This window comes from Klebsiella pasteurii, from assembly GCF_018139045.1.
GTDB classification, from domain to species: Bacteria; Pseudomonadota; Gammaproteobacteria; order Enterobacterales; family Enterobacteriaceae; genus Klebsiella; species Klebsiella grimontii.
The window spans coordinates 400,969-630,579 of the sequence record NZ_CP073236.1 but is presented as its reverse complement, the minus strand read 5'-3'; the positions used below and the strand labels follow the sequence as shown (position 1 = coordinate 630,579).

The window sequence follows — 229,611 nt, the reverse complement described above, 5'->3', positions numbered from 1 at the left end:
GTAGCGCTCATGGTTGCGCTTCATCTCCAGACGGACGTTCTCTTCAAAAGCATCATCGTCGCCAAAGCGGTCGACGGTGACCGAATGGTCAATCACCAGGTCGACGGGCGAAAGCGGGTTCACTTTGGCGGTGTCCCCGCCCAGGCGTTTGACCGCCTCGCGCATCGCCGCCAGGTCCACCACGGCGGGGACCCCGGTAAAGTCCTGCATGAGGACGCGCGCCGGACGGTAGGCAATCTCCCTGTCGGCATGAGCATGCTTCAGCCATCCGGCCAGGGCATGAATATCTTCGGCGGTCACTGAATCGCCGTCTTGCCAGCGCAGTAGGTTTTCCAGTAGCACTTTGAGTGATTTGGGCAAGCGCGAGAGATCGCCCAGTTGTTTGGCGGCCAGCGGTAAGCTGTAGTAATGCCAGGTTTTATCTTTAACCTGAAGCGTATCCTTGCTGGCTGCTCGTAGGGTTGACGACATAGCTCCTCCTTTACCTTAGGGATAGCATCCCCTGATCCTCCTCAGGGTCATTATTAAAGATAACACATCTTTGATGTAACATTTTGATAACAACCCAAATTGCTAAAATAGGCGTAACGCATTAAGACAGGAAATTTGAATAATGCGGGCAGATATATTGAGAAGGATTGAAGAAGTCAGGTTTACGTCGGCGACCGTGGCGTATTAGTACATGAGTACAAAGAAAGACTAATCGCCATTATTCTGGCGATTAGTCCAATAGAGAAAATTTATCGAGCGAGTCTAAAAAGGGAAAAATTATATCCTCCTTATTACCGCTATTTTATCAGATAGAAATAATTCTCAATAATTCACTTGTCATAAAACTGACACAACCACTGTGACTGGAAGGTGCTCTAGCTTAGTAACCAAACGTTGCAGACAACCAGAGCAATGACGCTCCAGAACATCGCAAGCCCAAGGATAACGGCGCTCCAGGCCTTACTTCTCAAAACCGGATCTATCTCGGTCTTGTCACGTTCCTGTGACATCGCAAACTTCATATAATCGATATCACTAATCATTTTTTTCACCACCAATCGCTAAGAATTACTAACCACAGATAAATCTTAATTATGGATGGACTATTAATCCAGTGAATTCGCTTTTCAGAAGATATCTTTCATCATTAATTTGATCGCGGCAGGTATATTTGCAAATGTGGTACGAGGAGTTAACGAAAATTGTGATTCAGACGAGGTTTAGATATTCCATTTCAGGCCATTATAGGTTTTGGCATCCCCGTAAGGATGCCATTATTTTTTCTACGGTTATTTTTCCGGTAATTTAATATCTTTGAACATCGCTTCGATATCTTCATTTGAGCGCAAAGCGACGGCGGTATCGACCACATCCCGGGTCAGATGCGGAGCAAATCGTTGAATAAAATCATACATATAGCTTCGCAAGAAGGTACTGCGTCGGAAACCTATTTTTGTGGTGCTATGGCTGAAGATACCGTTGGCGTCGAGTTTGACCAGATCCGGGTCGGAAACCGGATCCACCGCCATACTGGCAATCACCCCTACCCCAAGACCCAGACGCACGTAGGTTTTAATCACATCGGCGTCGGTGGCGGTGAAAACGATGCGCGGCGTCAAGCCGGCGCGATTAAAGGCGGTATCCAGCTCGGAACGACCGGTGAAGCCGAAGGTGTAAGTCACCAGCGGATACTGCGCCAGCTCCTCAATCGATACTGACTCGCGCGAAGCCAGCGGGTGCTCTGGCGTGACGACCACGGAGCGGTTCCAGTGGTAGCACGGCAGCATCACCAAATCATCATAAAGATGAAGCGCTTCGGTCGCGATAGCGAAGTCAGCATTGCCTTTCGACACCGCCTCGGCGATTTGCGTTGGCGACCCCTGATGCATGTGCAAGGAGACGCGGGGATAGCGTTCGATAAAACCTTTGATAACGCCCGGTAGCGCATAACGGGCCTGAGTGTGGGTGGTGGCAACGTACAGTGAGCCCTTGTCTGGCCAGGTATGCTCCCCCGCCACCGACTTGATCGCATCGACCTTCGATAAGACCTCGCGAGCGATGCGTATGATCTCCTGACCTGCGGGAGTGACCTGCGTGAGATGTTTGCCGCTGCGGGCGAAAATCTGAATTCCCAGCTCATCCTCCAGCATGCGAACCTGCTTGCTGATGCCCGGCTGTGAGGTGTACAGGCCTTCGGCAGTCGAGGAGACGTTCAGATTATGGTTAACAACCTCAACGATATAGCGGAGCTGCTGTAGTTTCATGGCTGATATCCGATAGCACGTAAAATAAACCCGCTTAATACATTTTACGCTCAGGTCACTTGCTGTCGGGTGGGTTGCCCCGCCCATACCTGCGACTCGCCGTGTCGGCGCCACAACGTATCCTGAAGACGAAGATGTACAAGACGATAAGATAATAAAAAAGAGATTAGCTATAACCACTATATCATTTATATCTACAGTGTATAGATACTAACAAAAAATAATAAGTCGGTTATAAGGCGAGAGAGGATACAGTATAAAATCTTGGATATCAGCAACATGCGGTGTTAAAAAAGGGCCGCGGCGCGGCCCTTTTATCCGGTTAAAGCAGTTACTTCTTCGCTTCAGTCCATTTGCCGTCAATATAGAAAGCTGACCAGCCGGTGGCTTTACCGTCTTTCTCTGACGCAACGTACTGCTGCTTAGTTTTACGGCTAAAACGCACCATCGTTTTGTTGCCTTCCGGATCCTGCTGCGGCGCATCGGCCAGATAGCGCAGCTTTTCTGCCAGGCGGTCGCGGAAGCGGTACAGCTCTTCCACCAGCGGCGCCCGGGTTTCGCGCGATTTCGGGAAGGTGTTCGCGGCCAGGAAAACGCCCGCCGCGCCATCGCGCAGAACAAAGTAGGCGTCCGATTTCTCACACGGCAGCTCCGGCAGCGGCACAGGATCTTCTTTCGGCGGCGCCACTTCTCCGTTACGCAGGATCTTACGGGTGTTTTTACACTCGTCGTTGGTGCAGGCCATATACTTACCAAAACGCCCCATCTTCAGGTGCATTTCAGAACCACATTTTTCACACTCAACGATCGGACCGTCATAGCCCTTAATGCGGAACTCGCCCTCTTCAATCTCGTAGCCATCGCAGGTCGGGTTATTACCGCAGACGTGCAGCTTGCGCTTCGGATCGATGAGGTAGCTGTCCATCGCCGTGCCGCATTTTTTACAGCGGCGTTTGGCGCGCAGCGCGTTGGTTTCAGCGTCATCGCCTTCCAGCACGTTAAGCACTTCGTTTTCCGGCACCAGGTTTATGGTGGTTTTGCAGCGCTCTTTTGGCGACAGCGCATAACCCGAACAGCCAAGGAATACGCCGGTGCTGGCGGTACGGATCCCCATCTTGCGCCCGCAGGTTGGGCAGTCGATGGTGGTCAGGACCATGGGGTTCGGCTGCATGCCGCCCTCTTCCGGATCTTTCTCCGCCGTTTGCAGCTGCGAGGTGAAGTCTCCGAAGAAGTTATCGAGAACCTGTTTCCATTCGGCCTGATGGTTGGCCACCTGATCGAGACGGTCCTCCATCTGCGCGGTGAAATCGTAGTTCATCAGATCGCGGAAGTTCTCTTCCAGACGATCGGTGACGATCTCGCCCATTTTTTCCGCATAAAAACGACGGTTTTCTACCCGCACATAGCCGCGGTCCTGAATGGTCGAAATGATCGACGCATAGGTGGACGGACGGCCGATGCCGCGTTTTTCCAGCTCTTTAACCAGCGAGGCTTCGCTAAAACGCGCCGGCGGCTTGGTAAAGTGCTGTGCGGGCGTCAGTTCGACCAGGCTCAGGCTTTCGCCCTTGTTGACCAGCGGTAAAGTACGATCTTCATCGCCTTTACGCAGGGCTGGCATCACTTTGGTCCAGCCGTCAAAGCGCAGCGTACGCCCGCGGGCTTTCAGTTTGAAATCGCCGGCTTTCACCGTCAGGGTGGTGGAGTCGTACTGCGCTGGCGTCATCTGACAGGCGACAAACTGGCGCCAGATCAGCTGATACAGTTTCTGCGCATCAGATTCCATATCTTTTAACGTTTCGGCCAGCACGTTGACGTCGGAAGGACGAATCGCTTCGTGCGCTTCCTGAGAGTTTTCTTTGCTGGCATACTGATTAGCGCTTTCCGGCAGATATTTCTTACCGAAGTTATCGCCAATATAGCCGCGCACCATATTCAGCGCGTCCTGGCTCAGGTTCGTGGAATCGGTACGCATATAGGTAATATGCCCCGCTTCGTAGAGACGCTGCGCCATCATCATGGTTTTCTTCACGCCGAAGCCAAGACGCGTACTGGCGGCCTGCTGGAGCGTGGAGGTGATAAACGGCGCGCCTGGCTTGCTGCTGGTCGGCTTGTCTTCACGCTCCAGCACGCTGTAGCTGGCTTTCTCAAGCAGCGCAACCGCTGCCATGGTCTCTTCACGGCTCACCGGACGGAACGGCTTATCGCCGCTGTGAGTCACCTGCAGCGGTAACGCATCGCCGCCTGGCGTCGTGGTGCTGGCGTCAACTTCCCAGTACTCTTCCGGAACAAACGCCTTAATCTCACGCTCGCGTTCAACCACCAGACGTACGGCAACCGACTGGACGCGGCCTGCGGACAGACCACGGGCAATTTTTTTCCACAGCAGTGGAGACACCATGTAACCCACCACGCGATCCATAAAACGGCGCGCCTGCTGAGCGTTAACACGGTCAATATTCAGTTCGCCCGGCTTTTCGAAAGCCTGACGGATAGCATTCTTAGTGATCTCATTGAACACTACGCGGCTATAGCGCTGTTCATCACCGCCGATAACTTCCCGCAGGTGCCATGCGATGGCCTCCCCTTCGCGGTCAAGGTCGGTTGCGAGATAGATGTGGTCAGCTTTTTCCGCCAACTGTTTGAGTTCGGAAACAACCTTTTCTTTACCCGGAAGTATTTCGTAGTGCGCATCCCAGTCATGCCATGGGTCCACGCCCATACGGTTGACCAGAGCGCCGCGTTCATCCTTCTTAGGCTTTTTAGCCCCTTTGGTGGAGGTAGAGTCGGCGCTCTTTTTGGAAGCTGAGCCACTGGTCGGCAAATCGCGGATATGACCGACGCTGGACTTAACCACGTAGTCATTACCCAGATACTTATTGATCGTTTTGGCTTTTGCCGGGGACTCAACGATAACGAGAGCTTTACCCATATTCACCTTTACCTAATTTGATTCATCCAGGAATACATCGCACATTGATTCACCATCCACTGGCGACACGTCACAACCTATGTTGCGTCGTTATCGATGGATATCAACCCTTTGCACCGGTTTCACTTCCATAAAACCAGATAGCTGAGTTTGCTGGCTTTTTCTTGCCAGGCGACATAGCACGAATAATTTTTGGCCGAATGTCAAGCAAATCTGTTGCCAGATCGCTGAAAGCGTCACACTGTACCTGATAAAATTCGTTACGCAACTTTATTAGCATGCAAAAGCAAATCCCGCCACTAAACTGATGTTTATTAAGCTCCTGCGATTACCCCTGTAAGATCCATGGAAAATTTGCCCCTTGTCGTCGCGCGGCGTAGACTAGCCGCGAAGAATCACAGGAGGCATTTATGCAAGGTACAACCCAACCCATCGATCGCCAGACGCTTCTGGAAAAAGCCAACAAACTCATTCGCGAACATGAAGATACGTTAGCCGGGATCGAGGCCACCGACGTCGTTCAGCGTAACGGCGTGCTGGTGTTCAGCGGCGAGTTTTATCTTGATGAACAGGGACTGCCAACGGCGAAGAGTACGGCGGTATTCAATATGTTTAAATATCTCGCGCACGAGCTGTCTGATAAGTATCACCTGGCGGATTAACCGCTGCGCGCAGGGCCAATACGACAACGCGAGGCCGGTGCCTCGCGTTGTTTTGTTTACATTAGCGGCTTTTGCCCACGCTGCCACCAGCGCAGCAGCAGTTTATCGGCGCTTTCCGCCGCACTGCCGGTAAACCGGTCGAGCATTTTCTTACGCTGCTGGTAGCGCACGCTGATAACCTCATGCTTGTCCATCAGGCCCAGCAGAAGTTCATCGCTGGTTTCCACCGCGTCAACAAGGCCTTTTTCCAGCGCCTGAACGCCATACCAGTGTTCACCCGTCGCTACCTGCTCGATATCCAGACCAGGGCGCATCCGGTGGACAAAGTCTTTGAAGAGTCGGTGGGTATCGTTCAGATCTTCGCGGAATTTCTGCCGCCCTTCTTCGGTATTTTCGCCCAGCATCGTCAGGGTACGTTTGTACTGCCCGGCCGTATGTAGCTCAATGTCGATGTCCTTGTTCTTCAGGAAACGATTGATGTTGGGGATCTGCGCCACAACGCCAATAGAGCCAAGGATAGCGAACGGTGCACTGACGATTCTGTTCGCCACGCAGGCCATCATATAGCCGCCGCTGGCCGCAACTTTATCTACCGCGACCGTTAACGGGATCTGTTTGTCGCGCAGACGCTGCAGCTGCGAAGCGGCAAGGCCGTAGCCGTGGACCACGCCGCCGGGGCTTTCAAGGCGAATCACCACCTGGTCGCGCGCTTTTGCCGCCGCCAGAACGGCGGTGATCTCTTCGCGCAGGCTGCTGACTTCGTGGGCATCCATGCTGCCTTTAAAATCCAGCACCCAGGCGCGCGGTTTCGCGTCCGGCTCGGGAGTTCCCAGCTTTGCCCGCGCCTTTGCCGCTTTTGCTTCCTGCTTAAGCTTTTTCTTTTGCGCTTTATGCCACAGCTTCTGCTGCGGCCCATCGAGCAATGAAGCCGCCAGCTCTTCCTTCATCTCCTTATATTGCTCGCTAAGATTGGTTACCCGCAGCTCGCCGCGCTGTTTTTTGCGCTGAGTCAGGTTAACAATAATGGCGACGATAACCGCAATTGCGACAACGATGGTCGCGATTTTGGCCAAAAACAGGCCATATTGAGCAAGTAATTCCACGTTTTCACCTTGTGTAAACCGCTGACGTTGGCGCACAGTGTACATCAGCCATCGGCGAGAAGTCTTTGTGCTTTGTGTCGCGTGCGAGGCGCCTTCCTGTTTTTTTCAGCGACGATGAAATCGTTGCAAGATATTAATTCCGCGAAGAGTTTCCGTTTCGCCGATTGCAATAGCAGGCGCTTTCAGGCATAAAGCGCAAAAGTGAAATACCGAATAGCAAGCGCGATCGCCTGCAGATCGCCCGAGGAGTCGCCGTGCACTATCAACCGCAACGTCACCTGTTACAGGATCGCATCATCCTGGTTACCGGCGCCAGCGACGGCATAGGCCGTGAAGCCGCCCTGACCTATTCCCGCTATAGCGCCAGCGTTATCCTGGTCGGCCGTAATGAAGAGAAGCTGCGCAGCGTTGCGCACGAGATTCAGCAAACGGGCGGCATCCCCGCCCGTTGGTTTACTCTGGATCTGTTAACCTGCACGCCGCAGGAGTGTCAACAGCTGGCGCAGAAGATCGCCATCCACTACCCGCGCCTCGACGGGGTGCTACACAACGCGGGTCTGCTGGGCGATGTCTGCCCGATGGATCGGCAAAAGCCGGAGGTATGGCAGCAGGTGATGCAGGTGAACGTTAACGGCACCTTTATGCTCACCCAGGCGCTGCTTCCTTTATTACTCAAATCCGAAGCGGGTTCGCTGGTCTTTACCTCCTCCAGCGTCGGTCGTCAGGGGCGCGCCAACTGGGGCGCTTACGCCGCATCTAAATTTGCCACCGAAGGCATGATGCAGGTGCTAGCCGAGGAGTATCAGAGCCGTCATCTGCGGGTTAATTGCATCAACCCCGGCGGCACGCGCACCAAAATGCGCGCCAATGCGTTTCCAACGGAAGATCCGCAAAAATTGAAAACCCCCGCTGATATCATGCCGGTTTATCTGTGGCTGATGGGCGACGACAGCCGCCGTAAGACGGGAATGACTTTTGACGCCCAGCCGGGCCGCAAACCAGGAATCGCACAATGAGTGATGAACGCCACCGCGAACGCCAGCAGCGGGTGAAAGATAAAGTTGACGCTCGCGTCGCCGCCGCGCAGGAAGAGCGCGGCATCGTGATCGTCTTTACCGGCAACGGTAAAGGCAAAACCACCGCCGCTTTCGGCACCGTCACCCGCGCCGTCGGGCACGGTAAAAAAGCCGCCGTCGTGCAGTTTATTAAAGGTACCTGGCCAAACGGCGAGCGCAACCTGCTTGAGCCGCACGGCGTTGAGTTTCAGGTGATGGCGACCGGTTTTACCTGGAATACTCAGGATCGCGAAAGCGACACTGCCGCCTGCCTGGCGGTCTGGGAGCACGGGCGCCGCATGCTAGCTGATGAAAGTCTCGACCTCGTTTTGCTGGACGAGCTCACCTATATGGTGGCCTACGACTACCTGCCGCTGGAAGAGGTGCTTACCGCGCTGCGCAACCGCCCGGCCCACCAGACGGTCATTATCACCGGCCGCGGCTGCCACCGTGAAATTAGCGAACTGGCCGATACCGTTAGCGAACTGCGTCCGGTTAAGCACGCCTTTGATGCCGGGATCAAGGCGCAGATAGGGATCGACTACTAGCCGCTAGCCGTTCGAGCAACCCATGATTGAGCGGCAGGCACAGACAGTCCTCCCCCAGCGCCAGCTCGCTTTCGGGAATATTTAGCCGTGAGACGAAGCGCTTGCGGTATTCGGTTGGCGTGACGCCGCAGTATTTATTAAAGGCGGCAATCAGATACTTGTGCTCCTGAAAGCCGCAGCTGTGGCTAATCTCAGTGATTGGCGTGCGGGTATCGCGCAGCAGGGTGCGGGCTTTGTTTAGCCGCACCAGCGTCAAATACTCTTTAAAATTATAGCGGCTCACCTTTTTGAACAGCCGCGAGAACCAGGAGTAGCTCATCCCGCTATGGCAGGCTACCTCGCTCAGGGTCAGCGGCTGATCAAAGTGTTGATTAATAAAATCAATGCCTCTTTTGATCATCGCCTCGTCACGCAGCGAGCTTTCGGCGCGCCGCGTCGGCTTTCCGGCGCAGACGACTGCATCCAGCAGCAGGTAAATCGCCGCGATGCGCTGAAACGGCGCGTGGTTGTCAATTAGCTGTTCCAGTAGCCTCGCCAACCGTAGGTGCACCTCACTGTCTGCCGTAGAGTATGGCCGTCCGCAGGTACTCCAGTCCAGCTGCGGCGAGGGATGAAGCTCATCAAACAGGCCGGGTGAAAACTGGACGGTGACCAATTGACTGCCCGCCATCTCCGCGCTAAGCGAATGGACCTCTTCGGCATTGATGTACAGCATATCCCCCTGCGCCAGCTCCAGGCTCTGCTGACCGACAGAGAGCGTAAATCGCCCCGCCAGCACGCTAATCAGCTCCGGAGCCGGATGCCAGTGAGGCTCGCAGTAGCGAACCTCCGCGGCAAACACGTTCAGCTTCTCGGCATCAAAGGCAATCAGCTCATAGCCGCTGTTCGCCGTTTGTCGTCCGGTCTGGGTGACCGAACGAGGATGAGTCACTGAAAAAGGGAACATGCGCACTCTCCTGTCATTAGCAATGATTAGCGCCCGCCAACACCGCGTTAAGCTCGTCGCGCTCAATATCCAGCGCCAGGAATTCGGTCAGCGCAATCAGCAGTCCGCAGAACAGATCCGGCGCCAGGCGAATCAGTTTTTCACGCACCTGCTCCGCTGGCATCTGACTCTTATCGGCTATCAGCATTACGACGCGGGCAAAGGCCTCCGGCTGCTGGATAAGCTGTTGTAGAGAGTTATCATCGCGCAGCGGTACGTACCGCTGCGGACAATCTACCTCCATTTCCGCGATTAACGGCAGATCCCGGGATGAGGCGCCGACGCGAACCTGCCAGATTCCCGGCGTCACCACCCAATCGCCCAGGCCCGGATGGTAGCAGGCTAGTTCGGCAATGGGCAGCTGCAGGCTTACGCGCCGGGATTCTCCGGCAGCCAGCACCACTTTGCTGAACGCTTTTAATGACTGCACTTCGCGAATCAGTTCCCCCTTCGGCGCGCTGACGTACAGTTGGACGATCTCTTTGCCCGCATACTCTCCGCAGTTGGTCAGGTCGAACGACACGGTGAGCGTCTCGTCTGCGCCTAATCGGGAGGCTGATAGCGCGATATTATCGTACGCAAACCGGGTATAGCTTAAGCCAAAGCCAAACGGAAACTGTGGCGTCAGGCGACGTTTGTCATAATAGCGATAGCCGACAAAAAGCCCTTCTCCGTAGTAGTGGCGCAGGTTTTCGCCCGGATAGTGCAGCCAGGCCGGCGTTTCCTCCAGGGAATTAGGCACCGTTACCGTCAGTTTGCCGCAGGGGTTACGCTGGCCGAACAGGATTTCCGCCACCGCGCGCCCCATCCCTTGCCCGGCAAAGAACGTTTCCAGCAGCGCTTTGCACTCGCCGAGCCACGGCATCACCACCGCATCGCTATTCGCCAGCACCACCACGATATTCGGCTGGACCGTCGCCACTTCGCGAATTAACCGTTCGTGCACCGGCAGAATATGCAGATCCTGACGATCGCCATTTTCGCCATCTTCGCCTACGGCAGTACTGACGAAGAGTACCGCCACGTCTGCCTCTTTTGCCACGCGGCAGGCCTGCGCCAGCGCCTGTTCGTCATCGCGCAGATCGTCCGGCGCGCCTACGGCCGAGGTGACGCTAAAATCGTCACCGGCGAGGTCGAAAATTTCATCCAGCGGGCGATCGAGAAGATACGGTACCGTGGTCGCACATCCAGATCCCTGAATCACCGGCTCCTGCGCCGGTTTACCCAGCACCGCGATGCGCGGCGTTTTCTCCGGACGCAGCGGCAACAGACCCTCTTCATTTTTCAGCAGGACGATGGATTCACCGGCAAGCCGCTGCGCCAGCGCGTGGTGCGCCGTAAAATCGGCTCGCGTTTGCGGGCGGCGATGGCGCTGAACCTTGTCGAGCAGTTCCAACATGCGTAGACAAGCGCGGTCCACCACCGCCATCGGAACTTCTCCGCCTTCGATAGCCGCCAGCAAGCTTTGTTTATCACGGCGGGTTTCCGGCATCGCCAGGTCGTTGCCCGCCATCAACGAAGCGGGACGATCTTTAATACCATACCAGTCGGACATGACCAGGCCGTCATATCCCCACTCATCGCGCAATACCTGAGTGAGTAAAAATGGATCCTGCGAAGTTTGTACGCCGTTAAGACGATTGTAGGAGGACATCACCGTCCACGGCTGGGATTTTGCAATCGCCCGCTGGAAACCTGCCAGGTAGATTTCCCGTAGCGCCCGCTCTTCAATGATCGAATCCATTTCCGTGCGGCGATATTCCGAGTTATTGGCCGCAAAATGCTTCAGGCTGGCTCCGACGCCCTCCTGCTGCAGGCCGTTGATCAGCGCAGCGGCAATATCGCCGCTGACCACCGGATCTTCGGCGTAATATTCATAGCCGCGCCCGGCCAGCGGCGTGCGGCGAATATTAATGCCGGGCCCGAGCAGGATCCCGACGCCCATTTGCTGACACTCTCGCCCCAGCGCTTCCCCCATCTGATGCACCAGCTCCACGTCCCAGCTACAGGCCAGACTGGAACCGTTTGGAAAGCAGGTCGCCGGTAGCGAAGTGCTGAATAGCGCCTCGCTACCCCCTTTCGCGACAGGCTCTTCCGCGCTGGCCTGGTCTGCGGTTTGGGTGATGACCGAGATAAAATCATCCATACTCCACTTTTCCCGGCCATCAATCTGCGCACTACTGTAGCGCACGCCGTAGGTGCCGTCGGTCATAATGATATCTTCGATACCGTGCTGCGGCAGCGAGGCGGTGCGCCACAGACCGCTGCCGGTCAACAGCGCTACTTTCTCTTCCGCGCTCATCGCGGCAAGGGTGGTGTTAAAATCGTTACTCATCTCTCTGACTCCCTGAGGTTAAAGCGCGTTCTGTTTACGCAGGCTGATCTTTTGCACAATATCGCGATAGGTTTTTTCATCCAGCGAATAGCAGGCGACAAAGAGGGCGCTGAGGGCAAACATCGCGCCGGGGAATAGCGTCATCAGTACGTTAATGCCGTTAATCGCGCTGGCGGTAATGTTGCCCGCGTCATAGTGGTAATAGTCCAGCATCCAGCCCGCGCAGCCGCCGCCGATGGCCATCGCTATTTTGGTAATGAAATTAAAGAAACCGTAAATTGCGCCTTCGGTGCGCACCCCATGGTGCCACTCGGCATATTCCACGGTATCGGCAATCATTGACCACATTGAAACGAAACCCATCCCCAGCGTAATACTGTACAGACACACGCCGGTCATGATCAGCCAGATATTGTCGCCGGCAATAAAATATTGCATCAGTACGCCCACAACGCCGATCGACAGCGCCACCAGCGTCATTTTCTTTTTACCTATCAACGCAATGATTTTTTCCGAAATAACGGTACCAACAATATAAGCCGCCGACTGAATCATAAAGAAGGTTGAGGTAAAACCTTCGCTACCAATTATATATTTGATAAAGTAAATAGCGATCGCCATCCACACGGTATAGGCAATATAAAAAAAGACGGTGAACATCGAGAGGTTAATTAGCGGCGCGTTGCCTGCCACCGCCTTCAACATTTCCCGCAGCGTCGGCGCCGGAGTCTCTTCCTCTTCTTCACCAACGCGCTCTTTGGTCATCCCGAAGCAGGCAAGGAACAAAAACGTCGCCAGCAGCGCAAAGCAAGAGACGGCGAAGACGTACCCCAGCTGTTTATCGCTAAACGGGGAAATCAGCCTGTCCGCAGTAGTGGACACAATCAGATAGCCAACAATCGCCAGGACAAACCGGTATACCGACAGCGATGAACGGGAGGCTTCATGCTGGGTTAAACGGTTGGTCAGCGCCGAATAAGGCGTATTTACCGCCGTATAGGCCAGGCAATAAATAGTATAGGAAATCAGTGCGAAGTAGAATTTGGCCTCACCGCCGAAAGGCACAAAGCAGAGCACCGTTAAGAAGCCGAGCGGAATTGAACCATACAACAACCAGGGTCGAAGCTTACCGTAGCGGCTGTGGGTTTTATCGATGGCAAAACCAATCAGAATATTAAATGCCGCATCAACCACGCGGGCAATAACAAAGATCAGGCTCGCCTGTACGGCGCTAATGCCGTAAATATTGGTATAGAAAAAAAGTAAAAACAGAGAAACGAAACCAAAGGATAAATTAGAGGCGAAATCGCCAAAACCATACCCTATTTTTTCTTTAACGCCGATAACCACATAGCTTGTCGAAAGTTTTCCTGCTGTTTCCATTTTAGGCTACCTGTTAATATAATCAGTGGCCTCAGTATATGGCGTCGCCTGGCGCGCCGCTTTGCGTTATTTGTCCGGGCATTTCCTGTTTTTTGTCTTTATGCAGAAGTGTGAAAGGAGTCACAGGAGGGAGAATTCCGGCGGTGACCGCCGGAACTGGAATAATTAACCGTTACCGTTATTACGGCTGCTGGAACGACGGTTGTTATTATTATTGCTCACCTGGCTGTGGCGCTTAACCGCGCGGCGAATCTGATTGGCCTTCATACGACGGCGATCTTTTTCGACGGCGACCTTAGAGGTGGTTTCCGGCGTAAGCTCGACCAGCTCACGCAGGTAGTTAGTTTGCGCCAGGTCCAGCTCGGTGTAGCCGCCGCGCGGCAGGCCTTTCGGCAGTAGAATATCACCGTAGCGCACGCGGATCAGGCGGCTGACCTGTACGCCAACGGCTTCCCACAGGCGGCGAACTTCGCGGTTACGTCCTTCGGTCAGCGTGACGTTATACCACTGGTTAATCCCTTCGCCACCGGTAAACTTGATGGTTTTGAACGCTGCCGGGCCGTCTTCCAGCTGCACGCCGCGAGAAAGCTGGCGCAGCTTGTCATCATCTATCTGGCCAAACACGCGCACTGCGTATTCACGTTCCACTTCGCGGCTCGGGTGCATCAGGCGGTTCGCCAGTTCACCATCGGTGGTAAACAGCAGCAGGCCACAGGTATTCACGTCCAGACGACCAACGGCAATCCAGCGCGCGCCGCGCAGCTTTGGCAGACGATCGAACACCGTCGGACGCCCTTCCGGGTCGTTACGGGTGCAGAGCTCACCCTCCGGCTTGTAGTAGGCCAGCACGCGGCAAATCTGTTCCGCAGACTCTTTCACCGAGATCAGGTGACCGTCGATACGAATTTTTAAACCCGGGACAATTTCAACGCGATCGCCAAGGGTGGCGATTTTGCCATCGACGCTGACGCGGCCAGCTTCGATTTTGGCTTCGATTTCACGGCGGGAGCCGTGGCCAGCGCGGGCCAGCACTTTTTGTAATTTCTCGCTCATTGAGCTTCCTTAAGGTGTCGCCTTCCCAGGCGTCTGGTATACTTCGAAAAACAGGACGTGAGGCAAAATGAAACCTAACACCCTGTTCTGTAAAATTTTTTTGCATCAGCGCGTGCCGTTATCTATGTTGCAACAGCAGACATAACAGAGACACGCCTTCTCGCGTGGGCGAACATGGTACACGAACTTTAAGATGAATGCTTCTTTGCGTTACGAGCATAGCACAACTTACCGCGCACCTCCGTCCGGGCGCATGGCGCGCTGATGGAAGCCAGGTAGCACAATAGGGTCTTTTGCAGAGGATGAACCATCAAAAGGCGCGCGGCATTGCGCCGCGTTGAACGGCGGCAAATAAAAGCGGCGAGCGGGGATTCATTACATGACGATTCCTTCCATGGAAACAGGCGTCATTACAGGAACGGCGTCACGTCCCCGACACCTTCACGCACTACGACCGGCGCGTCTTCGGTAAGATCGATAACCGTGGTCGGCTGCTGGCCCAGATAGCCGCCGTGAATAATCAGGTCCACCTGCTTCTCCAGACGATCTTTGATCTCTTCCGGATCGGATTCGGTAAAGTCGCTACCTGGCAGCATCAAGGAAGTGGAAAGCATTGGCTCACCCAATGTTTCCAGCAGCATCTGCGCAATCGGGTTGGACGGCACGCGCATCCCGATAGTCTTACGCTTCTCCTGCAACAGGCGGCGCGGGACTTCTTTGGTGCCCTTGAGGATAAAGGTGTAGTTACCCGGCGTATTGTTTTTAATCAGACGAAAGGCCACGTTATCGACGAATGAATAGGTCGACAGCTCGGACAAATCGCGGCACATCAGAGTAAAGTTGTGACCGTTTGGCAAATTACGGATCCGGCAAATCCGTTCCATCGCGCCTTTATCTTCAATTTTACAGCCTAAGGCATAACCGGAGTCGGTCGGATAGACGATGACCCCGCCTTTACGCACAATGTCCACCGCCTGGTTAATTAACCGCGCCTGCGGGTTTTCCGGATGGATATAAAAAAACTGGCTCATATTTCCCTCTCAATTTTGTTCTACGGCCACTTCCCAACTGCGCCAGATCCCTTCTACGCCCGCGGGCAGCCAAAGTTTACGGCCCAGTTCGATCCACGGACAGGGCTGATGAAAATCAGACCCCTGCGAGGCATCCAGGCCATACTGCACGGCGTAAGCGGCAAGCTGAGCACGCTCGTGCGGCGCCTGTTGACATTGCGCCACCTCCATCGCATCCCCGCCCTGTTCGCTAAAGTGGGCCAACAGACGTTTCAACCACTTGGCGGAAAGGTCATAGCGCCCGGGATGGGCAATGACCGCCTTACCGCCAGAATGATGAATGACATCAATCGCTTGTTTTATTGTACACCACTGAGGCGGAACGTAACCGGTTTTCCCGCGCGCCAGATACTTCTTAAAAACGTCAGCCATGTTGTTGGCATAGCCAGCCTCCACCAGAAAACGGGCAAAATGGCCGCGCGTCACTGCACCGCCGTCCGCCAGCTTCAGCGCCCCTTCCCAGGCCCCGGGGATCCGCGCTTTTTCCAGCCGCTCGGCAATCTGCTGGCCCCGCATCTGGCGACGCGCTTTCTGTTCATCAAGCAGCGCGGTCATCGCCGGATGGCCGATATCGATATTCAGCCCGACAATGTGAATTTCATGATTTTCCCACAATGTGGAAATTTCCACCCCGGTAATCAGCGCCAGCGGTAAGCCGGCGCGTTCAATTTCAGCCTGAGCCGCGGGAATTGCCGCCACGGTATCGTGGTCGGTAATCGCCAGGGTGCCGACGCGCATCTGGTGGGCGCGATGGACAAGTTCTTCTGGAGTCAGACGCCCGTCAGAGGCGATAGTATGGCTGTGCAGGTCGTAAATCACTGCGTAATTGGTGTTGCTCAAGATGACTCCTGCTGGACATGAACCTGTACCCGTCATACTTTAAGTCACAGGCAGATTGACTGTGATTCTGCAGCTTAAGTGATTCAGGATATCAATAAGCGCATCATCATACCGACTCAGAGAGAAAATCTGCAAACAGGGGTTGACTTTAATCTCCCGGACTAGTTAACTAGTACGCAAGTTCACATGAAGGGGTATTAACGATGAAAACGCAATTTATCACTCTGCACGGCTGGTGGCGCACCTCCTGTTATCGGGCGGCGTGATCGCGTTTTGCACTCAGCATACAGATACCCGGCCCGCCAATGAGCGGGCTTTTTATTGGACAAATTATTATAGCGAACAGGCGACAACAATAATGCAAACATCAAAACCGGCACTCGAGCTTCTCACCAGCGACGCCATCTATCGGGAAAACCCCACGGCATTGTTCCACCAGATCTGCGGCGCGCGTCCAGCCACCCTACTGCTGGAATCCGCTGATATCGACAGCAAGGATGATTTAAAGAGCCTGCTGCTGGTGGACAGCGCCCTGCGCATTACCGCACTTGGTGACACTGTCACTATTCACTCATTGTCCGCCAACGGTACGGCGCTGCTGGAACTGTTGGATAGCGCCCTGCCCGCCGGCATCAATAATCAGCGTCAGCCAAATAGCCGGGTATTAACCTTCCCGCCGGTCAGCGCGCTGTTAGATGAAGATGCCCGCTTATGTTCACTCTCGGTCTTCGATGCTTTTCGCCTGCTGCAGGAGCTGGTTACCGTTCCGCAGGACGAGCGCGAGGCCATGTTCTTCGGCGGCCTGTTCGCCTATGACCTGGTCGCCGGTTTTGAAGACCTGCCATCGCTGGAAAACGACACCGCCTGCCCGGATTACTGCTTCTATCTCGCGGAAACGCTGCTGGTTATCGACCATCAGACCAAAAACACCCGTATCCAGGCGAGCCTGTTTACGCCGTTGGAAAGCGAAAAGCAGCGTCTGCTTGAGCGGATCGCTCAGCTTCGTCAGCAGCTGAACGAGCCGCCGCTGCCGCTGCCGGTGACTACGGTTGCCGAGATGCGCTGCGACTGCGACCAGAGCGACGAAGAGTACGGCGCCGTGGTGCGTAAAATGCAGCGCGCCATCCGCGCGGGCGAGATTTTTCAGGTCGTGCCGTCGCGCCGATTCTCGCTGCCCTGCCCGTCGCCGCTCGCCGCTTATGATGTGCTGAAAAAAAGCAATCCGAGCCCGTACATGTTCTTTATGCAGGACAACGATTTCACCCTGTTCGGCGCTTCTCCGGAGAGCTCTCTCAAGTATGACGCCACCAATCGCCAGATTGAAATCTACCCGATCGCCGGTACCCGCCCGCGCGGCCGTCGCGCCGACGGTTCGCTGGATCGCGATCTCGACAGCCGCATTGAGCTGGAGATGCGCACCGACCATAAAGAGCTCTCCGAGCATCTGATGCTGGTCGATCTTGCGCGTAACGACCTCGCGCGCATCTGTACGCCGGGTAGCCGCTACGTCGCCGACCTGACCAAAGTCGACCGCTACTCCTTTGTGATGCACCTCGTCTCCCGCGTGGTTGGCGAGCTGCGCCGCGATCTTGACGTTCTGCATGCCTACCGCGCCTGTATGAATATGGGCACCCTCAGCGGGGCGCCGAAAGTGCGCGCCATGCAGCTTATCGCCGCCGCTGAAGGCAAACGCCGCGGCAGCTACGGCGGCGCGGTGGGCTACTTTACCGCCCACGGCGACCTCGATACCTGCATCGTTATCCGTTCCGCCTACGTGCAGGATGGCGTCGCCACCGTCCAGGCCGGCGCCGGAATCGTGCTCGACTCTGTTCCCCAGTCAGAAGCGGATGAAACCCGTAATAAAGCTCGCGCGGTGCTGCGCGCTATCGCCCAGGCCCACCACGCGAAGGAGATTTTCTAATGGCCGACATTCTGCTGCTCGATAATATCGATTCTTTTACCTATAACCTGGCAGACCAGCTGCGTTCGAACGGCCATAACGTGGTGATTTACCGCAACTCCGTCCCGGCGCAGGCGCTGATTGAGCGCATCGGCACGATGAAAAACCCGGTACTGATGCTCTCTCCCGGTCCGGGGACGCCGAGCGAAGCCGGCTGTATGCCAGAGCTGCTAACCCGCATGCGCGGCAAGTTGCCGATTATCGGTATCTGCCTCGGCCACCAGGCGATTGTCGAAGCCTACGGCGGCTACGTCGGCCAGGCCGGCGAAATCCTCCACGGTAAGGCTTCCAGTATTGAACATGACGGACAGGCGATGTTTGCCGGTCTGAGCAACCCGCTGCCGGTGGCCCGCTATCACTCGCTGGTGGGCAGCAATATCCCGGCAGGACTCACCATCAACGCCCACTTCAACGGAATGGTGATGGCGGTGCGTCACGACGCGGATCGCGTCTGCGGCTTCCAGTTCCACCCTGAGTCAATTCTGACCACCCAGGGGGCACGCCTGCTGGAGCAAACCCTGGCTTGGGCGCTGCAGAAGCTGGAGCAGACCAACACCCTCCAGCCGATTCTGGAAAAACTGTACCAGGCCGAAACCCTGAGCCAGCAGGAGAGCCATCAGCTGTTCTCTGCGGTGGTGCGCGGTGAAGTCAAACCCGAGCAGTTGGCCGCCGCGCTGGTGAGCATGAAGGTGCGCGGTGAGCATCCGCAGGAAATCGCTGGCGCCGCCACCGCGCTGCTGGAAAACGCCGCGCCGTTCCCGCGCCCGGACTACCCTTTTGCCGACATCGTTGGTACCGGCGGCGACGGCAGCAACAGTATCAATATTTCGACCGCCAGCGCCTTCGTTGCCGCCGCCTGCGGCCTGAAGGTCGCGAAGCACGGCAACCGCAGCGTATCGAGTAAATCAGGATCGTCCGACCTACTGGCGGCATTCGGTATCAACCTCGATATGAATGCCGATAAATCTCGCCAGGCGCTGGATGAACTGGGCGTTTGCTTCCTGTTCGCCCCGAAGTATCACACCGGTTTCCGTCACGCGATGCCGGTCCGTCAGCAGCTCAAAACCCGCACCCTGTTTAACGTGCTTGGGCCGCTGATCAACCCGGCCCACCCTCCTCTGGCGCTGATTGGCGTTTATAGCCCTGAACTGGTGCTGCCGATTGCGGAAACCCTGCGCGTGCTGGGCTACCAGCGCGCCGCGGTGGTGCATAGCGGCGGTATGGATGAAGTATCGCTGCACGCGCCGACGGTGGTCGCGGAACTGAACCATGGCGAAATCAAGAGCTACCAGCTGACCGCCGCCGACTTTGGCCTGACGCCTTACCATCAGGAGCAGCTGGCAGGCGGCACGCCGGAAGAAAACCGTGACATTCTTACGCGCTTGCTACAAGGTAAAGGCGAGGCCGCTCACGAAGCCGCCGTTGCCGCCAACGTCGCCATGTTGATGCGTTTACATGGATACGAAGATCTGAAGGCCAACGCGCAGCAGGTCATCGATGTGCTGCACAGCGGAGCGGCCTATGACAGAGTGACCGCATTAGCGGCAAGAGGGTAAATAATGCAGACCGTTTTAGCAAAAATCGTGGCCGACAAAGCGATTTGGGTAGAAGCCCGCAAACAACAACAACCGTTAGCCAGTTTTCAAAATGAAGTGGTACCGACGCAGCGCAATTTTTATGACGCCCTCGCCGGAACCCGCACCGCGTTTATTCTCGAGTGCAAAAAAGCCTCGCCATCAAAGGGGCTGATTCGCGATGATTTTGACCCGGCGGCCATCGCCGGCGTCTACAAGCACTACGCCTCGGCTATCTCGGTGCTTTGCGATGAGAAATATTTCCAGGGCAGCTTCGACTTTCTGCCGATCGTCAGCAAGGTCGCGCCGCAGCCGATTTTGTGTAAGGACTTCACCATCGATCCTTACCAGATTTACCTGGCGCGCTACTACCAGGCCGACGCCTGTCTGCTGATGCTTTCAGTGCTGGATGATGAGCAGTATCGCCAGCTCTCTGCCGTTGCGCATAGCCTGAACATGGGCGTGCTGACCGAAGTGAGCAATGAAGAGGAGCTGGAGCGCGCGATTGCGCTGAAGGCGAAAGTGGTCGGCATCAACAACCGCGATCTGCGCGATATGTCGATTGATCTCAACCGTACCCGCACCCTGGCGCCTAAGCTCGGTCATGAGGTCACGGTGATCAGCGAGTCCGGTATCCATACCTATGCAGAAGTGCGTGAACTAAGCCACTTCGCCAATGGTTTCCTGATTGGCTCAGCGCTGATGGAGCACGCCGACTTGAACGCCGCCGTGAAGCGCGTGCTGCTCGGCGAGAATAAGGTCTGCGGCCTGACCCGCCCCCAGGATGCTCAGGTGGCGTATGAATCCGGCGCGATCTACGGCGGCCTGATTTTTGTCCCGACGTCGCCGCGAGCGGTGAATGACGCTCAGGCGAAAGCCGTCATCGATAGCGCGCCACTGAGCTACGTCGGCGTGTTTCGCAATACCCCGGTGGCGGAAGTTGTCGCCCGCGTGGAAAATCTGAGCTTAGCCGCGGTACAGCTGCACGGCAGCGAAGACCAGGCCTATATTGATACCCTGCGCGCCGAACTTCCGGCAACGGTGCAAATCTGGAAGGCCCTCAGCGTCGGCGAAACCCTACCACAGCGCAATCTGCATCACGTCGATAAATATATTTTCGACAATGGTCAAGGCGGCACCGGCCAGCGTTTCGACTGGTCGCTGCTGCAAGGTCAGGACCTGCGGAACGTTCTGCTGGCAGGCGGCCTCGGTGCCGATAACTGTGTGGAAGCCGCCAAAAGCGGCTGTGCCGGACTCGATTTTAATTCAGGCGTAGAGTCGCAGCCGGGTATTAAAGATGCCAGCAAACTGTCCTCTGTATTTCAAACGCTGCGCGCATATTAAGGAGCAATAATGAGTACTTTACTGAACCCCTACTTTGGCGAATTCGGCGGGATGTACGTTCCGCAGATCCTGATGCCCGCCCTGCGCCAGTTGGAAGAAGCGTTCGTCAGCGCGCAGAAAGACCCGGCATTCCAGGCTGAATTTACCGACCTGCTGAAAAACTACGCGGGTCGCCCGACGGCGCTGACCAAATGCCGGAACCTTACCGAAGGCACCCGCACCACGCTGTATCTCAAGCGTGAAGACCTGCTGCACGGCGGCGCGCATAAAACTAACCAGGTGCTCGGCCAGGCGCTGCTGGCGAAACGGATGGGTAAAACGGAAATTATCGCCGAAACCGGCGCCGGCCAGCACGGCGTTGCCTCTGCGCTCGCCAGCGCCCTGCTCGGCCTGAAGTGCCGTATCTATATGGGCGCTAAGGATATCGAACGCCAGTCGCCGAACGTTTTCCGCATGCGCCTGATGGGTGCTGAAGTGATCCCGGTACATAGCGGTTCTTCTACACTGAAAGACGCCTGCAATGAGGCCCTGCGCGACTGGTCCGGCAGCTACGAAAAAGCCCACTATATGCTCGGCACCGCCGCCGGTCCGCACCCGTTCCCGACCATCGTGCGTGAATTCCAGCGCATGATTGGCGAAGAGACCAAAGCGCAGATCCTCGAGAAAGAAGGTCGCCTGCCGGATGCGGTTATCGCCTGCGTCGGCGGCGGATCGAACGCCATCGGCATGTTCGCCGACTTTATCGACGAAACCGCTGTTGGCCTGATTGGCGTGGAGCCGGCAGGTCACGGTATTGAGTCCGGCGAGCACGGCGCGCCGCTGAAGCACGGTCGGGTGGGTATCTACTTCGGTATGAAATCGCCGATGATGCAAACAGAAGAGGGGCAGATTGAGGAGTCCTACTCCATCTCCGCCGGACTGGACTTCCCGTCAGTAGGGCCGCAGCATGCGTATCTGAACAGCATTGGCCGCGCCGATTACGTGTCAATTACCGATGACGAAGCGCTGGATGCCTTTAAAGAACTCTCCCGCCATGAGGGGATTATCCCGGCGCTGGAGTCCTCCCATGCCCTGGCGCACGCGCTGAAAATGATGCGTGAAAACCCGGAAAAAGAGCAGCTGCTGGTGGTTAACCTCTCCGGCCGCGGCGATAAAGACATCTTCACCGTACACGATATTTTAAAAGCGCGAGGGGAAATCTGATGGAACGTTATGAGACGCTGTTTGCACAACTGAAAGCTCGCCGGGAAGGCGCGTTTGTTCCCTTCGTCACCCTCGGCGATCCGAATCCGGAACAGTCGCTGAAAATTATCGATACGCTGATTGAAGCGGGCGCCGACGCGCTGGAGCTGGGCATTCCCTTCTCCGACCCGCTGGCTGACGGCCCGACGATTCAGGACGCCACCCTGCGCGCATTTGCCGCAGGCGTCACGCCCGCCCAGTGCTTTGAAATGCTGACAGCAATTCGTCAAAAGCATCCGACCATCCCGATCGGCCTGCTGATGTACGCCAACCTGGTCTTCAGTCCGGGCATTGATGAATTCTACGCCGCGTGCGAACGCGCAGGCGTCGATTCCGTACTGGTCGCCGATGTCCCCGTGGAAGAGTCCGCGCCGTTCCGCCAGGCCGCGTTGCGCCATAACATCGCGCCGATTTTCATCTGCCCGCCGAATGCCGATGACGATCTGCTGCGCCAGATCGCCTCTTACGGTCGCGGTTATACCTACCTGCTGTCGCGGGCGGGCGTGACCGGTGCGGAAAACCGCGCCGCGCTGCCGCTGCATCATCTGATTGAAAAGCTGGCCGAGTACCACGCCGCGCCGCCGCTGCAGGGTTTTGGCATCTCGGCGCCGGAGCAGGTGACCGCGGCGATTGACGCAGGCGCAGCCGGCGCGATTTCCGGCTCTGCCATCGTCAAAATCATCGAGCGTAACGTGAACGACCCGCAGGCTATGCTCGCCGAACTGAAAGCCTTTGCGCAAAGTCTGAAGGCTGCCACCAAAGCCGCGTAAGCTAGTCCGCCGTCCGGTCCCGCGCCGGGCGGCTATTTCTGTTGCAAGCTGCCGGCATAGACAAAATAGCGCCAGCACATCATCTTGCGTCCACCCCGCCAGCACCTCATTCATCAGCCGCGTTCTTGCTTGCGCAATGCGTGTAATCATCTCCTGGCCCGCTTCGCTGAGCGTCACTTCGCTAATCCGCCGCTCTTTCGCATTGGGCTGCTTTCGCGCCAGCCCCAGGGCTTCCAGCTTTTTCACCTGCCCTTTCCGCTGCCGATATTGCTCTGAGCGGTACTGCGCTCCGCGCCGCTGCAGCTGATGGGCAGCGGTATTGGCAGCCTATCAGTGTCCCAGCGGCTGACCGCTGCGGGGGAAATGCTGCAGGCTGCCGTTACGGGCGGGTTTACCATCGCCACCGCTCCCCAGATCGCCACGGCGTGGCCTCAGGATAACCGCCAGAAACGCACCATTTTTATCGTCGATTAAAAAATGATTCCGCACAAAAGTTGGGGTTGATATATTAAATGAGAAATATTATCTTTCTCATTACCGAATAGTTGAGTAATCAACTCAGGTATTCGGTACGACATTGCTCACATTGCTTCCAGTATTTTTGCCCGCACTTGTGCGGGCTTTTTTTATGGCTGCCGACATACTCTGCGCACCAGTTGCCTTAGCCAGCGATGCGCTAATTCATGCTGCTGGCGAGGATGCCACATTTGTGACACCGTTATCTCCGGCACGCTCACCGGGAGAGGAAAACCGATCATCTCTTTTCCCGCCGCGCTCCGCAGACAGGAGGCCGGGACAACGGCGATAAGTTCAGAATCCCGGGCAACGGCCAGCGCGGCGGAAAAAGCAGGCACCACCGCGGCAATTCTGCGGCTCATTCCACATGCCGCCAGCGCTTCATCAACCGGCCCTCGGATCGCCCCGCGACGGGAGGCTATGACGTGCCCTACGGAAACAAATTGTTCTCGCGACAGATCGGCAAAGGCGGCTAACGGGTGTGTTTTGGCCAGTGCGGCGACAAAGCGATCGCGAAACAGCGCCTGCAGGCGGATCTCAGGCCCCATATTTTCAAGTACGCCAATTTCCAGGTCCACCAGCCCCTCGCGTAGAAATCGGGCATTTTTCTCCGACTTCGCGGCAAACTCCAGCGTCACACCCGGCGCTTCTTGTGCGACAGCGTTCACCAGCGCCGGGCCAAAAACGTCTATAAATCCCTCATTGGTACGTAACGTAAATCGCTTCTCAAGGGTCAATAAACTCAGCGGCGCAGGCGAAGCATTAAGCACCGCGCGCATCTCAGTGACGACGTTTTTTGCCCGCGCCTGCAGACTTTCCGCATGGGGAGTCAGCACCATTTTTCGCCCGGCTCTGACCAGTAGCGGGTCGCCGGTTACCTGCCGTAAGCGCGCCAGCGTACGGCTCATCGCCGACGGGCTAAGCTCAAGCCGCTTTGCCGCCCCGGCAACGCTCTTCTCGCTCAACAGCACATCCAGCGCAGCCAGTAAATTAAAATCGGGATCGGTCATCTTTTCTCCATTCCAGGATATGGCGTCTGATGCACTTTATTATTGCAAATGCTGCGCCTTCCGCCTGCTACAGCACCAGCCTATATTTATCCCATCATTTATTTAAGCCGGAGGATACCAATGGCCGCTTCCACTAAAACAGTATTGATCGCGGGCGCTTCACGCGGGCTTGGCCACGCCATGGCTGAACAGTTTCTGCGGCATGGCTGGCAGGTCATCGGCACCGTGCGCGATCTGTCGCAAACCACGCCGCTGCACCATCTGGCTCGAGCATATCCTGGACGGGTTCGTATTGAGGCGCTGGATATTTGTGATAATGACGGGATCGCGGCGCTGCGCGAAGCGCTTAGCGATAGCGTACTGGATATGCTATTCGTCAACGCGGGCACCACCAACCGCGATCCGACACAAACCATCGGCGAAATCGCGACGGAAGAGTTTATTCATGTCATGTTGACCAACGCGCTCGCGCCAATGCGGGTAATAGAAAGTCTGCAAGATGTCGTGTTACCGCAGGGACTGATTGGCGTCATGTCCTCAGGGCAAGGCAGTTTGAGCAATAATACCGGCGGGCAGCGCGAGTTGTACCGCGGGAGTAAAGCCGCGCTGAATATGTTTATGCGCAGCTTTGCCGCCCGCCCTGCCTGCGTATCGCATCCGCTGGTGGTCATGGCGCCGGGCTGGATCCGCACGGCCCTCGGCGGCGAGAGCGCCCCGCTTACCATTGCAGAGACCATCCCCTCGCTGGTGAACGTGCTGCTGGAAAAACAAAATCGCCCCGGATTAGAGTATTTGGATTATCGAGGATGTCGGGTGCCGTGGTAATAGTTTTATGCGTATTAATGGCGTGCTGACGAGTTCAGGGCAGTCAATTTTCGTTTTTTACGCTATTACCCCCGATGACGGGGAGTTTCCGCGCCCGTCTCGCTTGGTGTGGGCTGTTCATGCGTTTTTCTGGTCGCTCCTGAGCTAAAGCCCGGCAGGAGTGGTATTATTCATGGCAGAAAAAACAGGCACAACGTCAACCGGGGAGCGATTTATGCACGAAGAAGTACCTCTGAAATATTACGACATTGCGGATGAGTATTCGACCGAGTCCGCCGAGCCCGTGAGCGAGTCGGAACGCGATCCTCTGGCGCGCTATTTCCAGCTGTTGATTACTCGCCTGATGAATAACGAAGAAATCAGCGAGGAAGCGCAGGGAGAGATGGCCGTACAAGCGGGCATCGATCGCCAGCGCATCGATGATATCGCGGTATTTCTGAATAAATGGGGTAATGAGTAGCGGTTGACGCGGCCGTTCCGGGAGTGCTTGCGGCAAATGACGCATCGCCAATCGCAGTAACGGACTTCGCGTCGGGACGTGCAATAAAGCTGGTCATTGCGACCAGCTTTACCTGAGACTTTAGAACCGGTATCCGGCCGAGAACATGAACACCCACGGATCCAGACGAATACTATCGTGCTGCTGCGCGCCCGCCAGCTTATAGTTGGCGGTGGTATCGATATCCATGTACCACACCGACATGTTAATCAGCCAGTCGCGGTTAATCAGATAGTCCATCCCCACCTGCCCTGCCGCTCCCCAGGAGTCTTTCAGGCTCAGGTCAGAGATACCGGTTTTTTTACCCGTATCGTTCACGCTTTCGTCGAAGAAGGTCGTGTAGTTGATACCCGCGCCAATGTACGGACGCAGTTTGCTGCTCGAATCGCCAAAGTACCACTGCGCCATTAACGTCGGCGGTAAATGATGAACGGTTGCAATATTGCCGGTTGCCGCGGTCCCGACTTTATGCCGGAACGGCGTAGCGGCCAACAGTTCAACGCCGATGTTATCGGTTGCCATATAGGTGAATGTCAGACCCAGTTGCGTATTGTTGCTGACGTTAAAGCCCCCCAGGCTGCCTAACGTACCGCCCGCGCCTTCGGTCGGCCTGACCGTGGCCGAACCCGCGCGAATAAAAAATTCCCCGGCTTCATGCGCCCAGACGCTGCTGCCGGAAAGACTGCTCAGAATAACAACCGCCGCTGCTAACTTTTTCATACCCACTTCCTCGTTATGGTTATTCAGCGCAAGAATATACATACAAAGAGGTATGCTTGATCCAACATAGATCACATTAAGTGGGCAAATTTAACATTTATTGATCCAGGTTAATTTTCACTTTCTCAATACAATCAGTGATAAGCGTGTGATATCAAGTTTCTTCATTTACGGTACTCCGAACAGCGCTTCGCTGATTTCCTCTTCTATTTACAAAGATATACTTAGCGCGCAGCAGCAGAGACTGCTACCCCGCCGCGATTTGCGGTACAATCGCCGGCTAGTTAACACCTGCAATACTCAAGGAGAATGCATGTCTATCACGGCGAAGTCCGTCTACCGTGACACCGGGAACTTTTTCCGCAATCAGTTCGTTACTATCCTGCTGATTGCGCTGCTATGCGCGTTCATTACGGTAGTACTTGGCCATGCCTTTTCACCCAGTGAAGAACAGCTGTCGATATTAAGCCAGGGCGATAGCCTGGCGGGTAGCGGCGGGCTGTTTGAACTGGTCCAGAGCATGACGCCTGAGCAGCAGCAAATCCTGCTGCGAGCCTCTGCGGCTTCCACTTTCTCCGGTCTTGTGGGCAACGCCATCCTTGCCGGCGGCGTTCTGCTCATGATTCAAATGATCTCCGCCGGTCAGCGGGTCAGCGCCCTGCGCGCGATCGGCGCTTCCGCGCCGGTGCTGCCAAAGCTGCTGCTGCTGATCCTGCTGACGACGTTTATCGTGCAGATGGGGATGATGCTGGTGGTGGTGCCTGGCGTCCTGCTGGCTATCGTGCTCTCTTTCGCACCGGTTATGCTGGTGCAGGATAAAATCGGCATCTTCAGCGCCATGCGTGGCAGTATGCGTCTGGCCTGGGCCAACGTGCGTCTGGTGGCGCCGGCGATTATCGGCTGGCTGCTGGCGAAAACGCTGCTGCTGCTGTTTGCATCCAGCTTCGCGGTCCTGACGCCGAACGTTGGCGCGGTGGTAATAAATACCCTCAGTAATCTGATCTCTGCATTGTTGCTGATCTATTTATTCCGCTTGTATATGCTTATTCGCAACTAACTTAATCCGGGGCGGGCTATTTCTGCCCCGATCTGAACGACGGAATCGATGTATGAAGCAGTTTCTGGATTTTTTACCGCTGGTAGTCTTCTTCGCATTCTACAAGCTATATGATATTTACGCCGCGACAACCGCGCTGATTATCGCCACCGCCATCGTGCTGATCTACAGCTGGGTACGCTATCGCAAAGTCGAAAAAATGGCGCTCATTACCTTCGTGCTGGTCGCCGTGTTCGGCGGATTGACTATCTTCTTCCATAACGACGAGTTTATTAAATGGAAGGTAACGGTTATCTACGTGCTGTTCGCCAGCGCGCTGCTGTTTAGCCAGTGGGTGATGAAGAAGCCGCTGATCCAGCGCATGCTGGGGAAAGAGCTGACGCTACCGCAGCAGGTGTGGTCGCGCCTCAATCTGGCCTGGGCGGTATTTTTTATTCTTTGCGGACTGGCCAATATCTACATCGCTTTCTGGCTGCCGCAGAATATCTGGGTCAACTTCAAGGTCTTCGGCCTGACCGCGCTGACGCTGGTCTTCACTCTGCTGAGCGGCGTTTATATCTATCGCCATATGCCACAGGATGACAACCACTAAGCTGCCATTCTCCCGGCACGCAGCTTTGCGTGCCGTCTCCCCCTTGCTCCACTGTTATGCTCTCTGAACAGGATTAAAAAACCGTTTTCTTCATGATATCTACCGGATCACGGAAAGTTGCGGCAATTGTGAGGATTTTGTGGAGATTAACGCACTGTTATTGTAATGATAATTATTATCATTGATATTCTCGATCTCAATTTAACCCGATTTTATAGGGATATTTATCATGAGACCGCAGAAACAGCACATAACCACTCCTCTAGCACTGGCCATAGCAGGCTTGTTCAGTCCGGCTGGCTTTGCCGAAGAAGTGGAGCAGGATACCGAAACCATGGTGGTACGGGGAACCGCCGAAGAGGCGCTGAAGCAGCAGCCGGGCGTCTCGATCATCACCGCGGAAGATATTGCTAAAGCTCCCCCGGTTAACGATCTCTCAGAAATCATCCGTAAAATGCCCGGCGTAAACCTGACCGGCAACAGCGCCAGCGGCAGCCGCGGCAACAATCGTCAAATAGATATTCGCGGTATGGGGCCGGAAAACACGCTGATCCTTATTGATGGCGTGCCCGTCACTTCCCGCAATTCTGTGCGCTATAGCTGGCGCGGCGAACGTGATACCCGCGGCGACAGCAACTGGGTGCCGCCGGAAATGGTGGAACGCATTGAAGTTCTCCGCGGCCCTGCCGCAGCGCGCTACGGCTCAGGCGCCGCGGGCGGGGTGGTCAATATCATCACCAAACGCCCCACCAACGACTGGCACGGCTCGCTTTCGCTTTATACCAATCAGCCGGAAAATAACAAAGAAGGCTCCACTAACCGGGCTAATTTCAACCTTAACGGACCGCTGGCCGGGGACGCCCTGACCATGCGTTTATACGGTAACATTAACAAAACCGAACCCGACGCCTGGGATATTAACCGCGCGCAAAATGGATCTTATGCCGCGGGCCGTGAAGGTGTGCGCAACAAAGATATTAACGCCCTGCTGTCATGGAAAGTCACGCCGCAACAGATTATCGATTTTAGCTACGCCTATAGTCGGCAGGGCAATATCTATGCCGGCGATACCCAGTATAGCAACAGTAATATGAGCCCCAATGGCCTGGTAGATACCCTCTACGGTCAGGAAACAAACAGGATGTATCGACAGACCTGGGGGCTGACCTATAACGGGATATGGGACTGGGGCCAGTCAAAGGCGGGCGTCTACTACGAAAAAACCAACAATACTCGCCTGCAGGAGGGCACCACCGGCCGCGTTGAAGGGATGATCAACAGCGATGTCTATGACACCAGCCGCCTGGAGTCATGGCGCTCAACCGCAGAGGTGAATCTCCCCTTCAACTGGCTCGCTGAACAGACCCTCACTCTGGGCATGGAGTGGAATCACGATGAGCTGAACGATCCGGCGTCGATGCAGGCCACCACCACCACGGATGCGCTCCCCGGGGTTTCCGGCGATCCTTCACAACGCAGCCCTAAAAACAGCGCCACCCTGACCGGTATCTATCTCGAAGACAATATTGAAGCGACGCCGGGCACCAATATTATCCCGGGTCTACGTTTCGACTATCATAACGACTTCGGCAGCAACTGGAGCCCGAGCCTGAACCTGTCGCAGGATCTGGGGGATATGTTTAAGGTCAAAGCAGGTATTGCCCGGGTATTTAAGGCGCCGAACCTGTATCAGTCCAGCGAAGGGTATCTGCTTTCTACGCGGGGCAACGGCTGCCCGATAAGTATTGCCGATGGCAACTGCTATCTTTTGGGAAACCCGGACCTCGATCCGGAAATCAGCATCAATAAGGAGATTGGCCTTGAGTTTAACCTGAACGGTTATAACGCCGGCGTCACCTGGTTCCGCAACGACTACAAAAACAAGATCGTCTCGGGCACCGAGATACTGGGTAATACCGCTACCGGGGCGAATATCCTGCAGTGGGAGAACGGCGGGAAAGCGGTCGTCGAAGGTCTTGAAGGCACGCTGCTGGTTCCGGTCATTGCCGATACGCTCAGCTGGCGCACCAATACCACTTATATGATCAAATCGGAAAACAAAGATACCGGAAACCCGTTGTCCGTTATTCCGAAATACACCATCAATACCCTACTTGACTGGCAGGTAACCAGCAAGTTTTCGGCGAACGTCAACTGGACCCTGTACGGTCGGCAGAAACCGCGCGAATACGCGGAAATTCGTAATGAAAATGGGGTGCTGGCCACCAATGAAGTCGGTTCCTATTCCGTGGTGGGTATCGGCGGCAACTATCAGCTAATGAAAGACCTGCGCCTGAACGCCGGGATTAGCAACCTGTTCGATAAGCAAATTTATCGTGAAAACGAAGGCGCTTCGACCTACAACGAACCGGGTCGCGCCTATTACGCTGGCGTCACGATCTCGTTCTGACCCCTTATGCCCGCTATCGCGGGCGTATTCCCTATTTTCTCAGCGTCCTTTTCATAGTAGCATCGCGCCTGATCATCTTTGACTAGTACAGAGTATAGAATGACAACAACAGATCTTGCGCCGAAGGGCGAATTGGTTTTACGCACCCTGGCGATGCCGGCGGACACCAACGCTAACGGCGATATTTTCGGCGGCTGGCTGATGTCGCAAATGGATATTGGCGGCGCCATTATGGCCAAAGAGATTGCCCACGGCCGCGTCGTGACCGTCCGCGTCGACGGCATGACCTTTTTACGCCCGGTGGCAGTTGGCGATGTCGTATGCTGCTACGCCAACTGCGTGAAGCGCGGCAATACGTCGATAACCATTAATATGGAAGTGTGGGTCAAGAAAGTTTCGTCTGAGCCTATCGGCCAGCGCTATAAAGCGACCGAAGCGCTGTTTATCTACGTCGCGGTAGATAATCAGGGCAAGCCTCGCGCCCTGCCCGCCCTGTAATGCAGCCGGCCCGGCACAACCGGGCCGGTCGTTTACAGAAAACCGAGTAAAGAGAAGAAGAAGTAGCCCAGTACAATAATGACCACCGGCAAAACGTAAAGCGGAAAATACTGCACCAGGATGGTATGACGCGGCACCACCACACGTTCGGAGATTTGCTCGCGCGTCAGCCCTTCAGCCCCTTTTGCCTGCTCCAGAATCAGCTGATCCTCCACGCCTTCGCGCAGAAATTTAGCCTGGCGCCCCATCCGCGCCCCGGACGCCTGCAGCGCCATGCCGACAAACACCAGAATATAGATAATCCAGAAGCCAATGTTCATACCGTGCTTAAAGTCCGGCAGCGGCGAGTTGTACCAGAAGAAATTGAGGAACGGCGTATTAAAACGCATCATCTCAATCATTACATGGGCGAAGTCCATCATCACCGCGTCAATGCCCGGTTTTTTCTCACTGTGCTCGTACATAAACTTCAGCACGGAAATCAGCGTCGAGATAACCGCCGGGATAAATACCACCCACCCCAAAATACGTTTAAGTACTGCAATGCGTCCAGCTTGTTGATACGTCATGGGTTCCCCTTGTTAAGACGCCTATCCACTCTAAGTCTACCTTCGTCGGCGAATTTCGCCCAATAATGCGCGGTATGATATACCATGAGTGCCGATTCGTTATCTATTTACGCTACAAGGAGAGGGACTTATGTCAGCCAGGCGCCAGATTCACGCCGCGATTTTTGATATGGATGGGTTACTGATTGATTCCGAGCCGCTATGGGATAAAGCCGAACTGGAGGTGATAGCAAGCCTGGGGGTGGATATCAGCCGCCGCCATGAAATGCCAGATATTCTGGGCCTGCGCATCGATTTAGTCGTCGACCTGTGGTTTGCCCAGCAGCCGTGGAAAGGCCCGGATCGCGCGGAAGTCACCGCGCGGATCATCAATCGCGCCATCCAGCTGGTGGAAGAAGCGCGTCCGCTTCTCCCCGGCGCGCGCGAAGCGGTGGCATTGTGCAAAGCCCAGGGGCTAAAAATCGGCCTCGCGTCAGCATCGCCGCTGCGGATGCTGGAAAAAGTCCTCGCCATGTTTGAACTGCGCGACCAGTTTGACGCCCTCGCTTCCGCCGAAATGCTGCCGTTCAGCAAACCGCATCCGCAGGTGTATCTCAACTGCGCCGCCAGTCTTGGCGTCAGCCCAATGAACTGCGTGGCGCTGGAAGACTCGGTCAACGGCATGATTGCCAGCAAAGCAGCGCGGATGCGGTCTATCGTGGTACCGGAAGCAGAAAACAGCCGCGACCCGCGCTTCGTGCTGGCTGACGTGAAGCTTGCTACGCTTGAGTCCCTCACGCCGGGCGACCTGCTCGGCTAATCCTGTCTGTGATGATGGGATAGCGGTATCATCCTATCATCACAAAAATAAAACACCGTTTCATTTTTAATTGTTTTTTCCTCTTTCGCCCTCTATGCTTATCTCAACGGCGTTATTTGACGCATGAAATCAGCATACAGAGGTGCATATGGTACTGAACGCCTTTGACCTTGCGGGCAAGGTCGCCATCGTGACGGGTTGTGATACCGGGCTGGGCCAGGGAATGACTTTAGGCCTTGCCCAGGCCGGGTGCGATATCGTCGGCGTGAATCGCCGGATCCCCCATGAAACCGCAGAAAAGGTGCAGGCGCTGGGCCGCCGCTTTACCGCTATCCAGGCCGATCTAAGCCGGCAGGATGAGATTGAAGATATAGTGACTCAGGCTGTGGCCGCCATGGGCCGGGTAGATATTCTGGTCAACAATGCGGGAACCATCCGTCGCGCCGATGCGCTCTCCTTTAGCGAAAAGGACTGGGACGACGTGATGAATCTGAATCTGAAATCGGTGTTCTTTCTTTCCCAGGCGGTTGCCCGGCAGTTTATTCAGCAGGGTGATGGCGGAAAAATCGTGAACATTGCCTCCATGCTCTCTTTTCAGGGCGGTATTCGGGTGCCATCCTATACCGCATCAAAAAGCGGCGTACTGGGTATTACCCGCCTGATGGCCAATGAGTGGGCCGGGCATCGCATCAACGTTAACGCGATTGCGCCGGGGTATATGGCGACCAATAATACCCAACAGCTGCGCGATGACGCCGAGCGTAGCAAAGCGATCCTCGACCGTATTCCGGCCGGGCGCTGGGGGGTTGCGGATGACCTACAGGGGCCGGTCGTCTTCCTCGCCTCCAGGGCGGCGGATTACATCAGCGGCTATACCCTGGCGGTGGATGGCGGCTGGCTGGCGCGCTGATGGTTTTGTGACAAAGAGTTACACCGTCACCTCTTTCGCACACTGTATAAAAACCCTATACTGTATGAATTGACAGTTTAGGGTTTTTATCATGACGGCGGAAGGCCACCTCCTCTTTTCTATCGCCTGCGCGGTATTTGCGAAAAATGCGGAATTAACGCCCGTGCTGGCCCAGGGCGACTGGTGGCATATTATTCCTTCCGCCATCCTGACCTGTCTGCTGCCGGATATCGATCACCCAAAGTCATTTCTCGGCCAGCGCTTGAGCTGGATATCAAAACCGATAGCGCGCGCCTTCGGCCATCGCGGCTTCACCCATAGCCTGCTGGTGGTTTTTGGCGCGGTCGCGATTTTCTCATTGAAAGTGCCAGAAAGCTGGATAGTTCCGGCAGATGCGGTTCAGGGGCTGGTTCTGGGCTATCTCAGCCATATTCTCGCCGACATGCTCACCCCGGCGGGCGTTCCGCTGCTCTGGCCCTGCCGCTGGCGTTTTCGTCTGCCTCTCCTCGCGCCGCGCAAGGGCAATCAGCTGGAGCGTGCACTGTGCATGGCGCTGTTCATCTATGCCGTGTGGATGCCGCAAAACGTTGCCGAAAACAGCGCCGTTCGCTGGTCATCGGATATGATTAATTCGCTGCAAACCACCTTTAATCGCTTTATTAGCCACCAGACTGGACGATAAACCAGCGAATTATTCAATTGGTTATAATCAATTCCATTTGAATATAAGTAACGAATTACGCCTTCTGCTACCCTTGCCGTCATAAGAGTTGGTTATTGACCAACCCGGTGATAAAAGTTATCAGGAGAACGGGGATGAACTTTCCATTAATAGCGAACGTTATCGTGTTCGCGGTTTTACTGTTGGCGCTGGCCCAAACCCGGCATAAACAGTGGAGCCTCGCTAAAAAAGTGCTGGTCGGTCTGGTGATCGGCGTGGTCTTTGGCCTGGCGCTACAGCTGATCTATGGTTCCGACAGCCAGGTGCTGAAGGATTCTATCCAGTGGTTCAATATCGTCGGTAATGGCTATGTTCAACTGCTGCAAATGATCGTTATGCCGCTGGTTTTCGCCTCGATTCTGAGCGCGGTCGCCCGCCTGCATAATGCTTCGCAGCTGGGTAAAATCAGCTTCCTCAGCATCGGTACCCTGCTGTTCACCACGCTGATTGCGGCGCTGGTCGGGGTGCTGGTGACCAATATGTTTGGCCTCACCGCCGAAGGACTGGTTCAGGGCAGCGCGGAAACCGCCCGCCTCAACGCCATTCAGAGCAACTACGCCGGTAAAGTCGCGGACCTGAGCGTCCCGCAGCTGATCCTCTCTTTTGTGCCGAAAAACCCGTTTGCCGATCTGACCGGCGCGAACCCGACGTCGATTATCAGCGTCGTTATCTTCGCTGCGTTCCTCGGCGTCGCGGCGCTGAAACTGTTGAAAGATGACGTCGCGAAAGGCCAGCGCGTACTCACCGCCATCGACACGCTACAGAGCTGGGTGATGAAGCTCGTACGCCTGGTGATGCAGTTAACGCCGTACGGCGTGCTGGCGCTGATGACCAAAGTGGTTGCGGGCTCTAACCTGCAGGACATCATCAAGCTCGGCAGCTTCGTTATCGCCTCTTATATTGGTCTGGGCATCATGTTCGTGGTGCACGGTCTGCTGCTGGCGGTGAACGGCGTGAGCCCGCTGAAGTACTTCCGTAAAGTCTGGCCGGTACTGACCTTCGCCTTTACCAGCCGCTCCAGCGCCGCGTCGATTCCGCTGAATGTGGAAGCGCAAACGCGTCGTCTGGGCGTGCCGGAGTCTATCGCTAGCTTCTCCGCATCGTTCGGCGCCACCATCGGCCAGAACGGCTGTGCGGGTCTTTATCCGGCGATGCTGGCGGTAATGGTCGCACCGACAGTCGGTATTAACCCGCTCGATCCGCTGTGGATCGCAACGCTGGTTGGCATCGTGACCGTCAGCTCCGCCGGGGTCGCGGGCGTAGGCGGCGGCGCGACCTTTGCCGCCCTGATCGTCCTGCCGGCGATGGGCCTGCCGGTCACGCTGGTGGCGCTGCTGATCTCGGTGGAGCCGCTCATCGATATGGGTCGTACCGCGCTGAACGTGAGCGGTTCTATGACCGCCGGTACCCTGACCAGCCAGTGGCTGCGTCAAACCGATAAAACCATTCTTGATAGCGAAGAAGATGCGGAGCTGGCGCACCGCTAAGCTGATGCAATCTTCAGGTTATCAAAACAAAAAAAGCCGCTGAAATATCAGCGGTTTTTTATTTCCCCTGCAGCCTCAGGCGTCGATTTCCCCTTCCTGCCTCATCTGCGTCGCCCAGCGCTGCGCAGCTTCCGGCACGTTAAACGGCGGGGAACGGCGAAAATGTTCGTCTATCAGCACAAAGGCAACGTACTTACCTCGCAGAGCCCAGACGTCGCGAAAACCATCCATTTTGACGGCGTGTTCCGGCGGCGCAGGTTCCACTCGAGGCACGTAGCTAATGACCTGACGATTTTGTTGGCGAAGTGGTTTCATCACAAATAGATTCACTAAACACAGCGGGAAACGGAAACCTTTATCATAGCCGAAAGCGCCCCCTTTCGTCGCCCCCTGCTTGCGACCCTTTAGTAGCAAAACTCCTATAAAAATATGTTCTTGAAATGATGTTCTACAATTAGAAGGGTTTTGGTTTAGCAATGACCATTTTCAGCAATGAAAGCAGGAGCAAGCAATGTCTGATAAACACTCTAACCCACAACCCCATCAATCACCGGTTCACGATGACCGGGAAGCAAAACCTGGTCTGGATGCCTTGGCTCCCGAAGACCAAAACTGGCGGCCCACGCCGCATCCGACAGCCCCTGGCGAAGAGCCGACCGCGCCGGGCAGTATGAAGGCCCCGGATACGCACAGCGAAAAGCTTGATGCCCTCGAAAAACATCGCAAAGGCGGTGAAGATTATGCGCTCACCACCAACCAGGGCGTTCGCATCGCTGACGATCAAAACTCCCTGCGCGCAGGTAAACGCGGCCCCACGCTGCTGGAAGATTTTATCCTACGTGAAAAAATCACCCACTTCGACCACGAGCGCATTCCGGAAAGGATCGTCCATGCCCGCGGCTCCGCTGCGCACGGCTATTTCCAGGCGTACAGCGATTTAAGCGACATAACCAAAGCCGATTTCCTCTCCAGCCCGGAGAAAAAAACGCCGGTCTTCGTCCGCTTTTCAACCGTACAGGGCGGCGCAGGCTCCGCCGATACGGTGCGCGACATCCGCGGTTTTGCCACCAAGTTTTATACCGACGAAGGGATTTTCGACCTGGTCGGCAACAACACGCCGATCTTTTTTATCCAGGACGCGATCAAGTTCCCTGATTTCGTCCACGCGGTCAAACCCGAGCCCCACTGGGCCGTCCCGCAGGGGCAAAGCGCGCACGACACGTTCTGGGATTATGTCTCGCTACAACCGGAAACGCTGCATAACGTGATGTGGGCGATGTCCGACCGCGGACTGCCCCGCAGCTACCGCACGATGGAAGGATTCGGCATCCACACCTTTCGCCTGATTAACGCGCAAGGTAAAGCCACCTTCGTACGTTTTCACTGGAAGCCGGTCGCGGGCAAAGCCTCCCTGGTATGGGACGAGTCGCAAAAGCTGACCGGTCGCGATCCCGATTTCCACCGCCGTGATTTATGGGAAGCGATTGAAGCCGGCGATTATCCTGAGTATGAGCTGGGCTTACAGCTGATCCCGGAAGAGGACGAGTTTGCTTTTGATTTCGATCTACTGGATCCCACCAAGCTGATTCCGGAAGCGCTGGTCCCGGTGCAGCGCGTCGGTAAGATGGTCCTCAATCGCAACCCGGACAACTTCTTTGCCGAAAATGAGCAGGTGGCCTTCCATCCAGGGCATATTGTTCCGGGGATAGACTTCAGCAACGATCCGCTACTGCAGGGCCGACTCTTCTCTTATACCGATACGCAGATTAGCCGCCTCGGCGGACCTAATTTCCATGAAATCCCGATCAATAAACCCACCTGCCCGTACCATAATTTCCAGCGCGACGGGATGCACCGGATGGATATTGATACCAACCCGGCAAACTACGAGCCCAACTCCATTAATGATAACTGGCCGCGGGAGACGCCGCCGGCCGCTAAACGCGGCGGCTTTGAATCCTATGCCGAGCGGGTTGACGGAGAAAAAATTCGCCAGCGCAGCCCCTCGTTTGGCGAGTACTACTCTCAGCCCCTGCTGTTCTGGCGTAGCCAGACGCCTATTGAGCAGCAGCACATTATCGACGGCTTTAGCTTCGAACTGAGCAAGGTCGTCAGGGAGTGGATCCGCGAGCGGGTGGTCGATCAGCTGGCGCATATCGACCTGCAGCTAGCTCAGGCGGTGGGCAAAAACCTGGGGATTGAGCTCACCGACGAGCAGCGCAGCATCACCCCGCCGCCGGATGTTAACGGCCTGAAAAAAGATCCGACCTTAAGCCTGTACGCCATTCCCAGCGGCGACGTTAAGGGCCGGGTGGTGGCGGTACTGCTTAACGACCGGCCGGTCGCGAAAGAGCTGCTGGCGCTGCTGAAGACGCTGAAGGCGCAGGGGGTACATGCCAAACTGCTCTATTCCCGAATGGGTAAAGTAAAGGCTGATGACGGTAGCGAGCTGCCGGTGGCCGGAACCTTTGCCGGGTCGCCCTCGTTAACCGTCGATGCGGTTATCGTTCCCGGCGGCGATCTGCAAAGCCTGAGGAACAACGGCGATTTCCACTATTACCTGCTGGAAGCCTACAAACACCTGAAGCCAATTCTTCTGGCAGGCGATGCCCGGCAGTGCAAAGCGCCGCTGCAGATCGCCAGCCAGGGTGAAGAAGGCGTTATTGAGACGGATTTCATTGATAGCCAGGCGATGGATGAGCTAATTACCCTGATGGCGGCACATCGGGTGTGGTCAAGAAGCGCCAAAATCGCCGCGATCCCGGCGTAAAAGAGAAGCCCGGCAGAAATGCCGGGCTTTTGACTTGCCTTTATACATCGCGATAGGTTCCGAGCCGGTAACCGCGCCCGGCGATCGCCGATTTCAGCGACTCGCTCGTCAGCACATCCAGCTCGGTCAGACGCGGATAGCAATAGGCGCTGCCCATAATCGTGTTATCCACGAACGCCGGGTGGCACATTACCTCCAGAGACGTCTCACCGCGGTGGATAGAGGCATCCAGGGTTTGCAGAAACAGTGCTTCCGAAACCCCTTCCCCGTAAAACTCACTGGCGAACCCTTCGCTGCTGCGCGCCGCATCCTGCGCTAAACCTGACAGCGTCGCCAGCTGTCGGTCGATCCGCAGCGCCACCCCTTTCTCACGCGCAAAGGCCGCGACGATGGGGTAAATCTGCGCAATCATGTGCACATGGTGATGGCTGTCGATATGCGTCGGCTCATGGCCAAACAGCTCGACAAAGCGCCGGTACTGGCACTCCAGTTCGTGCGCGATTTCATCCAGCGGCAGGCTATCCTCTTCCGCCATCTGCCAAATCCACTTACCGAGACGGCCTTGGCGGGTTAATCCCGGCATCGCCGACAGCGGTTCGCCCAGCGTCAGGACAAAGTGCATCCCCACCGCCAGCTCAGGGATGCAGCGGCTAAGCTGGGCAGCATGGCCGATCGCCGCGCCGTTGACCAGCGCCGTCGTGGAGGTGACCAGACCGTTCTTGCAGGCTTCGATAATGCCGTAGTTTTGCCCTTTGCTGAGGCCAAAATCATCGGCATTGACGATTAACACGCGTTCCATGAGCCGCTCCCGTTACTGTTTCAGTTTTTCGATAGTCGCCGCAAAGTTTGGCAGCCACTGCTCGTGCGCAAGGATCATCTCACGCGCCAGCTTCTCGGCGTCACGATCGGAGTGGATCAGCGGGCTCAGGTTAAGCGCCAGCAGCACGTCATCCAGTTTACCGCTGATTGCCGCTTCGCTGGCCGCGACTTCAAAGCCTTTAATGGTGTAAATCAGTCCCAGCACTTTTTCGTCGAAATGCGTGATGCGCGGCGTCGGTTTGGCACCATCGCGACCCAGCGTACAGGTCATCTCGACCGCCCAGTCGGCCGGGATGTTATCCACGTGGCCATGGTGCGGCACGTTCACGTAATGCTCGGCCTGCTTATCATTGTATATGGCGTTAATCACTTCACAGGCGGCGTCGGAATAATAGGCCCCGCCGCGCTGCTCCAGCTCTTTTGGTTTAACGTTCAGGTCAGGATCTTTGTACAGCTCAAACAGCTGTTTCTCAACCTTCTGCACCACCTGCGCGCGGGCGCCGCCTTTGTAGTACTCGCCCATTTCAATCGCCAGCATCTCTTTTGGCTTAAAGTAGTAGAGCAGATAAGAACAAGGGATCAGGCGCAGCGATCGGAGCAGCCCTTCGCTAAACGGCAAATCAAAGATATTTTTCACCGAGTTTGCGCTCAATCGACCCGACGCTACGCCGTCAAGCAGCTCGTCAAAGCGTGAAACGCCGTTGACCAGTACATCGCGAACAAACACCAGATGGTTCAGACCAAACAGATCGATATTAAGCTCATCGCTCGGAGTCAGCTTCAGCACGTCGGTGATAAACATCTTCATGCCGATAGGAATATTGCACACGCCGATAAAGCGCTTAAAGCCGGTATGACGATAAACCGCTTCGGTCACCATGCCCGCCGGGTTGGTAAAGTTAATCACCCAGGCGTTAGGACAGACTTCCTGCACATCTTTCACAATGTCAAAAATGACCGGAATGGTGCGCAGACCTTTAAACAACCCGCCCGCGCCGTTGGTTTCCTGGCCTAAATAGCCGTGGCTCAGCGGAATACGCTCATCCTTTTCGCGCGCCTTAAGCTGGCCGACGCGCAGCTGGGTGGTGACGAAATCTGCGCCTTCCAGCGCCGCGCGGCGATCGAGGGTCTTGTAGACTTTCATCGGGACGCCGGCTTTTTCTACCATGCGCTGGCACAGCGCGTGGATAATATCGAGCTTTTCCTGCCCTTCCGCAACGTCCACCAGCCACAGTTCGCTGATCGGCAGTTCATGATAACGCTTCAGGAATCCTTCCAGTAATTCCGGGGTATAGCTGCTGCCGCCGCCAATAGTCACTACCTTCAATTTCTGGCTCATCTTTTTCTCCCTTGCGGATAGCGCGTATACGGCACCCGCTCTCCGTTTAAATACGGACAGTTAATTTGAATATTTAGACCGCGCGGATTAATCCGCGCCCGGTTAATTAATACTGGTGAGGTGTTTCCGATAGCTGCTGGGGGTAAAGGACGTCAGCTTCTTGAATGTTTTAATAAACAGACTTGGGCTACTATACCCCGACTCATAGGCGATATCGGTCACCGAGTAGTTGGTTATTTCCAACTGTTTTTTGGCGAAGTTGATGCGAATATCGTTAATCATCTGCATCGGCGTTTTGGCGTAATAACGCTGGGTTGCGCGGGTTAAGTATTCCTGAGTTTTCCCGGAAAGCTCGACCATATTTTCCAGCGCCCCCTCGCCAAATTTAAGCTTATCGTGCATACCCTCGACGGTATTTTTCAACCACTGTGGAATAACATCTTCGGTAGGCTCTTCACGATAGTGCCGCAAACGATTCAGGGTGTAAAAAGACACCAGCTCGATAAATTCGTCGAATTCAGTTTCGCGAAAATTCAGTGATGCAATAACCGACTCAATATAACTGAGAAAAGTACTTTTAACGGCATAGACCTGTGAGGCGACCAGACCAAACGGCAGCAGCGGCAGATAGTGTTTCTCAAAGAAACTTTTGCTGATGCCAACGTTAAGAATGCGCGTCGCGCCAAATTCATAAAAACTCTGATGATGCGACCCCATTGGGATGAAAACAAAATCCCCGCGCTCCAGCAGCACCCGCTTACCATTAATAATCTGATAATAGCGCCCGGTTAAAACGATGGTGTACTCGTAGTAATCATGCTGGTGAAGCCCGCTTACGCTCTCCGTTTTGTTATAGATGACCACATGAAAGTTCTTGCCGTTAAAGAGTTGTTGCTCCCGGGCGGTACTGATTTCAGTGGTCATCATCTTTGGCTGCCTCATCGTGTCGATGACCTATTGTACCTTCTCGTGCAGCTCAATCAATTCGGCAACCAGCTCACGAGCCAGCATTGAGGTCATCAGATGATCCTGCGCATGAACCAGCACCAGGCTCACCTTCATTTTGCCTTCTCCCTCATCGCTCTCAATCAGCTGCGTCTGCACAAGGTGCGCTTCGCTCAGCGCCATACGCGACTGTTCCATCATCGCTTTCGCCGCCGCGAAATCTCCCTGCTTAGCCTGCTTCAGCGCGGCATAAGCCAGGCTGCGCGCTTGACCGGAGTTGATAATCAGCCCCATCACCACCTCTTCGAGGTCGTTTACCGCGGTCTCTTCTGCTGCGATGTTATCCAGATCAAACATAATGACTCCCTTATTTCCAGGACGGTACGGGAAAACTCCCGTACCGCTCAATATTAGAATTTCAGTGCGTTAGCGATATCTTCTTCGCTCTCTTCCTGCTCAATGACGCCCTGCGCTTTGTTGGAAATCACCACAAACGGCAGGTAGACCAGGGTGGATACGGCAAGGTTGAACAGGGCCAGCAGCAGGGCCGCGACGCTACCGTTGGTGTTAAAGAAGGCGCCTAAACCGGTCGGCATGGTCCACGGCGCGATATTGGTAATCGGCGGGATGATGCCGAGGGTGTAAGCCGTCATGGTGATGGCCGCCAGCAGAGGCTGAATCAGAATGAACGGGATAAACATCACCGGGTTCATAATGATCGGCAGACCGAACAGGATTGGCTCGTTAATCTGGAAGATGCCTGACGGCAGCGCCAGTTTCGCCACCTGACGATGATCCTCACGACGTGAAGCGATAAAGATGGCGATGATTAAGCCCAGAGTCGCGCCGGTACCGCCAAGGAATATGTAGGAATCCAGCATCGGCTTGGCCCACATATGGAAGCTCTTACCCGCGGCCAGCGCGGCCTCTACGGAACCGTACTGCTGATAGGTTGCGATGTTTTCCAGCGCCCACGGCGTCATGATCCCGCTATCCAGCGCTGACAGCGCCAGTGACCCGTGTACGCCGAAGAACCACAGCAGCGAGGTGAAGATAACGTATGCCCAACCTACGACGGCGCCCATTGAAGCCAGCGGCGTGGAGATCGTGTCCATGATGATCTGGTGGAAGTTAGTCCCCCAGTGGGTCAACGCCCAGGAGATAATCCCCATAATAGAGAGGATAATAAACGCCGGGATAACCGCCGAGAATGAACGGGAAACGGAGGCCGGTACGCTGGAAGGCAGCGTGATCACCCAATTGCGATGAACGATAAAGGTGAACATCTCGGCAACGACCAGACCGATGACAATACCAGAAATGATATTGGCGCCGCCTAACCAGTTTGCGCCCACGGCATAGGCTTCACCGACGCTATAAGGCGTAACGGTCATAAATGCCGCAACCGCCAGCAATCCGGCCGCCATTGGGTCAACTTTACGCTCTTCAGCTAAAGCCGAACCAATAAAGAAAGGCGCCATCAGCGACATAATGCCGAGCGTACCGTTATAAACGTTACCGCCGATAGCTTTAAAACCGTTCAGTGTTTCGATTGTCGAGGCATCCAGACGAATGCCCATTGAATAAAAGAATGAACCGTCGCCAAAGCTCAAAAATACGTTATTAATTAAAACAAACATCGCCCCTGCTAACGTCAATGGCATTAACTTAATAAAGCCGTTTTTAATTGCATTGACGTGGGGCTGCCTTCCTATTTTGACGGCAAAAGGAAGGAGTACCTTTTCAAGCGAGTCAATCACTTTACTCATAATAAATACCCTTTAAGGCCGCAATATAATCATTGCGGCAATGATAGATGAAATTACTCTTTGACGGGAAAATAAACTCTGGGTATTTCGGACAGCAAGCAGCTAAAACACACCCTCACGAAATTTTAACCGCTGCCATCCGAAATATGTCGAGTTTTAAAATAAAAATTATTGTGCAGCCGCTTTCTTAATGGCCGCAACGGCCGCTTTCAGAACACCTAAACCATCGATCTTACCGTACAAAACGGAATCAATGACTTCTACGGGTTTATTGGGCAGTAAACGCTGAATATCCGGCAGCATATAGGAAATTTGTGGGCCTAATAATACGACATCGGCATCAGGACCTTTTTCACCAGCTAAGGTCTCCGGAAATGCTTCAATAATCACCGGCACTTCATACTTCTCGGCCTGGGCGCGCATTTTCGATACCAGCAGTGATGTCGACATCCCGGCAGAACAGAACAGGTAGATATGTTTCTTTTCCATGAACGCTTCCTCAATTTGTGTGACCCGGTCCTCTCCGCATCATCGATGCCTGAGAGGCGGTAAGAGATGTTTCTTTGAATTAGTATTGTTTATGCATTGAGTATACGGCATCGTTCACCGCCAGGATAATTCCTCCTTGAACAGAATTGTCTCTCATTGACCTCGCGTTTTGACTGCCTTCACATTTCCCTCAAATAATTCGCGCAATTAAATAAGCATCAGAGTTCACAAAAAAGCCCGACCAATGGTCGGGCTTACGTAGAAATCAGCGTTATGTCAGGGATACTACTTGCTGTTGCGCGGGTCGGTATCGTACTCGGCACAGGTCTGATAACCGGAATTTATCACGTGGCCAGTATCGTCCAGAGCGACAAAGTAGGTTTCAATTTTACCATCGCGTTGACCCAGGATGTATGTCTGGCAGGTACCGCGCGCGTGGATCATGGTAACTTCTGATGAAGGTTTACCGGCAATCTGCGCAACCTGGGCGCGACTCATACCTTTTTTAACGTCTTTGACCACCGGCTGAGTGAACTGATCTTTGGTACGGTCATAGGCCGTACAGCCTGCCAGCATGGTCAATACTGCTGCTGCGCCCAGAAATCCTGCAAAATGCTTGTTCATGTTCCATCCTCTTTTTTTTGGCGTGTTAATAAGCCTGGAATAAATATCGTTATTTTTCAAGCCGAAGGTGGAAATGAAACGAAATTAAGAGCTTTCCAATAATAAATCCCCTCTTGTTGAGGTTGCCTGCTTTTGCTTCACTCAAAATTGTGATCCTTGTCGTTTTACCGGCAAAGAGGTAGGTTAAACCCCTGCTGATTGGCAAACAGATTCACTTCCCGGAGGGCGCAATGACGCTACAACAAGAGATTATTCAGGCGCTGGGCGCAAAACCCCAGATCGATGTCGAAGCCGAGATACGCCGCAGCGTAGATTTTTTGAAATCCTACCTGCAAAAATACCCCTTTATCAAATCGCTGGTCCTCGGCATCAGCGGCGGCCAGGACTCTACGCTCACCGGTAAACTGTGTCAGTTGGCCATCAACGAACTGCGCGCCGAAACCGGCGACAGCAGCCTGCAGTTTATTGCCGTGCGCCTCCCGTACGGCGTGCAGGCGGATGAACAGGACTGCCAGGACGCTATCGCTTTTATTCAGCCGGACCGCGTATTAACGGTCAATATTAAGGGCGCCGTGCTGGCCAGCGAGCAGGCGCTGCGCGAGGCCGGGATCGAACTTAGCGACTTTGTTCGCGGTAACGAAAAAGCCCGCGAACGCATGAAGGCGCAGTACAGCATTGCCGGAATGACCCACGGCGTGGTGGTAGGCACCGACCATGCGGCGGAAGCGATCACCGGGTTCTTCACCAAATACGGTGATGGCGGTACCGATATTAACCCCATCTTTCGCCTCAACAAACGCCAGGGTAAACAGCTGTTGGCTCATTTAGGCTGTCCGGAGCATCTGTATAAAAAGCTGCCGACCGCCGATCTTGAGGACGACCGCCCCTCCCTGCCGGACGAAGTGGCGCTGGGCGTGACCTACGAAAATATTGATGATTATCTGGAAGGCAAAGCGCTGGATGAGAAAATTGCGAAAACGATTGAAGGCTGGTATTTGAAAACCGAGCATAAACGCAGACCGCCGATTACCGTCTTCGACGACTTCTGGAAAAAGTAATTCGCCTCTCCCCCTCTGCCCCGACCCGGTTCGGGGCGATTTTTTATCCTTTTCGCCTCTTCCTTCGACTGCTATACTGGATAAATAACCAGCACCAGGAGCAAAAGTGGCAAGAAGGCAATCCGCCCCGCGTCTCGAATTTGAAGCGGCGGCAATTTATGAGTATCCCGAACATCTGCGTCCGTGGCTTGAGGCTTTGCCCAGGCAGCCGGGGGTGTATTTGTTCCATGGCGAAAGCGATACCCTACCGCTCTATATAGGGAAAAGCGTGAATATCCGCAGCCGGGTGTTGTCGCATCTGCGCACGCCCGACGAAGCGGCGATGCTGCGCCAGTCCCGGCGTATTACCTGGCAGCGGACGGCTGGTGAACTCGGCGCGCTGTTATTAGAAGCGCAGCTAATTAAAGAACAGCAGCCGCTATTCAATAAACGACTGCGGCAAAACAGGCAGCTGTGCTCGTTACGCCTTGCTGACGACCGTCCTCAGGTGGTTTACGCCAGTGAGCTGGATTTCTCGCAGCAAAGCGATCTCTTTGGCCTGTTTGCAAATCGCCGCGCGGCGCTGCAGGCGTTGCAAAAAATCGCCGATGAGCATCGCCTTTGTTACGGATTAATGGGCCTTGAACCGCTCAACCGCGGGCGCGCCTGCTTCCGCTCCGCTCTGGGCCGCTGCGCGGGGGCCTGCTGCGGGAAAGAGAGCGTTGAAACGCACCATCAGCGGCTGCGTGAGAACATGCAAAAGATGCAGCTGGTGTGTTGGCCGTGGGCCGGAGCGATCGCACTGGAAGAGCGCAGCGAGGATATGACCCAATACCACATTATTCAAAACTGGCTGTGGCTCGGCGCGGTAGAGTCCCTGTCACAGGCATCATCGCTCACGCGCCTGTCGGCCAAATTTGACCATGACGGGTATAAAATATTGTGTAAGCCGCTGCTCAGCGGCCGCTATAAGCTCCATCCTCTGTGAGGTGAATGTCAGCCCCGATGCGCTATCGGGGCAATTACCAGCCGCCACCGCCACCGCCGCCCGAGCCGCCTCCGGATGAACCGCCTCCGGAGGAACCGGAGCCACTGTAACCGGAACCTGATGATGAACCACGTCCTGAACCGCTATCCGGCGTCGACATAGAGGCGGTTCGGCAGGCTTCGCTGAAGTGGCGGACGCTTCCCCAGTCGGCGTCGGCAAACGCATGCGACATGGCGCCTGTACTACTCAGGTAGTGGGCAAAGGTATTTGCCCATGTTTTCCCTACGCCAAGCGCCAGAGCAACCGGCAGCAGCGCTTCAAAATGGGAAATCATCTGCTCAGGCGGATAGATAATTTGATAACGATGCTTTTCGGCGGTACCCAGATAGCGCATCAGTCCTTTCGCGATAGACAGTTCATCAAGCCCGCGCTGCGTATAGCGCGGCGTTTTCCAGGCAACGAAAACGCACAGCGCGAACGCGGCCATAAGCGCGCCAATGTATCCTGACGGAAGCTGGGTGATGGGCAGTATACCAAAGAGAAAAATCCCGCCTCCCAGCGTCGCGAAGGGGCCGAAGATCGCCAAAAAAAAGAGCGGCACCGGCCCCCAGGCACGCCACATCTCCCGCGGGCGGCATATAAAACGCAGCAAACAGGTGAGCATCGCTCCGCCGAACAGCATAAAAACTGCGGCCGGTATCGTCAGCAGCGCGGCCTCCGTATTAACCCAAAGGCCGCAGACCACCGGCACCAGCAGCGCGATATAGATACAGCGCCGCAGCGGCTGCCCCCATTTGCGAAATAATTTATCCCGCTGCGCTTCACAACGCTTTTCCTGCTCTTCACGCGCTGTCTGCATCGGTCGCTGATGGGCCTTGCTGAGATCGATATTTTTTTGTTTACCTTTAAAAAGCGTACTTAACAGCTGCCTGTCATCATAGTTTAATTGCCGGTTTCCCTCGACGGGCAAACGGGTCAGCCGCTGTTTTACGCCGGCGTTCGCAAGCCACGGGTTAGGGGTGTGTTGACTGTCCCCGCTGACCGCCATTCCGCGTTTAGCCACCAGCGCTAATAAATCGCTACTAAAAGCCACATCATCATATTTACGCCGGGTGATAAAACGCAGGTAGCCCGGAGACATGCCGGGGGGCGGCGAATAAAGCGCAACGACCGGCGGCATTTTTAGCCCGGCTTTGGTGACGTGTTTTCGCCACCACATCAGGTAATAAGCGGCCATCAGCAGCAGAGGTAGCCAGACTACGCCGGTTTTTAGGGTGGGGATAAGTAGATGCACCAGCGGCAAAGCCGCCTCCGGCGCCGGAGCGTCGGCAAGGATCGACCGAGGCCAGGTATAGACCACAGTCAGCCCCTCCCCCCGCGCCAGAGGCCGCAGGGTGCGGACACTACCGTCAGGAAGTATCTGCGCATTGTGTTCTTTCGCCCCTGCGACGCCGGTATAAACATCAAGCGATCGCAGTCTGGCGTCCTTAGCGTTAGCGTTGAGGTTTCCAGCGGCGTCCGGGAGGTCAAGATGAAAGCTGGCCTCGCTGATAGGCCACGCCCAGTCGTTGCCCGTCACGTTCCAGTAAAGCTCATCCCACTCGGGGAAGCGGCTGAAATGGTTGCTGATTTGATAGCGAATTTCGTAGTTATAGATCCCGGGTTTCAGGACCCGTTCACCGCTGCCAATGCGTACCGTCAGGTTTTTTTCTGCTTCATCAAGGCTAAACGGTTCAGGCACACCATCGCGCGACACCGACTCGATCGCATAATACACGCGAAAGATCTTGCCGTCCTGACGGTTCCAGGTGAGGGGCAGCGTACGGAAAATCCCCCGCCGAATCTGCCTGCCCAGAGAAAGTACTTTGATATTTTCTCGTATCTCCATGCTACCGTCCGGGTTAAAGCGCGCCCGGGCATCGAAAGAGAGGATATGTTCATACGCTGGAATAGCGTCAGCAGGAAGCTGGGAGGCATCCTTGATGATGATCATATCGTCGGCGGCAAAAGCCGCGCTGATGTTCAGAAGCAGCAGCAGGACGAGGGGGCGCAACCCCCGGAAAAGTAAATTCGCCATTTAATCACGCCATCCGCGGTAACTTAGCTTCTTCCGGTGAGTCAAGTTCAAAGAATGCTTCTGCTTTAAAATTAAATAACCGCGCCAGCAGCAGGCTGGGGAAAGACTCGACCAGGATATTGAAATCGCGCACCGAGCCGTTGAAGTAGCGACGAGCCATCTGCAGCTGCTCTTCTATTTCGCTGAGCGATTGCTGTAAAGCAAGGTAGTTTTCGCTGGCTTTAAGTTCTGGATACGCTTCGCCGAGCGCGAAAACGCGCCCTAGCGTGCCAGAGTACTGGCGTTCGCTGTCGGCGATCTGTCGGGTGCTGCCGACCAGTTCGCCACGCTGGCGGGAGATCTCTTCCAGCAGTTCTTTTTCATGCTGCGCATAGCGTTTCACCAGGCTCAGCAGATTCGGCGCCAGGTCGTGGCGACGCTTAAGCTGTACGGCAATACCGCTCCAGGCTTCGTCTTTGAAACGTCGCAGGGAGATAAAGCGGTTATAGATCATTACGACCCAAATGAGGACGACAACGAGTACGGCGAGGCCGATATACATTTCCATATGCGAGATCCATGAGCAGAGTAGGCTTTAGACCAGGACACCTGAGTCCTTGGCGATCGTTAAGGCACTCATACTGGCACATTCGTCCCTGCCGGGTAAATCAGGTTTCACGATGGACTTTTAGCAGATAAGAAAAAACCGCCGGCCCTGCCCAAAGCCTGTTGGCGTTATTGGGCAAGACCGGCGGTCTTAAGTCAGCGCGCTGAGTTATTCAGCTGGTGCAGGCATTTTACCTTCCGGCGCTTTACGATCTGTCAGATGCTTCTCAAAATTGGCATTGAACTGTTTTTTCTGTTCCGGCGTCAGGATGTTGTAAATCTTGTTCTGGGTTTCCAGACGCGCCAGCGCCATCTCTTTATGCTGGGCCTCCATCTTATCAATCTGCGCTTCCGCTTTTGCCTTATCGAAGGTATCGCTGGCTACCAGCTCATGCATCGCGCGGCGCTCATCCAGGGATGGACGTTTCATGTTGTCGCGCTGGTTCTTCATGATGTCGCGGATTTGCGTTCTCTGCGCATCGGTCAGGTTCAGACCTTTAAACATCATTTCGTGCGGGCCGCCAGGTCCGCGCTTATGATGCATCATCGGCGCGTTATCGGTTGGGGTAGCCGTAGTGTCAGCCGCGTGGGCCAGGTTAGCCGCGCCCAGAGCCAGAGTAGAGGCAACAAACAGTGCTGTAATCTTCTTCATCGTTCAATCCTTACTTTGCGTTATTCTTACGGCGCGTTGCCGTGTTGACGAGATTAACTTTACGACGTTTATCGTCAATTAATCAGAGCAAGCGTAAAACATTGAAAGTGTAAAAAACATTTTCTCGCCAATTATGGAGAAAATAAGGAAAATGAGGAGACAAGTGTCAGAAAAAATAAATAACAGGCTGTTTTACCGAGAAATTATGGAGATTATAAATCAGCAGAGATTAAAAACAAAGCATTTAACCAGGAATAATCTGCAATCAATGGACAGAGCACGAAAAAATAAGATGACAGTGGAAAAATAAAAACCGAAATAAACGCCGCCGCCCGGACGGGCGACGGATTCACTGGAAGCGCTGCAGCATCAGCCCGGCGCGCTGGCCCAAGGCGACGCTGGGATTGGGGAACAGAATGTACTCTTGCTCCCCTTCCACCACATAGCGAGTGTCGCCATCCTCAGCAAGCAGCGTCCCGGCGGCAAACGGCGTAAAGTTCAGCGTCTGCGCCGACATATACAGCTGGAACCTGTCGCTGCTGCGGGTAATTTGCTGTACCACCCTGTAGCGCAGCGGCGTGTGCTCAGCTTCCAGCGTCACCTCCCCCGCCAGCAGCAGCGACAGCGCGCGTTGAGTCGCCGCGAACAAGCGCAGATCGTTTTCGCCAAAAGGTAGCGCCTTACCGAGCTCCAGCGTGCAGGAGCGCGCGCCGAAGCGTTCGCAGCTGAAATGGGTAAAGGTCCCGCCCGGCTGCTGATGAAACACCAGCGCCTCCAGCCCTGCCGCCCCCAGCCAGCGCAAAAACGCTTCATCCCATGGGGTATCCCGCGCCGGCAGGACACCAAAGCGGGTATGCAGCGAACCGCGTATGGCGGTATGTAAATCCAGGTGCCAGCGCTCGCCGGACGTCCCGGCATAAAATCGCGCCAGCGCATGCTCCAGCTGCCGGGCGCGAACGGTTTCATCGCTGGCGCTAAAAGCGCGCCATCGCTCGCCGAACATACGGTTGATATCGCTATGCAGATAGCGCTTGTTGGCCCTTAACGCCTGAGGGTTACCGAAGATAACCAGCAGCCGCCAGCGTAGCGGCATTTCCCCACGAAACAGCTGTCGCAGCAGGAGATCGGTGATTTCGACCGGCGCGGTTTCATTGCCGTGAAGTCCGGATGACAAAACCAGCGACCGATCGCAGGGCTCATGGGGAACGAGCTGCAGAATGCCGCAGTCAATCCAGTGCCAGCGAAACTGTGCGGTTTGGCCATGAAAATGGTGGGGCAAACGCCCCGCCAGAGTGAGTGCCAGAAAGTCGTCCACGACGCCTCCTTATTATTGCTGGAACGGATACACTGAGCCCAGGCACAAGATCTGCGTTAAATGGTCGAGCGCTTCGCGGCCTTCACGCAGAAGCTGCGGATCCGCGAGATCGGCCTGGGTCAGGCGATCGCGATAGTAGCGGTCTACCCAGTCATTCAGGGTGGCGAATAGCGCATCGTTCATCATCACCGCCGGATTCACCGCCTGTCGCTCGTCCTCAGTCAGCACCACCCGCAGCCGCAGGCAGGCCGGGCCGCCGCCGTTGGCCATGCTTTCGCGCAGATCGTAAACCTGCAGCTCATCGATCGGGTTATCGCCTTCCACCAGCCGGTTCAGGTAGCGCCAGACGCCCGGGTGTTCCTGCGCCTCCAGCGGCAGAATCAGCCGCATCCCGCCCTCCCGTTTGCTCAACAGCTGACTGTTGAACAGATAGGTCGCCACCGCGTCTTCTACCGAAACCTGGCTTGCCGGTACGACGAGCGGCGTAAATCCGGGAACCTGCTGCGCCAGCTGCTGCAGGAGCTGCGGCTGGTCAACAAACGCCTGCTCGTGACAAAACAGCACCTGCTGATTGCTTACCGCAATCACATCGTTATGAAACACGCCTTTATCAATCACCGCCGGATTTTGTCGGGCGAAAATCACCTGCCGGGGATTGACCTGATTCAGGCGGGCGACGGCCTGGCTGGCCTCGAGCGTCTGCCGCGCCGGGTAGCGCAGCGGATTATCTTCGCCCCCCTGCTGGCGGCCGTAAATAAACAGCTGCACGCCGGGCGCGCCGTAGTCGCCGCCGAGGCGGTTATGGTTTGCCGCCCCTTCGTCGCCGAACAGCGATACCTGGGGCAACGCGCCGTGGACGGCAAACCGCTGCTCATCGGGGAAAATCGCCTTTAGCAGCGCTTCGGTGGTCGGCGCTTCGCTGGCGCGGTGGAATTTATCGTTCAGGTTGGCGACGATCAGATGCACCCGGCCATCCAGCGAGTCGGCTGAGGGCGAGACCGTGGCGGCATTGGCGACCCACATCGATGACGCGGAGCTGACCGCCGACAGCAGTTCCGGCGCCTGGCGCGCCGCCTTTTCCAGTACCTGCTCATCGCTGCCGTCAAAACCAATCTGGCGCAACAGCGGAATGTTTGGCCGCTCCTGCGGCGGGATCAGCGCCTGCGGATAGCCCGCATCCGCCAGCGCTTTCATTTTCTTCAGCCCCTGCTTTGCCGCCAGCTGCGGGTTAGACACCCGATAGCGGTGTTTTGTCGAGGCTTCGTTGCCGAAGGATAAGCCCGCATAGTGGTGGGTCAGGCCCGGCAGCCCGTCAAAGTTCACTTCCCAGGCTTTCATTGGGATGTCTCCTGACGAAAATTCAGCCCCGGGCTGAGGGTAGCCGGTAGCGACAACTCCGGCGATTCCAGGCTGGCCATCGGCCAGGCGCAATAGTCCGCAGCGTACCAGGCCCCCGGACGATGGTTGCCGGAAGCGCCGGTACCGCCGAACGGCGCGGTGCTGGCGGCGCCGGTCAACGGTTTATTCCAGTTAACGATACCGGCCCGCGCCTCCAGCAGCAGCTGGTCGAATTTGTCGCGTTCGGCGGAGATCAGCCCGCAGGAAAGCCCGAAACGGGTCGCATTAGCGAGGGCAATCGCCTCATCAAAATGGTCATAGCGCCAGACGCAGAGCAGCGGGCCGAAGACCTCTTCGTCAGCCACCTGTGCAACTTCGCCCATGTCGATAATGCCCGGCGTCAGCAGCGAGGTTCCGGCCTGCAGCAGGCGCGGCTCCAGCAGGGTTTTGCCGCCGCTGGCCACGTGGGCCAGCCAGGCTTGATGCACCTTTTGCGCCGCCTGCGCTGAAATTAATCCGCCAAGAAACGGCTGGGGCTCGGCGTCCCACGCGGCGGGAATCAGCGTTTGTGACACCGTCACAAGACGTTTAAGAAACGCATCGCCCGCCTCGCCGCGCTTTACCAGTAGCCGACGCGCGCAGGTACAGCGCTGTCCGGCAGTAATAAAGGCCGATTGAATCGTCAGATGCACGGCGGCATCAATATCCTGAGGATCATCCACGATCAGCGGGTTGTTGCCGCCCATCTCGAGGGCAAGAATTTTTTCCGGCTGCCCGGCAAGCTGGCGATGAAGCTGAAAACCGGTAGCAGAGCTGCCGGTAAACAGCAGGCCGTCGATATCCGCCTGGCCGCTCAGCGCCTCGCCGGTTTCCCGTCCGCCCTGGAGCAGGTTAAGCACGCCCGGGGGCAGGCCGGCTTCGGCCCATAGCTTCACCACCGCCTCGCCGCTTTGCGGCGTCAGCTCGCTGGGTTTGAATACCACGGTATTCCCCGCCAGCAGCGCCGGAACGATATGACCGTTAGGCAGATGCCCGGGAAAATTGTAGGGGCCAAATACCGCCAGCACGCCGTGCGGGCGGTGGCGTAGCGTCGCCTCGCCGTCCGCCATCGCGGTCTGCGCTTCTCCAGTACGGCTATGGTAAGCGTTCACCGAAATGGCGATTTTATTGATCATCGCGGCAATTTCCGTTGCCGCTTCCCAGCGCGGTTTGCCGGTCTCCCCGGCGATAACCGCGGTTAATTCGCTTTTGTTCGCTTCCAGTAGCGAAGCAAACTTTTCCGCGATCGCTTTCCGGGCGGCAAACGGCTGACGGGCCCAGGCGGGAAACGCCGCACGCGCCGCGCTGACCGCCAGCGCAACCTGCCCGGCATCGGCATCGTTGCCCTGCCACAGCAGCGCCTGGCTTACCGGGTTATGTTTACTACGGGCCGGGCCGCGACCGCTTTGCCAGTCGCCGTTAATCCATAAACTCATGATTTTTTCTCCTCGGGGCACAAACGAACCAGGCGAATCTGGTCGCCGGGGTGGCATTTCAGGGCATCCAGCTCGCGCGCGCTTAGCACCAGGCGGTCGCTCTCCGGGTCGGCGTAAACTAACATGGCGCGAAACTGCTGGTACTGCTCATTGGCCACCAGGCACGCTGGCCACTCGCCCGGCGCGGGCTGGCCTTCGGCGACGGTGACCAGCCGACTTTTGCGAATAGCCCGCACCCGGTCAATTTCGCATTCCAGCGTCGGGCCGCCGTCAAAAATATCGACGTAGTTGAGATAGCGGAACCCCTCTTTCTCCAGCACCGCGCGGGCCGGGGCGGTTTGCGGATGGACCTCACCGATGACCGCTCGCGCCTCGTCGCTTAAAAAGTCGATATACAGCGGATGCTTCGGCATCAGGGCGGCGATAAACGCTTTTTGCCCGGTACCACACAGATAGTCGGCGCGGGAGAACTCCATCGCGAAGAAGCGCTTTCCAAGACTCTCCCAGAACGGCGAGTAACCGTGTTCGTCGATGACGCCGCGCATTTCCGCCACGACCTTTTCGTTGAAACGTTCGCGAAAAGCGGCCATAAACAGAAAGCGTGATTTTGACAGCAGGTAGCCGTTGCCCTCTTTCCGCCATTTTGGATCCAGGAAGAGCGTGCATAGCTCGCTGCTGCCGGTATGATCGTTACTCAGGAACAGCGTCGGCAGGGCGTTGTAGACGTTAAGCTCTTTCGACGCGTGCACCTGGGTACCAACGCGATAGTTGTACCAGGGGTCGTTAAGCCCCACGGCCACCTCAATGGCGCAAATTCCCGCCACCGCGCCGCTGGCGCAGTCCTCAAGAACGAAGACATACCCCTGCTCGCTTTTGGGCAGCTCGCCGCGCCAGGTCATCTGCGAACGTTCAATGCGCGCGGCCAGCGTGGCTTCATCAGCCGGCAACGACGTCAGGCCGCCGCCGGTCTCTCCGGCCAGGGTCAGTAGCCCCGGCAGATCGCCTTTTTCTACCGGACGGATCACCATCATGATGAGACTCCCGCGAGAAAGCGTTTGCAGGCCAGCTCGAAACGATCCAGACCGCTGTTAACCTCGTCCTCGCTGATAATCAGCGCCGGAGCGAAGCGCACCACGTTGGCGCCGGCAATCAAAATCATCAGCCCCTCTTCCGCCGCCTGATTGCTGATAGCCTTCGCCTTGCCGGCATACTCGTCCTTCAGCACGCAGCCGATAAGCAGCCCCAGGCCGCGGATCTCTTTAAACAGGCCGTAACGCGCGTTGATCGCGTTGAGCCGTTCGCAGAACCACTGATGGCGCTGCTTAACACCATTGAGAACCTCGCGGGTGTTGACGATGGCAAACACTTCCCCCGCCACCGCGCAGGCCAACGGGTTACCGCCGTAGGTGGTGCCGTGGGTACCGACGGTCATCACGCTGGCGCAGCGCTCCGATGCCAGTAGCGCGCCAATCGGGAAACCGCCGCCCAGCGCCTTGGCGGTGGAAAGCAGGTCCGGCGTCACGCCGTAGTGCATATAGGCGTACAGCTCCCCGGTGCGGCCGACGCCGGTCTGGACTTCGTCGAAAATCAGCAGCGCGTTGTGCGCATCGCACAGTTCACGCAGGCCGCGCAGGAAGTCCGCATCCGCAGGCACGACGCCGCCTTCACCCTGCATCGGTTCAACGATCACCGCGCAGGTATTGTCGTCGATCAGCGCCTTTGCCGAATCGAGATCGTTATAGATAGCGTGCTGAATCTGCGGCGGCAGCGGCGCAAAATCCTGCGAATAGGCCGGCTGGCCGCCCGCGGAAACGGTAAACAGCGTGCGGCCGTGGAAGGCATTTTTGAACGCCACGATGCCGCTTTTCTCACTACCGAAACGATCGTGGGCATATTTGCGCGCCACTTTTAGCGCCGCTTCGTTGGCTTCGGCCCCGGAGTTACAGAAAAAAACCCGGTCGGCAAAAGTGGCGTCAATCAGCTGTTTAGCCAGACGCAATACCGGTTCGTTGGTGTAACCGTTGCCGGTATGGCAGAACTTTTCCGCCTGCCCGGTCAGCGCTTTAACCAGCCGAGGATGAGCGTGGCCGAGGGCGTTCACCGCAATGCCGCCGGCAAAATCGATATACTCTTTTCCCTGCTGATCCCACAGGCGTGACCCCTCGCCGCGTACCGGAATAAAAGCCGCTGGCGCGTATACAGGCATCATCCATTCATCAAAGTTGCTACGCGTAATTGACTGAGACATATCGACCTCTTCCGGTAAATAAAAAGTTTAAATAATGTTAATGAATATGGTTATTACGCTGTAAATGTAGATTGCACGGTTCGTGCCAGCCAGAGGTAAAAATGCATAAATCGAGGTCGATAACGAAATATCAATAAGTTACGAAAGACCGCTATTCACATAAAATGCATAAAAAGTGAATAAAAATACTAAAAGAGGCTTTTGCAGTGGAATAAAAAGAAAGATTATGCAGGGGTAAGATATAATTCTATAATTGTGATCCTTGACGAAATTTATCGGCAATAATCGCCCTTTTTTGGCGCAGCGCGTTCCAGAATGGTGCACAGTTTGTGCAAACAGGCTACCAACCGCTGCAATCGGCAGAATAAAGCGCCTTTGCGCAGCCAGCCCGGCGAATTTCTGCTACCATCCCTGCACTATTCACCTTGCACAGTGGCAGCGACTATGAAATTTGTCTCTTTTAATATCAACGGCCTGCGTGCCCGCCCGCATCAGCTGGCCGCCATCATCGATAAACACCAGCCCGATGTCATCGGCCTACAGGAAACCAAAGTCCACGACGACATGTTTCCCCTCGAAGAGGTGGCGAAGCTGGGCTACAACGTCTTTTATCACGGGCAGAAAGGCCACTACGGCGTCGCGCTGCTGACCAAAGAGACGCCGATCGCCGTGCGTCGCGGTTTCCCGAACGATGGTGAAGAGGCCCAGCGCCGCATCATCATGGCGGAAATCCCTTCCCCGTTTGGCAACCTGACGGTGATTAACGGCTATTTTCCGCAGGGCGAAAGCCGCGATCATGAAACCAAATTCCCGGCGAAAGCGGCGTTTTACCAGAACCTGCAAAACTACCTCGATACTGAACTGAATAAAGAGAATCCGGTGCTGATCATGGGCGACATGAATATCAGCCCCACCGACCTTGATATCGGCATCGGCGAAGAGAACCGTAAGCGTTGGCTGCGTACCGGCAAATGTTCATTCCTGCCGGAAGAGCGCGAATGGATGGAGCGCCTGCTGGGCTGGGGCCTGGTGGATACGTACCGCCATGCGAACCCGCAGGATAACGAGCACTTCTCGTGGTTCGACTATCGTTCTAAGGGCTTTGACGATAACCGCGGGCTGCGCATCGACCTGCTGCTGGCAAGCACCCCGCTGGCGCAGCGCTGTGTCGAAACCGGCATCGACTACGAAATTCGTGGAATGGAAAAACCCTCCGACCACGCGCCGGTATGGGCGACCTTTAAGGTCTAAACCGCCGCGTCATCAGGCTCACTGGCCCGCAGAGCCTGAGCCATATCAAAAAAGCCGCCGTCAGCGATTGTGAACGGCGGCAAACTATTATACTGTCGCGCGCACTTTTGACCGCCGCGCAATACAGGAGAACCCAATGCAAAAGAAGCCGTCATAAAGCAGAGTATAAGCTGCTTTTTGTTGTGGTCGTATTGAGCATTGTCGCCTGTATTATTCAGCAGTCGGGTTTTGCCGAGCTGGTTACCCATTTTGACCGTCTGCGCGAGGCCATCCGTCAGAGCGGAGCCTTCGGCTATACGCTCTATATTCTGCTGTTTATCGTCGCCACCCTGTGTTTAATACCGGGCTCTATTTTGGTGATTGCCGGCGGAGTCATTTTTGGTCCGCTCGCGGGGACCTTGCTGTCGCTGCTGGCGGCGACGTTCGCCTCTTCCCTGTCGTTTCTGTTCGCCCGCTGGCTGGGCCGCGAGCTGCTGCTTAAATACATCGGGCAGACGGCGATATTTCAGGCCATTGAAAAAGGCATCGCCCGTAGCGGCGCCGATTTTTTAATTCTGACCCGGCTCATCCCGCTGTTTCCCTATAATATCCAGAACTACGCCTATGGCCTGACGGCGATTCCGTTCTGGACGTTTACCTTTATTTCCGCCCTCACCACCTTGCCCGGCATATTTATCTATACGCTGATGGCCAGCGAGCTTATTCGCGAGGGTGTCACCCCCCTGTTTGTACTGAAACTGACGCTCGCGGGGCTGGCCTTATTTGCCCTGATTCAGGCGGCGAAAAGCTATGCCCGCTATCGGCGGATCGCTACGCCACGTTTACGGTCTAACGATGAAAAATAGCAACGCGCTCTCGCGGATAGCCATTGGCATTACGCTGCTTGCGCTTCTGCTGGCATGGTGGCTGATACCCGGCGTACATGGGTTTATGCAGCGCAGCCTCGAGGCCTTTGCCACGCTCGATCAGCAGGCTGTTGAACGCTTTATCGACGCCTGGGGCCCGCAGGCGGCGCTGGTCTCCTTCGCGCTGATGATTCTGCAGGCGATTATCGCCCCGCTTCCCGCCTTTCTGATCACCTTTGCCAACGCCTCCCTGTTCGGGGCTTTCTGGGGCGGCGCGCTGTCGTGGGTAAGCGCTATGGCCGGGGCGGCGCTGTGCTTTTTTATCGCCAGAGCGCTTGGCCGAGAGGCGGTGGAAAAACTCACCGGCAAAAATGTATTACAGAGTATGGATGGCTTTTTTACCCGCTATGGCAAACACACCATATTAATCTGCCGTCTGCTGCCCTTCGTGCCATTCGATCCGGTGAGCTACGCCGCCGGGCTGACGTCAATGCGCTTTCGCCACTTTATGCTGGCCACCGGCCTCGGCCAGTTGCCCGCGACGATAGTTTATTCGTGGACCGGCAGCCTGCTGACCGGCGGCACCTTCTGGCTGGTCACCGGTTTATCGATCCTGTTTGCGCTGGCCATTGTGGTGGTGGTCGCGAAAGCGCTCTATCTTGAACAACAAAAGAGGCGTTCACGATGAGCTTACCCCCTCTGAAGTCCATTCCGCTGATTCTTCGCCCGCAGGCCTGGCTGCATCGCCGCCACTACGGCGAGGTACTCAGCCCTATCCGCTGGTGGGGCCGTATTCCGCTGGTGTTTTACCTGGTGTCGATGTTCGTCGGCTATCTGGAGCGTAAGCGTTCGCCCCTCGATCCGGTGCTGCGCTCGCTGGTCAGCGCCCGCGTCGCGCAGCTGTGCCTGTGCGAGTTTTGCATTGATATCACCAATATGAAGCTGGCAGAACGCAGCGGCGGCAGCGATAAACTACTGGCGGTCGCCGAATGGCGGGACAGCGCGCTATTCAGCGAGCGCGAGCGGCTGGCGCTGGAGTATGCCGAGGCGGCCAGCATGACGCCGCCGGTGGTCGACGATGCGCTGCGCAACAGGCTGGCAGGTCAGTTTGACGCCCGCACGCTCACCGAACTCACGGCGCTGATCGGTTTACAAAACCTGTCGGCGCGCTTTAATTCAGCCATGGCGATCCCCGCCCAAGGATTGTGCCGGATCCCAACCGATTCAAAACCATAAGGAGCGGTTATGCGCAGTATGTTGGTCTTCGCTTTACTGTTGCTCTCCCCGCTGGCCGCCAGCGCGGGATGGCAATCCACGCTACAAGAAGCCCGCGGCCAGACGGTGTGGTTTAATGCCTGGGGGGGCGATCCGGCGGTTAACCGCTATCTCGACTGGGTCAGCGGTGAGGTGAAGCGCGATTACGCTATCGACCTGCGCATCGTGCATATTGCCGATGCCGCCGATGCGGTCAAGCGCATCCAGAGCGAAGCCCGCGCCGGACGCAGTCAAGGTGGTTCCATCGATCTGATGTGGGTAAATGGCGAGAACTTCCGCACCCTGAAAAACGCCAGTCTGCTGCAAACCCGGTGGGCGGAAACCCTGCCCAACTGGCGCTTCGTTGATACGCAAAAGCCGGTGCGCGAGGATTTCTCCCTGCCGACCGATGGGGCGGAGTCCCCGTGGGGCGGCGCGCAGCTCACCTTTATCGCTCGCCGTTCACAAACGCCCAACGCGCCGCAAAATCCGCAGGCGCTGCTGGCTTTCGCCGCCGCGCATCCCGGCAGCTTCACCTATCCGCGTCCGCCGGATTTTACCGGTACCGCGTTTCTTGAACAGCTGCTGCTGACGCTGACCCCGCGGCCCGACGCGCTGCGCCAGCCGCCTGAGGAGGCCACCTTCGCCGCCGTGAGCGCGCCGCTGTGGCACTATCTTGACCAGCTTCACCCACTGCTATGGCGCCAGGGCCGTGACTTCCCGGCTTCGCCCGCCCGCATGGATGCCATGCTGAAGAGTGGGACCCTCAGGCTGTCCATCACCTTTAACCCGCTGCACGCGCCGCAAAAAGCGGCCAGCGGTGAGCTACCTGAAGACAGCTACGGCTTCGGCTTCAGCCAGGGGATGCTCGGTAATGTCCACTTTGTGGCGATCCCGGCCAATGCCCGGGCGACGGCGGGGGCGAAAGTGGTGGCGAATTTCCTGCTCTCGCCGCAGGCCCAGCTGCGCAAAGCCGACCCGGCGGTATGGGGCGACCCCAGCGTGCTGGATCCAGCGAAATTAAGCGACACTGAGCGGCAGGCCTTTAACGCCGTTGTGCCGCAGAATATGCCGCCGATGCTGGGTGAACCGCACGCGGCCTGGGTAGAAGCGCTGGAGCAGGAATGGCTGCGCCGCTACGGCACGCACTAAGGCTGCTGATCTGGGCCGCCATCGCGCTGATCTATCTGCCGCTGCTGCCGGCCGCTGGGCTAATGGCGCTTCCGGCGCTTCGCCTCTCCCTCTGGCAGTCGCTGTTTGCCGACCCGCAGTTTGGTCAGGCGCTGGCGGCGACTCTCGTCTCAACCCTGCTGTCGGTGGGCGGCGCGCTAATTATCACGCTCACCGTCGTGGCCGCGCTCTGGCCGTCGGGCGGCTGGCGACGGCTGGCGGCCAGGCTTCCGCTGCTGCTGGCGGTGCCCCACGTGGCCTTCGCTACTGCCGCCCTGCTGCTGTTTGCCGAAGGCGGCTGGCTCTCTCGCCTTTTCCCGCTCCTTAACCCGCCGATCGACCGCTACGGCATCGGACTGGGCCTGACGATGGCGATTAAAGAGAGCACGTTCCTGCTGTGGGTGGTTTACGGTCTGCTGGGTGAAAAACGCCTCGCCGGACAGGCAACGGTATTAAAAAGCCTCGGCTACGGACGCTGGCAGTGCCTGAAGTGGTTGGTGTTACCCACCCTGCTTCCGGCGCTGTCGATAGTGCTGCTGGCGACTGCCGCCTGGAGCCTTTCGGCGGTCGACGTCGCGCTGGTGATCGGGCCGGGCAACCCGCCGACCCTGGCGGTGCTTGCCTGGCAATGGTTAAGCCAGGGCGATGAGCACCAGCAGGCGAAAGGCGCCCTCGCCAGTCTGATACTGCTGCTGACCCTCGCTATGATGACGCTGGCGGCATGGGGAGTCTGGGGTATCTGGCGACGACGGATCCCGCCGGTTAAGGGGATCCGTCGCCCGCAGCCGCGGGCGCTAGCCGGGAAAAGCTTCGCCCTTCTTCTACCGCTGTGTGGGGTGGCCTGCGCCCTGCTGCTTGCCGCGGCGGCGCAGACTAGCCTGCCGGTCCAAGATAGCGTCGGCAACAGCCTGTGGCTTGGGCTATGCTCAGCATCGATCGGCGTGGTCATCTGTCTGCTATGGCTGGCGCTGGGCCCCTCCCGCTTCGGCGAATGGATCTGGCTGCCGCTGATTTTACCGGCGCTGCCGCTGGTGGACGGTCAATATCAGCTGGCGCTGTATACGTGGCAGGACGGCGAATGGCTCACCGTTTTATGGGGGCATTTGCTGTGGGTCGTACCGTGGATGCTGTTTATTCTGCGTCCCGCGTGGCGCGCTCGCGATCCGCGCGCGGAGCTCGTCGCCCGCACCCTCGGCTGGCAACGAGGCCGCATCTTCTGGCTGGTCACGTTACCCGCTCTGACCCGTCCGCTGCTGACGGCGCTGGCGGTGGGCTTTTCGGTAAGCATCGCGCAATATCTGCCGACGTTATGGCTGGGAGGCGGACGGGTTGTGACCCTGACCAGCGAAGCGGTGGCGCTGAGCAGCGGCGGCGATACGTCCACCCTCGCCGCGCAGGCGCTGTGGCAGTTGCTGTTACCGGCGCTGTTTTTTGCCGCCACCGCGCTGCTGGCCTGGCTGTTAGGCCGCTATCGACAAGGATTACGCTAATGTTGATCGTCAAAAACCTTACTCTGCGCCTCAAAGAAGAGCCTCTGCTGCGCAACGTCGATTTTTCCGTTGCTCCCGGCGAGGTCCTGACCTTGATGGGGCCATCCGGTAGCGGCAAATCAACGCTCTTCTCCTGGATGATCGGCGCGTTGGAAGAGAGCTTCCACGCCGCGGGCGAACTGTGGCTGGATAATCAGCGCTGCGACAGTTTACCCACCGAGCGGCGCCGTATCGGCATTCTGTTCCAGGATGCGTTGCTGTTCGACCACTTCAGCGTCGGGCAAAATCTGCTGCTGGCGCTTGCCGCTGACGTTAGCGGCCCCCAGCGCAAAGCCCGGGTCGAGCAGGCGCTGGAGCGCGCCGGTCTGGCGGGATTCTATACTCGCGATCCGGCGACGCTTTCCGGCGGCCAACGGGCGCGGGTCAGCCTGCTGCGTGCCCTGCTGGCCAGGCCGCGGGCGCTGCTGCTGGATGAGCCATTTAATCGCCTCGACGTTGCGCTGCGCGCCGATTTTCGCCGCTGGGTGTTCAACGAACTCGCGCGGCAGGCGATCCCCGCGGTGCTGGTCACGCATGATGACCAGGATACGCCCTCCGGAGGGCGCTGCTTGCATATGGGGATCTGGCAATGAAAGCCTGCGCTATCGCAAAGAATTCTCCGCTTATAACGCGGAGAATTGCCGCTCAATTTTCTACTGTCGGGCATTTCGATGAAACGTGTTTCTCAACTGACCGCACTCGCCCTGCTGATGGGGCTTGCTGCCGCTTCCACCTCCGCCGCTGAAACTATGCCAACGCTAACGCTTTCCACGCTGCAACAGCACAATGGCGTCGCCATTGATACGCGTCTTAGCGCTTTCTATAACGGTTGGCCGCAAGGCGCCAATGGCCCTCAGGGCCATGAACCGCAGGCGCTCAACCTCGCCGCCGGCTGGCTTAGCGCAATGACCGACGAACAGCTGGGCGCCTGGGCTAAGCTGCACAATCTGCAGGCCTCAACGCCAATTGCGCTGTACGGCGATGCCGACGACAACGCGAAAGTCGCGGCGCGCCTTAAGGCCGCAGGTTTCACTCATCTCAGCTCGCTTGACGACGCCCTGAGCCAGGCAGAGCGCCTGCAGAAGCTGCCGCACTTTGAACAGCTGGTGTATCCGCAGTGGCTGCACGACCTCCAGCAGGATAAACCGGTCACCGCCGCGCCTGCCGGACACTGGAAGGTGTTCGAGGCCGCCTGGGGCGCGCCGAAGTTTTATCTGCTGAGCCATATTCCGGGCGCCGGGTATATCGATACCAACGAGGTGGAGAGCGAGCCGCTATGGAACAAAGTCTCCGACGCGCAGCTTAAAGCGATGCTGGCAAAACACGGTATTCGCCATGACACCACGGTGATTTTGTACGGTCGCGACGTGTATGCCGCCGCCCGCGTGGCGCAGATCATGCTTTACGCCGGAGTGAAGGATGTGCGCCTGCTCGACGGCGGCTGGAAAACCTGGTCCGACGCCGGGCTGCCGGTCGAGCGCGGAACCCCGCCGAAGCAGAAGCCCGAGCCGGAGTTCGGCGCACCGATCCCGGGTCAGCCGCAGCTGATGCTCAATACCGAGCAGGCTCGCGCCCTGCTGCACCGTCAGGACGCCTCGCTGGTGAGCATTCGTTCCTGGCCGGAGTTTATCGGCACCACCAGCGGCTACAGCTATATCAAGCCGATGGGGGAAATTGCCGGCGCCCGCTGGGGCCATGCCGGAAGCGACTCCACCCATATGGAGGATTTCCATAATCCAGACGGCACCATGCGTAGCGCAGATGATATCGCCGCGATGTGGAAATCATGGAATATTCTGCCAAACCAGCAGGTCTCTTTTTACTGCGGTACCGGCTGGCGCGCCTCAGAAACCTTTATGTATGCCCGGGCGATGGGCTGGAACAACGTCTCGGTCTACGACGGCGGCTGGTACGAGTGGAGCAGCAACCCGAAAAACCCGGTCTCGCGCGGGGAACGCGGCCCGGAAAGCAGTATGTAATTCGCCTGTTGACCATATGAACCGCCGGGAAGCATCCGTCCCGGCGTATTTCCCGAAGACGGCGCTGGCGCACCGGACCGCTGACGACTGCGGCACCGTAGGCCGGCTAAGCGCAGCGCGAGCCGGGAAAAACCTGCCCATCAATCTCTGACCTGCTTCAGGGTCAGGTATCCGCTCCACACCCGCGTAAAGGTCGTCAGCCAGCACAGCGCGCCAAAAATCCACGCCAGCCACGCAAACCACGCCGGGAACAGGCAGCTCAGCACAAACAGCGCGATAGTTTCCGTCCCTTCCGTCAGCCCGCCAAGGTAATAAAACGATTTATGGGCATAGCCCGGATTATCGATCTGATGCTTAGCCGCCAGCGCGGCAAAGGCGAGAAAGCTGCTACCGGTGCCGATAAACGCGAATAGTAGCCAGCCGCCCGCCAGCGCGTTGTGCGCCGGATCGGCAAGAATAAAGCCAAACGGCACCAGAGCGTAAAACAAGAAATCGAGCGAAATATCGAGAAAACCGCCGGCATCGGTCAATCCGCGTCGCCGGGCCAGCGCGCCGTCTAAGCCGTCCAGCAGGCGATTGAGCACGATCGCCGCCAGCGCCGCCGGATACCAGCCCAGGGCTAAAAACGGCAGCGCCAGCACGCCAATCGCAAAGCCAAATAGCGTCAGGCCATCGGGAGAGATAGCCGGACGATCCAACAAGCCGGCGGCAGCGTTAAGGACAGGTTTCAGGCGGGGATGCAAATGACGGTCAAGCACAAAGTCTCTCCAGCGGATTCAGGGTTGTTTGACGGGGACAAGGACGGTGATAATAGGCCATTATCCCGTACAGAACGATGATTCACATGCTAAAAACCCTTGATGTTGTTGCCGCCATTATCGAACGCGATGGGCAAATTCTGCTGGCGCAGCGGCCGCCCCACGCGGATCAACCGGGAATGTGGGAGTTGGCCGGAGGAAAAGTTGAACCCGGCGAAACCCAGGCCCAGGCGCTGGCGCGTGAGCTCCAGGAAGAGCTGGCGATCGACGCCTGGCCGGAATGCTATATCGCCAGCCATCAGCGCGAAGTTTCCGCCCGCCTGATTCATCTTCACGCCTGGTGGGTTCCACATTTTCACGGTGAACCCAGCGCCCGCTACCACAGCCAGCTGCGCTGGTGTTCACCGCAGGAGGCGTTAACCTTTCCTCTTGCGCCAGCCGATATTCCCCTGCTCGAAACCTTTATCGCCCAGCGCGCCGCTCTCCATTCCCGCTAATTTTGTCAGGTGGTTGTCATCGCTTTTGATTATGACCACCGCCTGATTATAAATTTTGCTTTCTGAACAATTTTTCCTTGCTTAACTAACGATTTCCGATGGTATAGTCGGAAAATCGGCTTTTTCAAGGGCCGAATCATAATAAATAGACGCAACCACAACCATAAGGGGAACTTATATCTATGGATCAGACGTGCACTCTGGAAGGTTTTCTCGCCCGCGTTCAACAGCGCGATCCAAATCAAACTGAATTTGCTCAGGCGGTCCGCGAGGTGATGACCACCCTGTGGCCATTCCTTGAGGAAAATCCGCGCTATCGTCAGATGAATTTGCTGGAACGTCTGGTTGAACCGGAGCGTGCTATCCAGTTCCGCGTCGTTTGGGTTGATGACCGCAATCAGGTTCAGGTTAACCGCGCCTGGCGCGTGCAGTTCAACTCCGCCATCGGCCCTTATAAGGGCGGCATGCGTTTCCACCCCTCCGTAAACCTGTCGATTCTGAAATTCCTCGGTTTTGAACAAACCTTCAAAAACGCTCTGACCACCCTGCCAATGGGCGGCGGTAAGGGCGGCAGCGACTTCGATCCCAAAGGCAAAAGCGATGGCGAAGTGATGCGTTTCTGTCAGGCGCTGATGACCGAACTCTATCGCCACCTCGGCCCGGATACCGACGTGCCGGCCGGTGATATCGGCGTGGGCGGTCGTGAAGTGGGCTTTATGGCCGGGATGATGCGTAAGCTCTCCAACAACAGCGCCTGCGTATTCACCGGTAAAGGTCTCTCCTTCGGCGGCAGCCTGATTCGTCCGGAAGCCACCGGTTATGGTCTGATTTACTTCACCGAAGCGATGCTTAAGCGCCACGGTTTGGGCTTTGAAGGGGCTCGCGTCGCGGTGTCCGGTTCGGGCAACGTGGCGCAGTACGCGATTGAAAAAGCCATGGAGCTCGGCGCACGGGTGATTACAGCTTCCGACTCCAACGGTACCGTGGTTGATGAATCTGGCTTCACCAAAGAAAAACTGGCGCGCCTGATCGACATTAAAGAGCGCTGCCACGGCCGCGTGGCGGATTACGCGCGCGAGTTCGGCCTGACCTACCTTGAAGGCAAACAGCCGTGGTCCGTGCCGGTGGATATCGCTCTGCCATGCGCCACGCAGAACGAGCTGGACGTCGACGCTGCCCGTCAGCTGATTGCCAACGGCGTGAAGGCCGTCGCGGAAGGCGCCAACATGCCAACCACTATTGCGGCGACCGATCTATTCCTCGAAGCGGGCGTGCTGTTCGCGCCGGGTAAAGCGGCGAACGCCGGCGGAGTAGCCACTTCAGGTCTGGAAATGGCGCAAAACGCCGCCCGCATGGGCTGGAAAGCGGAGAAAGTGGATGCCCGTCTGCACCATATCATGCTGGATATCCACCACGCCTGCGTTGAATACGGCGGTGAAGCGAAGCAGACCAACTACGTACGCGGCGCGAATATCGCCGGTTTCGTGAAGGTCGCCGACGCAATGCTGGCGCAGGGCGTTATTTAAGTCCACTCGCTGAATGAACCCGGTATATGGGTTCGGCGCATAATTGAAAAACCCCGGCTTCCCGGGGTTTTTTATTGCGGGCTTTCCGCCGCGGGGCCGGAGGCGGATTTTTTATCTTTCGCTTTGGCTCGGCCTTTCCCCTTGCTAAAGCTCTTCTTGCCGTCGCCCGGCGCCACAATTCCGCGGAAGCGGCGTACCGGCGTGCTCCTGGCCTGGTCGATAAGCTGGAACAGGGTACCGACCAACGGCTGCATAAAGTCCTGATAGCGGCACTGTTTCTCGCTGATTTGCGTCAGAATCGACTCCCAGTGGGCGGTCATATCCGGACGCGTCGCCATTTCAGGCAGCGAATGGAACAGCGCCTTCCCGGCGTCGGTAGAGTGGATATAGCGCCCTTTTTTGGTTAAGAAGCCGCGCTTGAACAACAGTTCAATAATGCCGGCGCGGGTCGCCTCCGTACCGAGGCCGTCCGTTGCGCGCAGGATCTTCTTCAGGTCTTTATCCTGCACAAAGCGGGCAATGCCAGTCATCGCCGATAGCAGCGTCGCATCGGTAAAATGACGCGGCGGCTGGGTCTGACGCTCCACCACTTCGCCTTTTTCGCACAACAGTTCGTCATCCTTTGCCACCACCGGCAGCGGCATGCCGTCATTCTCTTCATCGCGCTCTTTATTGCCCAGCAGAGTTCGCCAGCCCGCTTCCGCCAGAAAACGCGCTTTGGCCACGAACTTGCCGTTGGCGATATCAAGATCGATCTGACATTTGCGGAACACCGCATCCGGGCAAAACTGCATCAGATACTGGCGGGCAATCAGGCCATAAACCTTCTCTTCGTTGTCGCTGAGCTTCACCTGTGAACTGCGGGCGGTCGGAATAATCGCGTGGTGGGCATCGACCTTTTTATCGTCCCAGCAGCGGTTGCGGATCTCCGGATCCACCACCGGCTGCGGCAGCAGATCCGCCGCGTGCACGCTGATGGCGTTCAGCACCGCATGGCGGCCGGCAAAATGCTCTTCCGGCAGGTAGCGGCTATCCGAACGCGGATAGGTAATCAGCTTATGGGTTTCATACAGCTTCTGGCAGATATCCAGCACGTTCTGCGCGCTAAAACCAAAGCGTTTCGCGGCTTCAATCTGCAGCGCCGAGAGGGAGAACGGCAGCGGCGCTGGCTCAGAGTCCCGCTTATCGTTATAAGCGGTGACCGTCGCCGGCTGGCCCTCAATGCGCTTGACGACGTGCTCGGCAAGCGAGCGATGCAGCAGTCGCCCCTCTTCATCCTGGTACGGTTCGCAGGCCTCGCTGGGCACCCAGGTGGCGACAAAACGCTCATCCTTGGGGGTAACGATATGCGCCTTTACGTCGAAGAAGTCTTTGGCGACGAAGTTTTCAATTTCTTCATCGCGGCGTACCACCAGGCCAAGCACCGGCGTTTGCACGCGCCCGACCGAGAGCACCCCCTGATAACCCGCGTTACGACCAAGGATAGTGTAAGCGCGGGTCATATTGATCCCGTACAGCCAGTCGGCGCGGGCGCGGGCAAGCGCCGAGACGCACAGCGGAACAAATTCGCTGTTGGCGCGCAGGCGGTTAATCGCCCGCTCCACCGCCTGCGGGTTAAGATCGTTTATCAGACAGCGCTGCACCTGCTGACGCTTTTCCGGCGCCAGCTGCAGATAGTCAAGTACCTCATCCACCAGCAGTTGCCCCTCTCTGTCCGGGTCACCTGCATGAATGACTTCCTGCGCATCGCCGAGCAAACGCTTAATCACATTAAGCTGTTTGGTCACCGAGGGCTTAGGCTGGAGCTGCCACTTTTCCGGCACGATCGGCAGGTCGAGCAGGTTCCAGCGCGCATAGCGCGCATCATAGACGTCGGGCTGGGCCTGCTCCAGCAGGTGGCCAATGCACCAGGTGACCACCTGCCCGTTACCGCACTCAATATAGCCGTCGCCTTTGCGATGCGGTTTTGGCAACACCTCGGCGATGGCGCGGCCGAGACTCGGTTTTTCTGCAATAAACAGCCGCATGAAATCAACGGATCTCAATCATGGGGCGTCCGCCGCGGGCGGTAACCAGCTCGCCGATAGCGCTAAGCGTGATACCAAATTCAGCGGCGGCAGCCTGCACCTCAGCTTCGGCTTCCGGCGTTACCGCCAGCAGCAGACCGCCGGAGGTTTGCGGATCGCACAGCAGATCGCGCCACTCTGGCGGCATTTCGCCCATCAGATGACCGTAGCTGGCGAAGTTACGCCCGGTACCGCCCGGCACCGCCCCTGCCGCGATGTAGGCTTCGACGCCGGGTAATTTCGGGATATCGGCATAGGTAAGCTGCGCCTGTACGCCCGCGCCGCGGCACACTTCGCTGAGGTGGCCCAGCAGTCCGAAACCGGTGACGTCGGTCATCGCCTTCACGCCGTCAATGTTGGCGAACGCCGAGCCGACGAGGTTCATCTGGCACATGGTTTCCGTCGCCAGCCCCTGGTGCTCAGGCTTCAGCAGCGACTTTTTCTCCGCGGTGGTCAGCACGCCAATACCCAGCGGTTTAGTGAGATACAGCTTGCAGCCGGCCTGCGCAGTGCTGTTTTTCTTCACCCGCTCGGTCGGAACGACGCCGGTCACGGCAAGCCCGAAGATGGGTTCCGGAGCGTCAATGGAGTGACCGCCGGCAAGCGCGATCCCCGCCTGCTGGCAGGCAAAGCGCCCGCCCTCAACCACCTGACGGGCAATTTCCGGCGCCAGGGTATTGATGGGCCAGCCGAGAATAGCGATCGCCATAATCGGCTTACCGCCCATGGCGAAAATATCGCTGATAGCGTTGGTCGCCGCAATGCGCCCAAAGTCGAACGGGTTGTCGACGATCGGCATAAAAAAGTCGGTGGTGCTGACGATCGACGTACCGTTGCCGAGATCGTAGACGGCGGCATCATCGCTGGTTTCGTTGCCCACCAGCAGATTCGGGTCGATAAATTTGGCCTGGTCGCTTTGCAGAATAGTTTCCAGCACCTTAGGGGAAATTTTACACCCGCAACCGGCTCCGTGGCTGTATTGCGTTAAACGAATGGCTTGCTCGCTCATGGACATCTCCTGTCATTGCAATCCCGCTATGGTAGCGCCCAAATGGCGGAGTGGTAAGTGCGACAGTCCGAAATCGCGTATGGTTGCTCATTAAGCAGACAAAAAACCGATTTTGCGATGCGGCCCCGCTTTTTCAACGTGATTTTACCCTTTACTAAAAAATGACAGAAATATGACAAGCATAAATTCTGTTTTCTCTGGACATATAACAACGTAAGGAAGTTTTCATGAAAAAGCGTGTTCTCGCCGTTTGCCTGGCCAGCCTCTTCTCCCTTAACGCTTTCGCCCTGGTTCCCGCCGGTAACGACGTCACCACCAAACCCGATCTCTACTACCTGACCAACGCCCAGGCCATCGACAGCCTGACGCTGCTGCCGCCGCCGCCGGAAGTGGGCAGTATCGCGTTTTTGAACGATCAGGCGATGTACGAGAAAGGCCGTCTGCTGCGCGGCACCGAGCGCGGTAAGCTGGCGGTTGAAGACGCCAACCTGAGCGGCGGCGGCGTCGCCAACGCCTTCTCCGGCGCCTTCGGCTCGCCCATTACCGCCAAAGATGCGCCCGAGCTGCACAAGCTGCTCACCAATATGATTGAAGATGCCGGCGACCTGGCGACGCGAGGAGCAAAGGAGAAGTACATGCGCATTCGCCCATTTGCGTTTTATGGCGTCGCCACCTGTAACACCAAGGAACAGGATACGCTGTCGAAAAACGGCTCCTACCCCTCCGGCCACACCTCTATCGGCTGGGCCACCGCTCTGGTGCTGGCTGAGATTAATCCCCAGCGGCAAAATGAAATCCTTAAGCGCGGCTTTGAGCTCGGCGAGAGCCGGGTGATCTGCGGCTATCACTGGCAGAGCGACGTAGATGCGGCGCGTATCGTCGGTTCGGCGGTCGTCGCCACGCTGCATACCAATCCGGCCTTCCAGCAGCAGCTGCAGAAAGCGAAAGAGGAGTTCGCGAAAAGGCAGAAGTAAAGTCGTCACCGTTAAAAACCCGTAAGCGGCGCCTGAAACGCCTGGACTACGGGTTCCCAGCCGTTCGCGGTTTGGTAGCCCGGACAGGTGCGCCAGCACCGCCTACGGGAAAGGCGTCAAGTCTGATACACCAACGCTGCATCCACCCGGCTCTCGCTGCGCTTAGCCGGGCTCCCCCCCGAGGCGGCGGTGAGCCGGGACCGCCCGGCATAATGAGAACGGACTCAGAAGCGCGTCACGAACGGCGCGGTATCCGGCAAAGCGATGGTTGTTGACGCTTTGAGCTGCGGGGTCCCCAGATAGAGAAATCCCACTATTTTATCCTGTTCGCGGCAGGCAAATCCTTCGCGTACAACCGGGCTTTCGGTTAACGCGCCGCTGCGCCAGATGCCGTTAAACCCCTGCGCCACGGCAGCCATCTGCATGGCCATCACCGCGCAGCCCGCCGACATCTCCTGCTCCCATTTGGGTACTTTTGGATGATCTTCACAGCGAGCCACCACCGCAATGATCAGCGGCGCGCGAAACGGCGCGTTGCGGGCTTTTTCAATCGCTTTTTCATCTCCACCTGCCGCCACCGCGCCTTTTTCCAGCAGCTGGCTGAAGCGCTCGCGCCCTTCATCGGCAATAATGAAGAAGCGCCACGGCTGTAGCGTCCCGTGGTCTGGCGCGCGCAGGCCAGCGCGCAGGATGTTTTCCAGCTGTTCGCCCGCCGGAGCCGGGTCGGTCAGACGTGAAGCGCTGCGGCGATTAACCAGTAGTTCGAGAGCATCCATCTGTATAACTCCTGTGATGTGATTTTTCACAAAATTAACATGAGCAAGGATTTTGTTACAGCCCAACGGGTGATTCCTGCTGACAACTGACGGCACTCTCATTAGGATAGCCAGACGCGGCGGCCCCTGCGGCTCGCCCATTTTTGATTATGGTTAGGGAGAATACATGCGAACTCTTTGGCGACTGCTCGCCGGATTTTTTAAATGGACATGGCGCGTGCTCAATTTCATTCGCCAGCTCGCACTGAACGTGGTTTTCCTGGTGCTGGTGCTGGCCTGCGTCGGCATCTGGGCCCAGTTCAGCAGCACAACGACAGAGCACACTACCCGCGGCGCGCTGCTGCTGGATATCACCGGCGTGGTGGTCGATAAACCCTCGGCCAGCAGCAAGCTTGGCGTGATTGGCCGCCAGCTGTTTGGCGCCAGCTCCGATCGCCTGCAGGAAAACTCGCTGTTCGATATTGTGCAGACGATTCGCCAGGCGAAAGACGACCGCAATATCACCGGTATCGTGCTGGATCTGAAGAACTTTGCCGGCGGCGATCAGCCATCGATGCAGTATATCGGTAAAGCGCTGCGCGAATTCCGCGATAGCGGCAAGCCGGTATATGCCATCGGCAGCAGCTACAGCCAGGGTCAGTACTATCTCGCCAGCTTCGCCAATAAGATCTGGCTTTCGCCGCAGGGCGAAGTAGACCTGCACGGCTTCGCGACCAACGGCCTGTACTATAAATCGCTGCTCGACAAGCTCAAGGTATCGACCCATGTGTTCCGCGTCGGCACCTACAAGTCAGCGGTAGAGCCGTTTATCCGCGACGATATGTCTCCGGCGGCGCGCGAAGCGGATAGCCGCTGGATCGGCGAGTTGTGGCAAAACTACCTCAACACCATTGCCGCCAACCGCCAGATCACCGCACAGCAGTTGTTCCCCGGCGCTCAGGGCGTGATTGACGGCCTGCGTAAAGTCGATGGCGACACGGCTAAATACGCGCTGGATAACAAGCTGGTTGACGAGCTGGGCACCTCAACCGAGGTAGAGAAAGCGCTGACTAAGCAGTTTGGCTGGAGTAAAGCGGATAACAACTACAGCGCGATCAGCTATTACGATTACAGCGTCAAAACGCCTGCCGACCAGGGCTCCGCGATTGCGGTTATCTTTGCTAACGGCGCGATTATGGATGGCGAAGAAACGCCGGGTAACGTCGGCGGCGACACCACCGCCGCGCAGATCCGCGACGCGCGCCTGGATCCGAAAGTGAAAGCGATCGTGCTGCGGGTTAACAGCCCTGGTGGCAGCGTCAGCGCCTCAGAAGTGATTCGCGAAGAGCTGGCGGCAGCGAAAGCAGCCGGAAAACCGGTTGTGGTATCGATGGGCGGCATGGCGGCCTCCGGCGGTTACTGGATCTCTACCCCGGCGGATTATATCGTCGCGAACCCCAGCACCCTTACCGGCTCTATCGGTATCTTTGGGGTGATTAATACCGTCGAAAATACCCTCGGCTCGATTGGCGTCCATACCGACGGCGTGGCAACCTCGCCGCTGGCCGATGTTTCCACCACCAAAGCGCTACCGCCGGAAGTGCAGCAACTGATGCAGCTCAGCATCGAAAACGGCTACAAGCGCTTTATCACCCTGGTGGCGAACGCGCGTAAGAGCACGCCGGAGAAAATCGACCAAATCGCTCAGGGCCACGTCTGGACCGGTGAAGATGCAAAAGCAAACGGTCTGGTCGACAGCCTTGGCGACTTTGACGACGCGGTGGCAAAAGCCGCCGAGCTGGCGAAGCTGAAACAGTGGCATATCAACTATTATCAGGAAGAGCCGACCTTCTTCTCGATGGTCGTCGATAGCCTGACGGGTTCCGTTCGCGCGGCGCTGCCGGCAGCGGTACAGGCGTATCTGCCCGCACCGGTCGCCGCGGCGGCCAATGCGGTGAAAGCCGAGAGCGATAAGCTGGCGGCATTCAACGATCCGCAGAACCGCTACGCGTTCTGCTTAACCTGCGCCAATATTCGTTAATCCTCTGCCGCCCCATCCCGTGGGGCGGCATTTACTTTATTTTTTCTTCCGCCCCTCTATACTGCGCCTGTCTACGTTTAACCTAAGCGATGCTATGCAGAAGAAATCTATTTACGTTGCCTATACCGGCGGTACCATTGGTATGCAGCGTTCTGAACACGGCTATATCCCCGTTTCCGGCCATTTACAGCGCCAGCTGGCGTTGATGCCCGAGTTTCACCGCCCGGAGATGCCGGACTTCACCATTCATGAATACGCCCCGTTAATGGACTCTTCCGATATGACGCCGGAAGACTGGCAGCATATCGCCGACGATATTCGCGACCATTATGACCAGTACGACGGTTTCGTGATCCTCCACGGCACGGATACCATGGCGTTTACCGCCTCGGCGCTCTCCTTCATGCTGGAAAATCTGGGGAAACCGGTTATTGTGACAGGGTCACAAATCCCGCTCGCCGAGCTGCGCTCTGATGGCCAAATCAATCTGCTCAACGCGCTGTACGTCGCCGCCAACTACCCGATTAACGAAGTGTCGCTGTTCTTTAATAACCGCCTCTACCGCGGTAACCGCACGACGAAGGCCCATGCCGATGGCTTTAACGCCTTCGCATCGCCAAACCTGGCGCCGCTGCTGGAAGCCGGTATCCATATTCGCCGGCTCGGCACACCTCCCGCTCCGCACGGTAACGGCGAACTGGTAGTTCATCCCATTACGCCGCAGCCGATTGGCGTGGTGACAATTTATCCCGGCATTTCCGCCGACGTGGTGCGCAACTTCCTGCGCCAGCCGGTCAAAGCGCTGATCCTGCGCTCCTATGGCGTCGGCAACGCGCCGCAGAACGGCGAGTTTATTCAGGTCCTGACCGAGGCCAGCCAGCGCGGTATCGTGGTGGTTAATTTGACCCAGTGTATGTCCGGTAAGGTCAATATGGGCGGCTACGCCACCGGCAACGCGCTGGCGCAGGCTGGCGTGATTAGCGGTTTTGACATGACCGTTGAAGCCACGCTGACCAAGCTACACTATTTGCTGAGCCAGGATCTGGACGTGGCGTCTATCCGTGACGCCATGCAGGAGAATCTGCGTGGCGAACTGACACCCGATGAGTGAGGAGGAGCACATGACCCAACGCGCGCTGCTACTGGTCGATTTACAAAATGATTTTTGCGCCGGCGGCGCACTTGCCGTCCCGCAGGGCGACAGTACGGTGGACATCGCCAACCGGCTTATCGACTGGAGCCTGGAACGAGGCGAAACGGTGGTTGCCAGCCAGGACTGGCACCCGGCGAATCACGGCAGCTTTGCCAGCCAGCATCAGGTTGAGCCCTATACCCAAGGCGAGCTTGACGGCCTGAGGCAAACGTTCTGGCCGGATCACTGCGTGCAAAATAGCGAAGGCGCGGCGCTGCATCCGCTGCTCAAAAAGCAGGATATTGCCGCCGTATTCCACAAAGGCGAAAATCCGGCCATTGATAGCTACAGCGCCTTTTTCGACAACGGTCACCGGCAGAAAACCCGGCTCGATGCGTGGCTGCGCGAGCGTGAAATAACCGAGCTAACGGTGCTGGGGCTCGCTACCGACTACTGCGTCAAGTTTACCGTGCTCGACGCCCTGACGCTGGGTTATATCGTCAACGTCATAACCGACGGCTGCCGCGGGGTAAATATTCAGCCACAGGACAGCAATCTGGCGTTTATGGAGATGGCCGCCGCGGGGGCAACGCTGTATACGTTGGCGGACTGGGAAGAAACCCAGGCGTAAAATCTGCCGACAGGACGCCGTGCGGCCTTCCTCCCGGGGCGGCGTAAAACGCCTTGCCCGGGCGACAGGTCCGCGCGGTTTCGTATCCTGGACAGATGCGCAGCATCGCCTCCGGGACTCCGCAAAAGCATCACCCAAGGCTCGAAATCTCTTCCAGCGAAACTTTGCGCGTTTCGATGCCAAAGCAAAACAGAATCAGCGCGCAAAGCACCAGCATGACGCCCAGGACGATAAAAACTCGGATCGAACCGTAGCGCGTCAGCAGGAGAGCGACGCCGTAAGGGGTAAATACCGCGACAATTCTTCCTACCGCGTTAACAAAGCCCGAACCGCGTAGCCTGAGATGCGTTGGCCACAGCTCCGGTACATACACCGCAGAAGCAAAGCAGACGTACATGTACAGGAAAAAGATCATCACCAGACCATAGCTTAGAATGGCCCACTCCGCGGTCTGAATAGAGTAGACGTAACCGAGCAGCGCGATAATCATCAGCAGTGAGGAGCCAAATAATCGGCGCGGAAAACGATCGATAATCAGCGCGGCGATAAATATCCCCACCGGCGCGCCAATCATAATAATCGCGGTCATCAAGATAGACTTCGTCACGTCGATCCCCGAATTGACGAAAATCGTTGGGATCCACACCGTGATGGTATAGAGCGAAATGTTCATGGCGATCAGTACCGTGATCGCCACCAGCGTCCGCCGCAGCATCTGGCCTTTAAAAAGGAGCCAGAACGAACCGCTCTCCGCGCACGGCTCCGCCGGGCCAGCACCCTGCCAGGGCGGTAAGGTGATGCTTTTCTCTTTCTCAATTTGTAACTCCACCTGCAGGAGATGTTTTTCAGCGGCGTTGCGTTGCCCCTTGCCTGCGAGCCAGCGGGGGGATTCAATAAAATATTTCCCCGACAGATACCATGCCAGCAGCATTGCCGTGCCGCCGAGCAGAAACATCATCCGCCAGCTTAAAAAGGCAATCACCACGACGCCGATGGCCGCCGACAACATGGGAGACCAGTTGCCGACAAACGACAGCCGGGCGGACCATTTTCCGCGCACCGCGGGCGGAATAAATTCGGTAAATGAGGCATAGCCCACCATGATCAGCGCCCCCATTCCGCAGCCCATCAGACAGCGGAAAAAGATAAGCCAGTACATGTTGGGTACAAACGTCGCCGCACAGGCAGAGATTCCAACGATAAGTAAATTCACACGAAAGGCTTTGCGACGGCCAAGATAATCACCCATAAAACCGCCGGTCAGCGAGCCGATAAAGTAGCCAAACATCAGCGCTGAGGTGAATGCCGCATTCAGGTAATTATTTGACCAGCCGTTACTGACTAATTTTGCCAATACTATGTTGCCGGAATAGCTGAGAAAACCGGTGATTAATAAGCTGAAACTAATAATGCCGAAAATACGAAAATGAAATCGTGATAAGGGTAAGCGATCTAATCTTGCACCGATAGGGTCACATTGTTCCATCTGGATGCCTCAAATTCAGCTAAAATTATTAAGTATGGCGTTCGCGGCAGAGTTAATTTTTCCGCGCCATCCATCATCATTAATTTTTATGGCATTGCTCAGGTGCAAACTAAAACAATATCGACACGACCAACGGTGACGTTAATAAACGAGTTGAATATTATTTTCTTTACAGAATGCAATCCACTGTGCACCCGGCGCCTTATTGGTAATAAGGTAATTAATATGACTAAAACCCACGAGCTGGACGAAAGCTTTACGATCGAACTTTGAATGATCGACCAGCAGCGCCACTTCTGTCGCCTGGCGGATCATGGTTTTCTTGATTTCCGCTTCCGCTTCGTTAGAGTCCAGCGCCCCGCTTTGCATATCGAGACCCTTGCAGCTCATCACCATAATATCAACATGATAACGACTGATAATTTCCTTAGTGATCCGCCCCTGCAGCGACAGCGTATTTTTATTCAGCTCTCCGCCGGTGGAAACAACGTTTATTTCCGACTGCGCCAGTTCATGGAAGGCTTCCGCAGAATTGGTCAGCAGCGTGAGATCATTTCTTTCCTTCAGCAGTTTTAATAACTCCATCGCCGTACTGCTGGAATCAGCGGCCATAGTGGTTTTATTTTTAATAAACGGCAAGGCGTTACGGGCAATTACCTGTTTCTCTTCAAAATGAGACTTTGCGCGCTTATAAAAATGAACATTATCGGACAAAGCGCTGGTATTTAATACTGCGCCACCGTACGTGCGGGTCAAAAAACCTTCATCTTCAAGCTTCTCCAGATCGCGGCGAATCGTTTCCTCTGTGACCTGGAAAATTGTGCTCAAATTAGACACCGTCACTTTCTTATCGTTAGCCACCATTTGCTTAATGGCCTGAATTCTGTCTTTTGCCGCCACGGTAACACCTCTGTTTCCTGCAAAGTCATTATAATCCCCTGGTATTCGCCAGGTCATGTTTGTTTTAAAAATAACATGTCCGAATCACAGATTCCAATATTCTTTTACACAGAAACAGAGGTCAGTCACGCCGCGCTTATTTGGTCTCCAGCGCTTGCGCCATTCGTCTCATCAGTAATGAATCATCGTCGGTCAGCGCGATGGTCAGCGCGTCGATATTCTCGCGCACCTGTTCGGGCGCCGTAGCGCCGCTAAGTAAAGTGATTAAATCGCTTTGCTTTAGGATCCACGCCAGCGCCAGGGCGGGGATGGCGCAGCGATATTTCTCGCACAGCGGCTGCCACTGCTCGAGCATATCAATCACGCGCAGCATATTTTCCCGCTGGAACCAGACTTTGTTGGCCCGCGCGCCGCCGGGAACATAATCCCGCGTGATAGTTCCGGACAGCAGCCCCTGCTCGAGCGGCGAGTAAACCTGTACCACGATGCCGTTCTGCTGGCACAACGGCAGCAGCTCGGCTTCCAGCGCCCGGTCAAGGATGCTGTATTTGGCCTGCACGATATCCAGCTCGCCGTGTTTGAGATATTCCCTGATATGTCCGACATCGACGTTCGCTGCGCCGATAGCGCGGATCTTTCCCTCTTTCTTTAGCGCGTTCAGCGTCGCTACGGTCTCCGCAATCGGCGTAAAGCAGGGTTCGACCGACTGCCAGTGGGTCATATAGATATCAATGGTGTCGATACCCAGTCTTTGCAGGCTGGCATCCACCTCTTCGCGAATCGACTCGGGCGTCAGGTTTTTATACAGCTGGCGATCCCCCACTTTATTAAACAAACTTCCCGTCCGCTCCCAGACGATGCCACATTTGGTCTCAACCACTATATCGCGGCGCGGCAGCTGCTTTAGCGCCTGACCAACAATCACTTCGCTATTGCCGAAGTTGTAGCCCGGCGCGGTATCAATCAGATTAATTCCGCAGCGATGCGCCTCAATAATGGTGTCGATGCAAATCCGCAGGTCGAGATCACCGTTCCATGCCGGGCCGCCGCCGATGGCCCATGTTCCTAATCCCATGCGGGAAAGCCTAATGTCCGTACTGCCTAAAGGAATCATTTTCATCTGTCGCTATTACCCTTCGTATTCGTCGAGAAGTTGTTCCACCAGCTTTCTGTTTTTCACGCCCGTTGTGGCGCCCACGCTGAGGACCGATATCGCCGCCGTGGCGTTTGCAAACAGCGCGCATTCGCGCAGCGGTTTGCCTTCAAGCAGCGCAGAGATAAATCCCGCGGCAAAATTATCCCCGGCGCCGATGGTATCGATGGCGGTAATCCCTGAAACCGCCGGAACCGCCATCTTCATATCGGCCCGCTTAATAAAACAGCCACTCTTGCCGGTCTTAATGACGACCGTTTTCACGCCGCAGTTCAGGAAACTATCGGCAATCTCATCCAGCGTCTCTTTCCCGGTGAGCAGTTTTGCCTCGGCAAAATTGGGAAACAGATAATCGACATAGCCCAGCGCCTGGCGAATATCATCCAGGGTTTCGTTAAGCCGCGGCTTAATCATATCGGCGCAAATAATCAGCCCGTACGCTTGCGCCTGAGTGAAAATCTCCGTTAACGCTTTGCCGTCGAGCAGCGGACTATTAAATATACTCGCCAGCGACAGCAGCCTAGCCTGTGAGAAGCGCTTAAAATCGACATCGTTAATATTCAGCTGCCACAGGCTGCCGTTGCGGTTAGTGACAAAAGTACGTTCGCCATCAGCGGTCACTAAACCTACGTTGATGGAGGTATCAATTTCGCTATCCTGCTTCAGGCTATGGATATCAATATTCTCCCGGCGGCAGTGTTCAAGAATAAAATGACCTGCCGCATCATTCCCTACCCGACTGATTAATGCCGTCCGATGTCCAAGGCGAGAAATAATCGTCGCCTCATTAATTGCATCCCCCCCGGTGGTCATCGCAATGCGTTCTAATGGATAAGAATCGACATCAAAGATATTTTTACTCACCGGCTGCAGGGGAATATCCACGATGGCAGCCCCCAGACAAATAACCTCGATATTATCCATAGTGTCATTCCGCTTTCCCGTCAGAGCCAAACAGTTTGATTTTCTCCAGCGCGCGGGCTTTTACCGCCTTGCGGACTTCACGCTCAACGTGCAGAAACGGCTGATTCTGGTTCTCCTGGACCGCCGCCATCGCCGCCTGACACAGTTCGGTGTGGATATTGATTTTCGCAATGCCTAATGAAATGGCCTTCTTGATATCCGCATCGCTAATGCCGGACGCGCCGTGCAGCACCAGCGGAACGGCTACTGCCTCGCGCACGCGCTTAACCACATCAAAATTCAGTTTCGGTTCTGAGGTATAGACACCATGCTGGTTGCCAATCGCCACCGCCAGCGAATCACAGCCGGTACGTTCGACGAATTCCGCCGCCTGATCCGGATCGGTATAGTGATAGTCGGCCAACGCTTCTTCGTAGACCGTTTCGTTCCCCACGTGACCCAGCTCCGCCTCAACCGGAATACCCAGCGGATGGAAGAAATCCACCGCCTCTTTGGTCAGGCGAATATTCTCTTCGAAGTCAAAGGCCGAGGCGTCGCGCATCAGCGAATTCATGCCGTGGACCCAGGCGTTATGGATAATCTCCATGCTGCGGCCATGATCCCAGTGAGCAATCACCGGTACCGATGCCTTTTTCGCCATCGAAACCATCATATGCGAAAAATCTTCAAACGAGGTATTGCCCACAAATCCAGTACCGAAAGAGATAATCACCGGCGACTTAGCCTCTTCCGCCGCATCAATCACCCCCATTAACATTTCCGCATTCCACACGTTAAAGTGGGCAATCGCATAATGTTTATTCCGGGCATCATTTTCCCAATATTTAATATCTGCCAGCATGGTTGTTTCTCCCTTTGCAATAAATTAATGGTTAACTTTAATAACGCCTTTAATGATTTCACGTTTGTTATTAACGGATTCGTCAAACGCGCGCTGAACATCCTCAAAATCGTAAATATGCGTCACCATCGACTTCACATCGAAACGCCCGGAGGAAATAGCTTCAATGGTGACCGGATAGCGGTTGGCATAGCGGAAAACGGTCTGAATCGAAACTTCACGGTTAATCTTGAGGAAATTGATCGCTGAATCACCGGGAACCGTACCGACGATCATGATTTTCCCTCCGCGCATGACCAGATACGGAGCCTGCTTAACGGTGACGGCCGAACCGGCAGTTTCGAATACGATATCGGCCCCCATATCGCCGGAGAACTGCTGGCAACGAGCAACGGTGTCCTCTTTCGCGCCGTTGATAACGACTTTGGCGCCAAGCTTCCCGGCCATGGCAAGGCGTTTTTCCAGCACATCCACCACCGCAATGTCGGTTGCCCCCAGGCAAAGGCATGCCTGCAGAGTCATTAAGCCAATACAGCCTGCGCCAAGAATGACGATTTTCTTGCCCGGCTTTACGTCCGCCAGCATCGCGGCATGCATGCCTACCGCTGCGGGCTCAACCAGCGCCCCTTCCAGGGTGTCCATGTTATCGGGCAGCTTATAAGTGAAGCTCTCTGGATGGCACAGATAGTGGGTTAATGCGCCGCGGTAATTCGGCTGCGTGGCCATAAAGTCGACGTCGGGACAGATATTATATTTTCCCTCCAGGCAGTAGCGGCAGTGGCCGCACGGCACGCCAGGCTCAATATTCACCCGATCGCCCGGTTTAAATTTGCTCACGCGGTTGCCCACCGCCACCACCGTACCGGCGCATTCGTGCCCCAGACCAATTTCCTGATTGGGATCTTTCGGGGGAATAAAGGGACCCGATTCAAAACCGTGGACGTCTGAGCCGCAAATACCGACGTATTCAATTTTTATCAGCACTTCATGCTCTTTCGGCACCGGGATATCGGCGGCAATAATTTTCATCGTGCCCGGCGTTTTTAATATTGCTTTTACATTTTTCATATTATTTCCCGTCAATATTATTTGCTGGTAACTGCATCAATACCGAGGCTTTCGACAGAGACGCCTTTAGTTTCAATTCCGATGGTCGCAATAGCGATGGCGACAATGATGGAGACGGCCCCCAGCAGCACAAACACCCCGGTCACGCCGTAACCGTTAAGCAGTATCGCCACCGCATAAGGCGCGGCGATGCCGCTGATTCGCCCTACCGCGTTTGCAAGCCCCGATCCGCGAAGCTTCGCTTCGGTCGGCCATATTTCCGGCACATATACAGCTGAGGCATAGCACACGTACATATAGACAAACGTAATCAGGAAGAAGCCTATTAAGGTAATCAGCAGCATGCTGGTTTGCAGCGAATAGATATATCCCAGTACGGCAATTAACACTAATAGGCCTACACCCATCTTCTTTCTGGGAATTTTATCCATCACCAGCATAGCGATAAAAATCCCGAACGGCGCGCCGAACATACTCATGGTATTTAATACAATCGAGTCTTTCAGATTAATTCCCTGGGTCATAAATATCGTCGGCAGCCAGTTAATTAAGGTGTACTGGACGACATTCATGGCTATCAGCACGAAGGAGCCTAAAATTACCCGCTTCAGTAATACACCTGTTAATAACGCTGAATAGGGCACGGCGCGCGGTGGTTTACCGTCATCGGCGATAATTACTGGTGGCAGCGGTTTGCCGGTCTGCTGAATCACCCGTTCTTCGATGGCCCGCATCACCTCTTCAGCTTCCGCATAGCGTCCACGAGACTCCAGCCAGCGGGGCGATTCAGGAAAACTGCGCCAGGCAATCACGGTGGCTATCAGCGACAGCACGGCGGGGATCAGCAGTTGAACGCGCCAGTTCCATTCCGCACTAATTAGCGGTGTTAATCCCATCGCGATCAGCGAACAGAGCGGATAAGACCAGTTGCCGATAAACGAGACCCGACTGGACCAGGTGCCGCGATTTCTGCCGGGCATATACTCGGTAAAACCGGCGAATAAGGTGACCAGCAGCGCGCCTAATCCGACCCCCATGACAAAACGACTGGCGATCAGGAAGGTCATGTTCGGGGAAAATGCCCCGACGACCATCGCAACGATATGAATCGCTTCATACAGAATGAACGCATTTTTACGCCCAATTTTATCGCCGATGATGCCGCCGCCCAGCGCGCCAAGAAACATGCCCGCCGTGGTAATGGCGGAGAACGTGGCGGTGGTCGAATTATCGGTCCAGCCGAGCACCTTTAATTGCGCAAGAATTAATCCGCCAACGGCATTGCTCCAGCAGACCAGTAACCCGAAAGCGACCATGGCAAACATTGCCGAGTGCCAGCGGCAGTCAGGCAGGCGATCCAGCCTGGCGCCGCAGTGCGGTTTTGCTATCTGTTCCATCGGATAACGTTCCTTTCATAAAGGGGTTATTCATCAAAGTCGTAAGTCATGATGACTTTGATCGCGGTTTTATCGACCATGGCGTCAAACCCTTCACGCCATTGCGACAGGCCAATACGGTGCGTGATCATCGGTTTGACTTTGATCGCGCCGCTGGCGAGCAGGCGAATGGCGTTACGCCAGGAAGTGGAGTCATAGGCCATATGCCCGATGATGCTTTTGTTCCACGCGGTGATATCGTTGATGGAGAAGTCCAGCGGTTGGAAGCCCATGCCCACGCGCACCACTTCACCGTTAGGACGCAGCATTTCGATGGATTGTTTAAGGGCGATATTGGCGCCGGAACATTCGATAACCAGCCCCAGATTATCTTTGCCGCAAATCGCCTGGCAGCGGGCGACCACATCCTCAGTAGAAGCGTTGACTACCGCCGTCGCGCCGAGCGCTTTGGCTATAGGGAAACGTACCGCGACATCCTCTTCCAGCCCGACCATTACGATATTTACGGCCCCCATAATGCGTGCCATCTGTACGGAAAAGAGCCCAAGTGGACCGGTACCGAAAACCACGACGTCCTGACCGGGAAGAAATTTGGATTGTTGGGCGAGCGACTTATAAGCATTACAGATAGGATCCAGCACCGCCGCGTCTTCGTAATCAACGCCCGGCGGAATCTCCCACAGCGCATGACGATGGATTTTGAGGATCTCTCCCGGCACCAGGCAGTATTTTGAAAATCCGCCGCCCCAGGTATTGTTGTCCAGCCCCAAATTCACTTTTTCTGCACAACACAGAAAATCACCCTGTTCGCAGGCCGGACAAACGCCGCAGACGTGCCCGCTATTGTCAGAGACCACCCGCTGGCCGACTTTCCAGTCCTTGACCTTGTCACCCACCTGGATAATGGCACCGGCAAATTCATGGCCGCGTATGGAGTTAAATTGATCGGAACCGCTGTCGACATTGTAGTGTTTCATATCCGCGCCGCAGATGGCGGCGGCTTTGATTTCAATCACCACGTCATCCGGGCCACACACCGGTTCCGGAACGTCAATCATCTTATAGCCGCCAAAGGCCTTACCAAATCTTGCCAGTGCTTTCATTGCGTCTTCCTTTGTTTAATGGTTTTGCTTCAGTGGAGGCAATACTTAACCACAAAATCTTTGAGGTCAATATTAAATCTTTAAAACACAGATATTGATCTGCATTTCACAACTTAGATCACAAATACGGCAACATTCGTCCAGGGAGGTGATTGAATTGAAGACATGGCGTGGTCACGCGACCGCTCCGCTAATGCAGCCGTGAACCGCTTCGCATTTTTGCACAGCGGAAGATGCTAGCCTGCACGAGCTGTTTTTTTCGCCACGCCATTTCCGTGGCGTGTTTGTTTTTCAATGTCACTTTTAAGTCAAGTCAAAGAGGATCCGCTATGAAACTTTTGCCTTTGCTGGCAGCTTTACCCCTGCTCTGCGCGAGCGTTGTTTCCGCTAACACGCTGATGTCCGTCGGTTACTTTAACGGCGGCGGCGACGTCACTGCCGGTCCCGGCGGCGATATTGATAAACTGGACGTACGCCAGATCACCCATCTCAACTACTCGTTTGGTCTGGTCTATAACGACGAGAAAGACGAAACCAACGCGGCCCTGAAAGACCCGGGCAAGCTGCATCAGATTTGGCTGTCGCCGAAAGTACAGGCGGATTTGCAGAAAATCCCCAGCTTGCGCCAGCAGAACCCAAGCCTGAAAGTGTTGCTTTCCGTCGGCGGCTGGGGGGCGCGCGGATTCTCCGGCGCAGCGGCAACGAAAGACACCCGGGCGGTGTTTATCCAGTCGGCGCTGGCGATCATTGAAAAATACGGCCTCGATGGCATCGACCTCGACTGGGAGTATCCGGTCAACGGCGCGTGGGGGCTGGTCGCCAGCCAACCGGCCGATCGCGATAATTTTACCGCCCTGCTGAAAGAACTGCGTGCGGCGGTAGGGAAAAACAAACTGGTGACCATCGCCGTAGGCGCAAACGCGGAGAGCCCAAAAAGCTGGGTGGACGTCAAAGCGATTGCGCCATCGCTCGACTACATCAACCTGATGACCTATGACCTGGCCTACGGCACCCAATACTTCAATTCCAACCTGTATGATTCAACCCGCTGGCCGACGGTCGCTGAAGCAGATAAGTACAGCGCTGACTTTATAGTGAACAACTACCTTGCCGCTGGTCTAAAGCCGAGTCAGATGAACCTGGGGATTGGTTTCTATGGACGGATACCAAAACGCGCCGTCGAACCGGGTATTGACTGGAGCCAGCCGGACGCGCAGAAAAACCCGGCCACCCGCCCCTACTTCGCGGCTCAACAGATTGAGCTGTTCGAATCGCTGGGCGTCGATCTGACCAAAGACACCTATGTGAAATATAACGATATCGTGGCGAAGTTAATCAACGATCCGCAGAAGCGCTTTACTCAGCATTGGGATGATGAAGCGAAGGTGCCGTGGCTATCGGTACAGTCCGCCGACGGTCAAGCCCTCTTTGCGCTTTCCTATGAAAACCCGCGCTCGGTAGCCATCAAGGCCGACTATATCAAGAGCAAGGGTCTGGCGGGCGCAATGTTCTGGGAGTACGGCGCGGATGACCAGAACCAGTTGGCGAAACAGCTGGCCGAGTCATTGGGGATCAAACGCTGAACTGCGCGGTGTCAGCGCGTGCACAATAGGTTATGATAACCGCATTCCGCTGCGCCAGCTCCGGCGCAGCTTTTCATTTGCAACAGAAGGCATGGGTATTATGGCTTATATCCCGAAAAACTACGCCCGTCTGGAAGTCGGTTACCGCGAAAAAGCGCTGAAGCTCTTCCCCTGGGTCTGCGGACGCTGCTCGCGTGAGTTTGTCTATTCAAACCTGCGTGAGCTGACGGTGCACCATATCGATCACGATCACTCCAATAACCCGGAAGATGGTAGTAATTGGGAGATGCTGTGCCTGTACTGTCACGATCATGAGCACTCAAAATATACCGAAGCCGATCTGTACGGTTCGACGGTGGTCGCCGGCGAAGATGCGCAGAAAAGCGTCGGCGAAGCGAAATATAACCCCTTCGCCGATCTTAAAGCGATGATGAATAAGAAGTAACGCGGTGACGCATCAAAGCCCGGCGCGCATCTGGCCGGGCTGACGCAGGCCTTTTCAGGCTCAGGATTTAAAGGTCGCGATAGGCTGCGGCGTAATGCCAAAGTCAACTTTCAGCTGCTGTTTACTTTTCATCACCATCTGCCCATTGGTATCAATGGTCATATGCTGTGCGTCAACGTTGTAGCGCGCCTGCCAAAGCATCACCAGCTGCAAGCAATTCTCTTTCTGTTCGTCAGTCAACGCCACGCCGTCCGGCCATTTACCCAACTCCACCGCTGTTGCCAGGCGCTGATAAACTTCTGGCGTCATACCGTCAATAATCCGATCGATTTCCATCTTCCGTTATCCCCGTTTGGAATAATTTGCTGAATCGTTTTTTCAACCCTTAATTTGCTCACCGTTTTCATCATTGGTGAACCTTAACGAGGCCGAATTAACGCAAAAACGTTCTCCGGTGGGCTGAGGGCCATCCGGGAATACGTGCCCAAGGTGAGCATCGCAGTTTCCGCAGCGGATTTCCGTGCGCTGCATACCGTGGGAGTAATCATTTAGGTAGCGGATTGCGTCATCACTGAGGGGCTCATAAAAGCTCGGCCAGCCGCAGCCGGAATCATACTTGGTTTGCGAGTGGAACAGCGCGGCATCGCACACCAGGCAGTGGTAGACGCCATCGCGTTTATTGTGCAGCAACCGCCCGGTGAACGGCGGTTCAGTACCGTGATTCTGCGTCACGTAAAACTGCATCTCGCTCAAATTTTTTTTGAGCTCGTCCGAAGAGGGTTTATTCGACATTGACTTGCTTCTCGCTGTGAAAGGACAACTTTTCACGTCAATTCTAACAAAATATTAACAATGAAGCGTGCACTTTTGTTCTAAACTTAGGCGACGCCAAAAGGCAGCCACACAATTGTGATGAACATCACATTTTTATCTTCAATGACCTTTAAAATTCCGGGCGCAGCCCCCATATGGAATTGGGCTCAAAGGGAAAGTGGGATAAATCGACCGCGCAAAGGCATGCTCTGGATTGATTTGTCGCAATGATTGACACGATTCCGCTTGACGCTGCGTAAGGTTTTTGTAATTTTACAGGCAACCTTTTATTCACTAACAAATAGCTGGTGGAATATATGACTATCAAAGTAGGTATCAACGGTTTTGGCCGTATCGGTCGCATTGTTTTCCGTGCTGCTCAGGAACGTTCTGACATCGAGATCGTTGCAATCAACGACCTGTTAGACGCTGACTACATGGCTTACATGCTGAAGTATGACTCCACTCACGGCCGTTTCAACGGTACCGTTGAAGTGAAAGACGGTCATCTGATCGTTAACGGTAAAAAAATCCGTGTTACCGCTGAGCGTGACCCGGCTAACCTGAAGTGGGACGAAGTGGGTGTTGACGTTGTTGCTGAAGCAACCGGTATCTTCCTGACCGACGAAACCGCTCGTAAACACATCACCGCTGGCGCGAAAAAAGTCGTACTGACTGGCCCGTCCAAAGACAACACCCCGATGTTTGTTAAAGGCGCTAACTTTGACAAATACGAAGGCCAGGACATCGTTTCCAACGCATCCTGCACCACCAACTGCCTGGCTCCGCTGGCAAAAGTTATCAACGACAACTTCGGCATCATCGAAGGTCTGATGACTACCGTTCACGCAACCACCGCGACTCAGAAAACCGTTGATGGCCCGTCTCACAAAGACTGGCGCGGCGGCCGCGGCGCAGCTCAGAACATCATCCCGTCCTCTACCGGCGCTGCTAAAGCTGTAGGTAAAGTCCTGCCAGAACTGAATGGCAAACTGACCGGTATGGCGTTCCGCGTTCCGACTCCGAACGTATCCGTTGTTGACCTGACCGTTCGTCTGGAAAAAGCTGCTTCTTATGAAGAAATTAAGAAAGCAATCAAAGCTGCTTCTGAAGGCGCAATGAAAGGCGTTCTGGGCTACACCGAAGACGACGTTGTATCCACCGATTTCAACGGTGAAATCTGCACTTCCGTATTCGACGCCAAAGCGGGTATCGCTCTGAACGACAACTTTGTGAAACTGGTTTCCTGGTACGATAACGAAACTGGTTACTCCAACAAGGTTCTGGACCTGATTGCTCACATCTCCAAATAAGTTGAGATGAGACAGTAATCTGTAAGAGCGACTTCGGTCGCTCTTTTTTTTGTCTGAAGATAAAGGATTGCGTAATGATTAATAAAATTTTTGCCCTCCCGGTTATCGAACAGCTTACCCCTGTACTTTCCCGCCGCCAGCTTGATGACCTCGAGCTGATCGTCGTTGACCATCCGCAGGTGAAAGCGTCCGTGGCTTTGCAGGGCGCTCACCTGCTCTCCTGGAAGCCCGCGGGTGAAGAAGAAGTCCTGTGGCTCAGCGGCAATACGCCGTTTAAAAACGGCGTTGCCCTGCGCGGCGGCGTGCCGATTTGCTGGCCGTGGTTTGGTCCTGCTCAGCAGGGTCTGCCCTCCCACGGCTTCGCCCGCAATCTGCCCTGGGCTCTGAAAGGGCATGATGAAGATGAAAAAGGCGCGGTGCTGACCTTTGAATTGAAAAGCAGCGACGCTACCCGCCAGTACTGGCCGCACGAGTTCACCCTGCTGGCGCGTTTTAAGTTGGGCAAAACTTGCGAAATTGAGCTGGAAGCGCACGGCGAATTTGAAACCACGTCTGCCCTGCATACCTATTTCAACGTCGGCGACATTGCGGCAGTGAAGGTCAGCGGTCTGGGCGACCGTTATGTTGATAAAGTGAAAAACGCGGAAGAAGGCGTATTAAGCAACGGCACAGAGACTTTTCCCGATCGTACCGACCGCGTGTATCTGAATGCCGAAACCTGCAGTGTGATTCACGACGATGCGCTGAGCCGCAACATCGACGTGACCCATCATCACAACAGCAACGTAGTGGCCTGGAACCCGGGTCCGGCGCTTTCCGTCAGCATGGGCGACATGCCGGATGATGGCTACAAAACCTTCGTCTGCGTAGAAACCTGCTGCGTGACCGAAACCCAGAAGGCCAGCGAAGAGAAACCTTCGCGCCTGGCGCAAACCCTCCGCGTGGCGAAACGCTAACGCATAGCAGGATAGCGAGCGGGTTAACATCGTGCTGCCGGGCGGCGGCTAACGCCTTGCCCGGCATACGCGACTGATTGTGCTCGTATTTGGCCGAACGTAGAGTTGGGCTTTCCTTTACACCATATCCAGCGGCGTTTTTCTGGCCGGCGCCGGGTAAGCTTTATCCAGAAGCGCAAGCTCCTCGTCGTTCAGCACCATATCCAGCGCCGCGGCATTCTGCGCGACATGCTCAATGCTCGACGCTTTCGGGATCGCCAGTACCTCCCGGTGGCTAATCACCCACGCCAGCAGAATCTGCGCCGCGGTCACGCCCCGCTGCTGCGCAATATTTTTCACAACGGTATGATTTAAAAGTCCATTGCGCAGGCGACCAGCCTGAGCCAGCGGGCAATACGCCATTACCGGCAGCCGCCGCTGCTGGCACCACGGCAGCAGGTCATACTCAATACCGCGGGAAGCCAGATGATAGAGCACCTGATTGGTCGCGCACCGTTCGCCGCCCTCCACCTGCCAGAGCTGATGCATATCATCGTTATCGAGATTCGACACGCCCCAGCGGCGAATTTTACCCTGCGCAACCAGCGCTTCCATGCCGGCAACCGTCTCCTCTAGCGAATAATCTCCGCGCCAGTGCAGCAGGTAAAGATCCAGATAGTCGGTATTGAGGCGGCGCAGGCTGGCCTCGCAGGCGCTGGCTATTTTGCGTCCACCAGCATTCCATGGGTAGACTTTAGACACCAGCACCACGCGATCGCGTTGCCCGCGAATCGCCTCGCCGACGACCTCTTCAGCGCCGCCGTCGGCGTACATTTCCGCCGTATCGATAACCGTCAGGCCAAGATCGATGCCCGCGCGCAGTGCAGCCACCTCCTGCGCGCGCAGCGCTGGGTTTTCACCCATATACCAGGTCCCCTGCCCAATAACGGGAACCGCCGGATGCTCGCCAAAATGAATGGTCCTTTCTGCCATCGCTACCTCCCGTAAATGATTGCACCACCATAATGCAAAACAGGGCGAAACGCCCTGTTTTGATGCACAAATTGCCCTGTAATAAAGCACTATCAGAAGGAGTAAGTGATCCCGGTAGAAATCAGGCCGCTCCAGGATTTGTCCACCATCGGGCTATCGGTGATTTCATCGGACAGACGGGTATAGCGCGCCACGCCGTATACGCTCCAGTCGCCAAGGAAACGATAGTTTGCCGACAGCTCGAGGTACGGGTTCCAGCTGCTGTCCGGATCGTAGCTGCGCATGCCGCTGCGATTCGACTCATGTTTCGAAACACCATAGTAGTACTCGTTCTGGTTGTCACTGTTCCACTCCACGCCAATACCCGGCGTAAGCGTCAGGTTGCCGTTGGTATAGCGATACAACCAGGCCAGATCCCATACGATACCGTTGCTGTTATCGAGGGTGTCCCCGGACAGCGCGGTGCGCAGGAAACCGTACTGCGTATAGTGTTCGTAGGAGAGCCCCGCCATCACCGTGGATTTACGTTTATCCAGACGACGCATCTGCTGGCTATCGCTGTCGCCAGGCTTAAAGTACATCGGCGACCAGTACGCGGTCACAGAGAGCTTGTCATTGGTATCATTCCACAGGTAGTAACCACCACCTAAGCCGCGAAACCAGAAGTTATCGCTCTCATAATTAATAACGGGCACCGGGTAAACATCAGCATCATATTGCTTGTAGGGATGTTCGACGACACCCACACCCGCCCCTAAAGTGAACTTCCCTTCAGCGTGTACGGCGGATGCTGAACTCGCAATCAACACACCAAGTGCCAGAAGTTTGATTTTAGTCACGATCCATATTCCTGTTGTCAAATAATCAGCGCAGGCAGTTTAACGTTGTATACGTCATGCCTCAAATTCTTTACCAGTCATTACACTGAACTCATCATTTTCTCATCGTCAGATGACTACTAGCTGACACCTGAATGACAGCGCCATGACGCCGCAGGACAAGAGGTGCAAAAAAGAGACCGTTTTCCGGATGAGTTATTGATATGTCATTGAAATTGATTTTCTACGCCATGCAAGTTTTCCAAATGCATCTACGCTTTAATTTAGAAGAAGTAAATGCGGGGCACGTTATACAGATACTTCGCCAACCTGGCATAAGGGTTGCTGGAGTATCAGAGAGCGCTATGCAGCTTACCTCTTCCGGGGGCTCCCACTATTCATATGAACGGCTCTCAACCTGTGCTAAAAACGAAAGGACGGCATGCCATGAATATATTCGATCACTATCGCCAGCGCTATGAAGCTGCCAAGGACGAAGAGTTCACACTGCAGGAGTTTCTTACCATCTGTCGGCAAGATCGCAGTGCTTATGCTAACGCAGCAGAAAGATTGCTGATGGCCATCGGTGAGCCGGTCATGGTCGATACGGCCCTGGAACCCAGGCTATCCCGTCTCTTTTCAAACCGGGTCGTGGCACGCTATCCGGCCTTTGAAGAGTTTTACGGGATGGAAGATGCCATTGAGCAAATTGTTTCTTATCTGAAGCACGCCGCTCAGGGGCTGGAAGAGAAGAAACAGATTCTGTACCTGCTGGGACCCGTGGGCGGCGGTAAATCATCGCTTGCCGAACGCCTGAAGTCCTTGATGCAGCGTGTCCCTATCTATGTACTTAGCGCAAACGGAGAGCGCAGCCCGGTCAACGACCATCCGCTGTGTCTGTTCAACCCGCAGGAGGATGCGCAAATCCTCGAAAAAGAGTACGGCATTCCAAACCGCTATCTGGGGACGATTATGTCGCCGTGGGCGGCCAAGCGCCTGCATGAATTCGGCGGCGACATCACTAAGTTCCGCGTGGTGAAAGTGTGGCCGTCAATTCTGGCGCAGATCGCCATCGCCAAAACCGAGCCCGGCGACGAGAACAACCAGGACATCTCCGCGCTGGTCGGTAAAGTGGATATTCGTAAACTGGAGCACTACGCGCAGAATGACCCGGATGCCTACGGCTACTCCGGCGCTCTGTGCCGCGCCAACCAGGGGCTGATGGAATTCGTCGAGATGTTTAAAGCGCCTATCAAGGTGCTGCATCCGCTGCTGACCGCCACGCAGGAAGGCAACTATAACGGCACCGAAGGGATCTCCGCCCTGCCGTTCAACGGGATCATCCTCGCCCACTCCAACGAATCGGAATGGGTGACCTTCCGGAATAACAAAAACAATGAGGCCTTCCTCGACCGCGTGTATATCGTCAAGGTGCCTTACTGCCTGCGTATCTCAGAAGAGATCCGTATCTATGAAAAACTGCTTAATAACAGCGAACTGACCCATGCGCCTTGCGCGCCGGGAACGCTGGAAACGCTGTCGCGCTTCTCGATTCTGTCGCGCCTGAAAGAGCCGGAAAACTCGAGTATTTACTCAAAAATGCGCGTCTATGACGGCGAAAGCCTGAAAGACACCGACCCGAAAGCGAAGTCCTATCAGGAGTATCGCGATTATGCCGGCGTCGATGAAGGGATGAACGGCTTGTCGACCCGCTTCGCGTTCAAAATTCTGTCGCGGGTCTTTAACTTCGACCACGCCGAGGTGGCCGCCAACCCGGTGCATCTGTTCTACGTTCTGGAGCAGCAGATCGAGCGCGAACAGTTCCCGCAGGAACAGTCAGAACGTTATCTTGAGTTCCTGAAAGGCTATCTGATCCCGAAATACGCCGAGTTTATCGGCAAAGAGATCCAGACCGCCTATCTTGAATCCTACTCTGAGTATGGGCAGAACATTTTCGACCGTTATGTCACCTACGCCGACTTCTGGATTCAGGATCAGGAATACCGCGACCCGGATACCGGCCAGCTGTTTGACCGCGAGTCGCTGAATGCGGAACTGGAAAAAATCGAGAAGCCCGCCGGGATCAGTAACCCGAAAGACTTCCGCAACGAGATAGTCAACTTCGTGCTGCGCGCCAGAGCGCACAACAGCGGGCGTAATCCAAACTGGACCAGCTACGAGAAGCTTCGCACGGTTATCGAGAAGAAAATGTTCTCCAATACCGAAGAGCTGTTGCCGGTGATTTCCTTCAACACCAAAACGTCAACCGATGAGCAGAAAAAACACGATGACTTTGTCGACCGCATGATGGAGAAAGGCTATACCCGTAAGCAGGTTCGTCTGCTGTGCGAATGGTATCTGCGGGTACGTAAATCATCCTGATAGACCGGCCCGACAGCTAACCGCTGTCGGGTTAATAATAACTGCGAAGACCCAATGACATTCAGCGACGGGCTATTTTCCGCGTCTGAATGGCCGGGGCATTGTTGGCAAATGCAGTACAGGAGGGCATATGACCTGGTTCATAGACCGACGCCTGAACGGGAAAAATAAAAGCGCCGTCAATCGGCAGCGCTTTCTGCGCCGCTATAAAGCGCAGATAAAGCAGTCGATCTCCGAGGCCATCAACAAGCGCTCGGTGACCGATATTCAGAGCGGAGAGTCCGTCTCCATCCCAACGGACGATATTAACGAACCGATGTTTCATCAGGGACGCGGCGGCCTGCGCAATCGCGTACACCCCGGTAACGATCACTTTGTACAAAATGACCGTATTGAACGCCCTCAGGGCGGCGGTGGCGGTGGCGGCAGCGGTCAGGGGCAAGCCAGCGCCGACGGCGAAGGCCAGGACGAGTTTGTCTTTCAGATTTCGAAAGACGAATATCTCGATCTATTGTTCGAAGATCTCGCCCTGCCAAATTTGAAGAAAAATCAGCAGCGTCAGCTGACGGAGTATAAAACCCATCGCGCGGGCTATACCGCTAACGGCGTTCCCGCCAATATCAGCGTCGTTCGCTCGTTGCAGAACTCGCTGGCTCGGCGCACGGCGATGACCGCCGGTAAACGCCGGGAGCTGCACGCGCTGGAAGAAGACCTCGATACCATTAGCAAAAGCGAACCGGCGCAGCTGCTGGAAGAGGAGCGGCTGCGCAAAGAGATAGCCGAACTGCGGGCGAAAATCGACCGCGTCCCGTTTATTGATACTTTCGATCTACGTTACAAGAACTACGAAAAACGGCCAGAACCGTCCAGCCAGGCCGTCATGTTCTGCCTGATGGACGTCTCCGGCTCCATGGACCAGGCGACCAAGGACATGGCAAAACGCTTTTATATTCTGCTGTATCTGTTCCTCAGCCGGACCTATAAAAACGTCGATGTCGTTTATATCCGCCACCATACGCAGGCTAAAGAGGTCGATGAACACGAATTCTTTTATTCGCAGGAAACCGGCGGCACGATTGTCTCCAGCGCCCTGAAGCTGATGGATGAAGTGGTTAAAGAGCGCTATGACCCGGCGCAGTGGAATATCTACGCCGCACAGGCCTCGGATGGGGATAACTGGGCGGACGACTCACCGCTGTGTCACGAACTGCTGGCGAAGAAAATCCTGCCCGTGGTGCGCTACTATAGCTATATCGAGATAACCCGTCGGGCGCACCAGACGCTGTGGCGGGAGTACGAACACCTGCAGTCGACCTTCGAAAACTTTGCTATGCAGCATATTCGCGACCCGGAAGATATTTATCCGGTATTCCGCGAACTGTTTCACAAGCAGACCTCAAAAGCGGACGGTTAAACTTTTCCCGACAGCCAGCACAGACGCTGGCTGTTTTTTACCCCGCCTTACCCGGCCCGCCCCTGTTGCAGGGTGCCGGGATCAATCTCCGACATAATCAGGTCGGGTAAGCTCTCCAGCTGGTGCACCTTGCCGCACTTAACGATGATCTGCCGCGCCTTGTCGTATCCCGGCGCCCAGAGTCGATTATTCATCCGCACATCTTTATAGACCGCAATAAGCGGTTTTTTCCACGCTGCCGCCATATGGACCACCGAGGTATCCGGCGAGATAACTAAATCGGACTGGGCAATAAGCGCCATGCAGTGATGCAGCGTTTTAAACGGGTTCACGCAGACCTTTTCCGCAAGGGGAATACGGATTTCATTGCGGTGATCGAGCAGGATGATGTTGACGTCGGGATAATCCTGACACAGCCTGGCGATAAGCGCTGCCAGCTGCGCCTGCGACATACTACGGTCCTGATGCCCGGCAAAAATATTAATCACCACGTTACGCCCGTTCAGCGCCGCCAGATATTCGCGAACCTGCTGATTAACATCCTGCGGGATATGCAGGTCATAAGAGTGGAGATATTTCTTATCCAGCTGCAGATAATCAGCGATGATCGAAAATGTCTTGCTGACGTGCCAGTTTTCACAGTCAAAATCAAAAGACCGGGTATAGTGATTGATGGAAGGCCATTTATTAAATCCCAGTACAACCCTGGGTTTTATCTGCCGTAAAAGCAGCATCCGGTGTACCGGAATATCAAACAGCGACGGGTCAATTACAACATCGTACTTATTATTCGCAAGCTCATTAATAACGGAGCGAGGAACATTATGGGTAAATTTGCGCAAATAATCCGCCGATTCAACATTATCAGCCTCATAGATATGGCGAATACGCGGGTTATGGCGCATGACCTGGCTATTCGATTTGGTCAACAGAAAGTCAACGGTCATTCCGGCCTCATGGAGGCATTTAACCAGCGCTGAGTCTACCACCACGTCGCCGATCGCCCCTTCATTACGCATTAGCAGTACCGTTTTGACAGAGGTTAAATCAGCTTCGCGGCGCACCCGACTATCCCAGAACGCTTTAGCGATATAGACTCGCAGGATATTGCGCATTTTCTTAAAAAAATAATTACGACGCCTGTTTAGCTCCCTTATTTTTTTAAACTTCCGGGGGGATGCCTGCACCGCTGAGTTTTCCATCATCATAACCTCATTACCGCTATCAAAAGTACCGCCTGTTACCCTGCTAAGGACTGGTGAAAATAAGAAAAGTTCGCTTGATAATTAACATTATTTCATTTTTAGCGGCGACAGGATAGCCGCAGGGGGATTATTGCAGCATATTTTATTGAGAACAAAATGAGTGAAAAATGGATTTAGTCGAATATTTACGATAGCAATATAACTTAGCACCCTTATATTTAATAGGCTATTTATCATCATAACCGTCCGGTCATGACGCATGACGATGCTGGACAGGCGACCAGTATGCTTATCATCGGTCATGGCGCCACCGGGCCACGCATGGTAGAATCATCTTAATTGTGCTGGCGAAATTATCATCATGAAATTACAGAATAAATTACTCCGTTATTTCATTTCTGCGGGGGTGGTTGTCCTGACATCTTCATTTCTGGTGTATGAATTAGTCGCCAGTCATCGGGATATGTCAGAATACATGCGATATATCGTCGAAAAGGGCGAATCCGCCTTTCTGTACGATAAATATCAAAACCAGCTCGTGATCTCCCAGTTCTCGCGAAAGCTGGATACGCAGCCGACTGCTGAAAAAGCCCAACGGGCCTGCGCCAGCGTCGAGAACAATGGTAAAGTCTTCGGCCTTAATATCGCCGGGCATACCTTCCCCGGACTTCACGGTACGCTCAGTACCACTCAGGCGTCATGCGGGCCGTGGATTAACGATCTGCCGGCGCTGCAAGCATTTGATGCTGCTATCGCCCAAAGTAATATGAACTCAGCGTTAAATGCGGCGACATTCAAATCTGACAAACGTTTCCGCTACTATCTTGATTTAGATAATAAGTATGCTTATTTCTATTCACCGATTGAGATAAATAGCAGCCCAGTCGCGAACTGGAATTTTCTTCACGACAGCAAGCTGGGCATCACTCAGAACAGCCTTAACGGTTTACTTCGCGGCCGCACGCTGATTTCCAGCATCTATGCTGACGCGTTAACCGGGCAGAATATTTTGTCATTTTTAACCCCGGTTTATCATCGGGATCGGCTGAAGGGCATCGTGATGGTGGATGTCACTCGCCATGATATTGAGAAACTTCTTTATACCGCCGACCGCCCTTTGGTCTGGCGCTATCTCGACATCACGTTAACGGACTCCGACTCAACATCTGAAATCCGCGTACACCGCAGCAATACGCATTTTTTCAGCTATGCCCACCATAGCCAGAAGGTGGCGGAAAACCTGCATATTGCGCTGTCGCTGGATATGACCTATTTTCTGCTTAGCTCCTGGAAGCTATTCCTGTTTTACCTGATATCTACCGGCGTTTTACTGCATCTGGTACGTATGCACTTTCGTCTGTATATCGACGTTTTCAAAGAAAACATTAGTGATTCTTTAACCGGTCTCTACAACCGAAAAATTCTCTCCTCGCTGCTGGAATCGCGTATGCAAAAGCTCACAGAGCAAGGGGTGAATATCGTGTTTATGGCGCTGGACTGCGACCGGCTAAAATACCTTAATGACACCTGGGGGCACGACGAAGGCGACCGCGCGATTGTGCTGCTCGCGCAGTCCATTTCCGCCGCCATCCGTAAAAGCGATTACGGCATCCGTCTGGGCGGCGATGAGTTCTTCCTGATCCTGATCGATTATGAGGAGCAAGAGGCGCAAAATATCCCTGCGCGTATTCGCCAGCACCTGAGGGCAATTGATATTAACCGGCGCGTTAATTTCTCATGGGGCGCCTGCAGCATGGCGCCGGGGGATAGCCTGGCCGACGTAATGAAAATCGCCGATGCCCGGCTGTACGAAAATAAAAAGCAAAAAAAACACGCTTACCCGGGGCGAGAGGATTAATCTTGAGGTTTTATTTTTAAGGAAAAAAACGACATGAACGCGCCAGTAAAAGTGAGTATTCATCAGCAGCTGTTGGCGCTGCTTAACCGCGACCATGCCCGCTACCGGGTCGTGGAACATGAAGCCGTCGGAAAGTGTGAAGCCGTGTCGAAGATCCGCGGCACCGCGCTGGGTCAGGGAGCCAAGGCGCTGGTATGTAAAGTGAAAGGGCATGGCGTTAATCAGCACGTTCTGGCTATCCTCGCCGCCGATCTGCAGGCGGACTTAGCCCGGCTCGCCGAATACATCGGCGGCAGTAAAGCCTCGCTGGCCAGCCCGGCGGAAGTTGACGCCCTGACCGCCTGCGCGTTTGGCGCCATTCCCCCCTTCACTTTCCATCCGGACCTGCGGCTGGTCGCCGATCCGCTGCTGTTTGCGCGTTTCCCGGAAATCGCCTTCAACGCCGGGCAGCTTGATAAGTCCATCATCCTTGATACCGCCGACTATCTGCGCATTGCCCGTCCGGAACTAACCGCGTTTCATCGCCAGGCCTGATTGTCCCCCTGCTACGATAAAGCCGGCGGTTGCAATCGCTCGTGCAGATGCCTCAAATCGCGAGTCTGCGATAAAAATCCTGTTTACTTACGCGATTATGCGTAGAGTAAACGGGCTTTTCTTTTTTTATTTTTTGGCAAGGACCTCTGCACATGCTCGACACCACCCTGTTAATACTGCTGGGCCTGGCGGCGCTCGGCTTTATTAGCCACAACACCACCGTTGCTATTTCAATCCTGGTTTTAATTATCGTCCGCGTCACCCCGCTCAACACCTTCTTTCCGTGGATTGAAAAACAGGGGCTGACCATCGGTATTATTATCCTCACCATCGGCGTGATGGCCCCCATTGCCAGCGGCACGCTGCCAGCCTCAACGCTGCTGCACTCCTTTGTAAACTGGAAGTCGCTGCTGGCGATTGGCGTGGGGGTATTTGTTTCCTGGCTTGGCGGGCGCGGCGTGGCGCTGATGGGCTCACAGCCGCAGCTGGTGGCCGGACTGCTGGTCGGCACCGTCCTCGGCGTCGCCCTCTTCCGCGGCGTTCCGGTTGGCCCGCTGATCGCCGCCGGGATCATTTCGCTGTTTATTGGGAAGTCGTAGCCAGGCTGGCAAGATAGCGGCCCGGGGTTTGCCCGAGGCCCTTTTTAAACATGGTAATAAAGGCGGTGGTAGAGTCATAGCCCAGGCTCTGCGCCGTCTGCTGTACCGTCTGCCCGCGGATCAGCATCTGCAGGGAGAGAATCAGCTGCAGCTGATGTCGCCAGCGGCGAAAGCTTAAGCCAGTCTCACGCACCACCAGCCGCGCCAGATTGCGTTCGCTCATGGCGAATTCCGCCGCCCACTGCGCCAGCGTTTGCCAGCGGGCCGGGTCGACGGCCATCGTGTCCACCATCTGACGAATTTTTGGATGCCCGGAGACCGGGAGCTGCAGGTGTTCCTGCGGCTGCTGGGGAAGCTCATCGAACAGCACCTGCACCAGGCGGTTCATTGCCGGTTTAGCGAGTTCGGCCCTGCCGCGCTCGGCCATCACGAGGATAAGCTCGCGCACCAGCGGCGAAATCTTTAGCGTGCAGCAGCAATCTGGCATCGGCGCCGCGTCGGGTTCAATAAACAAAAAGCAGACCTGCGCCTCCGGCGTCGCCCGATTGCTGTGCGGCACCTGTCCCGGCACCCACACCGCGTACTGTGGCGGCACCATCCACATCGCGTTATCCACTTCGCAGGTCAGCGCCCCGTGAAGCGCGAGGATAAGCTGCCCTTTGCGGTGCTGATGGCGCGGAATGTACTGTTCGTCAGCAACAACCTGAATACGAAAGGCCGCCGCTGCTTCGTGGCCGCTGTCCGGATCGTAGCCGTCAAGGCCCAGTCCGATCATAAGAATGTCCGATTTTAGCGATAATCTGTCATTTTAGCTTGATTTAAACAGAGGACAAACAGGCTATTGTAACCGCCTCGTATTCTAGTTTGAGATAGCCATGAATTCCGCTTCACTTTCTGCCGGTCGCCGTAATCTTGTATTGATTGCCGGTATTCTGCTTATCGCCACCACCTTACGCGTTACTTTTACCGGTGCCGCGCCACTGCTTGACGCCATTCGCAGCGAATATGGCCTCACCACCGCGCAAACCGGTCTGTTAACCACTCTGCCGCTGCTGGCCTTTGGCCTGGTCTCGCCGCTGGCGGCGGGGGTCGCCCGCCGCTTCGGCATTGAACGCAGCCTGCTGCTGGCGCTGATCCTGATTTGCCTCGGTATTGCTCTGCGCTCTCTACCCATGGTCACGCTGCTGTTTATCGGCACCGCGATTATCGGTTGCGGCATCGCGCTGGGGAACGTTCTGCTACCAGGGCTCATTAAGCGTGACTTCCCGCAGCACGTCGCCAAAATGACCGGCGCTTACTCTCTCACCATGGGGGGGGCAGCGGCGCTGGGTTCGGCAATGGTCGTTCCCTTGGCTTTCGCCGGGCTGGGCTGGCGCGGCGCGCTGTTGATGCTGATGGTATTTCCGCTGCTGGCGCTGTTTATCTGGCTGCCGCAGTCGCGCAGGCAAGTCACCGCGCCGTTGACCGGGTCCGGCGCCATCCACAACCGCGGGATCTGGCGATCGGCGCTGGCCTGGCAGGTGACGCTGTTTCTCGGGATTAACTCGCTGGTCTACTACGTCATCATCGGCTGGCTGCCCGCCATTCTGCAAAGCATTGGCTACAGCGAAGCGCAGGCGGGCTCCCTGCACGGGCTGCTCCAGCTGGCAACCGCCGCGCCGGGGCTGGCGATCCCGTTAATACTTCATCGGCTGAAAGATCAGCGTGGTATTGAGGTTCTGGTCGCCCTGATGTGCGCAGTCAGCGCGCTCGGGTTATGGTTTTTACCCGGCCAGGCGGTGCTGTGGACGCTAATCTTCGGCTTCGGGTCCGGCGCGACCATGATTCTCGGCTTGACCTTTATCGGTCTGCGGGCCAGCTCCGCGCACCAGGCTGCCGCGCTGTCCGGCATGGCGCAGACGGTGGGCTATTTGCTGGCCGCCTGCGGGCCGCCGGTGATGGGGAAAATTCATGATGCCAACGGCGACTGGCATATCCCGCTGATCGCCGTGGCGTTGATTTCAATTGCGATGGCGGTATTTGGCGCGCTGGCCGGTCGCGATCGAGAGATTAACCGCTAGCGATACCGATGCCCGGCGACTGCCGCCGGGCGTTCGCTCACTGACTTGCCGCGCGTAAAAACGCGTGAACCAGTGGCGCAGGTCTGCCTTCCAGCGCGTTGCGCTCGTGCTGGAATAACGTGGCGACAAAGAACGGATGGGTCACCAGTTCCACCGCCCGAATCTCGCCGTCATCATCCCAGCCCGTGACCCGCAGGTCGCCCTGCTCCAGCTCGCGGGCAAAATCGTCGGCAATCCCGTAGCTACAGTGATAACCCTCTTCAATGGTGTCGCGGCCATAGGCGCGGGAGATAAGCGTATTGGCGCGCAGTTCAATATTGTCCGACTTTTCCACCAGCGAGCAGCTTAACGGCGCAATCACCATCCGCCCTTCGGTATCGGTTTCGGCATGCGCGGCATCCTGCCAGCCCATAACGTTGCGCGCATATTCAATAATCGCGTGCTGGAAGCCGCCGCAGGTGCCAAGGAACGGAATACCGTTTTCCCGGGCGTGGCGAATGGCGATAAAGGCGCCTTCGACGTTTTTATAGGGGCTGGCGGGAACCACCCAGATAGCATCGTAATCGGCAAGGTCATCAGCGGATTTTATCTCACTGGTGGACAGCCAGTCATAGCGCAGCGGCAGCTCCAGTACGGCAGCGGCATCATCAATCGCCAGCGGAATCGCTTTATGGGCAACGACGTCGGGGTTGTAATCACCAACCAGGGCAATACGCAGGGGGGAGTTCATAGCAGGATCCTTATGTCATAGCGATTATCAGGCAACACAAGGAGCCTCAGGTTAGCGATCTCCGCGGCAGAACACAATCCTTATTTTGTCTGCCCCTGAACGCGGGTAATTTACTCTGACTGGCGTTATGGTATAGGGCAAACAAATGGCTACGGATGCACGATGAAGGACAAAATTCTGGTTAGCGCCTGCCTGATGGGCTTTCAGGTTCGTTATAACGGCAGTCACAAAGCCCAACTGGCTAACGCGCTGTCTCGCTGGCAGAGCGAGGGGCGGCTGGTCACCCACTGCCCGGAGCTGGCTGCCGGATTGCCCATCCCCAGGCTACCGGCGGAGATTCTTGACGCGCAAGGAGCGGACGTTATGCGAAATCGTGCGCAAATTGTCGAAAGCGACGGCCAGGACGTCACCGCGCACTATCAGCTGGCTGCCTGGCTGGCGCTAAAAGCCGCGCAGGAGGAAGGCTGTACCGCGGCGTTGCTCACCGATGGCAGCCCAACCTGCGGCAGTCAGTTTATCTATGATGGTACCTTTAAGGGACAGCGCAAACCCGGAGCCGGCGTTGCCGCCGCCCTGCTTCGCGAATACGGGATAACGGTATTTTCCGAGCAGCAGCTACCGCAGCTGCTTGCCTGGATGAAACAAAGGGAGAGTGACGATGATTCAATGTAAACGGGTTTATGACCCGCAGGAAGAGAGCGACGGCTACCGGATACTGGTAGACCGCCTGTGGCCGCGCGGAATAAAAAAAGAGGCGCTCAATTACGCTGAGTGGTGCAAAACCCTGGCGCCATCGACAGATTTACGTAAGGCTTTTCACGGCGAGACGCTCGATTTTGCCCACTTTAGCCAGCGCTATCGCCAGGAGCTTGAGGCCCATCGTGATGAAGGCGAGCGCCTGGCCGCGCTGGCACACCGGCAGACGCTGACGCTGCTCTACGCGGCGAAAAACACCCGGCAGAACCATGCCCAGGTGCTTGCTGACTGGCTGAAAGCGCTATGACTTAGCCGGATGATCTCGGCGCCAGAGCTCCCATTCGTCTATCGTTTCCCCGCTGGGAAGTTTGCACTCGGTGCGCACGCCCTGCGGGCTTTGAATGGGAACCTGTTTCCCGCCCAGTTGCTGACAGTAAACCGAAGCCGGGTTAGCCATCCCTACCGGATGTGCTGGTTGTGTCGGCTGAGTCTGCGCGCATCCGGCAAGCGCCAGTGGCAGCATCAGTATCATCTCCTTCATTTCTGCTCCTTAATTGATGAAAACGTTTTTTCGTCCCGAATCTCCACTGTTTCTCCATTTTAGCTGCACTTTTGCATCGTAGAGTAGCCCTGTTCTCGAACTGACCAGAGAACAGATCATTCCATAATCAATGAGTTTTCCCCGTCGCCCCCGACGGGGCTTTTTTTTGGGATTTAATAAATTGAAATAAAAGGATTTATTTCAAAAATGTCCACATATCGACCACATTGACAAGAATAGCCCCCTTTCCAGGGGGCTATTTTTATACTGCAAGACTAAGTTGACTGTTCCCGTAATGAGAAGCAGGGAAAGCGTCGCCGGGGATAAATCCTGGTGGCAAAGGATCTGCGCTGGTTGAGCGCTTCGTTACTCTGCGCTCTACGGTGTTAAGTGTCGTGAATGACTCGCTACATTCAAGATTCTGGCATTGATGATATTGCCGGATGGTGAACTCGCTTAATCGGCGACTGGTGCGGGTGCGGGCGTTTGCGCCGCAGTAGGGACAAACAAACATGATGATCTCCCATAGGGAGTTGAACTCACGCCTATTATGGCCGCTACTGTTCAGTTTCTGCAATCCAGTCGCTTATTTTCGCCTCAAGCTCCATTTTCGTGGTAAATCCGTTATCACCTATCACATGTTCCGCTCTGGCAATGATCCAATCCTGAGTATCGATTTCAGTCTTAAAGCCCGACACGTTCAGATGCATACCAGGGTATAAATCGGCGCGGCCACGCGCCAGGGTTATCGAAAACTGCGCCGCGCCTTTCTGGAGCTGTATCCATTTTGCCGCAGCTGCGCGCCTGGCCGCCGTTTCGTTCTGATAAGTTTTACGCAAAACATACACGTTACCTTCAGCGCCTTCCATGTAATCCCCCTCCGGCCGACTGCTTTTCTCCTTAGCCTTTTTTCTGGCAGTATTTGTTTTGCGCTTAGTGACCTTGACCGGTTTTTTCTTGCCGAAATTAAGATCCAGCCAGTACGCCCGCACGCCGGTGTAAGCATCGCGATCGGCAATGCGGAACCTGTGACGATCTCCACTGGCACGAGTTATCTCAGCCGATGGCAGCGCCCTGCCGGATGCACTGACGCCTCCCCCAGGCAGGATAAACAGCAGACAGCCATTTTTCACGGTGGCAATGGCCCCCAACATCTCCGCCATGCGCGTTAAAAACGACATGTCGCTCTCTTCGGTCTGATCCGCATGGTCGATCTCAATGTCGATCAGAGCCTCGCTAATCATTGGCTTCAGGCCATAACGCCGGGCTATGGCCGATACCACCCGCTCTACCGTCATATCATGCCAGGACACCTCCCGCCTGACGTTCATCTCTTCGCGAAAATCAGCGCTGTGCGCGGTGATGTCGATAACATCCGGCGGCCCGCTATGCCCCACCTCGTCAACGGTGTAGAGACCTTTGTAGATCAATGCCTCACCCAGCCAGCCGATGGACACCGCCAGCTCCGCACCACGCGGTGGTAAATCCGTTACTCCATCAGAGTCATCTACTGACAGGGTTAGCTGGTCAGCATCAAAACCGTTGTTATCTGTCACAGATAGCGAGGTGATGCGGTCGGCCAGTTCGGTTAGGGCTACACCACCCAACGTAATACTAAAATCTGGCGTTTTTACGACCTCACTTAATTTTTCTACATACGCTTCGGCTGCTGTTGTTAGCGTGTCTGCTATCGACATAACTCCCCCGTTTTTTGCTGATGATTCCATGCCCGCGCGCGGGGCTGAATCCCTTTTTGTTGTCAGCGAACGGGCAGACCGGCAACCAGGCGACGCCAGCAGACTTAACGTTGAATATTGCCCTGAACTCAAAGAGCAACATGATGGTGAACTTATGTCTGAAACTCGTTTTCACGGCGTCCGCTCTCGCGAAAATACCGACCTACAGCAGGCAATCAATGACATTGATTCCAGCGTGATCGGTATTGTTGCGGTTGCTGATGACGCCGATCCGGAAACTTTCCCGCTCAATACGCCGGTTCTGCTGACACGGGTACGTAACGTCCTCGGCAAGGCAGGTAAAACCGGGTCACTTTACAAAGCCCTCAAAGCCATTTCCGATCAGTGCAGTCCGCGTGTTGTGATTGTCCGGGTGAAAGAGGCTTCCGGTAACGGCGACAGCCAGTCCCAGGCCATTATTGGCGGAACAGATGGCGACAGCTATACGGGAATGTATGCCCTGCTGACGGCGGAGGCCAAAACCGGCTATCGCCCGCGCATCCTGGCGGTGCCGGACTACGACACTGCGGAAGTGACGTCACAGCTTTGCGTGATTGCCCAAAATCTGCGGGCTTTTGTTTATGCCGGTTGCAACGACTGCGCGACCATGGCGGAGGCTATCGCTTATCGCAAAACCTTCGCTTACCGCGAGCTGATGCTGATCTGGCCGGACTTTATCGCTTACAACCCCCTGACGGATGATAACGAAACGTTTCCCGCCCCGGCTTACGCCTGCGGCCTGCGCGCCGCTATTGATAACAGCCAGGGCTGGCACAAATCGCTGTCGAATGTTGTGGTGAATAACGTTCTGGGTATTTCGAAGGATGTTTTCTGGGCGCTACAGGCAGAAGACAGCGACGCCAACGAGCTGAACAACAACGAAATCACGACGCTTATCAAGCGTGACGGTTTCCGCTTCTGGGGCAACCGCACCACGGACACCAAAACCTATACTTTCGAGGTGTTCACCCGTACCGCGCAGATCCTGGCGGACAGCATTGCGGAGGCGCAATTTACCTCTGTTGACAGCCCGCTCACTCCGGCCAACGTGAAAGATGTGGTAAGCGGCATCCGCTCTGCTCTCAGCAAAAAAGTCACTGCCGGCCAGCTTATCGGCGCTGACTGCTGGTATGACACGATGGACAACGGCACCACGGATTTGCGCCAGGGAAAACTGATTGTGCGCTATAGCTACAGCCCGGTCCCACCGCTTGAAGATCTGACGCTATACCAGACCTTTACTGATGATTTTTACGAACCGGCGTTCGCGTCGCTCGGGGGTGAATAATGGCTATTCCTCACAAACTACGGCTTTTTAGCTGCTTTGTTAACGGCGACAACTATCTGGGAAAAGTGACCTCTTTCACTCGCCCCAAACTGTCACGAAAGGTAGAGGACTATCAGGGCGGTGGCATGCTGGGTGCGGTCGGTGTTGATCTCGGCCTTGAGGCTGGCGCGCTGGATTCCACCATTGTTTTTGGCGGCGTCATTAAGGCTCTGTTTCTCGAATACGGAGCAGAAATTGACGGCACGCGGCTGCGCTTTGCGGGTGAATATTTCACTGATGGCGAAAGCCAGCTTGTCGAGGTGGAGCTGCGCGGGCGATTTACTGAACTCGACGGTGGAGATTCAAAACAGGGAGAAGACACGGAGGAAAGTTACACCTTTAAATCCACCTACTACAAATTCTCCATTGATGATCAGCCCATTATCGAAATCGATCTGCTGAATTTCATCTACAAAAAGAACGGTCAGAACATGTTCCCGGACCGCATCACCTCCGCCCTTGGCATGGGCAATTAATAACCTTTCAGAGGGTGGCAAAGATGCCGCCCGGAGATTTTTAACATGGCTAAAAAAACTAAAAACCTGTTCACGCTGATGCAGCCGGTAGTTCGTAAAGACAGTGAGATCGGTCAGGTGGAAATCACCGGCGCCATCAGTCAGGCCGGATCGTTGCGCGGCCTGAATCTTATCCGCGTTGCCAATATGGATGCAGACTCAATTGCCACGCTGTTGACGCGGGTCACCGCGCCTGCGCTGACACAAAAAGAAATCAACGAAATGCACACTCTGGACTTTATCGGGCTGGCAGAGCTTCTGGTCCCTTTCTTGAATCCGCCGGAGCCTGGAGCGTCGAACGTGGCGGAGACGGAGAGCGAGTAATCACCGTTGCGTTTGACCAGATCGATGATCTGGTTGCTGATATTGCCGTTATTTTTAACTGGCCGCCCTCTGAAGTTTTCGGCATGGCTCTTGGCGAGGTGATAGCCTGGCGCAAGCGGGCGGCGCTTCGAAGTGGTGCCAGTGATGAAGAGTCTTGATATACGCGTTGCTTTCAGCGCTATCGACAGATTTACCCGCCCCGTTAATGCTGCCCGCCAGAGTGCGGGTGGCCTTTCCGACTCCCTCAGAAAAACACAATCCACCCTGAAAGGGCTCGATAAGAGCAGTGCCACTTTTCAGCGAATGACCGCGGCCGTCGGCAAAACCGATCGTTCCATCTCACGTGCCCGCGCCCGCTTTGATGGCTTGTCAGAAGCGCAACGTAAAAACGGGACGCTGACGGAAAAACAGCAAATACTGATGTCCCGATTGGGTGAGCGGCTTGATCGGTTGACCGCAAAACGTGTGACGGAAGTGGCCCGCCTTCGTGAGAGTGCATCAGCCCTGCGCCAGCATGGCGTCATGCTTTCCGGTAGTAGCGCCACCATCGGTAACGCGATACGCCGCACAGAACAATACAACCAATCCCTTGAACGGGAAAAACGGCAACTTGCTGCGGTCACTCAAGCTCGTAAACGTTACGAGGGTGCGCAGCAGATGGCCGGGAAGTTGCGCTCTGGCGGTGCCATAGCATTAGGTACAGCAACCGCTGCCGGGTACGGCGCCGGACGCTTCCTGTCGCCTGCGGTTGGTTTTGATGAGGAAATGTCAAACGTCCAGGCGCTGACGCGGCTCGATAAAAGCGATTCGCAGCTGGCCGCCTTGCGCACTCAGGCAAAAAAACTCGGTGCTGAAACCGCCTTCACCACACGTGACGCCGCCAGCGGCCAGGCCTTTCTCGCGATGGCTGGCTTCACGCCAGATGCTATCCGTGCCGCACTGCCCGGCGTGCTCAATATGGCGCTGGCAGGCAGCATGGAACTGGGCGAAACGGCAGACATCGGCTCAAACATTCTTTCTCAGTTTTCCCTCGATGCCGGAGAAATGGACCGCGTCAGCGATGTGCTGACAGGTACATTTACCCGTACCAACACCACGCTTAGCAGCCTCGGCGAGACAATGAAAGTTGTCGGGCCGGTAGCGGCGGGGCTTGGGATTAGCCTGGAAGAAGCAGCAGCGATGACAGGCACGCTGGCGCGCGTGGGTATTCGCGGTAGCGAGGCCGGTACTGCAATGCGTCGCGCCCTCTCCCGCCTGGCCTCCCCTACTACGGCAGCCAAAAAGGCACTCAAAGAGCTGGGAGTGGAAACTGCCGACGCGAGCGGAAAGATGCGACGTCCGTTCGATATTCTTCTCGATCTACAAAAACGCGTTTCCCACTTTGGCGAGGTGGATCAGGTTTCATTTTTTAAAGATATCGCCGGAGAAGAGGGTTTTACGAGCCTCCAGTCTTTGGTCAACGGCGCAGGTGATGGCTACCTCCAGTCACTCTATGAACAAATTGCAGAAGCACATAAAAATCAGGAGGCCTTCGCCGTCGCTAACAAGAAGAAAGACAACCTTGGCGGCGATTTGAAGGAGCTGGACAGCGCGTGGGAGGCGTTCCGCATTTCTGTGGCTGAGACAGTAGACGGCCCATTGCGCAGACTGACACAGGGGCTTAGCCGGGTTATTGGCACTGTTCAAAGCTGGGTTGAAGAAAACCCCAGACTTTCACAAACGTTGTTAATCGCCGGCGGGACTGCACTGGCACTGACCGCAGTAATTGGCGGTATGTCATTAGCTGCTGGTCTGCTGATAGGTCCGCTGGCGAAGCTCAGATTGGGGTTTGCGCTTCTGTCCGGCGGGAGCGGAATCGGAGGTACGGTATCAGCGTTCCGCATGATGAGTACTGCGGGCGGTAGCTCACTGGCAAAAATGAGTGGATGGGGTTCTTTACTCATCGGCCTGGTCGGACGCCTCGGCGTATTAACCAGATTGATGGTACCACTGCGCGGCACGTTACTTAGCGCCTTTACCTCTCCGGGGACGGCTATCAGCGCCCTGTCAAAAAGCATTGGCGGGCTGGCACTGCGGCTAACCGGGATCCCTGCTCTCTTCGGCATTGTAAAAGGTGGAGTTGCGGCGCTGTGCAGCGGATTATCAATGCTCTTGAGCCCAATAGGTTTAGTGGGTACTGCGTTTGTAGCGGCTGGGGTACTGATCTGGAAATACTGGGGTCCAATTAAAGCCTTCTTTAGCGGCTTTTTTACAAGCGTCATCCAGGGGTTAGCGCCAGTTCATAACGCATTTTCCCGGCTGGCGCCTGTTTTCGGGCTCATTGGGGATGGCGTCAAAAAAGTCTGGAACTGGTTTAAAAAAGTATTAACACCCGTTGAGGAAAGTCGCGAGGCGCTAAACAAGTGCACCAGTGCCGGGCAGACCTTTGGAGAGGTCCTGGGGACCGCACTTAGCGTACTGCTTTGGCCGCTTCAGAAGTTAATGGAAGGCGTTGGCTGGTTACTGGAGAAGCTCGATCTCATCCCTGATGGCATTGAAAGAGCCAGGCTGGAAGCAGCCAGAATCAGGGCTATTCCGGTTATGTGGGAATGGGATGAAAAATCCGGGCGCATGGTTAAGAGGGAGTGGCAATGGTCATCTGAAAAGCCTGCAAGCAAAGGCAGCGCCCCGCCGCCCAATGTGCTGGGGGGAAACTCTGGAACAGAGCGGCGGCTGGGCCAAATCGCGAATAACACCAAAGGCCTTTTAGATGAGGAAAAGCGAAAACGTATCGGGCCGGGTGACATTGTATTTAAAAATCTCCCCCCAGCCTTTGCGGTGCGTGGAGAATGGCAGGAATCGAGGCTTGTCCGCCAGGCTGTCAGCGCTCGCCCGGTTATTGCCGCTGGCGAGCCATTAATAAAACAGACGCAGGCATGGCAACCGGTACGCCGAAATCAAAGCGCCTCCAAGGCGGCTGCGGCTTCAGATGGTAGTTTTTCCGGTGATATTCACGTTCATCTGCACGGAATTCAGAACAGCAATCCGCGCGAACTGGCGCGACTTGTTGGCGAAGCGGTACGCAAAGAAATTGAAAAACAGCAACGCGCTACCCGAGGTTCGTTCCGGGATAACGATTAATTTGGAGTAATAACTATGATGATGGTATTCGGGCTCTTTGTATTTGAACTCAGGACACTGCCCTATCAGCAATTGCAGCTGTCCCGTAACTGGCGACACGTTAAGAATGATCGCGTGGGCCGTAGTGCAAAGTGGCAGTACGTTGGCGCCGGTGAGAACCAGCTGACGCTGGGTGGGTTGCTGTATCCTGAAATCACTGGTGGCAACCTGTCTTTGGGTGCCGTCTCGACAATGGCTTACACCGGGCTTGCCTGGCCGCTAATTGATGGCGTTGGCTCCATCTACGGAATGTATGTCATCACGGGTTTGCAGGAAACGCATCAGGAGTTCGATCGCTATGGTAAGGCGAAAAAAATTGAGTTCACGCTTTCGTTGCAGAGGGTTGATCAAGATATCAGGGAAGGACTGCAAAGCGCCTCTGTCAGCGAACTGATGACAACACTGAAGGATGGTGCTGAAACTGCATTGAATGCAGTACAGGAGATGATCAACAGGCCGACATCCTGAGCAGTAATACTATGTATTTATGTTTGCTCAGTATAAAGCAAGCAGTTTGTTCACACTCCACACAATAACATCTGTCGATGAACAATTACGGAAGGCCTGAAGTTGAGTGAAATCTTTTATGGCCATGATTGCTAGCTGATGAAGCCGAGTGCTGAACTGCCTGTTCTCATTACTCTATTATTGCTCTATGATTCAACTATACTTTTACCATGGAATCACACATATGAGTCAAAGAGCATGGTCTTTTAAAGCAGTAGGTCAAGATGATCTCCGATACTATGGGAATAATGGTTATCACGATAATTCCACTAGTTTTTATAGATATGACAATTTTGTTCCAAATCATAAGCAAGTTAAAAAAGGGGATATTGTCATAGTAACGGATAGGAAGAATGTTCTTGGTATATCAGTTATAGATAACTTGTTATCGGCACCATACCTTAAAGTGCGTAACCGATGCCCATATACAAATTGCACACCGGCAAAATTAATTCATCGAAAATCTAAAAAACCGGAATGGCGTTGTAGTAATGGCCATGAATTTGATTACCCAACGGCAGAATATGTACCAGCAATTGAGTTTAAAGCTGAGTATAATATAAATTATAAGCCTATTAATCATATTACAATAAAAGAATTAATATCACACACACCACGCTACAATGTTCAGAGTTCAATTCAAGAAATTGATTTCGAATGGGCTAATGACATTTTTGGTGACCTCATTCAGCTGGCCCCGACTGAGGCAGACTGTGAGGTTACTCCTCTAGATGTAGAAGATCAAAGAAAGGCAGTTTTACGGCAAATTAAGCAAAGACGTGGGCAAAAAGCATTTCGCGACAGTTTGTTAGCTCAAACGGCTAAATGCGCAGTAAGTGGTTGTGAAATTGTTGATATCCTCGAGGCTGCACATATTACTGCATACAAAAATGATACACACAACCATGTAAGTAACGGACTATTACTACGTTGTGATATGCATACTCTGTACGATCTAGACCTATTTGCAATTGATCCCGACTCATTCATTATTTACTTTGCCCCACAGATCAACGATGAAGAGTACACAAGATTTCATGGAAAAAAGTTGCATGTAACGTATAAAGTTAATCGTGGGGCTCTTCTAGAAAGGTGGGGAAGATTTACTGTAAAGTATGGATTTATTTTAGCACTCCAATGAACTTGGCTTTTTACGTTTAAAAAACGTCCAACATAGAGATTATGTTTGGTAAATGGTCACTATATTAAAAGGCTGTTTCTAAATGAGATAGCCATAATTCAATCTAATAAGCCCCCTCTAAGCAAGGAACACACGATATATATATTATCTTTGAAGATTTCCTAAACCGTTCTTGATGTATAATATTAATCACCAACTTAACTTTGTGTATTTAGTTAATTACTAATCTGCAGTATTAGTCTTAATAAATAATCTTAATTTATATAGTTAACACAAGCAATCAGAAAGTACTAACAAAAAATTATTTCTTAATTTCACACCTTAATTAAAATAAAACCATCAGAAAATAAATTTTACGCCCCTAGGGGCGTTATCAATCAAAACCATTAAATAGACCCTATAAATCTAAACGAGGCTTTATCATGTCTAAAAAATCCATTTTAAATTTTGCCATACTGACATCAAGAATATTTTTACGGTTATTTGGTATTCTATCATAGTCCACACCACAAACTATGAATTCAATTTCATCCCAACTTTTATCACTGTAATATATAATCTCTTTAAATAGACTATTTATATAATGCAACTGCTCTTGGTATCTTTCTTCAATACATAGATCACGAGCTGTAATATCACCAACCTTATGAGCATTAGGCCTCAACGAAAGATTTAATTTTTCTAAATGTGGATCACTGGATCTCAGAGCAATTGCTACTTCCATCTGATCAAATTCAAAAAAATAATTGTCGTCAAAGGATTCAAAGTAAGGATTGATATGTGATGTAATATCAAAGTTTTTCGTTGAGCGATATCTACTATTGCATAAACCGCAACATGGTACTAAGTTGTAAAATGACATTGAAAGGAAAGGATATCGGGATTTGAGATAAAAATGGTCTAAGTCAAATAAAATCTTCCCATCTCGACTACGATAACCATTATTGGCATTTGGCACCTCCTTAGAGATGACATTTAGTTTTGCATCTCCACAATAGAGACAATGTTTTTTATCTATACCAAGACTTTTATAAAATGAAATACATTTATCACTCTTCCTGAAAGAACTATATGAAAAAACATCCTCAGATAATAATTTACCAAGACCTACTGTTTGCCACACCCCATTACTTAATATAGAAATATCACTTCTATGCAAAATGGCAAAAGCTTCATTTACATAAGTATCTAGTTCATTAGGACTAGCAAGTACAATCGCTTTTAATTTTTGATAATCATTTCTTTCTAAATATTCAAGATATTGTATGTGCCTAATTTCTGTTGCTCTACACCCGCGAGCAACTGTACCTAAGTAATCACCAGCCTGATATTTTTCCAAAAGTGAGGATAGTTTTTTACAAATTGAAATTTTTTTTAGATCACCATTAACTTTCCTTGGGTTTAAAATTTCCCAAAAATCTATAAGTTTACCATTCATGTAAGCTTGAGGGTCATTGGAAGAAATACTATCTATGAATTTAATCATTTTTCAGTAATCCTTTTAAAACATTTCTAAGCAGTTTATCACCAATCATATCGATGAATTTTTTAGCGCTATCGAGCTCTGCTCCTTGAAGCTCATTATCTGCAATTTCATTCGTAACTCTCTTAATATGCTCTTCAGCAAAAGAACCAAATCGCTTACCTTCTAAAAAAAAGGCGTTATTGTACAATTCATACAAATTAGAGCCAAATGTTCTCAATGAAGCTTGAGATTTATCAACAACCTTTTTACCCTCAAGAATAATGACATTATCACGAGGCAAGTCAGTTAGCAAAAATGGGGAATGTGATGTTAGAACTAGTTGTAATTTAGCATTAAAAAATTTCGGAAGCATCTTATTTAAGTTATGCAAAAAATCTATCTGCCAAGCTGGATGTAAATATAAATCACCCTCATCAATACAAATCAAAGTATCATTACGTGTGCCTTTCAGTTTATCATTAAGAACTGCAAGTAAAGTCAAATAGGCCTTAGCCCCCGAACTAATCCCAATCCAACTCATCCTTATTGTCCGTTCAGATCCAAATGCATGGCATAATTTTTTAACTACTTCATGATCATCATGGCTAAATTCTATTTTGAAGCATAATGAATTACTAGCAACATGATTATTTATCAATAATGGTGAAATACTACTTATACATTCAGAGATTTGTTGTAAATCACTGTAATCAGATTTTAGTTGTTCATTTAAATCTAAAGAAAGACTGTTTTCTATTTCTTTTTCCGAAATTGGGTCTCTGAGCTTTTGCAGCATCGCGTTAATAGATCTATTTAAAAATGCATCTGTGGGTTCTTTCTCCATAAAATCTAAAGATAATGATGCTTGCTCAAAGTGCAAATTCACATAAATATCAATCATCCGTATTAAAAATGAATATTTCAACATGCATATAAACTTGCTTTCCGGGTTGCTCATATCACCAAGTCTTTTCTTGAATGCACGGCTAAACTCTTCTGAGTTTTTTATATGTCTCCTCTGCGCTCTAACAGGAGCAAATTCAACCATTATGTATTTTGGAATTTGTATTTTTATTTCATCTTGTAAGCTGCGACGATGCTTGTTGATAAGATCAATTTGAATTGAAAAAAGACCTAATCTTTTCCTCCACCCTATATTATTAAAGTAACGATACCCATATCCATTATTCGCAGTGGCTGTAATAACATTATTACTGAATTCATAAAATCGTTCATCATGTACATTTGAAAAAAATATTGTATTAAACCCTTTTGCTTTTCCTTTTTCCTGATTAATTAAGTAAGAAAAGGATGCTTTCAAATCAGAAGGTAATGTATGAGAAATATAGAATTTATTATTATGCTCCATCACTGAAATAAATTCAGTATCAAATTGATGTATTGAACCTTGTAATATTGTACAGATGAGTTCTAAACAATTACTCTTCCCGGCTCCATTCTTTCCCACAATCGCAGTAACACAACTGATATTCGGATCGAAAAGATTAGGAATGAAATTATCATTATCATTTTTCGTTAGAGTGTTTGAGAGGTAATCAAATTGAAAATAAAAATCACCTGACAAGTTTAATGAAAAATCACTAAACCCTTTGTAACTTTTAACCCAGATAAAGCAGAGTCTCATTTTATTCAACCTAACAGTAAGATTATTTTTACACTAACATGTTAGATGGTTTACGTTTGCGTAATATAAAAATCCATCACACATGTCAATTACGTATAGCTAAACAACATAACAGCAACTTCAATTCATATTTAATTAATGTTTCACTGAGAATGTAACACCCCCAAATTCAGTGAAAATCTATACCCCACCAATCAATTCAAGACAAGCTAACATTTAATTTATTATTTTTCAAATAAATTTTAATATTCCTCTTAGTGCATTAGAGCTACCTTAATCCCGTTAATTAAAAATTTTATAAGATTGTTACTTCCTTTTTGGAATAGCGGTGCCTGTTAAGTTAAGCCTGAGCGCTAATAGTATCAGCGCAAGCCTGACCAATGCACTATTCATTATGTCGTACGTACCCACATGCGCAGTGAAACATATTCATTAGTCACATCTACCGTTTTGTTTGTTGACTCAGTCAGACCTGCCGCATCAATGTAGGTTCCTTCAGTAAGTGCTAGAGGACCGCTCTTCTGGTTATCAGTACCGTGAGTGGTGTATGGATCCCACGTTGCCCCGGGAGACCTGTCACCTGAGCGGTGCCAGTGGGGAGGCAAATTATCAGCTTCGAGTTTCACCTTGTTACTGCCGCCGGTCGCGCCGTATTGAGAGCCGATCCGCACAACCCTTCCATCAAAGGTTTCGCTTAAATCAGCCCATGACTGCCAAGGGAAACGCGTCGCCGGGCTTTTCTCACCTGCGACAACGATTCCGACATAAAAAATGGCATCCACAATTGTCCTGTAGGTCTTTCCGTCGCTGTTAAGTCCCAGCGCTTTCAGAGCTTCAGATGTATCGCTCAGATCGGAAAGATTATTTTCTTTCTGAAGTGCGCCGGTGATGCGCGAGTCATTTCCTGCTGCTACCGTTCCCGCCTCGGTGCCCACGTCCCGCGTGGCTGAATTCCCCAGCTCCAGATTATCCCGGGCCTCTTCGGTATCGTTTAAATCAGAAAGATTTTGCGCTCGCCGCAGATAGCGTTTATCGCCCGTTTCCTGCGTGATGGTGGCAAACGCCGGATCGATAACGAGCTGCACGCTTGAGGTGTGGGTCAACGTCAGCACCAGCGTCAGAATGATCTCTTTGATAATGGAATCAGATTGCGCCGGGAGGTATGTCGCCGGGTATGCGCCGTAAGCAATGAGCGTACCCTTAGCACTGACCAGCCCCGCCTCTCTGAGCGTCTTACCCGGGTAATCCCGGCAGTTGATAACAATCTGACCGCTGATAAATCCCTCATAGCTTGAATCAGAATCAAAGGTTTCACGGCCAAAATGACCAAAAAGCGCCGTCACCGCCGCCAGGTCGTCGGGATCGGTTGGTAAAGTCACGCCGCCACCATCACCGATCAGCACGGCGGTAATATCCACGACTTCTCCCGCCTGATATGCGGCCTCGATTTCAGCGGCGCCCGCCGTCGTTAGTGTCAGTCCTGTTGCCATAGTGTTTCCTCTGCTTCAATGCCATACACACTGGCAAGACGATCATAAAAATCATCACTGACAGTTTTGCTGTCAGCATCAATATCGCTTTCACCGGGATGAATAACTCCCGCAGCCTGGAGCATTTGCAGGTATTCAAGGAAAAATTCATCGGTCTGGCAAAATCCGATCAGGCTTTTAATTTGATTGAATGTTTTCATAATTTATTCGTTATCCAGTTACCGGGTAAATCTGCGAAATCGTCCAGGCTTGTGCAGTTGTAGAATGCGTAATAATGCGCCGTGACGTTTGGCACTTTGACCATAAATACCAGGCCCTTAACGCTGTTCGCAAAGTTGTTACGCCCGGCGGTTTCATCACTTACGAAACGGACCGATCGCGCGGCGTAAGCCATGGTGATATGGCGTGGGCAACCATGCTTTCGATTATTAATGAACCGTTGGGCCAGGAAAGTGGCGGCGGTGGTTTCGCAATGGGATGGTAACTGTGAAAAAGAAATATGGTAAAAAGCCGATAGGCAGCACCGCCGGTTCTGACATTGTGGAGTCACTGAAGGCCGATCCCGCGTTGACAGCGTTCAGCTTTGACGGCCCTTATCCCGTGCGTGATATGGCCGATTTGCTGGACAATCTCTATTGCCTGGATAACGGGCGATACTATGAGACACCAGTAGATTTTTACGGACTGGCTAAAGCTCCGCGCCAGAGCGCCTGGCATGAGTCGGCGTTGTATTTCAAACGTAATGTGCTCACCGGCTGTTTTATCCCGCACAAGCTGCTCAATCGCCAGACCTTTTCCGCGTTTGCGCTGGACTGGTTCACGTTTGGCAATGCCTATCTCGAATTGCCGCGTAATCGCCTGGGCGGCCCGCTTCCCTTCAAACACTCTCTTGCGAAGTACACCCGGCGTGGGAGCACAGATCTCGATCAATACTGGTTTATCCGGCGCTGGAAAGAAGAGCACACGTTCAAATCAGGAACGGTTTGTCACGTTCTGAACCCTGATATTAATCAGGAGGTCTACGGTATGCCGGAATATATGGCAGCACTGCTGGCCGCCAGCCTGGCCCACTCCGCTGACATGTTCCGTAAGCTGTACTACGACAACGGATCGCATGCTGGATGCATTGTCTATATTGGCGCCGGACAGGTTGACGATAAAAGCATGAAGGCAGTCAAAGAAACGTTGACTGGTGCGCGCGGTAAAGGCGCATTTAAAAACCTGCTGCTGCATGCGCCAGGCGGCGGCAAAGACGGCGTGCAAATCCTCCCCTTCCAGCAGATCACGGCGAAAGATGAGTTTATTAATATCAAGAATGCCACACGTGACGACATACTCGCAGCGCACCGTATCCCGCCGCAGTTGATGGGCGCCATGCCAGAGGGAAACGGATCATTTGGGGATATCGAGAAGGCCGCACGGGTCTACGCTATCAACGAGCTGACGCCAGTAATGGAGGCCCTGAAGGTGGTCAACGAGTGGCTAGGAGAAGAGGTGATCCGTTTCAACCCTTATGCGTTGCTTTCCCCAGAGAAATAACTGCTAGAGAATTCACTTTCTTTGTACAACACCAGGCACTTATAACAGGCCAGCGTTTTCGCTGGCCTCATCTTTTCTGCTTAAAAAATCCCGCATCAGCTGCCCTCTACGCATCGCTGCTTTTTTCCTGCGTGAGGCATGCCTCTACCTAAAATCACCGCTCACCGTGACGCAGAACCCGTGAAATTGCGTATTCTGCCGCCTTCACTACCCTGACCCGTTTACGGGGGCTTGCCCCCCGTCACCTGCGCGCATCTATCCTGCCGTTTTTCGTGCATGCACAAAACCCGTCACAGACCGCACCCCTCCTGGGCTTAAAGGGGGTAAAATCCATCAAAAAATGTGCGAATTTGTGCTCCCGTGTGCATCACGCTGAATATGGCCATGTATGTTTAGGAAGTGCTCTGCGTAGCAGATACAGATTTCATCTACCTATCGCTATGTTTAGAGTTCGTTCTGAGCGAGGAGCAGACGTGGGTTTGACGGAAGTTATCTAGATAAGAATGTACCGCTTTACAGAGGTAATTAAAATCCGTCAAGACGCGGTAATTATTCAATATAAATAATTACCGCGATTTAGTAAGTTAGCCAATTAATGACATCCATAGCTTACGTAGATGCGGGAACAGTTGATCATTTTTTGTCTTATACTCTTCAATAAGCATTAAGATATCTTCATCATCCAATGGCAGAATGTATCCACGATCGTCTTTGGCTGTATCTTTGCAGCTTTGATATAATTTCTCTTTATTTTCTATACTTCGACACACCAAGATCCCAACCTTCCCTCTACTAATTGAGAAACGCCCAGACAATTGATCCAACTCTGGATTACCAACTTCTTTACCATAATTTTTACATTCAATATATATCATTGAAGAGGGATAATGCATACCAATCCATTTAAAAAAACCAAATGTAGCCTCATTGCAATATGAAATATCAATTCTTTTTCTTCCCTCATGAATCTTATGCTGCTTTGTTGGATGACAAAAAGAAGGGTAAAACAAAATTGAAAAAAGCTTTTCAATTAAGTCCTCATATTTAGTTGCATCATCCCTCCCAGGAACTATAGACTTCAATTCATCAATAAATGGTTGAAAATCTACTTTAGGGGATTCGTTTTCCATTTCAGCAAAATCAGAGTGTGGTAATGGTTCAGAAGGAGAATCATTTTTCCTCACTCTATATTCATCAAGAACATGAGGATACTTAAGCGTTTGCTCAACGATCGCAAGCTTGTCTTTCCCATATTTATCCATTAGACTTTTTTTAGTTACCCTATGCTTACCATTCTTCAATAACTGAATCAGTTCTGAGCCAGCTTTTAAATGTTGTTTTTGCATCTCAGGTAGTAAAAAATGCCTATAGTACTCATCATGCTGATATGTTATTTGATGCCTTACAATGATTTTCGGAACAAGGATTACTTTACCTTCATTAGTCATAGGCAACGACACATATCCTTGTTCCCATTTTTCTTCTCTTGGATTCCAGATAGGCCCAGATGGAATGTTAGCAGTTAATTCAATACCATAATAATTGCAAATGTCTTGTGTATATTTTATTAATGGACCTCTTAAAATGTTTGAAACGGCATCAGAAATCATATCAGTTCCAATACCTTCAATTAATAAAGCAGTATCTTCTAAATCCTGTAATAGACCAGATTTGGCGGCCTTACTTTTTGTTAAAGCACCCCAAACAGTCTTCGCAGCACCTTCACCAAAACCATGGCCTCTTGATTTTCCACTAGAGTATCCCAAATGATACTCATTCCTTTCGTTTAAACATGAAAGAAGATTTTGCGCTTTAACATCCTCACCTTCTTTTATTAGCTTTAGTACTGTTTCAAAATAATTTTGAAGATGAGAGGATAACTCAACACCCCAAGGCGAATTGAGAGACTTAATTGCAGCTGGATCTAAAAAAACCTCAATATCTGTATCTAAAGGAACATCTACGAAATCCAATTCCGATTGATTTCTTTTAATTCCAAAAAATTCCGAAAAACGCATATGCATTCCTCTAAAGTTTTAATGCCACGTTATTAATAAAGCATGACCAGATTCTTTGGTCAAGGAAAGCAGGTTTGACAAAAGTCGTACCACACCGCACCAGATCTTCTCTACTCTAATTAATGCAGTGTAGACATACTAACATCAGCTACTGGCACTGAGCTGCTTCGAAGAACAGGCTTTTCTCCGTACCCAGTCATTACTAGAGCAAGCCTAAACCTAGCATACTTATAGGTTACTATGTTTCTCTTACTCAAAAGCACTGATTTGCTGAGAATCCGATTGCGATCCTGCTACTGCATTTTCTGGTTCTGCTCCGACTGGATACCATGGATAAAGTCTATTAATGACGCATACTTAAGCCTTTCTTGAAGAGACTCACTGTTCGCAAAATTCACTGGCCCAATGGTTAGTTACAATACCAAAGACAATTTCCAGACGCACAGTCGGGCGCAAACGTGAAACACGGCTCGACGCCACTATCATGCACCATTCTGTTTCGACAACATGTGTACCTCTCGTACTTTTCAGCCATAGATTGTCGCCTGGGGCCGGCACTGATGGCAGATCCAGGACTATCTCAGGGCGAGTACTCTTTTTAAGCCAGGTAACGATATCTTCATGAATTTCTACAGTGAACGTGGTCATAACTTCTTCCTGATAGCCCTTTGACAGCGATCAAGCAGCTCACTTTGTTTGATTAATGATACCGGGGCGTGGTTGGCGTGTTTAAACAACCGGCGCTCCACTATTAACTCCCCTTCTCTGATGGCAAATTCCATTTCGCCACGCGACAGAATGCAACCACCTACTAATAATCTAACCTCCCCGTCACTGAGAATGATATTACGTCTATTCAGTTCGGCGATCGCATGGTCAGGCACTTCTTGCGAGATCCCGCTAATCCCTTGCTGCGGTGAGTTTCGCCCTTGACCGGTCGCTGCCGTGCCGTTCTGTTGAAGTAAAGCTGCCTCTGAATTTTTCTTTTTGAATTCCGAAGCCGCTGCGGCGTAACTGTCCGCACGCCGCAGCGCCTCGATCCGTAACTGCTCGCGCCAGCGCTGCTCTGCCTCTTCATGGATTGCTCTTAATGGCTTATAGTTGGCTTTAGTGTTCAATACTAAACACTTAACTGTTTACATCTAAACACCATACTATTGAGATCTAAACACCATGTCAAACGCGTTAAACGAGAAAATCGTCTTAATAAGAAAGTCTGAGTATCTAAGTAGACAGCAACTCGCTGATCTAACAGGAATTCCTTATGGGACTTTAAGTTATTACGAAAGCGGACGCTCAACCCCACCAACCGACGTAATGATGAAGATTCTGCAAATACCTCAATTTACTAAATACACACTGTGGTTTATGACCGATCAGGTTTCGCCTGAAGCCGGTCAAATCGCACCGGCACTCGCACACTTTGGGCAAGACTTAACAACCTCGCAGCACTCAGACCAAAAGACTGGTTAACAATTAACCAGTCCTACATACATTTCAAATGTCTATTATTGGTCGAAAAGTATTCATCACATAATTGCAACGCGTTGAGGCCTAAAGGCAAACGCAACCATCGGAGGGTTTTCTTATGACTATTAAGAAACTCGATGATGGTCGATATGAAGTTGACATCAGGCCTGCTGGTCGCAATGGAAAGCGTATCCGCAGGAAGTTTGATAAGAAAAGTGAAGCGGTAGCTTTCGAGAAGCATACCCAGTTCAACCACCACACCAAAGAATGGTTGTCAAAACCGACGGATAAGCGGCATCTGTCTGAACTGATACAGCTTTGGTGGAATTTGAAAGGCAAGCATGAGGAGCACGGTCGGATAAACCGCAATAAGTTAGACGTGTTTTGCAGGATTACCGACGATCCTTGTGCTTTTCAGATTACGAAAGCGCTGATTAGTCAGTATTACGCGGCAAGAAGAAGTCAGGGCATTAAAGCTTCTACCATTAACCGTGACCTCAACAGCATCAGTGGTATGTTCACAGCGCTAATCGAGGCCGAGTTATTTTCAGGTGAACATCCGATCAGGGGCAGGAAGAAGTTGAAAGAAGAAGTCCCCGAAACTGGCTATCTGACAGAGGACGAAATCAAGCACTTGCTCTTTAGACTGGATGGCGACAACAAGAAGATAGCCGTTCTTTGTTTAAGTACAGGTGCTCGTTGGGGTGAAGCGGCTCGACTCAAGGCGGAACACATCATACAGAACCGTGTGACGTTCGTTAAAACCAAGAGTAACAAGCAGCGGACTGTTCCAGTATCAGCGGAAGTGGCAAAACTCATAGCAGATGGTAAGCGAGGGTTGTTATTTGGTAAGGCGTCGTATTCTGACTTCAGGCAGATACTCAGGGAGGTAAAACCTGATCTTCCGACCGGCCAGGCGACGCATGCACTACGCCACAGTTTCGCGACGCACTTTATGATTAATGGAGGAAGCATCATTACGTTACAGAGGATCCTTGGGCATGCGCGAATTGAGCAAACTATGGCCTACGCTCACTTTGCGCCCGAATACCTCCAGGACGCAATCTCACTTAACCCGCTGAGAGGTGGTGCTGATGCGTAAAATGTCCACATTATGTCCACACTTAGTTAGGTAAATATGGCTTTCAACGGTCTTGCGCGCCGCGCAACCCCGCATTGCACCGTTGAAAGCCGTAGTATCTGGGGTGGCTAACGCACCCGACGGGGCTTTTTTCCCGCCGCGGATGCAGGTATTCTCCTAACAGATGTGTTAAATTTTGTGTATCTCTGTTAATTCTGCGCTGATTGTTGTTTAGCATAGCTTGCTGGTAGTTACGATTAGCGTTCGGGAGCCGTATTCCTCATGTCCGATTTTATTCTCGCTCGCGTGACGCAAACGCTCGCCAATGAACACTCCCTCGAAACTTTGGTGCGACAGCTGCTTGAGATGCTGGAGCTTGTTACCCGAATGGAATCCACCTACCTGACGCGTATTGACTTCGACGCGCAGCGACAGCTGATTATGTATGCGCATAACAGCAGCGAAATGCAGATCCCCGAAGGGTTCTCCGTCCCATGGAACGACTCGCTATGTAAACGTGCGCTCGACGAGCGTTGCCTTTTCAGTAACGATGTCGCCGAACGCTGGCGTTCGTGTATCGCCGCGCAGGATTTGGGCATCGCCACCTTTTTCAGCATTCCTGTGCGTCTGACCGACGGCTCATTATTCGGCACGCTGTGCGCCACTAGCCGGGTAAGACAGCCCTATAACCTTGAGGGTGAGCAGGTTATGAATTTATTCGCCAACCTCATCGCCCACTACGTGGAAAAAGAGTCGCTGGTGCAGCAGCTTCGTTCCGCCAACGTCGCGCTTGAAATGCACTCGTACACCGATGAGCTCACCGGTTTACCGAATCGCCGCTCGCTGTTTAAGTATCTTGCCGCGCAGTTTCCACGGGCCCGCGAACAGGGGCGCAGCATGCTGCTGATTTTTATCGATCTCGACGATTTTAAAGCAATCAACGATCGATTCGGCCATCCGTGCGGCGATAGCTTTCTGATTCAGGTTGGCGAACGTCTCGCGGCTCACGTGCGCAGCGGCGACATTGTCGGCCGTCTCGGCGGCGATGAATTTTTAATTGTCGGGCCGGGCTGTGAATTAGCCGACCAGCAGGAGTATATCCCCGCGTTACGTCAAGCGCTGACGGGGATCTATTTCCTTGGCGAGCACCGAATTAACTACCCGGGCGCGAGCTTTGGCGTTATTGAGGCCGACCCGCAGCAGATTGACGTAGAACAGGCGCTACGCGCCGCCGACGACGCGATGTATCTGGATAAGCAGTCTCGTCGTCAGGGAAGATTTTTTCATATTGACTAATCTACGGTGAAATCCCGTATGATATTCGCCACGAATCGCACTTACAGGGGCTCAATCATGAGACTGGGTATTCTTTTTCCGGTGGCTATTTTTATCGTCGCCGTTGTTTTTCTGGGCTGGTTTTTTGTCGGCGGCTATGCGGCGCCAGGCGGAGCCTAATGAAAAAAAGCACCATTATTATGCTTATTGTCGCCATCGTCGCCCTGGCGGGAACGCAATTGGGCTGGTGGTAAATCCAGGAATATTCGCGCGACTCTTCGGCAAGGATTGCAGAGTTATCTCATCTACTCAATAACTTAAAAGAATACACTCACATCATCAGCCGATACCGCATGGCCGTTTCTGCGGACGGATTTAACTGGAGAAGTGAGAAATGAAAAAACCGATCGTGTTGCCGTTGATTCTCGCGCTTTGCACGTTGTTATCGGGATGTATTGTCGACCCAGGCTATCACCACCATCGCCACCATCATCATGACGACAGAGACTGGCGATAAAGCGGAAAACATCATAAGGCGAACTTCGGTTCGCCTTATTGCATGGGATCAGTCGCGACGGTCGGAACCTAAAAAGAGGAAGCCCAGCGGGATGGAGAACAGCAAGGTAAATACAATGCTATAAACCGTAACCATCGCCCCCTGCAGGAAGAACATTGACGTCGTCCACTCTGAGTACGGCATATTGTATTCGCTCACCACGCCGCCGAAGGTCGCACGCCCAACCACGATAAGCGCAATGGCGAATATCGCCGCTATCGACAAAAAGAACTTCTTGCTGTTTTTATTGCTGGTGAGTTTCTGCAGAATCATCCGGGTTCCCTTTTTTCTGAGCGATAATCGGCTGTATATGTAACACCAATGCAATCAAAATTGAAGGAGTTTTGTTACAAGGCAGAGTCAATCGCTATCGGGCCGGTCGCGCGTCCCGGCCGCAACAATTACGACTGCAGCGTCGCCAGACGGGCGGCAAAACCGACAAACACAAGGCCAATCAGACTGTTGCCGATTTTCGCCAGTTTCTTTTTCGTCTTCACGTAACGGGTGACGAACGAGCCGGAGAGGATCAGAAAGCTCATATAGATGAAGCTAATAATCTCCAGGGTCAACGCCAGGATAAAGAACGCCAACCCAGGCGTTTTGGCGCTGACGTCAATAAACTGCACGAAGAATGAGACATAAAAAAGAATGGCCTTTGGATTCGTCAGGCTGAGCGTCAGCGAACGTTTAAGAATCGCGCTCCCCGGCTCGGAATCAGAAGACGAATGACCATCACGCTGGGTTAATACCGCGTAGAGCATCTTACCGCCCATCCACAGGAGATAAATCGCCCCCAGGTATCGAACGATATTGAACAGTACAGGCGTGGTCTTGATAAGCGTCGCAACCCCGGCAAAAGCCAGGAACATCAGCACCGCATCACCGATAAATACGCCAGCGGCCGCCAGATACCCTTTCCTGACGCCGTGGGCGACGCCGGTCTTGAGGACAAAAAAGGTATTCGGGCCGGGAACCAGGATGATAAAGATAGCCCCAACCAGGTAGGTCAGGTAATTCAGTACACCAAACTCAGCGAACACAACGCACTCCTTCGCTTACAACAAAATATGATCCCGCGCACGTTAACGCAACCGGGACCATTTTGAAAGCGCCGCGAGTGCGGATGCCTTAATAGAGTGAAGTTTCACCCAGCGGACGGGTTTTAAAGCGGCGGTGAACCCACAGATACTGCTCCGGCGCGCGCAGGATTTCTTTCTCAATAACCTTGTTGATATAGCTCGCCGCATCCTGTTTATCTTCACCAGGATAGTCGCTCATTACGTCGCTGATATGCAAGCTATAACCCCGACGGTCCGCTTTACGCACCATGCTGATGGTGAGCATTCTCGCTCCCGACAAACGAGAGAGCACGTAGGTGCCGTTGGTCGTTGCGGCCTGCTGTACCGAGAAGAACGGGGCAAATACGCTCCCCTTCGGACCATAGTCCTGATCCGGCGCAAACCACACCGCTTCACCCGACTTTAGGGCATGCACCAGACCGGATAAATTACGACGATCGATCATCGCCTTGTTCGAGCGCAAGCGACCGCGCGTCTGCACCCACTCCATTAACGGGCTATTGTGCGGACGGTAGGTCGCCATCATCGGACGACACAACCCCATTGTACGGCCGCCCAGCTCAAGAGACATAAAGTGGACGCCGACAACCATCACGCCTTTTTGTTCGCTCAGGGCATTGTTGAGATTAACCATGCCTTCGACGTCAAACCATTTCTTGACGCGTTCGTCGCTCCAGAACCATGCCATACCCGTTTCAATCAGGCCCATCCCTAGTGACATGAAGTTCTGTTCGATAAGCTTTTCGCGCGCCGCGGGCGACATGGTGGGAAAGCAAAGTTCGAGATTACGTCTGGCGATATGCTCACGGCGTTTGAGGAAGCGCCGGGATGCGCGACCGGCGCTGGTACCGATAAGGTGCAATACGGGATAAGGAAGCTGGACGATGAGCCAGAGCACGCCCAGGCCAAACCAGGTCCCCCAATTACGGGGATGAAGAAGTTTTTTATTAAAAGCGCAAGACATGTTTTTTCCTGTAAACATTAGAACATGAGGTAACGCTTAAGGAAAAAACGAGTCCCTTCATCTGTCATTAGGCGGTACGTGTAGCAGTTCAGACAATAATAATCCGGGTAAATTCACTCCGGCAAGTAAAAAAAGAGGCCAGCAGAAAAAAACACAATATCAGCACACCTGTAACAAAATGTAAATAAAAAAGTGAATAATAAACCTCAAATATCCACCACGGGAATGATTAACGCGCTAATCATTCAACATAAAGTATGTACACTTTCAAACCAGCGCGCTGCGCTGGTAAGCCACAGGCCACAGCTGAAGCCGCGTCGGGGGTATGCCAGGGGGCAAATGAGACCAGGATATTCTCTGCTCTCGGTTATCCTTTTCACAACGTTTGCCGATACGTGTTTCTTTAAATTCATAGTCTCACTGACATGAAAAAGAAATATTTAACATGAGTATCAGGCAAAAGATTAAAATAAGAATCAGCTTATTTTACTTTCCTGACAATAATTAATATTTATCGACAATTATCCATATCGCCGCAGGTTATTTCAGACTTTTTACCTACCTTGCTTTAACAAAACAGCAGGCAATAAAGTTAAGGTGCCCTTTACGACGTTAAAAAAGCGTAACCTGGATAAAAATCTCGGACGACTCTCACGCTTGAACACGCCATTGCGGATAATTTTTAACGCCTGGTGAGAACCTGGATCTTTCTCTCCACTGCTGATTGCCGTTCTCAGCACTGGCAAGGGGTTAGTTCTGCTGGTGAAATTAATACGCGAGCTGCAGGGGTTACCATGCTGCACGATCTCAACCAGGCCAGCCGCTACTGCGATCATCTGGTGGTGCTTGAAGGGGGTCAGGTGCGGGCTCAAGGTTCAGCGGAAACGGTTTTGGCGCCGGAGATGCTGCGGAAGATCTTTCACCTGGAGGCGGAAATTCATCCGGAGCCGGTGTCGCAGCGCCCGATGTACATGGTGAAACAACCCGGGTAAGGCGCCCTGCGCCCTACCCGAAGTTAATCAGTAGGTGTGGAAGTACTGTTGGATCACCTGCGGATTTTTCGTTTGCGTCAGCGCTGTCATCAGCAGGATGCGCGCTTTTGCCGGGTTGAGCGAATCGGATACCAGTCCCGGCTGACCATCATCAACCGGCACGACGCCGCTACCGGTGCGCGAGGCGCGAACCACCACGATACCGGCTTTTTCCGCCTTTTCGATCCCCGCCGCGCTGCGTACGGAGACCGATCCCGCGCCGGTGCCCGCATAAATAATGCCGTCAGCATGGTGCGCAATCGCCGCGTCATACATATATTCAGGGTCATCCTGATAGCCATAAATAATGACCACCTTCGGCAGCGCGCTAAGCTGGCGGACGTCAAAAACCGAGCGCACGGTATGAATTTTATCCACGCGCGTTTCGAACTGCGGTCTGCCGCTCACGATAACGCCCAGATAGCCCTCTTCCGGCGCCTTGAAGGTATCCAGCGTTGTGGCATTGGTCTTCGTGACGAAGCGCGCGGCGCCAATGCGGTCATTGAGGACCACCATCACGCCGCGGCCTTTCGCTTGCGGATCGGCCGCCACGGTCACCGCTTCAAGCAGGTTCATCGGGCCGTCTGCGCTGATGGCCGTGGCCGGACGCATCGCCGCCGTGAAGACCACCGGCTTATTGCTTTTTACCGTCAGGTTGAGGAAGTAAGGCGTCTCGTCCAGAGTATCGGTACCGTGGGTAATCACCACGCCATCGACATCATCGCGGGCCAGCAGCTCATTGACGCGTTTTGACAGTTTGAGAATAATGTCGCTGGTCATATTTTCGCTGCCAATATTGGCAACCTGTTCACCGTCAACGCGGGCGACTTTGCTCATCTCAGGCACAGCATTAATCAGCGTCTGAACGCCAATCGCGCCGGCTTTGTACCCGGTAGTCTGGGTATTGCTGGCTGCCGAACCGGCAATCGTTCCTCCGGTCGCCAGGATAACGATATGCGGCAGACGCGTATCACTAAATGCAAAAGCGCTTATCGTCAGTAACGTCATTGCCAGTAATGCTCTAAAATTCATCATGACTCATCCCAAAATAAATATTAAATAAATTCGCGCAGAGAGAATGCAAACGGCTTGCCAGGATTTAATATATTTTACCTTGTAAAAGTGATTAACTATCAGACAAAAAAGGATTTTTACTTCGTCCGGAGCGCTACTTTGGTGCAGGAACGCGCTAAAAACGGGCATGACATAAAAGCGAAATCAGGATTAACTAATTCAATCTATTTTGCCGTGTCGGCATCGCTATCAACGAAATAGACCAACACGATGCGGGTAATGCGATGGAGAAAACGATGCGTATCGCCTTAAAATCAGCATTGATGCTTACCTCCCGCGTCATACAAGTGATTAATCCAGAATTACACCTGCATATGCAACGCACGGCGCTGATTGCGCTGGAGCTTGCGCAGGCATCGGGTCTATCTCGCCAGCAGCAGCAAACTATCTTTTGCGCCGCGCTGCTGCACGACATCGGCGTTCTGGGCGATAAAAGGGCGTTTTCATCGCTGAACGCCATCGATAACCTCAATGACCCACATCAGCACCGGGGAGCCGAAATGCTGGCCGGGTTAGCCACTCTGGCCCCCATCCTGCCGATTATCCGCGAGCACCATTTTAGCCCAAACCACAGGGGCAGCCTCGAACAGCATGTTGTCTATTTTGCCGACGTTTTTGAACGCCAGCTCCCTGGCGATAAGAGCGCGGCCACTTATCAAACCGATATGAGTATTGATAACTTCCGCGCGCTTTACCAGGCGATCGACCCGCCGCTGTGTCAGACCTTGTGCCAGCTCGCAGAAAAAGAGCATTTTTGGCTGCATCTTAATCCCGGACATATTCAGCGAATGCTGGAAATCATCGGCCCCATCAACGATGTATATATCGATATCAACGGTCTGAAAGATATCTGTCTACTTATTGCTAAAATTGTCGATACTTACAGCAGCTTTACCGCCAGCCATAGTCTGAAGGTTGGTCAAATTTCGCGCGCCCTCGCCGTTTATGTGAATCTGCCGGATCTGGAGTGCAGGAAGATTGAGATTGCCGGTTATTTGCACGATATCGGCAAAGTATACATTCCGCTGTCAATCCTCGAGAAACAGGGTGAGCTGAACGACGAAGAGTTGCTTCAGGTTCGCGAGCATAGCTATATGACCGGTGAAATTCTTAGCACCTTCAGCGAACTCGGTGAGATAATTAACTGGGCCGCGAACCATCATGAAAAACTGGATGGCAGCGGTTATCCGCTTCATCTTAATGAGGATTACCTGCAGCTACCGGATCGAATTATCGCCATCGCGGATATATTTACCGCGCTGACCGAAGACCGCCCCTATCGCCCCGGAATGCGCCGTCAGCAAGCGTTACAGCTGATAGAGAGTGATGTTATAAATGGCGCATTGGATAAAGATGTGTATCGTATTTTGCATCAGCATGCCGAAGCGCTGCACGCTATTATTACTCACACGCTGCCCCCTGAATCACCGGTTTTTTCTGGTGAAGCCGGTGCGCAACGATAAAAACAAAATAATTCATCTGCACGCAAGGAATATTCGGTGAGAATCGCCACCATGACCAACTGGGCCTACGGGATCACCGTCGCCCTGACCCTCGCCTCAGGCATCGCAATGCTGATGGCTTCAAGTGCGGATAATGCCGAACGCCGCGCCGTCGAACAACGCCAGGTGTTTGACCAGCTTAGCGAAGAAGTGGAAAGCGGCGCCTGGGAGCTTTCCGATCTCGCGCGACTTTACATTATCAAAAACAATCAGGATGTCCTCCAGGAGTACCGGCAGCAAGCTCAGACCATCACCGCCATTGAACACCGGCTGGTAAAGCTGAAAGACAATGGCGCAACCGCGGAAGAGCTGACGCTACTGCGCGAGGGTTTACAGATGGCCGATGAACTCCAGGACGAGCAGCGGATGGCGCTGGCGCACGTTGCCAGAGGCGAGGAAAAAGAGGCGGTCAACCTGCTTTACGGCACCGCCTATGAAGAGGAGCTCGAGCGGGTCCAGACGCAGCTTGACCACTTTCGCCTGATGCTCGAAGGGCGGGTGAATAAAACTATTGCCGAGGCGACGGAGAAATCGCGGATCTGGCGTACGCTCTCTGAGGTCATGGTTGGGCTCACGGCGCTGATGTTCCTGTTTGTGCTGGGCTTTATTCTTAAGCGACGGGTGCTCTATCCCGTCGTCCGTCTGAGCGATGTCGTGCAGCGGCTGGCCTCGCAGGATTACGCGGTTGAAACGCCGCAGTTTACCCAGATTGATGAAATTGGCGATATGGCCCAGGCCATTCGCATCTTTCGCGAGAACGGGCTGGCGCGCCAGCGGCTGGAACAAGAGCGCGATGCCGACTGGGCGGTCCGCGAGCTGCTGGCGCGAATGACCCAGCGTTTACAGGGCTGCGAATCCTTCGAGGATGTGATCAAGGTTGCTGAGCTGTTCGCGCCGAACATCGCCCCTGAGATCCCCGGGCGACTGTATATTCTGGACACCGATCCCTGGCAGATGCGCTGCGTGGCCCAGTGGCTTTCTCCGCCGCTTGAAGCGGACGTCTTTCATCCGGATAACTGCTGGGCAGTGCGGCGCGGACTGAGCCATCCGCCGGTCAACGGTGAGCCGGATATCGCCTGTTATCACCTGTCGGAATCGCAGGCTAATCAGTCGCTATGCGTGCCACTGATTGCGCAGGGTGAAGCGATTGGTCTGCTCTCCTTCAGCAACGTCACTGCCGCGACCGCCCCTTCCCGCGCCTATCTTGAACTGATGGCCGAAGCGCTGGGTCTGGCGCTGGCGAATCAACGTTTGCGCAGCGCGCTGCTGGAAAAGGCGCTGTTTGATTCATTAACCGGCCTGCGTAACCGCCACCACCTGGATGACGCACTGCATACCCAAATGAATCTGGCGGTTCGCAACAGCACGCCGCTGAGCTGCCTGATGATCGATATCGATCACTTTAAGGCGATTAATGATAATTACGGTCACGAGGCAGGCGACCTGGTGATCAAAAGCGTCTCCGCGATCATTCAACGCGCGGTGCGCGATATCGGCATGGCCTTCCGCTATGGCGGCGAAGAGTTCCTGGTGCTGCTGGGTGGAACCGATGAACAGTCCGCGATGGTCTGCGCGAACGATATCTATAACAGCGTCCGCCTGCTGACCCTACGATACGGCCTTGCTGAGATTGGCCAGATCGATGTCTCCATCGGCATCGCCAGCTACCCGCAACATACGCAAAGCGACAGCCTGCTGCGCGCGGCCGATGCAGCGCTCTACCGGGCTAAGGAGCTGGGGCGTTCAAGAATTGTGAGCTTTGGGATGTTGAAAACGGAGTGAGTGGCGTTCTTAGCCCCTTCTCCTCCCGCTAATGCTGCACAGAGACGCTGTCGAATAGCGCTTACATCGCATTTAATAGCGTCTCTTCCATTAGCTGCCCCAGCAGCGCCCGCGCTCCATGAATGGCGTCGTTTCCCGGCCCCTGCTCCAGGGTAATCCCCAGATTCCCCGGCGATGGCAGCATACTTCCCGCCACACGCAAGTTGCCAGGCATTCCGATACGGGTACGCACGGTAATGCCAAGCCCCGCCTGCAAGGCTGCCCAAATACCGCTCAGGCTGTGGCTGACAAACACCACTTGCCAGGCGATGTTGGCACGGTCGAGACAATCAATGGCACGGGAACGCATCAGGCACGGGCTTTCCAGCATTACCAGCGGTAACGGCTTGCCCTGCGCCAGCAGCGTGCCGATATCCAGTTTCGGGTGTCTTATCCACTCCAGCGGACACTGAGCAATCAGCCTGCCGTCACGTTGTGCACTCTCCGGCTGCCAGAGCAACGCCATATCAAGCGCGTTGTTATTGAGCGCCTCGAGCAGCGCCCGGTTGCGATCAACGCGGGCTATCATTCGCATCCCCGGGTGGTGGCGCTTGAACTCGCCAAGTATTCCGGGCATAAGCGATTCGCCAAAATCTTCCTGCATACCAATACGTATTTCACCCTGTAATCGTTCGCCATTCAGGGCTCGCAGCGCTTCATCATTTAGCACCAGCAGACGACGGGCATACCCCATGATTATCTCGCCATGATGGGTCAGCTCCAGGTGGCGACCTTTCTTTACCACCAGTTCGGTACCGCACTGTTGCTCCAGTTTTTTTAGCTGTGCACTGACCGCCGAGGTTGAACGGCAGAGGCGATTTGCCGCCTGCGCAAAGCTGCCGCACTCAATGCCAGTGACAAAACTGCGCAGTGCGTCAAGGTCGAGCGTAAGAGGAAGCTTATTCATTATCGTCCTGAAATACGGGATGGATAGTCGCGAATAATTCAATTTTCAGGATCGAAATATCGCGCCAGAATGACTTCACTGTCAATACGGAGAGAGAGCGATGGCAAAACCCCTTGATCGTGAAACCCTGGCCCGCGTCGCACCAAAGCTGGCTGAATTGAGCCGGGATGTACTTTTTAATGATATCTGGAAACGAGAACCACTTTCCCCACGCGAGCGCAGCTTAGTGACGCTGGGAGCCCTGACCGCACTTGGCCGCGTTCAGCAGTTACCCTGGCATATCCGCTTCGCCCAGCAAAATGGCCTGACCCGTGAAGAAATCGTTGAGGTTTTCACTCATCTGGCATTCTACGCTGGCTGGCCTGCAGCGGTTTCCGCCTTTGAATGCCTGGAAGAGGATTAGCGAGATGCCTTTTACTCGTATCACACTGAATCAGGGTTATAGCGACGCGCAGATAACGCAGATTTCCGACATTCTGCAACAAAGCCTTGAGAAAGAATTTGCCGTTCCGCCTCATGATCGCTTTCAGGTTTTCGAAAGGCTACCTGCGAACCTGCATGTGTTCGACCGCCATTATAAAAGCGGTGGCCGCAGCGACAATTTCATTCAGTTCCATATCACGGCAGGTAAACCTCGCGCATTCGAGCAGAAGAAAAACCTCTGCCGCACGCTAAATGAGCAGCTGCATACAGCGCTGGGTATTCGCCCGGATGATGTCATGGTGATCATTCAGTTCAATACCGCCGATGAGTGGAGTTTCAGCAATGGACTGATGCTCTCTGAAGAGGGGTTATGATTGTAACGCGCCAGGGATATCCGTCGCTGGCAATTTTTGCGCGCCGTAAACGAGCAGCGTCAGGATGTTGACGAGCAGAAGCCATATGGCACAGGAATGCGGGGTAAACAGGCTTCCAACCGCCGCGATGACCAGGAGCAAATAACAGAAGGGATTGAGATACATATCGGCTTCGAACATTCAGCGTTAATGTACTCTGAGAGAGTCTGCTTATAGGACCGTATTGCCTCTGTAGGTGGTTTTTCAAGCATGAGTAATAATACAGTCGGTTTTCATAAATAGTAAAACAAAGGAGTGTTATGAGTCGTATTCAGAGAGAAACGTCCTGCCCAGCCCAGCGATTAAATTCAGGTCTTGACGCTGAGCTATCTGGATATAAATGGGCACGTAATAATGTAGGCCAATCAGGTGCGGCTATTTATCGATTATATGGTAAATCTAGCGCCAGAACGGTTTCTTAAGCATGGTAAAGATACTGTAGCCGATGATATGACATATGATCCCTGTAAGACATTGCCCTTTTAACAGCGATTGCCTATTTCGGCTCGCATTGGCACAAAAACGGATGAGCAACGGGTTGGTTGATGCCAGTGATTTTGATGATCAACGCAACGGCTGGTCTGTTGAACAAGTCTGGAAAGAAATGCATAGCCTTTTACCCTTTTCACCCGATCCCGTTGTGACAGATGGTGACTTTTCACTTGATAACCTTATTTTTGGTGAAGGTGAAGTGATAGGCTGTATTGATATTGGACGAGTGGGAATCGCTGATCGCTACCAGGATCTTGCTATCCTCTGGAACTGTCCTGGTGAGTTTTCACCTTCATTACAGAAAAGGCTTTTTTAAACATATGGTATTGCTCAACCCGATAAGAAATAATTGCAGTTTCATTTGATGCTCGATGAGTTTTTTTAACGTGAGGAGGAGTGAATCATCTCGCGTATGCGGGGTAAAATAATTTCGCTCATAACAGTGTACCCGTTCTCGCAGACCTGCCATGAGCGATATTGCTCAAGTAACTGAATAGTTACTTTGACTGTTCTGAGCTCTCTGCAATGCGACGCAGGTATTCATTATTTTTGAAAGCGACCATGATGAGTTCGAACATTACCCGGCAACCAATCAGACTAAAAATTGTACCGAAAAAACCTGTGATGAATTGCCCGCTAAACATCGAAAAAACGCCACCAACGAGTATAAGCACCATAAGTAGCCAGTATAAAAAAACCAACACTCTAGGTGTAATCAGATGGTCAAAACCCAATAAATCTTTCACTTTAACTCCTGTAATAAGTTGAAATACATCCAAAATCAAATTAAATATACGTGACATATTTCAAAATGTAAATATTTTATATCAAGGATGTTCCTCGAGGAAAAAGAAGATCAGTTCATATCGATAAACGGGTATCTCGTCTTGTTAGATCCCTTTGGCTTAAAAATCAAAGTCTCGGGTGTTTCCCCGTGGATGCTGTTAGTCGGTTTTTCGATAAGAATTTTGGGGAAGATACTGGGGAAGAAACACTGACGCCAATAAAAAACGGGAGCCCGTGGGCTCCCGCTCTTACTTAACCCAAATTCTGCATTACATGTTCGCGATAATCGCGTCGCCTAACTCTGAACATTTCAGCAGCTTAGCGCCTTCCATCAGACGTTCAAAGTCATAGGTCACGGTCTTGGCGGCGATAGCGCCTTCGGTGCCTTTAACGATCAGGTCTGCGGCTTCGAACCACTGCATGTGGCGCAGCAGTAGTTAACTAATAGCATTATTACCTATTGATTTAAAGAGAAAAATAGGTGTTTTTGATATGTGGTTAATGTTTTTAGCCTAAGCTCTAACCTATTGAAATTCATTAGTATATTTTCAGTTTTGATAACTGGCTTTGAGTTTTTCAACTCATCTGGATAGTGAATTATTAGCCAATAATACTCACTCCCTGTGAATCGGGTTAAATATTTCCGGTGTTATAACTCATGATTTGAAAAGAAAATAAAAAAGCCTCGGAATCTGAGGCTTGTATTGGAACCACCAGCGCTAATATATTATTTAATTACTACCTGCCATGTAATGATTGTTCTTTTCCAAACCATCTTATTTTTTTCTTCTTTTATATGCAGAATCCTTTTCATAATAAAATATAAAATAAGAGAAAGCGCAATGATAGCAATATATGTCCCGATACCGAAAGATACCAGAAACACAACCAAGATCCCAAAGAGCGCTACCAGTAAAGATGTGCAGATAGATATCAAATTAATTGTCTTGCGTGCGTCTCTTGATACATAACCTTTAATCTTAAATGCATGGCAACTGTGGCAGTGGTCCTCATTAATTAGATTTGCACCACAAAAATGGACATTTATCATCTTTCGTTGTCATTTATTTTAAATCTCAACATAATAGTAATCACTCATCCACAACCTTCCCTGGCAAGCGCAATCAACAACAGCATGTACTTTGTTTTTTTGTTCTATTGTCTCAACTCCCTCAACAATCACGAAATTGCAGTATGATTTTACTTCATTTATTATTTTAAAGAATTCGCTCTCACTCTGTATTTCCCAGAAATAATCTTTATCAATTTTTATACATTCAAAATTAAACATATCAATAATTGTTAAACTTGTTAAGCCCCTCCCAAAATCATCCAGCCAAACTGGACACAATTTTGAAAGATACTTTAAGTCAACCATACAGCATTTAGTATTGAATTCATGAAAATGCTCGTTAATCTCAAAAGCAATGTTTTTTTGGTTTTTTAAGTAATCACTAATATATTTATCGTTCAAAATACAATCGCTAATAAGACTGTCAACATTTAACGAAACTGGCTTGAACTTCAATTTTGATGTATCAAGCCTTTCAATTGTTAATATCTGTTTCTTAAACACATCGATTTTTTCTTTATCGCTTAATGAAGTGAAACAAAAACCACTTTCATTAGCAAGGTAATCATTGCAGTCCTTTTTTTTAACATTTTTCGTGAGAATTTCCCAAGAATGAATAGAACCATCTTTTATAAAAGACGGCTCTAAAACAAATCTACAGGAATCTATTTCCACACTGTTCTTTATCATTAAAAAAACACCGGAACTAGGAATAATCCTAATCGTGTCATAATTAGAAATGAAAGAGAAATAGTTTAAAATGATCGATAACGATCGAACAATAGCCGAAACCTATCACATTTCATAAATTGATCGATTATTCAAATCAAATAACTCGAAAGGAAAAAACAAGAAACACGATCCCATTATTAATTACAATAAAATCATAGACTTATTTATATCGCTGATTTAGTGGCAGGTATCAAACGTTAGTTGAGAGGGGGGATGAGGTTCTGAATTAATTTTTCCGTATTGGCAATGCCGATCATAAACTATCTTTAAAATTTATAAGTATAAAATCATGAGAAAAGAAATCATATCATCTTTAATTATTCGGCATGCAATATCCATTTTTCCCGTTACGTTTAACTTCATATAGCATTTCATCAGCCTCTTTGATCCACTCGATGATGGATTCTTTATTTTCTGCACAAGAAATACCGATACTGACAGTACAGTAAATTTCGTTGTGAGAAGGTAATGAAAGATCTTTAATTTTTTTCTGAATTATATGAACCATAGCTATAACTAGCTTTCTATTACTATTGTTAACAATAATAGCCAACTCATCGCCACCAAATCTTGCTGGTACGTCCTTCTCGCCAGCGCACTCTCGTAATATTGTTGATATACGAGATAACACCGCATCACCTACTTCATGGCCATAGGTATCATTAATTTGTTTAAAATTATCAACATCAATGAGCATAAGATAAGAATGAATTCTCTTTTTACGCGTCGCACGAAAAGCACTTTCCATTTTCTGCTCAAAAAAACGGCGATTTGGCAGATCTAAGCCAGGATCCATCAGAGCCTGTTTTTCGAGTAACTCCCTTCTTTTCCTCAACTTTATAGATAAGTGCCTTGAAACAATACTCAGTACTATGGGATAACAGGTCGCCAGGGGTAAAGAAAGCAATACCGTTCGGGTACTGAATTCTATAGTATATCTGAAATCATTTGCTAACCAAACTGTCAGGAAACTAATCATCATCCACATTAATGCTGGTTTTAAAATTTTCCATCCACCAGCAGCATAGCGATCAGCTATTTGAACTGAGATTATGAATAATGATGGAATTGGACTAACTTGCATTACGGCTATCCAGATTCCAGCCCAGAATGAATCAAGTAACATATTCTTCTTTTCAGTACTCAGCATATCCTTCGACATCATGCTTGCAAGATAAGCAACCGATGGCCAGATGAGTGCATTCAGAATTAACAAGGCTTTTGTTATTTCTTGATGTGACTGTTCCTGGAGGACTGAATATATAGGAAGAAAGCAAAGAACGACACCAATCTGACGTAAAAAATATACTCGCTTAATGAACGATGAATTTCTATCAGATATGTATTTTTCATCCGGGAAATTTGTTAACATAGAAAGCCTATTATAAATCACTAAGAGCCGCCATCACTTTAACCCACTAAATTACAAGATAAAACCGCCCTGCATTACAAAGTTATAACACGGATATGAAAATTACAAGATTGCACATCAATTAATGATAAACGTATCAATAATAACATTTGGCATCCATTTTTTTGAATCTATCCGCACAATTTATATCTGATACTTAGTAATACCTTAGGGTTATACTCTTAAAAATGAATTCCCAGTGGAATTTAGCACTACTGCATTATTAATTTTGGTAGGTTATTAAAAAATAACACAACATCTGACCAGTAAAACTTTACTTGAACTTACTTATCGTTTACTGCAAATTATTCTGTGATGTACACAGCAATTAATGTCGTTTCAGTTGCCCCTGGCAAGTGCCTCCGGGGATTTTTTATGCTCCTCAACTTTCTAGTGCGTCAACTCGCCTAATCAAATCCTGCACAACTATTACCAAATCGGCGATGATCGACGTATAATCCACATTCATCACTCTGAGTTTTTCGCCATCAATCTCCTGCTCGATGCCGAGAAAAGTATACAGTTCGTCAGCTTTTTCAGCCTGCTGAGCGATAAAACCACGCCTCCGGCGCGTTTCGCCTTTCATATTGAACTCGCATACCCCGAGCGCATTAATGCGCCTGGAAGCCCCTTCCCGTGGTTCCGTGAATGCATCTTTCAGCCGTACATCTGAGCCAGTGGTCAGGACGTCACCCTTACCGGTGGAGATCGTGCCGCCAGCGCGAAAGATCCATGCGTCCGTCCTCCCGAAGCCATCTGCGTAAAGCACAAGCCAGTGCTCAGTCCCGACCTGCTCACCGAACAGTCGCAAAAACTCAATCGCTCTTTCACGCGCGCCGGGTTCTTCAGCGATCATTTCCTGCAGCAGCTGTACCGCGAGCGTAGGCTCCTTTCGCCCGACGATGGAAATTCCTCTGGAGACACGGCGAGAGAGTTTTATAAAATTTTTTCTCTCTAACGCACGCAGATGCAACAGGACAGCATTAGACGAGCTAACGCCGAGCATATCGGCCAGCTCAGGAAAAGCAATATCAACTAACACCTGGCTTGAACGCTACTGGAAAATTCAGCAGGAAAGATTAAGGTCCTGAGATATAAAAGAAAACACTATCAAGCAAAAAGCAAAACCAGTATCTCTACTTAAGGAACGGGTAGGAATGAAATTAATCTCCGCAGTCAATGTTCGAGATATTGCGCAAATTCTTGATGAATATTTAGCGGAGGGACAACCTAGAATGGCGCAGGTCATTCGCTCTGTCCTAATAGATGTTTTTAAAGAAGCTCAGCATGCGGAAGAAGTACCTCCTGGTTATAACCCTGCACTAGCAACTAAACAACCTCGTAGAAAGATCACTCGCCAGCGCCTTATTCTTGAGGAATGGCAAAAGATTTTTGATATAGCCTTTGAAAACCACAAATACATGGGGAACGCCATGCTTTTAGCCATAGTAACAGGCCAGAGACCAGGTGATATATCCCGTATGAAATTCTCGGACATCTGGGACGAGCATCTACACGTTGAGCAAGAGAAAACCGGAAGCAAAATCGCTATTCCATTAGCTCTGCGTTGCAACGCAATCAACTGGAGCCTCCGAGATGTAATCAGCCGTTGCCGGGATTATGCAGTAAGCCCTTATTTGGTTCATTTCTTTAGAACCACCTCACAGGCTGAGCGAGGAGCACAGGTGAAACCCAGAACACTGACCATGAATTTCAGCAAGGCAAGAGACAATGCAGATATTGACTGGGGGCAAGGTACACCGGCAACGTTCCATGAACAAAGATCGCTTTCCGAGCGGTTATATAAAGCTCAGGGTATAAACACGAAAGATTTACTTGGACACAAAACTCAACAACAAACGGATAGGTACCATGATGATCGAGGTAAGGGGTGGACAAAGGTGGCCTTATGAGGTTTTCGGGAGGGGTTTTAATAACTTGTTTTGATAAAATTTTGATAACCGTTCGAAAACTAATAATAAAAACGGGAACCACTAGGTTCCCGTTCTGACATAATCTGGGGGCCAGATTACATATTCGCGATAATCGCGTCGCCAAACTCTGAACATTTCAGCAGCTTAGCGCCTTCCATCAGACGTTCAAAGTCATAGGTCACGGTCTTGGCGGCGATAGCGCCTTCGGTGCCTTTAACGATCAGGTCTGCGGCTTCGAACCACTGCATGTGGCGCAGCATCATTTCAGCGGACAGGATGATGGAACCCGGGTTCACTTTGTCCTGGCCAGCATATTTCGGCGCAGTACCGTGCGTCGCTTCGAACAGCGCGCACTCGTCACCGATGTTCGCGCCCGGAGCGATACCGATACCGCCAACCTGCGCCGCCAGGGCGTCAGAGATATAGTCACCGTTCAGGTTCATACAGGCGATAACGTCGTATTCCGCCGGACGTAGCAGGATCTGCTGCAGGAAGGCGTCAGCGATCACGTCTTTAACGACGATCTCTTTCCCGGTGTTCGGGTTTTTGATCTTCAGCCACGGGCCGCCGTCAATCAGCTCACCGCCGAACTCTTCGCGTGCCAGCTGGTAACCCCAGTCTTTGAACGCGCCTTCGGTGAATTTCATGATGTTGCCTTTGTGCACCAGGGTCAGTGAATCGCGATCGTTGGTGATAGCGTATTCGATGGCGGCGCGAACCAGGCGTTTAGTGCCTTCTTCAGAGCACGGCTTGATGCCGATACCGCAATGTTCCGGGAAGCGAATTTTCTTCACGCCCATTTCATCGCGCAGGAATTTAATTACTTTATCCGCTTCGGCAGAATCGGCTTTCCACTCGATACCGGCGTAGATGTCTTCGGAGTTTTCGCGGAAGATAACCATGTCGGTCAGTTCAGGATGTTTAACCGGGCTCGGAGTACCCTGATAATAACGAACCGGGCGCAGGCAAACGTAGAGGTCCAGTTCCTGACGCAGGGCAACGTTCAGAGAACGGATGCCGCCGCCGACTGGCGTGGTCAGAGGGCCTTTGATAGCAACACGATATTCACGAATCAGATCAAGAGTTTCGGCAGGCAGCCAGACATCCTGGCCATAAACCTGGGTCGATTTTTCGCCGGTGTAAACTTCCATCCAGGAAATTTTACGCTCACCCTTATAGGCTTTCTCAACGGCAGCATCAACCACTTTCAGCATCGCCGGGGTCACGTCAACACCGATACCATCGCCTTCGATGAACGGGATAATCGGGTTATTAGGGACGTTCAGCTTGCCGTTTTGCAGGGTGATTTTTTGACCTTCCGCCGGAACTACTACTTTGCTTTCCATTAACCTCTCCTTCGAGCGCTTCTGGTTCTGCTCTTCCCTCTTCACGCTAGCCGGGCGTTGGCTTTATTCGCCCACTCCCGTCATCGGAATATCCCGCTAACCGGAGATTTCGCGTCCGTGTCGCCTTCCTGTAATGCGAATCGGTTTGAGCAACCTTTTTGTTAATAAGTTGTAATGAGCATGTCAATACTACCTGAATGTTTGCGTCCATGAAAGGCATTCGTAATTAGGCTATAATGCGGCAATTGATTGAGTCTGAAAATACCATGCAAAAAACTTCATTTAGAAAACATCGCGTTGAGCGATTCAGCACGCAACAAGTCACCAGACAACGCAAAGAACGCCAGCCAAAAACTGTGATCTTGTTCAATAAACCATACGATGTATTGCCGCAATTTACCGATGAAGCCGGGCGCAGCACGCTAAAAGATTTTATTCCGGTTGCCGGCGTCTACGCTGCCGGTCGGCTCGACCGCGATAGCGAAGGGCTGCTGGTGCTGACTAACGACGGCGCGCTGCAGGCGGCGCTCACCCAGCCGGGCAAGCGCACCGGAAAGATTTATTATGTTCAGGTGGAAGGTGAACCGACGGAGGACGCATTGGCCGCCCTCCGCGACGGCGTCACGCTTAATGACGGCCCCACCCTGCCTGCGGGGATCGAGCGGGTGGCGGAGCCTGAGTGGCTATGGCCGCGGAATCCGCCCATCCGCGAGCGCAAATCCATCCCCACCAGTTGGCTGAAAATCACCCTCTATGAGGGACGCAACCGCCAGGTGCGGCGGATGACCGCCCACGTCGGCTTTCCAACGCTGCGTCTGATTCGCTACGCGATGGGCGGCTATACGCTGGATGGCCTGGCCAACGGCGAATGGCGCAAAACCGACTCACCGCATACATAAGGAAAATCAATGTTTAAGCCGCACGTCACCGTCGCCTGCGTGGTTCACGCGAAAGGCAAATTCCTCGTTGTTGAAGAAACGATTAACGGAAAAGCGCTGTGGAACCAGCCTGCGGGCCACCTCGAGGCCGATGAAACACTGATTCAGGCCGCAGAGCGCGAGCTCTGGGAAGAGACCGGCATTCGCGCGACGCCGCAGCACTTTCTTCGCCTGCATCAGTGGATAGCCCCGGATCGCACCCCATTTTTGCGCTTCCTCTTTACTATCGAGCTTAACGATACGTGCGCCACCGAGCCCCATGATAGCGATATCGATCGCTGCCTGTGGCTTAGCGCTGAGGAAATTCTTAACGCGACAAACCTGCGTTCTCAACTGGTTGCTGAGAGCATTCGCAGCTATCAGCAGGATCCACGCTACCCGCTGTCGCTCATCGGTGAATTTAACTGGCCGTTTACAGGGGGTGCCTCAACCGAGGACGCGTGCTAGAATACGCCGCCTCGAAGTTCAATGTAGTGAGTATTCCAATGTCAGAAAGCCAGAAAAAAGTGATCGTCGGCATGTCCGGCGGGGTTGATTCCTCAGTTTCCGCCTACCTGCTGCTCCAGCAAGGGTATAAGGTGGAAGGCCTGTTCATGAAGAACTGGGAAGAAGACGACGGCGAGGAATACTGCACCGCAGCGGCGGATCTTGCCGACGCCCAAGCCGTTTGCGATAAGCTGGGAATTGAACTTCACACCGTCAATTTTGCCGCAGAATACTGGGACAACGTATTCGAGCTGTTCCTGGAAGAATATAAAGCCGGGCGCACGCCGAACCCGGATATTCTGTGTAACAAAGAAATTAAATTTAAAGCTTTCCTCGAATTTGCCGCAGAAGACCTCGGCGCCGACTACATCGCTACCGGACACTACGTGCGCCGCGCCGACGTTAACGGCAAGAGCCAGCTGCTGCGCGGCCTCGACGGTAACAAAGACCAGAGCTACTTCCTTTATACCCTAAGCCACGAACAGATCGCACAAAGCCTGTTCCCGGTGGGGGAGCTGGAAAAGCCGCAGGTGCGTAAAATCGCCGAAGCGCTGGATCTCATTACCGCGAAGAAGAAAGACTCGACCGGTATCTGTTTTATCGGCGAACGCAAATTCCGTGAGTTCCTTGGCCGCTACCTGCCCGCTCAGCCGGGAAAAATTATCAGCGTTGACGGCGACGAAGTTGGCGAGCATCAGGGCCTGATGTACCACACCCTTGGGCAGCGTAAAGGCCTCGGTATCGGCGGCATCAAAGACGGCGGCGAAGACCCGTGGTACGTGGTCGATAAAGACGTCGAAAACAATATTCTGGTTGTCGCCCAGGGCCACGACCACCCGCGTCTGATGTCCGTTGGGCTGATTGCCCAACAGCTGCACTGGGTCGACCGCGAGCCGGTTACGGGCACGCTGCGCTGCACGGTGAAAACCCGCTACCGTCAGACCGATATCCCCTGCAGCGTTAAAGCGCTGGATGACGACCGCATTGAAGTCATCTTTGATGAGCCGGTTGCCGCCGTGACGCCGGGCCAGTCTGCGGTCTTCTACAGCGGCGAAGTATGCCTCGGCGGCGGGATTATCGAACAGCGCTTGCCGCTGCCGGCTTGACAGACATTTTAGCCGCTGAATGCGCCGCTCGGGCATTCGACGGTTTATAAGGAGAATGTGTGGCGAAGAATTATTATGACATTACGCTGGCGCTGGCCGGCGTTTGCCAGGCCGCGCGTCTGGTTCAGGAACTGGCGCACCAGGGGCACTGCGATAGTGATGCTCTGCATGTGTCGCTGAACAGCATCATCGACCTCGATCCGGATTCAACGCTGGCGGTGTTCGGTGGTAGCGAAGCCAATCTTCGCCTCGGGCTGGAGACCCTTATTGGCGTGCTGAATACCAGCAGCCGCCAGGGGCTGAACGCCGAACTTACCCGCTATACTTTAAGCCTGATGGTGCTGGAGCGTAAGCTTGCCGCCAGCAAGGGGGCCATGGATACCCTCGGCAACCGTATCGGTGGCCTGCGCCGTCAGCTTGAACATTTCGATCTGCAATCCGAGACGCTGCTCAGCGCGATGGCCGGCATCTATGTTGATGTCATTAGCCCGCTGGGCCCGCGGATTCAGGTGACCGGCTCTCCCGCCGTGCTGCAAAGCCCTCAGGTTCAGGCGAAGGTTCGCTCTGCCCTGCTGGCCGGTATTCGCTCCGCGGTGCTCTGGCACCAGGTCGGCGGCGGGCGTCTGCAGCTGATGTTTTCTCGTAATCGTCTGGTTAACCAGGCAAAACAAATTCTTGCTCATTTAACCCCGGAGTTGTGATCTATGGAATTATCCTCACTGACCGCCGTTTCCCCAGTCGACGGCCGCTACGGCGACAAAGTCAGCGCGCTGCGCGGTATCTTCAGCGAATTCGGTTTGCTGAAATTCCGCGTTCAGGTAGAAGTGCGTTGGTTGCAAAAACTGGCCGCGCACGCAGCGATCAAGGAAGTTCCTGCTTTTGCTGCCGACGCAAACGGTTACCTTGATAAAATCGTCGCTGATTTCAGCGTAGAAGATGCTGAGCGCATCAAAACCATCGAGCGCACCACCAACCACGACGTCAAAGCGGTTGAGTATTTCCTCAAGGAAAAAGTCGCCGATGTCGCTGAACTGCACGCGGTCTCCGAGTTTATCCACTTTGCCTGCACCTCCGAGGACATCAACAATCTGTCCCACGCGCTGATGCTGAAAACCGCTCGCGACGAAGTGATCCTGCCCTACTGGCGCAAGCTGATCGACGCGGTGAAAGACCTGGCGGTACAGTACCGCGATATCCCGCTGCTTTCCCGTACTCACGGCCAGCCGGCTACGCCGTCCACCATGGGGAAAGAGATGGCGAACGTCGCTTACCGTATGGAGCGCCAGTATCGTCAGCTGAATCAGATTGAAATCCTTGGCAAAATCAACGGCGCGGTGGGTAACTATAACGCCCACATCGCCGCCTACCCGGAAGTCGACTGGCACCAGTTCAGCGAAGAGTTCGTCACCTCGCTGGGTATCCAGTGGAACCCGTACACCACCCAGATTGAACCGCACGACTATATCGCCGAACTGTTCGACTGCGTCGCCCGCTTCAACACTATCCTGATTGATTTCGATCGTGACGTCTGGGGCTATATCGCGCTCAACCATTTCAAGCAGAAGACGATTGCCGGCGAAATCGGCTCTTCCACCATGCCGCATAAAGTGAACCCGATCGACTTCGAGAACTCCGAAGGCAACCTCGGTCTGGCCAACGCGGTGATGCAGCATCTGGCGAGCAAACTGCCGGTTTCCCGCTGGCAGCGTGACCTGACCGACTCCACCGTCCTGCGTAACCTCGGCGTCGGCATCGGCTATGCGCTGATCGCGTATCAATCCACCCTGAAAGGCGTGAGCAAGCTGGAGCTGAATCAGGACCGTCTGCTGGATGAACTAGACCACAACTGGGAAGTACTGGCCGAGCCGATTCAGACCGTCATGCGCCGCTACGGCATCGAGAAGCCGTACGAGAAGCTGAAGGAGCTGACCCGCGGCAAGCGCGTGGACGCCGAAGGCATGCAGCAGTTCATCGACAGCCTGGCGCTGCCGGAAGCAGAAAAAGTTCGCCTGAAAGCGATGACGCCGGCCAACTATATCGGCCGCGCGACCACCATGGTTGACGAACTGAAGTAAACCTTTCAACCCTCTTTCCGCTCAGGAAAGAGGGTTTCTCTGCCCCCGCGTTCGTTAAATCCAGACGTCGTTCACCGCGGTCCGCTCTCCGCCCTCATGCCCGGTATTCAGGACGCCGCGCGGCTCGATCAGCATAAGTTTGGTTTCGGTTTCCGCCGAGGTTTTATGCTCAACGCCCCGAGGCACCACGATCATCTCGCCGGCCTGGAGCAGCAGATGCTTATCGCGAAAATCCAGACGCAGCACACCCTCCACTACGAGCAGGGTTTCATCGGTTTCCGGATGGCTATGCCAGATAAAGTCGCCGAGGATCCTGACCACCTTGAACTGATAATTATTCATTTCGGCCACCACCTTCGGCTGCCACTGCTCGGTGAAAAGGGTGAATTTCTGCGCGATATTAATCGATTGATACATCAGCTGACTCCTTGTGATAAAGGCTGTCAGCATAGATCCCCCCTCTCCGCAGAGATTGAACGATTGTGCAACTTGCGGCGGGTCAGGGGCGGACAAACTTCAGCCAGCGGCCCGGAGAGAGACCAAAACGGCTGATGAACTGGCGCGTCATATGGCTTTGATCGGCAAAGCCTGCGTGGGCTGCGATATCCGCCAGGTTATCCCCTGCCAGCATCCGCTGGCGGCAAAAATCGAGGCGCCGCATCATCACATAACGCCAGGGGCTGGCGCCAAACAGCGCTCTGAAATCGCGGCTCAGGCTCCAGCGGTCTCTGCCGCTGACATTCGCCAGGGTGTCGAGGGTGATGTTCTGGGCAAAACAGGCGTGGATATATTCCCGGGCCCTTTCCGCGGCAGGATAATCGAAGGCACGGCGTCGAAAGCGCTGGCCGCCGACGGCGGCCAGGGTCTGCGCCAGATCGTACAGCGCGTCCTCCTCCTCCAGAGGCGCGAAGTGGGCACTGACGTCCTTCAGCAACGGCAGCGCGGCGCGCAGCAAGCGCGGATCGCTGGAAATTCCTCCAGTGATAAAGGGCAACGGCCTGCCGCCAAGGATCTTTTGAATCAGCGCGGGCTCAATGTATACCATCCGGTAGCGAAACCCCTCCTCGGTCCCTGCCTCGCCGTCATGGACCTCATCGGGATGCAAAACCATCGTCCCACCGGGGAGGCTGTGCTGGAGGCCGCCGCGATAGTGAAAACGTTGTACGCCGGAGAGCGTCTGGCCAATGGCATAAGTATCATGCCGGTGAGGCTCATAACCGTGTCCGCCGAAGAAGGCTTCGATACGCTCAATATGCGCGGGCGACTGGGCCAGCCGGACCCAGTCCGCACATTTCTGTTGTGGCATATGATTTACGCTCCCGCGCGTCATTAAAAACAACGGCTGCTATATTACACAAAAAATTAACATCACCCACTCGCTCTCCGCTAAACTTCTCCACCATCATGGCTCGACATCACGCCCCGAGTCATCAACCAGAACAACAGCGCCAGCAGACTGACCGATGCCCCCAGCAGGCAAACGCCCTGCCATCCCGCGCGCGCGTATACCGCGGTCGTACTTACCGCCCCCAAACCGCTGCCAAGCGCATAAAACAGCATATACAGACCGACCAGCCTGCTGTGCGCTTCGGGACGGGTACGGAAAATCATGCTTTGATTGGTGACATGCAGCGCCTGACCGCCGAGATCCAGCAGCACAATGCCAGCCAACAGCGCCGCTGGCGACCATGCCATCAGCGATAAAGGCCACCAGGCCACCAGCAACATGACCAGGGCCGCGGCGCTGGTGCGCTGCCCGTATCCGCAATCGGCCCATTTACCGGCTCGTCCGGCCGCCAGGGCGCCGATGGCCCCCACCAGGCCCAGGGCGCCGATCTCAGTATGCGAAAAACTGAAGGGCGGAGCGCTCAATGGCAAAACCAGCGCGCTCCAGAAGATATTGAAGGCGGCAAACATCAGTAGCGCCAACACGCCGCGCACCTGAAGCACTTTTTCCTGACACAGCAGAGTCAGCATCGATGCCAACAGGCGCGGGTAGCTCAAGGAGGTCGACGCTACCGCTAATATCGGGAGCCGACGCCACAACGGAAGCGCAATGCCCAGCATCAGTAAAGCGGCAAAGATGTATACCCCGCGCCAGCCGAAGAGATCGCTCACGCCCCCTGAAAATACCCGCGCCAGCAACAGCCCGATAAAGACTCCGCTCTGCGCGGCGCCCACCACGCGTCCCTGTTCATGGGGCGAAGCGGCGCTGGCAGCATAGGCGATCAACCCCTGGGTCATCGCGGTACCCAGCAGGCCAACCGCAAGCATCCCGCCCAACAGCATCACGGTAGTGGATGCCATACTTACCGCCGTCAGCGCAGCGATCAGCAGAAGCACCTGCGTCGCCATCAGGCGGCGGCGATTGACTCTGTCGCCCAGCGGTACCAGCAAGAGCAGCGCCATCGCGCAGCCGAGCTGGGTCGCCGCGATCACCCCGCCAATCGCGGCGTCGCTGATGGAAAAATCTCGCGCCAGCGCGTCGAGCAGCGGTTGTGCGTAATAAACGTTTGCCACGCTCAGCCCGCTGGCGAGAGCAAACAGCCAGACCAGGCTACGCGGCATAACCGTTTCCGGGTCCATTAGCGATGGGGATAACGTTGACGCTTTCATAATTCCAGCCTTAACAATCTAGTTTCAAAATAAAACCAGTTGTAGGCTAGAACAGGGAGTTTTAAAATGCAACTAGTTTACCCGACCGTTTGGAGAGCCCATGCCAGCGCGTGAAAAAATTACCAACCAAACCTGCCCCGTCGCCCGAAGCTTGGATATTATCGGCGATCGCTGGTCCTTGTTGATTGTGCGCGACGCCTTCGATGGCCTGCGGCGCTTTAGCGATTTCCAGCGAAGCCTCGGTATGGCGCGTAATATTCTCTCTGACCGTCTGCACAAACTGGTAAACTCGGGTATCCTCACGACGCAATCCGCATCGGACGGCACGGCTTATCAGGAATATGTTCTGACGGCAAAGGGGGAGCGTTTGTTCCCTGTGGTGGTTGCGCTACGCCAGTGGGGAGAGCAGCATCTGTTTGCCCCTGACGAACCCCATTCCGTCCTGATCGATAAACGTACGCTGCGCCCGGTTCCCATGATGTCGCCCGCGACCGAGGACGGACTCGTTCTGACGTCTTACGAGACTGAGGTACAAAAAATCAAATAAAATTCTTTATTTAACAGCTGTTTATGTTAAAGGTGTATAATAAGAGCTAAACTATTCAAATCATAAATAAAATGGAGAACGGGCATGCGCGTACTCGTGGTTGAGGATAACGCTCTCCTGCGCCATCACTTGAAAGTTCAGCTGCAGGAGCTGGGACATCAGGTCGATGCGGCGGAAGACGCAAAGGAAGCGGATTACTATCTGGGTGAACACGTTCCGGACATCGCCATCGTCGACCTTGGCCTGCCGGATGAAGATGGTCTTTCGCTGATTCGTCGCTGGCGCAGCCACGACGTGTCGGTGCCGGTGCTGGTGCTGACCGCGCGCGAGGGCTGGCAGGATAAAGTCGAGGTTCTGAGCGCTGGCGCGGATGATTACGTCACTAAGCCGTTCCATATCGAAGAGGTCGCAGCCCGCATGCAGGCGCTGCTGCGGCGTAACAGCGGCCTGGCATCACAGGTCATCTCCATACCCCCTTTCCAGGTAGATCTGTCGCGTCGCGAGCTGTCAGTCAACGACCAACCCATCAAGCTGACGGCATTTGAATACACCATTATGGAAACCCTGATCCGCAACCGGGGCAAAGTGGTCAGCAAAGATTCGCTGATGCTGCAGCTCTATCCCGACGCCGAGCTGCGCGAAAGCCATACTATCGACGTGCTGATGGGACGACTGCGCAAAAAAATACAGGCTGAATATCCGCAGGATGTGATTACCACCGTGCGCGGCCAGGGCTATCTGTTCGAACTGCGCGGATGAAGGGGCTACTGCGGCATATTTTGCCGCTGTCGTTGCGCGTCCGCTTTCTGCTGGCAACGGCAGCCGTGGTGCTGGTGCTATCGCTTTCCTATGGCATGGTCGCGCTGGTGGGATATAGCGTAAGCTTCGATAAAACCACCTTCCGCCTGCTGCGCGGCGAGAGCAACCTGTTCTATATGCTGGCAAAATGGGAAAACAACACCATCGAAGTTGATATTCCCGAAAACCTCAATATGCAGAGCCCCACGGTAACGCTGATTTACGACGCTCACGGCCAGCTGTTGTGGGCGCAGCGCGATGTACCGTGGCTGGTCAAGCGCATTCAACCTGACTGGCTCAAAAATAACGGCTTTCATGAGATTGAGGCCGATGTAGACAGCAGCAGTATGCTGCAGCACAACAACCATGAGATTCAGCAGCAGCTGGACGCCATCCGGGAAGAGGACGACAGCTCCGAGATGACCCACTCGGTGGCGATCAACATCTATCCGGCCACCAGCACCATGCCGCAGCTCAGTATCGTGGTTGTCGACACCATTCCGGTGGAGCTGAAGCGCTCCTATATGGTGTGGAGCTGGTTTATTTACGTCCTGGCGGCCAACCTGCTGCTGGTGATCCCGCTATTGTGGGTCGCGGCGTGGTGGAGCCTGCGCCCTATCGAATCGCTGGCCAAAGAGGTACGCGAACTGGAGGAGCATCACCGCGAGATGCTCAACCCGAACACCACCCGGGAGCTTACGCGGCTGGTCAGCAATCTCAACCGCCTGCTAAAAAGCGAACGCGAACGCTATGATAAATACCGCACGACGCTGACCGACCTCACTCACAGCCTGAAAACCCCTCTCGCGGTGATGCAGAGCACTCTGCGTTCTATGCGCGGCGAGAAACTGAGCGTCAACGAAGCAGAACCGGTGATGCTGGAGCAAATTAGCCGCATCTCACAGCAGATTGGCTACTATCTGCACCGCGCCAGCATGCGCAGCGGTGGTTCGCTGCTCAGCCGCGAACTGCACCCCATCGCTCCGCTGCTCGATAGCCTGACCTCGGCGCTGAACAAAGTCTATCAGCGCAAAGGCGTGAACATTACCCTGGATATCTCGCCGGAGATTAGCTTTGTCGGCGAAAAGAACGATTTTATGGAAGTCATGGGCAACGTCCTCGACAACGCTTGCAAATATTGCCTGGAGTTTGTGGAAGTCTCCGTTCGTCAGACCAACGACAACCATCTGCATATTCTGGTTGAAGATGATGGCCCGGGGATCCCTGCAACGATGCGCAGCGCGGTGTTCGATCGCGGCCAGCGCGCCGATACGCTGCGTCCCGGACAGGGCGTGGGCCTCTCGGTTGCCCGCGATATCGTTGCCCAGTACGACGGACGTATCCTGGCCGAGGACAGCCTTCTCGGCGGTGCCTGCATGGAAGTGATTTTTGGCCGTCAGACCCTCGAAGATAAAGAGAGCTAAACCAATCAGTTTTTTAACGGCGCCTGCATCATGCTGGTGCCGCATCCGTTATAATCCCTATCAGACACCTGCTGTGGAATATAAATATGGATTATCAATTAACGCTTAACTGGCCCGACTTTATCGAACGCTACTGGCAAAAACGCCCGGTAGTGCTGAAACGGGGCTTTGCTAATTTCGTCGATCCGTTAAGCCCGGACGAGCTGGCCGGACTGGCGATGGAGAGCGAAGTCGACAGCCGCCTGGTCAGTCATCAGGACGGTAAATGGCAGGTTAGCCACGGCCCCTTTGAGAGTTACGATCACCTGAGCGAGAATAACTGGTCGCTGCTGGTACAAGCGGTTAATAACTGGCACCAGCCAACGGCGGCGCTGATGCATCCATTCCGCGCCCTACCTGACTGGCGCATCGACGATCTCATGATCTCGTTTTCCGTCCCCGGCGGCGGCGTCGGTCCGCATCTCGACCAGTACGATGTGTTCATCATTCAGGGGACCGGCCGCCGCCGCTGGCGCGTGGGCGAAAAAGTGCCGATGAAACAGCACTGTCCGCATCCGGACCTGCTGCAGGTCGATCCGTTTGAAGCCATTATTGATGAAGAGATGGAGCCGGGCGATATCCTGTATATTCCGCCGGGATTCCCGCATGAAGGCTACTCGCTGGAAAATTCGCTTAATTATTCGGTCGGCTATCGCGCGCCAAACGCCCGTGAGCTCTTCAGCGGCTTTGCCGATTACGTTTTGCAGCGTGAACTGGGCAGCCAGCGCTACGCCGATCCGGACGTACCGTCTCGCGACCATCCTGCCGACATTTTGCCGGTTGAACTGGATCGTTTGCGCGAGATGATGCTGGGGCTGATTAACCAGCCGGAGCACTTTAAGCAGTGGTTTGGCGAGTTTATCACCCAGTCCCGTCACGAACTGGACGTCGCGCCGCCGGAGCCGCCGTATCAGCCGGATGAAATTTACGATGCGCTGCAGCAGGGGGACAAGCTGTCGCGGCTCGGCGGCCTGCGCGTGCTGCGGATTGATGGCGAGGTATTCGTCAACGGCGAGAAAATCAACTCTCCGCACCGCCCGGCGCTGGATGCTCTGGCGACTCACCTGACGCTAAACGCAGAGCATCTTGGCGATGCGCTGGAAGATCCCTCCTTCCTCGCCCTGCTGGCCGCGCTGGTCAACAGCGGCTACTGGTTCTTTGAGGACTGAGTCATCTGTTTCGCCCGGTGGCGGCTGACGCCTTACCGGGCCTACAGGATGGTATTCTGCATTTGCCTACCGTACCGTCAGTTTCACCAGCTCACCGGGCCCGTAGCTCTAGAACCTTTACGCGCCGCGTTTCGCCGTCAGCTCAGCAATGCGTACAATCACCTGCACCGCCTTCTCCATGCCTTCAAGCGTCACAAACTCATGCTTACCGTGGTAGTTATAGCCACCGGTAAACAAATTCGGGCATGGCAGGCCCATAAAGGAGAGCTGCGCGCCGTCGGTACCGCCGCGAATCGGCTTCAACTGCGGTTCAATATCGCAATCCACCATCGCCTGGCGGGCGATATCGACGACGTGCGGGTGCGCCATCACCTTCTCATGCATATTGTAATAGCTGTCCTCAATCACCAGCTCGATATAGCAATCCGGATGAAGCCCTTTGCCGACCTTTTTGGCAATCTCCATCATCTTGCGCTTGCGAGCCTCAAACTGCTTCCGGTCGAAATCGCGGATGATGTAGTGCATATCTGCCCGATCGACGGTGCCTTTAATGCTAGCCAGATGGTAGAAACCCTCGTAGCCTTCGGTGGTCTCGGGCGCTTCGTCCGCAGGCACCTCGGCATGAATGCGCGTCGCTAGCGATAGGGCATTCACCATCACCCCTTTCGCCGTGCCGGGATGAACGTTATTACCCACGATCTTAATCGTCACCGAGGCGGCGTTAAAGTTCTCGAACTCCAGTTCACCCACCCCGCCGCCGTCGACGGTGTAAGCCCAGCGCGCATCGAATGCCGAGACATCAAAATGCTTCGCTCCTTTACCCACCTCTTCATCCGGCGTAAAGGCGACGCGGATATCGCCGTGTGGAATATTCTTCGCCTTTAGCGTCGCCAGCGCGGTCATGATTTCCGCGATGCCCGCTTTATCATCCGCGCCGAGCAGCGTTTTGCCATCGGTGGTGATCAGCGTCTGCCCGAGCAGCTGGTGCAGCACCGGGAACATCACCGGGGAGAGAACCTCGTCTCCAATACCGAGAGCGATATCACCGCCGCGGTAGTTTTCGACGATCTGCGGATTGACGTTCTTACCGCTGAAGTCAGGTGACGTATCGACATGGGAAATAAAACCAACGGCCGGAATATCACCCTCAACGTTAGCCGGCAGGGTGCCCATGACTGTCCCTTTCTCACTCAGCGTCACGTTTACCAGTCCCATTTCTTGCAGCTGCGCCTGAAGCAGACGTAACAGCTTCCACTGACCTTCCGTGCTCGGTACCTGACGCACGCCAGGCTTCGACTGTGTGTCTAAAGAAACGTACTGCAAAAAACGCTCAAGCAATTTATCCATGTAGCCACCCTCTTCTTTTGTGACAACATTATTGATAAGCCGGAAAAGACAAATATTGCGTCAGGTCATTTTTAGCCCGGCAAATGAGAATTTAATACATTTCGCACGATAATGTTGTAAAGGTAGCTCATCATGGCGCATCAATCATTGGCGATTACAATCGTTTGCCGTAGAATGCTCGGCCTTATTATTTTATGTGTCAAACCAAAGGTGGTTAACCACAAACCCCGCATCGGTAAGCTTTCCGCTGCGTCTACATGGGACAGAGTCAAAAATTGAATACACAACCGCGTTCGCGTTCTCCGCTGGTTCAGCTAGCGGGAATTCGCAAAAGCTTTGATGGTAAAACGGTAATATCCGACCTCAATCTGACCATCAACAACGGTGAGTTTCTCACCCTGCTTGGCCCCTCTGGCTGCGGTAAAACAACCGTTCTTCGTCTTATCGCTGGCCTGGAAAGCGTCGATAGCGGCCGAATCCATCTCGAAGATCACGATATCACCCATATCCCGGCGGAAAACCGCCACGTTAACACCGTCTTTCAAAGCTATGCGCTGTTTCCGCACATGACGGTGTTTGAAAATGTCGCCTTTGGCCTGCGTATGCAGAAAACCCCGGCCGCGGAAATTACCCCCCGCGTCCACGACGCCCTGCGTATGGTGCAGCTTGAAACATTTGCCCAGCGTAAACCGCATCAGCTCTCCGGCGGCCAGCAGCAGCGCGTCGCCATCGCCCGCGCGGTAGTCAACAAACCGCGCCTGCTCCTGCTTGATGAATCCCTCTCCGCGCTTGATTATAAACTACGCAAGCAGATGCAGAATGAGCTGAAGGCGCTGCAGCGTAAGCTCGGCATCACCTTCGTCTTTGTGACCCACGATCAGGAAGAGGCGCTGACCATGTCCGACCGCATCGTGGTCATGCGCGAGGGTAAAATTGAGCAGGACGGCACGCCGCGGGAAATCTACGAAGAGCCGAAAAACCTGTTTGTCGCCAGCTTTATCGGCGAAATCAACATCTTCAATGCCACGGTTATCGAACGGATCGACGAGCAGCGGGTGCGCGCCAGCGTCGAAGGCCGCGAATGCAATATCTACGTCAGCTTCGCCGTTGAAAAAGGCCAGCGGCTTAACGTTCTGCTGCGTCCGGAAGACCTGCGCGTGGATGAGATCCACCACAGTAATGACGCCGATGGCCTGATAGGCTATATCCGCGAACGCAACTATAAGGGCATGACGCTGGAATCGGTGGTTGAACTGGAAAACGGCAAAATGGTGATGGTCAGCGAATTTTTTAATGAAGACGATCCTGATTTTGACCACTCTCTCGATCAGAAAATGGCCATTAACTGGGTAGAAAGCTGGGAGGTTGTGCTGGCCGATGAAGAACACCAGTAAATTCCAGAATGTGGTGATCGCCACCATCGTGGGCTGGCTTGTGTTGTTCGTCTTTTTGCCCAACCTGATGATCATCGCTACCAGCTTCCTGACCCGCGACGATACCAACTTCGTCAAGCTGGTCTTTACGCTGGATAACTACGCGCGCCTGCTCGACCCGCTTTACTACGACGTGCTGCTGCATTCGTTGAATATGGCGCTGCTGGCGACGCTGGCCTGCCTTGCGCTCGGCTACCCTTTCGCCTGGTTCCTGGCGAGACTGCCGGAGAAGGTGCGCCCGCTGATGCTGTTTCTGCTGATCGTACCGTTCTGGACCAACTCGCTGATTCGTATCTACGGGCTGAAGATTTTCCTCAGTACCAAAGGCTATCTCAACGAATTTTTGCTGTGGCTGGGGGTCATTGATACGCCGCTGCGCATCATGTACACCCCCTCGGCGGTAATTATCGGCCTGGTCTATATTCTGCTGCCGTTTATGGTGATGCCGCTCTACTCCAGCATCGAGAAGCTCGACCGCCCGCTGCTGGAAGCGGCGAGAGATCTTGGCGCCAGTAAGCTGCAAACCTTTATCCGCATCATCATTCCGCTGACCATGCCGGGCATTATCGCCGGCTGCCTGCTGGTGATGCTTCCGGCGATGGGGCTGTTTTACGTTTCCGACCTGATGGGTGGCGCGAAGAACCTGCTGATCGGCAACGTGATTAAGAGCCAGTTCCTCAACATTCGCGACTGGCCGTTCGGCGCGGCAACCAGCATCACGCTGACGCTGGTGATGGGCCTGATGCTGCTGATTTACTGGCGCGCGGCGCGCTTATTGAATAAAAAGGTGGAGCTGGAATGATTGGTCGACTGCTGCGCGGCGGCTTTATGACCGCCATTTACGCGTATCTCTACATCCCCATTATTATTCTGATCGTTAATTCGTTTAACAGTTCGCGCTTTGGCATCAACTGGCAGGGCTTCACCACCAACTGGTATAGCCTGCTGATGAATAACGATAGCCTGCTGCAGGCGGCGCAGCACTCGCTGACCATGGCGGTGCTGTCGGCCACCTTCGCCACCCTTATCGGCTCGCTGACCGCCGTAGCGCTCTACCGCTATCGCTTTCGCGGCAAGCCGTTCGTCAGCGGGATGCTGTTCGTGGTGATGATGTCGCCGGATATCGTGATGGCGATTTCGCTGCTGGTGCTGTTTATGCTGATCGGCATTCAACTGGGATTCTGGTCGCTGCTGTTTTCGCATATCACTTTCTGCCTCCCCTTCGTGGTGGTCACGGTGTTTTCGCGCCTGAAAGGCTTCGATGTGCGCATGCTGGAGGCCGCAAAAGATCTTGGCGCCAGCGAATTGACCATTCTGCGAAAAATCATTTTACCGCTGGCGCTGCCCGCGGTCGCGGCGGGGTGGCTGCTGAGCTTTACCCTGTCGATGGATGATGTGGTGGTTTCTTCGTTCGTCACCGGGCCGGGTTATGAGATCCTGCCGCTGAAGATTTATTCGATGGTTAAAGTTGGGGTATCGCCAGAGGTTAACGCGCTGGCGACCATTCTGTTAGTTCTGTCGCTGGTGATGGTTATTGCCAGCCAGTTAATTGCACGTGATAAAACTCAGGGGACGTTAAAATGAAAAAATGGTCACGCCACCTGCTCGCTGCGGGCGCTCTGGCAGTCGGGATGAGCGCCGCGCATGCGGACGATAGCAAAACGCTCTATTTCTACAACTGGACCGAGTATGTCCCGCCGGGGCTGCTGGAGCAGTTCACCAAAGAGACCGGCATCAAGGTTATCTATTCGACCTACGAATCGAATGAAACCATGTACGCCAAGCTCAAAACCTATAAGGACGGCGCCTACGACCTGGTGGTGCCATCCACCTACTTCGTTGACAAAATGCGCAAAGAGGGCATGCTGCAGAAGATCGATAAGAGCAAGCTGAGCAACTTCGGCAATCTCGATCCTGAAATGCTCAATAAACCCTTCGATCCGAACAACGACTACTCTATTCCGTACATCTGGGGCGCGACGGCTATTGGCATCAACAGCGACGAGATCGATCCCAAAACCGTCACCAGCTGGGCGGATCTGTGGAAACCAGAGTATAAGAGCAGCCTGCTGCTGACCGACGACGCGCGCGAAGTGTTCCAGGTCGCGCTGCGTAAGCTGGGTTACTCCGGCAATACCACCGACCCCAAAGAGATCGAGGCGGCCTATAACGAGCTGAAAAAGCTAATGCCAAACGTCGCGGCGTTCAACTCGGATAACCCGGCGAACCCGTATATGGAAGGCGAAGTGAACCTCGGCATGGTATGGAACGGCTCCGCGTGGGTCGCGCGTCAGGCCGGTACGCCGCTGGAAGTGGTGTGGCCGAAAGAAGGCGGTATCTTCTGGATGGATAGCCTGTCGATTCCGGCAAACGCCAAAAACGTCGATGGCGCGCTGAAGCTGATCAACTTCCTGCTGCGCCCGGAAATCGCCAAACAGGTAGCGGAAACCATCGGCTACCCGACGCCAAACCTGGCCGCGCGTAAAATGCTGAGCCCGGAGGTCGCCAACGATAAATCGCTCTACCCGGACGCCGCAACGATTCAGAAAGGCGAATGGCAGAACGATGTCGGCAGCGCCAGCACCCTATATGAAGAGTATTATCAGAAACTGAAAGCGGGTCGTTAATCGCGCCAGCATGCCGGGCATCGGTTAAGTTGAATACCCAAAATAATTCGATTTGCATCACGGCGGCAACTAAACGCATCCCCGGGAGCGTACAAACAGTACGTGACCGGGGTAAGTGCAGGTAGCCAACAAAGATGCAGCTTGAAGTATGATGGGTATTAATGTGTTACAAGGATAAGTACACATGAAACAAGATGGTAAAGTCCTTTATTATATCTTCCTCAGCATTGGCATCGTGATGATGCTCATCTCCGCCGCTATTTTTTATTATCAATATCGCTCTACCAGCAACGTTATCCATACCACCGGTATTATCGTTGATACCGAATTGCGCAGAAGCAACCCCAACGCCAAAGGGACAAAACGCAACAAAGCCACCTGGCGTCCCGTTGTCGCCTTCCGCCCGACGCCGGATTACACGCTCATTTTTAAATCAAAGTTCGGAAATTCCCTTTATGAAAACAGTGAAGGAGAAACCGTCGACGTTATTTACCCTCCTGGACAACCGCATCAGGCCAGGATCCATAGCCCGTGGATGAATTTTTTTAAATGGGGTTTTTTAGGTCTTATTGGCATCATTTTTACTGCGGGTAGCCAGCTTATTCGCCCTTCCTCTAAAAAGAAACGGAGGGTAGTCCAGTGAGGAAGTTAATTACCCTATTGTTCTGTCTTTCGATATTTCATCCTGGTTTCGCAGCGTCAACGCCTGACATCGAAGGATACTTTACGGATACTACCAATACGGTCTCCAGTAAGAGCGACATTATCCAGCGCGCTGAGCGTTTCAAAAAGCAAACAGGGATCGCGCCGTTTATTCTGTTAACCACGCAAGAAACCCTTTTGCAGGCGAAAAAAACACAACTACTGCAATCGGCAAAACGACTGGCTGACGAAAATCAGGGCTTCCTGCTGCTGATTATCACTACCGACAGCCGCCAGATTGAACTGATTGGCGACCCGAAAGCACAATCACGCCTACGGGACAGTCACGCGGCCTTAATCATTGAGAATCACACCCTCGCCTACTGGCAGAATGGTCTGTGGTTCCAGGGGCTCAATACCGCGCTGGACGTACTACAGGCGGCGCTATTACAGCAGCCCACTCCACCGCTCACCTGGTATGCTTCGTCGGATGCGCCCTACAAAGACGATTTGCCCGGCCATCCGCTCGGTTTTCTCTTCTGGGTGCTGGCGTTTATGGCCTTCACATGGTGTTTCCGCTTCACCACCCGCTGGCGCTATGCGCTGAAGTTCACGCTGGCAATGACGGTAGCTAACCTCTTTTATCAGGCGGTATGCCTGTACTTCAGCAGCGGCGGCTTTTACCTGTATAAAATCGTCCCCCTGTGGGCGATAATGATAGGCTTCAGTACGTTTGTAGCCACCTGGCTGTGGACGCGTAAACGACGCTGAATTTAGCTTTTCGCCATTCTGAATGAGAGTGAAATGCGGCGGGCGGCTTTTTACTACCCGCCAGAGTCCTACTCTTTCCGCTTTCCCTTACGCTTATTTGCGGCGTCATCCACCTTGCCGGTGACATAGTTCAGCGGCTTCCACAATGCTGCTATCGTAATAAGCGTACCGAACGTGGCAACATCGCCCTGTGCGCTCTGGCCGACCAACAGTAGATAGAGCAGATGAAACAGACATGAAGCGGCGGATCCGAGACCGAGAAAAAAACAAATAATAAACAGGATATTTCGATTATCGGAAAGACGGGGCAGGCAATACTGACTCCACAGGCCAACCCCCACTGCGGCCAAAAATATCGCGGCTGATATTACTAATGGGCTATCCATAGCCACTCCTGTTTTCCGTAACGTTGTAGTGATGAGGTTGCGTTTATCCTGCCAGCTGTTTAAGCAGCTTTTCCACAAAGCGCGGCACCACTTCACTAGCCAGGCCATAGTGTTTTTCGGCAAATTCACTGCCCACCTGGCTTGGCTCGAGGTTGAGCTCAACCGTATGGGCGCCCTGCAGCCGCGCTTCGTGGACAAAGCCGGCCGCCGGATAAACGTGCCCGGAAGTGCCGATGGCGACAAAGATATCGCACTCGGCCAGCGCCAGGTAGATCTCATCCATATCCAGCGGCATCTCGCCGAACCACACCACGTGCGGGCGCAGCGGCGCGGGGAACTGGCAGCAATGGCATTTGTCTTCAGCGGTTACATCGCCGGTCCACTCCAGCACTTGCCCGCTCCACGAGCAGCGCACCTTCAGCAATTCGCCGTGCATATGTATCACCCGACGGTTGCCCGCACGTTCATGCAGATTATCGATATTCTGGGTCACCAGCAGGAAATGGTCGCCCAGCGCCTCTTCCAGCCGCGCCAGCGCCTGATGCGCGGCATTGGGCTCGATATCCGGGCCTTGCAGCTGGCGGCGGCGGTCATTATAAAACGCCTGCACCAGCGCCGGGTCGCGGGCGAAGCCTTCCGGCGTCGCCACATCCTCAACCCGATGCTCTTCCCACAGACCATCAGCGGCGCGGAAGGTTTTAATTCCCGACTCCGCCGAGATGCCCGCGCCGGTTAATACCACAACTCTTGGTTTTTCCATCGCTTCAGGGGTCTCCTTATCTTCGCCGAAGAAAATCCGCTGGCGCAGACGGTCTCGTAACCGGCGCTTGTTGCGGCGAAATCGGCTTAATCGATGTAAGCGGCGCGACTGCATAGCTACCTCTGTCGTTATTGAGTCAGATGAAGGAAGGCCGCACCGCGCATACCTCCGGCATCGCCATGACGCGCGCGCTCAATACGCGGCACGCTGGCAACGGGAAGCAGATGTCGCGGCAGGCGCTGCGCCAGCCCTTCAGTTATTGCAGTAAAGTTAGACAATCCTCCGCCAAGCACCAGCAGATCCGGATCGACAATGGTTAAAATATTGCCCAGACACACCGCCAGCAGATCGAGATAGCGCTCGACGTGCTCGCGCGCCTTCGCGTCGCCCTGCTGCCAGAGCGCGACGATCTCCGGCGAGGTTAAAGATTGTTGGTAAAAATGTTCGTACAGCCAGGCAAAACCGCGGCCGGAAAGGTAGTTTTCAATGCAGCCCAGCTGGCCGCAGCCGCAGCGCGTAAGCGGAAAATCACGGCCGACGACTTCCAGCGCATCCACCGGCAAGCGGATATGGCCGAATTCGCCGGTAATATAGCGATGCCCGGTAATCGATTTTCCATTCAGCACCAGCCCCCCGCCAACGCCAGTGCCGAGGATCATCCCCATCACCAGCGGATAGTGGGTAAATTCGTCATCCCACGCTTCAGAAAGGGCAAAACAGTTGGCGTCGTTATCAAGGCGCACGTCGCGCGCCAGACGATCGCTCAGATCGGCCCGCAGGCGCCTGCCGCTGGCGGCGGGCACGTTGGCGGCGTAGAGCGTGCCGTCCTCGGTTTCCGGCATTCCCGGAATACCGATGCCCACCGAGCCCTGGCAACCGAAGCGCTGGTCGGCTTCGTGCACCAGCTCCTTTACGGCCTGCAAAAATGCTTCGTAGCTCTCTTTCGGCGTGGCGACGCGTTTTTCCCACTGCAGCCGCCGCGCTTTATCAAATACGCCCAGCGCTATCTTGCTGCCGCCAATGTCAAATCCATAGTACATTTCAGCAATTCCTCTTTACTGGTCTGCAAAGCCGACCATGACGATAAATTACTGGCCACTCAGCACCCTCGCCGGGTCAATGCGGCTGGCGCGGCGGGCGGGATACCAGCTGGCCAGCAAACTCAGCAACAGTGCCGTCACCAGCACGTAAACGACGTCCAGCCAGTGCAGTTCAGACGGCAGGAAGTCAATAAAATAGATGTCGCCGGAGAGGAATTTATGCCCGATCAGGTTCTCAATACCGTTAATGATTGCGGTCAACTTGAAGGCACAGATAACGCCAATCGCCACCCCAATCAGGCTCCCTACCGAACCGGCAAGTAAACCATACCATACGAAAATCGCGCGGATCAGCCCGTCTTTAGCGCCAAGCGTGCGCAGCACCGCAATATCGCCGCTTTTATCTTTCACTGCCATCACCAGGGTCGAGACGATGTTAAAGCAGGCCACGCCAATCACCAGCACCATTGCGAGATACATAATGGCGCGGATCATCTGAATATCGCGGTACATATAGCCGTAAGTGCCTATCCAGCTCTTGATATAAACGTAGCTGTTGGTTACTTCGCCCGCATCGCGCACCAGGGTGTTCGCGTGGAACACATCGGTGACTTTAATAGCGATACCGGTCACGCTGCTGCCCATTTCAAGATACTGCTGCGCATCCTGCATGGGGATCATGGCAAAACTATGATCGAGCTGGCCGCTGAGCTGCAAAATACCGGTAACGTGGAGCCTGACGCGCTTTGGCTGCAGCAGCTGGTGGTCGGCATCCGAGTTGGGAATCATAATTGACACCCAGTCGCCCTGCTTAACGTGCAGCGCATCGGCGACGCCTTTACCGAGGATCACCTGCTGCTCTCCGGCTTTAAAGTTCGCCCACGCGTTGTTCTGCACAAAGTTGGGTAGCGAACTGAGACGGCTCTCCTGCTGCGGATCGACGCCCTTTACCTGGATGGCGCGCATGTTGCTGCCGCTCTCCACCAGTCCGGTGAAGTTAATGTACGGCGCTGCGGCAACGATGCCTTTGACCTTTTCAACCTTCGCCAGCGCTTCGTTCCAGTTGTTCCACGGCTGGTTCACCGGCTCAATTTCACCGTGCGGCACCACCGCCAGAATGCGGTTGTTGAGCTCGCGCTCGAAGCCGTTCATGGCGCTCAGGCCAACGATCAGCACCGCCACGCCTAGCGCAATGCCGATGGTCGAGATAACTGAAATCAGCGAAACCATCCCTCCGCGCCGCCGTCCGCGGCTAAAGCGCAGGGCAATTAATAACGATAACGGAGAAGCCATTACTCAGCCCCCATCAGGGAGAGTTCGGCGGTCAGGCGCCCGTCGCGCATCTCCAGCTGGCGGCTCATCCGTTTTGCCAGCTGCAGGTCGTGGGTCACCACCAGGAAGGCGGTACGCTGCGCCACGTTTAGTTCGCCAAGCAGCTGAAAAATGCTGTCGGCGTTGCGGGCATCAAGGTTACCGGTAGGTTCATCCGCCAGCACCAGCCGAGGTTTATTAACCAGCGCGCGGGCAATCGCTACGCGCTGACGCTCGCCGCCGGAGAGCTCCGACGGGCGGTGGTCGCTGCGGTGCTCAAGCCCGACGGCGCGCAGCATCGCTTTTGCCTGACGCTCAATATCCGCCGCCTTCTGTTTACCGATTAACAGCGGCATCGCCACGTTTTCCAGCGCGGTGAAATCCGGCAGCAGGTGGTGAAACTGATAAATAAAGCCCAGCTCGCGGTTGCGCAGATCGGCGCGCGCGGCGGCTGAGAGTCGGCTCATCGACTGACCGGAAAAGATAACGTCGCCGGAGGTCGGCGTATCCAGCCCGCCAAGCAGATGCAGCAGCGTACTTTTGCCGGAACCGGAGGTGCCGACAATCGCCATCATCTCGCCCTCTTCAATGCTGAAGCTGACATTATGCAACACGTCGGTTTGCACGCTGCCTTCCTGGTAGCGTTTGCACAGGTTGTCGCATTGCAGCAGGATCTTATTCATAACGTAAAGCCTCAGCGGGTTGAGTGGCGGCAGCGCGCCATGAAGGATACAACGTAGAGAGTAATGCCAGCGCCATTGCTACAAGGGCAATCACGATCACCTGTAGCGGCTCGATGGCTACCGGCAGCGCGGCACCGTCGAGGAACGCGCCGATAATCGGCATCAAATTATTTAACTGGCTGGCAAGCAACGCGCCCAGTCCGGCGCCAAGCAGCGCGCCGACGATCCCGGCGCTCGCGCCCTGGACCATAAAGACCAGCATGATCTGCCGCGGCGTCAGGCCGAGGGTCTGGAGAATCGCCACTTCGCCCTGCTTTTCCATGACCATCATGCCCAGCGAGGTAATGATGTTAAAAGCGGCGACGGCGACGATCAGGCTCAACAGCAGGCCCATCATATTTTTTTCCATCCGCACGGCCTGGAACAGCTCGCCTTTACGTTCGCGCCAGTCCTGCCATTTGGTCCCTTCCGGCAGCGTCTGCTGGCTGAGGGTATCCACCTGTAAAGGCTGATTCAACCACAGCCGCCAGCCGGTAATATTACCCTGCGGATAGCGCATCAGGCGCGAAGCGTCGTCGATGTTGGTCAACATCTGATAGCCATCGACTTCGCTGTTGGCGGCAAAGGTGCCGATCACGTTAAACAGCCGCTGGCTGGGAACCCGCCCCATCGGGGTGAACTGGCTAGCGGAGGGCACCATCACGCGGATCTGATCGCCGCGATTAACGCCCAGCTGCCCTGCCAGCTGCTCGCCCAGGATAACGTTATACTTTCCGGCTTGCAGATCGCTCTGCTTGACATTAACCAGGTAGGGCGTCAGGGGATCTTTTTGCGCCGGGTCGATGCCGAGCATTACGCCAACTGCTACGCTGCGGGCGCTTTGCAGCACCACATCGCCGGTGGTCAGCGGCGCCACGCGGGTAACGCCCTGTAATCTGGCCGCGCTTTCCGGCAGCTGTTGCGGGTTTATGGACCCCTGTTTGGCGCTAAGAATGGCCTGCGGCATCAGCCCCAGGATGTTATTTTGCAGCTCGCGCTCAAAGCCGTTCATCACCGACAGAACGGTAACCAGCGCCATGACGCCAAGCGTAATGCCAATGGTCGAGAGCCAGGAGACGAAACGACCGAAGCGGTCGGCTGCGCGCCCACGCATATAGCGAAGGCCGATAAAGAGTGCGGCAGGTTGATACATGTCATCCATCTGATTGCTGATAGCCGATGCCCGAGTATATAAGCGATTATGAGCAGCGTAAATGACTGATACCTGTAGATTTTATTGGCAATAATAACAAAAATTCAATATAAACAACAAGATAGATAAGCAAGCCGTTATTTAACTTTACGCTTATCGGAGTTCGTTACATTTCTGGCCAAAACATGACCTTTGCGATACGGGTTGGCGAATCCGGGTCGATCGCGGATAATCTCACTATTGAATATCAGCGAGTTGCCCTCCATATCGGCAGAGCGAATACCCAAGAGATCATGATACCGTCTATGCCTGAACAATACCGATACTCTCTGCCGGTTAAAGCCGGCGATCAGCGCCAGCTTGGCGAACTTACCGGCGCGGCCTGCGCCACTCTGGTGGCGGAGATGGCTGAGCGCCACGGCGGCCCGGTGGTACTGATTGCCCCCGATATGCAAAACGCCCTGCGTCTGAATGATGAAATCAGGCAGTTTACCGATAGCATGGTGGCGGGCCTGGCGGACTGGGAAACGCTCCCCTACGATAGCTTCTCCCCGCACCAGGACATTATCTCTTCGCGCCTCGCCACCCTCTACCAGCTCCCGACGATGGAACGCGGCGTACTGATTGTCCCGGTCAGTACTCTGATGCAGCGTGTCTGTCCGCATAGTTTCCTCCACGGCCACGCGCTGGTGATGAAAAAAGGCCAGCGCCTGTCGCGGGATGCGCTGCGCGCCCAACTGGATAGCGCCGGCTATCGTCACGTCGACCAGGTGATGGAGCACGGCGAGTACGCCACGCGCGGCGCATTGCTTGACCTGTTCCCCATGGGCAGCGAGCAGCCCTACCGTCTCGATTTTTTTGATGATGAGATAGACAGCCTGCGTCTGTTCGACGTCGACAGCCAGCGTACGCTGGAAGAAGTCGCCAGCATTAACCTGCTTCCGGCGCACGAATTCCCGACGGATCAGGCCGCTATCGAGCTTTTCCGCAGCCAGTGGCGCGACCGCTTTGAGGTCAAGCGCGACGCCGAGCATATTTATCAGCAGGTCAGTAAAGGCACGCTACCTGCAGGGATCGAATACTGGCAGCCGCTGTTCTTTAACGAGCCCCTGCCGCCCCTGTTCAGCTATTTCCCGGCGAAAACGCTGATTGTTAATACCGGCGATCTGGAAGCCAGCGCTGAACGTTTTCAGAATGAAACGCGCGCCCGCTTTGAAAACCGCGGCGTCGATCCGATGCGCCCGCTTTTGCCACCGGAGCAGCTGTGGCTACGTAGCGATGAACTGTTTAGCGAGTTGAAAAAATGGCCGCGCGTCCAGCTCAAAACCGAGCGTCTGGCAGAAAAAGCCGCCAATACCAACCTCGGCTATCAGAAACTACCCGAGCTGGCGATCCAGGCGCAGAACAAAGCGCCGCTGGATAATCTGCGTCGATTCCTCGAATCCTTTAGCGGGCCGGTGATTTTCTCGGTTGAGAGCGAGGGACGCCGCGAAGCACTCGGTGAAATGCTGGCCCGCATCAAGATCGCGCCAAAGCATATTTTGCGTCTTGAAGAGGCAACGGGTAACGGCCGCTATCTGATGATCGGCGCCGCCGAGCATGGCTTTATTGATAGCCAGCGCAACCTGGCGCTGATTTGCGAAAGCGATCTGCTGGGCGAGCGCGTCGCCCGCCGTCGTCAGGATTCACGCCGCACCATTAATCCGGACACCTTAATCCGTAATCTGGCGGAACTGCATATCGGCCAGCCAGTGGTGCATCTTGAGCATGGGGTTGGGCGCTACGCCGGCATGACAACGCTTGAGGCGGGTGGGATTAACGGCGAATACCTGATGCTGACCTACGCAAACGACGCCAAACTGTACGTGCCGGTATCGTCGCTGCATCTGATTAGCCGCTACGCCGGCGGCGCGGAAGAGAATGCGCCGCTGCATAAGCTGGGCGGCGATGCGTGGGCGCGAGCGCGGCAAAAAGCCGCCGAGAAGGTGCGCGACGTGGCCGCCGAGCTGCTGGATATCTACGCCCAGCGCGCGGCGAAAGCGGGCTACGCATTTAAACATGATAAAGAGCAGTATCAGCTGTTCTGCGACGGCTTCCCGTTCGAAACCACGCCCGATCAGGCGCAGGCCATCAACGCCGTCCTGAGCGATATGTGCCAGCCGCTGGCGATGGATCGCCTGGTGTGCGGCGACGTTGGCTTCGGCAAGACGGAAGTGGCGATGCGCGCCGCGTTTCTGGCGGTGGAAAACCATAAACAGGTCGCGGTGCTGGTGCCTACCACCCTCCTCGCCCAGCAGCACTTCGATAACTTCCGCGATCGCTTCGCCAACTGGCCGGTGCGCATTGAGATGCTCTCGCGCTTTCGGAGCGCTAAAGAGCAGGCGCAGATCCTTGAGCAGGTCGCGGAGGGGAAAATCGATATTCTTATCGGCACCCATAAGCTGCTACAGCCGGACGTTAAGCTGCGCGATCTCGGCCTGCTGATTGTTGATGAAGAGCACCGCTTTGGCGTACGCCACAAAGAGCGCATTAAGGCGATGCGCGCCGATGTCGATATCCTGACCCTGACCGCAACGCCGATTCCGCGAACGCTGAATATGGCGATGAGCGGTATGCGCGACCTCTCGATCATCGCCACCCCTCCCGCCCGCCGTCTGGCGGTTAAAACCTTCGTTCGCGAATATGACGCGCTGGTGGTACGCGAGGCGATCCTGCGTGAAGTGCTGCGCGGCGGCCAGGTTTACTATCTCTATAATGACGTCGAAAATATCCAAAAAGCGGCGGAAAGACTCTCGGAGCTGGTGCCGGAAGCGCGTATCGCTATTGGCCACGGGCAGATGCGCGAACGCGAGCTAGAACGGGTGATGAACGATTTCCACCACCAGCGTTTTAACGTGCTGGTATGTACCACCATTATCGAGACCGGGATCGACATTCCGACGGCGAACACCATTATTATCGAGCGCGCCGATCACTTCGGGCTGGCTCAGCTGCACCAGCTGCGCGGCCGCGTCGGGCGTTCACACCATCAAGCCTACGCCTGGCTGCTGACGCCGCATCCGAAAGCGATGACCACCGATGCGCAAAAACGCCTTGAGGCTATCGCCTCGCTGGAAGATCTCGGCGCCGGATTCGCGCTGGCCACCCACGACCTCGAAATTCGCGGCGCGGGCGAGCTGCTGGGCGAAGATCAGAGCGGCTCAATGGAAACCATCGGCTTCTCTCTCTACATGGAGCTGCTGGAAAATGCCGTTGACGCGCTGAAAGCGGGACGCGAGCCCTCGCTGGAGGATCTCACCAGCCAGCAGACCGAAGTTGAGCTACGGATGCCGTCGCTGCTGCCGGACGACTTCATCCCCGACGTCAATACGCGCCTGTCGTTCTACAAACGCGTTGCCAGCGCGAAGAACGAGAATGAGCTGGAGGAGATCAAAGTCGAGCTTATCGATCGCTTTGGTCTGCTGCCGGATCCGGCAAGAAACCTGCTCGACATCGCCCGACTGCGCCAGCAGGCGCAGAAGCTGGGGATCCGTAAGCTGGAGAGCAACGAAAAAGGCGGCACCATTGAGTTTAACGAGAAGAATAACGTTAACCCGGTGTGGCTGATTGGCCTGTTGCAGAAGCAGCCCCAGCACTATCGCCTGGACGGCCCGACGCGTCTGAAGTTTATGCAGGATCTCGCCGAGCGTAAAACGCGGATGGAGTGGGTACGCCAGTTTATGCGCCTGCTGGAAGAGAACGCCACCGCCTGATAGCATTCGGGATACGGTCCGTGCGCCGTATCCCGCCCCTCCCTGCCTGTGCGGCAAAATTTACAAACATTTTGCAATCCCTCTGAACTTCCAGACACTCGCTTAGCCATAATCTCAGGGACTTTTCGTATAAAAATAACCACTTACTTATTATGGAAATTAGGGTGATGAAAAGCTTTTCGCGAATTTCTCTCTGGCTGGGGATGATAGCTATCGCCGCCGCGCTGGCGCTGCCCGTTCGCGCCAATACCTGGCCCCTGCCGCCGCCGGGCAGCCGTCTGGTCGGGCAAAACCAGTTCCACGTGGTCGAGAATAACGGCGGCTCGCTCGAAGCGATCGCTAAAAAATATAACGTCGGTTTTCTGGCCCTGCTCCAGGCGAACCCTGGCGTGGACCCTTATGTTCCGCGAGCCGGTAGCGTGCTGACGATTCCACTGCAAACTCTGCTGCCTGACGCGCCGCGCGAAGGGTTAGTCCTTAACCTCGCCGAACTTCGCCTCTATTACTATCCGCCCGGCAAAAACGAAGTGACCGTGTACCCTATCGGCATCGGTCAACTCGGTGGTGATACCATCACGCCGACAATGGTCACCACCGTCTCCGACAAACGCGCCAACCCGACCTGGACGCCAACGGCCAATATTCGCGCCCGCTATAAAGCCATGGGCATCGATTTGCCCGCCGTGATGCCCGCCGGCCCGGATAACCCGATGGGGCACCACGCCATTCGCCTGGCGGCATACGGCGGCGTGTATCTGCTGCACGGTACCAATGCCGATTTCGGCATTGGCATGCGCGTCAGCTCCGGCTGTATTCGCCTGCGTGATGACGACATCAAAGCGTTGTACAACGAAATAACGCCGGGAACCAAGGTGACGATTATTAATACGCCAATCAAGGTTTCCGTTGAGCCGAACGGCACTCGCCTTGTGGAGGTGCATCAGCCGCTGTCGAAGCATATCGATGACGATCCGCAGACGCTACCGATCGTCCTTAATGACAGCATGCAGACGTTCAAGCAGGCGCAGCTGACCGATACCGAGGTTATGGAACGCGCGATGACGCTGCGTTCGGGCATGCCGATTGACGTCACCCGCCACCATCGCGTCACGGAGCAGTCGCTATAATTTCCTGAATCGTTGACGAAAAAAAACCGCCTTCAGTTCACACTGAGGCGGTTTTTTTATGGCAATAATCAAACAGAGTACTGCTTTTCTGCGGGTTGCGGCGCCATATAAGGGGTGGGCTCCGCTTCGCGTCAGAGACAACGCTTTCTTACTTCACGCGGACTGCTGAAGGGGGTCAGATCCGCGCGTGGTCAGTGGCATAACTGGGGTGGCGCGACAATTATTTGTAGATAACCGCAGTCCCGTGAAGGGTGTTAGGTCCGGTTACGGACGTAATACGGTAAGAGGTTGCGCCCATCTCTTCCGCCTTTTGCGCCAGCTGATCTTCCAGCGAACCGAGGTTGGTCCCGGCTGAGGCGGAAACGGTACCGATTTTATGCTGACCCGCCGGTGTTGACTGGACTTCGACAGCGGCAAAGCTGGCGAATGAGAGTGAGCTAAGTACCGCGGCGATAGCAAGCGTTTTAACGTTTTTCATGATTGTTATACCTATGCAGATGAATGTTATTGTAGGGGCGAACGAATTTAATTAACGATCGATAGGTAAATGATAGTGTGATCCATATCACACGTCAAACTATTTTTATAACGACCGTTTAACTATTTATAAACAGCATTAAATTCATACATATATGAATTATTTATTTTTAGACCGACATCGCTGGCAGCACGTAAGGTTTATTTTTATAATGGCCTTTCAACAAACCAACACAGGTACAGCGGCACCATGACAACTGACGTTCAAAGTTGCACGAAAAAAAGCCGTGGCCGACCTAAAGTGTTCGACAGGGAAGCGGCGCTGGATAAGGCCATGACACTCTTCTGGCAGCACGGCTATGAAGCCACCTCTCTCGCCGATTTAGTGGAAGCGACGGGCGCCAAAGCTCCTACGCTCTACGCGGAATTTGTGAATAAAGAGGGGTTGTTTCGCGCGGTGCTGGATCGCTACATCTCCCGCTTTGCCGCCAAACACGAAGCGCTTCTTTTTGACGAAGAGAAAAGCGTCGACACGGCGTTACGCGATTACTTCACCGCCGTCGCGACCTGCTTCACCAGTAAAGAGACGCCGGCAGGCTGTTTTATGATCAATACCTCCGCGGCGCTGGCGGCGGCGTCAACCGACATCGCCAATACCGTTAAGTCGCGGCACGCGATGCAGGAACAGACCCTTACGCAATTTCTGCAGCAGCGACAGCTGCGCGGCGAACTCCCGGCAGACGGCGACGTGCGTCAGTTGGCCCAGTTCCTCAACTGCATATTACAAGGCATGTCTATAAGCGCCCGTGAAGGCGCTGACTTCACTAAAATCATGCAAATCGCCGAGACCACGCTGCGTCTGTGGCCCCGGGTTCTTCAGCGCTAAGACCTCGCTTACCGGTGGGCTCCCACCGGTTCCCTCCCCCTTAATCCCTACATAAAGCAATGTTTTCAGTCATTTATTTTGTTCATTTCGCGAGAATGATATTGATAACAATAATCAATACGGGCAAAATTCGGTCTTAAACGTTTCTGTATATTTCACCGTGTAACAACCGGTACGCCCGTACCGAATAACGAAAACAACGATATCGTAAGCCCTTAATAATTCGAGTGGCAGAACAAGGAACTTGTGCCTTGAACTGCGCTAGCGCTGGCCCCATAGGGGCGAGGCCGCAGGCCGAGTAACGCGCCTGCAGCTTGAAGAATGACGGGTATAAACTCATAAAAGGAATGAGCATGAACAAGCGTCTCTGGGTGCTTAACCCACTGCTGCTGGCAACCGCCCTGCCCGCCTGGGCCGCTGATGACAGCATGATCGTCAGCGCTAACCGAACGCACCGTACCGTCGCTGAAATGGCCCAGACCACCTGGGTTATCGAAGGCCAGGAAATTGAACAGCAGGTTCAGGGCGGTAAAGAATTCAAAGACGTGCTGGCACAGCTGATCCCGGGCATCGACGTCAGCAGCCAGGGACGTACCAACTACGGCATGAATATGCGCGGCCGTGCGATCGTCGTCCTGATTGACGGCGTTCGCCTTAACTCCTCCCGTACCGACAGCCGCCAGCTAGACTCTATCGATCCGTTTAACATTGAACACATCGAGGTGATTTCCGGCGCAACATCCCTGTACGGCGGCGGCAGTACCGGCGGCCTGATTAATATCGTCACCAAAAAGGGCCAACAGGAGCGCCAGGTCGATCTGGAGCTGGAGGGGAAATCCGGTTTTGCCAACAGCAACGACCATGATGAACGCGTGGCTGCCGCGGTAAGCGGCGGCACTGACCACGCATCAGGTCGTTTATCGGTCGCTTATCAGCGTTTTGGCGGCTGGTATGACAGTAACCACGATGCGCTGCTCCTTGATAATACCCAGACCGGGCTTCAGCATTCCGATCGTCTGGATGTGATGGGAACGGGAACCATTGAGATTGACGAGAACCGCCAGCTGCAGCTGGTTACGCAGTACTATAAAAGCCAGGGCGACGATTACGGCCTGTACCTGGGGAAAAATATGTCGGCGGTGACCGGCGATGGCAAAGCTTTTACCACCGACGGTCTGAATTCCGACCGCGTCCCCGGCACCGAACGCCACCTGATTAGCCTGCAGTACTCCGATGCCGATTTCCTCGGTCAGAACCTGGTCAGTCAGGTCTATTACCGCGATGAATCCCTCACCTTTTATCCTTTCCCAACGCTTAGCAAAGGCCAGGTCAGCAGCTTCTCGTCTTCAAAGCAGGATACCGATCAGTATGGCGCGAAGATCACCCTGAATAGCCAACCGCTGGACGGCTGGGACCTGACCTGGGGAGTCGACGCGGACCATGAAACCTTCAACGCCAATCAGATGTTCTTCGATTTGGGCCAGTCGATGTCTTCCGGCGGCCTGAACAATCAGGCCATCTTCACCACTGGCCGTTACCCGGGCTACAGCATCACCAACCTGGCGCCGTTCCTGCAGTCCAGCTATGACCTGAACGATATCTTCACTATCAGCGGCGGCGTGCGTTATCAGTGGACGGAAAACCGGGTCGATGATTTTGTCGGCTATGCCCAGCAACAGGATGTCGCCAGCGGCAAGGTTAGCTCGGCGGATGCCATTCCGGGCGGAAAAACCGATTACGATAACTTCCTCTTTAACGCCGGGATTGTGGCGCATCTCACCGACCGTCAGCAGACCTGGTTTAACTTCTCCCAGGGCGTTGAGCTGCCGGATCCGGGCAAATACTACGGCATCGGTAAATACGGCGCGGCGGTCAACGGCCATCTTCCGCTGCTCTCAAGCATGAACGTAGGCGATTCGCCGCTACAGGGGATTAAAGTTAACTCCTACGAACTGGGCTGGCGCTACACCGGCGATAATTTGCGCACCCAGCTGGCGGCTTACTATTCGACCTCCGATAAGACGATTGTCGTTAACCGTACCGATATGACCATCGATGTGCAGTCCGATAAGCGCCGTATTTATGGCGTAGAGGGCGCGGTGGATTACTACTTCCCGAACAGCGACTGGAGCGCAGGGGCTAACTTTAACGTGCTGAAATCCCAGGTGAAGAGTGACGGTAGCTGGCAGAAGTGGGACGTCACTCTCGCCTCGCCGTCAAAAGCCACCGCCTGGGTTGGCTGGGCGCCGGAGCCGTGGTCGCTGCGGGTACAGAGCCAGCAGGTGTTTGATATAAGCGATGCCAGCGGCAATAAGCTCGATGGTTACAATACCGTGGACTTTATCGGTAGCTACGCGCTCCCTGTCGGCAAGCTGACCTTCAGCATCGAGAACCTGCTTAATGAAGATTATGTCACCGTCTGGGGCCAGCGCGCGCCGCTGCTCTACAGCCCGACCTACGGCAGCAGTTCTTTATACGAGTATAAAGGGCGCGGCCGTACCTTCGGTCTGAACTACGCGCTGAGCTTCTGATAAAAAAAGCCCCTCGGCCTGAGTGCCTGAGGGGCTAATAAAGATAAACATCTTTTTTACGCTTTGTTAGTCAGAATCAGTTGACCATTGCTGTCCAGCGGGATTTGCGTGCCTGGATCGCGATCCATCCGGATTTTGCCCTGCTGGTCGCCGATTTTGTAAGTGACGTCATAACCGAGCATTTTTTCCGATTTGTCATACACCGTTTTGCAGCGCTGCTGCGTGGTGGTGTAGGTATCCCCTTCCTGCATTGAGCCCTGAATCTGGTTACCGGCATAGCCGCCGCCCAGCGCGCCCACTACGGTGGCAACGTCACGGCCGCGCCCACCGCCGAACTGATGACCAATAACCCCACCGGCCACCGCGCCTAAGACGGAACCGGCGATGCGGTTTTCATCCTGCACCGGTCGACGATGGGTCACGGTAACGTTACGGCACTCCTGACGCGGGGTTTTGACGCTCTCTTTTATCGGCGTACTGGACACTACCTGTGCATACTGCGGGCCGCGGTCTAACACGTTAAGACCGGCAACAGCTGCGACGCCCAGCGCGGCAGCCACGCCAATTCCTATACCCGCCAACATTGATTTATTCACGGGACTTCCTCCTTCGTTGCTATTGCCTTTAATTTTGCAACCCAGCCATCAGGCTTGCAAATAAGAAAGCGGATGAAAAGTGCGTGAACGTACGGCAAATCAATGGGATTCGGAGGAATCCGAGAGGGTTTTCCGGGAAGGACAGGAGGATATTCTGCCGATTGATCTCATCATTCGTCAGGAAAACGGGCGGTCAAAACCTTCCGGCTTTGCCGCCCATAGACATTAATGCAGCTTCAGACGCGGACGAATAATGCGGTTGATACGTCCTACCAGCATCATCAGGCCGGTTTTAAAGTAACCGTGCAGCGCAATCTGGTGCATGCGATACAGAGAGATATAGACGAAACGCGCAATACGCCCTTCGATCATCATTGAACCACGCATCAGATTGCCCATCAGGCTGCCAACGGTGGAGTAGTTAGAGAGCGACACCAGCGAGCCGTGATCTTTATAGGTATAAGCTTTCAGCGGCTTACCTTTCATCTGCGCCAGAATATTATGCAGAGCGCAGGTCGCCATCTGGTGCGCAGCCTGAGCGCGCGGCGGGACAAAACCGCCTTCCGGACGGGCGCAGGAGGCGCAGTCGCCGATAGCGTAGATATCCGCGTCGCGAGTCGTTTGCAGGGTCGGCTCAACCACCAGCTGGTTAATACGGTTGGTTTCCAGACCGCCGATCTCTTTCATAAAGTCCGGCGCTTTAATCCCCGCCGCCCACACCATCAGGTCAGCGTGGATAAATTCGCCTTCCTTCGTATGCAGGCCGTTAGCATCAGCGCTGGTGACCATGGTTTTGGTCAGTACGCGAACGCCAAGCTTGGTCAGCTCGCTGTGCGCGGCGCCGGAAATGCGCGGCGGCAGCGCGGGCAGAATGCGCTCGCCGGCTTCAACCAGCGTGACGTTCAGGGCTTCATTGGTCAGTCCTTTATAGCCGTAGCTGTGCAGCTGCTTCACCGCGTTATGCAGCTCGGCCGACAGCTCGACGCCGGTCGCGCCGCCGCCGACGATGGCGATATTCACCTTGCCGTTCGCCCCGAGATTCGCCGAATACTTGAGGAACAGATCCAGCATTTCCTGATGGAAACGACGCGCCTGATGCGGATTATCGAGGAAGATACAGTTCTCTTTCACGCCTGGCGTGTTGAAGTCGTTCGAGGTACTTCCCAACGCCATCACCAGCGTGTCGTAAGGTAGCTTACGCTCGGGCACCAGCAGCTCGCCCTTCTCGTTATGCAGCTCGGCGAGGGTGATAGTTTTGGTTTCGCGGTTAATATCCACCACCGACCCCAGCTGGAACTGGAAGTCGTGGTTACGGGCGTGAGCAAGATAGCTTAACGCGTCTACACCTTCATCAAGTGAACCGGTCGCCACTTCATGCAGCAGCGGTTTCCACAGGTGGCTGTGATTACGATCAACCAGCGTAATTTTGGCCTTTTTATTACGGCCCAGCTTTTTCCCTAACTGGGTAGCCAGCTCCAGCCCACCGGCACCACCACCCACAATCACTATTTTTTTCAATGGTGTAGTCACGCGACCCCCTAAAATTATTAACCAATTGTTAATTAAAAGTTATACATATAACCTTTAATTAACAACAGGTTACGGCAGTGAAACCATTCAGCGGGATCGAGAATAACATGAACGGTGCATTGGTCATACCAAAATTGATATGCATCAAGTTTTACTGCATATTTTTTGAGCGTCAAATCGCAAAATGGATAAAAAAAGCCCGCGATGTTGGCACATCGCGGGCCGGGAGGAGATCAGCCGAGGGTTTTAAAGGCCTTTATTCGCTGCAGATGCGGGGAGATATTTTTAAATTTGTGGGTCTGCTCTTCATCCCAGATTATCTCATAGTATTGGTGCAGCAGGTCCGCCGAACGCTGGCTATTCAGCGCTTCGTCCTGGCGCGACAGCACCACCAGACAACGGTCGCGGTTTTTTTCGCGGAAATTGTTAACGCACTTGGTAGCGATATCCGCATACTCTTCCGGCCGATCAATCTTCCCTTCCATGTTTTCATTGGGAAACAGATTCGGGTTGAAAATGGCCTGACGGATATCGCAAAGAAAGCCAATTCGCTCCGCCCAGAAGCCGCCAAGACCCACGCCGCAAATCAGCGGCCGATCGTCGGCACTCAGCTGCAGCATCTTATCGACCTCTTTTAATAAATGCTGCATATCATGTTTGGGATGCCGCGTGCTGTAGCTAATCAACCGAACATCGGGGTCAATAAACTGAAGCTGAAGCACCTTCTCATGGTTACCGGGGCTGTTTGAGTCAAAACCATGTAAATAGATAATCATCGCATCCTCACCAGACAACAACGCCTTTCAGGTTTATTACGCGGATTTCGCCTCTTGCCAGCGCGCGTGAAGCTGCTCAAGCTGCGCGCTGATCGTCTTCCAGCGGGCGGAATCCCTTAACGCCTGACGGCTAAAGGAACCTTTATGATACAATTTCGTAACACGCTCTGCTTTGATCGGCGACAGGTTATCCAGCACGCTGACCGCACCCTTACGATTATTGCAGACAAGGATCATATCGCAACCCGCATCCAGCGATGCCTGGCCGCGCTCGGCATAGCTGCCCATAATCGCCGCCCCTTCCATTGAGAGATCGTCAGAGAAGATGACCCCATCGAAGCCCAGCTCGCCGCGCAGGACCGTTTTTAGCCAATGCGCGGAGCCGCTGGCCGGACGCGGGTCAACGTCGCTGTAGATGACGTGGGCGGGCATGATGGCATCCAGCCGCTGCTCGCCGATCAGCGTACGGAAAATGGACATATCTCTGGCGCGGATTTCCGCTTGCGCGCGCGGATCGCGCGGCGTCTCTTTATGGGAATCGGCCGTCACCGCCCCGTGTCCCGGAAAGTGCTTACCGGTAGTTTTCATACCCGCGGCGTGCATGCCGTCAATAAAATGACGAGCTATCGCCAGGGCTTTGTCAGGATCGTCGTGATAAGAACGCTCGCCAATAGCGGCGCTGATATGCCCAACGTCCAGCACCGGCGCAAAGCTGATATCAATATCCATGGCGATCATTTCGCTGGCCATCAGCCAGCCGGCCTCTGCGGCTAGCTTACCGCCCTCCTCCATGCCGAGCAGCGCGGCGAAGGACTGCGCTGCGGGAAGACGAGTAAAGCCTTCACGAAAACGCTGCACGCGCCCGCCTTCCTGGTCTACCGCCACCACCAGATGGTTGCGCGAAGCCTCGCGGATCTGGCGAACCAACTCGCGCAGCTGCGCGGGATCGTGATAGTTGCGGGTAAACAGTATCAGCCCGCCAACCAAAGGATGCGCCAGAATCTCACGCTCTTCCGCATCCAGTTCAAAACCTTCGACATCCAACATTACCGGACCCACACCCACCTCTCTTATCCTTTTACTTTTTGTCTAACTGGCGCCATACCTCATCCGCCAGCGCAATAAACTGCCGGTCGCCGGTTTGCTGCCAACGCCGCTCGTACCAGCCCGCCATCAGTAGCTGCACCCACGGACGCCAGCGCTGAATTTGCCGCCAGAGCTGATGCTCATCAATGCTCGCCAGTCTCGCGTATTCTGCAGCTAGCCGACGTTGCGCGACGGGATCGATCCACACTGCCGCCAGCTCCAGCGCGATATCGCCATCGCCCGCATACTCCCAGTCAATCAGCCGCAGTCCCGACTCGCCGTGAACGATGTTGCCCGCATGGACATCCATATGTAACGGGGCGAGGCGCAGCGGCTGAGGCTCGCCGCGGCGCAGCAGGCGTTTATGCCAGCGCAGCCAACTCGGCGTACGCCGCGCGGGGCTGCACTGTTGCCAGTACAACTCAAGCAGCGGCCGCAGCGCGATACGCCAGCCAAAGCACGGCTGCCGGTGCAGATGATACAGTAACCCTGCGAGCGCCGGACACTCCGGTAATGCGTTAACCACGTCGCCTGAGCAATATTCCACCACCATCCAGGCGGGAGAATAAAAGACCGGCGCAGGCGCTAACGAATCGGGAAGGCGTGACAGGACGTGATATTGACGGCGAAAGTCGCTGGCCGGCGCACGCGGATCGTGCGGCTGGCGCAGCACCCGCTTTTGCCGACCATCGCTGAGAATGCAGCTGCCGCCGCTCAGCCCGTTTTGGGCCTGCGCGGCGACAGGCGTATAGCGCGGGAAAAAGCGCGACAGCACTTCGTCGCGCGTGAGCTTATTGTTGCTGAACAGCACCTTTACCTGACCAGATAATTTCGCCGGTCTGTACCAGCATTAGCTGCATTTTCAGCTCAGGGGAATTGACGTTACCGGTCGCGTTGGAATAGAGCACGTACTGTGCGCCAACGGTACGCGCAATGCCCATCGCTTTGCTGCGGCTGCCAAGGCTATCCTGCGGCGACAGGCCAAGCTGCTGTTTGGCTACGCCCAACTGCTGCTGCGAGACAAGGGTGAATTTCCCATTGCCTTCCAGCGCGTTGCGCAGCGCCGTGGTGGCCTCACCGGCATTCAGGGTGCCGTTGGTACGGTTATTGACGCTGTCGACCAGCAAAATGCTCCCCGCATTCACGCCGCTGGCCTGCAGCATCTGCCCGATCATCGGCTGCACCGCGGAACTCCAGTCAAAGTGACGTACGCGCGGCGCTGGCTGGGCTGGCTGCTCGCCGTGTTCAATCGGCCCCGGCTGCGTAGGGATCGCGGGAATAGTCGGCACAGTCGGCTGCGGCTGAACTGGCTGCTGCGGCTTCGGCTGCGCTTCCTCAACGGGAGCGGGTTCCTGACGTTGCCCCACACATCCGGCAAGGAATATCGCCAGTGCGGTAACTAATGCATAGCGACATAATTTAATCATTACGATTACCTCTTACAGATAAAGATAAAGTCGGGCTTTGTGCGCCCCCAGAATATTGGCGCTGCCATACAGCGTGACGGAAGAGTGTGCCGGAACCGTTATACTGCGCGCCGGATCCAGCGGATGCATTTCCAGCCCCCTGGCGTCATACCAGAAAAAGCGATAATGCACGGTCACCGGCACCTGGCGTTCATTGAATAATCTTGTGGTCGCCGTCGCCTGAATCTCGGATGCGGTCACCGTCGGTACTTCAGCGCTAATTCCCGCTGCCAGTACGTTTGATTCCATCACCAGACTTTGCCGATCGCTGACCGGAATTTCCGGATGCGAACCGCACCCGGCCAGTAACGTCACGGCCAGAAGTGCGCCGAAATGGGCTGCGCGCATGGATGTTAACCTTTATGAGCCAGCATCGGGCCTAATGGACGGCCGCCCAGCAGGTGCATATGGATATGGTACACCTCCTGGCCCCCGTGGCGATTGCAGTTGACGATCAGGCGATAGCCATCGTCGGCAAGCCCCTCGTCGCGGGCGATTTTCGCCGCAACGGTCATCATACGTCCCAGGGCAAGCTCGTGCTCTGTGGTCACATCGTTGACGGTGGGAATCAGGATATTGGGAACGATTAGGATATGGGTTGGTGCCTGCGGAGAGATGTCGCGAAAAGCGGTAACCAGCTCATCCTGATATACCACATCCGACGGGATCTCCCGGCGAATGATTTTGCTGAAAATCGTTTCTTCTGCCATGACTGATTCCTTAATAATTTTTATACCGTGCTCTGGCCTGCCTCTGCAGGTAAACGCGGATGCACAGGATTCCCCTAAGAGTATGAGCGAGTTACTCCCCCTCTTTCAACCTGAATGCGTTTTTTCTTGCGCGACAAAGCGCTTAGCTGCTGATGGATTAAGCGTTTCTCAGCGGCATGCGGTGCAGCACCCGCGAAAGCAGCCTGCGGACCGCTATTTTTACCCTTGTTTACACATTAAATATTAATGCGTATATTTCTCATTTGCATTCATAACGCAAACAGTGCATTGACAATCGACCGTGGCCATAGCGCCGCAGCGAATAACGACTATCACATGATCAAGGGCTTATGATGTCTCTCTCCACCAATCCCCGGGATAGGCGAACCGCGCCGTCCCTGCTTGCTGTGGGCATAACGCTGGCGCTGTTTCCAAACCTTAGCCAGGCAGCCGGCGCCTCCGAAGACACTATCATTGTAGAAGGTTCCTCAGATAGCGCCTCGGATACACAAGAACAGGACTACAGCGTCAGAACTACCTCAGCCGGGACCAAAATGGAGATGACCCAGCGCGATATTCCGCAGTCGGTCAGCATCATCACCGGGCAGCGGATGCGGGATCAACAGCTACAAACCCTGGGCGATGTGATGGAACATACCATGGGGATCAGCGGCAGCCAGGCGGATTCCGACCGCACCAGCTACTACTCCCGCGGTTTTGAGATAGACAACTATATGGTCGATGGCATTCCAACCTGGTTTGAATCCCGCTGGAATCTGGGCGACGCGCTTTCCGATATGGCTCTCTTCGAACGGGTTGAGGTCGTGCGCGGCGCTAACGGCCTGCTGACCGGCACCGGCAATCCTGCCGCGTCGATCAATATGATCCGCAAGCACGCGACCAACCGGGAGTTCAAGGGAGAGGTCACGGCGGAGTACGGCAGTTGGAATAAGCAGCGCTACGTTGCTGATATGCAGAGCCCGCTAATGGACGATGGCAGCGTAAGGGCGCGCATTATCGCGGGTTATCAAAACAATGACTCATGGCTGGATCGCTACAACAGCGAAAAAACGTTCTTCTCCGGTATTGTTGATGCCGATCTCGGTACATCGACCACTTTATCCGCTGGCTACGAGTATCAGCGTATCGACGTGAATAGCCCGACATGGGGCGGCCTGCCGCGCTGGAATACCGATGGCAGCAACAACCGCTATGACCGCGCCCGCAGTACCGCCCCGGATTGGGCCTATAACGATAAAGAGATCAACAAAGTCTTCATCACGCTGAAACAGCGCTTTGCCGAGACCTGGCAGGCGACGATGAATGCCACCCATTCCGAGGTCAAATTCGATAGCAAAATGATGTACGTGGACGCGTACGTCAATAAAGCGACCGGAATGCTGGTGGGCTCTTATAGCAGCTACGGTCCGGGCTATGATTACGTCGGCGGTACCGGCTGGAACAGCGGCAAGCGTAAGGTCGACGCCGTTGACCTGTACGCCGACGGCGGCTACGACCTGTTTGGTCGCCAGCACAACCTGATGGTCGGTGCCAGCTACAGCAAGCAAAATAACCGCTATTTCAGCGCCTGGGCCAACGTGTTCCCCGATGAGATTGGCAGCTTCAATAACTTTAATAGCAGTAATTTCCCGGAGACCAACTGGGGCCCGCAGAGCCTGGCGCAGGACGATACCACGAGAATGAAATCGGTATATGCCGCGACGCGTTTTTCCCTGCTTGACCCGCTGCATCTCATCGTTGGCATCCGCTATAACAACTGGAGTATCGCGACGTTGACTTACAACATGGAGAAAAACCATACCACGCCCTACGCCGGGCTGGTTTATGACATCAACGACAACTGGTCGGCCTACACCAGTTATACCTCCGTGTTCCAGCCGCAGAACAAGCGCGACAGTTCGGGTAAATACCTGACCCCAATTACCGGAAACAACTATGAAGTGGGCCTGAAGTCCGACTGGATGGACAGCCGTTTAACGACCACTCTCGCCCTCTTCCGCATTGAGCAGGATAATCTTGGCCAGGCGACCGGCGGGCAAATCCCGGGCAGCAACGGCGAAGCCGCCTATAAAACCGTCGATGGTACCGTGAGCAAAGGGGTAGAGTTTGAAATCAACGACGCGCTCACCGATAACTGGCAGATGACCTTCGGGGCGACGCGTTTTGTCGCTGAAGACAATGAAGGCAATGCGGTGAACCCTAACCTACCGCGTACCAGCGTCAAGCTGTTTACCCGCTACCGTCTGCCGGTAATGCCTGAGCTGATCATCGGCGGCGGCGTAAACTGGCAGAACCGGGTATATAAAGATACCGCTACGCCGTACGGGACATTCCGTGCGGAACAGGGCAGCTACGCGCTGGTGGATGTGTTCACGCGTTATCAGGTCACTAAAAACTTTGCTGTGCAGGGGAACGTCAACAACCTGTTAGACAAAACCTACGACACCAATATAGATGGTTCAATCGTCTACGGTGAACCACGCAACTTCAGCATAACGGCCAGCTATCAATTCTGATAAGCAGTCAGCGTCACGGGAGCCGCCGGGTTCCCTTTTTTATGCCGGCTGCCCATTAAAAAAGGCAGCCAGTTGGCTGCCTTAGTCTCCCCAAATCACAACTTAGTTGCTGCGGATGTATTCATCCATTTCAGTTTTCAGGTTATCGGATTTGGTACCGAAAATAGCCTGAACGCCTGAACCTGCAACAACCACGCCTGCGGCACCCAGTTTTTTCAGGCCAGCCTGATCAACTTTCGCCACATCCGCTACGCTCACGCGCAGACGGGTGATACATGCGTCAAGGTTAGTAATGTTCTCTTTACCGCCGAAAGCGGCAATCAGTGCCGGAGCCATTTCGCTGGTGGCGCCAGCTTTGCTGTCTTCGGTTGCATCTTCACGACCCGGGGTTTTCAGATCCAGCGCTTTGATCAGCACGCGGAACACCACGTAGTAAACGATCGCATAGCAGATGCCGACTATCGGGAACAGCCACAGTTTGCTGCTGTTGCCGGACAGAACGATGAAGTCGATCAGACCATGAGAGAACGAAGTACCGTCACGCATACCCAGCAGGATACAGATCGGGAAGGCCAGGCCTGCCAGAATCGCATGGATAACGTACAGGATCGGCGCAACGAACATGAAGGAGAACTCGATCGGCTCGGTGATACCGGTCAGGAACGAGGTCAGCGCTGCGGAGATCATGATACCGCCCACTTTTGCGCGGTTTTCTGGTTTAGCAGAGTGCCAGATAGCGATAGCAGCGGCCGGCAGACCGTACATTTTGAACAGGAAGCCGCCGGACAGTTTGCCCGCGGTCGGGTCACCTGCCATGTAGCGCGGAATATCGCCGTGGAAGACCTGACCGGCTGCGTTGGTGTATTCACCAATCTGCATCTGGAAAGGAACGTTCCAGATGTGGTGCAGACCAAACGGCACCAGGCAGCGTTCAATGAAGCCGTAGATACCGAACGCCACAACCGGGTTCTGGTAAGCAGCCCACTGGGAGAAAGTCTGGATTGCGGTACCGATCGGCGGCCAGATAAAGGACAGGATCACACCAGTGAAGATCGCTGCCAGACCGGAGATAATTGGCACAAAACGCTTGCCCGCAAAGAAGCCCAGATACTCAGGCAATTTGATGCGGTAGAAGCGGTTGAACATGTACGCTGCGATGGCACCGGAGATAATACCGCCGAGTACGCCAGTATCCGCCAGGTGTTTAGCCGCAATCTCTTCAGCAGGTAAATGCAGGACCAGAGGTGCAACCACGGACATGGTTTTCACCATGATGCCGTAAGCGACGACCGATGCCAGAGCGGATACGCCGTCGTTGTTAGTGAAGCCAAGTGCGACACCGATAGCAAAGATCAGCGGCATGTTAGCGAAGACCGAACCGCCCGCTTCCGCCATGACGTGGGAAACTACGGCTGGCAGCCAGCTGAAGTTTGCGGAACCGACGCCCAGCAGGATACCTGCGATAGGCAGTACGGATACCGGCAGCATCAGCGATTTACCGACCTTCTGCAGGTTAGCAAATGCATTCTTAAACATAATTGAGAGTGCTCCTGAGTATTTGGTGCTTTTTTACGTTTTCACGCATTGGCCCGGGGGGAGAACCGCGCCGTGGACAGGACATCTAAGCGCCCTTTATTTATTACACAGAGTAAAATAATTACCGGGATGATTGTTTGACGGCTATCACGTTTCAATCAGACATCCATTAAAAACTTACATTGGTTTACATAAATCGTGTCTGAATGTTGCCAAAAAACCTTCACCGCCCCATTTGTGGCGGTGAACTTTACTCGCTTTGGCTATTAATTACGAGCCTTAAAATAATAAGCAATATCAGAGAGGTTGCAGCCGGGAGGGGTCGATATGAAAAAGCGTAGCGAAATTTTCAGTGGTCTGTTGCGCCAGCTGCTCTAGCGACACGCCCTTAAGCACCGCCATATACTCGGCGACGTCCCTGACCAGGGCCGGCTGGTTCTCTTTACCGCGATGCGGTACCGGCGCCAGATACGGTGAATCGGTCTCCACCAGCAGGCGATCGAGAGGGACATAGCGCGCAGCATCGCGAAGCTGCTCCGCATTACGGAATGTCACAATGCCGGAAAACGAGATATAGAACCCCATATCCAAAAGCTTACCCGCGGTCTCCCTATCCTCAGTGAAACAGTGTAGTACGCCACCGCAATCCGTCACTTTTTCTTCGCGTAAAATTTCCAGCGTATCGGCGCGGGCATCGCGGGTGTGAACGATAACCGGCTTATTCAGCTCCCGGCCTATACGGATATGATCGCGAAAAGACGCCTGCTGACGGGCTTTCGTTTCCGGCGTGTAGAAATAATCGAGCCCGGTTTCGCCCATCGCGACCACGCCGTCCTCTGCGGCGAGTTTGCGCAGCTCTTCAACGTCATACTCTTCATCCTGGTTTAACGGATGCACGCCGCAGGAGAAAACGACGTCGTGACGCTGGCCTACCAGTTCGCGCATACCGCGGTATCCCGGCAGCGTCGTGGCAACCGCCAGGCAAAATTTCACATCGCGCGCGGCGGCCTTTGCCAGCACATCGTCCACATCTTTATGCAGCGCTTGATAATCCAGGCCATCGAGATGGCAATGGGAGTCGACTAAAAACATGATGTCTCTCTCAGAGATGGGATACGGGAAGGACCGCCCCGGGTTGCAGGTAATGTTCCCAGCGCAGAAGGCGCTCGGTTAGCAGCAGTTCGCGATTAATGCCGACCACGTTTAGCAACTGCTCGCGGCAGGCGCTGACGTCACGCGCGATCGCCTGCAGGCGCGCCGCCGGCAGCGCCGCGGCCAGCTGATTCACCAGAGGCCAGACATCAGGATTGCTGATAAGCGTAATCCCCTGCTGCCTTTTTTGCGCGTCGACCAGCAGCGATGCCAGCCAGTGCAGGCGAATCGCGGCCTGCTCATGGTTCAAAATCGGCAACAGCGTCAGCCAGTCGCCGTGGGTTAAAATATTTCCGAGGATCTGGCAAAGCTGCTGGCGTGGTGCCCAGTGTGCATCCTGAAGCAGATCCAGCGCCGCCGCTGGCGCGTTGGCGCTCAGACGCAGCGCTGCGAGAAGCGCGTCTTGTGACATTGTCACTTCACGCTCTAACCACGCCAGTGCGTAGCGTTCTGAAGGCGGAGCGAGGTGATATAACCGACAGCGGCTGCGCAGCGTCGCCAGCAGGCGAGCAGGTTCCTGACAGGCAAGGAAGAACCAGGTATTCTCCGGCGGCTCCTCCAGCGTTTTCAACAGCGCGTTTGCCGCCGCATCCGTCAGTATGGCGGCATCGCCGATCCACACCACCTTCGCGCCGCCCAGTCGGGCATGTTCATAGAGCTTTTCGCTAACTTCGCGCACGGCATCGATCCCGAGCGAGTTCTTTCCCTTTTCTGGGGTCAACGCATAATAATCAGGATGGGTGCCGGCCTGCATCAGCTGGCAGCTATGGCAATGACCGCAGCTTTTATGCCCTTCCGGCTGGCGGCACATCAGAAAGCGACAAAGCGCATAAATCAGCGCATCGCTCCCCATGCCCGGCAGCGCCTGAACCATTAGCGCATGGTGGCCGCGCCCCGCCTGATAGCTGGCAACCAGCTGTTCAAAGGGCGGGCGTAACCACGGATACCATTTCATGCGCCTTGCTCCGCGACCCATTGATTCACTACCGCACGAATGTCGCGCTCCACGGCCTCTAGCGGCTGGGTAGCGTCAACGGTGCGTATAGTGGCATCCTGCGCCGCCAGTTCAAGGTAGCGGGCACGAGTACGATTAAAGAAATCCAGTGACTCCTGCTCGATTCGGTCAAGTTCGCCTCGGGCGCGGGCGCGCTTAAGACCGACTTCCGGAGTCACGTCAAGGTAAAGCGTAAGATGGGGACGAAAGTCCCCCAGTACCGCGTCACGCAGGGTCGCCAGCATCGTTTGATCAATTCCGCGACCGCCACCCTGATAGGCCTGAGTTGAGAGATCGTGACGATCGCCAATGACCCACTGACCGCGGGCCAGAGCGGGTTTGATAACCGTCTCCACCAACTGCACGCGCGCCGCGTAAAACATCAGCACTTCCGCTTTATCATTAATCACTTCATCGCCGGTGGACTGAATATCCAGCACCAGGCTGCGCAGCTTCTCGGCCAGAATGGTGCCGCCCGGTTCGCGGGTAAACACCATATCGCTTACGCCCAGCTGTTTTAGCGTCTCTACCACACAATTACGCGCGGTAGTTTTCCCTGCGCCCTCCAGGCCCTCGATGACGATATAGTTACTGCGCATTTTTTTCCTTAAGTACTTTCAAATAGTCCTGAACCGAGCGGTTATGACTGGCCAGGTTAGTGTTAAACGTATGCCCGCCCTTACCGTCCGCGACAAAATAAAGGTACGGCGTTTTCGCCGGATGTGCGGCGGCGTTTAGCGAGGCCTCACCCGGTGCGGCGATAGGTCCCGGCGGCATGCCGTTTATGACGTAGGTATTGTAAGCGGTCGGAGTTTCCAGGTCTTTACGTGTCAACTTGCCATTATAACTCTCACCCATCCCGTAAATCACGGTCGGATCGGTTTGCAGACGCATACCGATACGTAAACGGTTGATAAATACCGATGCGACACGGTCGCGCTCGTCCGCTATCGCCGTCTCTTTTTCGATAATCGAGGCCATTGTCAGCAGCTGGTTCTTATCGTGATACGGCAGATTCTCCATCCGCCCTTCCCAGGCTTTATCGACCGCGGCAACCATCTTCTGATGCGCTCGCTTAAGGATGGCCACATCGCTGGTATTGGCGGTATACATCCAGGTATCCGGCCAGAACCAGCCTTCAACCCAATCAGGATGCTCAAGATCAAGAGCCTTCGCGACGGTTTCATAGCTGTCATCCGCCAACGTATGCTTGACGTAAGGCGCATCGCGCAGCTGGCGCAGGTAATCGCTCACCCGCATCCCTTCAACGAAGCGCAGCGGAAACTGCGCCTCTTTGCCGCTGGCCAGCAGCTGCAGCATCTGGCGGACCGTCATATCAGGCGTGAAGCGATAGGTCCCGGCTTTAAAATGGGAGAGCTCAGGCTCGATGCGCAGCAGCCACTGGAAAACCCGCGGTCGGTTAATGACTTTATCGCTATACAGCTGTTGCCCAAGCGCCAGGCGCCCCGTTCCGGTGGCAAGAGTGAAGATAGTCTCTTCTTTTATCAGCAACTTGCTATCCGCCAGCTGGCGAACTTTCCACATACCGATGCCCGCGGCGATGCCCAGCACCACCACCATCAGCAGGATGAAACGTAACATTTTCTTCATGACTAATCAGACAGCTCACACAAAGGGGCTAAAAAATGGTAAAGCTCGCGGGTGGACCAACATTTATCATTCCAGCGGCGAACAGGCACCAGCGGCATTAATGCGTTACAGACCACGACCTCATCGGCTTCGCGTAACGCCTCGGGGCGCATGGTGGCTTCGACAACGCGAAACGGCGATGGTGCCAGCTTAGCGAGAATGTACTGGCGCATAATACCGTTGACCCCCGCCTGATCGAGGCGCGGGGTAAAGACGTCGGATCCTTTACGCCAGAATACGTTCGCGGCACAGCATTCCGTAAGCCACCCGTCGCTGTCAAGGACCAGTGCCTCATCGGCGTCCGTCTGCTCAAGATGAGAACGAATCAGCACCTGCTCCAGCCGGTTAAGGTGCTTGAGTCCGGCGAGTGAAGGGTTTCGTCCCAGCCTGACAGGACTCAGCGACAGGGAAATCCCCTCCTCGCGCCAGCGCAGATAGTGGGCCGGCCAGGGCGACACGCTGAGAATTCTTGTGGGATTGACACAGCCCGCGGCGCTATAGCCGCGGCCGCCCGCTCCGCGGGTGATGATGACCTTCAGCACGCCATCCTGATGAGGCTGCGCCAGACGCGCCATCTCCTGCGCTAATAGCGCCCAGTCGCCATAGGGGATAAAGAGCTTTTCACAGGTCGTCTGCAGGCGATCCAGATGGGCTGAGAGCAGTTGAACCTGGCCTCTGAGGATGCGCGCAGTGGTAAAGCAGCCATCGCCAAACTGCACGCCGCGATCGTTCACCGCGAGCGTTTCGCTTTCAGCGCCATTGATTAAAAACATAAAAGACTCCTTATCGCTGGCCGGTTAGTTTCGCAGGAGGAGAGACATTGAACAAGCGGAGAAAACCGAATAAAAAAGGCCCGACAAGCGGGCCAATTTTCGATGGGCATTGACGTAAACTGGGATGTTACGTCAGGCGCGCATCACACCTTTTTAAAGATTAGCGAGCCGTTAGTGCCGCCGAAGCCGAAGGAGTTACACAGGGTATACTCCAGACCGCTTACCTGACGCGCTTCGTGCGGGACGAAGTCCAGATCGCAACCTTCATCCGGGTTATCCAGGTTGATGGTTGGCGGAACAGCGCCATCGCGCAGCGCGAGGATGGAGTAGATAGACTCTACTGCGCCCGCTGCACCGAGCAGGTGACCGGTCATTGACTTAGTCGAGCTCACCATTACGCGGCTGGCAGCGTCACCGAAGACAGATTTCACCGCCTGCGCTTCTGCTTTATCGCCTGCCGGCGTAGAGGTACCGTGGGCGTTGACGTAGCCAATCTGGCTAGCTTCAATACCCGCGTCGCGAATAGCGTTAACCATCGCCAGCGCTGCTCCAGCGCCATCTTCCGGCGGTGAAGTCATATGGTAGGCATCGCTGCTCATACCAAAGCCGACGATTTCAGCATAGATTTTCGCACCGCGTTTCTTCGCGTGCTCGTACTCTTCCAGCACGACCATGCCGGCGCCGTCGCCCAGCACGAAACCATCACGCTCTTTATCCCACGGACGGCTTGCCGCCTGCGGGTTGTCATTACGGGTGGACAGCGCGCGCGCTGCGCCAAAGCCGCCTACGCCCAGCGGGGTACTGGCTTTTTCCGCACCACCGGCGACCATTGCATCAGCATCGCCATAGGCGATAACGCGCGCGGCGTGACCAATGTTGTGTACGCCAGAAGTGCATGCGGTTGCGATGGAAATGCTTGGTCCACGCAGACCAAACATGATGGTCAGATGCCCGGCCACCATGTTAACGATTGTGGAAGGAACAAAGAACGGGCTGATCTTACGCGGTCCGCCTTTTACCAGCGAACTGTGGTTTTCTTCGATCAGGCCAAGCCCGCCAATACCGGAACCAATAGCGGCACCGATGCGGGTAGCATTCTCTTCCGTCACTTCAAGGCCAGAATCCTGCATGGCCTGAATGCCAGCGACAATTCCATATTGAATGAAGGCATCCATCTTGCGCTGCTCTTTGCGCGAGATGAAGTCATCACAGTTAAAATCCTTTACTAAGCCAGCAAATTTCGTTGCATAGGCGCTAGTATCGAAATGGTCGATCAGGCTGATGCCACTCTGACCGGCAAGGAGAGCTTTCCAGGTAGACTCTACGGTATTGCCGACAGGAGACAACATGCCCAGTCCGGTCACAACTACACGACGCTTAGACACGGTTGTCCTCCAGGGAGGGAAAATAGATTCTTGTGGGACAAAATTTAGATAAAACTCAGGCGGTCGAATGACCGCCTGGAGATGTTCACTTACGCCTGGTGGCCGTTGATGTAATCAATGGCAGCCTGAACAGTAGTGATTTTCTCAGCTTCTTCGTCCGGAATCTCAGTATCAAACTCTTCTTCCAGAGCCATTACCAGCTCAACGGTGTCAAGAGAATCAGCGCCCAGGTCTTCAACGAAGGAAGCATTGTTGGTAACTTCTTCCTGCTTAACGCCCAGCTGTTCGCCGATAATTTTCTTAACGCGTTCTTCGATAGTGCTCATACTCTTAAATTTCCTATCAAAACTCGCTTTCGCGATGGTTTTCGTAGTGTATAAAATGTTGAAAAATTTGCAACTAAATCCCGGCAGGTCTTACCACGATTTTACGCTATTTTGCGGCTGTTTGCCCTCATAACGCAAATCATTTTGTACAAAACATTACAGTGAACCGCACAGACTGCGCGGTTCCTGAGCGTTTTGCGCAAATCTCGGTCAGACCATATACATTCCGCCGTTGACGTGCAGAGTTTCACCGGTGATGTAACTCGCTTCATCAGAGGCTAAAAATGCCACCGCACTGGCGATTTCATTTGGAGAGCCGAGGCGCCCCGCAGGAACTGCCGCCAGAGTACCCGCACGCTGCTCATCGGTCAGCGCACGCGTCATGTCCGTTTCAATAAAGCCCGGAGCAACAACGTTTACAGTAATACCGCGGGACGCAACTTCGCGAGCCAGTGATTTACTGAAGCCAATCAGACCCGCTTTCGCCGCAGCGTAGTTGGCCTGACCCGCATTTCCCATGGTACCAACCACAGAACCGATAGTGATAATACGTCCATGACGCTTTTTCATCATAGCGCGCATTACCGCTTTTGACAGACGGAAAACAGATGACAGGTTGGTTTCGATAATATCGTTCCACTCATCATCTTTCATGCGCATTAACAGGTTATCACGAGTGATCCCGGCATTGTTCACCAGGATATCAACTTCACCAAATTCTGCGCGAATATTTCCCAGAACAGATTCAATAGATGCAGGATCGGTCACATTCAGCAGCAAACCTTTACCATTAGCACCTAAATAATCGCTGATCGCCTGCGCGCCGCTTTCGCTGGTCGCCGTACCGATAACTTTCGCGCCGCGGGCAACAAGCGTTTCAGCGATTGCGCGGCCAATCCCGCGACTTGCACCGGTAACCAGCGCGATTTTTCCTTCAAAACTCATGGTTTTCCTCTTTTATTGCTCAAGCGCCGCAGACATGGCCGCCGGCTCGTTAAGCGCGGAAGCGGTCAGGGTGTCAACAATACGTTTAGTCAGGCCAGTGAGGACTTTACCTGGGCCAACTTCATACAAATGCTCTACGCCCTGTGAAGCCATAAACTCAACAGTTTTGGTCCACTGAACCGGGCTATACAGCTGGCGGATCAGGGCATCACGAATAGCTTCAGGCGCCGTTTCACTTTGCACGTCGACGTTATTCACAACCGGAATCGCCGGCGCGTTAAAGGTGATTTTCTGCAGCTCAACGGCCAGTTTTTCCGCCGCAGGCTTCATCAGCGCGCAGTGGGAAGGTACGCTGACCGGCAGCGGCAGCGCGCGTTTAGCGCCCGCAGCCTTACAGGCAGCACCAGCGCGCTCTACGGCCTCTTTGTTACCGGCAATAACAACCTGCCCTGGCGAGTTAAAGTTCACCGGAGAAACAACCTGACCTTCGGCAGACTCTTCGCAGGCTTTCGCAATCGCCGCGTCGTCAAGCCCGATGATCGCGGACATCGCGCCGGTACCTTCCGGTACCGCTTCCTGCATAAACTTGCCGCGCATCTCAACCAGGCGTACGGCATCGGCAAAATCGATAACACCTGCGCATACCAGCGCAGAATATTCGCCGAGGCTGTGGCCCGCCAGCAGAACGGGGGTTTTACCGCCCTGCTGCTGCCAGACGCGATACAACGCAACGGAAGCGGTCAACAACGCTGGCTGAGTCTGCCAGGTTTTATTCAATTCTTCCGCCGGGCCCTGCTGCGCAAGCGCCCACAGATCGTAACCCAACGCCGCAGAGGCTTCACGGAATGTCTCTTCAATTACCGGGTAAGCGGCCGCCATATCTGACAGCATCCCGACACTCTGAGAGCCCTGTCCCGGGAACACAAAAGCAAATTGCGTCATGTTTAAATCCTTATCCTAAAAACGAACCAGCGCGGAACCCCAGGTGAACCCACCACCAAAGGCTTCCAGCAGAATAAGCTGACCACGTTGAATGCGGCCATCGCGAACGGCTTCATCCAGCGCACAAGGGACGGAAGCCGCCGAAGTATTGCCGTGTCGATCGAGCGTGACGACGACATTGTCCATCGACATTCCCAGCTTCTTCGCCGTGGCGCTGATAATGCGCAGGTTGGCCTGATGCGGCACCAGCCAGTCAAGCGCCGAACGCTCGAGATTATTCGCGGCTAAAGTCTCGTCCACGATATGCGCCAGTTCGGTCACCGCAACCTTAAAGACTTCATTACCCGCCATCGTCAGATAGATCGGGTTTTCCGGTTCAACGCGATCGGCGTTCGGCAGCGTCAGCAGTTCGCCGTAGCTCCCATCCGCATGCAGATGCGTGGAGATAATGCCCGGCTCTTCAGAAGCGCCCAGCACGACGGCGCCAGCGCCATCGCCAAAAATAATAATGGTTCCGCGATCGGCAGGATCGCAGGTGCGCGCCAGCACGTCAGCGCCAATCACCAGAGCGTAATCAACCGCGCCGTTTTTCACGTATTGATCGGCAACGCTGAGCGCGTAGGTGAAACCCGCGCAGGCCGCAGCGACGTCAAACGCCGGGCAGCCTTTGATACCCAGCATTGATTGAATCTGGCAAGCCGAGCTAGGAAACGCATGGGTACCGGAAGTGGTCGCAACAATAATCAGACCAATTTGCTCCGGCTTTACGCCTGCCATATCCAGCGCATTCTTAGCGGCTTCAAGGCCCATCGTAGCAACTGTTTCATTCGGTGCGGCAATACGACGCTCGCGGATACCGGTACGAGTAACAATCCACTCGTCAGACGTATCAACCATATTTTCCAGTTCAGCGTTCGTACGCACGTGCTCAGGCAGATAGCTGCCGGTACCAATAATCTTCGTATACATGTACGCTCAGTCACTCTTGGGTAATATACCGGGTTAACTCAAACTGTGAGGCGTCAGTCGTTTCCGGTCATCCGGGTTTGAGGCCTGGAACTTCCGCTTCTGCCGCCTTCAGGCAATTCGAAACCTGCAGGGTATAAAGATTCCAGGCGAGCGGCAATTCGCTGAGGAACCTGCCGCTGCACAGCCTGCACTGCCTGCTCTATCGCGACGCAAAAAGCGCGCTGATTGGCAGCCCCATGACTTTTAATCACGGAACCGCGTAATCCTAACAGACAGGCACCATTATACTGGTCGGGGTTGAGGTGACTGAATCGCCTCGACAGGCTTTTTTGTAACCAACGCTTTAATAAAAGCAGCCACCACGACCTTTTTTTCCCCTCTCCCTGTGATTTCAACAGTGAAAGGAACATTCTGACAACACCTTCCATCGTTTTTAATGTGACGTTGCCCGTGAATCCATCACAAACTAAAACATCCGTTTTGCCCGTCAACAATTCGTTGGCTTCCAGATACCCAATATAGTTGAGGGTTGGCAGGGTTTTCAAAACCGCCGCCGCGTCACGAATGCTGCTGAGACCTTTCATCTCTTCTTCGCCGATATTCAGAAGCGCAACGCGGGGATTCTTAATACCGATAACTTCTTCGGCAAGAACCGCCCCCATGACGGCAAACTGCACCAGCATCGTGCTATCGCAATCGACGTTAGCGCCTAAATCCAGCACCACCGTTTTGCCCTTAAGCTGATGCGGTAACATGGTAACCAGCGCAGGGCGCTCAATTCCCTCAATAGGCTTGAGCAGCAGCTTCGCCAACCCCATCAGCGCTCCGGTGTTACCCGCGCTGACGCAGGCCTGGGCCCGTCCTTCTTTTACTAACTCGAGCGCAATGCGCATTGAGCTACCGCGACTGGCGCGAATGGCCTGCGCGGGTCTAGCATCACTGGCAATAACCGACTGCGCAGGGATAACCTGCAGACGTGAACGTTGTTCAAAATCAGCTTTGGCAAGTAATGGCGCGATAGCGTCGGGATCGCCGACTAAAAGAAGTGTGAGTTGTGAATTAGAGTTCAGTGCCTGCAATGCTGCAGGCACTGTCACGGAAGGGCCAAAATCCCCGCCCATGACATCTAACGCCAGGGTTAGACGTGTCAAGGTATCGTCGCTGCCCGGTTCGGTTATTCCCCAGTTACCCGGGGAAATCCTCACTAAGCTTCATCACGCTTTTACTCTTCGTCTTTCACGCTGCAAGTGCGTTGACTGCGCTCGTTCACACCTGTCACATAGTGAGCTATGCTCCCGGTGCTTCTCTCGCTTGCGTCTTCTTGCAACGCGAAATCCATGGAGTAATGCGTGATTACTTAGCGATAACCTTGCGACCGCGGTAAAAACCGTCGGCAGTGATGTGGTGACGCAGGTGTTTTTCACCAGAAGCTTTGTCTACAGACAGGCTGGTGACTGCGGTCAGCGCGTCATGGGAACGACGCATGCCACGTTTGGAACGGGTTGGTTTATTCTGTTGTACGGCCATGGACCTTACTCCTCAATTACTTATGCTTTAAGCTGGCTAATACGGCAAATGGATTTGGTTTTTGTGCCTCTTCAGGCAGTTCACCAAAGACCATGTCCGCGTCGGACACTTCACAGTGTTCAGAATCATGCACCGGAACTACGGGCAAGGCGAGGATGATTTCATCTTCAACCAGCGCCAGCAGATCGATTTCACCGAATTCGTTAACCTCAATCGGCTCATACGCTTCCGGCAGTGCCTCGGCCTGTTCGTCATTTCTGACGGGGCTGAAACAATACGTTGTGTGGACATGATGGGGGAACGGTTTCCCGCAACGCTGACATTCGAGGGTCACCGACACCGTCGCATCGCCGTTTAACACGGCAAGACGTTGGTTATCGATAGCGAACGACATGCTGCATTCCACATCGCTGTCCACGCTGACAACAGAATCAGCGACACGCACAGCCTGATCACGGGTATAGATACCTTGGTAATCTAAGCGTTTTTGAGCCGTGCGAACCGGATCGAGAGTCAGGGGTAATTTTACCTTTTGCATAGGGCGCGCATATTAACTTTGTAACGTCATAGAGTCAAAGAAAAAGGCAGCCTCAGGTTGCCTTTTGCCATTTATTCGCACACATTGCGGCGCATAGTTTAAAATGATGCTCTGCGAAGCGCTATATGTGGATGAAAAAATATGTCTGAACTAATCCTCGCGTCAACCTCGCCCTGGCGGCGAATGCTGCTGGAAAAACTGTCGGTGCCTTTTGAATGCGCGGCGCCGGAAGTTGATGAGACACCGCTGCCCGGCGAGCCCGCCCGCCAGCTGGTGCTGCGTCTGGCGCAGGCAAAGGCGCAGGCCCTTGCCGCGCGCTACCCACACCACCTCATTATAGGCTCCGATCAGGTTTGCGTCCTGGACGGTGAGATCACCGGTAAACCGCACACGGAAGAAAACGCCCATCGCCAGTTGAGAAAGGCCAGTGGCACCATCGTCACGTTCTATACCGGCCTGGCGCTGTACAATTCCGCCAACGGTCACCTGCAAACCGAATGCGAACCTTTTGACGTTCATTTCCGTCGTTTAAGCGATCAGGAAATTGAGAGCTATATCCGCAAGGAAAACCCGCTGCAGTGCGCCGGAAGTTTTAAAAGCGAAGGGTTGGGCATTACGCTGTTCGACCGCCTCGAGGGGCGCGATCCCAACGCGCTGGTCGGTTTGCCGCTCATTGCCCTCTGCCAGATGCTGCGCCGGGAGGAGTGTAACCCTCTGCTCACCTGACCGCGATTCCATGCGGCCTCTTTATGAGGCCGTCAGCCGCCTTTAAACAACGTTTTAGCCGCTGACCGGCGGCGCGGAATCCGTTTTACCCCAACTTAATTAATGCATCGCCTGTCACAGTTTATTTTTCCAGCGCCATTACAATCCAATTAAATAATGAAACGATGTTTTATTTTTAAATGGAGACATTATGCCTACCCGCGCTACGCTCTTGTCCCTCGCCCTGCTGGCCGCCGCCAGCGCCAATGCCAATGACTGGCAGCGCCAGGGCATCGTAGAGGACAATCTTCCCGCCTCTTGGCAGCAGCTGAAAGCGCAGATGACCTACCCGGACTCGTGGCTTTCTGGCAACTATCGTAATTTTAATCAATGGCGTCAGCAGGCTCGTACGCTGCTTCGGCAGTCTCTGCTGACCCCGGCGTCGACAATCCCCTACGCGCCGCAAACGCTCATGAGAGAAAACCGGGGAACCTATATCGCCGAGAAGCTGGCCTTCAACGTAACCGACGAAAACAGGATTGCCGCGCTGATGTTGACGCCAAAATCACCCGGCCCTCACCCGGCTATTGTCCTGTTACACGATCATGGCTCAAAGTTTGATATTGGTAAGGAGAAGCTGATCCGACCCTGGCGTGACGCCGCGCGGCTAGCCAGCGCTCAGGCGTGGGCGGATAAATTTTTCAACGGTCGGTTCATCGGTGATGAACTGGCGCAGCGTGGTTACGTCGTGATAGCCATCGATAGCCCAGGCTGGGGAGATCGAGGGCCTATGGTCTACGAGCAGCAGCAGGCCCTGGCCAGTAACTACTTTAACCTTGGGCGTTCGCTGGCAGGTGAAGTCGCCTATGAAGATCTGCGTACCGTTGATTTCCTCAGCACTTTAAAAACGGTTGATAGTCAACGCATTGGGGTACTGGGTTTCTCAATGGGCGGTTTCCGCGCCTGGCAACTGGCCGCCCTGTCTGACAAAGTGGCCGCGACTGCCGTTATCTCCTGGTTTGGTACCTGGCGCGGCCTGATGCAGCCGGGCAACAACGTCCTGCGCGGGCAATCGGCCTTTTATATGCTTCATCCAGGCTTATCCGGCCGTCTCGACATTCCCGATATTGCCAGCATCGCCGCGCCAAAACCGATGCTCATTTATAGCGGCGGCAAGGATAAGCTGTTCCCGGCAGAAGCCGTTAACGATGCCTTCGCAAAAATGCATAAAGTGTGGGAGTCGCAAAATGCGCAGGATAAGCTGGAAACGAAGACGTGGCCGGAACTGGGCCACGTCTTTTATAAAGAACAGCAGGATGAGGTTTTCCCCTGGCTTGCCAGGTGGCTCAAGCCCTGAGCCTGGTGGCGGTTATTTGGCGCTACGCAAAACCTGCAGGCAGCGCTTAAGCTGATTATCCAGAGGCGCTTCAACACGCATTATCTCGCCGCTCCCCGGATGGGTAAACTTCAGCGCCGCCGCATGGAGAAACAGTCGGTTAAGGCCGGTGCCTGCCAGCTGCTTATCAAATTCACGGTCGCCGTAGCGATCGTCGAAAGCGATGGGATGGCCGGCATATTGCGTATGCACGCGGATTTGATGCGTACGACCGGTTACCGGGCTGCAGCGCACCAGGGTCGCATGGGTAAAACGCTCTTCGACTTTAAAACGCGTCTCAGAAGGTTTCCCCTCTTGGTTAACCCGCACAATACGCTCACCGCTCTGCAGAATATTTTTCAGCAGCGGGGCCTGCACCACTTTAGTATGCGATTGCCACTGCCCGCGCACCAGCGCCAGATAATCCTTCTGCATGCCTTTGTCGCGCAGCTGCTCATGCAGGGAACGCAGCGCTGAACGCTTTTTGGCGACCAGCAGAACGCCAGAGGTGTCGCGATCCAGGCGATGCACCAGCTCCAGGAAACGCGCTTCCGGGCGCAGCGCGCGCAAACCTTCGATCACGCCAAAGCTCAGCCCGCTACCGCCATGGACCGCAGTGCCTGAAGGCTTGTTAAGCACCAGAATATGATCGTCTTCATATAAAATCACATCGGCCAGCGCGGCCACTTTTTGCAGGTGCGGAGAGACCGCCTCTTCTTCTTTCTCAGATACGCGGACCGGCGGGATGCGCACTTCATCGCCGGCTTCCAGCTTATATTCCGGCTTCACGCGCTTTTTGTTAACCCGCACCTCGCCTTTACGCAAGATGCGATAAATCATGCTCTTCGGTACGCCCTTCAGCTGCGTACGCAAAAAGTTGTCGATACGTTGCCCGGCTTCATCATCAGCAATGGCAACCATTTTTACGCTTGGGATCTCAGTTTTCATGGTGCGCGATTTTAAATAGCCCGACGCATTAGCGCCACTCATTTTTATATGCTTATATTTATCATCATCCGGATTTCACCGTATGCTTCATCATCGTTTTGTTTGTTATTAGAACAATCTGTATACGCAGGTGAAAAAACTGTGAGTAACCGGGTGATAAAAGGTGAAAGTCAACTTGCTATAACAAGCTTAGCAATGGAATAATGATGCAGTATTCCGTGCTGAAACTTGTTAGAACAAGAAATTAGCGGAATGACCAATTTTGTCTGACCGATCATCAACGCAGCAATGGCGTAAGACGTATTGATCTTTCAGACAGTTAGCGGGCTGCGGGTTGCAGTCCTTACCGGTACAGGCTCTATGGATTTCACGTCGCAGGAAGGCGTTCACACTGGGATATCCCGGCGCTCATCTGGATCAAATGATTAAGATGAGCAGGTTAAGCCGCCACGCCGGCTACGTGAAAAACGATGGGTATAAATGGAATCTTCTCTGGTGATACATCCCAGGCAGTTCCCCTGATAATTGCGCTGTGTTTCCGTTTGAAATACAGGCGACCGACACTCTGCGCCTCTTAAGCGCGCGACAACCGTGAGGTTGGCGACGTGAAACAGACACGAGGCCATCGGTTTCCCCCGGTAAGGCGTTACTCTGCCCGTAGCTTAGTCGTCAATGTAAGAATAATGAGTAAGTTACGATGAAAAGAATGTTAATCAACGCAACTCAGCAGGAAGAGTTGCGCGTCGCCCTTGTTGATGGGCAGCGCCTGTACGACCTGGATATCGAAAGCCCCGGGCACGAACAGAAAAAAGCGAACATCTACAAAGGCAAAATCACTCGTATAGAACCTAGCCTCGAAGCCGCGTTTGTTGATTATGGTGCCGAGCGTCATGGTTTCCTCCCTCTTAAAGAAATCGCCCGCGAATACTTCCCTGCCAACTACAATTCTCATGGTCGTCCGAACATCAAGGACGTGCTGCGTGAAGGTCAGGAAGTTATTGTCCAGATTGATAAAGAAGAGCGTGGCAATAAAGGCGCCGCGTTGACGACCTTTATTAGCCTGGCGGGCAGCTATCTGGTGCTGATGCCAAATAACCCACGCGCTGGCGGTATTTCACGCCGCATTGAGGGTGACGATCGCACCGAACTTAAAGAAGCGCTGGCCAGCCTTGAGCTACCGGACGGCATGGGACTTATCGTTCGCACCGCAGGCGTCGGCAAGTCCGCCGAAGCGCTGCAGTGGGACTTAAGCTTCCGCCTGAAGCACTGGGAAGCCATCCAGAAAGCCGCAGAAAATCGCCCAGCTCCTTTCCTGATCCATCAGGAAAGCAATGTGATTGTGCGCGCTTTCCGCGACTATCTGCGCCAGGATATCGGCGAAATTCTGATTGATAACCCGAAAGTGCTTGAGCTGGCTCGCCAGCACATCGCGGCGCTGGGTCGTCCGGATTTCAGCAGCAAAATTAAACTGTACACTGGGGAAATCCCGCTGTTCAGCCACTATCAGATCGAATCGCAGATTGAATCCGCTTTCCAGCGTGAAGTGCGTCTGCCTTCCGGTGGTTCTATCGTTATCGACAGTACCGAAGCGCTGACCGCTATTGATATCAACTCCGCACGCGCCACCCGCGGCGGCGATATCGAAGAAACAGCGTTTAACACCAACCTTGAAGCGGCAGATGAAATCGCTCGTCAGCTGCGTCTGCGCGACCTTGGCGGCCTGATCGTTATCGACTTCATTGATATGACCCCGGTTCGCCATCAACGTGCGGTGGAAAACCGCCTGCGCGAAGCTGTCCGTCAGGACCGAGCGCGGATCCAGATCAGCCATATTTCACGCTTTGGACTGCTGGAGATGTCGCGCCAGCGCCTCAGCCCATCGCTCGGCGAGTCCAGCCATCACGTCTGCCCGCGCTGTAGCGGAACGGGTACCGTGCGCGATAACGAATCGCTGTCGCTTTCCATTCTGCGTTTGATCGAAGAAGAAGCGCTGAAAGAGAACACCAAAGAAGTTCACGCTATCGTGCCGGTGCCGATTGCTTCTTACCTGCTGAACGAAAAACGTGCTGCGGTAAGCGCGATTGAAACCCGTCAGGCCGATGTGCGCGTCATTATCGTGCCAAACGACCAGATGGAAACGCCGCACTACTCCGTTCTGCGCGTGCGTAAAGGCGAAGAAACCTCCACGCTGAGCTATCTGCTGCCGAAACTGCACGAAGAAGAGATGGCCATGCCTTCTGATGAAGAGCCGGCTGAGCGTAAACTCCCGGAACAACCAGCGCTGGCCGCTTTTGTCATGCCAGAAGCCCCTCCGGCTCCGGCACAGGAAGAGCCGGCCAGGGCAGCGGCTACCGTTACGCCTGCCGCATCCGCACCGAAGGCCACAAAACCGGCCCAGCCGGGTCTGGTTGCCCGCTTCTTCAGCGCGCTGAAAAATATGTTCTCCGGTGCGGAAGAGACTAAACCGGCAGAAGTTCAGGTTGAGAAAAAAGCGGAAGAGAAATCCGAACGTCAGCAGGAGCGTCGTAAACCGCGTTCTAACAACCGCCGCGATCGCAATGACCGTCGTGACAACCGGGATAATCGCGATAGCCGCGATAATCGTGCCGAGAATAGCGAAGGCCGGGAATCTCGCGAAGAAAACCGCCGTAACCGTCGTGAGAAGCAGCAGAACGCCGAGCCGCGCGAAATTCGCCAGACCACGGTAGAAGATAGCGAAAAAGGCAAAGCTCGCGACGAGCAGCAGCCGCGTCGCGAACGTAATCGTCGTCGTAACGATGATAAACGTCAGGTTCAGCAGGAAGCCAAAACGCAAACCCGCGAAGAGCCAATCGTACAGGATAGCGAGCAGGAAGAACGCGTGCAGACTATGCCGCGTCGTAAACCGCGCCAGCTGGCGCAGAAGGTTCGTTTCGAATCTGCTGCCGCTGAGCAGGTTGTCGAGCCGGTAGCCGCAGCGCAGGTAACAGAAGCGCCTGTTGTCCAGCCGGAAAACGCTGCTCCACGTACTGAACTGGCAAAAGTCGATCTGCCGGCGGTTGTTGAGACAGCTGCGGAACATGACGACAACGGTGAAGCTCGCGAATCTAACGGCATGCCGCGCCGTTCGCGCCGCTCGCCTCGTCACCTGCGCGTAAGCGGCCAGCGCCGTCGTCGTTACCGTGATGAGCGTTATCCGACACAATCCCCGATGCCGCTGACCGTTGCCTGCGCATCACCGGAAATGGCGTCTGGTAAAGTGTGGATCCGCTATCCGGTGGTTCGCCCGCAGGACCAGCAGCAGGAAGACGCTCCGGTTCAGGAGTTCTCCGTCGCTGCGGCTGAGCCGATCATCACGCCAGCGGCTGCCGCCGAGCCGGTTGTTTCTGAAGTGATTGCGCCGGCAGCAGCCGAAGATAACGCAGCCATCTCCGAACCTGTGGCGGTGATTAACGAACCGGAAGTTTCGGTCGTTGAAACTACCCATCCGGAAGTTATCGCCACCCCGGTTGATGAACAGCCGCAGCTGATTGCGAAAGCCGATGAAGCCGTAGTTGAAGACGTTGTCGCAGAAGCCGTCGAAGTTGATGCGAAAGACGCCGTCGAGCCGGAAGCAACGGCCCCTGTGTCTGAACCAGTTGTAGCTGAAGAAACGCCTGAGGTTGTTGAAGAAACGCCTGAGGTTGTTGAAGAAGCGCCTGTCGTTTCTGCGCCAGCGCCAGTAGCGGAGCCGGTGGTTGAGACTAAGCCAGCAGTCGAAGCCGCGCCGGTTGTTAAGGTCGCCAATCGTCACGCGACGGCGCCGATGACGCGTGCGCCTGCACCGGACTACGTGCCTGAAGCGCCGCGTCAAAGCGATTGGGTTCGCCCGAACTTTGATTTTGACGGTAAAGGCTCTGCTGGCGGCCATAGCGCCACGCATAAAGCCACAGCCGGACCTACCCGTCCGCAGTCCGTAGAGTAACCTCTACAAGACCGGCCCTGGTGGCCGGTCTTTTTTATTCCCCTTCCGGCCGCTGCATCCCCGCCACCTGAGGCATAACCTCGCGCATCAGATCGAGAAACTTACGCAACCGCGTCGGATAGTAGCGCGCCCAGGGATAGACGAGGTGTACCGGCAACGGCGATGCTTGCCACTGCGGGAACAGCTCTACCAGCCGCCCGGCGGCGATATCTTCCACGACCGCCCAGCTCGACACGATCGCCGCGCCTAGCCCCGCCAGCGCGGTATTACGAGCAACATGCACGCTATCGGTACTCAGGCACGGCGCGATACCGAAGGTGACAATTTGCTCATCCATCTGAGACCGCAGCGTCACCTCATGCTGATAGAACGTGCTGATGGCTATCCACGGTAGCATCGACATCTCCTGCGGCGCGTTTAACGGCGGCGAGTTCGCCAGCAGCGCCGGCGAAGCGACTACGCTACGCGGAACCTCGGCCAGCAATACCGATACCGTAGCCGGATCCACCTCCGCTCCCACGCGAATCGCGCAGTCGATACCATCGCTCAGGAAATCAACCGTCTTATCGTTCAACATCCATTCCACCGACAATTGGGGATAGCGCTGCAAAAAATCCACCAGCGGCCCCAGCAGCTGCTGCTGACCGAACGCATGCGGCGCCCGCACTCGTAATATTCCCACGGGCCGATCATCGGTAATCCGCAGGTCGTCCTCGAGTGCCAGCCAGGCATCGACGACCTGTCGGGCGTGCTGATAGCAGCGTTCACCATCATCGGTCAGCTTCATCGCGTGGGTGGTACGCAGAATCAGCTTTGCGCCAAGCAGCGCCTCCAGTGACTGAAGCCGTCTGCTTACCGTCGCCTGGGTCGTATTCATCTGTGCCGCCGCAGCGGAGAGAGAACCGGCCTCGACAATACGAATAAACGTACGCATCAGTTCGATCCGATCTATACGCTCTTGCTTCTTCATTTTTATTTTGCCTATACGTTTAACGTATAACCGTTTTACCACCGGGCTATCTACCGCGCCAGCGCGATTAGGGGAAAAATAGCGCCATCGCTTCTAAGAGGAATCCATCATGACACCAGTTCCACTCACCTCCCGCGCCGCCGGGTGGGTTATTTTCATCCTTGCGCTGGGCGCGGGCTTCAGCGTCGCCTCAATCTATTACGCGCAACCACTGTTACCCCTGATGGGAGCTAACCTGCATTTGAGCGTTGAGGGTATGGGCCTGGTTCCGACTTTGACCCAGGCCGGCTACGCACTGGGCATACTGTTTCTTCTCCCGCTTGGTGACCGTCACGACCGCAGGAAATTGATCCTGATGAAAAGCGCCGCGCTGGCCGTCCTTCTGCTGCTTTGCAGCCTCACCGGTCAGCTGACCTCCCTGCTGATTGTCAGCCTGCTTATCGGTATGGCCGCGACCATGGCCCAGGATATTGTACCGGCAGCCGCGATTCTGGCTCCCGCGGGTAAGCAAGGGAAAATGGTAGGGACGGTGATGACCGGACTGCTGCTGGGGATCCTGCTGTCGCGTACCGTCAGCGGACTGGTGGGCGCCCTCTTCGGCTGGAGGGTGATGTATCAGGCGGCGGCGGTCAGCATCGCGCTGATTGGGCTGGTGATGTGGCGCGTCCTGCCGCGCTTTGAGATTCACTCAACCCTGAGCTATCCGCAGCTGATGAAATCGATGGCCCATCTGTGGAAACGCTATCCGGCCCTGCGTCGCGCCGCATTCGCTCAGGGATTCCTCTCTATCGCCTTCAGCGCCTTCTGGTCAACGCTCGCGGTCATGCTACTGGCGCACTACCAGATGGGCAGCGCGGTAGCCGGCGGTTTTGGTATCGCAGGTGCCGCCGGGGCGCTCGCCGCGCCGCTGGCCGGTGGCCTGGCCGATAAGTTCGGCGCGGAAAAAGTCACGCAAATGGGGGCCGCGCTGGTTACCGTTTCGTTTGCCCTGATGTTTCTGCTGCCTGCACTACCGCCGCATGGCCAGCTGATCCTGATTGCCATTTCGGCCGTCGGTTTCGACCTTGGACTGCAATCCAGCCTCGTGGCTCACCAGAATCTGGTGTACGGTCTGGAACCTCAGGCGCGCGGTCGACTCAATGCGCTGCTGTTCACCGGCGTCTTTATTGGCATGTCGCTGGGTTCAGTACTGGGAAGCAAACTGTATGTGATGGCCGGCTGGAGCGGTGTGGTGACGCTGGCCGTCATTACCGGCGCAATTGCCCTTGGGATCCGCCTACTGGAAAGCGCCAGGGTCGTATCCGCGCAGCGAACCCTCAGATAAAAAAAGCCGCTCTGCAGAAACTGCAGAGCGGCTTATACTGCGTTCAGTCAGTTCAGGCCGTACGGCGAGCAAACTCTTTCACGCGAAATCCCAGCAGCAGCAGCGTCGCGAAATAGGCGATAACGCCCGCGATTACGACCACCATTAAACGCAGCAGACGGAACGGCATCGTCCCCTGCGACCACTCTGGCATCAGGTACATCACGCCCAGCAGCGCCGCTGACATGATAATCACCGCAATAACCAGGCGCAGCAGAAACAGGAACCAACCCGGCTGAGGCGTAAAAATTTTCTGTTTCCGCAGCTGCCAGTAGAGCAGCGCGGCGTTAAGACAGGCCGCCAGGCCAATCGACAACGACAGGCCAGCATGCTTCAGGGGGCCAATAAAGGCGAGGTTCATCACCTGCGTCATGAGCAGCGTGACGATAGCAATTTTCACCGGCGTTTTAATGTCCTGGCGCGAATAGAATCCGGGAGCCAGCACTTTCACCACAATAAGCCCCATCAGCCCGACAGAATACGCCACCAGCGCACGCTGGGTCATCGCGGCATCAAAAGCGGTAAATTTCCCGTACTGGAATAGCGCGACCGTCAGCGGCTTGGCCAGGATCCCTAACGCCACCGCGCTCGGTAGCGCAAGCAGGAAGCACAGGCGCAATCCCCAGTCCATCAAACGGCAGTATTCATCGTGATTGCCGCTGGCGAAGCTTTTTGACAGCGACGGCAGCAGAATGGTCCCCAGCGCCACGCCCAGCACGCCGGACGGAAACTCCATCAGACGATCGGCGTAGTACATCCACGACACGGAGCCGGATACGAGGAATGAGGCAAAGATCGTGTTAATAATCAGTGATATCTGGCTGACTGAGACGCCGAGGATCGCCGGCCCCATCTGTTTCACCACCCGCACCGCGCCAGCATCTTTAAGGTTGACCCGCGGCAGCACCAGCATGCCGATTTTTTTCAGATGCGGCAGCTGCCAGGCAAGCTGCAAAATACCGCCAACCGTTACCGCCCACGCCATTGCCAGCATCGGCGGATTAAAATAGGGGGCCGCAAACAGCGCAAAGCCAATCATGCTGACATTAAGGAAGGTTGGGGCAAAAGCGGGAACCGAAAAGCGGTTCCAGGTATTCAGGATAGCGCCAACCAGTGACGCCAGGGAGATCAGCAGAATATAGGGAAAAGTGATGCGCAAGAGCTGAGTGGTCAGGGCGAACTTTTCGGGCGTATCGGCAAACCCCGGCGCGGTGACGGTAATCACCCACGGCGCCGCCAGCATACCGGCGACGGTGACCAGCGCCAGAACCAGCGTCAGCAATCCCGATACATAGGCGACGAAAACGCGGGTCGCATCCTCGCCCTGTTTGCTTTTATATTCCGCAAGAATCGGCACAAAAGCCTGAGAAAATGCGCCCTCAGCAAAAATACGTCGTAAAAGGTTCGGGAGTTTGAAAGCAACGAAGAAGGCGTCGGTGGCCATCCCCGCGCCAAAAATACGTGCGACAATCGCATCGCGCGCAAAGCCCAGCACGCGCGAAAACATGGTCATCGAACTGACGGCCGCCAGTGATTTTAAAAGATTCATTAACGTGTTATTCCACAACCCTGGAGTAAAACGCCCGCAAATGCGGGCGCGGGAAAGTGGCGATAGTCTACCGGGTTCATACTGAATTACTACTGCCAGTTGTTACAACGGATTATTCGCTCATCGCTTCGCGCCAGAGCTTATCCACCACCCGCTGAGCCAGCAGCGCCTGCTCCCCGGACGTTTCAGGAACCGTCTGATTTTGCACGCATTCGATAAAATGCCGCGCGCAGCCGGTGAAGCCTCGCTGCTCAAGAGTTGTCTGCCAGCCGGGAATTGGGCGCTGTATCACTCCGCGTCCCCGCTCCTCCTGCCACTCCCGCATATCGCGGACTTCATATAAGCCGCCGTCGGTTACCGCCTGAACCCACTCCCGCTGGCTTCCGGCGCGGCGGTGCATACTGGTTGTGATCTGTATCATCCCGGACGTGAAATGATGCTCGGCATACAGCATCTCGCCTTGAGCCGTGGTATGCAGCGCTCCGCCGCTTAAACGCGCCTTATCGCCCGCCAGCCATAAGGCCGTATCAACCACGTGCAGATAGTCATCCAGCAGCGTGAAGCGCAGATCGTGGCCGACGCTGTCGCTGCGGTGTTTGTCCATTCGCAGCGACGCTGCGTTTCCGAGCTGCGCCTTCAGCTCGCGATAGAGCGGAGCAAAACGGCGATTAAACCCGACCATGAGCGTGAGATGACGGCGGGCGGCCAGCTCAACCAGTGTCTCCGCATCGCTAAGCTTATCCGCAAGCGGTTTATCAACGCAGACATGAACGCCGGCATTGAGCAACCGACAAACCACTTCATAATGTGAAGCCGTGGAAGTATGCACGAACACGGCGTCACACTGAGCCGCCAGCTGTTCCAGAGAATCCGCATAGGGGATCCGCCAGGTTTCGCAGATACGCTGCGCTTTCTCTTTGCCCGGCGACCACGCTGCCTGTAGCGTCCAGCCATCGGCGGCCCCCAGCACCGGTAGCCACGCCTTTTGCGCAATACCGCCCAGGCCAACCACTCCTATACGTAGTTTTGCCGACATGCTTAATCTCCCAAGTGAGCCAGCAGTGAATCCAGTCGCGCTTTCAGCTCGGCGACTTCCGCTTCCAGCGCCTCTACGCGCATCTGCAGATCGTCGCCAGCGGGCGACACGGCCTCAACGACGGTAATCAGTGAATCCATATCATCGCAAAACAGATGCATATAGCGGCTTTCACGCTTGCCGGGCTCCCGCGGCAGACGCGCGACATAGGGGCCATCTTCCCGCGTCGCCAGATTTTCGAGGACGCTTTCAACCTCCGCCATATCGCTGAATTCATGCATCCGCTGCGCGCGACCGCGAAGTTCACCAGGCGTCTGCGCCCCGCGCAGCAGCAAGGTGGTAATAATAGCGACTTCCGCCGGGGATAATTTCAGATCGCCAAATTCTGAGTTGCAGAAACGCTGCTCATATTTGGTCACCCGATTGCCGAAACCGCTGACCGTTCGCAAATAATGGCGCTTCACTAAGGTATCGAGCAGATCCTGGACATCGCTTTCGCTGAGCGACATCACCGGTTCACGGTTCGTTTTTTGGTTACAGGCGGTGACCACCGCGTTGACCGATAGAGGGTACTGCTCCGGCGTGGTGACCTGCTTTTCCAGCAGGCAGCCAATGACCCGCGCTTCATGCAAGGTTAACTGATATTTCATGATGTCTCCTTAGCGACCCGGGGTCCAGTCCGGTGTCGTCAACGCCGTCAGTACGTGATCGCGCCACTGCCCATCAATAAGCAGGTAATCTTTGGCGTAACCCTCTTTTTCAAAGCCCAGACGCGCCAGCAAATCGCCGCTGCGCTGATTATGCGGCATGTAGTTTGCCATTATGCGATGGATATGCTGCGTGCGCTGCATATAGCGAATCGCCGAGGTCAGCGCTTCATACATTAGCCCTTGCCCCTGCCATTTCTCACCGATGGAGTAGCCGAGGTAGCAGGCATGAAACGAACCGCGCACCACGTTCGAAAAATTCGCCACGCCGATGATCTCTTTTTCCTCCGGGTCAAGCAGGGCAAAATAGAACGCCGAGCCCTGCTTATGGAACTCAGAAATCATCGATAAACGCGCCTGCCAGCCGGAAGGATAACAGTGGCTGTCGTCGCGCACCGGCTCCCAGGGTTTTAAGAACCCTTTATTTTCCGCGTAATAATCGGCCAGACGCCAGGCGTCACGATCGTGCACCAGCCGTACCACCAGCCGGTCCGTCGTCAAACGCACCTTCGGTACGTTACTGCGATAGCCAAACATTTCCCTCTCCTGTTCCCCAGACGCAATACTTGCTGACTTTACTATACCTGTCCTGCGCGGTTGAGTGAAAACAGCAACATACCATTTTCTGCACCACCTCTGCTTTTCGATGAATAGGCTCTATCGTTCTTGCATTTTGATAAAAAAATATTGTCGCAAGTTAGCTGGGAAAATAGCCGTTATCCCCGCAGAATATCAACGCTTATCCTTATTTTTCCCGGGAGGGGAAATGTCCCGCGTATCGCAGGCAAGGAGCCTGGGTAAATATTTCCTGTTAGTTGATAACATGCTGGTCGTACTCGGCTTTTTCGTCGTATTCCCGCTTATCTCCATTCGCTTTGTCGACCAGATGGGGTGGGCTGCGCTGATGGTCGGGATTGCGCTCGGCCTGCGTCAGCTGGTGCAGCAAGGTTTAGGGATATTTGGCGGCGCCATTGCCGACCGTTTTGGCGCCAAACCGATGATCGTCACTGGTATGCTGATGCGCGCGGCCGGTTTCGCGGCAATGGCCGTCGCCCATGAACCCTGGGTGCTGTGGCTCTCCTGCATTCTCTCAGGTCTCGGCGGCACGCTGTTCGATCCCCCGCGGGCGGCGCTGGTGGTCAAGCTGGTACGCCCGCACCAGCGCGGACGTTTCTTTTCTATCCTGATGATGCAGGATAGCGCAGGGGCGGTGATCGGCGCGCTGCTGGGAAGCTGGCTGCTGCAATATGATTTTCGTCTGGTGTGCAGCGCCGGGGCGGCCCTGTTTATCGCCTGCGCGGCATTCAACGCCTGGTATCTCCCGGCCTGGAAGCTGTCGACGGTCAAAACGCCGGTTCGTGAAGGGCTGGGACGCGTGCTGCGCGACAAACGCTTTGTCACCTACGTATTGACGCTTACCGGATATTACATGCTGGCGGTGCAGGTGATGCTAATGCTGCCGATCATGGTTAACGATATTGCGGGTTCTCCAGCGGCGGTAAAATGGATGTACGCCATTGAAGCGACCATTTCGCTGACGCTGCTGTACCCGATTGCCCGCTGGAGCGAAAAGCGTTTCCGCCTCGAGCATCGCCTGATGGCCGGCCTGCTGATCATGACCCTCGCGATGATGCCGATTGGCCTGAGCAGCAATCTGCAGCAGCTGTTTACGCTGATCTGCGTATTTTATATGGGTTCAATTATCGCTGAACCCGCGCGCGAGACGCTGGGCGCTTCGCTGGCTGATGCCAGAGCGCGCGGCAGCTATATGGGCTTTAGCCGTTTAGGATTAGCCTTCGGCGGCGCTTTCGGTTACGCGGGCGGCGGATGGCTGTTCGACGCCGGGAAGGCCGCAGGTCAGCCGGAGCTGCCATGGCTGATGCTGGGCGTTATCGGCCTCGCGACGTTTATCGCTCTGTGGTGGCAGTTCAGCCCGAAACGTTCGGCCTCCGGAATGCTGGAGCCGCGAACCTGATTTGCCGGGCCTTCGTTTCTCCTCCATACTGAATTGAGGATGTTCAGCCACTATGGAGGAGAAACGTGAAGTTATATATCTACGATCACTGCCCGTTCTGCCTTAAAGCCCGCATGATTTTCGGCCTGAAAAATATCCCTGTCGAACTGATCGCGCTCCTGAACGATGATGAAGTAACCCCAACCCGAATGATCGGCCAGAAGATGGCGCCAATCCTGCAAAAAGACGATAGCCGTTACATGCCGGAAAGTATGGATATCGTGCACTACGTCGATAAGCTGGACGGAAAACCGCTGCTTACCGGCGCGCGTAATCCGGCGATTGAAACCTGGCTCAGGAAGGTCAACGACTACGCTAACCGCTTGTTAATCCCTCGCTTTGCTAAATCCGCTTTTGATGAATTCGCAACGCCAGAGGCGCGTGCTTATTTCGTGAAAAAGAAAGAGGCGGCTATCGGCAGCTTTGCCGACCATCTCGCCCATTCCCCCGGTCTGGTCAAGAACATCAGCGATGATCTGCGGGCGCTGGATAAATCGATCGTCCAGCCTAACGCCGTTAACGGTGAACTCTCTGAAGATGATATTCATCTCTTCCCTCTACTGAGAAATCTGACGCTAGTTGCCGGCGTGAACTGGCCGAGCCGTGTGGCCGCCTATCGTGACAACATGGCCAAACAGACGCAGATCAACCTGCTTTCCTCAATGGCTATTTAACCTCAAGGCAGTGGATGGGTTTGCCCTTCGCTGCCATACGCCTCTTTTTCAGTCTTTTCCGCTAGCACCTCCTGCGCTGGCGAGCCATGCTGCTTTGTGTCAGGATGAACCCATGGCATGACATTAAGGAATCCAATGAAAAAGATGTTTATCGCGGCCGTGCTTATCGTTAGCGGCCTGCTCAGCGCCTGTAACCAGCTCACGCAGTATTCCGTGAGCGAGCAGGAAATCAATCAGGCGCTGCAGAAACGTAACCACTTCGCTAAGGATATTGGCCTGCCAGGCGTAGCGGATGCCCATATTGAACTGCAAAATCTTACCAGCGCTATTGGCCGTGAAGAACCGAACAAAGTGACGTTAAGCGGCGTGGCTAATTTAGATCTGAATTCACTCTTCGGGAACCAGAAAGCGACCATCGATCTGAAGCTCAAAGCGCTGCCGGCGTTTAATAAAGAAAAGGGAGCCATTTTCCTGCAGGAGATGGAGGTGGTCGATGCCAAAGTTCAGCCGGAAAAACTCCAGTCTGTGGTACAGACGCTGATCCCTTACCTGAATCAGTCCCTGCGTAGCTACTTCAATCAGCAGCCTGCCTACGTCCTGCGCGAAGATGCCAGCACCGGTGAGGCGCTGGCGAAAAAGTATGCTAAAGGTATTGAGGTGAAGCCCGGCGAGATTATTATCCCATTCACAAACTAATATCTCGGGCGCTGAAGCGCCCGATTTTTTACGGAAGTTGATGCAAAGGAAAACGTTTACGCTTATCCTTAGTGCCCGGCAAAAACAGCCCTGATGACTGAACCTATTAGCCGGAGCCTTCCATGACAGCACAATCCCAGGTATTGAAAATCCGCCGCCCTGACGACTGGCATATCCATCTGCGCGATGACGATATGTTAAAAACCGTCGTGCCTTTTACCAGTGAATTTTATGGCCGGGCGATCGTGATGCCGAACCTGGTACCGCCAGTCACTACCGTCGAAGCCGCCCTCGCCTATCGCCAGCGTATCATTGATGCGATCCCTGCGGGTCATGATTTTACGCCGCTGATGACCTGCTATCTGACGGATACGCTCGACCCGGCGGAGCTGGAGCGCGGATTTAACGAAGGCGTATTCACCGCTGCCAAACTCTACCCGGCCAATGCCACAACCAACTCGAGCCACGGCGTCACCAGCACGGATGCCATCATGCCGGTGCTTGAGCGCATGGAAAAACTGGGTATGCCCCTACTGGTTCATGGTGAAGTCACTCATCCTGATATCGATATTTTTGACCGGGAAGCGCGATTTATCGAAACGGTCATGGAGCCGCTGCGCCAGCGCCTGCCCGGTCTGAAGGTAGTCTTCGAACACATCACAACCAAAGATGCCGCCGAATACGTGCGCGACGGTAACGATTTGCTGGCAGCCACCATCACCCCGCAGCACCTGATGTTCAACCGCAATCATATGCTGGTTGGCGGCGTGCGGCCCCACCTTTACTGTTTGCCGATACTGAAACGCAATATTCACCAGCAGGCGCTGCGCGAACTGGTGGCCAGTGGTTTTGACCGCGCTTTCCTCGGCACCGATTCCGCACCCCATGCCCGTCATCGTAAGGAAGCCAGCTGCGGATGCGCAGGCTGTTTTAACGCGCCGACCGCGCTGGGCAGCTACGCAACGGTGTTTGAGGAGATGAATGCTCTACAGCACTTTGAAGCCTTCTGCTCGCTCAACGGCCCACGCTTCTATGGCCTGCCGGTCAATGAGGGCTATGTTGAGCTGGTGCGCGAAGAGAGCCAGGTGGTCGAGAGTATCGCCCTGCCCGGCGACGCGCTGGTGCCGTTCCTTGCCGGGGAAACCGTGCGCTGGACGATGAAAAAATAAATAGTACGCCCCCTGTTGAAAATGCTCACCAAAGACTGTATAAATAAACAGTACACTATCCAGGGGGCAATTATGCGTATTGAAGTCTCTATCGCCAAATCAACAGCCTTACCCAACGGCGCCTTAGATGCGCTGAACAATGAACTCTCTCGTCGTATTGAACAGCAGTTTCCCTCTACATCAAGCCAGGTAACGGTTCGATACGCGGCTAATAACAATCTGTCGGTTATCGGCGGCCTGAAAGAAGACAAAGACCGGATTAGCGAAATCCTGCAAGAAACCTGGGAAAGCGCTGACGACTGGTTTGTCCGCGACTAGTCAATTAAATTTGCTCCCTCATTGTGCTTTTTTTGCCGGGTCGCCCCGGCTTTTTTATTTTTTCACACTCAGATTTTCCCCTATTGCTTTTACTTAGCACCTTCAAAAATAACAAATAACCCACCCTTTTCTGCCTAAAAAAGCAGCATATTCGCGCGTATGTATCTCTATTTCATTTAATTTCTCGAGTTTATGCTTGACTACTGATATAATTAACTTGCTTCAAAAAACATGCATTAAACCTCGAGAACTGTTGTCTTTTAACATATGAATAAGGGGTTATGATGGAAAAGAATAATGAAGTCATCCAGACCCATCCCCTCGTCGGATGGGACATCAGCACCGTTGATAGTTACGATGCGCTGATGTTGCGCCTGCACTACCAAAACCCCGCTCAAGAAAGTAGTAAAGACGCAGAAATTGGCCAGACGCTATGGCTAACGACGGACGTCGCACGTCAGTTTATTTCTATTCTGGAAGCAGGTATTGCGAAGATTGAATCTGGCGAATACCAGGAAAATGAGTATCGAAGGCATTAATATTTAGCGCTAATGTCTGAATATTCACCTAACAGGCACCTCCGGGTGCCTGAATTATTTTCGGGCTTGTATAACAGCAGGTTGTTATTTACCCTGCTAACAAAGCAATAACCTGGAACCCACCATGCAATACGATCTTATCATTATCGGTAGCGGCTCGGTCGGCGCTGCCGCAGGCTTTTATGCGCGGCAGGCAGGGCTTAACGTGCTGATGATCGATGCTCATCAGCCGCCGCATCAGGAAGGCAGCCATCATGGCAGCACTCGCCTGATTCGTCACGCCTACGGTGAAGGCAAAAGATATGTTCCCCTGGTACTGCGCGCGCAACAGCTGTGGGATGAGTTTGCCGCCGCCAGCGGTGAAGCCGTCTTTGAACGTACCGGGGTGATTAACCTCGGGCCTGCCGATTCCGACTTTCTGCGCAATGTTGCCAGCAGCGCGCACGAGTTCCGGCTGAATATTGAAGAGATGGATGCGCAGACGGTAATGACTCGCTGGCCGGAAATTCGTGTACCTGATGATTATCGGGCGATATTTGAACCCGCATCCGGCATACTGCGCAGCGAGCTGGCCGTTGAAACCTGGATCCGTCTGGCGCGCGAAGCGGGCGCCGCCCAGCTGTTCAACTGTCCGGTGTCAGCCATTCACCACCAGCCGGACGGCGTTACCGTCGAGACGCTGGATGGCGAGTACAGCGGTAAAAAACTCCTGATCAGCGCCGGAACCTGGGTCACACGCCTGTTGCCAGAACTTCCGGTCCAGCCGATACGGAAGATTTTTGCCTGGTTTCAGGCTGATGGCCGCTACAGCAGCAAAAATAACTTCCCGGCGTTTACCGGTGAGTTACCGAATGGCGATCAGTTTTACGGTTTTCCCGCCGAAGATAATGAATTGAAAATCGGTAAGCACAACGGCGGGCAGCTCATTTCCACGCCGGAAGAGCGCAAACCGTTCGGTGCGGTAGCCACGGACGGCGCCGAGTCTTTCAGCTTCCTGCGTAACATATTGCCCGGTATTGGCGGCTGTCTGCACGGCGCATCCTGCACCTATGATAACACAGCGGACGAAGACTTTATTATTGATACACTACCCGGCCAGCCGGATACGCTGCTGATTACCGGCCTGAGCGGTCACGGCTTTAAATTTGCACCGGTTTTAGGCGAACTGGCCACACGGTTCGCGCTTGACGAACCCTTTGGGTTTGATCTCTCTGCGTTTTCACTGGCGCGGTTTAAGAAATAATCGCCCGCCGTATGACCAGACAACCACGCTAAAGAAACGGCCTCACTTGAGGCCGTGAATAATGAGAGAGATGATGCGTCGCCTGTTCGAATTACTGGTTAACAACGTCCGTGAACATTTTATGATTTATCTGGCGCTGTGGCTTCTGCTGGCGTTTATCGATCTTATCTGGCTATGGTTTTTCTGAAGGCACAGGATCCGGGATGCCCAGCTTCGTATTCAGACGACCGCGAGATTTATTAAAGATCTTATTGCCATTCTCGCGGCCGGCGCGCAGTTTTCTCTGCTCCTCTTCCGGCAGCTTATGCTCTTCCATGCAGACTTCGCTACAGCAACCGGCAAATTTCTCCGCACAGGAAGGACACTGAATAAACAGCAGGTGGCAACCATCGTTCAGGCAGTTGGTATGGCTATCGCAGGGCGCGCCGCACTGATGGCAATGGGCGATAACATCATCTGAGATACGCTCTCCCATACGCTCATCGAATACAAAGTTCTTACCGACAAAGCGAACCGGCAGCCCCTGTTCGCGCGCGCGTCGCGCGTACTCGATAATCCCGCCCTCAATATGCGAGACTTTAGTGAATCCATTATGTTTCATCCACGCGCTGGCTTTTTCGCAACGGATACCGCCGGTACAGTACATGACAATATTTTTATCTTTATGTTCCTGCATCATCTCAACGGCCTTCGGCAGCTGGTCGCGAAACGTATCCGCCGGGATCTCCAGCGCGTTCTCGAAATGGCCGACCTCATATTCGTAATGGTTACGCATATCAATAAAGACCGCATCCGGGTCGTCCAGCATCGCGTTGACCTCCGCAGCCTTTAAATAATCACCCACGTCCGATGCATCAAACGTCGGATCATCAATCCCATCCGCGACGATCCGATCGCGTACCTTGAGACGCAGAACCCAGAAGGATTTACCGTCATCATCAAGAGCGATATTCAGGCGCAGACCATTCAGGGCGGGATCGAAAGCGTATAAAAATTCGCGCAGCGCATCGACCCGGCTCTGCGGAACGCTAATTTGCGCGTTAATACCTTCGTGAGCCAGATAAATTCGGCCAAAGACATTCAGCTTAGTCAACGCAATCCACAGCGCATCGCGCGTGGCTTTTGGGTCGATAATAGTGAAATATTTATAAAACGAGATCGTCGTGCGCGGCTCGGTCTCAGCCAACATTTGCGCCTTTAACGTCTCATTTGAAATGCGGTTATGTAACACTGGCATGGTGTACCTGCTCGGCATAGTCAATGAGTAAAATAAACGGCGGGCATCATATAGCAAACAGGCTTAATTTACATCCCCACATTTTGCGCTACATTTTTCTCACCCAAATTTGCTCGCATTAACATTAAATGCCATCAACAGCCGGTATTTTGGCTGAAGCATAAAAAAATGCGATAATAGAACACGTTGCTTAATTGAACAGGTATGAGATGAGCCATTTACCTAAATTTTCCGCAGCGTTGCTGCACCCGCGTTATTGGTTGCTTTGGTTCGGAATCGGTCTGCTCTGGTTAGTTGTACAGCTTCCCTATCCGGTGATATATCGGTTAGGAACCGGTCTTGGCCACCTAGCAAGACGGCTGATGAAGAGACGGGCAAAAATAGCTTATCGTAATCTGGAACTCTGTTTTCCCGATAAGAGTGAGCAAGAGCGTCACCGGATGGTGGTGGCAAACTTTGAATCCGTCGGCATGGGGTTGATGGAAACCGGCATGGCCTGGTTCTGGCCAACAAAGCGTATCGCGCGCTGGACTGACTCGATTGGCGTCGAGCATATCCGGGACGTACAGACGCAAAAGCGCGGCATTTTGCTGATTGGCATTCATTTCCTGACGCTGGAGATGGGCGCGCGCATGTTCGGTATCAATGAGCCTGGCATTGGCGTCTATCGCCCAAACGATAACCCGGTTATCGATTGGCTGCAGACCTGGGGACGCTTGCGCTCCAACAAAGACATGATCGATCGTAAGGATCTCAAAGGCATGATCCGCGCGCTGAAAAAGGGCGAAGTGATCTGGTACGCGCCGGACCATGACTATGGCCCCTCCGCCAGCGTATTTGTACCGTTTTTCGCCGTTGACCAGGCCGCGACGACCTCGGGCACCTGGATGCTGGCAAAGATGTCTAAAGCCTGCGTTGTGCCGTTCGTGCCGCGCCGTAAACCCAACGGTAAAGGCTATGAGCTGATTATCCTGCCGCCGGAGTGCGATCCGCCGCTGGACGATGCGGAGACTACCGCCGTCTGGATGAACAAAGTGGTAGAGAAGTGCATATTGATGGCGCCGGAACAGTATATGTGGATGCATCGCCGCTTTAAAACGCGTCCTGAAGGCGTTCCTTCTCGTTACTAACGCACTCTCCGCGCTCAGTCGCGCGGCGATCCCGCATTCGAATACGGATGCGGGGTCAATTCCCTCTCTTTAGCTTTAAAAGCTCCCCTGCATTGCGGCAATCATTTCTCAGGCGCATAATTAGCGTGCTCATATTTTCAATTATTTGACCTGCGCTGCAGGCCAGTGGAATCCTATGCCGTCTGCTGATACCCCCATTAACTGGAAACGCAATCTTACCGTCACCTGGCTCGGCTGTTTTTTAACCGGCGCCGCTTTTAGCCTGGTGATGCCGTTTCTCCCCCTTTACGTCGAACAACTGGGCGTAACCGGTCATAGCGCCCTCAATATGTGGTCAGGTCTGGTTTTTAGCGTCACTTTTTTATTTTCAGCCGTCGCCTCCCCCTTCTGGGGCGGCCTTGCCGATCGTAAAGGGCGTAAAATCATGCTGCTGCGCTCAGCCCTCGGTATGGCAATCGTCATGCTGCTGATGGGCCTGGCGCAGAATATCTGGCAATTTCTGATCCTGCGCGCGCTGTTAGGCCTGCTCGGGGGATTTATTCCCAACGCCAATGCCCTGATAGCGACGCAGATCCCCCGCCATAAGAGCGGCTGGGCGCTGGGGACGTTGTCTACAGGGGCCGTCAGCGGCGCGCTGCTAGGGCCGCTGGCTGGCGGCTTCCTTGCCGATCACTGGGGATTGCGTACCGTCTTCTTTATGACCGCAAGCGTCCTGTTTATTTGTTTCTTATTTACCCTTTTTCTCATCCGCGAGAATTTTGTCGCGGTCAGTAAAACAGAGATGCTCAGCGCGAAAGACGTTTTCTCGTCGCTTAAAAATCCGAAGCTGGTGCTGAGCCTGTTTGTCACTTCGTTGATTATCCAGGTTGCAACCGGCTCGATTGCTCCGATTCTGACGCTATACGTGCGAGATCTTGCAGGCAATGTGAGTGATATTGCGTTCATCAGCGGCATGATTGCTTCAGTCCCAGGTATTGCCGCTCTGCTTAGCGCGCCTCGTCTCGGGAAACTCGGAGACCGCATCGGCCCGGAGAAGATCCTGATCGTCGCGCTGGTGATCTCCGTCTTGCTTCTGATACCGATGTCGTTCGTTCAGACGCCGCTGCAGCTGGGGATCCTGCGCTTCCTGTTAGGCGCTGCCGACGGCGCGCTACTGCCCGCCGTACAAACCCTGTTGGTGTATAACTCCACCAGCCAAATCTCGGGCAGAATCTTCAGCTATAACCAGTCGTTCCGCGATATCGGCAACGTTACGGGACCGCTTATCGGCGCGTCAGTTTCCGCCAACTACGGCTTCCGGGCGGTCTTTTTAGTCACCGCCGGTGTGGTCTTGTTCAACGCGGTCTACTCGACCCTGACTCTCGGCCGCTCTCGCCGCCCTCGGGCAACCAACAATCCGGGTTCCGGCACGCATTCGGTAAATTAATGCCCCATCCTTGACGCATCGCCAACCGCATTCTATAGATTGAATCGTGTTCATTTCTATTCATCTTAGGAGGTTAGCCATGCCAAAGGATTCGATGTTCTATGCCACGCTTGAAGAAGCAATCGATGCAGCCCGTGAGGAGTTTCTGGCTAATAATCCCGATAGCGACGAAGAGAACGCCAGCATCGAGCAATTAAATATTCAGAAATACGTACTCCAGGACGGCGACATTGCCTGGCAGGCAGAATTTTTTGCCGACGAGGATGAACAGGGTGAATGCCTGCCTGTTCTTAGCGGTCAGGCAGCGCAAAGCGTCTTTGACGGCGATTATGATGAGATTGAGCTTCGCCAGGAGTGGCTGGAAGAAAACACGCTGCACGAATGGGATGAAGGCGAATTTCAGCTTGAACCCTCTCTCGATACCGAAGAGGGCCAGGCCGCAGCCGATGAATGGGATGAACGCTAATTAGTTATAGGGGCCATGACTGCCATCAAGCGGCAGCAGTAGCGTATCAAATACCAGTGAAAAGGGCAGATCGAGAATGGTGATATAGCGCCATGAGGAATCGCGGACATCCCACTGAACGCCGGGATAGTACTGGTTTCCATGCCCCTGCCCAGGCACTGTGCGACTGATAATACTACCGCAGCCGCTGATAAGCAGCGTCATTGCGATAACCAGTAAAACTCTCATCAACAACCTCGATTCTCAGATAAAAAAATACCGGCACCATTGCCGGTATTTTCCTTTACCTACGGCTTACTTCGTTTTTAACGCCAGCGGGTTCAGCGTCAGCTGCTGATAGGCACCCACCCACGAAGAGTATTTCTCCGGCGCGGCCCACACGCGATAGTGCATGCGAGACATCGTGACCGGATCGCTTAGCAATACCAGACGACGGTCGCGGTTGAGCTTATCCGGCGTCTCGTTGAGCGCCTGTTCAACATGGCGCTCGCGAGCAATATCCAGAATATGCCCGTGACGGTGACGCGCGGTAGCCATCGCCGTTGCCAGCGCGTTAAATGATGGGTTAAATACCGCATGCATAAAACCATCTTCCAGAGAACGCTGACGGTTAAGCGTCAGGTAAGCATCGGTATCTTTAAGCACCTGCGGCGGCGAATATTCTTCCGGAATCAGGAATAGCTTCCAGCGCTTGGTGCGCAGGCCAATGGTAGCGCGGCTGGAAATGGCCGACACGAACGGCGACAGAATCAGCGAGACCACGATCGGCGCCAGCCAGAACAGGAAACGCAGATCCAGCCACGCCATACCCACCGCCCAAACTAGCCCCAACAGCATCTGCGAGCCGTGACGCATAAACGCTTCGCCCCACGGCGTAGAGTCGTCATCACGCTGCGGCGAGTTCCACACCACTTCCCAGCCGAGGAACGCGCTAACCACAAACACGGTGTGGAACAGCATGCGTACCGGCGCCAGCAGCACCGAAAAGAGCACCTCCAGCAGCAGAGAAAGGGTCACACGGATAAAGCCGCCGTACTCTTTCGGCCCTTTACACCACACCAGAATAATACTCAGCAGCTTCGGCAGGAACAGCAGCACCATGGTTGAAGCAAACAGGGCGATAGCCAGCTCCGGGCGCCACTGCGGCCAGACCGGGAACAGCTGACGCGGTTGCAAAAAGTACTGCGGCTCGGTCAACGCATGCACAACCTGCAGCGCAGTAGAGAGCGCAAGGAACATGAACCACAGCGGCGCCGACAGGTATGACATCACGCCGGTCAGGAATACCGCTCGGTGAACCGGGTGCATCCCTTTGACCAGGAACAGGCGGAAGTTCATCAGGTTACCCTGACACCAGCGGCGATCGCGCTTCAGCTCGTCAAGCAGGTTCGGCGGAAGCTCTTCATAAGAGCCTGGGAGATCGTAAGCAATCCATACCCCCCATCCGGCGCGACGCATCAATGCCGCTTCCACGAAGTCATGCGACAGAATGGAACCTGCGAAGTTACCCTCACCCGGCAGCGGCGCGAGAGCACAGTGCTCAATAAACGGTTTCACCCGGATAATGGCGTTGTGTCCCCAGTAGTGCGACTCGCCCAGTTGCCAGAAATGCAGACCGGCGGTAAACAGCGGGCCGTAGACGCGGGTGGCAAACTGCTGACAGCGCGCATAAAGCGTATCCATGCCCGACGCGCGCGGCGATGACTGGATGATGCCGGCATTCGGGTTCGCTTCCATCAGGCGCACCAGGCCACTCAGGCACTCACCGCTCATCACGGAGTCGGCATCCAGCACCACCATATAGCTATACTGGCTCCCCCAACGACGACAGAAGTCATCAATGTTACCGCTTTTGCGCTTCACGCGGCGGCGGCGGCGGCGATAGAAGATCTGCCCTTCGCCCTGAACTTCAGCAATGAGCTCCATCCACGCTTTTTGCTCCGCCACACAGATGTCCGGGTTGTAGCTATCGCTCAGGATATAGACATCAAAGTGCTCGGCGTTGCCGCTGGCCTTTACCGACTCCCAGGTCGCACGCAGGCCCGCGAACACGCGGTCAACGTCTTCGTTGCAGATCGGCATAATCAGCGCCGTGCGATGCTCCGGGTTCAACGGCTCATTCCCAACGGTCGAGGCTGAGATACTGTACTTGTCGCGCCCGATCAGCAGCTGCAGGAAGCCCATCAGCGCGGTCCAGAATCCAGCGGAAACCCAGCAAAAAAGCACGGCGAACAGAATCAGGATCCCCGACTGCAACACATATGGCAGCAGCTGCATAAAGGAAACCCATAGATTCTGCCCCACCATATCGGCCGGGTTAATCAGCGCCCAGCCCTGGTAGGGCAAAATGGTTTTCATGTACCAGGTCGCCACAACGGTCTGCGCCAGCGTCAGCAGCAGAAGAATATAGCGGCGGATAGAGCCGACGGTACGCCATTTCTGCTCGCTCTCCTGCTCTTCTTTGCTCAGGCGAGAAAGATAGCGCGGAGTCACGTCGCGTCCGCGCAGCCGATCCCAGAAACGGCCGACCGGGTTGGTACGCCAGGGGTCCGGAAACATAGAGGAACGTTTTGCTTTCGGCATGGCGTTCAACTGAGTGCGCCCTTCGTCATCCTTAACCAGCTGGTTACCGGCCAGCGAATCAGGCCAGCTATGCTCCAGCCGCGATTTTACCGACCCCAGCGGGGCGTCATCTTCGCGTTTAAAAACGTGATGTTCAGCGTCCAGTGCTTCATGTACGGCCTGCAGACTTACGTCAGGTAACGCGCGTTTTTCTGCATCCGACAGCGGCAATGCGTCGATGTACTTCGTTATCTTATTCATTGGCAGGCAGCTGATAGCTCCAGGTTTCGCTCAGCGTCTGGTCGGTATTGACCAGCGCAGCGCGCATATCCGTGGTTTTCTTAGGATCTTTCACTTTGACGCGTAGGATCATACGCCAACCCTTAGTTACCGGGTTGTAGCGCACGGTATTTTCGACGATTTCAGCGTTATCACCGATGCTTGCCTGCGCGGTTACCGGGGTATCTGCGGGCAGCTTTTTCATCTCGGCGCCGGTGAAATCAACAATGAAGGCAATGGTGCCATCAGGCTGGCGGATCAGGTTCGATTGCTTGACATCGCCGGTAGAGCGGCGGGTCTGCATCACGTAGGCGTTATCCGGCGCATGCAGCTTGTCTTCGTCGCGGCTGAAAGTGATGGTGTATTTGAAGTTCATCTCTTTGCCGGGTTCCGGCAGTTGATCCGGCGTCCAGTAGGTCACGATGTTATCGTTGGTTTCATCGTTGGTCGGGATTTCGACCAGTTCGATTTTCCCTTTACCCCAATCACCTTTCGGCGTAATCCACGCGCTTGGGCGCAGATCGTAGCGGTCATCAAGATCTTCAAAACGCGAGAACTGGCGGCCGCGCTGTAGCAGGCCAAACCCCTGCGGGTTCTCCATTGCGTAGCTGCTGACGGCGAGGTGCTTCGGATTATTCAGCGGACGCCAGATCCATTCGCCGTTGCCGGCAAGGATCGAAAGCCCATTTGAATCATGCAGCGACGGACGATAGTTGGTAGTCGGAGACGGCTGATGCGGCCCGAACAGGAACATACTGGTCAGCGGAGCCACGCCCAGCTTACCGACTTTGTCACGCAGATAGACCTTAGACTGCACGTCCACCACGGTATCGCGACCGGGCATGATCACAAAACGATAGGCGCCGGTTGCGCGCGGGGAATCAAGCAGCGCATAAATCGTCAGACGTTTATCGGTGGCTTTAGGACGCTCAATCCAGAATTCACGAAAACGCGGGAACTCTTCTCCAGACGGCAGCGCGGTATCGATCGCAAGCCCACGGGCAGAAAGACCGTATACCTGACCCTGGCCGAGCACGCGGAAGTAGCTGGCTCCGAGCATGCTGACGATCTCATCGTTCTTGTCTTTGCTGTTGATCGGATACAGCACCTTGAAGCCCGCAAAGCCGAGGTCTTTAACCGTGTCTTTATCGTGCTGCACGTTGCCAAAATTAAAATAGTCCGGGCTGTATTTAATTTTGCGCACGCTGGTTGCCGTCACTTCATTAATGGTGACCGGCGTATCGAAATACATTCCCTGGTGATAAAACTCGAGTTTGAACGGGCTTTTCAGATTATTCCAATAAGCTTTATCGTGATTAAACTGAATTTGCTGATAGTCCGCATATTTCATGTCGCGGAAGGCAGAGGGCAGGTTACTTTTAGGCGCTTCAAAGCCTTTGCTGGCTAACGTTTGTGCCTCTTTTGCGACGTCATCAATGCTGAAAGCCCATGCAGATGAAGTACACAGGGACAACATTACGGCTGCGCTTAACCAACGCATTTTCATCATCTGTGGTTTATGTTTCATATAAGTAAGCACTTCCCCCTTTGTGTGCTTAAATCGATCCGATCTATTTTAATGGAAACTCAGGCATTCCGACAACATAATCCCTGCATTGTTCGGCATGGCGGCACAGGGAATACACAGTTCACTGCCCCGATTGCACTTTGCGTGCTTATCCTGGAGACAGTTAACCATAGTTCATGTAGGGTTGCAGTGAATTTAAACGTTATCACGTTGAGTGATAAGACGAATTGTCTGAGAATGTAGTGATATTGTATGAATAATACTCCGGTACAGCGTGAATATTTTTTCGATAGCATCCGCGCATGGCTGATGCTATTGGGTATCCCTTTTCACATTTCGCTCATTTACTCCAGTCACAGCTGGCATGTTAACAGCGCCGAGCCTTCATGGTGGCTGACGTTGTTTAACGACTTCATTCATGCCTTTCGCATGCAGGTCTTCTTTGTGATTTCCGGCTATTTTTCCTACATGCTTTTTCTGCGCTATCCGCTGAAGAAATGGTGGAAAGTCCGCGTTGAGCGCGTCGGCATCCCCATGTTAACCGCGATCCCCCTCCTGACCCTACCGCAGTTTATTATGCTGCAGTACGTCAACGGTAAGGCGGATAACTGGCACACGCTTTCCGGCTATGACAAATTCAACACCCTCGCCTGGGAGCTGATTTCCCACTTATGGTTTTTGTTAGTGCTGGTGGTTCTGACGTCGCTGGGCGTAGTGATGTTTAAATGGCTGACGCGCCCGCGTTCTGCCGCGGCACCAACCTTTGGTGACACCGTCACATTAGGCCAACTGTCGATGATTTTTCTCGCGCTGGGCGTGCTGTATGCGGTCATTCGCCGCACCATTTTTATCCTCTACCCGCCCATTCTTAGCAATGGCCTGTTCAACTTCATCGTGATGCAGACGCTATTCTATCTGCCTTTCTTTATCCTCGGCGCCCAGACGTTTATTAACGCGCGCCTGAAGACGATGTTTACAACCCCATCGCCATGGTGCTTTGCGGCGGCTTTACTCGGGTTTATCGCCTATCGGCTGAATCAGCAGTACGGCTCTGGCGACGGCTGGATGTATGAGACGGAGTACGTGATTACCATGGTGCTGGGGCTATGGATGGTCAACGTGGTCTTTTCGCTTGGCCACCGCTTGTTGAATTTCCAGTCAGCGCGGGTGACCTATTTCGTTAATGCATCGCTATTTATCTACCTGGTGCACCACCCGCTGACCCTTCTCTACGGGGCGTGGATAGCGCCGGTCATTAAATCGAATACCCTTGGGTTTATGACCGGGCTGGTTTTTGTGGTCGGGATTGCTCTGGTGCTATATGAAATCCATCTGCGGATACCGCTGTTGCGCTTCCTTTTCTCCGGAAAATTCCAGCAAAAGACGGCTAAGCCGCAAATATCCGCCAGTTGAAACAGCAAGCTGCTGTGTGGAACGTACATAGCAGCGCTATTTTTGTGCAAACAGCAGTTGAAAAACATCGCGGTACAGGTTTTCCATTGCTGCTTTATCTACCGTCGGGGTCGTCGCAAAGTCGCAACGATAGGCAGCCCCTTCGGTTAATATCGCGATAAATTCGCAGGCGACGCTAATTTGCGCCTCGGTCATCTCAGGGTGATAGTGCCGGGTTAGCCGCCCGCCCTCCTCTTTCAGGCGGCGATCGGCCTGGTTCATGATTTCGCGCAGGCGTGGATTTCGGGATGCCTCGGCGTTAATTTCCATCAGCAGATAATTATCGTTTTTCGTAGACCCGGTCACGAGTGTCGCGCCGGCTAATACTGAAGCCATGCGGGCTAAATCATGATTCCCGGCAACGATTTCGCCCACTCTGGCATTCACGATCTCACTGACGATGACTTCAACGATCTCTTCTTTGCTGGCGAAAATGCGATATAGCTGACCTACGCTAAGGCCAGCCTGATGCGCAATATCCGCTACGGAGGCGCCGTGCAGGCCCTTTTCCGCAAAGCATTTCTGTGCCGCGGCTACGATTTCCATCCGCCGAAGCCGTTGCTTTTGTAGAACCTTCCCTTCAGCCACCGATACCTCTCCCGTTATGATAATTCCAGGCCTGCGCAGGAAACTATCATATCTTATTCTGATGGCCGAGTTGCGCGCGACTTGCCTCAAGTAATCGCGTATAGATGCCGGCGGTTTCGGCATCAAAGCATACGAAACACACGCGTTCCAGCGGGTTATAGCGAGTGAGGAAAGCATTCACCGTACGTACGGCTATCTCCGCGGCGGCCTCTTTAGGGTAACCATAAACGCCGGTGCTGATAGCAGGAAATGCAATAGAACGATAATTGTTTGCCGAAGCCAGCAGCAGGCTATTTTTATAGGCGTCAGCCAGTAACTCCGCCTCCTGCCTGTCACCGCCGTGCCAGATGGGTCCAACGGCGTGAATAACCGCGCTGGCGGGCAAATTTCCTGCCGCCGTAATCACCGCATGACCTGGCGGACACTCTCCCTGCTGTTGCCGCACCACTTTACAGGCAGCAAGCAGTTCTGGCCCTGCCGCGCGGTGAATCGCGCCGTCCACGCCACCACCGCCAAGCAGCGACGGGTTTGCCGCATTGACGATAACGTCCACCGCGAGCTTTGTAATATCGCCGAGAACAACCTCAGGTTGAACAGCCATTTCTCCTCCTGTCGGCATAGGTCTTCAAATGAATACACGAGGATAATATGGCACGATAGCCCCCGGGACGAAAGCCTGGGGGCAGAGGGTTACCGATAATCAACATCCAGAATAGCGAGGGTCCGTTGCGGATTAATATATCTTAATTGCGCAGAGCGAATATTTTCGTTGTGTATATTCCCTTTCTCAAGCTGTTGAGCAGAAATTTTAATCGCATCCGCCCTCGGGCAATCCATAATAATCTGGTCTTTTATCGTATTGAGCTGGCAGGGTGCTTCCACCACCCGCCCGTAAAAATGGATGACGCCAGCCACGGTCTGTTCTGCGAGCACAGGGTTAACAAAAGAAGGTAAAATAAACAGCGCGGCAAGTGGTGCATATATGATTGTTTTCATTATAAAACTCCTCTGCATATCGGTATAGCTACTGAAAAGCACCAGCCATCCATGAGTGCATCGAGTTATATTTTTTTACTTCAAGTTAATTATATTAACAATTTGAAAACAAAAAATATCATTTATTTAAATATGCTAACAAAATCGATTCACTGACTGTCGGTACAGTTAAAGTCTCAGATATATAAGGAAAAATAGAATACAGGGAATATTAATGATGGGGTAAACAGGCAGCAAAAAAGCAAAAGAGCCCGGCGGGCCCTTTTGTGATGGAGACGGGGATAAATTAAAAGCGATTAGCTGCTTTGGTTAGCAAGAGATTTATTTTTCTCAGCCCGGGTCGCCAGCCACAGGCCGCTATTTTTCATGGCGTAGCCAAATACCAGACCCAGCGCGAGTGAAGGCACAACCAAACGCCAGTCGCCGCTGCCGGCAAACGTCGCGCACGCGCCGATAAAAGTTCCCGGCACAAAAGAGAGCATCAGCTGACGCGCCTGAATGCACATCAAAAACGCCACGATGCCGGTCATAATATAGCTGACAATTTCCAGCTGCGGCGCCAGCGCGCTGCCGTGAATAATTACCAGCGCCCACACAACGCCGCTCATGACCGTACAGGTTGAAATAAACAGCCCTTTTAACCCACCTTGCGGACAGGCAAAGTAAGCCGTACAGCCAAGGAACCCCGCCCAGCTCAGCAGACCCAGTGCGACAGCCACCCATCCCCAGATACCGGAGAGAATGCCTGTCGTTAATGCGATTGCGAAGAGTATGTTCATGGCGCGTATCATAGCAGAAACGCACCCGTCAAACGCGACTCAGAGCACACTAAATGAAATCAAAAATATTTCATTGCATTTAAAGTGTGATTTTAATCACAAATTATTGTTCGTTTTCTTCCTGCAGCTCATCCCACATGGCGGAGACCGCTTCGCGAGTCAGCGGGGCCATCGTGCGCCAGAACGGCGTGGTGGCATGCGCTTCAACTTTGCCCAGGAACTCACCGCACCAGGGCAGGATATATTCCGCGAACAGGGTTTCCAGAACTTCGCTTTCATCTTCCGCCGCGTGATCTTCCAGCCAGGAAGCGGCCAGCAGTAAGGAGCCGAAATGATCCGCCGCCCCCTCCCCCGTAGGTACGCCATGCGCGGCGAGGAAACCACGGACTTCAGCTTCCGTCGCGCCGTCTACCCATGCGCTACGGTAAGGCGCCACGCGGCACTCTTCACCGACAAACAGCACGTTGTATTCGGCGGCCAGCGACTGCATATCACAGCTTTTTTGCAGGCGCTCCAGCAGTTCATCCTGTTCCAGCGGCCAGCTCGCCGCCAGCTTCCCTTCGCGGATAAGGGTAAAGAGCGGAACCAGCAGCGGGTCCTGCGGCTGACGATAATAGAGAGAGCCCAGCACGCGGCAGAGGATTGAAAACTCGTTCATTCATTTATTCCAGTTATTCAAATTAAAGTTCAGCCAGCTCAGGAATCGCAGGCATGCCGCGCGATTCAAGAAAATTAAGCAGACGCCGGGGCGTTACGTTAAGAATTCGGTCTTCCGGAAAACCGACGGCATCAAGAATTTTTCGGCATTCGCTAAATTCACCGAGCGTAAATGCCGTATGGGAATCCGAGCCCAGCGCCACCCAGCCACCGGCATCGCGTACGGCCGCCGCAACGGCACGGCAGTTATCTTCGCTGCCGATACGCGACGAGACAAAAGAGGAGTTATTGATTTCCAACGCCACATGGTGCTTCGCCGCGGCGGCGGCAATGGCAGGGATATCCACGGGAAATTTAGGGTTACCCGGATGGCTGATGATATGCACCGCGCCGCTCGCTATCGTGGCGATCATCGCTTCGGTATGCGTCGCTTTATCCTGAGGAGGGAATACCGGCTCATGAAAGCCAGCGATAATCAGGTCCAGCGAGTTCAGCATCGGGCCGGTACAGTCGATTTCGCCCTGGGTATTTTTGATATTGGCTTCGATACCTCGCAGGATGCCAACGCCATCCACCAGCCGCGGCCAGATACGCATATTAATAAAATGCCAGTAGTGCGGCGCATCGGCCATATCGGGCCCGTGGTCGGTAATGGCAAAGAGTTTGATCCCCTTGCGCTTTGCTTGCGCGATATAATCGTGCAGGGTGCTGTAAGCGTGGGTGCTGGCGACGGTATGCATGTGCAGGTCAACAGGATACATCACAATCTCCTTCTCTGTTTGTGGCAAGAATAGCAGGAATCTGCGCCCATGATCAGCAAAAACCCCGCTCAGGCGGGGCTATCGCTTAGTATCCCAGTTGGCGATCGACCTGCCCGCTGACCGTTTCGCCCCGTTCTAACTGACCGATGGTTTTAGCGATATAAGCGATGGCTTCCAGAGGCCGGGTGACGGCAGCAATATGCGGCGTCATCGCCACTCGCGGGTGCCGCCAAAGCGGGCTCCCTTCCGGCAGCGGTTCGCGGCTGAACACATCCAGCATCGCCCCTTTTAACTTGCCGCTATCCAGCGCGGCCAGCAGATCCTCTTCCACCACATGAACCCCGCGAGCGAGATTCAGCACATAGCTGTTATCCGGCAGCTGCGCCAGGCGCGCGCTATTAATAATGCCAACGGTTTCCGCCGTGTTGGGCAGCAGGTTAATCAGCACTCGTGTACCGCTCAGGAAGTCTTCCAGCTCTGCTTCCCCCGCAAAGCTCGTTACCTGAGGCCAGGATTTGCGGCTACGGCTCCAGACGCGTAGCGGAAAACCCCAGCGTTGCAGGCTTTCTGCCACTTTCGCGCCCAGTACCCCCGCCCCCATAATGCCGATGGCGAAGTCCTCACGCTGATACTCCTCCAGCGGCTGCCATCGCGCCTCCTGCTTTAAGGCCTGATAGTCATCAAAACGACGGAACCAGTGCAGCACCTGGCTCACCGCATACTCTTGCATCTGCAGACCCATGCCGGTGTCTTCCAGACGGAACAGCGGCGTCGACAGAGGCAGCATTTCCGGGTTTTCCCGCAGTTTGCTTAGAATTGAATCAACGCCGGCGCCAAGGGCAAAGACGGCTTTAAGTTTGCGGCCTTGCAGCATTTCAACCGGCGGATGCCAGACCAGCGCATAGTCAGCGGGTTGATTATCACCGGATTTCCACTCGCGGACTCGCGAGCCGGGGAGCTGTTTTTCCAGCTCCGCAATCCAGAAAGGGGTATCGAACGTCGGGTGGTAAAAGATGATATCCATAAGGGCTCCTGACAGCTGACGCTATCGGCAGGTTAGGCTAGCGTCGCGTTTTACTCGTTGTTTTCTATTGGTTTGCCAGCATAGCAAATTTCGTCAGGCGAGCGTGTGAAAAAGGGAATGGCGACAAAAAAATCGATTCTCGCGCATTTAGAGAGCAAGTTGCTTGAAGTTTGGCTAAACGGTCGATTTTTTTAAAAAGTTGATTGACGGGAGATACGTATTTCCCTAAATTAGCGCCCGTT

General features: G+C 54.3%; 219 protein-coding genes, 10 pseudogenes and 1 other annotated feature (1 of these 230 only partly in view). Of the genes and pseudogenes, 106 read left to right on the top strand and 123 right to left on the bottom strand.

All coding sequences use genetic code 11. The annotated features are described in order from the left end of the window. The 4 genes from acnA to topA all read right to left on the bottom strand — a co-directional run. Positions 1-471: the 5' end (the start) of an aconitate hydratase AcnA gene (acnA, locus tag KCG39_RS02900; protein WP_142467677.1), read on the bottom strand. 2,202 nt of this gene lie to the left of the window's left edge; 471 of the gene's 2,673 nt are visible here — the first part of the coding sequence; it begins with the start codon at positions 469-471; the stop codon falls past the left edge of the window. Between the two features lie 395 nt (positions 472-866). After that, the gene (locus KCG39_RS02895) at positions 867-1,034 is read right to left on the bottom strand and encodes a YmiA family putative membrane protein (protein ID WP_004121247.1); all 168 of its coding nucleotides are present in this window, start codon (positions 1,032-1,034) and stop codon (positions 867-869) included. Between the two features lie 246 nt (positions 1,035-1,280). Further along, positions 1,281-2,255: an HTH-type transcriptional regulator CysB gene (cysB, locus tag KCG39_RS02890; protein WP_004121248.1), complete on the bottom strand. Its 975-nt coding sequence runs from the start codon at positions 2,253-2,255 to the stop codon at positions 1,281-1,283. A 331-nt stretch (positions 2,256-2,586) separates the two neighbouring features. Further along, entirely contained in the window at positions 2,587-5,184 is a 2,598-nt protein-coding gene (gene topA, locus KCG39_RS02885; RefSeq protein WP_049112416.1) for a type I DNA topoisomerase, read from the bottom strand. Positions 5,185-5,594: 410 nt separating this feature from the next. Here topA and KCG39_RS02880 point away from each other — a divergent pair, with 410 nt between their 5' ends. After that, positions 5,595-5,846, top strand: coding sequence for a YciN family protein (locus tag KCG39_RS02880; protein ID WP_004101388.1), 252 nt, complete (start codon positions 5,595-5,597; stop codon positions 5,844-5,846). 56 nt (positions 5,847-5,902) lie between these two features. Here KCG39_RS02880 and sohB read toward each other — a convergent pair whose 3' ends face one another. Beyond that, a complete protein-coding gene (sohB, locus tag KCG39_RS02875) occupies positions 5,903-6,949 on the bottom strand; it encodes a protease SohB (RefSeq protein WP_032741869.1) in 1,047 nt (348 codons plus the stop codon). A 254-nt stretch (positions 6,950-7,203) separates the two neighbouring features. Here sohB and KCG39_RS02870 point away from each other — a divergent pair, with 254 nt between their 5' ends. Together KCG39_RS02870 and cobO are read left to right on the top strand one after the other, a co-directional pair. Continuing rightward, positions 7,204-7,965: a YciK family oxidoreductase gene (locus KCG39_RS02870; RefSeq protein ID WP_142467678.1), complete on the top strand. Its 762-nt coding sequence runs from the start codon at positions 7,204-7,206 to the stop codon at positions 7,963-7,965. Further along, positions 7,962-8,552 carry a cob(I)yrinic acid a,c-diamide adenosyltransferase gene (cobO, locus tag KCG39_RS02865; protein ID WP_004121259.1) on the top strand — a complete coding sequence of 197 codons (591 nt, stop codon included), beginning with the start codon at positions 7,962-7,964 and terminating at the stop codon, positions 8,550-8,552. The genes KCG39_RS02870 and cobO overlap by 4 nt, the downstream gene beginning before the upstream one ends. Here the strand turns inward: cobO and KCG39_RS02860 are convergent. The 6 genes from KCG39_RS02860 to rnm form a co-directional block, all read right to left on the bottom strand. Beyond that, positions 8,524-9,498, bottom strand: coding sequence for a helix-turn-helix transcriptional regulator (locus tag KCG39_RS02860; protein WP_004121261.1), 975 nt, complete (start codon positions 9,496-9,498; stop codon positions 8,524-8,526). The genes cobO and KCG39_RS02860 overlap by 29 nt on opposite strands. 16 nt (positions 9,499-9,514) lie before the next feature. Next, positions 9,515-11,872 carry a beta-glucosidase family protein gene (locus KCG39_RS02855; protein WP_170100362.1) on the bottom strand — a complete coding sequence of 786 codons (2,358 nt, stop codon included), beginning with the start codon at positions 11,870-11,872 and terminating at the stop codon, positions 9,515-9,517. A gap of 18 nt (positions 11,873-11,890) precedes the next feature. Continuing rightward, entirely contained in the window at positions 11,891-13,255 is a 1,365-nt protein-coding gene (locus tag KCG39_RS02850) for an MFS transporter (protein ID WP_123828194.1), read from the bottom strand. Positions 13,256-13,420: 165 nt separating this feature from the next. After that, positions 13,421-14,308: a 23S rRNA pseudouridine(2605) synthase RluB gene (gene rluB / locus KCG39_RS02845; protein ID WP_004121268.1), complete on the bottom strand. Its 888-nt coding sequence runs from the start codon at positions 14,306-14,308 to the stop codon at positions 13,421-13,423. Between the two features lie 410 nt (positions 14,309-14,718). Next, the gene (locus tag KCG39_RS02840) at positions 14,719-15,339 is read right to left on the bottom strand and encodes an L-threonylcarbamoyladenylate synthase (RefSeq protein WP_004121270.1); all 621 of its coding nucleotides are present in this window, start codon (positions 15,337-15,339) and stop codon (positions 14,719-14,721) included. 9 nt (positions 15,340-15,348) lie between these two features. Further along, a complete protein-coding gene (gene rnm / locus KCG39_RS02835; RefSeq protein WP_004121271.1) occupies positions 15,349-16,218 on the bottom strand; it encodes an RNase RNM in 870 nt (289 codons plus the stop codon). A gap of 227 nt (positions 16,219-16,445) precedes the next feature. After that, positions 16,446-16,541: a sequence feature (Trp leader region), on the top strand. A 35-nt stretch (positions 16,542-16,576) separates the two neighbouring features. Here rnm and KCG39_RS02830 point away from each other — a divergent pair. From KCG39_RS02830 to trpA, 5 genes are read left to right on the top strand one after another with little or no spacing between them, the layout of a single operon-like run. Next, a complete protein-coding gene (locus KCG39_RS02830) occupies positions 16,577-18,139 on the top strand; it encodes an anthranilate synthase component 1 (RefSeq protein ID WP_004121274.1) in 1,563 nt (520 codons plus the stop codon). Then, positions 18,139-19,734, top strand: a complete 1,596-nt coding sequence (trpD, locus tag KCG39_RS02825; protein WP_004121277.1) for a bifunctional anthranilate synthase glutamate amidotransferase component TrpG/anthranilate phosphoribosyltransferase TrpD — start codon at positions 18,139-18,141, stop codon at positions 19,732-19,734. Before KCG39_RS02830 ends, trpD begins: the two co-directional genes overlap by 1 nt. A gap of 3 nt (positions 19,735-19,737) precedes the next feature. After that, positions 19,738-21,096 (top strand): bifunctional indole-3-glycerol-phosphate synthase TrpC/phosphoribosylanthranilate isomerase TrpF, encoded by a 1,359-nt coding sequence (gene trpCF / locus KCG39_RS02820; RefSeq protein WP_004121279.1) that lies wholly within the window; start codon positions 19,738-19,740, stop codon positions 21,094-21,096. Between the two features lie 9 nt (positions 21,097-21,105). Further along, positions 21,106-22,299 (top strand): tryptophan synthase subunit beta, encoded by a 1,194-nt coding sequence (gene trpB / locus KCG39_RS02815; protein ID WP_004121281.1) that lies wholly within the window; start codon positions 21,106-21,108, stop codon positions 22,297-22,299. Continuing rightward, the gene (gene trpA, locus KCG39_RS02810) at positions 22,299-23,108 is read left to right on the top strand and encodes a tryptophan synthase subunit alpha (protein WP_004121283.1); all 810 of its coding nucleotides are present in this window, start codon (positions 22,299-22,301) and stop codon (positions 23,106-23,108) included. Before trpB ends, trpA begins: the two co-directional genes overlap by 1 nt. Before the next feature lie 33 nt (positions 23,109-23,141). Here trpA and KCG39_RS27705 read toward each other — a convergent pair. After that, positions 23,142-23,360: pseudogene (locus tag KCG39_RS27705) on the bottom strand (MarR family winged helix-turn-helix transcriptional regulator); the annotation flags it as partial. 24 nt (positions 23,361-23,384) lie between these two features. Between KCG39_RS27705 and KCG39_RS02805 the strand changes: the two are divergent. After that, positions 23,385-23,582, top strand: a pseudogene (locus KCG39_RS02805) (quinone oxidoreductase family protein); the annotation flags it as partial. Between the two features lie 152 nt (positions 23,583-23,734). Here the strand turns inward: KCG39_RS02805 and KCG39_RS02800 are convergent. After that, the gene (locus KCG39_RS02800) at positions 23,735-24,634 is read right to left on the bottom strand and encodes a LysR family transcriptional regulator (protein ID WP_004121285.1); all 900 of its coding nucleotides are present in this window, start codon (positions 24,632-24,634) and stop codon (positions 23,735-23,737) included. Positions 24,635-24,754: 120 nt separating this feature from the next. Between KCG39_RS02800 and KCG39_RS02795 the strand changes: the two genes are divergently transcribed. Beyond that, positions 24,755-25,459, top strand: coding sequence for an SDR family NAD(P)-dependent oxidoreductase (locus KCG39_RS02795; protein WP_004121287.1), 705 nt, complete (start codon positions 24,755-24,757; stop codon positions 25,457-25,459). A gap of 214 nt (positions 25,460-25,673) precedes the next feature. Beyond that, a complete protein-coding gene (locus tag KCG39_RS02790; RefSeq protein ID WP_004121288.1) occupies positions 25,674-25,919 on the top strand; it encodes a YmjA family protein in 246 nt (81 codons plus the stop codon). A 120-nt stretch (positions 25,920-26,039) separates the two neighbouring features. On the opposite strand, the gene ompW is transcribed toward KCG39_RS02790, so the two are convergent. Next, positions 26,040-26,678, bottom strand: a complete 639-nt coding sequence (gene ompW, locus KCG39_RS02785) for an outer membrane protein OmpW (RefSeq protein WP_004121296.1) — start codon at positions 26,676-26,678, stop codon at positions 26,040-26,042. A gap of 313 nt (positions 26,679-26,991) precedes the next feature. On the opposite strand from ompW, the gene KCG39_RS02780 reads away from it, so the two are divergent. The 4 genes from KCG39_RS02780 (at position 26,992) to yciA (ending at position 31,235) form a co-directional block, all read left to right on the top strand. After that, the gene (locus tag KCG39_RS02780) at positions 26,992-27,735 is read left to right on the top strand and encodes a YciC family protein (RefSeq protein WP_004121298.1); all 744 of its coding nucleotides are present in this window, start codon (positions 26,992-26,994) and stop codon (positions 27,733-27,735) included. A 52-nt stretch (positions 27,736-27,787) separates the two neighbouring features. Continuing rightward, positions 27,788-28,327, top strand: coding sequence for a septation protein A (locus KCG39_RS02775; RefSeq protein WP_004101360.1), 540 nt, complete (start codon positions 27,788-27,790; stop codon positions 28,325-28,327). Positions 28,328-28,556: 229 nt separating this feature from the next. Beyond that, on the top strand, positions 28,557-30,737 hold the full coding sequence (locus KCG39_RS02770; protein ID WP_142467680.1) for a TonB-dependent siderophore receptor: 2,181 nt from the start codon (positions 28,557-28,559) through the stop codon (positions 30,735-30,737). 99 nt (positions 30,738-30,836) lie between these two features. Further along, entirely contained in the window at positions 30,837-31,235 is a 399-nt protein-coding gene (yciA, locus tag KCG39_RS02765; RefSeq protein WP_004121302.1) for an acyl-CoA thioester hydrolase YciA, read from the top strand. 32 nt (positions 31,236-31,267) lie between these two features. Here yciA and KCG39_RS02760 read toward each other — a convergent pair whose 3' ends face one another. Further along, positions 31,268-31,804, bottom strand: coding sequence for a YniB family protein (locus tag KCG39_RS02760; protein WP_004121305.1), 537 nt, complete (start codon positions 31,802-31,804; stop codon positions 31,268-31,270). A 130-nt stretch (positions 31,805-31,934) separates the two neighbouring features. On the opposite strand from KCG39_RS02760, the gene hxpB reads away from it, so the two are divergent. The 4 genes from hxpB to KCG39_RS02740 all read left to right on the top strand — a co-directional run bounded on the left by hxpB (position 31,935) and on the right by KCG39_RS02740 (position 35,721). Beyond that, a complete protein-coding gene (gene hxpB, locus KCG39_RS02755) occupies positions 31,935-32,603 on the top strand; it encodes a hexitol phosphatase HxpB (protein ID WP_004121307.1) in 669 nt (222 codons plus the stop codon). Between the two features lie 148 nt (positions 32,604-32,751). After that, positions 32,752-33,513: a 2-dehydro-3-deoxy-D-gluconate 5-dehydrogenase KduD gene (kduD, locus tag KCG39_RS02750; protein ID WP_004121311.1), complete on the top strand. Its 762-nt coding sequence runs from the start codon at positions 32,752-32,754 to the stop codon at positions 33,511-33,513. 91 nt (positions 33,514-33,604) lie between these two features. Further along, positions 33,605-34,195: a metal-dependent hydrolase gene (locus tag KCG39_RS02745; protein WP_004121316.1), complete on the top strand. Its 591-nt coding sequence runs from the start codon at positions 33,605-33,607 to the stop codon at positions 34,193-34,195. 134 nt (positions 34,196-34,329) lie between these two features. Then, complete coding sequence (locus KCG39_RS02740) at positions 34,330-35,721, top strand: L-cystine transporter (RefSeq protein ID WP_049112263.1); 1,392 nt, start codon at positions 34,330-34,332, stop codon at positions 35,719-35,721. A gap of 75 nt (positions 35,722-35,796) precedes the next feature. On the opposite strand, the gene cedA is transcribed toward KCG39_RS02740, so the two are convergent. Beyond that, a complete protein-coding gene (cedA, locus tag KCG39_RS02735) occupies positions 35,797-36,036 on the bottom strand; it encodes a cell division activator CedA (protein ID WP_049112262.1) in 240 nt (79 codons plus the stop codon). A 196-nt stretch (positions 36,037-36,232) separates the two neighbouring features. Here cedA and katE point away from each other — a divergent pair, with 196 nt between their 5' ends. Continuing rightward, positions 36,233-38,491 (top strand): catalase HPII, encoded by a 2,259-nt coding sequence (katE, locus tag KCG39_RS02730; RefSeq protein WP_142467681.1) that lies wholly within the window; start codon positions 36,233-36,235, stop codon positions 38,489-38,491. Positions 38,492-38,531: 40 nt separating this feature from the next. Here katE and chbG read toward each other — a convergent pair whose 3' ends face one another. The 7 genes from chbG to osmE form a co-directional block, all read right to left on the bottom strand. Further along, entirely contained in the window at positions 38,532-39,290 is a 759-nt protein-coding gene (chbG, locus tag KCG39_RS02725; protein ID WP_004121329.1) for a chitin disaccharide deacetylase, read from the bottom strand. A 12-nt stretch (positions 39,291-39,302) separates the two neighbouring features. Beyond that, a complete protein-coding gene (locus KCG39_RS02720; protein WP_004121333.1) occupies positions 39,303-40,649 on the bottom strand; it encodes a 6-phospho-beta-glucosidase in 1,347 nt (448 codons plus the stop codon). A gap of 102 nt (positions 40,650-40,751) precedes the next feature. After that, positions 40,752-41,576 carry a transcriptional regulator ChbR gene (gene chbR / locus KCG39_RS02715; protein WP_142467682.1) on the bottom strand — a complete coding sequence of 275 codons (825 nt, stop codon included), beginning with the start codon at positions 41,574-41,576 and terminating at the stop codon, positions 40,752-40,754. 27 nt (positions 41,577-41,603) lie between these two features. Continuing rightward, positions 41,604-41,951, bottom strand: coding sequence for a PTS N,N'-diacetylchitobiose transporter subunit IIA (chbA, locus tag KCG39_RS02710; RefSeq protein ID WP_004121338.1), 348 nt, complete (start codon positions 41,949-41,951; stop codon positions 41,604-41,606). Between the two features lie 53 nt (positions 41,952-42,004). Next, entirely contained in the window at positions 42,005-43,363 is a 1,359-nt protein-coding gene (chbC, locus tag KCG39_RS02705) for a PTS N,N'-diacetylchitobiose transporter subunit IIC (RefSeq protein WP_004121341.1), read from the bottom strand. Between the two features lie 168 nt (positions 43,364-43,531). Then, positions 43,532-43,852 (bottom strand): PTS N,N'-diacetylchitobiose transporter subunit IIB, encoded by a 321-nt coding sequence (gene chbB, locus KCG39_RS02700; protein ID WP_004101340.1) that lies wholly within the window; start codon positions 43,850-43,852, stop codon positions 43,532-43,534. Between the two features lie 285 nt (positions 43,853-44,137). Then, positions 44,138-44,476 carry an osmotically-inducible lipoprotein OsmE gene (gene osmE / locus KCG39_RS02695; protein WP_004121344.1) on the bottom strand — a complete coding sequence of 113 codons (339 nt, stop codon included), beginning with the start codon at positions 44,474-44,476 and terminating at the stop codon, positions 44,138-44,140. 230 nt (positions 44,477-44,706) lie between these two features. Between osmE and nadE the strand changes: the two genes are divergently transcribed. After that, positions 44,707-45,534: an ammonia-dependent NAD(+) synthetase gene (gene nadE, locus KCG39_RS02690; RefSeq protein WP_004121346.1), complete on the top strand. Its 828-nt coding sequence runs from the start codon at positions 44,707-44,709 to the stop codon at positions 45,532-45,534. A 106-nt stretch (positions 45,535-45,640) separates the two neighbouring features. Continuing rightward, entirely contained in the window at positions 45,641-46,501 is an 861-nt protein-coding gene (cho, locus tag KCG39_RS02685) for an excinuclease Cho (protein WP_004121349.1), read from the top strand. 34 nt (positions 46,502-46,535) lie between these two features. Here cho and KCG39_RS02680 read toward each other — a convergent pair whose 3' ends face one another. The 8 genes from KCG39_RS02680 to astC form a co-directional block, all read right to left on the bottom strand. Next, a complete protein-coding gene (locus KCG39_RS02680; protein WP_142467683.1) occupies positions 46,536-48,578 on the bottom strand; it encodes a DUF2207 domain-containing protein in 2,043 nt (680 codons plus the stop codon). A 4-nt stretch (positions 48,579-48,582) separates the two neighbouring features. Beyond that, the gene (locus tag KCG39_RS02675; RefSeq protein ID WP_142467684.1) at positions 48,583-49,125 is read right to left on the bottom strand and encodes a LemA family protein; all 543 of its coding nucleotides are present in this window, start codon (positions 49,123-49,125) and stop codon (positions 48,583-48,585) included. A 207-nt stretch (positions 49,126-49,332) separates the two neighbouring features. After that, positions 49,333-49,815 carry an ATP-independent periplasmic protein-refolding chaperone Spy gene (gene spy / locus KCG39_RS02670; protein WP_049112255.1) on the bottom strand — a complete coding sequence of 161 codons (483 nt, stop codon included), beginning with the start codon at positions 49,813-49,815 and terminating at the stop codon, positions 49,333-49,335. A 349-nt stretch (positions 49,816-50,164) separates the two neighbouring features. Then, complete coding sequence (gene astE, locus KCG39_RS02665; RefSeq protein WP_142467685.1) at positions 50,165-51,130, bottom strand: succinylglutamate desuccinylase; 966 nt, start codon at positions 51,128-51,130, stop codon at positions 50,165-50,167. Positions 51,131-51,142: 12 nt separating this feature from the next. Further along, positions 51,143-52,468, bottom strand: coding sequence for an N-succinylarginine dihydrolase (gene astB, locus KCG39_RS02660; RefSeq protein WP_142467686.1), 1,326 nt, complete (start codon positions 52,466-52,468; stop codon positions 51,143-51,145). Next, the gene (astD, locus tag KCG39_RS02655) at positions 52,465-53,943 is read right to left on the bottom strand and encodes a succinylglutamate-semialdehyde dehydrogenase (RefSeq protein ID WP_004121366.1); all 1,479 of its coding nucleotides are present in this window, start codon (positions 53,941-53,943) and stop codon (positions 52,465-52,467) included. Before astD ends, astB begins: the two co-directional genes overlap by 4 nt. After that, positions 53,940-54,974, bottom strand: a complete 1,035-nt coding sequence (gene astA / locus KCG39_RS02650; protein WP_004121368.1) for an arginine N-succinyltransferase — start codon at positions 54,972-54,974, stop codon at positions 53,940-53,942. The genes astD and astA overlap by 4 nt, the downstream gene beginning before the upstream one ends. Further along, positions 54,971-56,191 carry a succinylornithine/acetylornithine transaminase gene (gene astC / locus KCG39_RS02645; RefSeq protein WP_142467687.1) on the bottom strand — a complete coding sequence of 407 codons (1,221 nt, stop codon included), beginning with the start codon at positions 56,189-56,191 and terminating at the stop codon, positions 54,971-54,973. Before astC ends, astA begins: the two co-directional genes overlap by 4 nt. A 444-nt stretch (positions 56,192-56,635) precedes the next feature. Here astC and xthA point away from each other — a divergent pair, with 444 nt between their 5' ends. The 8 genes from xthA (at position 56,636) to KCG39_RS02605 (ending at position 64,219) form a co-directional block, all read left to right on the top strand. After that, the gene (gene xthA / locus KCG39_RS02640) at positions 56,636-57,442 is read left to right on the top strand and encodes an exodeoxyribonuclease III (protein WP_123828207.1); all 807 of its coding nucleotides are present in this window, start codon (positions 56,636-56,638) and stop codon (positions 57,440-57,442) included. Positions 57,443-57,624: 182 nt separating this feature from the next. Continuing rightward, positions 57,625-58,287: a TVP38/TMEM64 family protein gene (locus KCG39_RS02635; protein WP_004121376.1), complete on the top strand. Its 663-nt coding sequence runs from the start codon at positions 57,625-57,627 to the stop codon at positions 58,285-58,287. Beyond that, complete coding sequence (locus KCG39_RS02630) at positions 58,277-58,975, top strand: TVP38/TMEM64 family protein (protein WP_049115357.1); 699 nt, start codon at positions 58,277-58,279, stop codon at positions 58,973-58,975. Before KCG39_RS02635 ends, KCG39_RS02630 begins: the two co-directional genes overlap by 11 nt. Continuing rightward, positions 58,972-59,523 carry a carboxymuconolactone decarboxylase family protein gene (locus tag KCG39_RS02625; RefSeq protein ID WP_049115355.1) on the top strand — a complete coding sequence of 184 codons (552 nt, stop codon included), beginning with the start codon at positions 58,972-58,974 and terminating at the stop codon, positions 59,521-59,523. The genes KCG39_RS02630 and KCG39_RS02625 overlap by 4 nt, the downstream gene beginning before the upstream one ends. A 9-nt stretch (positions 59,524-59,532) precedes the next feature. Beyond that, positions 59,533-60,693, top strand: a complete 1,161-nt coding sequence (locus KCG39_RS02620) for an ABC transporter substrate-binding protein (RefSeq protein WP_142467688.1) — start codon at positions 59,533-59,535, stop codon at positions 60,691-60,693. Further along, entirely contained in the window at positions 60,666-62,201 is a 1,536-nt protein-coding gene (locus KCG39_RS02615) for an ABC transporter permease subunit (protein ID WP_142467689.1), read from the top strand. Before KCG39_RS02620 ends, KCG39_RS02615 begins: the two co-directional genes overlap by 28 nt. Beyond that, on the top strand, positions 62,201-62,833 hold the full coding sequence (locus KCG39_RS02610) for an ATP-binding cassette domain-containing protein (protein ID WP_049112794.1): 633 nt from the start codon (positions 62,201-62,203) through the stop codon (positions 62,831-62,833). Before KCG39_RS02615 ends, KCG39_RS02610 begins: the two co-directional genes overlap by 1 nt. Positions 62,834-62,911: 78 nt before the next feature. Further along, positions 62,912-64,219, top strand: coding sequence for a rhodanese-like domain-containing protein (locus tag KCG39_RS02605; RefSeq protein ID WP_087829273.1), 1,308 nt, complete (start codon positions 62,912-62,914; stop codon positions 64,217-64,219). A gap of 140 nt (positions 64,220-64,359) precedes the next feature. On the opposite strand, the gene KCG39_RS02600 is transcribed toward KCG39_RS02605, so the two are convergent. Then, on the bottom strand, positions 64,360-64,977 hold the full coding sequence (locus KCG39_RS02600; RefSeq protein ID WP_004121392.1) for a CDP-alcohol phosphatidyltransferase family protein: 618 nt from the start codon (positions 64,975-64,977) through the stop codon (positions 64,360-64,362). Between the two features lie 86 nt (positions 64,978-65,063). Here KCG39_RS02600 and KCG39_RS02595 point away from each other — a divergent pair, with 86 nt between their 5' ends. Continuing rightward, complete coding sequence (locus KCG39_RS02595) at positions 65,064-65,474, top strand: pyrimidine (deoxy)nucleoside triphosphate diphosphatase (protein WP_032742132.1); 411 nt, start codon at positions 65,064-65,066, stop codon at positions 65,472-65,474. Between the two features lie 182 nt (positions 65,475-65,656). Then, on the top strand, positions 65,657-67,000 hold the full coding sequence (gene gdhA, locus KCG39_RS02590; protein WP_004121398.1) for an NADP-specific glutamate dehydrogenase: 1,344 nt from the start codon (positions 65,657-65,659) through the stop codon (positions 66,998-67,000). A gap of 71 nt (positions 67,001-67,071) precedes the next feature. Here gdhA and KCG39_RS02585 read toward each other — a convergent pair whose 3' ends face one another. Both KCG39_RS02585 and selD read right to left on the bottom strand, forming a co-directional pair. Continuing rightward, positions 67,072-69,027: a DNA topoisomerase III gene (locus tag KCG39_RS02585; RefSeq protein ID WP_004121401.1), complete on the bottom strand. Its 1,956-nt coding sequence runs from the start codon at positions 69,025-69,027 to the stop codon at positions 67,072-67,074. 4 nt (positions 69,028-69,031) lie between these two features. Further along, complete coding sequence (selD, locus tag KCG39_RS02580; RefSeq protein ID WP_004121404.1) at positions 69,032-70,075, bottom strand: selenide, water dikinase SelD; 1,044 nt, start codon at positions 70,073-70,075, stop codon at positions 69,032-69,034. 227 nt (positions 70,076-70,302) lie between these two features. Here selD and phoC point away from each other — a divergent pair, with 227 nt between their 5' ends. Then, positions 70,303-71,049: an acid phosphatase PhoC gene (gene phoC / locus KCG39_RS02575; protein ID WP_004121407.1), complete on the top strand. Its 747-nt coding sequence runs from the start codon at positions 70,303-70,305 to the stop codon at positions 71,047-71,049. 224 nt (positions 71,050-71,273) lie between these two features. On the opposite strand, the gene KCG39_RS02570 is transcribed toward phoC, so the two are convergent. After that, positions 71,274-71,825 (bottom strand): NAD(P)H nitroreductase, encoded by a 552-nt coding sequence (locus KCG39_RS02570; protein WP_139529527.1) that lies wholly within the window; start codon positions 71,823-71,825, stop codon positions 71,274-71,276. Between the two features lie 166 nt (positions 71,826-71,991). Here KCG39_RS02570 and sppA point away from each other — a divergent pair, with 166 nt between their 5' ends. The 3 genes from sppA (at position 71,992) to pncA (ending at position 75,608) form a co-directional block, all read left to right on the top strand. Beyond that, the gene (gene sppA / locus KCG39_RS02565; RefSeq protein ID WP_142467690.1) at positions 71,992-73,845 is read left to right on the top strand and encodes a signal peptide peptidase SppA; all 1,854 of its coding nucleotides are present in this window, start codon (positions 71,992-71,994) and stop codon (positions 73,843-73,845) included. Positions 73,846-73,939: 94 nt separating this feature from the next. Continuing rightward, entirely contained in the window at positions 73,940-74,956 is a 1,017-nt protein-coding gene (gene ansA / locus KCG39_RS02560) for an asparaginase (protein WP_004121426.1), read from the top strand. 10 nt (positions 74,957-74,966) lie between these two features. Next, the gene (gene pncA, locus KCG39_RS02555) at positions 74,967-75,608 is read left to right on the top strand and encodes a bifunctional nicotinamidase/pyrazinamidase (protein ID WP_004121430.1); all 642 of its coding nucleotides are present in this window, start codon (positions 74,967-74,969) and stop codon (positions 75,606-75,608) included. Positions 75,609-75,738: 130 nt separating this feature from the next. Here pncA and KCG39_RS02550 read toward each other — a convergent pair whose 3' ends face one another. The 8 genes from KCG39_RS02550 to KCG39_RS02515 all read right to left on the bottom strand — a co-directional run bounded on the left by KCG39_RS02550 (position 75,739) and on the right by KCG39_RS02515 (position 84,480). Continuing rightward, positions 75,739-77,094, bottom strand: coding sequence for an MFS transporter (locus KCG39_RS02550; RefSeq protein WP_139529524.1), 1,356 nt, complete (start codon positions 77,092-77,094; stop codon positions 75,739-75,741). Positions 77,095-77,235: 141 nt separating this feature from the next. After that, positions 77,236-77,994: a DeoR/GlpR family DNA-binding transcription regulator gene (locus KCG39_RS02545; protein ID WP_142467691.1), complete on the bottom strand. Its 759-nt coding sequence runs from the start codon at positions 77,992-77,994 to the stop codon at positions 77,236-77,238. Between the two features lie 136 nt (positions 77,995-78,130). Beyond that, positions 78,131-79,114: an NADH-dependent methylglyoxal reductase gene (ydjG, locus tag KCG39_RS02540; protein ID WP_032741871.1), complete on the bottom strand. Its 984-nt coding sequence runs from the start codon at positions 79,112-79,114 to the stop codon at positions 78,131-78,133. 9 nt (positions 79,115-79,123) lie between these two features. After that, positions 79,124-80,071 carry a sugar kinase gene (locus KCG39_RS02535; protein ID WP_004121443.1) on the bottom strand — a complete coding sequence of 316 codons (948 nt, stop codon included), beginning with the start codon at positions 80,069-80,071 and terminating at the stop codon, positions 79,124-79,126. Between the two features lie 4 nt (positions 80,072-80,075). Continuing rightward, complete coding sequence (locus KCG39_RS02530; protein ID WP_004121447.1) at positions 80,076-80,912, bottom strand: ketose-bisphosphate aldolase; 837 nt, start codon at positions 80,910-80,912, stop codon at positions 80,076-80,078. A gap of 24 nt (positions 80,913-80,936) precedes the next feature. Further along, positions 80,937-81,980 (bottom strand): NAD(P)-dependent alcohol dehydrogenase, encoded by a 1,044-nt coding sequence (locus KCG39_RS02525; protein WP_049115612.1) that lies wholly within the window; start codon positions 81,978-81,980, stop codon positions 80,937-80,939. Between the two features lie 17 nt (positions 81,981-81,997). After that, entirely contained in the window at positions 81,998-83,377 is a 1,380-nt protein-coding gene (locus KCG39_RS02520) for an MFS transporter (RefSeq protein WP_004121451.1), read from the bottom strand. 26 nt (positions 83,378-83,403) lie between these two features. Beyond that, entirely contained in the window at positions 83,404-84,480 is a 1,077-nt protein-coding gene (locus tag KCG39_RS02515; RefSeq protein WP_004121453.1) for a zinc-binding dehydrogenase, read from the bottom strand. Positions 84,481-84,809: 329 nt separating this feature from the next. Here KCG39_RS02515 and chiD point away from each other — a divergent pair, with 329 nt between their 5' ends. Both chiD and yajD read left to right on the top strand, forming a co-directional pair. Further along, positions 84,810-86,063, top strand: coding sequence for a chitinase ChiD (gene chiD / locus KCG39_RS02510; RefSeq protein WP_087829276.1), 1,254 nt, complete (start codon positions 84,810-84,812; stop codon positions 86,061-86,063). Positions 86,064-86,163: 100 nt separating this feature from the next. After that, the gene (yajD, locus tag KCG39_RS02505) at positions 86,164-86,508 is read left to right on the top strand and encodes an HNH nuclease YajD (RefSeq protein WP_004138290.1); all 345 of its coding nucleotides are present in this window, start codon (positions 86,164-86,166) and stop codon (positions 86,506-86,508) included. Between the two features lie 60 nt (positions 86,509-86,568). Here the strand turns inward: yajD and KCG39_RS02500 are convergent, their stop codons facing one another. Together KCG39_RS02500 and msrB are read right to left on the bottom strand one after the other, a co-directional pair. Further along, on the bottom strand, positions 86,569-86,844 hold the full coding sequence (locus KCG39_RS02500) for a YeaC family protein (protein ID WP_004138292.1): 276 nt from the start codon (positions 86,842-86,844) through the stop codon (positions 86,569-86,571). Positions 86,845-86,886: 42 nt separating this feature from the next. Beyond that, complete coding sequence (msrB, locus tag KCG39_RS02495; protein WP_211811544.1) at positions 86,887-87,300, bottom strand: peptide-methionine (R)-S-oxide reductase MsrB; 414 nt, start codon at positions 87,298-87,300, stop codon at positions 86,887-86,889. Positions 87,301-87,638: 338 nt separating this feature from the next. Here msrB and gapA point away from each other — a divergent pair, with 338 nt between their 5' ends. Continuing rightward, complete coding sequence (gene gapA / locus KCG39_RS02490; protein ID WP_004138295.1) at positions 87,639-88,634, top strand: glyceraldehyde-3-phosphate dehydrogenase; 996 nt, start codon at positions 87,639-87,641, stop codon at positions 88,632-88,634. A 74-nt stretch (positions 88,635-88,708) separates the two neighbouring features. Further along, positions 88,709-89,590: a D-hexose-6-phosphate mutarotase gene (locus tag KCG39_RS02485; protein WP_142467693.1), complete on the top strand. Its 882-nt coding sequence runs from the start codon at positions 88,709-88,711 to the stop codon at positions 89,588-89,590. A gap of 117 nt (positions 89,591-89,707) precedes the next feature. Here the strand turns inward: KCG39_RS02485 and KCG39_RS02480 are convergent, their stop codons facing one another. Both KCG39_RS02480 and KCG39_RS02475 read right to left on the bottom strand, forming a co-directional pair. Next, a complete protein-coding gene (locus KCG39_RS02480; protein ID WP_004121474.1) occupies positions 89,708-90,562 on the bottom strand; it encodes an aldo/keto reductase in 855 nt (284 codons plus the stop codon). A gap of 92 nt (positions 90,563-90,654) precedes the next feature. Beyond that, positions 90,655-91,401, bottom strand: coding sequence for a MipA/OmpV family protein (locus tag KCG39_RS02475; RefSeq protein WP_004121476.1), 747 nt, complete (start codon positions 91,399-91,401; stop codon positions 90,655-90,657). 426 nt (positions 91,402-91,827) lie between these two features. Between KCG39_RS02475 and yeaG the strand changes: the two genes are divergently transcribed. Both yeaG and KCG39_RS02465 read left to right on the top strand, forming a co-directional pair. Beyond that, positions 91,828-93,762: a protein kinase YeaG gene (gene yeaG, locus KCG39_RS02470; RefSeq protein ID WP_004121478.1), complete on the top strand. Its 1,935-nt coding sequence runs from the start codon at positions 91,828-91,830 to the stop codon at positions 93,760-93,762. A gap of 130 nt (positions 93,763-93,892) precedes the next feature. Beyond that, a complete protein-coding gene (locus tag KCG39_RS02465; protein WP_004138302.1) occupies positions 93,893-95,176 on the top strand; it encodes a YeaH/YhbH family protein in 1,284 nt (427 codons plus the stop codon). 47 nt (positions 95,177-95,223) lie between these two features. On the opposite strand, the gene KCG39_RS02460 is transcribed toward KCG39_RS02465, so the two are convergent. Further along, the gene (locus KCG39_RS02460) at positions 95,224-96,381 is read right to left on the bottom strand and encodes a glycosyltransferase family 9 protein (RefSeq protein ID WP_049115621.1); all 1,158 of its coding nucleotides are present in this window, start codon (positions 96,379-96,381) and stop codon (positions 95,224-95,226) included. 361 nt (positions 96,382-96,742) lie between these two features. Between KCG39_RS02460 and dgcJ the strand changes: the two genes are divergently transcribed. The 3 genes from dgcJ to KCG39_RS02445 all read left to right on the top strand — a co-directional run bounded on the left by dgcJ (position 96,743) and on the right by KCG39_RS02445 (position 99,372). Next, positions 96,743-98,239: a diguanylate cyclase DgcJ gene (dgcJ, locus tag KCG39_RS02455; RefSeq protein WP_142445390.1), complete on the top strand. Its 1,497-nt coding sequence runs from the start codon at positions 96,743-96,745 to the stop codon at positions 98,237-98,239. A 33-nt stretch (positions 98,240-98,272) separates the two neighbouring features. Beyond that, a complete protein-coding gene (locus tag KCG39_RS02450) occupies positions 98,273-98,773 on the top strand; it encodes a YbaK/prolyl-tRNA synthetase associated domain-containing protein (protein WP_004131605.1) in 501 nt (166 codons plus the stop codon). A gap of 152 nt (positions 98,774-98,925) precedes the next feature. Next, entirely contained in the window at positions 98,926-99,372 is a 447-nt protein-coding gene (locus tag KCG39_RS02445; protein ID WP_004131602.1) for a DUF441 domain-containing protein, read from the top strand. Here KCG39_RS02445 and KCG39_RS02440 read toward each other — a convergent pair. Then, positions 99,356-100,147 (bottom strand): AraC family transcriptional regulator, encoded by a 792-nt coding sequence (locus tag KCG39_RS02440; RefSeq protein ID WP_004131600.1) that lies wholly within the window; start codon positions 100,145-100,147, stop codon positions 99,356-99,358. The two genes, KCG39_RS02445 and KCG39_RS02440, sit on opposite strands and share 17 nt — an antisense overlap. 100 nt (positions 100,148-100,247) lie before the next feature. On the opposite strand from KCG39_RS02440, the gene KCG39_RS02435 reads away from it, so the two are divergent. Then, positions 100,248-101,432: a CynX/NimT family MFS transporter gene (locus tag KCG39_RS02435; RefSeq protein WP_142467694.1), complete on the top strand. Its 1,185-nt coding sequence runs from the start codon at positions 100,248-100,250 to the stop codon at positions 101,430-101,432. Positions 101,433-101,469: 37 nt separating this feature from the next. On the opposite strand, the gene KCG39_RS02430 is transcribed toward KCG39_RS02435, so the two are convergent. Next, positions 101,470-102,162, bottom strand: a complete 693-nt coding sequence (locus tag KCG39_RS02430; protein WP_004131596.1) for a CTP synthase C-terminal region-related (seleno)protein — start codon at positions 102,160-102,162, stop codon at positions 101,470-101,472. A gap of 162 nt (positions 102,163-102,324) precedes the next feature. Between KCG39_RS02430 and KCG39_RS02425 the strand changes: the two genes are divergently transcribed. Beyond that, on the top strand, positions 102,325-102,834 hold the full coding sequence (locus tag KCG39_RS02425) for a 2-thiouracil desulfurase family protein (RefSeq protein ID WP_004131595.1): 510 nt from the start codon (positions 102,325-102,327) through the stop codon (positions 102,832-102,834). Next, a complete protein-coding gene (locus KCG39_RS02420) occupies positions 102,821-103,165 on the top strand; it encodes a DUF488 domain-containing protein (protein ID WP_004131592.1) in 345 nt (114 codons plus the stop codon). The genes KCG39_RS02425 and KCG39_RS02420 overlap by 14 nt, the downstream gene beginning before the upstream one ends. On the opposite strand, the gene KCG39_RS02415 is transcribed toward KCG39_RS02420, so the two are convergent. The 3 genes from KCG39_RS02415 to KCG39_RS02405 form a co-directional block, all read right to left on the bottom strand. Continuing rightward, complete coding sequence (locus tag KCG39_RS02415) at positions 103,160-103,399, bottom strand: putative hemolysin (protein WP_142467695.1); 240 nt, start codon at positions 103,397-103,399, stop codon at positions 103,160-103,162. The genes KCG39_RS02420 and KCG39_RS02415 overlap by 6 nt on opposite strands. A gap of 262 nt (positions 103,400-103,661) precedes the next feature. Then, positions 103,662-103,913: an ogr/Delta-like zinc finger family protein gene (locus tag KCG39_RS02410; RefSeq protein ID WP_004213128.1), complete on the bottom strand. Its 252-nt coding sequence runs from the start codon at positions 103,911-103,913 to the stop codon at positions 103,662-103,664. 43 nt (positions 103,914-103,956) lie between these two features. After that, the gene (locus tag KCG39_RS02405; protein WP_211811543.1) at positions 103,957-105,096 is read right to left on the bottom strand and encodes a phage late control D family protein; all 1,140 of its coding nucleotides are present in this window, start codon (positions 105,094-105,096) and stop codon (positions 103,957-103,959) included. 154 nt (positions 105,097-105,250) lie between these two features. On the opposite strand from KCG39_RS02405, the gene KCG39_RS02400 reads away from it, so the two are divergent. From KCG39_RS02400 to KCG39_RS02370, 7 genes are all read left to right on the top strand, one after another. Further along, the gene (locus tag KCG39_RS02400) at positions 105,251-106,423 is read left to right on the top strand and encodes a phage tail sheath subtilisin-like domain-containing protein (protein WP_114261152.1); all 1,173 of its coding nucleotides are present in this window, start codon (positions 105,251-105,253) and stop codon (positions 106,421-106,423) included. Beyond that, a complete protein-coding gene (locus KCG39_RS02395; RefSeq protein WP_004216461.1) occupies positions 106,423-106,938 on the top strand; it encodes a phage major tail tube protein in 516 nt (171 codons plus the stop codon). Before KCG39_RS02400 ends, KCG39_RS02395 begins: the two co-directional genes overlap by 1 nt. A gap of 45 nt (positions 106,939-106,983) precedes the next feature. Then, positions 106,984-107,301 (top strand): hypothetical protein, encoded by a 318-nt coding sequence (locus tag KCG39_RS02390; protein WP_004131585.1) that lies wholly within the window; start codon positions 106,984-106,986, stop codon positions 107,299-107,301. Next, positions 107,301-107,459 (top strand): GpE family phage tail protein, encoded by a 159-nt coding sequence (locus KCG39_RS02385; RefSeq protein ID WP_071839164.1) that lies wholly within the window; start codon positions 107,301-107,303, stop codon positions 107,457-107,459. The genes KCG39_RS02390 and KCG39_RS02385 overlap by 1 nt, the downstream gene beginning before the upstream one ends. Next, entirely contained in the window at positions 107,446-110,421 is a 2,976-nt protein-coding gene (locus KCG39_RS02380; protein WP_211811542.1) for a phage tail tape measure protein, read from the top strand. The genes KCG39_RS02385 and KCG39_RS02380 overlap by 14 nt, the downstream gene beginning before the upstream one ends. A gap of 15 nt (positions 110,422-110,436) precedes the next feature. After that, positions 110,437-110,928, top strand: a complete 492-nt coding sequence (locus KCG39_RS02375) for a phage tail protein (RefSeq protein ID WP_211811541.1) — start codon at positions 110,437-110,439, stop codon at positions 110,926-110,928. A gap of 223 nt (positions 110,929-111,151) precedes the next feature. Further along, the gene (locus KCG39_RS02370; RefSeq protein ID WP_211811540.1) at positions 111,152-112,108 is read left to right on the top strand and encodes an HNH endonuclease; all 957 of its coding nucleotides are present in this window, start codon (positions 111,152-111,154) and stop codon (positions 112,106-112,108) included. A 397-nt stretch (positions 112,109-112,505) separates the two neighbouring features. Here the strand turns inward: KCG39_RS02370 and KCG39_RS02365 are convergent, their stop codons facing one another. The 4 genes from KCG39_RS02365 to KCG39_RS02350 all read right to left on the bottom strand — a co-directional run bounded on the left by KCG39_RS02365 (position 112,506) and on the right by KCG39_RS02350 (position 116,908). Then, on the bottom strand, positions 112,506-113,594 hold the full coding sequence (locus tag KCG39_RS02365; protein WP_211811539.1) for a hypothetical protein: 1,089 nt from the start codon (positions 113,592-113,594) through the stop codon (positions 112,506-112,508). Then, on the bottom strand, positions 113,587-115,218 hold the full coding sequence (locus tag KCG39_RS02360) for an AAA family ATPase (RefSeq protein ID WP_211811538.1): 1,632 nt from the start codon (positions 115,216-115,218) through the stop codon (positions 113,587-113,589). The genes KCG39_RS02365 and KCG39_RS02360 overlap by 8 nt, the downstream gene beginning before the upstream one ends. Before the next feature lie 392 nt (positions 115,219-115,610). After that, complete coding sequence (locus KCG39_RS02355) at positions 115,611-116,708, bottom strand: phage tail-collar fiber domain-containing protein (protein ID WP_211811537.1); 1,098 nt, start codon at positions 116,706-116,708, stop codon at positions 115,611-115,613. Further along, positions 116,693-116,908 (bottom strand): hypothetical protein, encoded by a 216-nt coding sequence (locus tag KCG39_RS02350; protein WP_024359481.1) that lies wholly within the window; start codon positions 116,906-116,908, stop codon positions 116,693-116,695. The genes KCG39_RS02355 and KCG39_RS02350 overlap by 16 nt, the downstream gene beginning before the upstream one ends. 71 nt (positions 116,909-116,979) lie before the next feature. On the opposite strand from KCG39_RS02350, the pseudogene KCG39_RS27970 reads away from it, so the two are divergent. Beyond that, positions 116,980-117,192, top strand: a pseudogene (locus tag KCG39_RS27970) (phage terminase large subunit family protein); the annotation flags it as partial. Further along, positions 117,186-118,247 carry a phage portal protein gene (locus tag KCG39_RS02345; RefSeq protein ID WP_049141577.1) on the top strand — a complete coding sequence of 354 codons (1,062 nt, stop codon included), beginning with the start codon at positions 117,186-117,188 and terminating at the stop codon, positions 118,245-118,247. The pseudogene KCG39_RS27970 and the gene KCG39_RS02345, both read left to right, overlap by 7 nt. Before the next feature lie 584 nt (positions 118,248-118,831). On the opposite strand, the gene KCG39_RS02340 is transcribed toward KCG39_RS02345, so the two are convergent. From KCG39_RS02340 to KCG39_RS02330, 3 genes are all read right to left on the bottom strand, one after another. Then, positions 118,832-120,265, bottom strand: coding sequence for a hypothetical protein (locus tag KCG39_RS02340; protein ID WP_064392339.1), 1,434 nt, complete (start codon positions 120,263-120,265; stop codon positions 118,832-118,834). 378 nt (positions 120,266-120,643) lie between these two features. Next, complete coding sequence (locus tag KCG39_RS02335) at positions 120,644-120,913, bottom strand: hypothetical protein (protein WP_064392337.1); 270 nt, start codon at positions 120,911-120,913, stop codon at positions 120,644-120,646. Further along, positions 120,910-121,383, bottom strand: coding sequence for a hypothetical protein (locus KCG39_RS02330; protein ID WP_211811536.1), 474 nt, complete (start codon positions 121,381-121,383; stop codon positions 120,910-120,912). Before KCG39_RS02330 ends, KCG39_RS02335 begins: the two co-directional genes overlap by 4 nt. A 55-nt stretch (positions 121,384-121,438) precedes the next feature. On the opposite strand from KCG39_RS02330, the gene KCG39_RS02325 reads away from it, so the two are divergent. From KCG39_RS02325 to KCG39_RS02300, 6 genes are all read left to right on the top strand, one after another. Beyond that, a complete protein-coding gene (locus tag KCG39_RS02325) occupies positions 121,439-121,738 on the top strand; it encodes a helix-turn-helix domain-containing protein (protein ID WP_048024533.1) in 300 nt (99 codons plus the stop codon). 115 nt (positions 121,739-121,853) lie between these two features. Then, positions 121,854-122,837: a phage integrase gene (locus KCG39_RS02320; protein WP_065810437.1), complete on the top strand. Its 984-nt coding sequence runs from the start codon at positions 121,854-121,856 to the stop codon at positions 122,835-122,837. Positions 122,838-123,098: 261 nt separating this feature from the next. Next, positions 123,099-124,112, top strand: a complete 1,014-nt coding sequence (locus tag KCG39_RS02315; protein ID WP_004131511.1) for a GGDEF domain-containing protein — start codon at positions 123,099-123,101, stop codon at positions 124,110-124,112. A gap of 57 nt (positions 124,113-124,169) precedes the next feature. Further along, entirely contained in the window at positions 124,170-124,271 is a 102-nt protein-coding gene (locus KCG39_RS02310) for a YoaK family small membrane protein (RefSeq protein WP_004101234.1), read from the top strand. After that, positions 124,271-124,345 (top strand): protein YoaJ, encoded by a 75-nt coding sequence (gene yoaJ / locus KCG39_RS28025; protein WP_049250439.1) that lies wholly within the window; start codon positions 124,271-124,273, stop codon positions 124,343-124,345. The genes KCG39_RS02310 and yoaJ overlap by 1 nt, the downstream gene beginning before the upstream one ends. 140 nt (positions 124,346-124,485) lie before the next feature. After that, entirely contained in the window at positions 124,486-124,608 is a 123-nt protein-coding gene (locus KCG39_RS02300; RefSeq protein ID WP_087829280.1) for a hypothetical protein, read from the top strand. 48 nt (positions 124,609-124,656) lie between these two features. Here the strand turns inward: KCG39_RS02300 and KCG39_RS02295 are convergent, their stop codons facing one another. The 3 genes from KCG39_RS02295 to lpxP all read right to left on the bottom strand — a co-directional run bounded on the left by KCG39_RS02295 (position 124,657) and on the right by lpxP (position 126,690). Beyond that, positions 124,657-124,920, bottom strand: coding sequence for a DUF2534 family protein (locus KCG39_RS02295; RefSeq protein WP_004131510.1), 264 nt, complete (start codon positions 124,918-124,920; stop codon positions 124,657-124,659). Positions 124,921-125,048: 128 nt separating this feature from the next. Further along, the gene (gene leuE / locus KCG39_RS02290) at positions 125,049-125,687 is read right to left on the bottom strand and encodes a leucine efflux protein LeuE (RefSeq protein WP_004131509.1); all 639 of its coding nucleotides are present in this window, start codon (positions 125,685-125,687) and stop codon (positions 125,049-125,051) included. A gap of 88 nt (positions 125,688-125,775) precedes the next feature. Continuing rightward, complete coding sequence (gene lpxP, locus KCG39_RS02285; RefSeq protein WP_004131508.1) at positions 125,776-126,690, bottom strand: kdo(2)-lipid IV(A) palmitoleoyltransferase; 915 nt, start codon at positions 126,688-126,690, stop codon at positions 125,776-125,778. Between the two features lie 788 nt (positions 126,691-127,478). Between lpxP and KCG39_RS02280 the strand changes: the two are divergent. Continuing rightward, positions 127,479-127,682: pseudogene (locus KCG39_RS02280) on the top strand (ferric citrate ABC transporter ATP-binding protein FecE); the annotation flags it as partial. Between the two features lie 27 nt (positions 127,683-127,709). On the opposite strand, the gene fraE reads toward KCG39_RS02280, so the two are convergent. Further along, positions 127,710-128,753: a fructose-asparagine asparaginase gene (gene fraE / locus KCG39_RS02275; RefSeq protein WP_032742101.1), complete on the bottom strand. Its 1,044-nt coding sequence runs from the start codon at positions 128,751-128,753 to the stop codon at positions 127,710-127,712. Positions 128,754-129,031: 278 nt separating this feature from the next. On the opposite strand from fraE, the gene KCG39_RS02270 reads away from it, so the two are divergent. Both KCG39_RS02270 and KCG39_RS02265 read left to right on the top strand, forming a co-directional pair. After that, complete coding sequence (locus tag KCG39_RS02270; RefSeq protein ID WP_004131502.1) at positions 129,032-130,258, top strand: HD-GYP domain-containing protein; 1,227 nt, start codon at positions 129,032-129,034, stop codon at positions 130,256-130,258. A 36-nt stretch (positions 130,259-130,294) separates the two neighbouring features. After that, positions 130,295-132,079 carry a diguanylate cyclase gene (locus tag KCG39_RS02265; protein ID WP_139529507.1) on the top strand — a complete coding sequence of 595 codons (1,785 nt, stop codon included), beginning with the start codon at positions 130,295-130,297 and terminating at the stop codon, positions 132,077-132,079. 61 nt (positions 132,080-132,140) lie between these two features. Here KCG39_RS02265 and KCG39_RS02260 read toward each other — a convergent pair whose 3' ends face one another. Beyond that, complete coding sequence (locus KCG39_RS02260) at positions 132,141-133,025, bottom strand: LysR substrate-binding domain-containing protein (protein ID WP_004131492.1); 885 nt, start codon at positions 133,023-133,025, stop codon at positions 132,141-132,143. Between the two features lie 100 nt (positions 133,026-133,125). Between KCG39_RS02260 and KCG39_RS02255 the strand changes: the two genes are divergently transcribed. Next, positions 133,126-133,428 carry a carboxymuconolactone decarboxylase family protein gene (locus tag KCG39_RS02255; RefSeq protein WP_142446112.1) on the top strand — a complete coding sequence of 101 codons (303 nt, stop codon included), beginning with the start codon at positions 133,126-133,128 and terminating at the stop codon, positions 133,426-133,428. A gap of 4 nt (positions 133,429-133,432) precedes the next feature. Next, a complete protein-coding gene (locus KCG39_RS02250; protein ID WP_004131488.1) occupies positions 133,433-133,822 on the top strand; it encodes a tautomerase family protein in 390 nt (129 codons plus the stop codon). 24 nt (positions 133,823-133,846) lie between these two features. Here KCG39_RS02250 and KCG39_RS02245 read toward each other — a convergent pair. Then, a pseudogene (locus KCG39_RS02245) lies at positions 133,847-133,987 on the bottom strand (DUF1294 domain-containing protein); the annotation flags it as partial. Between the two features lie 134 nt (positions 133,988-134,121). Here KCG39_RS02245 and KCG39_RS02240 point away from each other — a divergent pair. Continuing rightward, positions 134,122-134,702, top strand: a pseudogene (locus tag KCG39_RS02240) (phosphotransferase). 148 nt (positions 134,703-134,850) lie between these two features. On the opposite strand, the gene KCG39_RS02235 reads toward KCG39_RS02240, so the two are convergent. The 5 genes and pseudogenes from KCG39_RS02235 to KCG39_RS02215 form a co-directional block, all read right to left on the bottom strand. After that, complete coding sequence (locus KCG39_RS02235) at positions 134,851-135,099, bottom strand: DUF4282 domain-containing protein (RefSeq protein WP_004131487.1); 249 nt, start codon at positions 135,097-135,099, stop codon at positions 134,851-134,853. 309 nt (positions 135,100-135,408) lie between these two features. Further along, a pseudogene (locus KCG39_RS02230) lies at positions 135,409-135,576 on the bottom strand (NADP-dependent isocitrate dehydrogenase); the annotation flags it as partial. A 632-nt stretch (positions 135,577-136,208) separates the two neighbouring features. Continuing rightward, on the bottom strand, positions 136,209-136,901 hold the full coding sequence (locus KCG39_RS02225) for an EAL domain-containing protein (protein WP_004131485.1): 693 nt from the start codon (positions 136,899-136,901) through the stop codon (positions 136,209-136,211). 355 nt (positions 136,902-137,256) lie between these two features. Next, positions 137,257-138,315 (bottom strand): sensor domain-containing diguanylate cyclase, encoded by a 1,059-nt coding sequence (locus KCG39_RS02220; RefSeq protein ID WP_049114943.1) that lies wholly within the window; start codon positions 138,313-138,315, stop codon positions 137,257-137,259. 421 nt (positions 138,316-138,736) lie between these two features. Next, positions 138,737-139,150: pseudogene (locus tag KCG39_RS02215) on the bottom strand (tail fiber domain-containing protein); the annotation flags it as partial. A gap of 214 nt (positions 139,151-139,364) precedes the next feature. On the opposite strand from KCG39_RS02215, the pseudogene KCG39_RS02205 reads away from it, so the two are divergent. Further along, a pseudogene (locus KCG39_RS02205) lies at positions 139,365-140,267 on the top strand (tyrosine-type recombinase/integrase); the annotation flags it as partial. 116 nt (positions 140,268-140,383) lie between these two features. On the opposite strand, the gene icd reads toward KCG39_RS02205, so the two are convergent. Next, complete coding sequence (icd, locus tag KCG39_RS02200) at positions 140,384-141,634, bottom strand: NADP-dependent isocitrate dehydrogenase (protein WP_004131480.1); 1,251 nt, start codon at positions 141,632-141,634, stop codon at positions 140,384-140,386. A gap of 236 nt (positions 141,635-141,870) precedes the next feature. Here icd and rluE point away from each other — a divergent pair, with 236 nt between their 5' ends. Genes rluE through purB form a run of 5 tightly spaced genes read left to right on the top strand, consistent with a single transcriptional unit; the run spans position 141,871 to position 146,239 of the window. Then, positions 141,871-142,533 carry a 23S rRNA pseudouridine(2457) synthase RluE gene (gene rluE / locus KCG39_RS02195; RefSeq protein WP_004131478.1) on the top strand — a complete coding sequence of 221 codons (663 nt, stop codon included), beginning with the start codon at positions 141,871-141,873 and terminating at the stop codon, positions 142,531-142,533. A 9-nt stretch (positions 142,534-142,542) separates the two neighbouring features. Beyond that, positions 142,543-143,019, top strand: coding sequence for an NUDIX hydrolase (locus tag KCG39_RS02190; RefSeq protein ID WP_004131476.1), 477 nt, complete (start codon positions 142,543-142,545; stop codon positions 143,017-143,019). Positions 143,020-143,057: 38 nt separating this feature from the next. Further along, a complete protein-coding gene (mnmA, locus tag KCG39_RS02185) occupies positions 143,058-144,164 on the top strand; it encodes a tRNA 2-thiouridine(34) synthase MnmA (protein ID WP_004131473.1) in 1,107 nt (368 codons plus the stop codon). 59 nt (positions 144,165-144,223) lie between these two features. Then, the gene (hflD, locus tag KCG39_RS02180) at positions 144,224-144,865 is read left to right on the top strand and encodes a high frequency lysogenization protein HflD (RefSeq protein ID WP_004131471.1); all 642 of its coding nucleotides are present in this window, start codon (positions 144,224-144,226) and stop codon (positions 144,863-144,865) included. Between the two features lie 3 nt (positions 144,866-144,868). After that, on the top strand, positions 144,869-146,239 hold the full coding sequence (gene purB, locus KCG39_RS02175) for an adenylosuccinate lyase (protein ID WP_004131470.1): 1,371 nt from the start codon (positions 144,869-144,871) through the stop codon (positions 146,237-146,239). 54 nt (positions 146,240-146,293) lie between these two features. On the opposite strand, the gene KCG39_RS02170 is transcribed toward purB, so the two are convergent. The 3 genes from KCG39_RS02170 to KCG39_RS02160 all read right to left on the bottom strand — a co-directional run bounded on the left by KCG39_RS02170 (position 146,294) and on the right by KCG39_RS02160 (position 148,855). Next, positions 146,294-146,656: a cupin domain-containing protein gene (locus tag KCG39_RS02170; protein WP_112166345.1), complete on the bottom strand. Its 363-nt coding sequence runs from the start codon at positions 146,654-146,656 to the stop codon at positions 146,294-146,296. Positions 146,657-146,738: 82 nt separating this feature from the next. Beyond that, positions 146,739-147,545: an AraC family transcriptional regulator gene (locus tag KCG39_RS02165; protein ID WP_112166425.1), complete on the bottom strand. Its 807-nt coding sequence runs from the start codon at positions 147,543-147,545 to the stop codon at positions 146,739-146,741. An 80-nt stretch (positions 147,546-147,625) separates the two neighbouring features. Then, the gene (locus KCG39_RS02160; RefSeq protein ID WP_049112938.1) at positions 147,626-148,855 is read right to left on the bottom strand and encodes an MFS transporter; all 1,230 of its coding nucleotides are present in this window, start codon (positions 148,853-148,855) and stop codon (positions 147,626-147,628) included. A 100-nt stretch (positions 148,856-148,955) separates the two neighbouring features. On the opposite strand from KCG39_RS02160, the gene KCG39_RS02155 reads away from it, so the two are divergent. The 4 genes from KCG39_RS02155 (at position 148,956) to KCG39_RS02140 (ending at position 152,832) form a co-directional block, all read left to right on the top strand. Then, complete coding sequence (locus tag KCG39_RS02155; protein WP_049112936.1) at positions 148,956-149,402, top strand: winged helix-turn-helix transcriptional regulator; 447 nt, start codon at positions 148,956-148,958, stop codon at positions 149,400-149,402. Between the two features lie 84 nt (positions 149,403-149,486). Beyond that, positions 149,487-150,161, top strand: coding sequence for a two-component system response regulator PhoP (gene phoP, locus KCG39_RS02150; RefSeq protein WP_004101181.1), 675 nt, complete (start codon positions 149,487-149,489; stop codon positions 150,159-150,161). Beyond that, positions 150,158-151,624, top strand: a complete 1,467-nt coding sequence (gene phoQ / locus KCG39_RS02145; protein ID WP_004131465.1) for a two-component system sensor histidine kinase PhoQ — start codon at positions 150,158-150,160, stop codon at positions 151,622-151,624. The genes phoP and phoQ overlap by 4 nt, the downstream gene beginning before the upstream one ends. Positions 151,625-151,710: 86 nt before the next feature. Further along, entirely contained in the window at positions 151,711-152,832 is a 1,122-nt protein-coding gene (locus KCG39_RS02140; protein WP_004131462.1) for a ribosomal protein uL16 3-hydroxylase, read from the top strand. A 117-nt stretch (positions 152,833-152,949) separates the two neighbouring features. Here KCG39_RS02140 and pepT read toward each other — a convergent pair whose 3' ends face one another. Further along, entirely contained in the window at positions 152,950-154,179 is a 1,230-nt protein-coding gene (pepT, locus tag KCG39_RS02135; protein WP_004131460.1) for a peptidase T, read from the bottom strand. A gap of 257 nt (positions 154,180-154,436) precedes the next feature. Between pepT and potA the strand changes: the two genes are divergently transcribed. The 6 genes from potA (at position 154,437) to KCG39_RS02105 (ending at position 159,652) form a co-directional block, all read left to right on the top strand. Further along, on the top strand, positions 154,437-155,573 hold the full coding sequence (gene potA / locus KCG39_RS02130) for a spermidine/putrescine ABC transporter ATP-binding protein PotA (protein ID WP_004131458.1): 1,137 nt from the start codon (positions 154,437-154,439) through the stop codon (positions 155,571-155,573). Next, positions 155,557-156,414 (top strand): spermidine/putrescine ABC transporter permease PotB, encoded by an 858-nt coding sequence (gene potB / locus KCG39_RS02125; RefSeq protein ID WP_004131456.1) that lies wholly within the window; start codon positions 155,557-155,559, stop codon positions 156,412-156,414. Before potA ends, potB begins: the two co-directional genes overlap by 17 nt. Beyond that, complete coding sequence (gene potC, locus KCG39_RS02120) at positions 156,411-157,196, top strand: spermidine/putrescine ABC transporter permease PotC (RefSeq protein ID WP_004138360.1); 786 nt, start codon at positions 156,411-156,413, stop codon at positions 157,194-157,196. The genes potB and potC overlap by 4 nt, the downstream gene beginning before the upstream one ends. Continuing rightward, positions 157,193-158,239, top strand: coding sequence for a spermidine/putrescine ABC transporter substrate-binding protein PotD (potD, locus tag KCG39_RS02115; RefSeq protein ID WP_024359528.1), 1,047 nt, complete (start codon positions 157,193-157,195; stop codon positions 158,237-158,239). The genes potC and potD overlap by 4 nt, the downstream gene beginning before the upstream one ends. A 184-nt stretch (positions 158,240-158,423) precedes the next feature. Continuing rightward, a complete protein-coding gene (locus KCG39_RS02110) occupies positions 158,424-158,882 on the top strand; it encodes a DUF3592 domain-containing protein (protein WP_049112933.1) in 459 nt (152 codons plus the stop codon). Continuing rightward, the gene (locus tag KCG39_RS02105; RefSeq protein ID WP_049112932.1) at positions 158,879-159,652 is read left to right on the top strand and encodes a TPM domain-containing protein; all 774 of its coding nucleotides are present in this window, start codon (positions 158,879-158,881) and stop codon (positions 159,650-159,652) included. Before KCG39_RS02110 ends, KCG39_RS02105 begins: the two co-directional genes overlap by 4 nt. 68 nt (positions 159,653-159,720) lie before the next feature. Here KCG39_RS02105 and KCG39_RS02100 read toward each other — a convergent pair whose 3' ends face one another. From KCG39_RS02100 to KCG39_RS27700, 7 genes and pseudogenes are all read right to left on the bottom strand, one after another. Further along, positions 159,721-160,038, bottom strand: coding sequence for a hypothetical protein (locus tag KCG39_RS02100; RefSeq protein WP_049112931.1), 318 nt, complete (start codon positions 160,036-160,038; stop codon positions 159,721-159,723). A 43-nt stretch (positions 160,039-160,081) separates the two neighbouring features. Next, entirely contained in the window at positions 160,082-160,912 is an 831-nt protein-coding gene (cobB, locus tag KCG39_RS02095; protein ID WP_004131435.1) for a Sir2 family NAD+-dependent deacetylase, read from the bottom strand. 14 nt (positions 160,913-160,926) lie between these two features. Next, positions 160,927-161,838 (bottom strand): N-acetylglucosamine kinase, encoded by a 912-nt coding sequence (nagK, locus tag KCG39_RS02090; protein ID WP_123828249.1) that lies wholly within the window; start codon positions 161,836-161,838, stop codon positions 160,927-160,929. Positions 161,839-161,886: 48 nt separating this feature from the next. After that, on the bottom strand, positions 161,887-163,131 hold the full coding sequence (lolE, locus tag KCG39_RS02085) for a lipoprotein-releasing ABC transporter permease subunit LolE (protein WP_004131432.1): 1,245 nt from the start codon (positions 163,129-163,131) through the stop codon (positions 161,887-161,889). Then, positions 163,131-163,832, bottom strand: a complete 702-nt coding sequence (lolD, locus tag KCG39_RS02080; protein ID WP_004131431.1) for a lipoprotein-releasing ABC transporter ATP-binding protein LolD — start codon at positions 163,830-163,832, stop codon at positions 163,131-163,133. The genes lolE and lolD overlap by 1 nt, the downstream gene beginning before the upstream one ends. Next, the gene (gene lolC / locus KCG39_RS02075; RefSeq protein ID WP_004131430.1) at positions 163,825-165,024 is read right to left on the bottom strand and encodes a lipoprotein-releasing ABC transporter permease subunit LolC; all 1,200 of its coding nucleotides are present in this window, start codon (positions 165,022-165,024) and stop codon (positions 163,825-163,827) included. The genes lolD and lolC overlap by 8 nt, the downstream gene beginning before the upstream one ends. Before the next feature lie 200 nt (positions 165,025-165,224). Further along, positions 165,225-165,290: pseudogene (locus KCG39_RS27700) on the bottom strand (hypothetical protein); the annotation flags it as partial. A 39-nt stretch (positions 165,291-165,329) separates the two neighbouring features. On the opposite strand from KCG39_RS27700, the gene mfd reads away from it, so the two are divergent. Further along, positions 165,330-168,776, top strand: a complete 3,447-nt coding sequence (mfd, locus tag KCG39_RS02070) for a transcription-repair coupling factor (protein ID WP_032742307.1) — start codon at positions 165,330-165,332, stop codon at positions 168,774-168,776. Positions 168,777-168,943: 167 nt separating this feature from the next. Next, the gene (gene ldtC, locus KCG39_RS02065) at positions 168,944-169,903 is read left to right on the top strand and encodes a L,D-transpeptidase LdtC (RefSeq protein WP_004131428.1); all 960 of its coding nucleotides are present in this window, start codon (positions 168,944-168,946) and stop codon (positions 169,901-169,903) included. Positions 169,904-170,123: 220 nt separating this feature from the next. Here ldtC and bhsA read toward each other — a convergent pair whose 3' ends face one another. Then, positions 170,124-170,381, bottom strand: coding sequence for a multiple stress resistance protein BhsA (gene bhsA, locus KCG39_RS02060; protein ID WP_004131427.1), 258 nt, complete (start codon positions 170,379-170,381; stop codon positions 170,124-170,126). Positions 170,382-170,630: 249 nt separating this feature from the next. Here bhsA and KCG39_RS02055 point away from each other — a divergent pair, with 249 nt between their 5' ends. Then, positions 170,631-171,266, top strand: coding sequence for a TetR/AcrR family transcriptional regulator (locus KCG39_RS02055; RefSeq protein ID WP_004131426.1), 636 nt, complete (start codon positions 170,631-170,633; stop codon positions 171,264-171,266). A gap of 353 nt (positions 171,267-171,619) precedes the next feature. Next, a complete protein-coding gene (locus tag KCG39_RS02050; RefSeq protein WP_211811535.1) occupies positions 171,620-173,797 on the top strand; it encodes a TonB-dependent siderophore receptor in 2,178 nt (725 codons plus the stop codon). Positions 173,798-173,853: 56 nt separating this feature from the next. Here KCG39_RS02050 and KCG39_RS02045 read toward each other — a convergent pair whose 3' ends face one another. From KCG39_RS02045 to hinT, 8 genes are all read right to left on the bottom strand, one after another. Beyond that, entirely contained in the window at positions 173,854-174,393 is a 540-nt protein-coding gene (locus KCG39_RS02045) for a glycine zipper 2TM domain-containing protein (RefSeq protein WP_004131424.1), read from the bottom strand. A gap of 225 nt (positions 174,394-174,618) precedes the next feature. After that, positions 174,619-175,923, bottom strand: a complete 1,305-nt coding sequence (locus KCG39_RS02040; RefSeq protein ID WP_004131421.1) for an NAD(P)/FAD-dependent oxidoreductase — start codon at positions 175,921-175,923, stop codon at positions 174,619-174,621. Positions 175,924-176,156: 233 nt separating this feature from the next. Then, positions 176,157-176,699, bottom strand: coding sequence for an alpha/beta hydrolase YcfP (gene ycfP / locus KCG39_RS02035; protein WP_004131420.1), 543 nt, complete (start codon positions 176,697-176,699; stop codon positions 176,157-176,159). Positions 176,700-176,735: 36 nt separating this feature from the next. After that, the gene (nagZ, locus tag KCG39_RS02030; protein WP_170100739.1) at positions 176,736-177,746 is read right to left on the bottom strand and encodes a beta-N-acetylhexosaminidase; all 1,011 of its coding nucleotides are present in this window, start codon (positions 177,744-177,746) and stop codon (positions 176,736-176,738) included. Between the two features lie 31 nt (positions 177,747-177,777). Beyond that, a complete protein-coding gene (gene thiK, locus KCG39_RS02025) occupies positions 177,778-178,596 on the bottom strand; it encodes a thiamine kinase (RefSeq protein ID WP_004131418.1) in 819 nt (272 codons plus the stop codon). After that, on the bottom strand, positions 178,577-179,212 hold the full coding sequence (lpoB, locus tag KCG39_RS02020; RefSeq protein WP_004131417.1) for a penicillin-binding protein activator LpoB: 636 nt from the start codon (positions 179,210-179,212) through the stop codon (positions 178,577-178,579). The genes thiK and lpoB overlap by 20 nt, the downstream gene beginning before the upstream one ends. 12 nt (positions 179,213-179,224) lie before the next feature. Next, positions 179,225-179,599 (bottom strand): YcfL family putative periplasmic lipoprotein, encoded by a 375-nt coding sequence (locus tag KCG39_RS02015; protein WP_004131416.1) that lies wholly within the window; start codon positions 179,597-179,599, stop codon positions 179,225-179,227. Positions 179,600-179,604: 5 nt separating this feature from the next. Then, a complete protein-coding gene (hinT, locus tag KCG39_RS02010; protein ID WP_004131415.1) occupies positions 179,605-179,961 on the bottom strand; it encodes a purine nucleoside phosphoramidase in 357 nt (118 codons plus the stop codon). Positions 179,962-180,314: 353 nt separating this feature from the next. On the opposite strand from hinT, the gene fhuE reads away from it, so the two are divergent. Next, a complete protein-coding gene (fhuE, locus tag KCG39_RS02005) occupies positions 180,315-182,498 on the top strand; it encodes a ferric-rhodotorulic acid/ferric-coprogen receptor FhuE (protein WP_420844551.1) in 2,184 nt (727 codons plus the stop codon). 102 nt (positions 182,499-182,600) lie between these two features. On the opposite strand, the gene ptsG is transcribed toward fhuE, so the two are convergent. From ptsG to yceD, 14 genes are all read right to left on the bottom strand, one after another. Then, positions 182,601-184,034 (bottom strand): PTS glucose transporter subunit IIBC, encoded by a 1,434-nt coding sequence (gene ptsG, locus KCG39_RS02000; protein WP_004131412.1) that lies wholly within the window; start codon positions 184,032-184,034, stop codon positions 182,601-182,603. A gap of 297 nt (positions 184,035-184,331) precedes the next feature. Beyond that, positions 184,332-185,126: a metal-dependent hydrolase gene (locus tag KCG39_RS01995; RefSeq protein ID WP_004131411.1), complete on the bottom strand. Its 795-nt coding sequence runs from the start codon at positions 185,124-185,126 to the stop codon at positions 184,332-184,334. A gap of 10 nt (positions 185,127-185,136) precedes the next feature. Beyond that, positions 185,137-186,141 (bottom strand): DNA polymerase III subunit delta', encoded by a 1,005-nt coding sequence (gene holB / locus KCG39_RS01990; RefSeq protein ID WP_142467722.1) that lies wholly within the window; start codon positions 186,139-186,141, stop codon positions 185,137-185,139. Further along, positions 186,138-186,779 carry a dTMP kinase gene (tmk, locus tag KCG39_RS01985; RefSeq protein WP_004131408.1) on the bottom strand — a complete coding sequence of 214 codons (642 nt, stop codon included), beginning with the start codon at positions 186,777-186,779 and terminating at the stop codon, positions 186,138-186,140. Before tmk ends, holB begins: the two co-directional genes overlap by 4 nt. Then, positions 186,769-187,791: a cell division protein YceG gene (yceG, locus tag KCG39_RS01980; RefSeq protein WP_004131406.1), complete on the bottom strand. Its 1,023-nt coding sequence runs from the start codon at positions 187,789-187,791 to the stop codon at positions 186,769-186,771. Before yceG ends, tmk begins: the two co-directional genes overlap by 11 nt. 2 nt (positions 187,792-187,793) lie before the next feature. Beyond that, on the bottom strand, positions 187,794-188,603 hold the full coding sequence (gene pabC, locus KCG39_RS01975) for an aminodeoxychorismate lyase (protein ID WP_004131404.1): 810 nt from the start codon (positions 188,601-188,603) through the stop codon (positions 187,794-187,796). Between the two features lie 143 nt (positions 188,604-188,746). Beyond that, positions 188,747-189,988 (bottom strand): beta-ketoacyl-ACP synthase II, encoded by a 1,242-nt coding sequence (gene fabF / locus KCG39_RS01970; protein ID WP_004131402.1) that lies wholly within the window; start codon positions 189,986-189,988, stop codon positions 188,747-188,749. Between the two features lie 89 nt (positions 189,989-190,077). Then, positions 190,078-190,314 carry an acyl carrier protein gene (gene acpP, locus KCG39_RS01965; protein WP_000103754.1) on the bottom strand — a complete coding sequence of 79 codons (237 nt, stop codon included), beginning with the start codon at positions 190,312-190,314 and terminating at the stop codon, positions 190,078-190,080. 210 nt (positions 190,315-190,524) lie between these two features. After that, a complete protein-coding gene (fabG, locus tag KCG39_RS01960; RefSeq protein ID WP_004131399.1) occupies positions 190,525-191,259 on the bottom strand; it encodes a 3-oxoacyl-ACP reductase FabG in 735 nt (244 codons plus the stop codon). Positions 191,260-191,271: 12 nt separating this feature from the next. Further along, the gene (gene fabD, locus KCG39_RS01955) at positions 191,272-192,201 is read right to left on the bottom strand and encodes an ACP S-malonyltransferase (protein WP_049112598.1); all 930 of its coding nucleotides are present in this window, start codon (positions 192,199-192,201) and stop codon (positions 191,272-191,274) included. A gap of 15 nt (positions 192,202-192,216) precedes the next feature. Then, positions 192,217-193,170, bottom strand: coding sequence for a beta-ketoacyl-ACP synthase III (locus KCG39_RS01950; RefSeq protein ID WP_004131395.1), 954 nt, complete (start codon positions 193,168-193,170; stop codon positions 192,217-192,219). Positions 193,171-193,223: 53 nt separating this feature from the next. Beyond that, a complete protein-coding gene (gene plsX, locus KCG39_RS01945) occupies positions 193,224-194,321 on the bottom strand; it encodes a phosphate acyltransferase PlsX (protein ID WP_071988293.1) in 1,098 nt (365 codons plus the stop codon). A gap of 202 nt (positions 194,322-194,523) precedes the next feature. Then, the gene (gene rpmF, locus KCG39_RS01940; protein WP_004101077.1) at positions 194,524-194,697 is read right to left on the bottom strand and encodes a 50S ribosomal protein L32; all 174 of its coding nucleotides are present in this window, start codon (positions 194,695-194,697) and stop codon (positions 194,524-194,526) included. 16 nt (positions 194,698-194,713) lie between these two features. Further along, complete coding sequence (yceD, locus tag KCG39_RS01935; protein WP_004131393.1) at positions 194,714-195,235, bottom strand: 23S rRNA accumulation protein YceD; 522 nt, start codon at positions 195,233-195,235, stop codon at positions 194,714-194,716. A gap of 141 nt (positions 195,236-195,376) precedes the next feature. Between yceD and KCG39_RS01930 the strand changes: the two genes are divergently transcribed. Both KCG39_RS01930 and KCG39_RS01925 read left to right on the top strand, forming a co-directional pair. Further along, a complete protein-coding gene (locus KCG39_RS01930; RefSeq protein WP_004131392.1) occupies positions 195,377-195,961 on the top strand; it encodes a Maf family protein in 585 nt (194 codons plus the stop codon). A 190-nt stretch (positions 195,962-196,151) separates the two neighbouring features. Next, on the top strand, positions 196,152-197,297 hold the full coding sequence (locus KCG39_RS01925) for a dienelactone hydrolase family protein (protein ID WP_142467724.1): 1,146 nt from the start codon (positions 196,152-196,154) through the stop codon (positions 197,295-197,297). Between the two features lie 12 nt (positions 197,298-197,309). Here the strand turns inward: KCG39_RS01925 and rluC are convergent, their stop codons facing one another. Beyond that, entirely contained in the window at positions 197,310-198,263 is a 954-nt protein-coding gene (gene rluC / locus KCG39_RS01920; RefSeq protein WP_004132333.1) for a 23S rRNA pseudouridine(955/2504/2580) synthase RluC, read from the bottom strand. Positions 198,264-198,960: 697 nt separating this feature from the next. On the opposite strand from rluC, the gene rne reads away from it, so the two are divergent. Further along, positions 198,961-202,206: a ribonuclease E gene (gene rne, locus KCG39_RS01915; protein WP_142467725.1), complete on the top strand. Its 3,246-nt coding sequence runs from the start codon at positions 198,961-198,963 to the stop codon at positions 202,204-202,206. Positions 202,207-202,240: 34 nt separating this feature from the next. Here rne and KCG39_RS01910 read toward each other — a convergent pair whose 3' ends face one another. Further along, positions 202,241-203,176, bottom strand: coding sequence for a LysR family transcriptional regulator (locus tag KCG39_RS01910; RefSeq protein ID WP_112166324.1), 936 nt, complete (start codon positions 203,174-203,176; stop codon positions 202,241-202,243). A 109-nt stretch (positions 203,177-203,285) separates the two neighbouring features. Here KCG39_RS01910 and KCG39_RS01905 point away from each other — a divergent pair, with 109 nt between their 5' ends. Further along, the gene (locus KCG39_RS01905) at positions 203,286-204,500 is read left to right on the top strand and encodes an MFS transporter (RefSeq protein ID WP_049112588.1); all 1,215 of its coding nucleotides are present in this window, start codon (positions 203,286-203,288) and stop codon (positions 204,498-204,500) included. A 52-nt stretch (positions 204,501-204,552) separates the two neighbouring features. On the opposite strand, the gene murJ is transcribed toward KCG39_RS01905, so the two are convergent. The 4 genes from murJ to rimJ all read right to left on the bottom strand — a co-directional run bounded on the left by murJ (position 204,553) and on the right by rimJ (position 208,368). After that, on the bottom strand, positions 204,553-206,088 hold the full coding sequence (gene murJ, locus KCG39_RS01900; protein ID WP_004131383.1) for a murein biosynthesis integral membrane protein MurJ: 1,536 nt from the start codon (positions 206,086-206,088) through the stop codon (positions 204,553-204,555). Positions 206,089-206,200: 112 nt separating this feature from the next. After that, positions 206,201-207,124, bottom strand: coding sequence for a Gfo/Idh/MocA family protein (locus tag KCG39_RS01895; RefSeq protein WP_004131382.1), 924 nt, complete (start codon positions 207,122-207,124; stop codon positions 206,201-206,203). Between the two features lie 2 nt (positions 207,125-207,126). After that, complete coding sequence (locus KCG39_RS01890; RefSeq protein WP_004131380.1) at positions 207,127-207,774, bottom strand: YceH family protein; 648 nt, start codon at positions 207,772-207,774, stop codon at positions 207,127-207,129. Positions 207,775-207,783: 9 nt separating this feature from the next. Continuing rightward, positions 207,784-208,368: a ribosomal protein S5-alanine N-acetyltransferase gene (rimJ, locus tag KCG39_RS01885; protein ID WP_004131378.1), complete on the bottom strand. Its 585-nt coding sequence runs from the start codon at positions 208,366-208,368 to the stop codon at positions 207,784-207,786. A 229-nt stretch (positions 208,369-208,597) separates the two neighbouring features. Here rimJ and mdtH point away from each other — a divergent pair, with 229 nt between their 5' ends. The 8 genes from mdtH (at position 208,598) to KCG39_RS01845 (ending at position 214,671) form a co-directional block, all read left to right on the top strand. Further along, the gene (mdtH, locus tag KCG39_RS01880; protein ID WP_049112586.1) at positions 208,598-209,806 is read left to right on the top strand and encodes a multidrug efflux MFS transporter MdtH; all 1,209 of its coding nucleotides are present in this window, start codon (positions 208,598-208,600) and stop codon (positions 209,804-209,806) included. Between the two features lie 65 nt (positions 209,807-209,871). Beyond that, complete coding sequence (gene grxB, locus KCG39_RS01875) at positions 209,872-210,519, top strand: glutaredoxin 2 (RefSeq protein ID WP_049112584.1); 648 nt, start codon at positions 209,872-209,874, stop codon at positions 210,517-210,519. Between the two features lie 135 nt (positions 210,520-210,654). Further along, a complete protein-coding gene (locus tag KCG39_RS01870; RefSeq protein WP_004131365.1) occupies positions 210,655-211,215 on the top strand; it encodes a lipoprotein in 561 nt (186 codons plus the stop codon). 122 nt (positions 211,216-211,337) lie between these two features. Next, positions 211,338-212,384, top strand: a complete 1,047-nt coding sequence (gene pyrC / locus KCG39_RS01865; protein ID WP_049112582.1) for a dihydroorotase — start codon at positions 211,338-211,340, stop codon at positions 212,382-212,384. A 72-nt stretch (positions 212,385-212,456) separates the two neighbouring features. Further along, positions 212,457-212,702: a DNA damage-inducible protein I gene (dinI, locus tag KCG39_RS01860; RefSeq protein WP_004101040.1), complete on the top strand. Its 246-nt coding sequence runs from the start codon at positions 212,457-212,459 to the stop codon at positions 212,700-212,702. 284 nt (positions 212,703-212,986) lie between these two features. Further along, the gene (gene bssS / locus KCG39_RS01855) at positions 212,987-213,241 is read left to right on the top strand and encodes a biofilm formation regulator BssS (protein ID WP_004131358.1); all 255 of its coding nucleotides are present in this window, start codon (positions 212,987-212,989) and stop codon (positions 213,239-213,241) included. A gap of 124 nt (positions 213,242-213,365) precedes the next feature. Then, positions 213,366-214,484, top strand: a complete 1,119-nt coding sequence (gene solA / locus KCG39_RS01850; RefSeq protein WP_004131356.1) for an N-methyl-L-tryptophan oxidase — start codon at positions 213,366-213,368, stop codon at positions 214,482-214,484. 73 nt (positions 214,485-214,557) lie between these two features. Beyond that, entirely contained in the window at positions 214,558-214,671 is a 114-nt protein-coding gene (locus KCG39_RS01845; RefSeq protein WP_004101037.1) for a YceO family protein, read from the top strand. Here KCG39_RS01845 and trhO read toward each other — a convergent pair. Next, on the bottom strand, positions 214,657-215,721 hold the full coding sequence (gene trhO, locus KCG39_RS01840) for an oxygen-dependent tRNA uridine(34) hydroxylase TrhO (protein WP_123828258.1): 1,065 nt from the start codon (positions 215,719-215,721) through the stop codon (positions 214,657-214,659). The genes KCG39_RS01845 and trhO overlap by 15 nt on opposite strands. A 209-nt stretch (positions 215,722-215,930) precedes the next feature. Here trhO and KCG39_RS01835 point away from each other — a divergent pair, with 209 nt between their 5' ends. From KCG39_RS01835 to KCG39_RS01825, 3 genes are all read left to right on the top strand, one after another. After that, positions 215,931-216,851 (top strand): Kdo(2)-lipid IV(A) acyltransferase, encoded by a 921-nt coding sequence (locus tag KCG39_RS01835; protein WP_112166314.1) that lies wholly within the window; start codon positions 215,931-215,933, stop codon positions 216,849-216,851. A gap of 175 nt (positions 216,852-217,026) precedes the next feature. Further along, positions 217,027-218,277, top strand: a complete 1,251-nt coding sequence (gene mdtG, locus KCG39_RS01830; RefSeq protein ID WP_004131349.1) for a multidrug efflux MFS transporter MdtG — start codon at positions 217,027-217,029, stop codon at positions 218,275-218,277. Between the two features lie 79 nt (positions 218,278-218,356). Then, entirely contained in the window at positions 218,357-218,743 is a 387-nt protein-coding gene (locus KCG39_RS01825) for a MysB family protein (protein ID WP_004131347.1), read from the top strand. On the opposite strand, the gene KCG39_RS01820 is transcribed toward KCG39_RS01825, so the two are convergent. The 3 genes from KCG39_RS01820 to mdoG form a co-directional block, all read right to left on the bottom strand. Continuing rightward, positions 218,744-218,971: a YceK/YidQ family lipoprotein gene (locus KCG39_RS01820; protein ID WP_142467727.1), complete on the bottom strand. Its 228-nt coding sequence runs from the start codon at positions 218,969-218,971 to the stop codon at positions 218,744-218,746. It lies immediately after the preceding gene. Between the two features lie 66 nt (positions 218,972-219,037). Then, a complete protein-coding gene (gene mdoH, locus KCG39_RS01815) occupies positions 219,038-221,566 on the bottom strand; it encodes a glucans biosynthesis glucosyltransferase MdoH (protein ID WP_004131342.1) in 2,529 nt (842 codons plus the stop codon). After that, positions 221,559-223,112, bottom strand: coding sequence for a glucans biosynthesis protein MdoG (gene mdoG, locus KCG39_RS01810; RefSeq protein ID WP_004131340.1), 1,554 nt, complete (start codon positions 223,110-223,112; stop codon positions 221,559-221,561). Before mdoG ends, mdoH begins: the two co-directional genes overlap by 8 nt. A 252-nt stretch (positions 223,113-223,364) precedes the next feature. On the opposite strand from mdoG, the gene mdoC reads away from it, so the two are divergent. Then, positions 223,365-224,525, top strand: a complete 1,161-nt coding sequence (gene mdoC / locus KCG39_RS01805; protein WP_004131338.1) for a glucans biosynthesis protein MdoC — start codon at positions 223,365-223,367, stop codon at positions 224,523-224,525. Between the two features lie 36 nt (positions 224,526-224,561). Here mdoC and KCG39_RS01800 read toward each other — a convergent pair whose 3' ends face one another. The 7 genes from KCG39_RS01800 to ghrA form a co-directional block, all read right to left on the bottom strand. Continuing rightward, a complete protein-coding gene (locus KCG39_RS01800) occupies positions 224,562-225,152 on the bottom strand; it encodes a TetR/AcrR family transcriptional regulator (protein ID WP_004131336.1) in 591 nt (196 codons plus the stop codon). Positions 225,153-225,198: 46 nt separating this feature from the next. After that, on the bottom strand, positions 225,199-225,753 hold the full coding sequence (gene ymdB, locus KCG39_RS01795; RefSeq protein WP_049112578.1) for an O-acetyl-ADP-ribose deacetylase: 555 nt from the start codon (positions 225,751-225,753) through the stop codon (positions 225,199-225,201). Positions 225,754-225,842: 89 nt separating this feature from the next. Beyond that, positions 225,843-226,148, bottom strand: a complete 306-nt coding sequence (locus tag KCG39_RS01790) for a type 1 fimbrial protein (RefSeq protein ID WP_004131333.1) — start codon at positions 226,146-226,148, stop codon at positions 225,843-225,845. A gap of 296 nt (positions 226,149-226,444) precedes the next feature. Next, a complete protein-coding gene (locus tag KCG39_RS01785) occupies positions 226,445-226,927 on the bottom strand; it encodes a DUF1097 domain-containing protein (protein ID WP_087829316.1) in 483 nt (160 codons plus the stop codon). Positions 226,928-227,030: 103 nt separating this feature from the next. Next, entirely contained in the window at positions 227,031-227,585 is a 555-nt protein-coding gene (locus KCG39_RS01780) for a TorD/DmsD family molecular chaperone (protein WP_004131331.1), read from the bottom strand. A gap of 22 nt (positions 227,586-227,607) precedes the next feature. After that, positions 227,608-228,345: a phosphatase gene (locus tag KCG39_RS01775; RefSeq protein ID WP_004131330.1), complete on the bottom strand. Its 738-nt coding sequence runs from the start codon at positions 228,343-228,345 to the stop codon at positions 227,608-227,610. Positions 228,346-228,430: 85 nt separating this feature from the next. After that, the gene (gene ghrA / locus KCG39_RS01770; RefSeq protein WP_049113418.1) at positions 228,431-229,369 is read right to left on the bottom strand and encodes a glyoxylate/hydroxypyruvate reductase GhrA; all 939 of its coding nucleotides are present in this window, start codon (positions 229,367-229,369) and stop codon (positions 228,431-228,433) included. Between the last annotated feature and the right edge of the window lie 242 nt (positions 229,370-229,611).

Excerpts from the sequence above, each read along its gene's own strand:
- ptsG (WP_004131412.1), bottom strand. The coding sequence starts at position 184,034 with ATGTTTAAGAATGCATTTGCTAACCTGCAGAAGGTCGGTAAATCGCTG.
- KCG39_RS02500 (WP_004138292.1), bottom strand. The coding sequence starts at position 86,844 with ATGGAAATCGATCGGATTATTGACGGTATGACGCCAGAAGTTTATCAG.
- fabG (WP_004131399.1), bottom strand. The coding sequence starts at position 191,259 with ATGAGTTTTGAAGGAAAAATCGCGCTGGTTACCGGTGCAAGTCGCGGG.
- gdhA (WP_004121398.1), top strand. The coding sequence starts at position 65,657 with ATGGATCAGACGTGCACTCTGGAAGGTTTTCTCGCCCGCGTTCAACAG.
- astB (WP_142467686.1), bottom strand. The coding sequence starts at position 52,468 with ATGAAAGCCTGGGAAGTGAACTTTGACGGGCTGCCGGGCCTGACCCAC.
- icd (WP_004131480.1), bottom strand. The coding sequence starts at position 141,634 with ATGGAAAGCAAAGTAGTAGTTCCGGCGGAAGGTCAAAAAATCACCCTG.
- yceD (WP_004131393.1), bottom strand. The coding sequence starts at position 195,235 with ATGCAAAAGGTAAAATTACCCCTGACTCTCGATCCGGTTCGCACGGCT.
- mdoH (WP_004131342.1), bottom strand. The coding sequence starts at position 221,566 with ATGAATAAGATAACGAAGTACATCGACGCATTGCCGCTGTCGGATGCA.
- hxpB (WP_004121307.1), top strand. The coding sequence starts at position 31,935 with ATGTCAGCCAGGCGCCAGATTCACGCCGCGATTTTTGATATGGATGGG.
- KCG39_RS02840 (WP_004121270.1), bottom strand. The coding sequence starts at position 15,339 with ATGAGCCAGTTTTTTTATATCCATCCGGAAAACCCGCAGGCGCGGTTA.
- astA (WP_004121368.1), bottom strand. The coding sequence starts at position 54,974 with ATGATGGTGATCCGTCCGGTAGAAAAAGGCGATCTGCCGGGGCTACTG.
- yeaG (WP_004121478.1), top strand. The coding sequence starts at position 91,828 with ATGAATATATTCGATCACTATCGCCAGCGCTATGAAGCTGCCAAGGAC.
- fabD (WP_049112598.1), bottom strand. The coding sequence starts at position 192,201 with ATGACGCAATTTGCTTTTGTGTTCCCGGGACAGGGCTCTCAGAGTGTC.
- KCG39_RS02415 (WP_142467695.1), bottom strand. The coding sequence starts at position 103,399 with ATGAAGGAGATGATACTGATGCTGCCACTGGCGCTTGCCGGATGCGCG.
- KCG39_RS01785 (WP_087829316.1), bottom strand. The coding sequence starts at position 226,927 with ATGAACATACTCTTCGCAATCGCATTAACGACAGGCATTCTCTCCGGT.
- KCG39_RS01925 (WP_142467724.1), top strand. The coding sequence starts at position 196,152 with ATGCCTACCCGCGCTACGCTCTTGTCCCTCGCCCTGCTGGCCGCCGCC.
- murJ (WP_004131383.1), bottom strand. The coding sequence starts at position 206,088 with ATGAATCTTTTAAAATCACTGGCGGCCGTCAGTTCGATGACCATGTTT.
- KCG39_RS02160 (WP_049112938.1), bottom strand. The coding sequence starts at position 148,855 with ATGAAAGCGTCAACGTTATCCCCATCGCTAATGGACCCGGAAACGGTT.
- KCG39_RS01950 (WP_004131395.1), bottom strand. The coding sequence starts at position 193,170 with ATGTATACGAAGATTATTGGTACCGGCAGCTATCTGCCTGAGCACGTG.
- KCG39_RS02605 (WP_087829273.1), top strand. The coding sequence starts at position 62,912 with ATGAAACGTGTTTCTCAACTGACCGCACTCGCCCTGCTGATGGGGCTT.
- astD (WP_004121366.1), bottom strand. The coding sequence starts at position 53,943 with ATGAGTTTATGGATTAACGGCGACTGGCAAAGCGGTCGCGGCCCGGCC.
- KCG39_RS02795 (WP_004121287.1), top strand. The coding sequence starts at position 24,755 with ATGGCCGCTTCCACTAAAACAGTATTGATCGCGGGCGCTTCACGCGGG.
- rpmF (WP_004101077.1), bottom strand. The coding sequence starts at position 194,697 with ATGGCCGTACAACAGAATAAACCAACCCGTTCCAAACGTGGCATGCGT.
- KCG39_RS02370 (WP_211811540.1), top strand. The coding sequence starts at position 111,152 with ATGAGTCAAAGAGCATGGTCTTTTAAAGCAGTAGGTCAAGATGATCTC.
- KCG39_RS01895 (WP_004131382.1), bottom strand. The coding sequence starts at position 207,124 with ATGTCGGCAAAACTACGTATAGGAGTGGTTGGCCTGGGCGGTATTGCG.
- cysB (WP_004121248.1), bottom strand. The coding sequence starts at position 2,255 with ATGAAACTACAGCAGCTCCGCTATATCGTTGAGGTTGTTAACCATAAT.
- KCG39_RS02165 (WP_112166425.1), bottom strand. The coding sequence starts at position 147,545 with ATGCCACAACAGAAATGTGCGGACTGGGTCCGGCTGGCCCAGTCGCCC.
- KCG39_RS02190 (WP_004131476.1), top strand. The coding sequence starts at position 142,543 with ATGTTTAAGCCGCACGTCACCGTCGCCTGCGTGGTTCACGCGAAAGGC.
- ompW (WP_004121296.1), bottom strand. The coding sequence starts at position 26,678 with ATGAAAAAGTTAGCAGCGGCGGTTGTTATTCTGAGCAGTCTTTCCGGC.
- dgcJ (WP_142445390.1), top strand. The coding sequence starts at position 96,743 with ATGAAATTACAGAATAAATTACTCCGTTATTTCATTTCTGCGGGGGTG.
- KCG39_RS01905 (WP_049112588.1), top strand. The coding sequence starts at position 203,286 with ATGACACCAGTTCCACTCACCTCCCGCGCCGCCGGGTGGGTTATTTTC.
- KCG39_RS02535 (WP_004121443.1), bottom strand. The coding sequence starts at position 80,071 with ATGGATAATATCGAGGTTATTTGTCTGGGGGCTGCCATCGTGGATATT.
- rimJ (WP_004131378.1), bottom strand. The coding sequence starts at position 208,368 with ATGTTTGGCTATCGCAGTAACGTACCGAAGGTGCGTTTGACGACGGAC.
- nagK (WP_123828249.1), bottom strand. The coding sequence starts at position 161,838 with ATGTACTATGGATTTGACATTGGCGGCAGCAAGATAGCGCTGGGCGTA.
- rluC (WP_004132333.1), bottom strand. The coding sequence starts at position 198,263 with ATGAAAACTGAGATCCCAAGCGTAAAAATGGTTGCCATTGCTGATGAT.
- osmE (WP_004121344.1), bottom strand. The coding sequence starts at position 44,476 with ATGAACAAGCATTTTGCAGGATTTCTGGGCGCAGCAGCAGTATTGACC.
- KCG39_RS02055 (WP_004131426.1), top strand. The coding sequence starts at position 170,631 with ATGACAACTGACGTTCAAAGTTGCACGAAAAAAAGCCGTGGCCGACCT.
- KCG39_RS02675 (WP_142467684.1), bottom strand. The coding sequence starts at position 49,125 with ATGGAAATGTATATCGGCCTCGCCGTACTCGTTGTCGTCCTCATTTGG.
- KCG39_RS02800 (WP_004121285.1), bottom strand. The coding sequence starts at position 24,634 with ATGACCGATCCCGATTTTAATTTACTGGCTGCGCTGGATGTGCTGTTG.
- KCG39_RS02250 (WP_004131488.1), top strand. The coding sequence starts at position 133,433 with ATGCCTTTTACTCGTATCACACTGAATCAGGGTTATAGCGACGCGCAG.
- KCG39_RS01995 (WP_004131411.1), bottom strand. The coding sequence starts at position 185,126 with ATGTTTTTAGTCGACTCCCATTGCCATCTCGATGGCCTGGATTATCAA.
- solA (WP_004131356.1), top strand. The coding sequence starts at position 213,366 with ATGCAATACGATCTTATCATTATCGGTAGCGGCTCGGTCGGCGCTGCC.
- KCG39_RS02595 (WP_032742132.1), top strand. The coding sequence starts at position 65,064 with ATGCTAAAAACCCTTGATGTTGTTGCCGCCATTATCGAACGCGATGGG.
- phoP (WP_004101181.1), top strand. The coding sequence starts at position 149,487 with ATGCGCGTACTCGTGGTTGAGGATAACGCTCTCCTGCGCCATCACTTG.
- KCG39_RS02830 (WP_004121274.1), top strand. The coding sequence starts at position 16,577 with ATGCAAACATCAAAACCGGCACTCGAGCTTCTCACCAGCGACGCCATC.
- katE (WP_142467681.1), top strand. The coding sequence starts at position 36,233 with ATGTCTGATAAACACTCTAACCCACAACCCCATCAATCACCGGTTCAC.
- KCG39_RS02720 (WP_004121333.1), bottom strand. The coding sequence starts at position 40,649 with ATGAGCCAGAAATTGAAGGTAGTGACTATTGGCGGCGGCAGCAGCTAT.
- holB (WP_142467722.1), bottom strand. The coding sequence starts at position 186,141 with ATGAAATGGTATCCGTGGTTACGCCCGCCCTTTGAACAGCTGGTTGCC.
- KCG39_RS02480 (WP_004121474.1), bottom strand. The coding sequence starts at position 90,562 with ATGGCAGAAAGGACCATTCATTTTGGCGAGCATCCGGCGGTTCCCGTT.
- topA (WP_049112416.1), bottom strand. The coding sequence starts at position 5,184 with ATGGGTAAAGCTCTCGTTATCGTTGAGTCCCCGGCAAAAGCCAAAACG.
- ymdB (WP_049112578.1), bottom strand. The coding sequence starts at position 225,753 with ATGGCTGTTCAACCTGAGGTTGTTCTCGGCGATATTACAAAGCTCGCG.
- KCG39_RS02050 (WP_211811535.1), top strand. The coding sequence starts at position 171,620 with ATGAACAAGCGTCTCTGGGTGCTTAACCCACTGCTGCTGGCAACCGCC.
- rluE (WP_004131478.1), top strand. The coding sequence starts at position 141,871 with ATGCGGCAATTGATTGAGTCTGAAAATACCATGCAAAAAACTTCATTT.
- cobB (WP_004131435.1), bottom strand. The coding sequence starts at position 160,912 with ATGCAGTCGCGCCGCTTACATCGATTAAGCCGATTTCGCCGCAACAAG.
- KCG39_RS02445 (WP_004131602.1), top strand. The coding sequence starts at position 98,926 with ATGCTCGACACCACCCTGTTAATACTGCTGGGCCTGGCGGCGCTCGGC.
- KCG39_RS02440 (WP_004131600.1), bottom strand. The coding sequence starts at position 100,147 with ATGATCGGACTGGGCCTTGACGGCTACGATCCGGACAGCGGCCACGAA.
- KCG39_RS01870 (WP_004131365.1), top strand. The coding sequence starts at position 210,655 with ATGAAAAAGATGTTTATCGCGGCCGTGCTTATCGTTAGCGGCCTGCTC.
- chiD (WP_087829276.1), top strand. The coding sequence starts at position 84,810 with ATGAAACTTTTGCCTTTGCTGGCAGCTTTACCCCTGCTCTGCGCGAGC.
- KCG39_RS02760 (WP_004121305.1), bottom strand. The coding sequence starts at position 31,804 with ATGACGTATCAACAAGCTGGACGCATTGCAGTACTTAAACGTATTTTG.
- KCG39_RS02585 (WP_004121401.1), bottom strand. The coding sequence starts at position 69,027 with ATGCGGCTGTTTATTGCAGAAAAACCGAGTCTCGGCCGCGCCATCGCC.
- KCG39_RS02325 (WP_048024533.1), top strand. The coding sequence starts at position 121,439 with ATGTCAAACGCGTTAAACGAGAAAATCGTCTTAATAAGAAAGTCTGAG.
- cedA (WP_049112262.1), bottom strand. The coding sequence starts at position 36,036 with ATGAAACCACTTCGCCAACAAAATCGTCAGGTCATTAGCTACGTGCCT.
- KCG39_RS01790 (WP_004131333.1), bottom strand. The coding sequence starts at position 226,148 with ATGAAAACAATCATATATGCACCACTTGCCGCGCTGTTTATTTTACCT.
- KCG39_RS01930 (WP_004131392.1), top strand. The coding sequence starts at position 195,377 with ATGTCTGAACTAATCCTCGCGTCAACCTCGCCCTGGCGGCGAATGCTG.
- KCG39_RS02485 (WP_142467693.1), top strand. The coding sequence starts at position 88,709 with ATGATTAATAAAATTTTTGCCCTCCCGGTTATCGAACAGCTTACCCCT.
- KCG39_RS02515 (WP_004121453.1), bottom strand. The coding sequence starts at position 84,480 with ATGAAAGCACTGGCAAGATTTGGTAAGGCCTTTGGCGGCTATAAGATG.
- KCG39_RS02340 (WP_064392339.1), bottom strand. The coding sequence starts at position 120,265 with ATGCGTTTTTCGGAATTTTTTGGAATTAAAAGAAATCAATCGGAATTG.
- yceG (WP_004131406.1), bottom strand. The coding sequence starts at position 187,791 with ATGAAGAAAATGTTACGTTTCATCCTGCTGATGGTGGTGGTGCTGGGC.
- KCG39_RS02775 (WP_004101360.1), top strand. The coding sequence starts at position 27,788 with ATGAAGCAGTTTCTGGATTTTTTACCGCTGGTAGTCTTCTTCGCATTC.
- mfd (WP_032742307.1), top strand. The coding sequence starts at position 165,330 with ATGCCTGAACAATACCGATACTCTCTGCCGGTTAAAGCCGGCGATCAG.
- ycfP (WP_004131420.1), bottom strand. The coding sequence starts at position 176,699 with ATGATTATCTATTTACATGGTTTTGACTCAAACAGCCCCGGTAACCAT.
- sppA (WP_142467690.1), top strand. The coding sequence starts at position 71,992 with ATGCGAACTCTTTGGCGACTGCTCGCCGGATTTTTTAAATGGACATGG.
- KCG39_RS02740 (WP_049112263.1), top strand. The coding sequence starts at position 34,330 with ATGAACTTTCCATTAATAGCGAACGTTATCGTGTTCGCGGTTTTACTG.
- KCG39_RS01910 (WP_112166324.1), bottom strand. The coding sequence starts at position 203,176 with ATGAAGAAGCAAGAGCGTATAGATCGGATCGAACTGATGCGTACGTTT.
- ghrA (WP_049113418.1), bottom strand. The coding sequence starts at position 229,369 with ATGGATATCATCTTTTACCACCCGACGTTCGATACCCCTTTCTGGATT.
- ydjG (WP_032741871.1), bottom strand. The coding sequence starts at position 79,114 with ATGAAAATGATTCCTTTAGGCAGTACGGACATTAGGCTTTCCCGCATG.
- KCG39_RS02405 (WP_211811543.1), bottom strand. The coding sequence starts at position 105,096 with ATGTCGATAGCAGACACGCTAACAACAGCAGCCGAAGCGTATGTAGAA.
- cobO (WP_004121259.1), top strand. The coding sequence starts at position 7,962 with ATGAGTGATGAACGCCACCGCGAACGCCAGCAGCGGGTGAAAGATAAA.
- KCG39_RS01890 (WP_004131380.1), bottom strand. The coding sequence starts at position 207,774 with ATGAAATATCAGTTAACCTTGCATGAAGCGCGGGTCATTGGCTGCCTG.
- KCG39_RS02315 (WP_004131511.1), top strand. The coding sequence starts at position 123,099 with ATGTCCGATTTTATTCTCGCTCGCGTGACGCAAACGCTCGCCAATGAA.
- KCG39_RS02465 (WP_004138302.1), top strand. The coding sequence starts at position 93,893 with ATGACCTGGTTCATAGACCGACGCCTGAACGGGAAAAATAAAAGCGCC.
- KCG39_RS02410 (WP_004213128.1), bottom strand. The coding sequence starts at position 103,913 with ATGTTTGTTTGTCCCTACTGCGGCGCAAACGCCCGCACCCGCACCAGT.
- potD (WP_024359528.1), top strand. The coding sequence starts at position 157,193 with ATGAAAAAATGGTCACGCCACCTGCTCGCTGCGGGCGCTCTGGCAGTC.
- msrB (WP_211811544.1), bottom strand. The coding sequence starts at position 87,300 with ATGTCGAATAAACCCTCTTCGGACGAGCTCAAAAAAAATTTGAGCGAG.
- KCG39_RS02400 (WP_114261152.1), top strand. The coding sequence starts at position 105,251 with ATGTCTGAAACTCGTTTTCACGGCGTCCGCTCTCGCGAAAATACCGAC.
- KCG39_RS02460 (WP_049115621.1), bottom strand. The coding sequence starts at position 96,381 with ATGATGGAAAACTCAGCGGTGCAGGCATCCCCCCGGAAGTTTAAAAAA.
- KCG39_RS02610 (WP_049112794.1), top strand. The coding sequence starts at position 62,201 with ATGTTGATCGTCAAAAACCTTACTCTGCGCCTCAAAGAAGAGCCTCTG.
- KCG39_RS02310 (WP_004101234.1), top strand. The coding sequence starts at position 124,170 with ATGAGACTGGGTATTCTTTTTCCGGTGGCTATTTTTATCGTCGCCGTT.
- KCG39_RS02745 (WP_004121316.1), top strand. The coding sequence starts at position 33,605 with ATGACGGCGGAAGGCCACCTCCTCTTTTCTATCGCCTGCGCGGTATTT.
- KCG39_RS02355 (WP_211811537.1), bottom strand. The coding sequence starts at position 116,708 with ATGGCAACAGGACTGACACTAACGACGGCGGGCGCCGCTGAAATCGAG.
- chbB (WP_004101340.1), bottom strand. The coding sequence starts at position 43,852 with ATGGAAAAGAAACATATCTACCTGTTCTGTTCTGCCGGGATGTCGACA.
- KCG39_RS01825 (WP_004131347.1), top strand. The coding sequence starts at position 218,357 with ATGCCAAAGGATTCGATGTTCTATGCCACGCTTGAAGAAGCAATCGAT.
- KCG39_RS01835 (WP_112166314.1), top strand. The coding sequence starts at position 215,931 with ATGAGCCATTTACCTAAATTTTCCGCAGCGTTGCTGCACCCGCGTTAT.
- KCG39_RS02450 (WP_004131605.1), top strand. The coding sequence starts at position 98,273 with ATGAACGCGCCAGTAAAAGTGAGTATTCATCAGCAGCTGTTGGCGCTG.
- fhuE (WP_420844551.1), top strand. The coding sequence starts at position 180,315 with ATGTCTCTCTCCACCAATCCCCGGGATAGGCGAACCGCGCCGTCCCTG.
- chbR (WP_142467682.1), bottom strand. The coding sequence starts at position 41,576 with ATGATGACCACTGAAATCAGTACCGCCCGGGAGCAACAACTCTTTAAC.
- KCG39_RS02320 (WP_065810437.1), top strand. The coding sequence starts at position 121,854 with ATGACTATTAAGAAACTCGATGATGGTCGATATGAAGTTGACATCAGG.
- chbG (WP_004121329.1), bottom strand. The coding sequence starts at position 39,290 with ATGGAACGCGTGTTAATCGTCAATGCCGATGATTTTGGCCTCAGCAAA.
- bhsA (WP_004131427.1), bottom strand. The coding sequence starts at position 170,381 with ATGAAAAACGTTAAAACGCTTGCTATCGCCGCGGTACTTAGCTCACTC.
- KCG39_RS02780 (WP_004121298.1), top strand. The coding sequence starts at position 26,992 with ATGTCTATCACGGCGAAGTCCGTCTACCGTGACACCGGGAACTTTTTC.
- KCG39_RS02365 (WP_211811539.1), bottom strand. The coding sequence starts at position 113,594 with ATGATTAAATTCATAGATAGTATTTCTTCCAATGACCCTCAAGCTTAC.
- trhO (WP_123828258.1), bottom strand. The coding sequence starts at position 215,721 with ATGCCAGTGTTACATAACCGCATTTCAAATGAGACGTTAAAGGCGCAA.
- KCG39_RS02255 (WP_142446112.1), top strand. The coding sequence starts at position 133,126 with ATGGCAAAACCCCTTGATCGTGAAACCCTGGCCCGCGTCGCACCAAAG.
- potB (WP_004131456.1), top strand. The coding sequence starts at position 155,557 with ATGAAGAACACCAGTAAATTCCAGAATGTGGTGATCGCCACCATCGTG.
- lolE (WP_004131432.1), bottom strand. The coding sequence starts at position 163,131 with ATGGCTTCTCCGTTATCGTTATTAATTGCCCTGCGCTTTAGCCGCGGA.
- pncA (WP_004121430.1), top strand. The coding sequence starts at position 74,967 with ATGACCCAACGCGCGCTGCTACTGGTCGATTTACAAAATGATTTTTGC.
- KCG39_RS01775 (WP_004131330.1), bottom strand. The coding sequence starts at position 228,345 with ATGTATCCTGTTGACCTGCACATGCATACCGTCGCCAGCACCCACGCT.
- KCG39_RS02360 (WP_211811538.1), bottom strand. The coding sequence starts at position 115,218 with ATGAGACTCTGCTTTATCTGGGTTAAAAGTTACAAAGGGTTTAGTGAT.
- pyrC (WP_049112582.1), top strand. The coding sequence starts at position 211,338 with ATGACAGCACAATCCCAGGTATTGAAAATCCGCCGCCCTGACGACTGG.
- yajD (WP_004138290.1), top strand. The coding sequence starts at position 86,164 with ATGGCTTATATCCCGAAAAACTACGCCCGTCTGGAAGTCGGTTACCGC.
- KCG39_RS02880 (WP_004101388.1), top strand. The coding sequence starts at position 5,595 with ATGCAAGGTACAACCCAACCCATCGATCGCCAGACGCTTCTGGAAAAA.
- rne (WP_142467725.1), top strand. The coding sequence starts at position 198,961 with ATGAAAAGAATGTTAATCAACGCAACTCAGCAGGAAGAGTTGCGCGTC.
- tmk (WP_004131408.1), bottom strand. The coding sequence starts at position 186,779 with ATGCGCAGTAACTATATCGTCATCGAGGGCCTGGAGGGCGCAGGGAAA.
- mdtG (WP_004131349.1), top strand. The coding sequence starts at position 217,027 with ATGCCGTCTGCTGATACCCCCATTAACTGGAAACGCAATCTTACCGTC.
- ldtC (WP_004131428.1), top strand. The coding sequence starts at position 168,944 with ATGAAAAGCTTTTCGCGAATTTCTCTCTGGCTGGGGATGATAGCTATC.
- KCG39_RS02155 (WP_049112936.1), top strand. The coding sequence starts at position 148,956 with ATGCCAGCGCGTGAAAAAATTACCAACCAAACCTGCCCCGTCGCCCGA.
- trpB (WP_004121281.1), top strand. The coding sequence starts at position 21,106 with ATGAGTACTTTACTGAACCCCTACTTTGGCGAATTCGGCGGGATGTAC.
- KCG39_RS02620 (WP_142467688.1), top strand. The coding sequence starts at position 59,533 with ATGCGCAGTATGTTGGTCTTCGCTTTACTGTTGCTCTCCCCGCTGGCC.
- mdtH (WP_049112586.1), top strand. The coding sequence starts at position 208,598 with ATGTCCCGCGTATCGCAGGCAAGGAGCCTGGGTAAATATTTCCTGTTA.
- KCG39_RS02625 (WP_049115355.1), top strand. The coding sequence starts at position 58,972 with ATGAGCTTACCCCCTCTGAAGTCCATTCCGCTGATTCTTCGCCCGCAG.
- KCG39_RS02680 (WP_142467683.1), bottom strand. The coding sequence starts at position 48,578 with ATGGCGAATTTACTTTTCCGGGGGTTGCGCCCCCTCGTCCTGCTGCTG.
- selD (WP_004121404.1), bottom strand. The coding sequence starts at position 70,075 with ATGAGCGAGCAAGCCATTCGTTTAACGCAATACAGCCACGGAGCCGGT.
- mnmA (WP_004131473.1), top strand. The coding sequence starts at position 143,058 with ATGTCAGAAAGCCAGAAAAAAGTGATCGTCGGCATGTCCGGCGGGGTT.
- KCG39_RS02790 (WP_004121288.1), top strand. The coding sequence starts at position 25,674 with ATGCACGAAGAAGTACCTCTGAAATATTACGACATTGCGGATGAGTAT.
- KCG39_RS01845 (WP_004101037.1), top strand. The coding sequence starts at position 214,558 with ATGCGTCGCCTGTTCGAATTACTGGTTAACAACGTCCGTGAACATTTT.
- kduD (WP_004121311.1), top strand. The coding sequence starts at position 32,752 with ATGGTACTGAACGCCTTTGACCTTGCGGGCAAGGTCGCCATCGTGACG.
- KCG39_RS01780 (WP_004131331.1), bottom strand. The coding sequence starts at position 227,585 with ATGAACGAGTTTTCAATCCTCTGCCGCGTGCTGGGCTCTCTCTATTAT.
- KCG39_RS02295 (WP_004131510.1), bottom strand. The coding sequence starts at position 124,920 with ATGATTCTGCAGAAACTCACCAGCAATAAAAACAGCAAGAAGTTCTTT.
- astC (WP_142467687.1), bottom strand. The coding sequence starts at position 56,191 with ATGTCTCAGTCAATTACGCGTAGCAACTTTGATGAATGGATGATGCCT.
- KCG39_RS02895 (WP_004121247.1), bottom strand. The coding sequence starts at position 1,034 with ATGATTAGTGATATCGATTATATGAAGTTTGCGATGTCACAGGAACGT.
- trpA (WP_004121283.1), top strand. The coding sequence starts at position 22,299 with ATGGAACGTTATGAGACGCTGTTTGCACAACTGAAAGCTCGCCGGGAA.
- KCG39_RS02170 (WP_112166345.1), bottom strand. The coding sequence starts at position 146,656 with ATGTATCAATCGATTAATATCGCGCAGAAATTCACCCTTTTCACCGAG.
- KCG39_RS02220 (WP_049114943.1), bottom strand. The coding sequence starts at position 138,315 with ATGTTAACAAATTTCCCGGATGAAAAATACATATCTGATAGAAATTCA.
- KCG39_RS02435 (WP_142467694.1), top strand. The coding sequence starts at position 100,248 with ATGAATTCCGCTTCACTTTCTGCCGGTCGCCGTAATCTTGTATTGATT.
- KCG39_RS02225 (WP_004131485.1), bottom strand. The coding sequence starts at position 136,901 with ATGATAAAGAACAGTGTGGAAATAGATTCCTGTAGATTTGTTTTAGAG.
- hinT (WP_004131415.1), bottom strand. The coding sequence starts at position 179,961 with ATGGCAGAAGAAACGATTTTCAGCAAAATCATTCGCCGGGAGATCCCG.
- KCG39_RS02570 (WP_139529527.1), bottom strand. The coding sequence starts at position 71,825 with ATGGATGCTCTCGAACTACTGGTTAATCGCCGCAGCGCTTCACGTCTG.
- lpxP (WP_004131508.1), bottom strand. The coding sequence starts at position 126,690 with ATGTCTTGCGCTTTTAATAAAAAACTTCTTCATCCCCGTAATTGGGGG.
- dinI (WP_004101040.1), top strand. The coding sequence starts at position 212,457 with ATGCGTATTGAAGTCTCTATCGCCAAATCAACAGCCTTACCCAACGGC.
- KCG39_RS02855 (WP_170100362.1), bottom strand. The coding sequence starts at position 11,872 with ATGAGTAACGATTTTAACACCACCCTTGCCGCGATGAGCGCGGAAGAG.
- potA (WP_004131458.1), top strand. The coding sequence starts at position 154,437 with ATGGGACAGAGTCAAAAATTGAATACACAACCGCGTTCGCGTTCTCCG.
- KCG39_RS02395 (WP_004216461.1), top strand. The coding sequence starts at position 106,423 with ATGGCTATTCCTCACAAACTACGGCTTTTTAGCTGCTTTGTTAACGGC.
- trpCF (WP_004121279.1), top strand. The coding sequence starts at position 19,738 with ATGCAGACCGTTTTAGCAAAAATCGTGGCCGACAAAGCGATTTGGGTA.
- phoQ (WP_004131465.1), top strand. The coding sequence starts at position 150,158 with ATGAAGGGGCTACTGCGGCATATTTTGCCGCTGTCGTTGCGCGTCCGC.
- KCG39_RS02335 (WP_064392337.1), bottom strand. The coding sequence starts at position 120,913 with ATGACCACGTTCACTGTAGAAATTCATGAAGATATCGTTACCTGGCTT.
- mdoC (WP_004131338.1), top strand. The coding sequence starts at position 223,365 with ATGAATAATACTCCGGTACAGCGTGAATATTTTTTCGATAGCATCCGC.
- KCG39_RS02300 (WP_087829280.1), top strand. The coding sequence starts at position 124,486 with ATGAAAAAACCGATCGTGTTGCCGTTGATTCTCGCGCTTTGCACGTTG.
- potC (WP_004138360.1), top strand. The coding sequence starts at position 156,411 with ATGATTGGTCGACTGCTGCGCGGCGGCTTTATGACCGCCATTTACGCG.
- xthA (WP_123828207.1), top strand. The coding sequence starts at position 56,636 with ATGAAATTTGTCTCTTTTAATATCAACGGCCTGCGTGCCCGCCCGCAT.
- KCG39_RS02530 (WP_004121447.1), bottom strand. The coding sequence starts at position 80,912 with ATGCTGGCAGATATTAAATATTGGGAAAATGATGCCCGGAATAAACAT.
- KCG39_RS02380 (WP_211811542.1), top strand. The coding sequence starts at position 107,446 with ATGAAGAGTCTTGATATACGCGTTGCTTTCAGCGCTATCGACAGATTT.
- purB (WP_004131470.1), top strand. The coding sequence starts at position 144,869 with ATGGAATTATCCTCACTGACCGCCGTTTCCCCAGTCGACGGCCGCTAC.
- KCG39_RS02770 (WP_142467680.1), top strand. The coding sequence starts at position 28,557 with ATGAGACCGCAGAAACAGCACATAACCACTCCTCTAGCACTGGCCATA.
- pabC (WP_004131404.1), bottom strand. The coding sequence starts at position 188,603 with ATGTTTTTAATCAATGGCGCTGAAAGCGAAACGCTCGCGGTGAACGAT.
- KCG39_RS02140 (WP_004131462.1), top strand. The coding sequence starts at position 151,711 with ATGGATTATCAATTAACGCTTAACTGGCCCGACTTTATCGAACGCTAC.
- lpoB (WP_004131417.1), bottom strand. The coding sequence starts at position 179,212 with ATGATTAAATTATGTCGCTATGCATTAGTTACCGCACTGGCGATATTC.
- nadE (WP_004121346.1), top strand. The coding sequence starts at position 44,707 with ATGACGCTACAACAAGAGATTATTCAGGCGCTGGGCGCAAAACCCCAG.
- KCG39_RS01820 (WP_142467727.1), bottom strand. The coding sequence starts at position 218,971 with ATGAGAGTTTTACTGGTTATCGCAATGACGCTGCTTATCAGCGGCTGC.
- trpD (WP_004121277.1), top strand. The coding sequence starts at position 18,139 with ATGGCCGACATTCTGCTGCTCGATAATATCGATTCTTTTACCTATAAC.
- KCG39_RS02520 (WP_004121451.1), bottom strand. The coding sequence starts at position 83,377 with ATGGAACAGATAGCAAAACCGCACTGCGGCGCCAGGCTGGATCGCCTG.
- chbC (WP_004121341.1), bottom strand. The coding sequence starts at position 43,363 with ATGAGTAAAGTGATTGACTCGCTTGAAAAGGTACTCCTTCCTTTTGCC.
- spy (WP_049112255.1), bottom strand. The coding sequence starts at position 49,815 with ATGAAGAAGATTACAGCACTGTTTGTTGCCTCTACTCTGGCTCTGGGC.
- yciA (WP_004121302.1), top strand. The coding sequence starts at position 30,837 with ATGACAACAACAGATCTTGCGCCGAAGGGCGAATTGGTTTTACGCACC.
- KCG39_RS02525 (WP_049115612.1), bottom strand. The coding sequence starts at position 81,980 with ATGAAAAATGTAAAAGCAATATTAAAAACGCCGGGCACGATGAAAATT.
- KCG39_RS02260 (WP_004131492.1), bottom strand. The coding sequence starts at position 133,025 with ATGAATAAGCTTCCTCTTACGCTCGACCTTGACGCACTGCGCAGTTTT.
- KCG39_RS02430 (WP_004131596.1), bottom strand. The coding sequence starts at position 102,162 with ATGAACTCCCCCCTGCGTATTGCCCTGGTTGGTGATTACAACCCCGAC.
- KCG39_RS02270 (WP_004131502.1), top strand. The coding sequence starts at position 129,032 with ATGCGTATCGCCTTAAAATCAGCATTGATGCTTACCTCCCGCGTCATA.
- KCG39_RS02110 (WP_049112933.1), top strand. The coding sequence starts at position 158,424 with ATGAAACAAGATGGTAAAGTCCTTTATTATATCTTCCTCAGCATTGGC.
- KCG39_RS02420 (WP_004131592.1), top strand. The coding sequence starts at position 102,821 with ATGATTCAATGTAAACGGGTTTATGACCCGCAGGAAGAGAGCGACGGC.
- KCG39_RS02350 (WP_024359481.1), bottom strand. The coding sequence starts at position 116,908 with ATGAAAACATTCAATCAAATTAAAAGCCTGATCGGATTTTGCCAGACC.
- lolD (WP_004131431.1), bottom strand. The coding sequence starts at position 163,832 with ATGAATAAGATCCTGCTGCAATGCGACAACCTGTGCAAACGCTACCAG.
- KCG39_RS02850 (WP_123828194.1), bottom strand. The coding sequence starts at position 13,255 with ATGGAAACAGCAGGAAAACTTTCGACAAGCTATGTGGTTATCGGCGTT.
- KCG39_RS02425 (WP_004131595.1), top strand. The coding sequence starts at position 102,325 with ATGAAGGACAAAATTCTGGTTAGCGCCTGCCTGATGGGCTTTCAGGTT.
- KCG39_RS02860 (WP_004121261.1), bottom strand. The coding sequence starts at position 9,498 with ATGTTCCCTTTTTCAGTGACTCATCCTCGTTCGGTCACCCAGACCGGA.
- KCG39_RS02550 (WP_139529524.1), bottom strand. The coding sequence starts at position 77,094 with ATGGAACAATGTGACCCTATCGGTGCAAGATTAGATCGCTTACCCTTA.
- KCG39_RS02015 (WP_004131416.1), bottom strand. The coding sequence starts at position 179,599 with ATGCGCGCAGCCCATTTCGGCGCACTTCTGGCCGTGACGTTACTGGCC.
- nagZ (WP_170100739.1), bottom strand. The coding sequence starts at position 177,746 with ATGTTGGATGTCGAAGGTTTTGAACTGGATGCGGAAGAGCGTGAGATT.
- phoC (WP_004121407.1), top strand. The coding sequence starts at position 70,303 with ATGAAAAAGCGTGTTCTCGCCGTTTGCCTGGCCAGCCTCTTCTCCCTT.
- mdoG (WP_004131340.1), bottom strand. The coding sequence starts at position 223,112 with ATGAAACATAAACCACAGATGATGAAAATGCGTTGGTTAAGCGCAGCC.
- KCG39_RS02615 (WP_142467689.1), top strand. The coding sequence starts at position 60,666 with ATGGCTGCGCCGCTACGGCACGCACTAAGGCTGCTGATCTGGGCCGCC.
- acpP (WP_000103754.1), bottom strand. The coding sequence starts at position 190,314 with ATGAGCACTATCGAAGAACGCGTTAAGAAAATTATCGGCGAACAGCTG.
- KCG39_RS02390 (WP_004131585.1), top strand. The coding sequence starts at position 106,984 with ATGGCTAAAAAAACTAAAAACCTGTTCACGCTGATGCAGCCGGTAGTT.
- chbA (WP_004121338.1), bottom strand. The coding sequence starts at position 41,951 with ATGTTTGATCTGGATAACATCGCAGCAGAAGAGACCGCGGTAAACGAC.
- KCG39_RS02100 (WP_049112931.1), bottom strand. The coding sequence starts at position 160,038 with ATGGATAGCCCATTAGTAATATCAGCCGCGATATTTTTGGCCGCAGTG.
- KCG39_RS02630 (WP_049115357.1), top strand. The coding sequence starts at position 58,277 with ATGAAAAATAGCAACGCGCTCTCGCGGATAGCCATTGGCATTACGCTG.
- KCG39_RS02345 (WP_049141577.1), top strand. The coding sequence starts at position 117,186 with ATGGTAACTGTGAAAAAGAAATATGGTAAAAAGCCGATAGGCAGCACC.
- ansA (WP_004121426.1), top strand. The coding sequence starts at position 73,940 with ATGCAGAAGAAATCTATTTACGTTGCCTATACCGGCGGTACCATTGGT.
- gapA (WP_004138295.1), top strand. The coding sequence starts at position 87,639 with ATGACTATCAAAGTAGGTATCAACGGTTTTGGCCGTATCGGTCGCATT.
- rluB (WP_004121268.1), bottom strand. The coding sequence starts at position 14,308 with ATGAGCGAGAAATTACAAAAAGTGCTGGCCCGCGCTGGCCACGGCTCC.
- lolC (WP_004131430.1), bottom strand. The coding sequence starts at position 165,024 with ATGTATCAACCTGCCGCACTCTTTATCGGCCTTCGCTATATGCGTGGG.
- fraE (WP_032742101.1), bottom strand. The coding sequence starts at position 128,753 with ATGAATTTTAGAGCATTACTGGCAATGACGTTACTGACGATAAGCGCT.
- bssS (WP_004131358.1), top strand. The coding sequence starts at position 212,987 with ATGGAAAAGAATAATGAAGTCATCCAGACCCATCCCCTCGTCGGATGG.
- KCG39_RS02375 (WP_211811541.1), top strand. The coding sequence starts at position 110,437 with ATGATGATGGTATTCGGGCTCTTTGTATTTGAACTCAGGACACTGCCC.
- pepT (WP_004131460.1), bottom strand. The coding sequence starts at position 154,179 with ATGGATAAATTGCTTGAGCGTTTTTTGCAGTACGTTTCTTTAGACACA.